The 230,686-nt window shown below is 51.8% G+C and carries 225 protein-coding genes, 5 tRNA genes, 1 other RNA gene, 4 pseudogenes and 1 riboswitch; of the genes and pseudogenes, 128 read left to right on the top strand and 107 right to left on the bottom strand.

All coding sequences use genetic code 11. The annotated features are described in order from the left end of the window. The 4 genes from EX31_RS23515 (at position 1) to pnuC (ending at position 2,361) form a co-directional block, all read left to right on the top strand. Positions 1-76, top strand: a tRNA-Lys gene (locus EX31_RS23515). Positions 77-90: 14 nt separating this feature from the next. Then, positions 91-209, top strand: a non-coding RNA gene (locus tag EX31_RS25655) — RtT sRNA. Between the two features lie 306 nt (positions 210-515). Beyond that, the gene (nadA, locus tag EX31_RS23525; protein WP_037037116.1) at positions 516-1,580 is read left to right on the top strand and encodes a quinolinate synthase NadA; all 1,065 of its coding nucleotides are present in this window, start codon (positions 516-518) and stop codon (positions 1,578-1,580) included. 58 nt (positions 1,581-1,638) lie between these two features. Next, complete coding sequence (gene pnuC / locus EX31_RS23530) at positions 1,639-2,361, top strand: nicotinamide riboside transporter PnuC (protein ID WP_037037501.1); 723 nt, start codon at positions 1,639-1,641, stop codon at positions 2,359-2,361. Between the two features lie 65 nt (positions 2,362-2,426). Here pnuC and zitB read toward each other — a convergent pair whose 3' ends face one another. Then, positions 2,427-3,380, bottom strand: coding sequence for a CDF family zinc transporter ZitB (gene zitB / locus EX31_RS23535; protein WP_037037119.1), 954 nt, complete (start codon positions 3,378-3,380; stop codon positions 2,427-2,429). A 126-nt stretch (positions 3,381-3,506) separates the two neighbouring features. After that, positions 3,507-3,836, bottom strand: coding sequence for a protein YbgS (locus EX31_RS23540; protein ID WP_013576421.1), 330 nt, complete (start codon positions 3,834-3,836; stop codon positions 3,507-3,509). A 203-nt stretch (positions 3,837-4,039) separates the two neighbouring features. On the opposite strand from EX31_RS23540, the gene aroG reads away from it, so the two are divergent. Next, positions 4,040-5,092: a 3-deoxy-7-phosphoheptulonate synthase AroG gene (gene aroG, locus EX31_RS23545; protein WP_013576420.1), complete on the top strand. Its 1,053-nt coding sequence runs from the start codon at positions 4,040-4,042 to the stop codon at positions 5,090-5,092. Positions 5,093-5,158: 66 nt separating this feature from the next. On the opposite strand, the gene EX31_RS23550 is transcribed toward aroG, so the two are convergent. From EX31_RS23550 to EX31_RS23585, 8 genes are all read right to left on the bottom strand, one after another. After that, the gene (locus EX31_RS23550; protein WP_037037121.1) at positions 5,159-5,632 is read right to left on the bottom strand and encodes a GNAT family N-acetyltransferase; all 474 of its coding nucleotides are present in this window, start codon (positions 5,630-5,632) and stop codon (positions 5,159-5,161) included. Between the two features lie 85 nt (positions 5,633-5,717). After that, positions 5,718-6,470, bottom strand: a complete 753-nt coding sequence (gpmA, locus tag EX31_RS23555; protein WP_013576415.1) for a 2,3-diphosphoglycerate-dependent phosphoglycerate mutase — start codon at positions 6,468-6,470, stop codon at positions 5,718-5,720. A 207-nt stretch (positions 6,471-6,677) separates the two neighbouring features. Then, positions 6,678-7,010, bottom strand: a complete 333-nt coding sequence (locus EX31_RS23560) for a PsiF family protein (protein WP_037037122.1) — start codon at positions 7,008-7,010, stop codon at positions 6,678-6,680. A 151-nt stretch (positions 7,011-7,161) separates the two neighbouring features. Further along, complete coding sequence (galM, locus tag EX31_RS23565; protein ID WP_037037123.1) at positions 7,162-8,208, bottom strand: galactose-1-epimerase; 1,047 nt, start codon at positions 8,206-8,208, stop codon at positions 7,162-7,164. Beyond that, positions 8,202-9,350 (bottom strand): galactokinase, encoded by a 1,149-nt coding sequence (gene galK, locus EX31_RS23570; protein ID WP_037037125.1) that lies wholly within the window; start codon positions 9,348-9,350, stop codon positions 8,202-8,204. Before galK ends, galM begins: the two co-directional genes overlap by 7 nt. Beyond that, the gene (gene galT / locus EX31_RS23575) at positions 9,350-10,399 is read right to left on the bottom strand and encodes a galactose-1-phosphate uridylyltransferase (protein WP_013576411.1); all 1,050 of its coding nucleotides are present in this window, start codon (positions 10,397-10,399) and stop codon (positions 9,350-9,352) included. The genes galK and galT overlap by 1 nt, the downstream gene beginning before the upstream one ends. A gap of 19 nt (positions 10,400-10,418) precedes the next feature. Further along, positions 10,419-11,435: a UDP-glucose 4-epimerase GalE gene (galE, locus tag EX31_RS23580; RefSeq protein WP_013576410.1), complete on the bottom strand. Its 1,017-nt coding sequence runs from the start codon at positions 11,433-11,435 to the stop codon at positions 10,419-10,421. Positions 11,436-11,635: 200 nt separating this feature from the next. After that, positions 11,636-12,583, bottom strand: a complete 948-nt coding sequence (locus EX31_RS23585; protein ID WP_037037127.1) for a LysR substrate-binding domain-containing protein — start codon at positions 12,581-12,583, stop codon at positions 11,636-11,638. 138 nt (positions 12,584-12,721) lie between these two features. On the opposite strand from EX31_RS23585, the gene EX31_RS23590 reads away from it, so the two are divergent. Further along, positions 12,722-13,552, top strand: coding sequence for an MFS transporter (locus EX31_RS23590; protein WP_037037129.1), 831 nt, complete (start codon positions 12,722-12,724; stop codon positions 13,550-13,552). On the opposite strand, the gene modF is transcribed toward EX31_RS23590, so the two are convergent. Next, positions 13,506-14,975 (bottom strand): molybdate ABC transporter ATP-binding protein ModF, encoded by a 1,470-nt coding sequence (gene modF / locus EX31_RS23595; RefSeq protein ID WP_037037131.1) that lies wholly within the window; start codon positions 14,973-14,975, stop codon positions 13,506-13,508. The two genes, EX31_RS23590 and modF, sit on opposite strands and share 47 nt — an antisense overlap. A 121-nt stretch (positions 14,976-15,096) precedes the next feature. Further along, on the bottom strand, positions 15,097-15,879 hold the full coding sequence (modE, locus tag EX31_RS23600) for a molybdenum-dependent transcriptional regulator (RefSeq protein ID WP_037037133.1): 783 nt from the start codon (positions 15,877-15,879) through the stop codon (positions 15,097-15,099). A 190-nt stretch (positions 15,880-16,069) separates the two neighbouring features. Here modE and EX31_RS25660 point away from each other — a divergent pair, with 190 nt between their 5' ends. The 4 genes from EX31_RS25660 to modC all read left to right on the top strand — a co-directional run bounded on the left by EX31_RS25660 (position 16,070) and on the right by modC (position 19,120). Further along, the gene (locus EX31_RS25660; RefSeq protein WP_013576405.1) at positions 16,070-16,225 is read left to right on the top strand and encodes an AcrZ family multidrug efflux pump-associated protein; all 156 of its coding nucleotides are present in this window, start codon (positions 16,070-16,072) and stop codon (positions 16,223-16,225) included. Between the two features lie 195 nt (positions 16,226-16,420). Continuing rightward, on the top strand, positions 16,421-17,194 hold the full coding sequence (gene modA, locus EX31_RS23610; protein WP_013576404.1) for a molybdate ABC transporter substrate-binding protein: 774 nt from the start codon (positions 16,421-16,423) through the stop codon (positions 17,192-17,194). A gap of 173 nt (positions 17,195-17,367) precedes the next feature. Beyond that, positions 17,368-18,057 (top strand): molybdate ABC transporter permease subunit, encoded by a 690-nt coding sequence (gene modB / locus EX31_RS23615; RefSeq protein WP_013576403.1) that lies wholly within the window; start codon positions 17,368-17,370, stop codon positions 18,055-18,057. A gap of 1 nt (position 18,058) precedes the next feature. Next, on the top strand, positions 18,059-19,120 hold the full coding sequence (gene modC / locus EX31_RS23620; RefSeq protein WP_015690239.1) for a molybdenum ABC transporter ATP-binding protein ModC: 1,062 nt from the start codon (positions 18,059-18,061) through the stop codon (positions 19,118-19,120). A 12-nt stretch (positions 19,121-19,132) separates the two neighbouring features. Here the strand turns inward: modC and EX31_RS23625 are convergent, their stop codons facing one another. Beyond that, a complete protein-coding gene (locus EX31_RS23625) occupies positions 19,133-19,396 on the bottom strand; it encodes a helix-turn-helix transcriptional regulator (protein ID WP_037037138.1) in 264 nt (87 codons plus the stop codon). Between the two features lie 144 nt (positions 19,397-19,540). Here EX31_RS23625 and EX31_RS23630 point away from each other — a divergent pair, with 144 nt between their 5' ends. Beyond that, positions 19,541-19,810, top strand: coding sequence for a helix-turn-helix domain-containing protein (locus tag EX31_RS23630; RefSeq protein WP_015690238.1), 270 nt, complete (start codon positions 19,541-19,543; stop codon positions 19,808-19,810). A gap of 56 nt (positions 19,811-19,866) precedes the next feature. Here the strand turns inward: EX31_RS23630 and EX31_RS23635 are convergent, their stop codons facing one another. Then, positions 19,867-20,688 (bottom strand): pyridoxal phosphatase, encoded by an 822-nt coding sequence (locus EX31_RS23635; RefSeq protein WP_013576399.1) that lies wholly within the window; start codon positions 20,686-20,688, stop codon positions 19,867-19,869. 170 nt (positions 20,689-20,858) lie between these two features. Between EX31_RS23635 and pgl the strand changes: the two genes are divergently transcribed. The 3 genes and pseudogenes from pgl to EX31_RS26605 all read left to right on the top strand — a co-directional run. After that, positions 20,859-21,857 carry a 6-phosphogluconolactonase gene (gene pgl / locus EX31_RS23640; protein ID WP_013576398.1) on the top strand — a complete coding sequence of 333 codons (999 nt, stop codon included), beginning with the start codon at positions 20,859-20,861 and terminating at the stop codon, positions 21,855-21,857. A gap of 254 nt (positions 21,858-22,111) precedes the next feature. Continuing rightward, positions 22,112-23,494 (top strand): annotated as a pseudogene (locus EX31_RS23645) (methyl-accepting chemotaxis protein); the annotation flags it as partial. A gap of 17 nt (positions 23,495-23,511) precedes the next feature. Then, a pseudogene (locus EX31_RS26605) lies at positions 23,512-23,562 on the top strand (hypothetical protein); the annotation flags it as partial. A 143-nt stretch (positions 23,563-23,705) separates the two neighbouring features. On the opposite strand, the gene EX31_RS23650 reads toward EX31_RS26605, so the two are convergent. The 4 genes from EX31_RS23650 to EX31_RS23665 all read right to left on the bottom strand — a co-directional run bounded on the left by EX31_RS23650 (position 23,706) and on the right by EX31_RS23665 (position 27,403). Further along, positions 23,706-24,986, bottom strand: a complete 1,281-nt coding sequence (locus EX31_RS23650; RefSeq protein WP_013576396.1) for a putative acyl-CoA thioester hydrolase — start codon at positions 24,984-24,986, stop codon at positions 23,706-23,708. Positions 24,987-25,108: 122 nt separating this feature from the next. Further along, the gene (locus EX31_RS23655; RefSeq protein WP_037037143.1) at positions 25,109-25,591 is read right to left on the bottom strand and encodes a kinase inhibitor; all 483 of its coding nucleotides are present in this window, start codon (positions 25,589-25,591) and stop codon (positions 25,109-25,111) included. A 37-nt stretch (positions 25,592-25,628) separates the two neighbouring features. Beyond that, on the bottom strand, positions 25,629-26,324 hold the full coding sequence (locus EX31_RS23660) for a type 1 glutamine amidotransferase domain-containing protein (protein ID WP_013576394.1): 696 nt from the start codon (positions 26,322-26,324) through the stop codon (positions 25,629-25,631). Between the two features lie 41 nt (positions 26,325-26,365). Then, positions 26,366-27,403, bottom strand: coding sequence for an NADP-dependent oxidoreductase (locus EX31_RS23665; protein ID WP_013576393.1), 1,038 nt, complete (start codon positions 27,401-27,403; stop codon positions 26,366-26,368). A 271-nt stretch (positions 27,404-27,674) separates the two neighbouring features. On the opposite strand from EX31_RS23665, the gene aphA reads away from it, so the two are divergent. After that, a complete protein-coding gene (gene aphA / locus EX31_RS23670) occupies positions 27,675-28,388 on the top strand; it encodes an acid phosphatase AphA (protein ID WP_037037145.1) in 714 nt (237 codons plus the stop codon). Positions 28,389-28,548: 160 nt separating this feature from the next. Here the strand turns inward: aphA and EX31_RS23675 are convergent, their stop codons facing one another. Both EX31_RS23675 and EX31_RS23680 read right to left on the bottom strand, forming a co-directional pair. Continuing rightward, the gene (locus EX31_RS23675) at positions 28,549-29,328 is read right to left on the bottom strand and encodes an ABC transporter substrate-binding protein (protein ID WP_037037147.1); all 780 of its coding nucleotides are present in this window, start codon (positions 29,326-29,328) and stop codon (positions 28,549-28,551) included. A gap of 41 nt (positions 29,329-29,369) precedes the next feature. Then, the gene (locus tag EX31_RS23680) at positions 29,370-30,524 is read right to left on the bottom strand and encodes a methionine aminotransferase (RefSeq protein ID WP_037037503.1); all 1,155 of its coding nucleotides are present in this window, start codon (positions 30,522-30,524) and stop codon (positions 29,370-29,372) included. 155 nt (positions 30,525-30,679) lie between these two features. On the opposite strand from EX31_RS23680, the gene EX31_RS23685 reads away from it, so the two are divergent. After that, positions 30,680-31,633, top strand: coding sequence for a LysR substrate-binding domain-containing protein (locus EX31_RS23685; protein WP_015690235.1), 954 nt, complete (start codon positions 30,680-30,682; stop codon positions 31,631-31,633). Here the strand turns inward: EX31_RS23685 and bioA are convergent, their stop codons facing one another. After that, the gene (gene bioA, locus EX31_RS23690; protein ID WP_037037149.1) at positions 31,634-32,911 is read right to left on the bottom strand and encodes an adenosylmethionine--8-amino-7-oxononanoate transaminase; all 1,278 of its coding nucleotides are present in this window, start codon (positions 32,909-32,911) and stop codon (positions 31,634-31,636) included. It abuts the gene before it with no gap. A gap of 128 nt (positions 32,912-33,039) precedes the next feature. Between bioA and bioB the strand changes: the two genes are divergently transcribed. From bioB to bioD, 4 genes are all read left to right on the top strand, one after another. Continuing rightward, positions 33,040-34,077: a biotin synthase BioB gene (gene bioB, locus EX31_RS23695; protein ID WP_037037151.1), complete on the top strand. Its 1,038-nt coding sequence runs from the start codon at positions 33,040-33,042 to the stop codon at positions 34,075-34,077. Between the two features lie 3 nt (positions 34,078-34,080). Next, positions 34,081-35,232, top strand: a complete 1,152-nt coding sequence (gene bioF / locus EX31_RS23700; protein ID WP_037037153.1) for an 8-amino-7-oxononanoate synthase — start codon at positions 34,081-34,083, stop codon at positions 35,230-35,232. Next, the gene (gene bioC, locus EX31_RS23705; protein ID WP_015690232.1) at positions 35,216-36,007 is read left to right on the top strand and encodes a malonyl-ACP O-methyltransferase BioC; all 792 of its coding nucleotides are present in this window, start codon (positions 35,216-35,218) and stop codon (positions 36,005-36,007) included. Before bioF ends, bioC begins: the two co-directional genes overlap by 17 nt. A 147-nt stretch (positions 36,008-36,154) precedes the next feature. Continuing rightward, positions 36,155-36,835, top strand: a complete 681-nt coding sequence (gene bioD / locus EX31_RS23710; protein ID WP_037037156.1) for a dethiobiotin synthase — start codon at positions 36,155-36,157, stop codon at positions 36,833-36,835. A 4-nt stretch (positions 36,836-36,839) separates the two neighbouring features. On the opposite strand, the gene EX31_RS23715 is transcribed toward bioD, so the two are convergent. After that, positions 36,840-37,550, bottom strand: a complete 711-nt coding sequence (locus tag EX31_RS23715) for an ABC transporter ATP-binding protein (RefSeq protein ID WP_013576383.1) — start codon at positions 37,548-37,550, stop codon at positions 36,840-36,842. 1,156 nt (positions 37,551-38,706) lie between these two features. On the opposite strand from EX31_RS23715, the gene uvrB reads away from it, so the two are divergent. The 3 genes and pseudogenes from uvrB to EX31_RS23730 all read left to right on the top strand — a co-directional run bounded on the left by uvrB (position 38,707) and on the right by EX31_RS23730 (position 41,713). Continuing rightward, positions 38,707-40,713 carry an excinuclease ABC subunit UvrB gene (uvrB, locus tag EX31_RS23720; RefSeq protein WP_013576382.1) on the top strand — a complete coding sequence of 669 codons (2,007 nt, stop codon included), beginning with the start codon at positions 38,707-38,709 and terminating at the stop codon, positions 40,711-40,713. Positions 40,714-40,779: 66 nt separating this feature from the next. Further along, entirely contained in the window at positions 40,780-41,148 is a 369-nt protein-coding gene (locus EX31_RS23725) for a VF530 family protein (RefSeq protein ID WP_037037158.1), read from the top strand. Positions 41,149-41,188: 40 nt separating this feature from the next. Then, a pseudogene (locus EX31_RS23730) lies at positions 41,189-41,713 on the top strand (isochorismatase family protein). 64 nt (positions 41,714-41,777) lie between these two features. Here the strand turns inward: EX31_RS23730 and yvcK are convergent. Continuing rightward, positions 41,778-42,686, bottom strand: a complete 909-nt coding sequence (gene yvcK, locus EX31_RS23735) for a gluconeogenesis factor YvcK family protein (RefSeq protein WP_037037160.1) — start codon at positions 42,684-42,686, stop codon at positions 41,778-41,780. Positions 42,687-42,949: 263 nt separating this feature from the next. Continuing rightward, positions 42,950-43,106: riboswitch (molybdenum cofactor riboswitch) on the top strand. Here yvcK and moaA point away from each other — a divergent pair. From moaA to EX31_RS23765, 6 genes are all read left to right on the top strand, one after another. Beyond that, entirely contained in the window at positions 43,096-44,082 is a 987-nt protein-coding gene (gene moaA / locus EX31_RS23740; protein WP_037037506.1) for a GTP 3',8-cyclase MoaA, read from the top strand. It overlaps the preceding riboswitch by 11 nt. A gap of 31 nt (positions 44,083-44,113) precedes the next feature. After that, positions 44,114-44,626 (top strand): molybdenum cofactor biosynthesis protein B, encoded by a 513-nt coding sequence (gene moaB, locus EX31_RS23745; protein WP_013576377.1) that lies wholly within the window; start codon positions 44,114-44,116, stop codon positions 44,624-44,626. A 2-nt stretch (positions 44,627-44,628) separates the two neighbouring features. Then, positions 44,629-45,120, top strand: coding sequence for a cyclic pyranopterin monophosphate synthase MoaC (gene moaC / locus EX31_RS23750; protein WP_013576376.1), 492 nt, complete (start codon positions 44,629-44,631; stop codon positions 45,118-45,120). Then, entirely contained in the window at positions 45,117-45,362 is a 246-nt protein-coding gene (gene moaD / locus EX31_RS23755) for a molybdopterin synthase sulfur carrier subunit (protein WP_013576375.1), read from the top strand. The genes moaC and moaD overlap by 4 nt, the downstream gene beginning before the upstream one ends. A gap of 1 nt (position 45,363) precedes the next feature. Next, positions 45,364-45,816 carry a molybdopterin synthase catalytic subunit MoaE gene (moaE, locus tag EX31_RS23760; RefSeq protein WP_015690227.1) on the top strand — a complete coding sequence of 151 codons (453 nt, stop codon included), beginning with the start codon at positions 45,364-45,366 and terminating at the stop codon, positions 45,814-45,816. 118 nt (positions 45,817-45,934) lie between these two features. Next, the gene (locus EX31_RS23765; protein WP_013576373.1) at positions 45,935-46,645 is read left to right on the top strand and encodes a Bax inhibitor-1/YccA family protein; all 711 of its coding nucleotides are present in this window, start codon (positions 45,935-45,937) and stop codon (positions 46,643-46,645) included. 210 nt (positions 46,646-46,855) lie between these two features. Here EX31_RS23765 and EX31_RS23770 read toward each other — a convergent pair whose 3' ends face one another. Beyond that, complete coding sequence (locus EX31_RS23770; RefSeq protein WP_013576372.1) at positions 46,856-48,058, bottom strand: multidrug efflux MFS transporter; 1,203 nt, start codon at positions 48,056-48,058, stop codon at positions 46,856-46,858. Positions 48,059-48,435: 377 nt separating this feature from the next. Here EX31_RS23770 and rhlE point away from each other — a divergent pair, with 377 nt between their 5' ends. The 3 genes from rhlE to EX31_RS23785 all read left to right on the top strand — a co-directional run bounded on the left by rhlE (position 48,436) and on the right by EX31_RS23785 (position 53,799). Next, the gene (gene rhlE / locus EX31_RS23775; protein WP_013576371.1) at positions 48,436-49,848 is read left to right on the top strand and encodes an ATP-dependent RNA helicase RhlE; all 1,413 of its coding nucleotides are present in this window, start codon (positions 48,436-48,438) and stop codon (positions 49,846-49,848) included. Between the two features lie 364 nt (positions 49,849-50,212). Then, entirely contained in the window at positions 50,213-51,463 is a 1,251-nt protein-coding gene (locus tag EX31_RS25020) for a putative phage abortive infection protein (protein ID WP_051931136.1), read from the top strand. Between the two features lie 14 nt (positions 51,464-51,477). Beyond that, positions 51,478-53,799, top strand: coding sequence for a DUF262 domain-containing protein (locus EX31_RS23785; RefSeq protein ID WP_051931138.1), 2,322 nt, complete (start codon positions 51,478-51,480; stop codon positions 53,797-53,799). A 319-nt stretch (positions 53,800-54,118) separates the two neighbouring features. On the opposite strand, the gene EX31_RS23790 is transcribed toward EX31_RS23785, so the two are convergent. After that, on the bottom strand, positions 54,119-54,772 hold the full coding sequence (locus tag EX31_RS23790) for a helix-turn-helix transcriptional regulator (RefSeq protein ID WP_037037163.1): 654 nt from the start codon (positions 54,770-54,772) through the stop codon (positions 54,119-54,121). A 121-nt stretch (positions 54,773-54,893) separates the two neighbouring features. On the opposite strand from EX31_RS23790, the gene EX31_RS23795 reads away from it, so the two are divergent. The 3 genes from EX31_RS23795 (at position 54,894) to pbpG (ending at position 58,496) form a co-directional block, all read left to right on the top strand. Further along, the gene (locus EX31_RS23795; protein ID WP_015690225.1) at positions 54,894-56,339 is read left to right on the top strand and encodes an MFS transporter; all 1,446 of its coding nucleotides are present in this window, start codon (positions 54,894-54,896) and stop codon (positions 56,337-56,339) included. Between the two features lie 58 nt (positions 56,340-56,397). Continuing rightward, positions 56,398-57,330, top strand: a complete 933-nt coding sequence (gene dusC, locus EX31_RS23800; protein ID WP_013576368.1) for a tRNA dihydrouridine(16) synthase DusC — start codon at positions 56,398-56,400, stop codon at positions 57,328-57,330. A 227-nt stretch (positions 57,331-57,557) separates the two neighbouring features. Further along, positions 57,558-58,496 carry a D-alanyl-D-alanine endopeptidase gene (gene pbpG, locus EX31_RS23805; protein ID WP_037037165.1) on the top strand — a complete coding sequence of 313 codons (939 nt, stop codon included), beginning with the start codon at positions 57,558-57,560 and terminating at the stop codon, positions 58,494-58,496. A 261-nt stretch (positions 58,497-58,757) separates the two neighbouring features. Here the strand turns inward: pbpG and EX31_RS23810 are convergent, their stop codons facing one another. Then, a complete protein-coding gene (locus EX31_RS23810) occupies positions 58,758-59,387 on the bottom strand; it encodes a hypothetical protein (RefSeq protein WP_013576366.1) in 630 nt (209 codons plus the stop codon). 369 nt (positions 59,388-59,756) lie between these two features. Between EX31_RS23810 and EX31_RS23815 the strand changes: the two genes are divergently transcribed. After that, on the top strand, positions 59,757-60,395 hold the full coding sequence (locus EX31_RS23815; RefSeq protein WP_037037167.1) for a hypothetical protein: 639 nt from the start codon (positions 59,757-59,759) through the stop codon (positions 60,393-60,395). 177 nt (positions 60,396-60,572) lie between these two features. Further along, entirely contained in the window at positions 60,573-61,163 is a 591-nt protein-coding gene (locus EX31_RS23820) for a Yip1 family protein (protein ID WP_013576364.1), read from the top strand. Positions 61,164-61,302: 139 nt separating this feature from the next. Here EX31_RS23820 and dld read toward each other — a convergent pair whose 3' ends face one another. Further along, on the bottom strand, positions 61,303-62,994 hold the full coding sequence (gene dld, locus EX31_RS23825; RefSeq protein WP_037037169.1) for a D-lactate dehydrogenase: 1,692 nt from the start codon (positions 62,992-62,994) through the stop codon (positions 61,303-61,305). Positions 62,995-63,200: 206 nt separating this feature from the next. On the opposite strand from dld, the gene phnC reads away from it, so the two are divergent. The 4 genes from phnC (at position 63,201) to phnE (EX31_RS23845) (ending at position 66,985) form a co-directional block, all read left to right on the top strand. Next, positions 63,201-64,037, top strand: a complete 837-nt coding sequence (gene phnC / locus EX31_RS23830; RefSeq protein WP_037037171.1) for a phosphonate ABC transporter ATP-binding protein — start codon at positions 63,201-63,203, stop codon at positions 64,035-64,037. A gap of 68 nt (positions 64,038-64,105) precedes the next feature. Then, positions 64,106-65,038: a phosphonate ABC transporter substrate-binding protein gene (phnD, locus tag EX31_RS23835; RefSeq protein WP_013576361.1), complete on the top strand. Its 933-nt coding sequence runs from the start codon at positions 64,106-64,108 to the stop codon at positions 65,036-65,038. A 160-nt stretch (positions 65,039-65,198) separates the two neighbouring features. Further along, positions 65,199-66,062, top strand: a complete 864-nt coding sequence (gene phnE / locus EX31_RS23840; RefSeq protein WP_013576360.1) for a phosphonate ABC transporter, permease protein PhnE — start codon at positions 65,199-65,201, stop codon at positions 66,060-66,062. Beyond that, positions 66,062-66,985: a phosphonate ABC transporter, permease protein PhnE gene (gene phnE, locus EX31_RS23845; protein WP_013576359.1), complete on the top strand. Its 924-nt coding sequence runs from the start codon at positions 66,062-66,064 to the stop codon at positions 66,983-66,985. The genes phnE (EX31_RS23840) and phnE (EX31_RS23845) overlap by 1 nt, the downstream gene beginning before the upstream one ends. 80 nt (positions 66,986-67,065) lie before the next feature. On the opposite strand, the gene EX31_RS23850 is transcribed toward phnE (EX31_RS23845), so the two are convergent. Then, the gene (locus tag EX31_RS23850; RefSeq protein ID WP_037037173.1) at positions 67,066-68,187 is read right to left on the bottom strand and encodes a ribosomal protein uL16 3-hydroxylase; all 1,122 of its coding nucleotides are present in this window, start codon (positions 68,185-68,187) and stop codon (positions 67,066-67,068) included. Between the two features lie 149 nt (positions 68,188-68,336). Next, positions 68,337-69,716: an NAD-dependent succinate-semialdehyde dehydrogenase gene (locus EX31_RS23855; protein ID WP_013576357.1), complete on the bottom strand. Its 1,380-nt coding sequence runs from the start codon at positions 69,714-69,716 to the stop codon at positions 68,337-68,339. A gap of 335 nt (positions 69,717-70,051) precedes the next feature. Between EX31_RS23855 and EX31_RS23860 the strand changes: the two genes are divergently transcribed. After that, positions 70,052-70,381 (top strand): DHCW motif cupin fold protein, encoded by a 330-nt coding sequence (locus tag EX31_RS23860; protein ID WP_037037514.1) that lies wholly within the window; start codon positions 70,052-70,054, stop codon positions 70,379-70,381. Between the two features lie 58 nt (positions 70,382-70,439). Further along, positions 70,440-71,537: a D-alanine--D-alanine ligase gene (ddlA, locus tag EX31_RS23865; protein ID WP_037037176.1), complete on the top strand. Its 1,098-nt coding sequence runs from the start codon at positions 70,440-70,442 to the stop codon at positions 71,535-71,537. 63 nt (positions 71,538-71,600) lie between these two features. Here the strand turns inward: ddlA and EX31_RS23870 are convergent, their stop codons facing one another. The 5 genes from EX31_RS23870 to EX31_RS23890 form a co-directional block, all read right to left on the bottom strand. Further along, the gene (locus tag EX31_RS23870) at positions 71,601-72,815 is read right to left on the bottom strand and encodes an MFS transporter (RefSeq protein ID WP_037037178.1); all 1,215 of its coding nucleotides are present in this window, start codon (positions 72,813-72,815) and stop codon (positions 71,601-71,603) included. A gap of 246 nt (positions 72,816-73,061) precedes the next feature. After that, complete coding sequence (locus EX31_RS23875) at positions 73,062-73,319, bottom strand: multiple stress resistance protein BhsA (RefSeq protein WP_013576351.1); 258 nt, start codon at positions 73,317-73,319, stop codon at positions 73,062-73,064. Between the two features lie 152 nt (positions 73,320-73,471). Beyond that, a complete protein-coding gene (locus EX31_RS23880) occupies positions 73,472-73,729 on the bottom strand; it encodes a multiple stress resistance protein BhsA (protein ID WP_015698030.1) in 258 nt (85 codons plus the stop codon). 169 nt (positions 73,730-73,898) lie between these two features. Beyond that, positions 73,899-74,156, bottom strand: a complete 258-nt coding sequence (locus EX31_RS23885) for a multiple stress resistance protein BhsA (protein WP_037037181.1) — start codon at positions 74,154-74,156, stop codon at positions 73,899-73,901. A 416-nt stretch (positions 74,157-74,572) separates the two neighbouring features. Continuing rightward, positions 74,573-74,830: a hypothetical protein gene (locus tag EX31_RS23890; RefSeq protein WP_013576348.1), complete on the bottom strand. Its 258-nt coding sequence runs from the start codon at positions 74,828-74,830 to the stop codon at positions 74,573-74,575. 210 nt (positions 74,831-75,040) lie between these two features. Between EX31_RS23890 and EX31_RS23895 the strand changes: the two genes are divergently transcribed. After that, on the top strand, positions 75,041-75,700 hold the full coding sequence (locus tag EX31_RS23895) for a TetR/AcrR family transcriptional regulator (protein WP_013576347.1): 660 nt from the start codon (positions 75,041-75,043) through the stop codon (positions 75,698-75,700). Between the two features lie 17 nt (positions 75,701-75,717). After that, the gene (locus EX31_RS23900; RefSeq protein ID WP_037037184.1) at positions 75,718-76,584 is read left to right on the top strand and encodes an oxygenase MpaB family protein; all 867 of its coding nucleotides are present in this window, start codon (positions 75,718-75,720) and stop codon (positions 76,582-76,584) included. Between the two features lie 3 nt (positions 76,585-76,587). Here EX31_RS23900 and abgT read toward each other — a convergent pair whose 3' ends face one another. The 3 genes from abgT to EX31_RS23915 form a co-directional block, all read right to left on the bottom strand. Continuing rightward, positions 76,588-78,111 (bottom strand): p-aminobenzoyl-glutamate transporter, encoded by a 1,524-nt coding sequence (gene abgT / locus EX31_RS23905; protein ID WP_013576345.1) that lies wholly within the window; start codon positions 78,109-78,111, stop codon positions 76,588-76,590. A gap of 104 nt (positions 78,112-78,215) precedes the next feature. After that, a complete protein-coding gene (locus tag EX31_RS23910; RefSeq protein ID WP_051931140.1) occupies positions 78,216-79,682 on the bottom strand; it encodes a M20 family metallopeptidase in 1,467 nt (488 codons plus the stop codon). After that, positions 79,682-80,998 (bottom strand): M20 family metallo-hydrolase, encoded by a 1,317-nt coding sequence (locus tag EX31_RS23915; protein ID WP_037037187.1) that lies wholly within the window; start codon positions 80,996-80,998, stop codon positions 79,682-79,684. Before EX31_RS23915 ends, EX31_RS23910 begins: the two co-directional genes overlap by 1 nt. Before the next feature lie 201 nt (positions 80,999-81,199). Here EX31_RS23915 and EX31_RS23920 point away from each other — a divergent pair, with 201 nt between their 5' ends. Together EX31_RS23920 and EX31_RS23925 are read left to right on the top strand one after the other, a co-directional pair. Further along, positions 81,200-82,096 (top strand): LysR family transcriptional regulator, encoded by an 897-nt coding sequence (locus tag EX31_RS23920; RefSeq protein WP_013576342.1) that lies wholly within the window; start codon positions 81,200-81,202, stop codon positions 82,094-82,096. 141 nt (positions 82,097-82,237) lie between these two features. Then, positions 82,238-83,344, top strand: a complete 1,107-nt coding sequence (locus tag EX31_RS23925) for a suppressor of fused domain protein (protein ID WP_037037189.1) — start codon at positions 82,238-82,240, stop codon at positions 83,342-83,344. Positions 83,345-83,531: 187 nt separating this feature from the next. On the opposite strand, the gene EX31_RS23930 is transcribed toward EX31_RS23925, so the two are convergent. Continuing rightward, positions 83,532-85,028 carry an MFS transporter gene (locus tag EX31_RS23930; protein ID WP_013576340.1) on the bottom strand — a complete coding sequence of 499 codons (1,497 nt, stop codon included), beginning with the start codon at positions 85,026-85,028 and terminating at the stop codon, positions 83,532-83,534. A 362-nt stretch (positions 85,029-85,390) separates the two neighbouring features. On the opposite strand from EX31_RS23930, the gene EX31_RS23935 reads away from it, so the two are divergent. The 4 genes from EX31_RS23935 to EX31_RS23950 all read left to right on the top strand — a co-directional run bounded on the left by EX31_RS23935 (position 85,391) and on the right by EX31_RS23950 (position 89,256). Then, a complete protein-coding gene (locus tag EX31_RS23935; RefSeq protein WP_037037192.1) occupies positions 85,391-86,329 on the top strand; it encodes a glycine betaine ABC transporter substrate-binding protein OsmF in 939 nt (312 codons plus the stop codon). A gap of 61 nt (positions 86,330-86,390) precedes the next feature. Continuing rightward, complete coding sequence (locus EX31_RS23940; protein ID WP_037037194.1) at positions 86,391-87,560, top strand: ABC transporter permease; 1,170 nt, start codon at positions 86,391-86,393, stop codon at positions 87,558-87,560. Then, the gene (locus EX31_RS23945) at positions 87,557-88,501 is read left to right on the top strand and encodes an ABC transporter ATP-binding protein (RefSeq protein WP_037037196.1); all 945 of its coding nucleotides are present in this window, start codon (positions 87,557-87,559) and stop codon (positions 88,499-88,501) included. Before EX31_RS23940 ends, EX31_RS23945 begins: the two co-directional genes overlap by 4 nt. Then, entirely contained in the window at positions 88,498-89,256 is a 759-nt protein-coding gene (locus EX31_RS23950; RefSeq protein WP_037037199.1) for an ABC transporter permease, read from the top strand. The genes EX31_RS23945 and EX31_RS23950 overlap by 4 nt, the downstream gene beginning before the upstream one ends. Before the next feature lie 63 nt (positions 89,257-89,319). Here the strand turns inward: EX31_RS23950 and EX31_RS26610 are convergent. Next, positions 89,320-89,421, bottom strand: a pseudogene (locus EX31_RS26610) (hypothetical protein); the annotation flags it as partial. A gap of 225 nt (positions 89,422-89,646) precedes the next feature. On the opposite strand from EX31_RS26610, the gene yedA reads away from it, so the two are divergent. Beyond that, on the top strand, positions 89,647-90,564 hold the full coding sequence (gene yedA / locus EX31_RS23955) for a drug/metabolite exporter YedA (RefSeq protein WP_013576334.1): 918 nt from the start codon (positions 89,647-89,649) through the stop codon (positions 90,562-90,564). Positions 90,565-90,606: 42 nt separating this feature from the next. Here yedA and EX31_RS23960 read toward each other — a convergent pair whose 3' ends face one another. Genes EX31_RS23960 through EX31_RS24000 form a run of 9 tightly spaced genes read right to left on the bottom strand, consistent with a single transcriptional unit; the run spans position 90,607 to position 97,517 of the window. Then, complete coding sequence (locus tag EX31_RS23960) at positions 90,607-91,143, bottom strand: DUF3833 domain-containing protein (RefSeq protein ID WP_037037201.1); 537 nt, start codon at positions 91,141-91,143, stop codon at positions 90,607-90,609. 20 nt (positions 91,144-91,163) lie between these two features. Beyond that, the gene (locus EX31_RS23965) at positions 91,164-91,691 is read right to left on the bottom strand and encodes a hypothetical protein (RefSeq protein ID WP_037037204.1); all 528 of its coding nucleotides are present in this window, start codon (positions 91,689-91,691) and stop codon (positions 91,164-91,166) included. Next, on the bottom strand, positions 91,691-92,191 hold the full coding sequence (locus EX31_RS23970; RefSeq protein ID WP_037037208.1) for a DUF2878 domain-containing protein: 501 nt from the start codon (positions 92,189-92,191) through the stop codon (positions 91,691-91,693). Before EX31_RS23970 ends, EX31_RS23965 begins: the two co-directional genes overlap by 1 nt. Next, positions 92,188-93,420, bottom strand: coding sequence for an SAM-dependent methyltransferase (locus EX31_RS23975; protein ID WP_037037211.1), 1,233 nt, complete (start codon positions 93,418-93,420; stop codon positions 92,188-92,190). Before EX31_RS23975 ends, EX31_RS23970 begins: the two co-directional genes overlap by 4 nt. Before the next feature lie 2 nt (positions 93,421-93,422). Next, the gene (locus tag EX31_RS23980) at positions 93,423-94,139 is read right to left on the bottom strand and encodes a DUF1365 domain-containing protein (RefSeq protein ID WP_037037214.1); all 717 of its coding nucleotides are present in this window, start codon (positions 94,137-94,139) and stop codon (positions 93,423-93,425) included. Continuing rightward, entirely contained in the window at positions 94,136-95,494 is a 1,359-nt protein-coding gene (locus tag EX31_RS23985) for an NAD(P)/FAD-dependent oxidoreductase (protein ID WP_037037215.1), read from the bottom strand. Before EX31_RS23985 ends, EX31_RS23980 begins: the two co-directional genes overlap by 4 nt. Position 95,495: 1 nt before the next feature. Next, complete coding sequence (locus EX31_RS23990) at positions 95,496-96,212, bottom strand: SDR family NAD(P)-dependent oxidoreductase (protein ID WP_013576327.1); 717 nt, start codon at positions 96,210-96,212, stop codon at positions 95,496-95,498. Next, entirely contained in the window at positions 96,212-96,667 is a 456-nt protein-coding gene (locus EX31_RS23995) for a nuclear transport factor 2 family protein (RefSeq protein WP_231576108.1), read from the bottom strand. Before EX31_RS23995 ends, EX31_RS23990 begins: the two co-directional genes overlap by 1 nt. Further along, positions 96,657-97,517 carry a MerR family transcriptional regulator gene (locus EX31_RS24000; protein ID WP_037037218.1) on the bottom strand — a complete coding sequence of 287 codons (861 nt, stop codon included), beginning with the start codon at positions 97,515-97,517 and terminating at the stop codon, positions 96,657-96,659. Before EX31_RS24000 ends, EX31_RS23995 begins: the two co-directional genes overlap by 11 nt. A 179-nt stretch (positions 97,518-97,696) precedes the next feature. On the opposite strand from EX31_RS24000, the gene EX31_RS24005 reads away from it, so the two are divergent. Together EX31_RS24005 and EX31_RS24010 are read left to right on the top strand one after the other, a co-directional pair. Next, positions 97,697-98,266, top strand: a complete 570-nt coding sequence (locus tag EX31_RS24005; RefSeq protein ID WP_013576324.1) for a helix-turn-helix domain-containing protein — start codon at positions 97,697-97,699, stop codon at positions 98,264-98,266. Positions 98,267-98,293: 27 nt separating this feature from the next. After that, entirely contained in the window at positions 98,294-98,830 is a 537-nt protein-coding gene (locus EX31_RS24010) for a GNAT family N-acetyltransferase (RefSeq protein WP_015690215.1), read from the top strand. Positions 98,831-99,433: 603 nt separating this feature from the next. Here the strand turns inward: EX31_RS24010 and EX31_RS24015 are convergent. The 16 genes from EX31_RS24015 to rutA form a co-directional block, all read right to left on the bottom strand. Next, positions 99,434-100,429, bottom strand: a complete 996-nt coding sequence (locus EX31_RS24015) for an ABC transporter permease (RefSeq protein ID WP_015690214.1) — start codon at positions 100,427-100,429, stop codon at positions 99,434-99,436. Between the two features lie 11 nt (positions 100,430-100,440). Next, a complete protein-coding gene (locus EX31_RS24020) occupies positions 100,441-101,922 on the bottom strand; it encodes a sugar ABC transporter ATP-binding protein (RefSeq protein ID WP_156106996.1) in 1,482 nt (493 codons plus the stop codon). Between the two features lie 320 nt (positions 101,923-102,242). Next, entirely contained in the window at positions 102,243-103,103 is an 861-nt protein-coding gene (locus EX31_RS24025; RefSeq protein WP_037037221.1) for a VOC family protein, read from the bottom strand. Beyond that, complete coding sequence (locus EX31_RS24030; protein WP_037037223.1) at positions 103,096-104,205, bottom strand: alkylhydroperoxidase domain protein; 1,110 nt, start codon at positions 104,203-104,205, stop codon at positions 103,096-103,098. Before EX31_RS24030 ends, EX31_RS24025 begins: the two co-directional genes overlap by 8 nt. Next, a complete protein-coding gene (locus EX31_RS24035; protein ID WP_037037224.1) occupies positions 104,202-105,263 on the bottom strand; it encodes a putative FMN-dependent luciferase-like monooxygenase in 1,062 nt (353 codons plus the stop codon). The genes EX31_RS24030 and EX31_RS24035 overlap by 4 nt, the downstream gene beginning before the upstream one ends. Before the next feature lie 27 nt (positions 105,264-105,290). Beyond that, entirely contained in the window at positions 105,291-106,910 is a 1,620-nt protein-coding gene (locus EX31_RS24040; RefSeq protein ID WP_037037225.1) for a dipeptide ABC transporter ATP-binding protein, read from the bottom strand. Beyond that, the gene (locus EX31_RS24045) at positions 106,907-107,770 is read right to left on the bottom strand and encodes an ABC transporter permease (RefSeq protein ID WP_037037228.1); all 864 of its coding nucleotides are present in this window, start codon (positions 107,768-107,770) and stop codon (positions 106,907-106,909) included. Before EX31_RS24045 ends, EX31_RS24040 begins: the two co-directional genes overlap by 4 nt. After that, entirely contained in the window at positions 107,767-108,726 is a 960-nt protein-coding gene (locus EX31_RS24050; RefSeq protein ID WP_013576315.1) for an ABC transporter permease, read from the bottom strand. The genes EX31_RS24045 and EX31_RS24050 overlap by 4 nt, the downstream gene beginning before the upstream one ends. A 17-nt stretch (positions 108,727-108,743) precedes the next feature. Then, complete coding sequence (locus EX31_RS24055) at positions 108,744-110,384, bottom strand: TIGR04028 family ABC transporter substrate-binding protein (RefSeq protein ID WP_037037231.1); 1,641 nt, start codon at positions 110,382-110,384, stop codon at positions 108,744-108,746. 254 nt (positions 110,385-110,638) lie between these two features. Beyond that, a complete protein-coding gene (gene rutG, locus EX31_RS24060) occupies positions 110,639-111,988 on the bottom strand; it encodes a pyrimidine utilization transport protein G (RefSeq protein ID WP_037037234.1) in 1,350 nt (449 codons plus the stop codon). Positions 111,989-112,019: 31 nt separating this feature from the next. After that, positions 112,020-112,646, bottom strand: coding sequence for an NADH-dependent FMN reductase RutF (gene rutF / locus EX31_RS24065; RefSeq protein WP_072012302.1), 627 nt, complete (start codon positions 112,644-112,646; stop codon positions 112,020-112,022). A gap of 30 nt (positions 112,647-112,676) precedes the next feature. Further along, positions 112,677-113,267, bottom strand: coding sequence for a malonic semialdehyde reductase (locus EX31_RS24070; protein WP_037037236.1), 591 nt, complete (start codon positions 113,265-113,267; stop codon positions 112,677-112,679). Continuing rightward, entirely contained in the window at positions 113,252-114,091 is an 840-nt protein-coding gene (gene rutD, locus EX31_RS24075) for a pyrimidine utilization protein D (RefSeq protein WP_037037239.1), read from the bottom strand. Before rutD ends, EX31_RS24070 begins: the two co-directional genes overlap by 16 nt. A 42-nt stretch (positions 114,092-114,133) precedes the next feature. Next, the gene (gene rutC / locus EX31_RS24080) at positions 114,134-114,520 is read right to left on the bottom strand and encodes a pyrimidine utilization protein C (RefSeq protein WP_013576309.1); all 387 of its coding nucleotides are present in this window, start codon (positions 114,518-114,520) and stop codon (positions 114,134-114,136) included. Positions 114,521-114,546: 26 nt separating this feature from the next. Continuing rightward, entirely contained in the window at positions 114,547-115,299 is a 753-nt protein-coding gene (gene rutB, locus EX31_RS24085) for a pyrimidine utilization protein B (RefSeq protein ID WP_197060754.1), read from the bottom strand. Then, on the bottom strand, positions 115,296-116,387 hold the full coding sequence (rutA, locus tag EX31_RS24090; RefSeq protein WP_015690205.1) for a pyrimidine utilization protein A: 1,092 nt from the start codon (positions 116,385-116,387) through the stop codon (positions 115,296-115,298). The genes rutB and rutA overlap by 4 nt, the downstream gene beginning before the upstream one ends. 411 nt (positions 116,388-116,798) lie before the next feature. Here rutA and rutR point away from each other — a divergent pair, with 411 nt between their 5' ends. Continuing rightward, on the top strand, positions 116,799-117,488 hold the full coding sequence (gene rutR, locus EX31_RS24095; RefSeq protein WP_013576306.1) for an HTH-type transcriptional regulator RutR: 690 nt from the start codon (positions 116,799-116,801) through the stop codon (positions 117,486-117,488). 9 nt (positions 117,489-117,497) lie between these two features. Then, entirely contained in the window at positions 117,498-118,487 is a 990-nt protein-coding gene (locus EX31_RS24100; RefSeq protein ID WP_037037241.1) for a metal-dependent hydrolase, read from the top strand. A gap of 129 nt (positions 118,488-118,616) precedes the next feature. On the opposite strand, the gene EX31_RS24105 is transcribed toward EX31_RS24100, so the two are convergent. Both EX31_RS24105 and cycA read right to left on the bottom strand, forming a co-directional pair. Beyond that, complete coding sequence (locus EX31_RS24105) at positions 118,617-123,347, bottom strand: glucoamylase family protein (protein ID WP_231576109.1); 4,731 nt, start codon at positions 123,345-123,347, stop codon at positions 118,617-118,619. A 404-nt stretch (positions 123,348-123,751) separates the two neighbouring features. Further along, the gene (gene cycA, locus EX31_RS24110; protein ID WP_015690203.1) at positions 123,752-125,146 is read right to left on the bottom strand and encodes a D-serine/D-alanine/glycine transporter; all 1,395 of its coding nucleotides are present in this window, start codon (positions 125,144-125,146) and stop codon (positions 123,752-123,754) included. Between the two features lie 371 nt (positions 125,147-125,517). Between cycA and EX31_RS24115 the strand changes: the two genes are divergently transcribed. Continuing rightward, positions 125,518-125,593: transfer RNA gene (locus tag EX31_RS24115), tRNA-Lys, on the top strand. Positions 125,594-125,848: 255 nt separating this feature from the next. Here the strand turns inward: EX31_RS24115 and EX31_RS24120 are convergent. Next, positions 125,849-126,097, bottom strand: a complete 249-nt coding sequence (locus tag EX31_RS24120) for a hypothetical protein (RefSeq protein WP_013576302.1) — start codon at positions 126,095-126,097, stop codon at positions 125,849-125,851. A gap of 227 nt (positions 126,098-126,324) precedes the next feature. On the opposite strand from EX31_RS24120, the gene EX31_RS24125 reads away from it, so the two are divergent. Together EX31_RS24125 and leuA are read left to right on the top strand one after the other, a co-directional pair. Beyond that, positions 126,325-126,744, top strand: a complete 420-nt coding sequence (locus tag EX31_RS24125; protein ID WP_037037247.1) for a hypothetical protein — start codon at positions 126,325-126,327, stop codon at positions 126,742-126,744. A gap of 161 nt (positions 126,745-126,905) precedes the next feature. Continuing rightward, positions 126,906-128,576, top strand: coding sequence for a 2-isopropylmalate synthase (gene leuA, locus EX31_RS24130; RefSeq protein WP_037037249.1), 1,671 nt, complete (start codon positions 126,906-126,908; stop codon positions 128,574-128,576). Here the strand turns inward: leuA and EX31_RS24135 are convergent. From EX31_RS24135 to EX31_RS24140, 3 genes are all read right to left on the bottom strand, one after another. Continuing rightward, positions 128,563-129,321 carry an AraC family transcriptional regulator gene (locus EX31_RS24135; RefSeq protein WP_037037252.1) on the bottom strand — a complete coding sequence of 253 codons (759 nt, stop codon included), beginning with the start codon at positions 129,319-129,321 and terminating at the stop codon, positions 128,563-128,565. The genes leuA and EX31_RS24135 overlap by 14 nt on opposite strands. A gap of 3 nt (positions 129,322-129,324) precedes the next feature. Beyond that, entirely contained in the window at positions 129,325-129,498 is a 174-nt protein-coding gene (locus EX31_RS26225) for a hypothetical protein (RefSeq protein ID WP_162906065.1), read from the bottom strand. 109 nt (positions 129,499-129,607) lie between these two features. Continuing rightward, positions 129,608-129,832, bottom strand: coding sequence for a DUF2594 family protein (locus EX31_RS24140; RefSeq protein WP_037037254.1), 225 nt, complete (start codon positions 129,830-129,832; stop codon positions 129,608-129,610). Between the two features lie 739 nt (positions 129,833-130,571). Here EX31_RS24140 and uvrY point away from each other — a divergent pair. The 6 genes from uvrY (at position 130,572) to EX31_RS24170 (ending at position 134,114) form a co-directional block, all read left to right on the top strand. Then, positions 130,572-131,228 (top strand): UvrY/SirA/GacA family response regulator transcription factor, encoded by a 657-nt coding sequence (gene uvrY / locus EX31_RS24145; RefSeq protein WP_013576296.1) that lies wholly within the window; start codon positions 130,572-130,574, stop codon positions 131,226-131,228. After that, on the top strand, positions 131,221-133,056 hold the full coding sequence (uvrC, locus tag EX31_RS24150; RefSeq protein ID WP_072012303.1) for an excinuclease ABC subunit UvrC: 1,836 nt from the start codon (positions 131,221-131,223) through the stop codon (positions 133,054-133,056). The genes uvrY and uvrC overlap by 8 nt, the downstream gene beginning before the upstream one ends. 56 nt (positions 133,057-133,112) lie before the next feature. Further along, on the top strand, positions 133,113-133,661 hold the full coding sequence (gene pgsA / locus EX31_RS24155) for a CDP-diacylglycerol--glycerol-3-phosphate 3-phosphatidyltransferase (protein WP_013576294.1): 549 nt from the start codon (positions 133,113-133,115) through the stop codon (positions 133,659-133,661). 148 nt (positions 133,662-133,809) lie between these two features. Next, positions 133,810-133,885, top strand: a tRNA-Gly gene (locus EX31_RS24160). 58 nt (positions 133,886-133,943) lie between these two features. Further along, positions 133,944-134,017: transfer RNA gene (locus EX31_RS24165), tRNA-Cys, on the top strand. Positions 134,018-134,028: 11 nt separating this feature from the next. Then, a tRNA-Leu gene (locus EX31_RS24170) sits at positions 134,029-134,114 on the top strand. Positions 134,115-134,381: 267 nt separating this feature from the next. On the opposite strand, the gene EX31_RS24175 is transcribed toward EX31_RS24170, so the two are convergent. Further along, positions 134,382-134,648 carry a hypothetical protein gene (locus EX31_RS24175; RefSeq protein ID WP_013576293.1) on the bottom strand — a complete coding sequence of 89 codons (267 nt, stop codon included), beginning with the start codon at positions 134,646-134,648 and terminating at the stop codon, positions 134,382-134,384. A 223-nt stretch (positions 134,649-134,871) separates the two neighbouring features. On the opposite strand from EX31_RS24175, the gene EX31_RS24180 reads away from it, so the two are divergent. Together EX31_RS24180 and deoR are read left to right on the top strand one after the other, a co-directional pair. Continuing rightward, positions 134,872-135,531: a metallophosphoesterase gene (locus EX31_RS24180; RefSeq protein WP_037037257.1), complete on the top strand. Its 660-nt coding sequence runs from the start codon at positions 134,872-134,874 to the stop codon at positions 135,529-135,531. A gap of 84 nt (positions 135,532-135,615) precedes the next feature. Then, on the top strand, positions 135,616-136,380 hold the full coding sequence (gene deoR, locus EX31_RS24185) for a DNA-binding transcriptional repressor DeoR (RefSeq protein ID WP_037037260.1): 765 nt from the start codon (positions 135,616-135,618) through the stop codon (positions 136,378-136,380). 4 nt (positions 136,381-136,384) lie between these two features. On the opposite strand, the gene EX31_RS24190 is transcribed toward deoR, so the two are convergent. After that, positions 136,385-136,861 carry a GyrI-like domain-containing protein gene (locus EX31_RS24190; protein ID WP_037037262.1) on the bottom strand — a complete coding sequence of 159 codons (477 nt, stop codon included), beginning with the start codon at positions 136,859-136,861 and terminating at the stop codon, positions 136,385-136,387. Positions 136,862-137,038: 177 nt separating this feature from the next. Here EX31_RS24190 and EX31_RS24195 point away from each other — a divergent pair, with 177 nt between their 5' ends. The 3 genes from EX31_RS24195 (at position 137,039) to EX31_RS24205 (ending at position 138,260) form a co-directional block, all read left to right on the top strand. Next, entirely contained in the window at positions 137,039-137,548 is a 510-nt protein-coding gene (locus EX31_RS24195; protein WP_013576289.1) for a YlaC family protein, read from the top strand. A gap of 124 nt (positions 137,549-137,672) precedes the next feature. Further along, the gene (locus EX31_RS24200; RefSeq protein ID WP_013576288.1) at positions 137,673-137,948 is read left to right on the top strand and encodes a hypothetical protein; all 276 of its coding nucleotides are present in this window, start codon (positions 137,673-137,675) and stop codon (positions 137,946-137,948) included. 48 nt (positions 137,949-137,996) lie between these two features. Further along, complete coding sequence (locus EX31_RS24205; RefSeq protein ID WP_015690199.1) at positions 137,997-138,260, top strand: hypothetical protein; 264 nt, start codon at positions 137,997-137,999, stop codon at positions 138,258-138,260. 72 nt (positions 138,261-138,332) lie between these two features. On the opposite strand, the gene EX31_RS24210 is transcribed toward EX31_RS24205, so the two are convergent. Continuing rightward, positions 138,333-138,545, bottom strand: coding sequence for a YccJ family protein (locus EX31_RS24210; protein WP_013576286.1), 213 nt, complete (start codon positions 138,543-138,545; stop codon positions 138,333-138,335). A 185-nt stretch (positions 138,546-138,730) separates the two neighbouring features. On the opposite strand from EX31_RS24210, the gene EX31_RS26515 reads away from it, so the two are divergent. The 3 genes from EX31_RS26515 (at position 138,731) to EX31_RS24220 (ending at position 140,140) form a co-directional block, all read left to right on the top strand. Continuing rightward, positions 138,731-138,862: a hypothetical protein gene (locus tag EX31_RS26515; RefSeq protein ID WP_013576285.1), complete on the top strand. Its 132-nt coding sequence runs from the start codon at positions 138,731-138,733 to the stop codon at positions 138,860-138,862. A gap of 251 nt (positions 138,863-139,113) precedes the next feature. After that, a complete protein-coding gene (locus EX31_RS25665) occupies positions 139,114-139,479 on the top strand; it encodes a DUF2502 domain-containing protein (protein WP_072012304.1) in 366 nt (121 codons plus the stop codon). A gap of 400 nt (positions 139,480-139,879) precedes the next feature. Further along, entirely contained in the window at positions 139,880-140,140 is a 261-nt protein-coding gene (locus EX31_RS24220; protein WP_013576283.1) for a hypothetical protein, read from the top strand. Between the two features lie 77 nt (positions 140,141-140,217). On the opposite strand, the gene EX31_RS24225 is transcribed toward EX31_RS24220, so the two are convergent. Further along, positions 140,218-140,664 (bottom strand): universal stress protein, encoded by a 447-nt coding sequence (locus EX31_RS24225; protein ID WP_013576282.1) that lies wholly within the window; start codon positions 140,662-140,664, stop codon positions 140,218-140,220. A gap of 18 nt (positions 140,665-140,682) precedes the next feature. Beyond that, on the bottom strand, positions 140,683-141,477 hold the full coding sequence (locus EX31_RS24230) for an IclR family transcriptional regulator (RefSeq protein WP_037037270.1): 795 nt from the start codon (positions 141,475-141,477) through the stop codon (positions 140,683-140,685). Between the two features lie 248 nt (positions 141,478-141,725). Here EX31_RS24230 and EX31_RS24235 point away from each other — a divergent pair, with 248 nt between their 5' ends. Continuing rightward, complete coding sequence (locus tag EX31_RS24235; RefSeq protein ID WP_037037273.1) at positions 141,726-143,327, top strand: MFS transporter; 1,602 nt, start codon at positions 141,726-141,728, stop codon at positions 143,325-143,327. Between the two features lie 58 nt (positions 143,328-143,385). Next, on the top strand, positions 143,386-144,420 hold the full coding sequence (locus EX31_RS24240; protein WP_037037276.1) for an HlyD family secretion protein: 1,035 nt from the start codon (positions 143,386-143,388) through the stop codon (positions 144,418-144,420). Between the two features lie 83 nt (positions 144,421-144,503). Here EX31_RS24240 and mdoC read toward each other — a convergent pair whose 3' ends face one another. Further along, the gene (gene mdoC, locus EX31_RS24245; RefSeq protein ID WP_013576278.1) at positions 144,504-145,688 is read right to left on the bottom strand and encodes a glucans biosynthesis protein MdoC; all 1,185 of its coding nucleotides are present in this window, start codon (positions 145,686-145,688) and stop codon (positions 144,504-144,506) included. A 332-nt stretch (positions 145,689-146,020) separates the two neighbouring features. Between mdoC and EX31_RS24250 the strand changes: the two genes are divergently transcribed. The 3 genes from EX31_RS24250 (at position 146,021) to EX31_RS24260 (ending at position 150,585) form a co-directional block, all read left to right on the top strand. Then, a complete protein-coding gene (locus tag EX31_RS24250; RefSeq protein ID WP_013576277.1) occupies positions 146,021-147,556 on the top strand; it encodes a glucan biosynthesis protein G in 1,536 nt (511 codons plus the stop codon). After that, a complete protein-coding gene (gene mdoH, locus EX31_RS24255; RefSeq protein ID WP_037037278.1) occupies positions 147,549-150,131 on the top strand; it encodes a glucans biosynthesis glucosyltransferase MdoH in 2,583 nt (860 codons plus the stop codon). The genes EX31_RS24250 and mdoH overlap by 8 nt, the downstream gene beginning before the upstream one ends. A gap of 208 nt (positions 150,132-150,339) precedes the next feature. Beyond that, complete coding sequence (locus EX31_RS24260) at positions 150,340-150,585, top strand: YceK/YidQ family lipoprotein (RefSeq protein WP_037037281.1); 246 nt, start codon at positions 150,340-150,342, stop codon at positions 150,583-150,585. 6 nt (positions 150,586-150,591) lie between these two features. On the opposite strand, the gene EX31_RS24265 is transcribed toward EX31_RS24260, so the two are convergent. Beyond that, positions 150,592-150,999, bottom strand: coding sequence for a MysB family protein (locus EX31_RS24265; RefSeq protein WP_037037284.1), 408 nt, complete (start codon positions 150,997-150,999; stop codon positions 150,592-150,594). Between the two features lie 66 nt (positions 151,000-151,065). Between EX31_RS24265 and EX31_RS24270 the strand changes: the two genes are divergently transcribed. The 5 genes from EX31_RS24270 (at position 151,066) to EX31_RS24290 (ending at position 153,247) form a co-directional block, all read left to right on the top strand. Further along, entirely contained in the window at positions 151,066-151,350 is a 285-nt protein-coding gene (locus EX31_RS24270) for a recombinase family protein (RefSeq protein ID WP_037037286.1), read from the top strand. Between the two features lie 245 nt (positions 151,351-151,595). Then, complete coding sequence (locus tag EX31_RS24275; protein ID WP_037037289.1) at positions 151,596-151,790, top strand: hypothetical protein; 195 nt, start codon at positions 151,596-151,598, stop codon at positions 151,788-151,790. A 171-nt stretch (positions 151,791-151,961) separates the two neighbouring features. Further along, positions 151,962-152,426 (top strand): STM2901 family protein, encoded by a 465-nt coding sequence (locus tag EX31_RS24280; RefSeq protein ID WP_037037292.1) that lies wholly within the window; start codon positions 151,962-151,964, stop codon positions 152,424-152,426. Continuing rightward, on the top strand, positions 152,420-152,746 hold the full coding sequence (locus EX31_RS24285) for a DUF1493 family protein (protein ID WP_037037295.1): 327 nt from the start codon (positions 152,420-152,422) through the stop codon (positions 152,744-152,746). The genes EX31_RS24280 and EX31_RS24285 overlap by 7 nt, the downstream gene beginning before the upstream one ends. Positions 152,747-152,761: 15 nt before the next feature. Next, positions 152,762-153,247 carry an Hcp family type VI secretion system effector gene (locus EX31_RS24290; RefSeq protein ID WP_037037298.1) on the top strand — a complete coding sequence of 162 codons (486 nt, stop codon included), beginning with the start codon at positions 152,762-152,764 and terminating at the stop codon, positions 153,245-153,247. Positions 153,248-153,759: 512 nt separating this feature from the next. Here the strand turns inward: EX31_RS24290 and EX31_RS24295 are convergent. Next, positions 153,760-153,987 (bottom strand): hypothetical protein, encoded by a 228-nt coding sequence (locus tag EX31_RS24295; protein ID WP_037037300.1) that lies wholly within the window; start codon positions 153,985-153,987, stop codon positions 153,760-153,762. A gap of 666 nt (positions 153,988-154,653) precedes the next feature. Between EX31_RS24295 and EX31_RS24300 the strand changes: the two genes are divergently transcribed. From EX31_RS24300 to EX31_RS24310, 3 genes are all read left to right on the top strand, one after another. Continuing rightward, positions 154,654-155,565 carry a DUF2971 domain-containing protein gene (locus EX31_RS24300; RefSeq protein WP_037037301.1) on the top strand — a complete coding sequence of 304 codons (912 nt, stop codon included), beginning with the start codon at positions 154,654-154,656 and terminating at the stop codon, positions 155,563-155,565. Positions 155,566-156,176: 611 nt separating this feature from the next. Then, entirely contained in the window at positions 156,177-156,575 is a 399-nt protein-coding gene (locus EX31_RS24305) for a VOC family protein (protein ID WP_037037304.1), read from the top strand. Positions 156,576-156,705: 130 nt separating this feature from the next. Then, complete coding sequence (locus EX31_RS24310; RefSeq protein WP_013576272.1) at positions 156,706-157,062, top strand: hypothetical protein; 357 nt, start codon at positions 156,706-156,708, stop codon at positions 157,060-157,062. Positions 157,063-157,089: 27 nt separating this feature from the next. Here EX31_RS24310 and mdtG read toward each other — a convergent pair whose 3' ends face one another. From mdtG to EX31_RS24330, 4 genes are all read right to left on the bottom strand, one after another. Continuing rightward, the gene (gene mdtG, locus EX31_RS24315) at positions 157,090-158,328 is read right to left on the bottom strand and encodes a multidrug efflux MFS transporter MdtG (RefSeq protein ID WP_013576271.1); all 1,239 of its coding nucleotides are present in this window, start codon (positions 158,326-158,328) and stop codon (positions 157,090-157,092) included. Between the two features lie 265 nt (positions 158,329-158,593). Next, a complete protein-coding gene (locus EX31_RS24320) occupies positions 158,594-159,028 on the bottom strand; it encodes a DoxX family protein (protein ID WP_013576270.1) in 435 nt (144 codons plus the stop codon). A gap of 211 nt (positions 159,029-159,239) precedes the next feature. Continuing rightward, positions 159,240-160,175: a Kdo(2)-lipid IV(A) acyltransferase gene (locus tag EX31_RS24325; protein WP_013576269.1), complete on the bottom strand. Its 936-nt coding sequence runs from the start codon at positions 160,173-160,175 to the stop codon at positions 159,240-159,242. Between the two features lie 376 nt (positions 160,176-160,551). Continuing rightward, positions 160,552-161,649 (bottom strand): NADH:flavin oxidoreductase/NADH oxidase, encoded by a 1,098-nt coding sequence (locus EX31_RS24330; protein ID WP_013576268.1) that lies wholly within the window; start codon positions 161,647-161,649, stop codon positions 160,552-160,554. Between the two features lie 228 nt (positions 161,650-161,877). Between EX31_RS24330 and EX31_RS24335 the strand changes: the two genes are divergently transcribed. Beyond that, on the top strand, positions 161,878-162,933 hold the full coding sequence (locus tag EX31_RS24335) for an oxygen-dependent tRNA uridine(34) hydroxylase TrhO (RefSeq protein WP_037037307.1): 1,056 nt from the start codon (positions 161,878-161,880) through the stop codon (positions 162,931-162,933). A 67-nt stretch (positions 162,934-163,000) separates the two neighbouring features. Here the strand turns inward: EX31_RS24335 and EX31_RS24340 are convergent, their stop codons facing one another. Together EX31_RS24340 and EX31_RS24345 are read right to left on the bottom strand one after the other, a co-directional pair. Then, positions 163,001-163,576, bottom strand: coding sequence for a YceI family protein (locus EX31_RS24340; RefSeq protein WP_015690191.1), 576 nt, complete (start codon positions 163,574-163,576; stop codon positions 163,001-163,003). 64 nt (positions 163,577-163,640) lie between these two features. Then, positions 163,641-164,186, bottom strand: a complete 546-nt coding sequence (locus EX31_RS24345) for a cytochrome b (protein WP_037037309.1) — start codon at positions 164,184-164,186, stop codon at positions 163,641-163,643. Between the two features lie 555 nt (positions 164,187-164,741). On the opposite strand from EX31_RS24345, the gene EX31_RS24350 reads away from it, so the two are divergent. From EX31_RS24350 to EX31_RS24360, 3 genes are read left to right on the top strand one after another with little or no spacing between them, the layout of a single operon-like run. Beyond that, complete coding sequence (locus tag EX31_RS24350) at positions 164,742-165,884, top strand: efflux RND transporter periplasmic adaptor subunit (protein WP_037037312.1); 1,143 nt, start codon at positions 164,742-164,744, stop codon at positions 165,882-165,884. A 9-nt stretch (positions 165,885-165,893) separates the two neighbouring features. Next, positions 165,894-168,989, top strand: a complete 3,096-nt coding sequence (locus tag EX31_RS24355) for an efflux RND transporter permease subunit (protein ID WP_037037314.1) — start codon at positions 165,894-165,896, stop codon at positions 168,987-168,989. A gap of 29 nt (positions 168,990-169,018) precedes the next feature. Continuing rightward, a complete protein-coding gene (locus tag EX31_RS24360; RefSeq protein ID WP_037037317.1) occupies positions 169,019-170,062 on the top strand; it encodes an AI-2E family transporter in 1,044 nt (347 codons plus the stop codon). Positions 170,063-170,363: 301 nt separating this feature from the next. On the opposite strand, the gene EX31_RS24365 is transcribed toward EX31_RS24360, so the two are convergent. The 5 genes from EX31_RS24365 to pyrC form a co-directional block, all read right to left on the bottom strand. Further along, positions 170,364-171,032, bottom strand: a complete 669-nt coding sequence (locus EX31_RS24365; protein ID WP_037037320.1) for a LuxR C-terminal-related transcriptional regulator — start codon at positions 171,030-171,032, stop codon at positions 170,364-170,366. A gap of 199 nt (positions 171,033-171,231) precedes the next feature. After that, positions 171,232-172,347 (bottom strand): N-methyl-L-tryptophan oxidase, encoded by a 1,116-nt coding sequence (gene solA / locus EX31_RS24370; protein WP_037037322.1) that lies wholly within the window; start codon positions 172,345-172,347, stop codon positions 171,232-171,234. Between the two features lie 144 nt (positions 172,348-172,491). Further along, positions 172,492-172,746, bottom strand: a complete 255-nt coding sequence (bssS, locus tag EX31_RS24375) for a biofilm formation regulator BssS (RefSeq protein WP_013576258.1) — start codon at positions 172,744-172,746, stop codon at positions 172,492-172,494. A gap of 346 nt (positions 172,747-173,092) precedes the next feature. Next, entirely contained in the window at positions 173,093-173,347 is a 255-nt protein-coding gene (gene dinI, locus EX31_RS24380; RefSeq protein WP_013576257.1) for a DNA damage-inducible protein I, read from the bottom strand. A gap of 81 nt (positions 173,348-173,428) precedes the next feature. Further along, positions 173,429-174,478 (bottom strand): dihydroorotase, encoded by a 1,050-nt coding sequence (gene pyrC, locus EX31_RS24385; RefSeq protein WP_037037326.1) that lies wholly within the window; start codon positions 174,476-174,478, stop codon positions 173,429-173,431. 223 nt (positions 174,479-174,701) lie between these two features. On the opposite strand from pyrC, the gene EX31_RS24390 reads away from it, so the two are divergent. After that, positions 174,702-174,989: a putative quinol monooxygenase gene (locus tag EX31_RS24390; protein WP_013576254.1), complete on the top strand. Its 288-nt coding sequence runs from the start codon at positions 174,702-174,704 to the stop codon at positions 174,987-174,989. A 73-nt stretch (positions 174,990-175,062) separates the two neighbouring features. Here the strand turns inward: EX31_RS24390 and rne are convergent, their stop codons facing one another. Then, on the bottom strand, positions 175,063-178,350 hold the full coding sequence (rne, locus tag EX31_RS24395; RefSeq protein ID WP_037037329.1) for a ribonuclease E: 3,288 nt from the start codon (positions 178,348-178,350) through the stop codon (positions 175,063-175,065). A gap of 600 nt (positions 178,351-178,950) precedes the next feature. Between rne and rluC the strand changes: the two genes are divergently transcribed. After that, entirely contained in the window at positions 178,951-179,913 is a 963-nt protein-coding gene (gene rluC / locus EX31_RS24400; RefSeq protein WP_013576252.1) for a 23S rRNA pseudouridine(955/2504/2580) synthase RluC, read from the top strand. A gap of 49 nt (positions 179,914-179,962) precedes the next feature. Here the strand turns inward: rluC and EX31_RS24405 are convergent, their stop codons facing one another. Beyond that, positions 179,963-180,556 carry a Maf family protein gene (locus EX31_RS24405; protein ID WP_013576251.1) on the bottom strand — a complete coding sequence of 198 codons (594 nt, stop codon included), beginning with the start codon at positions 180,554-180,556 and terminating at the stop codon, positions 179,963-179,965. 142 nt (positions 180,557-180,698) lie between these two features. On the opposite strand from EX31_RS24405, the gene yceD reads away from it, so the two are divergent. From yceD to EX31_RS24515, 22 genes are all read left to right on the top strand, one after another. Further along, entirely contained in the window at positions 180,699-181,223 is a 525-nt protein-coding gene (gene yceD / locus EX31_RS24410) for a 23S rRNA accumulation protein YceD (RefSeq protein WP_013576250.1), read from the top strand. Positions 181,224-181,235: 12 nt separating this feature from the next. Beyond that, positions 181,236-181,403 carry a 50S ribosomal protein L32 gene (rpmF, locus tag EX31_RS24415; RefSeq protein ID WP_013576249.1) on the top strand — a complete coding sequence of 56 codons (168 nt, stop codon included), beginning with the start codon at positions 181,236-181,238 and terminating at the stop codon, positions 181,401-181,403. A 48-nt stretch (positions 181,404-181,451) separates the two neighbouring features. Continuing rightward, positions 181,452-182,486 carry a phosphate acyltransferase PlsX gene (gene plsX, locus EX31_RS24420; protein WP_013576248.1) on the top strand — a complete coding sequence of 345 codons (1,035 nt, stop codon included), beginning with the start codon at positions 181,452-181,454 and terminating at the stop codon, positions 182,484-182,486. Between the two features lie 6 nt (positions 182,487-182,492). Then, entirely contained in the window at positions 182,493-183,446 is a 954-nt protein-coding gene (locus EX31_RS24425; RefSeq protein ID WP_013576247.1) for a beta-ketoacyl-ACP synthase III, read from the top strand. Between the two features lie 18 nt (positions 183,447-183,464). Beyond that, entirely contained in the window at positions 183,465-184,394 is a 930-nt protein-coding gene (fabD, locus tag EX31_RS24430) for an ACP S-malonyltransferase (RefSeq protein WP_037037332.1), read from the top strand. Positions 184,395-184,407: 13 nt separating this feature from the next. Beyond that, positions 184,408-185,142 (top strand): 3-oxoacyl-ACP reductase FabG, encoded by a 735-nt coding sequence (fabG, locus tag EX31_RS24435; RefSeq protein ID WP_013576245.1) that lies wholly within the window; start codon positions 184,408-184,410, stop codon positions 185,140-185,142. A gap of 153 nt (positions 185,143-185,295) precedes the next feature. Next, positions 185,296-185,532 (top strand): acyl carrier protein, encoded by a 237-nt coding sequence (gene acpP, locus EX31_RS24440; protein ID WP_015690190.1) that lies wholly within the window; start codon positions 185,296-185,298, stop codon positions 185,530-185,532. Positions 185,533-185,633: 101 nt separating this feature from the next. After that, positions 185,634-186,875, top strand: coding sequence for a beta-ketoacyl-ACP synthase II (gene fabF / locus EX31_RS24445; protein WP_013576244.1), 1,242 nt, complete (start codon positions 185,634-185,636; stop codon positions 186,873-186,875). Positions 186,876-187,101: 226 nt separating this feature from the next. Next, positions 187,102-187,899 carry an aminodeoxychorismate lyase gene (pabC, locus tag EX31_RS24450; RefSeq protein WP_037037336.1) on the top strand — a complete coding sequence of 266 codons (798 nt, stop codon included), beginning with the start codon at positions 187,102-187,104 and terminating at the stop codon, positions 187,897-187,899. 17 nt (positions 187,900-187,916) lie between these two features. Beyond that, the gene (mltG, locus tag EX31_RS24455; RefSeq protein WP_013576242.1) at positions 187,917-188,942 is read left to right on the top strand and encodes an endolytic transglycosylase MltG; all 1,026 of its coding nucleotides are present in this window, start codon (positions 187,917-187,919) and stop codon (positions 188,940-188,942) included. After that, positions 188,932-189,582 (top strand): dTMP kinase, encoded by a 651-nt coding sequence (gene tmk / locus EX31_RS24460; protein WP_037037339.1) that lies wholly within the window; start codon positions 188,932-188,934, stop codon positions 189,580-189,582. Before mltG ends, tmk begins: the two co-directional genes overlap by 11 nt. Then, a complete protein-coding gene (gene holB / locus EX31_RS24465; protein WP_037037341.1) occupies positions 189,579-190,598 on the top strand; it encodes a DNA polymerase III subunit delta' in 1,020 nt (339 codons plus the stop codon). Before tmk ends, holB begins: the two co-directional genes overlap by 4 nt. A gap of 41 nt (positions 190,599-190,639) precedes the next feature. Further along, the gene (locus EX31_RS24470; protein ID WP_037037344.1) at positions 190,640-191,440 is read left to right on the top strand and encodes a metal-dependent hydrolase; all 801 of its coding nucleotides are present in this window, start codon (positions 190,640-190,642) and stop codon (positions 191,438-191,440) included. Positions 191,441-191,772: 332 nt separating this feature from the next. Continuing rightward, positions 191,773-193,206, top strand: coding sequence for a PTS glucose transporter subunit IIBC (ptsG, locus tag EX31_RS24475; RefSeq protein ID WP_013576238.1), 1,434 nt, complete (start codon positions 191,773-191,775; stop codon positions 193,204-193,206). Positions 193,207-193,393: 187 nt separating this feature from the next. Further along, positions 193,394-193,747 carry a purine nucleoside phosphoramidase gene (gene hinT / locus EX31_RS24480; RefSeq protein ID WP_037037346.1) on the top strand — a complete coding sequence of 118 codons (354 nt, stop codon included), beginning with the start codon at positions 193,394-193,396 and terminating at the stop codon, positions 193,745-193,747. A gap of 8 nt (positions 193,748-193,755) precedes the next feature. Further along, the gene (locus EX31_RS24485; RefSeq protein WP_037037348.1) at positions 193,756-194,124 is read left to right on the top strand and encodes a YcfL family putative periplasmic lipoprotein; all 369 of its coding nucleotides are present in this window, start codon (positions 193,756-193,758) and stop codon (positions 194,122-194,124) included. A 21-nt stretch (positions 194,125-194,145) separates the two neighbouring features. Then, positions 194,146-194,748 carry a penicillin-binding protein activator LpoB gene (gene lpoB, locus EX31_RS24490; RefSeq protein WP_037037351.1) on the top strand — a complete coding sequence of 201 codons (603 nt, stop codon included), beginning with the start codon at positions 194,146-194,148 and terminating at the stop codon, positions 194,746-194,748. Then, positions 194,732-195,589, top strand: coding sequence for a phosphotransferase (locus tag EX31_RS24495; RefSeq protein WP_037037354.1), 858 nt, complete (start codon positions 194,732-194,734; stop codon positions 195,587-195,589). Before lpoB ends, EX31_RS24495 begins: the two co-directional genes overlap by 17 nt. A 48-nt stretch (positions 195,590-195,637) precedes the next feature. Further along, on the top strand, positions 195,638-196,666 hold the full coding sequence (nagZ, locus tag EX31_RS24500) for a beta-N-acetylhexosaminidase (RefSeq protein WP_037037356.1): 1,029 nt from the start codon (positions 195,638-195,640) through the stop codon (positions 196,664-196,666). Positions 196,667-196,718: 52 nt separating this feature from the next. Next, positions 196,719-197,261: an alpha/beta hydrolase YcfP gene (gene ycfP, locus EX31_RS24505; RefSeq protein WP_013576231.1), complete on the top strand. Its 543-nt coding sequence runs from the start codon at positions 196,719-196,721 to the stop codon at positions 197,259-197,261. Between the two features lie 322 nt (positions 197,262-197,583). Next, positions 197,584-198,888 carry an NAD(P)/FAD-dependent oxidoreductase gene (locus tag EX31_RS24510; RefSeq protein WP_013576230.1) on the top strand — a complete coding sequence of 435 codons (1,305 nt, stop codon included), beginning with the start codon at positions 197,584-197,586 and terminating at the stop codon, positions 198,886-198,888. 358 nt (positions 198,889-199,246) lie between these two features. After that, on the top strand, positions 199,247-199,783 hold the full coding sequence (locus tag EX31_RS24515) for a glycine zipper 2TM domain-containing protein (RefSeq protein ID WP_013576229.1): 537 nt from the start codon (positions 199,247-199,249) through the stop codon (positions 199,781-199,783). A gap of 73 nt (positions 199,784-199,856) precedes the next feature. Here EX31_RS24515 and mfd read toward each other — a convergent pair whose 3' ends face one another. After that, positions 199,857-203,300 (bottom strand): transcription-repair coupling factor, encoded by a 3,444-nt coding sequence (mfd, locus tag EX31_RS24520; protein ID WP_037037361.1) that lies wholly within the window; start codon positions 203,298-203,300, stop codon positions 199,857-199,859. A 238-nt stretch (positions 203,301-203,538) separates the two neighbouring features. On the opposite strand from mfd, the gene lolC reads away from it, so the two are divergent. From lolC to pepT, 5 genes are all read left to right on the top strand, one after another. Continuing rightward, positions 203,539-204,741 (top strand): lipoprotein-releasing ABC transporter permease subunit LolC, encoded by a 1,203-nt coding sequence (gene lolC / locus EX31_RS24525; protein ID WP_013576227.1) that lies wholly within the window; start codon positions 203,539-203,541, stop codon positions 204,739-204,741. Continuing rightward, positions 204,734-205,438, top strand: coding sequence for a lipoprotein-releasing ABC transporter ATP-binding protein LolD (gene lolD, locus EX31_RS24530; RefSeq protein ID WP_013576226.1), 705 nt, complete (start codon positions 204,734-204,736; stop codon positions 205,436-205,438). Before lolC ends, lolD begins: the two co-directional genes overlap by 8 nt. Continuing rightward, positions 205,438-206,688, top strand: a complete 1,251-nt coding sequence (gene lolE / locus EX31_RS24535; protein ID WP_037037364.1) for a lipoprotein-releasing ABC transporter permease subunit LolE — start codon at positions 205,438-205,440, stop codon at positions 206,686-206,688. Before lolD ends, lolE begins: the two co-directional genes overlap by 1 nt. 50 nt (positions 206,689-206,738) lie before the next feature. Further along, positions 206,739-207,566 (top strand): Sir2 family NAD+-dependent deacetylase, encoded by an 828-nt coding sequence (gene cobB / locus EX31_RS24540; RefSeq protein ID WP_037037366.1) that lies wholly within the window; start codon positions 206,739-206,741, stop codon positions 207,564-207,566. Positions 207,567-207,712: 146 nt separating this feature from the next. Then, entirely contained in the window at positions 207,713-208,948 is a 1,236-nt protein-coding gene (pepT, locus tag EX31_RS24545; RefSeq protein ID WP_037037369.1) for a peptidase T, read from the top strand. A 73-nt stretch (positions 208,949-209,021) separates the two neighbouring features. On the opposite strand, the gene EX31_RS24550 is transcribed toward pepT, so the two are convergent. From EX31_RS24550 to rluE, 8 genes are all read right to left on the bottom strand, one after another. Beyond that, positions 209,022-210,143: a ribosomal protein uL16 3-hydroxylase gene (locus EX31_RS24550; RefSeq protein ID WP_037037371.1), complete on the bottom strand. Its 1,122-nt coding sequence runs from the start codon at positions 210,141-210,143 to the stop codon at positions 209,022-209,024. 160 nt (positions 210,144-210,303) lie between these two features. Then, on the bottom strand, positions 210,304-211,761 hold the full coding sequence (gene phoQ, locus EX31_RS24555) for a two-component system sensor histidine kinase PhoQ (protein WP_013576219.1): 1,458 nt from the start codon (positions 211,759-211,761) through the stop codon (positions 210,304-210,306). A gap of 26 nt (positions 211,762-211,787) precedes the next feature. Beyond that, positions 211,788-212,462 carry a two-component system response regulator PhoP gene (gene phoP / locus EX31_RS24560; protein WP_013576218.1) on the bottom strand — a complete coding sequence of 225 codons (675 nt, stop codon included), beginning with the start codon at positions 212,460-212,462 and terminating at the stop codon, positions 211,788-211,790. Between the two features lie 359 nt (positions 212,463-212,821). Continuing rightward, a complete protein-coding gene (gene purB, locus EX31_RS24565) occupies positions 212,822-214,192 on the bottom strand; it encodes an adenylosuccinate lyase (RefSeq protein ID WP_013576215.1) in 1,371 nt (456 codons plus the stop codon). A 23-nt stretch (positions 214,193-214,215) separates the two neighbouring features. Further along, positions 214,216-214,842: a high frequency lysogenization protein HflD gene (hflD, locus tag EX31_RS24570; RefSeq protein WP_013576214.1), complete on the bottom strand. Its 627-nt coding sequence runs from the start codon at positions 214,840-214,842 to the stop codon at positions 214,216-214,218. Between the two features lie 190 nt (positions 214,843-215,032). After that, entirely contained in the window at positions 215,033-216,142 is a 1,110-nt protein-coding gene (gene mnmA, locus EX31_RS24575; protein ID WP_037037528.1) for a tRNA 2-thiouridine(34) synthase MnmA, read from the bottom strand. Between the two features lie 236 nt (positions 216,143-216,378). After that, a complete protein-coding gene (locus tag EX31_RS24580) occupies positions 216,379-216,825 on the bottom strand; it encodes an NUDIX hydrolase (protein ID WP_037037374.1) in 447 nt (148 codons plus the stop codon). Continuing rightward, positions 216,818-217,444 carry a 23S rRNA pseudouridine(2457) synthase RluE gene (gene rluE / locus EX31_RS24585; RefSeq protein WP_037037377.1) on the bottom strand — a complete coding sequence of 209 codons (627 nt, stop codon included), beginning with the start codon at positions 217,442-217,444 and terminating at the stop codon, positions 216,818-216,820. The genes EX31_RS24580 and rluE overlap by 8 nt, the downstream gene beginning before the upstream one ends. 132 nt (positions 217,445-217,576) lie before the next feature. Between rluE and icd the strand changes: the two genes are divergently transcribed. Then, positions 217,577-218,830, top strand: a complete 1,254-nt coding sequence (gene icd / locus EX31_RS24590; RefSeq protein WP_013576210.1) for an NADP-dependent isocitrate dehydrogenase — start codon at positions 217,577-217,579, stop codon at positions 218,828-218,830. A 340-nt stretch (positions 218,831-219,170) separates the two neighbouring features. Continuing rightward, complete coding sequence (locus EX31_RS24595; RefSeq protein ID WP_037037380.1) at positions 219,171-219,662, top strand: anti-virulence regulator CigR family protein; 492 nt, start codon at positions 219,171-219,173, stop codon at positions 219,660-219,662. Positions 219,663-219,814: 152 nt separating this feature from the next. Here the strand turns inward: EX31_RS24595 and EX31_RS24600 are convergent, their stop codons facing one another. After that, entirely contained in the window at positions 219,815-220,012 is a 198-nt protein-coding gene (locus EX31_RS24600; RefSeq protein ID WP_037037530.1) for a hypothetical protein, read from the bottom strand. 330 nt (positions 220,013-220,342) lie between these two features. Between EX31_RS24600 and EX31_RS24605 the strand changes: the two genes are divergently transcribed. Beyond that, the gene (locus EX31_RS24605; protein WP_013576208.1) at positions 220,343-220,630 is read left to right on the top strand and encodes a hypothetical protein; all 288 of its coding nucleotides are present in this window, start codon (positions 220,343-220,345) and stop codon (positions 220,628-220,630) included. Between the two features lie 68 nt (positions 220,631-220,698). Here EX31_RS24605 and EX31_RS24610 read toward each other — a convergent pair whose 3' ends face one another. The 3 genes from EX31_RS24610 to EX31_RS24620 form a co-directional block, all read right to left on the bottom strand. After that, the gene (locus EX31_RS24610) at positions 220,699-220,914 is read right to left on the bottom strand and encodes a hypothetical protein (protein WP_013576207.1); all 216 of its coding nucleotides are present in this window, start codon (positions 220,912-220,914) and stop codon (positions 220,699-220,701) included. A 141-nt stretch (positions 220,915-221,055) separates the two neighbouring features. Beyond that, positions 221,056-222,696 carry an ABC transporter substrate-binding protein gene (locus EX31_RS24615; protein WP_037037384.1) on the bottom strand — a complete coding sequence of 547 codons (1,641 nt, stop codon included), beginning with the start codon at positions 222,694-222,696 and terminating at the stop codon, positions 221,056-221,058. Positions 222,697-222,823: 127 nt separating this feature from the next. After that, positions 222,824-223,015, bottom strand: coding sequence for a YdfD/YebW family protein (locus tag EX31_RS24620; RefSeq protein ID WP_037037388.1), 192 nt, complete (start codon positions 223,013-223,015; stop codon positions 222,824-222,826). Between the two features lie 201 nt (positions 223,016-223,216). Between EX31_RS24620 and EX31_RS24625 the strand changes: the two genes are divergently transcribed. Further along, the gene (locus EX31_RS24625) at positions 223,217-223,462 is read left to right on the top strand and encodes a DUF2766 family protein (RefSeq protein ID WP_013576204.1); all 246 of its coding nucleotides are present in this window, start codon (positions 223,217-223,219) and stop codon (positions 223,460-223,462) included. Between the two features lie 63 nt (positions 223,463-223,525). Here the strand turns inward: EX31_RS24625 and EX31_RS24630 are convergent, their stop codons facing one another. Beyond that, the gene (locus tag EX31_RS24630) at positions 223,526-223,762 is read right to left on the bottom strand and encodes a YobH family protein (protein ID WP_013576203.1); all 237 of its coding nucleotides are present in this window, start codon (positions 223,760-223,762) and stop codon (positions 223,526-223,528) included. Between the two features lie 183 nt (positions 223,763-223,945). Next, positions 223,946-226,639 (bottom strand): autotransporter outer membrane beta-barrel domain-containing protein, encoded by a 2,694-nt coding sequence (locus EX31_RS24635; protein ID WP_037037392.1) that lies wholly within the window; start codon positions 226,637-226,639, stop codon positions 223,946-223,948. 672 nt (positions 226,640-227,311) lie between these two features. Here EX31_RS24635 and EX31_RS25680 point away from each other — a divergent pair. The 4 genes from EX31_RS25680 (at position 227,312) to EX31_RS24650 (ending at position 228,795) form a co-directional block, all read left to right on the top strand. Continuing rightward, on the top strand, positions 227,312-227,554 hold the full coding sequence (locus EX31_RS25680) for a PhoP/PhoQ regulatory lipoprotein MgrB (protein WP_081481100.1): 243 nt from the start codon (positions 227,312-227,314) through the stop codon (positions 227,552-227,554). A gap of 144 nt (positions 227,555-227,698) precedes the next feature. After that, the gene (locus EX31_RS24640) at positions 227,699-227,971 is read left to right on the top strand and encodes a YebO family protein (RefSeq protein WP_013576201.1); all 273 of its coding nucleotides are present in this window, start codon (positions 227,699-227,701) and stop codon (positions 227,969-227,971) included. A 149-nt stretch (positions 227,972-228,120) separates the two neighbouring features. Next, positions 228,121-228,423, top strand: a complete 303-nt coding sequence (locus EX31_RS24645) for a phage protein NinX family protein (protein WP_013576200.1) — start codon at positions 228,121-228,123, stop codon at positions 228,421-228,423. A gap of 135 nt (positions 228,424-228,558) precedes the next feature. Continuing rightward, a complete protein-coding gene (locus EX31_RS24650; protein WP_013576199.1) occupies positions 228,559-228,795 on the top strand; it encodes a DUF4060 family protein in 237 nt (78 codons plus the stop codon). 60 nt (positions 228,796-228,855) lie between these two features. Here the strand turns inward: EX31_RS24650 and EX31_RS24655 are convergent, their stop codons facing one another. Further along, on the bottom strand, positions 228,856-229,146 hold the full coding sequence (locus tag EX31_RS24655) for a hypothetical protein (protein WP_037037395.1): 291 nt from the start codon (positions 229,144-229,146) through the stop codon (positions 228,856-228,858). A gap of 187 nt (positions 229,147-229,333) precedes the next feature. On the opposite strand from EX31_RS24655, the gene EX31_RS24660 reads away from it, so the two are divergent. Further along, entirely contained in the window at positions 229,334-230,323 is a 990-nt protein-coding gene (locus EX31_RS24660) for an MBL fold metallo-hydrolase (protein WP_013576197.1), read from the top strand. The last annotated feature ends 363 nt before the right edge of the window (positions 230,324-230,686 follow it).

Raw genomic sequence — 230,686 nt, forward strand, 5'->3', positions numbered from 1 at the left:
GGGCCGTTAGCTCAGTTGGTAGAGCAGTTGACTTTTAATCAATTGGTCGCTGGTTCGAATCCAGCACGGCCCACCACTTTCAAAGTGGAAAATGTAGTGAAGCAGTGCAGGATGAGAACCACAAGTTCGAGCCGAGCGAAGCGAGACGACAACGCGCAGCGTTGCCCGCAGGGCGAGGTGAAACCGAGTCAATCCAGCACGGCCCACCACTTTTTTAGTGAAACCATCTAAATTGCAAAATTCAGAGAAAAGCGCCTTTTGGCGCTTTTTTCGCATGTGAGTCCCAAAAGACCTCATTTTTTCTTAAGTCTTCGCTTTTTGTTCCCCCGTTGCGCGTCTTGTTCGAGACTCTTTTAAGTCCAGTAAACATTTTAAGCCCTGCGTCTATTATTTGGACGACTTTACCTGCTTTTTGCGGTATTTTGTTTAGCATACAAAACTAAGGATTCCCGGGTGGGATCTGTTGTGGCTTATGGCTATCCGGGCAAGTTGCCTGACTGAATGAGATAACGAGTATGAGCGAAACATTGGATCTGAATGCGACGGTTTATCCTTTCCCTCCGAAACCCGCCGTGCTGACTGCAGATGAAAAGACCTTCTATAAAGAGAAGATCAGAAAACTGCTGCAGGAACGTGATGCCGTGATGGTGGCGCATTATTACACCGATCCTGAAATTCAGGCGCTCGCTGAAGAAACCGGTGGTATTGTCGCGGATTCTTTAGAGATGGCGCGTTTTGGCAGCCAGCATCCTGCTTCGACCCTGCTTGTCGCGGGTGTGCGCTTCATGGGAGAAACGGCCAAAATCCTCAGCCCGGAAAAAACCGTGCTGATGCCAACCCTCAACGCTGAATGTTCTTTGGATCTGGGTTGCCCGGGGCAGGCTTTCTCAGATTTTTGCGACCAGCACCCCGACCGCACCGTTGTGGTCTACGCTAATACCTCAGCAGCAGTAAAAGCCAGAGCCGACTGGGTCGTGACCTCAAGCATTGCGGTTGAGCTGATTGAACATCTCGATAGTCTGGGTGAAAAAATAATCTGGGCACCTGACCGGCACCTCGGAAATTACGTCCGTAAGCAGACGGGGGCAGACGTCTTGTGCTGGCAGGGCGCCTGTATCGTCCATGACGAGTTTAAAACACAGGCCCTGACCCGAATGAAAGGCTTGTATCCGAACGCCGCTGTTCTGGTGCATCCGGAGTCTCCTCAGGCGATCGTTGATATGGCTGATGCGGTCGGTTCTACCAGTCAGCTTATTCAGGCGGCAAAAACGTTGCCTCAGAAGCAACTGATCGTCGCCACTGACCGCGGCATTTTTTACAAAATGCAGCAGGCGTGCCCGGACAAAGAATTGTTTGAAGCGCCGACGGCGGGTGAGGGCGCAAGTTGCCGTACCTGCGCGCATTGTCCGTGGATGGCGATGAATGGCCTTAAAGCCATTGCTGAAGGTCTGGAACACGGCGGCACGGAACATGCTATCGAGGTTGACGAAGCGCTGCGTGTGAAATCACTGATCCCCCTGAATCGCATGCTGGATTTTGCTGCCCAACTTAGATTACGGACGCAGGCTAAAGCGCTGTAAGCATTTTTTGTGACTGATAATGTCTTGTGACTGACAATAAAAGGAAAAGGATGTGATGATGGATTTTTTCAGTACCAGCAATATTCTGGTTCATATACCGCTTGGAAAGGGCGGATATGACCTGTCGTGGATTGAAGCTGTAGGCACCCTTTTTGGATTGCTCTGCATCTGGTACGCCAGCAAAGAAAAGCTGATCAACTATCCTTTCGGTCTGATCAACGTCACATTGTTTGCGATCATCTTTTTCCAGATCCAGCTTTACGCCAGCCTGCTGCTGCAGATTTTCTTCTTTGCCGCGAATATCTACGGCTGGTATGCCTGGAGTCGTCAGACAGCCGATCAGGAAGCTGAATTGCAGATCCGCTGGTTGCCGCGTGGTAAAGCGCTGATATGGGGCGTAGTGTGCATCGCAGGCATTCTGCTGATGACCTTCAACATTGACCGCGTTTTTGCCACCCTGACGCTAGTGGCGGTGAATCTGATGCAGGCGCTGGGGCTGAATGTGCAGATGCCTGAACTGCAACCTGATGCCTTCCCGTTCTGGGATTCGTCAATGATGGTGTTGTCGATTGTGGCAATGCTGCTGATGACCCGAAAATATGTCGAGAACTGGCTGCTGTGGGTCATCATTGATGTCATCAGCGTCGCGATTTTCGCTTATCAGGGCGTTTATGCGATGGCGCTTGAATACGTGCTGCTGACGCTGATTGCACTGAACGGTTCGTGGCTGTGGATCAAAAGTGCAAAGCAAAACGGTTCTCAGCCTTTGCAACCGGCCTGATTTTGCGACCATAAAAAACGCCTCCATAACGGAGGCGTTTTGCTTTCTCGTTCTGACCTGAGGAATCAGTGGTGATGATGTGCATGGCTATGACCATGATGATCGTGCCCGGCGCTGGTCACCGGAATTTCATTCATCTCACAATCCGGTGCTTCACACTGGCCATATTCCATCTGTATCGTGGCATGGCCGATGCGGCATTTTTCCAGTAAATGGTGCTGAATGCGGTAAAGCAGCGCGTCGTGATCGTGCGGTGGAACAACCTGCACATGCACCGTCATCAGACGCTGTTCACCAATCTGCCAGACGTGAACGTGATGCACGTTGCGCACCTCCGGGATACTCAGCGATAAATCCCGGCGCAGTTTATTGATATCGATCTCTTCCGGTGTGCCTTCCAGCAACTCATGGAAACTCTCCCGCAGCAACCGCCAGGCATTGTTTAACACCAGACAGGAAACCAGCACTGATAAAATCGGGTCCACAGGTGTCCAGCCGGTATACATGATGATCAGCGCCGCAGCGACCGCCCCAATTGACCCCAGCAAATCACCCAGAACATGCAGCGCGGCGGCACGCACATTAATGTTGGCTTTTTCCTGGCCCTGATGCAGCAGCCAGAAGGCCAGAATATTGGCAAACAGGCCAGCGATGGCGATCACCAGCATAGTGGTGCCCATCACCGGCTGCGGATTAAAGAATCGCGCGATGGCTTCCCAGACAATCAGAACGACAATCACCAGCAGCGCAGCGGCATTGACGAAGGCCGCCATGGTCGTCAGGCGCAAATAGCCAAAAGTATGGCGGGTATTCGGCTTACGTTTAGCAAAGCGTACGGCAAGCAATGCGACAAGCAGCGCGGCGGCGTCAGTCAGCATGTGTCCTGCATCGGCCAGAAGCGCCAGAGAGTCGGAGATCAGCCCGCCAATCACTTCGGCCACCATGAAAATCACAGTAACGAGGAAAGCCAGCAACAAACGGCGACTGTTTTTGTCCTGTGGTAACAGGGAAAAAGACATAATTATATTCACAAAAATGATGAACCGAGACAATCACAATAGCGTAATCATAACGTGTTGCAAGAAGGGGAAGTTAAGGAAGAAGGAGGAAACAAAGTTCCTCCTGTGTGAGCAACCGTGACGGGATTAGTTACCGGTTTCTTTCGACGGTGTTGTGCCCGGGGTCTGATTCGGACAACGGCCATCTTTGCACATGGTTTTCTTATGCTGTTTGTCTTTGCTCATGTGATGCGTAGTGGTATCCGTTTTGGTATTCACTTCATTCACAGGTTTACTGGTATTGTTGATCTGATCGTTGCTCACACTTTTTGGCGCAATTTTCTGAATTGAACCCGGCGAGCCGGACTGATTTGCCTGGCCATTGTTATCGCTGGCTGAGGATTCGCCGGCAGCATAAGCAGCGCCGGTGGTCAGCGCCATGGTTGCGGTCAGTAACATGATTGCGAGCTTTTTCATAATGTTCATCTCCATTGTTTCGTTAAAGGTCCATGGTCGTTTTTCATGTGCCTGATAAAAGCCTAGCTAAATAAATTATGTCCTAAATCAAAATGAGACGAATCGTAAGTGTAAAAGCAGGTTTACACTGACATTCAATACGGCTAGATTGAACGCGGTCAGCGTTTCGCTTTGTCTCTTATGAACACCCGAATGGAACAGTTATGAATTATCAAAACGACGATTTACGCATTAAAGAAATCAAAGAACTTTTACCTCCGGTTGCCCTGCTCGAAAAATTTCCCGCCACTGACAAAGCGGCAAAAACAGTTTCTCAGGCTCGCAATGCCATTCATAAGATACTGAAAGGAAACGATGATCGCCTTCTTGTCGTCATCGGGCCGTGCTCCATTAACGATCCGAAAGCCGCGAAAGAATACGCTGCCCGTTTGCTGAAAATGCGTGAAGAGCTGCAAGGTGAGCTGGAAGTGGTGATGCGTGTTTATTTTGAAAAACCGCGCACTACGGTGGGCTGGAAAGGGCTCATTAATGATCCGCACATGAATAACAGCTACCAGATTAACGACGGTTTGCGCATTGCCCGCAAACTGTTACTGGATATTAATGACAGCGGTCTGCCAGCGGCGGGCGAGTTCCTGGACATGATTACGCCACAATATCTGGCGGATTTGATGAGCTGGGGTGCCATCGGCGCACGTACCACGGAATCTCAGGTACACCGTGAGTTGTCCTCCGGCTTATCTTGCCCGGTTGGTTTCAAAAACGGCACCGACGGTACCATTAAAGTGGCGATCGACGCCATCAACGCGGCTGGCGCGCCGCATTGCTTCCTGTCTGTCACCAAATGGGGTCACTCCGCTATCGTGAACACCAGCGGGAATAACGACTGCCATATCATTCTGCGCGGCGGCAAAAAGCCAAACTACAGCGCTCAGGATGTGCAGGAAGTGAAAGAAGGCCTGAAAAAAGGCGGACTGCCAGCCCGTATTATGATCGATTTCAGCCACGCCAACAGCAGTAAGCAATTCAAAAAGCAGATGGAAGTGTGTGAAGACGTTTGTGGTCAGATTGCGGGTGGCGAACAGGCGGTGATGGGCGTGATGGTCGAAAGTCATCTGGTCGAAGGGAATCAGAGCCTCGACAGCGGTGAACCTCTGCTTTATGGTCAGAGTGTGACCGATGCCTGTATCGGCTGGGAAGATACCGAAGTGCTGCTGCGCAGCCTGGCTAACGCTGTCAAAGCGCGCCGTGGTTAATCTCATCTTCTGAGAATACCTTTCTGAGCCCCGTTTTCGCGGGGCTTTTTCTTGCCTGAATATGCCCTACAGTTCGCAGCGCATATCCATACAACGCAAATCAGCATTCGCCATCTCAGAGCGGTAAAGACTCTCTTTTACCAGACTGAAACCGTTCCTCTTATAAAATTCAAAAGCATTCGGTGTGGAAGCCAGCGTAAGTGCTGTGAATCCCCGCGATTTGGCTTCCGCTTTTATGGCAGCAAGAATTTGCGTGGCGAGACCTTTGCCTTCGAATTCCGGCAACGTAAAAATCGCTTCAACACTGCCATTTTTCAGATCGAGAAAACCTGTTGCCGCCGGTGTCTCCAGCCCGTGCACCTGTGCGACAAAAAAAGGATTCTCCGCAATAGCTTTGCGATATCCGGCAGGCATCAGTTCGGGCGTCCACGCCATCACAATCTGCGTATCGTAGATGTTTTTACACCCGTGGCGGATAGCCTGATTCCGTATTTCCCACAGCGTTTCTGCTTCATCGGGTGACGCGAGTCTGACTGGCATCAGTTTCTCCTTAGGTTCAGATACAAAAAAGGCACGCTTGCGCGTGCCTGTTCTAATCGCTCTGCTTAATGCAGAAAACGCAAAATTACTTCGCTTTACCCTGGTTTGCCACGGCCGCTGCTTTCGCTGCGATTTCGTCGGCATTACCCAGATAGTAACGTTTGATTGGTTTGTAGTTTTCGTCAAACTCGTAAACCAGTGGAACACCGGTAGGGATGTTCAGTTCCAGAATTTCTTCTTCGCTCAGGTCGTCGAGATATTTAACCAGTGCGCGCAGGGAATTACCGTGTGCCGCGATGATGACGCGCTCGCCGCTGGCGATGCGTGGTTTGATCACTTCAGTCCAGTAAGGGATGACGCGTTCGATGGTCAGCGCCAGGCTTTCTGTCGTTGGCAGTTCTGCCGCAGTCAGTTTAGCGTAACGTGGGTCGTGGCCAGGGAAACGTTCGTCAGCGCGATCCAGTTCTGGTGGCGTCACAGCAAAACCACGACGCCATTGTTTAACTTGCTCGTCACCGTATTTCTGTGCAGTTTCTGCTTTATCCAGACCCTGCAACGCACCGTAATGACGTTCGTTCAGTTTCCAGGATTTCTCAACTGGCAGCCATGGCTGGTTCAGTTCGTCCAAAACGCTCCACAGTGTGTGGATGGCACGTTTCAGCACAGAGGTGTATGCAAAATCGAATTGGAAGCCTTCGTCTTTCAGCAGCTGACCAGCAGCTTTTGCTTCGGTGCGGCCCTTATCGGACAGTTCAACATCATGCCAACCGGTAAAGCGGTTTTCTTTGTTCCACTCACTCTCACCGTGTCTTACCAGCACCAGCTTGGTTACAGCCATAGCTAAACTCCTCAGTTAACTCAATTTTCAATGATAACAGTTATCATTATAGGGTCTGGGCATCCCACTCAGCAATCTGAAACTTCCTCAGGAAATCTTTGCGGGACGCTGTTTGTATTAAACATAACGAATTTGCTGCGACGATGTAAAACAAAACGCGCAGAAGGTCACCCTGACAGCGCGTTTTGTACAAGCAGGTCAGCGTGATCAGCTGGCTTTTTTCAGGCAGGTACTCATGAAGGATTTACGCGCATCGCCTTTCAGATTTTGCTTCGCGGCATCGGCATTACAGGTTTTCATTTTCATCTGCTGAGGATTCATTTTATCGTCAGTTTTAGCCTCTGCTTTCAGACAATTGCTCATGAATTTTTTACGTTCATCCCCTTTCAGGGACTGCGTAGTGGCCTGCTGATTACAATCGGTCATTTTTTGGCGTTGCTCAGTCTGAGCAGGAGAAGGGACTTTCACCGGGTCCGCCGCCAGAGCGGAACCCGCCGCGCACAGCGTTGCCAGCAGGGATAGCACAACAGGTAAACGCATATCAAAACTCCTTAATAAACGTCCTTTTATGCAGGACACCCTCTGAGTTTAGATGTTTAGCTGAGAAAGTGCGGAAGCAGATGCGCAGTCAGTCACAAATTCGAAGAAGTTTGGGAAAAGGACAGAGCCTGGAAGCCCTGTCCTGAACGAATTACAACGCGAAGAACTGATACGTCGTCGAGGACTTATAAGTCTGACCCGGTTTGACCCAGCAGCTCGGTTGCGGCCAGGTGGCGTGATTCGGGCTGTCCGGCAGAAATTCGCTTTCCAGCGCGACACCGCTGTAACTGGCGTATTCACCGCCGCTGCGGTTCGGTGTTCCGCCCAGGAAATTACCGCTGTAGAGTTGCACGGCGGGCGCAGACGTAAACATTGTCATTTTGACTTTGCCGTCGGCAGACCACAAATGCGCTGCCGGATTGCTGCCGCTGTTGCAGGTGCGGTTGAGCAGATAGGCGTGGTCATAGCCTTTCACGCGTTGCTGGTCGCGGTCGGTGAGGAAATCTTTCGCCAGCGTTTTGGCTGCGTTGAAATTCATGCCGGTGTTTTCAACCGGGGTCGGATCCGCACAAGGAATGCCATCGCTGTCGACCGGCAGGAAACGGTCCGCAAACAGTTGCAGCTTGTGCTGGCGCGCATCGGTGCCTTCGCCGTCGAGATTGAAATAGGCATGATTGGTCAGATTGACCGGGCACAGCTTATCAACCGTCGCTTCGTAACGGATTTCCAGACGGTTATCGTCAGTCAGCTGGTAATACACTTTCGCCGTCATGTTGCCCGGATAACCCTGATCGCCGTCGGCCGAAAATAGCTGGAACGTCAGCTTCTGCGCGGTCTGTTCGAGAATAGTCCAGCGACGCGCATGGAAACCTTCCGGCCCGCCGTGAAGCTGATGCACGCCCTGATTGGCGACCACCAGATGCGGTTTGCCGTCGATATCAAACTGCGAACGGGCGATACGGTTGGCATAACGTCCGACGGTCGCGCCCAAATACGCGCTCTGGTTCATGTATTCCTGCGGCGACTGGCAGCCCAGCAGCAGTTCACGCGTGGAGCCATCTGTCAGCGGCAGGGTAAAGGATAACCAGGTCGCGCCCCAGTCCATGAATGTGGCGGTGGCACCTGCCGCATTCTGTAGCGTAACCTGTTCAAACGGCTGGCCATCGGGCGCCAGTTGCGTGTTTTCAGGTTTTAACATATGCCTGCTCCTTGGGAAGCTGTGCAAACGTAGAAGGTTTCTTTCAGACCGCTGTGCGCGTGATATTGCTGTTCAACGGCATGACGGACTTTCTCCACTATGTCTTCCGGCACCAGCGCCACGATGCAACCGCCAAAGCCGCCGCCGGTCATGCGCACGCCGCCTTTATCGCCAATCACTTCTTTAACGATTTCCACCAGCTTATCGATTTGCGGCACGGTGATTTCAAAATCATCACGCATTGAGGCGTGAGATTCTGCCATCAGTTCGCCCATACGTTTCAGGTCGCCACTGGCCAGCGCGTCAGCTGCTGCCAGCGTACGGTCATTTTCTGTGATGACGTGACGTGCACGGCGGGCAACGACCGGATCCAGCTCATCCTGAATGGAGAAGAACAGGGCAGGGTCAACGTCACGCAGCGCTTTTACGCCAAAGAAGCGTGCCGCCACTTCGCACTGTTCGCGACGGGCATTGTATTCGCTGTCCACCAGACCGCGTTTCACGTTGGAGTTGATAATGACCACCGCGGCGTTTTTCGGCATGGACACTGCACGGGTTTCCAGCGAGCGACAGTCGATCAGCAGTGAATGATTTTCTTTGCCCAGCGCAGAAATAAGCTGATCCATAATGCCGCAGTTACAGCCGACAAACTGGTTCTCCGCTTCCTGACCGTTCAGTGCCAGCGCAACGCCGTCCAGCGGCAGATCGTACAATGATTTCAGCGCCTGACCGACCGCCACTTCCAGCGATGCGGATGAACTCAGGCCTGCACCCTGTGGCACATTGCCGCTGATCACCATGTCCGCGCCGGAGAAATCTTTGTTACGCAGCATCAGATGCTTCACCACGCCACGCACGTAGTTGGCCCACGGGTGCGCATCGCTGTGCAAAATAGGCTCGTCGAGCGAGAAGCTGTCTTCGTCGTTATCGAAATCGGCGGCGATCACGCGGATGGTGCGGTCATTACGCTGTGCACAGGCAATCACTGTTTCATAATCGATGGCGCATGGCAGCACGAAACCGTCGTTGTAATCGGTATGTTCGCCGATCAGATTTACACGGCCCGGTGCTTTGATGGTAATGGTGGCAGGGTAGCCGAATTTATCGGCAAAGATTTCCAGGGTTTTGGTCTTCAGTTTCATTATTTTTCTCCGGCCTCACGATAATGGACATCACTCACCGCCCGCAGACGCTCGGCGGCTTGTTCCGCTGTCAGGTCGCGTTGGGTCTCAGCCAGCATTTCGTAGCCGACCATAAATTTGCGCACCGTGGCTGAACGCAGCAACGGCGGATAGAAATGTGCGTGCAACTGCCAGTGTTCGTTGTCGTCTTCGGTAAATGGCGCGCCATGCCAGCCCATCGAATACGGGAAAGAGCACTGGAACAGGTTGTCATAACGGCTGGTCAGCTTTTTCAGCGCCAGCGCCAGATCACCGCGTTGTGCATCGCTCAGTTCGGTAATGCGTTTGACGTGAACTTTCGGCAACAGCAAGGTTTCGAACGGCCACGCCGCCCAGTAAGGCACCACCGCCAGCCAGTGTTCGGTTTCGACCACCGTACGGCTGCCGTCGGCCAGTTCGCGCTGCACGTAATCCAGCAGCATCGGCGAACCTTGCTGTTCAAGATAGGTGCGTTGCAGGCGATCTTCGCGTTCGGCTTCGTTAGGCAGGAAGCTGTTGGCCCAGATCTGACCGTGCGGATGCGGGTTGGAGCATCCCATCGCCGCGCCTTTGTTCTCGAAAACCTGCACCCATGGATAGGTTTTTGCCAGATCCGCGCTTTGCTCCTGCCAGGTTCTGACGATCTCTGTCAGGGCTTCAACCGACAGTTGTGGCAGCGTTTTGCTGTGATCCGGCGAGAAACAGATCACCCGGCTGGTGCCGCGTGCGCTCTGAACGCGCATCAGTGGATCGTCGCTTTCCGGCGCAAAAGGGGTATCCGGCATCAGCGCGGCATAATCATTGGTAAACACAAACGTGCCGGTGTATTTCGGATTCACATCGCCAGTCACACGGGTGTTGCCCGGACACAGGAAACAGTCCGGGTCATGCGCAGGCAGCGTTTCCTGCGAAACGGCTTCCTGCTGGCCTTGCCACGGACGTTTTGCGCGGTGCGGGCTGACTAACACCCACTGATCGGTCAGCGGGTTGTAGCGGCGATGCGGGTGATCAATCGGGTTAAACGTGGTCATAAACTTTCCTTAGTGCACCTTAGTCCGGGTAGCCTTGCGGGTTTTTCGACTGCCATAGCCAGGTATCGTTGGCCATGTCTTCAAGCGTTCGGGTGACTTTCCAGTTCAGCTCTTTCGCCGCTTTGGTCGGATCCGCCCAGTAAGCCGGTAAGTCGCCCTCACGGCGCGGTGCAAACTTGTAATTCACGGGCTTGCCGCAGGCTTTGCTGAAGGCATTTACCACATCCAGCACGCTGTGGCCGAAGCCCGCGCCCAGGTTATAAATATGTACGCCCGCTTTGTTGTGCAGGGTTTTCATTGCCGCCAGATGGCCGTCGGCAAGATCCACCACATGGATATAATCACGCACGCCGGTGCCGTCCGGGGTCGGATAATCGTTGCCGAAAATCGCCACGGACTCACGACGGCCTACCGCTACCTGCGCGATAAATGGCATCAGGTTATTTGGCACGCCCTGGGGATCTTCACCCATCAGGCCAGACGGATGTGCGCCGACCGGGTTGAAGTAACGCAGCAGCGTAATGCTCCATTCAGGTTCTGCACGCTGCACATCCTGCAGAATTTGCTCGACCATCAGTTTGCTGCGGCCGTACGGGCTGGACGGATTGCCGGTCGGGAAATCTTCAACGTAAGGCGTTTTTGGCTGATCGCCATACACGGTCGCTGAAGAGCTGAAAATCAGGTTTTTAACGCCAGCTTCACGCATGGCTTCAACCAGCACCAGCGTGCCGGTGACGTTGTTGTCATAATAAGCCAGCGGTTTTGCCACCGATTCACCCACGGCTTTCCAGCCAGCGAAATGAATGACGGAATGAACAGGGTGCTCACTGAAAATTTTATCGAGAAGCGCGCGGTCGCGAATATCACCTTCGTAGAACAGCGGCGTTTTGCCGGTCAGGCTGTGGATGCGTTCCAGTACGCTGACTTTGCTGTTATGAAGGTTATCAAGAATGATTGGCGTAAAGCCTGCATCAATCAGTTGCACGCAAGTATGACTACCGATGTAACCGCTACCACCTGTGACTAAGACGTACATAAGAGCTCCCCGATGATTATCTTGATGCAACGATATCACGCTGCAAGGCTGAAAAAGGTGATCCATCCCCAATAAAATGGAATCGCTTACACAAACAGTTTACCACCTTTCAACATGACTCAACAGGTGCTGCGTGCCATGCAGAAAGCCTTCTGCAGCCGGCAGCAATCCAGAAAGGATGGGTTGTGTAATCGCTTACACTAACATTTATGCTTTGTCTGAATCAGTTTTCCGTGCTCATTTTCAGACTCCAGCCGGGGAAATGCCGACATTTTGTCCAGTAACCAGCGGCGGAGCGTCACGATGTCCTCGCGCAGTGCTTTCTCTTTTGCGGTCACCAGATAATAGTTTGCGCCGGGAAGATATTGAGGGAATGGCGTGGTCAGAATGCCTTTTTCAATGAAGTCATGGGCCAGCAAACTGCTGACAATCGCCACGCCCTGACCGGCAATTGCCGCCTGAATGGCATGGGTTTCATCTGTAAAGCGCAGGCCGCTGTCGGTATTTAATTGCGCGGGACCAACGTGTTTTTTCCAGTTTTCCCAGTCGGGAGAAGGATGGGGAATATGACGGTTTTCCACATGAAACAACGTCACCTCTTTCAGATCTTCCATCGTTTTGAGCGCCAGTGCAGGACTGGCAACCAGCACAAAAGTGTCGTGATATAGCAACGTTGAATCGAGGCTTTCATTGGCGGATTCACTGTAACGGATCGCCACATCCACGGTATTACGGGTTAAATCCACCAGTTCGATGCCGGTGTGCAGGCGTAAATCCATTTCGGGCGCTGCGGCTTTTAAGTCCGCCAGCCGTGGCACCAGCCAGTGCGTCAGGAAATTGGACGTGGTGGTCAGTGTCAGTGCCGCAGGCAACCCGGCGTGATGGATTTCTTCGACGGCTGCCTGTAATCCGGCAAATGCCTGCCGGGTGGCGTGGCGCAGAATTTTCCCCGCAGCGGTTAGCCTGACCTCACGGGCGCTGCGCTCAAACACCGCCGTGCCCAGTGCTTCTTCAAGCACACGGATCTGATGGCTGATGGCGGTGGCCGTCACGCCGATATCTTCTGCCGCGCGTTTGAAACTCCTTTGCTGCGCCACGACATCAAACGCTTTGAGCGAACCCAGCGGCGGTAAACGGATCTTCTTCATGATGAGCTATTTTCATCCATTGCTGAAATCTATGACTTTGAGTTAGCTAAAATAGGCGGTGTAAGCTCTTTTATCAACACGATGAAGATGAAACATATTCATCTATTGAGCCGATGAATGTTGATAAAGGAACTTGCTATGAACGCTAAAAAATTACCCATGCCGTTGCTGGCTTCTGCGCTGGGCACGCTGTTTGTGCTGAACCTGACGCTGACACTGCTGAGCGTCGCCTTTTACGGTCTGGACACACCGCTGTCCCACTCGCTGGCGGGGGCTGCCGCACTCTTTTTTGTACTGTTTATCATCAGCGAACGTTATCACCCCGAACCGCTAATGCCACGTCATCTGCGGTCGTCGTTGCTGTTACAGATAAGCCTCTGGACGCGTATTTTCGTCACGGCAGTCACTTATGCCACGTGGTTCATGCTGGCGGTGGCGATGTATCAGCTTTACGGATTGGGTGTACCGGGCATTATTCTCAGCTTCGTTCCCTTATTGCTGATAATGCTGCCGGGCAAAGCGCTCAGCGAAAAGCTCGGGCGGGGAATGACATCTGCCCGCATCTTGCTGTGGGGGTTTATGATTGTGGCGGGCGGACTGGAAGGGATGGCGATGACACCCTCGTTCTGGCCGGTGCTGCTGCCGGGGATGTTACTGACCGGATTCGGGGCGGGTATGGTTCGCCACGCCGCCGCGGCAGAAAGGGATCTGCTCACCGGGGACGAATACCATTATGCAATCCTGCTGGGAGGTTGGGTTCGGGTGAGCAGTACCATAGTGATACTGGCACTGCTCATTCTGCTACTGAGAAATAACCCCGGCCAGCAGGGGATTGAAAACGGATTTTCATTGCTGGCGGCACTGGCGCTGGCTGGTGTCGTGACCGCGCTGATGATTCCCGCAAAGGCGAAGCAAAATAACGTTACAGCGCGTCAATCTGATAACGGTAGATTTCGCCATCAGGAATAAAGCTCAGCCGGTGAGTAATACATTCCGGCGCATCTTCCGCATGATGCGAAACAAACAGCAACTGGGTTTCGCCTTCACCGATCAGAATATCGACAAAACGGCGCACCAGCTGGCGGTTGATCGGATCCAGACCCTGCAAAGGTTCATCCAGAATTAACAGCGCCGGATGCTTGACCAGTGCGCGGGCGATGAGCGCCAGCCGCTGTTGTCCCCAGGATAAACTGTGGAACGGGCTATCACCGGCATCGCCGTCCAGTCCGAGCAGTGTCAGCCATTGCGAGGTGAGCAATCTCTGCCGGTCAGATACCGCCTGATAAATGCCGATCGAATCGAAGAAACCGGAAGTAATGACATTGCGCACGCTGGTGCTGACGCGATAATCCAGATGCAGACTGCTGCTGACGTAGCCGATATGGCGTTTGATGTCCCAGATGGTTTCACCGCTGCCGCGCCGGCGACCGAACAGCGTCAGATCATTGCTGTAGCCCTGTGCGTGATCGCCGGTGATAAGGCTCAGTAAGGTGGATTTCCCGGCACCGTTCTGGCCGGTGATCTGCCAGTGCTGACCGTGATCGACCTGCCAGCTCAGATTGTGCAGGATCGGCTTGTCGTTGTACTGCACCACGCCGTCACGCAGTACGATCAAGGGGCTGTCGGCAGGCGGACTGACGCGGGCTGTCGGATCTTCTGCTTCCGGCACAGCCATGCCGTTCAGGCTTTCGCTGTGTGCCAGTTGAGCGACCAGCGCATCAGCCATCACCTGTTCGCGCGCACCCACCGAGGCCAGCGTGCAGTCAGCCAGCACGCCGACATTTTTCACAAATGCAGGAATGTCGTCAAAGCGGTTAAGCACCAGCACCATCGTCTGACCTTCCCCGGACAAGGTTTCCAGCAACTGTGCCAGTTGTGCCCGGGCGTTGACGTCGAGGCCATCGAACGGCTCATCCAGCACCAGCAAATCGGGTTTTTGCATCAGCACCTGGCACAGCAGAGTCTTGCGCGTTTCGCCGGTGGATAAATATTTGAAGCGGCGGTCGAGCAATTTCTCAATACCAAACTGCGCGGCAAGGGCAGCACAGCGGGCAGGGTCGCGCACTTCATCCTGAATAATTTCAGCGGTGGTGCGGCCGGTATCGTCTTCACCTTCGCTCAGTAAGTCGGTGTTGTTACGCTGCCATTCATCGGCCACCAGCTTCTGCAACTGCTCGAATGAGAGACGCACAATATGCGGAAAATTGTTTTCCCGGGTACCTTTCAGCAGGGTTAAATCGCCTGCCAGCGCTCGTGCCAGTGCGGATTTTCCACTGCCATTTGAGCCGACAAACGCCCAGCTGTCGGCCTGCTGGATATTCAGATCAGAAAGTGTGAGGGTCCGGGTATCACTGAGACGGAAAACGCCTTGCGAGATATGTAACGACGACATCTTAATCTCTCATTTTCAAATGATTATAAAACAAGGGATAAGCGCTGCACCTTCGCAAGTCAATTGACAAATCTGCAAAATGAAAACGCTGATTTTGCAAGATACTGATTAAATACTGCTTTTAGCACAGGGTGGCCAGGATCACTTTGTCGTCATCAAACTGCGCGTAAACGCTCTGACCGTTTTTCAGAGCCAGTTTATCGGCTTCGGCATTCGGTACCGTCGCACACAGAATTTCACTGCTTTGCAGTTTCATCAGCACTTCGCTGCTGTTTTCACCGCGCTGGATGTGGGTGACACTGCTCTGCAAGGCGTTATGCGGATTTTCTGCGGTGAAGCCAAGGGTGATCCAGGGCGCTTTGATCAGCACCAGCACTTCCTTGCCGGGCGTTAACGCCAGACGGTCTGCGCTTTGTTCAGTGATCGCGGCGCGGATTTTTGTTTTGCCGTCAGCCAGCAGGACATCAATATGCTGCTGAACGGTGCTGTTATCGCGTTCAATTACGTTGCCGAAGAACTGGTTGCGCGCGCTGGTTTGCAGGGAGAAACGTGAAATGGCCGCCAGCAAACTGTCGAGAGGGAGCGAATCTTCTTTTAGCACGTCGAAGGCTTTTTGCTGGATTTGCGCCAGTAATTCATAAAGCTGGATCAGGCGCTCGCCGTAAGGTGTCAGCACTGCGCCGCCACCGCCTTTCCCGCCGGTGCTGCGATCGACCAGCGTCTGATCGGCAAGCTGATTCATTTCATTGATGGCATCCCAGGCGCTTTTGTAACTGATGTTCGCGAGCTTAGCCCCCTGACTGATTGAACCGGTGTGGCGCACCTGCCGCAGTAATTCAATACGGCGCGGATCGGCAAACAAACGTTGCTGAAGTTTAAGGGTTAAGAGAATTTCGGCTTGCATCGCAGCTTCCTTGTTAGAATCATGGCTTATTGTCGCCGCTAAACCTGCAGGCAGGCAAGTTGGCTAAATGCTAAAGTAATTACCGTCCCGTGCTGTTATTATCCGCAACAGTTTGATTTTTCGTTTTTTGACTTCATGTACGAAGTCCAACATCGCCTCAGGGCGATTCAGCCAGTTAAGTGAGGCTATCATGTTAGAACTATTAGAAAGTTTGATTTTCGCTGCCATCATGGTGCCGGTCTTCATCGCTGTGATCCTGGGCTTGATCTGGGGGCTGGGCGAAGTATTCAACATCATCTCCCACGTGGGCCACTCTAAAGAATCCCGTGAGAAACCTCATTACTGATTAATGAGACTGTTTGTTTCCGGAACCCGGCCCTTGCGCCGGGTTTTCTTTTTTCCGGGTTTTCTTTTTATAGTTCAGATCAAAAAAACATAGGTTATCTCCCCCTGACTCATAAAAATGAATGACATCGTTTTTCGTCGCGCTATATTAAAGATTACATAGCGAAATATCTCTTCATAAAGGCGAAGGAAAACGATGACATATCAATGGGGTAAAGTATTCACCGCAACCATTCTGGTCGCAGGGCTTGGCGTTCAGGCGCAGGCAGCAGAGAAAATCACGGTGTTTGCCGCTGCATCACTCACCAATGCTTTGCAGGATATCGCCACCCAATACCAGAAAGAAAAAGGCGTGCAGGTGGTCTCATCCTTCGCCTCATCTTCGACACTGGCCCGCCAGATTGAACAGGGCGCGCCGGCAGATTTGTTTATTTCTGCCGATCAGCAATGGATGGATTATGCCATCAGCAAGCAGCAGATGGTCGATAACACCCGTTACACGTTGCTGGGCAACGAACTGGTGCTGATTTCTGCGGCTAACAGCAAAATCAACAAAGTCGACATCTCTGAGAAAACCGAATGGACCAAACTGACGGGCGACAGCCGCCTGGCGGTGGGTGACCCTGATCATGTCCCGGCCGGGATTTATGCCAAAGAAGCGCTGCAAAAACTGGGGGCCTGGACCACGCTGGAACCTAAACTGGCGCGCGCCAGCGACGTCCGTGCGGCCATGGCGCTGGTTGAACGCGAAGAAGCGCCAGTGGGCATAGTTTATGGTTCTGACGCCGTCGCCAGTAAAAAAGTGAAAGTGATCGGTATTTTCCCTGCCTCCAGCCATAAGCCGGTTGAGTATCCGATGGCGATGGTGAAAGGGCACGAAAATGCCACCGTCAGCGGTTTTTATGATTATCTGAAAACCCCGGCAGCGGCTGCAATCTTCAAAAAATACGGTTTCACGCCTCGCGGCTAAGTTCATCGCTGTTGCTGAAAACAGATAAAGCCTGCGCAGCGCAGGCTTTATCTGTCCATCCCGGTTTCTTTCCCCGTGTGTGATTCTCTATACTTTGACGTAAATTAAAGCCTGCGAAATTTTTGCCGATATTTTATCTCTGCGACACATAAATTCAGGATTAAGAAACCGACATGATGTTGAGTGAATATGAGTGGCAGGCGGTACTTCTTAGTCTGAAAGTATCGAGCCTGGCCGTTGTTTGCAGTCTGCCGCTTGGTATTCTGATGGCGTGGGTCCTCGCCCGCGGCCGCTTTCCCGGCAAGTCCCTGCTCGACAGTATTATTCATTTGCCGCTGGTATTACCGCCGGTGGTGATTGGCTATTTGCTGCTGGTGGTAATGGGGCGACGCGGCTTTATCGGCCAGCGTCTGTACGAATGGTTTGGTTTCAGCTTCAGTTTTAGCTGGCATGGTGCAGTGCTGGCCTCGGCGGTGGTGGCATTTCCGCTGATGGTGCGGGCGATACGCCAGTCGCTGGAGGCGGTTGACCCCAAACTTGAACTCGCCGCCCGCACGCTCGGTGCTTCGCCGTGGCGGGTCTTTTTCACCATCACACTGCCGCTTTCCGTGCCAGGCGTCATTGCCGGCGTGGTGCTGGCATTTGCCCGTTCGCTGGGCGAGTTTGGTGCAACGATCACCTTCGTCTCGAATATTCCGGGTGAGACCCGCACCATTCCGCTGGCGATGTATACCCTGATTGAAACGCCGGGCGCGGAAGGCGCTGCCGCACGGCTTTGCGTGCTGGCAATCCTGCTGTCTCTGGCGGCATTGCTGATTTCTGACTGGCTGGCAAAACGCAGCCGTATCCGGCTGGGAGGCTGACATGCTTGAACTCGATTTCAGCCAGACGCTGGGCAGCCTGGAATTACAGGTGTCGCAGACCTTACCGGCGCAGGGGATAACGGCCATTTTTGGTTTGTCAGGCGCGGGAAAAACCTCGCTGATTAATGCGATCGGCGGCCTGACCCAACCTGATAGTGGCCGCATTACCTTGAACGGCCGCATCTTATCGGATAAGCAAAACAACATTTTCCTGCCGCCAGAAAAACGCCGCGTCGGTTATGTTTTTCAGGATGCGCGACTGTTCCCGCATTACCGCGTGAAAGGTAATCTGCAATACGGCATGGCGCCGTCGATGCGCGGACAGTTCGATAACATCGTGCGGTTGCTCGGTATCACCCCCTTGCTGGATCGCTTCCCGCTCACGCTTTCAGGTGGCGAGAAACAGCGGGTGGCAATTGGTCGTGCGCTGCTGACAGCACCGGAAATTTTACTGATGGATGAGCCGCTGGCCGCGCTCGATATCCCGCGTAAACGCGAACTGATGCCTTACCTGGAGCGTCTGGCGCAGGAAGTCAGCATTCCGATTTTGTATGTGACGCACAGCCTCGATGAGATTTTACGTCTGGCGGAAAAAGTGCTGGTGCTCGACGGCGGTAAAGTGCTGGCGATGGGCACGCTGGAAGACGTGTGGGCGAGCAATGTGATGCGGCCGTGGCTGCCGAAAGAAGAGCAAAGCAGCGTGCTGAATGTCAGCGTACTGGAACATCATCCGCGCTATGAAATGACCGCACTGGCGATTGGCGATCAGCGTTTATGGATCAGTAAAGTCGAAGAGGCGCCCGGCACGGCGTTGCGCATTCGCGTGAATTCCACGGACGTTTCGCTGGTGCTGCAACCGACGGCTAACAACAGCAGTATCCGCAATATTCTGCCAGCGAAAGTGCTCGAATGTCTGGATCTGGGGAATCAGGTGGAGGTCAAACTGGCGATGGCCGATCACATCATCTGGGCGCGGATCTCGCCGTGGGCGAGGGACGAACTGATGATCCGCGCAGGCCAGTGGTTGTATGCGCAGATCAAAAGTGTGTCGGTCAGTCGTTAATCGTATTGCGTCTTACTTTTTTGACGGGTTAAAGGCGGCGTAAAGCACCAGAACCTCTTCGGCAAACGCGTCATCAATAATATAGAAATAGCATTCCGGCACGTTAAGCACCCGGGCGAAATGACACATGGTGTCGAAGTTCGGGCTGTACGTGCCGTTTTCATATTGCGACACCCGCGAACGCGCAGTGCTCTCATCTATTCCGGCTAAAACACCCAATTTTTCCTGCGTAAGTCTGGCTTTTGTCCGTGCGGATTTCAGTCGATGTGGGATCATTATCAATAACCATAGAAACTGTATTGACGTTATGTTTAGCATCACTTAACATTATTGTTGTTTAGAGTTACTGGACATTGTTATATGTCAGTGTAATTCACAATTCAGATAGTTGAACAAACAACATAAGGAAGAGGGATAAAAATGGAAAATGACTGGCATCCGGCAGATATCATTGCTGCATTACGTAAGAAAAAATCCTCACTGGCGGCGGTCTCGCGTCAAGCCGGTTTAGGCTCATCCACACTGGCCAATGCGCTGGCGCGTCCGTGGCCGAAAGGGGAACTGATCATTGCTCAGGCTCTGGATATCCATCCGTCGGTGATCTGGCCCAGCCGGTACTTCGACGAAAATCAGCAATTAATTACCCGCGCCGTGCGGCCGGTCAGAAATAAGACGCTGAAAAGCGACTGATTATCCTGCAAAAAAAACACCTTCCTCTGCGAAAGAGGAAGGTGCGTCGTTAAAGGTTAGTTCAGGACTTTATTGCGGATAACCTCAGCAATGCCGGGTGTTTCGTGATCGCCAATCACCAGTGCGGCACGTTCTTTGATAGCATCTGCGGCATTGCCCATCGCCACGCCCAGACCGACATTTTCCAGCATGCTCAGGTCGTTGTAGTTATCACCGAACGCCACCACATCCTGCATGCTCATACCCTGCGATTCGACCCATTCCTGCAAACGGCGACCTTTGCTGTTGCCTCCTTTCGCCACATCTACCTGATCATGCCATGACCATTCGCAGGCCAGACCCAGCTCGTTTTCAACCTGCGAGGCAAACGTATGCAGGGCATCGAGATCCTGATGTGAGGTGGCGAATTTCCAGATCGACTGCGCATCATCAGCGGCTTCGCGAAGACTGTTCACCTGAATAATGTTCGGACGCTGATGCTCCGGCAGGGTTTGTCCCCAGGCAATGGACCGGCTGACGTGGCCGCTCGGTTGCTGATACAGCATGGCGTCATCGACATACAACAGACCGTGGATGCCGTGATATTCCAGCAAGTCGACCACTTTTTTTGCTTTGACCGGATCCAGCGGATCAGAAGTTAAGACCTTACGTGCCTGATAATCATACAAATAGGTGCCGTTGCAGCAGATAGCAGGTGTATCGAGCTGCAATGCCTGATAAAACGGATGGATAGCGACATGATGGCGTCCGGTCACGACAACCACTTTGATTCCCTGTGCACGGGCATCGGCCAGTGCGGCAAGGGATTCTGGAAGGATACGTTTTTGGCGGTCCAGCAGCGTCCCGTCGAGATCGAGGGCAATAATGCGATAAGTCATGAGCAGTCCATCGTAAGTGAGGGGGAATAAGGGGAAATTATCGCCATATTACCTTTTTTAGCCTGCTAATTAAACCGGGTATCCGGCACTAAAGGTGCCGTCGTATCGTGCTAACCTGAGCTACGCTGTAAAAAACATAACGACTCATTCAGTCTTAATAAGGAGATGTGATGAAGCAAGTTGTCTACATTGCCAGCCCTGAGAGCCAGCAAATCCACGCTTTTCGTCTGGCAGACAATGGTGAACTGAGCCTGCTGCAAACGGTGGACGTTCCGGGACAGGTTCAGCCGATGGTGATTCATCCCGATGGTCATCGTCTTTACGTCGGCGTACGTCCTGAGTTCGGCGTGCTGACCTACCGCATCGACCATGAAGGTAAACTGGAAGAAGCCGCGATGGCACCTCTGCCGGGCAGTCCGACGCATCTGGGTATAGACCTTCAGGGGCGTTTTGTGTTCTCCGCGTCCTACAGTTTTAACAATGTCAGCATTCATCCGCTGGATGAAAAAGGCCTCGCGCTGGCCCCGGTGCAGGTGCTGGAAAACATCCAGGCTCCGCACTCAGCCAATATTGACCCGACCAATCAGGTGCTGATGATCCCGGCGCTGAAAGAAGACCGTATCCGCCAGTTTGACTTCAGTGTGAACGGCGAAGCGACGCCGCATAACGCGCCGGAGCTGAAAACCGCAGCGGGTGCGGGCCCGCGTCATATGGCATTCCACCCGAATCATCATTTTGCCTACTGTGTAAATGAGCTGAACAGCAGCGTGGATGTGTACCAGAAAGACGTCACCAGCGGCGAATACCGTCAGGTGCAGACACTGGGGATTATGCCCGCTGATTTCACCGGTACCTGCTGGGCGGCCGATTTGCACATCACGCCGGACGGCAAATTCCTGTATGCCTCAGACCGTACTGCCAGCCTGATTTCTGTGCTGACCGTCTCAGAAGATGGCAGCGTGCTTGAGCTGGCCGGGCATCACGCCACCCAGACACAGCCGCGTGGTTTCAATATTGATCACTCCGGCCAGTATGTGATCACCGCAGGGCAGAAATCGGATGCGATTGAAGTGGCGAAAATTGATCCGCAAAACGGTCAGCTGACGACGTTGAAAACCTACGCAGTGGGTAAAGGCCCGATGTGGGTAAGCATTCTGGAAATTAATTAATCACGGCTGTTTACTGGTTAGTTTACCTAATGATTTATTTTTAACTGATCAATAATACCGCTCTGAAATAATGATCAAGCCCCTGTAATAAGGGGATTTTTTATTTCCTGTGCTATACGTGCTATTGATAAGAAATATTTTAATGTTTCTATAAATGTTGAACATTGCTGGTCGATAACTCTCCCGTTATTCACTCATTCTTCGGTGGCGTTGCCACTTCAGAGTCAGTCCTTTTGGTTATCAGGGAGAAGAAAATGAATGTACTTTCAGGGATCGCTGGCCGGGTTCGCCATGCCACAATTGCCAGCAAGCTCGGTGCAGGATTTGCGCTGGTGTTGCTTCTGGGATCCTTTATCGCTGTGTCCGGTGTCTACCATCTGACCAGCATCAATCAACGCGCTGAAAAAGCGTCCTTGCTTAAGACCGTTAACGATTTGCTGAGCGATGCCAAATTTACCCGGCTTTCATATATGGCCAGCAAAGACCCCAAATTTGTTGAAGAAAACCGCCAGGCGCTGGATAAACTGGAAGCCCGTCAGGCTGATGTTGAGGCGTACTCCTGGGATCCGCAAGACCAGCGTCTGGTGGAAACCATGCCGGAAAATATCCGCCGTTATCGTGAAAGCTGGCAGCACACGCTGAATCCTCCGGCAGGCAGCGATGCGGAAAAAATCACCGCACAATTGGCTGAAGCCGGGCTGGCCCTGACCTCTGCGTCTAACACGTTGCTCGATCATGAGATGAACAATCTGCATAACGAAGTGACGCGCACCATTTCTGAAATGCTGGTGATCATTGTGGCGACCGTGGTTGCCGGTGTGTTGATTTCGTGGCGCATGACCCGTCAGCTGACACTTCCTCTGCGCCGCACGCTGCAAACCGCAGAACGTATCGCTGCCGGTGATCTTTCTACCCATGCCACCAGCCACAGTTTTGACGAAGTGGGGCAACTGAGCCGCGCCATTGAAACCATGAACCAGAACCTGCACGGCATCATCGGTGACATTCGCGAAGGCGTAACGCAGGTGACCCGCGCTTCGGGCGAAATAGCCGCAGGTAATATCGATCTGTCAGCCCGTACCGAAGAGCAGGCGGCAGCGCTGGGGCAAACAGCGGCCAGCATGGAACAACTGACCTCAACGGTGAAACAGAACGCCGACAATGCCGCGCAGGCCAGTCAGCTGGCCTCCGATGCGGCCAATACGGCAGCGCGGGGCGGTAAACTGGTGGCCGATGTCGTGGGCGTGATGAAAGAGATTACTGTCAGTTCGAAGCAGATTTCCGAAATTACCACGGTCATCAACAGCATCGCTTTCCAGACCAATATTCTGGCGCTGAACGCTGCGGTTGAAGCGGCGCGGGCAGGGGAGCAGGGCCGCGGTTTTGCCGTGGTCGCCAGCGAAGTCCGCAGCCTTGCGCAGCGCAGCGGGCAGGCGGCGAAAGAGATTGAAGGGCTGATTGGTAAATCGGTGATTAACGTCAATAACGGCTCTGTGCTGGTTGGCAAAGCGGGTGACACCATGGAAGAAATCGTCGGCTCCGTCCGTCATGTCACGCAAATCATTCATGAGATCGCATCGGCGTCTGACGAGCAAAGTCGCGGCATCAGTCAGATTGCGCAGGCGGTGGCAGAGATGGATACCGTCACCCAGCAAAACTCGGCGCTGGTTCAACAGTCTGCCAGTGCGGCGGCTTCGCTCGATGAGCAGGCGGTGAATCTGGAACGCACGGTGTCGGTATTCCGTCTGGGCAACGAAGCGTTGTAACATTTTCGCAGAACGAAGTCCGCAGAACGAAAAAAAACCGCCGGAGGCAACCCCGGCGGTTTTTTCATGGCATCAGACTGAATTACTTCGCAGGCTGTGTCAGCACGTTGTTGTACTGCCACAGGCGGTTGAAGTTAGTGTCGTTCAGATTGCGCTGTTGTTTCTCATCTTTTGGCACGTTGCCGGCAAATGGCTGGCCGGAGAAGACAGAAGCGCCCCACGGATTCATCTGGTCATAGCTGTTGTCGAAGCTGCTGTCGCGGATTACCAGCTGGCTGCTTGCGCCATCAGCATCCCACGCACGACCCATTTTCGCTTTCGCTGCCTGCTCGAAGCCACGGTCGCCGGTCAGGTTGCTGTCGATCACCAGGAAGCCATACGGCGCAGCTGCTGGCGTGTTTGGCGCAAAGACAGACGCCTGTTTCACGCCACGGCTGCTGACGGTGTGGAATTCAACGTGGTCAAAGACGGCATTCGCCCGGCCAAATACGTAATCCACATCACCCACGATCAGGCTGTTATGCACGTATGCACGGCTGTAACGGCTGTTGTCAGTCTGGTTGTGGATGTTGGCGGTGTTCACCATAAAGGTATTCTGGCGGCCAATCAGGCGCACGTTATCCAGAATCACATTGTCACCGTCGGTACGCAGCGCAACGGCGGAATGATCGCCCCCGTCAACAGTATCGAGCAGGGAATTGCCGATGGTCAGGTTCTGAATCTGCACACCGTTGCTTTGTGACCACACGGTCGCGGTACAGCCGGTGCCGATGGTTTCAGTGGTCAGGGTGGCGCAGTTCTGGAACATATAGAACGCGCGATCGCCCGGCAGGAACTGGCCGTTAGGACTGACGGTTGAACGGTAAGTGGCGGGTGCCGCTGCGGCTTCCAGACCTTGTGCGAGGGTCACATCAGCAGAGCTGTTGCCCGCACCGAATAAGGTGACCGGTGGTGAACCTGCCGGGATGTAAACGGCGCCGTTGTAAGTGCCTGGCAGGATTTTAATGAAGATACGTTCACCGTGGTTACGCACAGCCAGTGCCGCGTTTACCGCCATCTGAACGTTAGAGTATTCTGCGCCGTCGGTGCCTAACTGCGGGCCGACCACGAAATGGGTGTTCACACCGTCAGTGCTGGCCAGTTTAGGGAACCAGCCCTGTTGCTGAACCTGCAAAGAAGGGCCGCCAAAGGCCAGATAATTTTTCGTTGTAAAATTGGCCGCTTCGTCCGCTGATAACACGGGCAGTGACGCGGTGCCCGGAGCAACCTGGCTGGATAAGCCTTGATGGCTGCTGCTGCATGCCGCCAGGATCAGGCTGGCAGACAACATAGCGCACGCGCGCGACAGGGTGGAAATTTTCACTGTGACTGACTCCTTGATGAAGAAGATTGTTCTTTTTTTTCAATGTTGCGGTCATCGCCGCAATAAAAAAACGGTGGCCAGTAAAACTGACCACCTTTTCTGCGTCTTTTATACCACAGGAATCAGCTGTATATCACTGTCAGTGATGCTTTGCCGAGAGTATGGAAATGCACATTGAAGCCGAGATACGCGCCGCTGGCATTCTCATCGACTTCCAGCGTTTCAGTATCGATGGCGTATACGGTGAAATGATAGTGATGGTGTTCGCCCTGCGGAGGGGCTGCGCCGCCATAACCGGCTTTGCCAAAATCGGTGCGGGTCTGCACGGCACCGGCAGGTAAACCGCCTTTGCCGGAGCCCGCGCCTTGGGGCAATTCGGTGACGTCAGCCGGAATATTCGCGACGCCCCAGTGCCACCAGCCGGAGCCGGTCGGGGCATCCGGGTCATAAACGGTTATCACAAAACTTTTGGTGCCCGCGGGGGCACCGGACCAGGCCAGATGCGGCGAAAGGTTGTCGCCGTTGTAGCCCATGCCGTTAAAAACCTGCGTTTCCGGCATTTTGTCGCCATCGCGCAAATCATTACTGGTGAGTGTAAATGCCATAGAACCCTCTTCAGATGATGAAATAGTCACGGGCAGATTACTTGCCGACCTCGCCGCCGCCCAGCATTTTCAGTAATGCCTGCGCGACCGCTCTGGAAGAGGCCGGATTCTGACCGGTGATCAGTTTGCCATCGGTGACGGCATAAGGCCGCCAGTCCGCCGCCTTACTGTAATCGCCGCCATTTTTCTTCAGCTCGTCTTCGACCAAAAAAGGCACGATGTCGGTCAGGCCAACCGCGTCTTCTTCGCTGTTACTAAAGCCGGTTACGCGCTTGTCTTTCACCAGCGGCGTGCCATCTTCCACCAGCACATTGCGCAACACCCCCGGCGCGTGGCAGACCGCAGAAACCGGTTTGCCCGCTGCCCAGAAAGCCTGGATCAGCGCGATGGAATGCGGGTCTTCAGACAGATCCCACAACGGTCCGTGACCACCCGGATAGAAAATGGCATCGAAGTCATCAGCGTTAACATCAGCAAGTTTGTGCGTGTTCGCCAGCACCTTCTGCGCATCTTTATCACTGCGGAAGCGTTCGGTTGTTTCGGTCTGCGCATCCGGCTCATCACTTTTCGGATCGAGTGGTGGCTGTCCGCCTTTCGGCGAGGCCAGCGTCAGCCCGGCGCCTGCATCCAGAAACTCGTAATACGGCGCGGTAAATTCTTCCAGCCAGAAACCGGTTTTCTTACCGGTTTCGCCGAGCTTATCGTGTGATGTCAATACAATCAGTAATTTCATGTTACCTCCTGTGGACGCCGTCAGCTTTAGTTAAGGAGTAATCAGTCCTGACCGACACGAACGACCAGTTTGCCAAAGTTTTTACCCTCAAGCAGGCCAAAGAACGCCTGCGGTGCATTCTCTAATCCTTCCACGATATCTTCGCGGAATTTCACTTTGCCTTGTTCAAACCATTCGCTCATCTGTTTTGCAAACTCCGGATAGCGATGGCCGTAATCATCAAAAATAATAAAGCCCTGCACACGCATGCGTTTCTTCAGAATGGTGCCGGTCAGCAGGGAAAGGCGATCCTGACCCTCTTTCAGACCGGTCGCGTTATATTGGGAAACCAGCCCGCACAGCGGAATACGCGCTTTGGTATTGAGCAGCGGCAATACGGCATCAAACACCGCGCCACCGACGTTTTCAAAATACACATCAATGCCGTCCGGGCAGGCCGCTTTCAGGCGTTTATCCAGATCCGGGGCGCGGTGATCCAGGCATTCATCGAAACCGAAATGTTCAACGGCATAACGGCATTTCTCTTCACCACCGGCAATCCCGATCACGCGACAGCCTTTGATTTTACCAATTTGTCCGACCAGCGAGCCGACCGGCCCGGTCGCTGCAGCGACGACCAGCGTTTCCCCCGGCTTGGGTTCGCCAATATCCAGCAGCCCCATAAAAGCGGTGAAGCCCGGCATGCCTAAAACACCGAGTGCAAGGGAAGGTTGTTTGAGTGCCGCGCCTTCCAGTTTCTTCACGGCTTTGGCGTCGGCCACGGAATAATCCTGCCAGCCGGTGCTGCCGACCACGAAATCACCGGCTTTAAAATCCGGGCTTTTCGATTCCACCACGCGGGAAACCGCACCGCCGGTCATTACTTCACCGATTTGTACCGGCGCAGCGTAAGAAGGCGCATCGCTCATACGTCCGCGCATGTACGGGTCGAGCGAAAGCCACACGGTACGCAGCAATAACTGACCGTCTCTGGCCTGCGGTAACGGCGCTTTTTCCAGACGGAAATTGTCATCGACGGGTTTGCCGTGAGGGCGTGAAGCCAGCACGATGCGGCGGTTTTCAGACTGTAACTGGGGCATAGTCATTCCTTTTCGTTTTCTTATAAGAAAGTTAAAAGCTAACGTAATTGGGAATAAGTATAGGACGCTAAACAGTTTTCGAACCAAGCGCTTTATGCCATGTTTGAATAAAGCCTGCGATTTTTCCCTGAAATGTGACCATCATCTTTTCCTATGACATCTGCCGGAAAATTCCTTTAAATCTGCAGGTTGCACAGGTATGGTCGGTAAGATTTTTGACCCGTTGCTCCACTTTATCTGCAAGATTAATAAGCATAAAAAAGGGATCCTAATGCGTAAAACTCCTCTGGCACTGAGTGCCGTTTTCCTGTTGCTCAGCCTGAATCAGGCTGCTGTCGCTAAGGAAGCTACGTCTGCACCGCTTTATCCGGGTGTGAATGTCGCGCAACTCGCGCAGCAATCGCCGGTTCACTGGGTGTCGGTCGCGCAAATTGAAAACAGCCTGAACGGCCGCCCGCCAATAGCTGTCGGTTTTGATATCGATGACACGGTGTTGTTTTCCTCGCCGGGCTTTTACCGCGGGCAGGTCGAGTTTTCCCCCGGAAAACAGGATTATCTGAAGAACCCGAAATTCTGGGAGAAAATGAACAACGGCTGGGATGATTTCAGCATGCCAAAAGACGTGGCGAAGGCGCTGATTGCCATGCACCTCAAACGCGGCGACAGCATTTACTTCGTGACCGGCCGCAGCGAAACCAAAACTGAGACCGTGACGAAGACGCTGCAGAACGATTTCCAGATCCCGCAGGACAAAGTGAATGCGGTTATTTTCGCCGGTGACAAAGCCGGTCAGAACACAAAAACGCAGTGGCTGAAAGATAAGCAAATTAAAGTGTTTTATGGCGACTCTGACAATGATATCACTGCCGCTCAGGCCGTGAGCGCGAGGGGCATTCGCGTACTGCGCGCCTCTAACTCAAGCTACAAACCATTGCCGCAGGCCGGTGTGTTTGGAGAAGAAGTCATTGTGAATTCTGAGTATTAAGTGGCACCCACCCCTGCGAAGGGGAGGGCTGGGGTGGGGTATTAAAGCAAAATCAATGGATTGAAGTTTTTTTGACGAGGTGTTAGCCCTTAAAAACTCCCTCCCGGCCTCCCCCTTAGCAGAGGGAGGCGCAAAAGTAAAACCTGTCTTCCTGGCGGCTTTACTTCACGCTCACATCAATATCACCAAAGTATTTCTTCGAAAGCTCTTTCACCACGCCATCTTTTTGCACTTTAGCGATCGCTGTATCCAGCTTTTCTTTCAACTGGGTATCGCCTTTACGCAGGCCGAAGGCGATGCCGCTGCCGAGAATTTTGTCATCGCGTACGGCGTCACCGACGAAGCCGTAATCTTTACCGTCCGGACGCGACAGGAAACCGGTCTGACCGGCCGGGGCCAGCACTAATGTGCCGTCGAGACGACCGGATGACAGATCCAGATACACCTGATTCTGATCCTGATAAGAGACGATATCTACGCCTTTCGGTGCCCAGTGTGCCTGCGCATAACTTTCCTGAATCGACCCCTGTAACACGCCGATATGCTTGCCTTTCAGCGACTCCGTGGTCGGCAGCAGGCCGGAATCTTTCTTCGCAATCAGTTTGGTGGGGACGCGGTAAATCACGTTGGTAAAATCAATCGCCTGACGACGTTTATCCGTCACGTTCATCGCCGAGTTAATCGCATCAAATTTACGCGCCTGCAGGGCTGCAATCAGGCCGTCGAAAGAAGTGTCGTACCAGTCGCATTTCACACTGGCGGCGGCGCAGACGGCGTTGCCCAGATCGATATCAAAACCCTGTAATTCACCGGTCGCGCTTTTCGATTCGAACGGTGGATATTGCGCTTCCAGACCAAATTTGAGCGTGGAACCGTCCGCCAGTGCGGAGAAAGACGCGACGGCACAACCTAACAGCAATGCGATTTTCAATTTTTTCATTATTCACAATTCCCCGGCGTTATTGAGATGAATACAAAGGTTCAGACGCGACACAACCGGCGTGCGCCTTCGTACAACGTGTCGTTATCTTTGGCAAAGCTCAGACGGATAAGCCCTGTTGGTTGGTTATTGCTGTAAAAGGCTGACAGCGGAATGGTCGCGATCTGATGATCGCGGATCAGGCTCAGCACAAATTCGTCGTCGGTCAGCGGACTGAAATGACTAAAACGCGCCAGCATAAAGAAACTGCCACGGCTTGGCAGTAATTCAAAGCGGGATTCGCTGAGGGCTTCGGCCAGCAGGTCGCGTTTTTGCTGATAAAAATCGGCCAGTCCCAGATAACTTTGCGGGTCAGCCAGCGCTTCGGCGAATGCGACCTGCATCGGCGTATCGGCAGAGAACACCATAAACTGATGCACTTTGCGGATTTCATCCATCAGTTCTGCCGGTGCCAGGCAATAACCCACACGCCAGCCGGTGACGTGATAGGTTTTGCCGAAAGACGACACAATCACGCTGCGTTCAGCCAGTTGCGGATAGCAGGCCATGCTTTCGTGGCGCTCGCCGTCGAACACCACGTGCTCATACACTTCATCGGACAAAATCACGATGTCGGTGTTTTGGGTCAGCGCGGTCAGTCGTTCGATATCAAATTCAGTGAAAATGGCACCGGTCGGGTTATGCGGGCTGTTGATGATGATCATTCGCGTGCGGCTGTTGATCGAGCTGGCAACCTGATCCCAGTCGATGCTGAAATCATCCAGCGACAGGCCGATAGCTACCGGCTTCGCGCCCTGTAAACGGACGATCGGTGCATAGCTGTCAAATGACGGCTCGAAATAAATGACTTCATCGCCCGGATGTACCAGGGCGCTGATGGCGGAATACAGGCCTTCGCTGGCGCTGGCAATCACCGTCACTTCGCTGTCGGCATCATATTTGCAGCCATAAAGCGCTTCGACTTTGGCGGACAACGCATGGCGTAATGCCGCCACGCCACTCATTGGTGCGTACTGGTTATGCCCCTCGCGCATGGCTTTTGCGACGCTGTCGATTAACGCGGGCTGGCATGAGAAATTCGGTGCCCCCTGTGACAGGTTCAGGGCGTTATGTTCAGCGCTGAGCTGGCCGATAACGGTAAAAATGGTGGTGCCGACGTCAGGTAATTTTGACAGGGGCGACATGGCGCTCTTCATAGCATTTTCCCCAAAAAGCAGGCCGGGTGGCCATGAGAAGGTAAAAACGGGTGTTGAATGATTAAGCAATAGTTCCCCTGTGCCGACAATGGAAAGTTTGTCATACTCGTTATGATCTGAAGTCATGGCTTTATAACGTTTCTGACGAGGTAACTGTGAGTTTTTCTCCTGAACTGCCGTATCTGAATTTACCCTCGCTCAATGTGCTGAAAACCTTTGCCGTGGTTGCGCAAACCTTGAATCTGACACACGCGGCGGCGTTGCTGCACATCACCCAGGGCGCGGTCAGTCGCCAGATCACCGGACTTGAGGCCACGCTGGGTTATCCGTTGTTTTTACGTCAGGCCCGCGGGCTGACGCTGACCCCGCGCGGGGCGCAGTTGTTACCGCCGGTACAACAGGCGCTGGCGCTGATGGGAGAAGCCCTGCAACGCGTGGGTTCGCATCCGGATACCTTACGCATTAAATGCCCGACCTGTTCCATGCGCTGGCTGCTGCCGCGTGTTATCCAGCTACAAAACGACAGGCCGGATATGCAGATTGAGCTGACAGCTTCCATCGCCCACGGCGTGGATTTCAGCAACGAACATTTTGATGCTGCTGTAGTGTTTGGTCGTCCGCCGGAATCACAGCGCCGGGCGCATCATCTGTTTGATGAAGTGCTGACGCCGGTGTGTACGCCGGAGTTTCTGCCGCGTCATAAAGGGAAAACGAAAGTGGCGGATCTGGCCGATAAAACGCTGCTTCACCCGACGCGTGACCGTCGCGACTGGTTGTTGTGGCTGCGGGAGGAGGGCGTACAGGGATTGCCGTCAGCCAAATCACAGCATTTCGATACGCTGGATCTGGCGATCAATTCGGCGTTACAGGGCTACGGTGTGGCGATAGGCGATCTGACATTAATTGAAGATGATTTGCAGGCGGGAAGGGTGATTGCGCCGTTCCCGCTGTGCGTGGCAAGCGGCGCGTCTTATACGTTGCTGTATCCGGAAAACCCGACCCCTGCGCTGAAAGTGGCAATTGATTTTCTTAATGAAGAAGCGCGGCTCAGCCGGGAAAAACTGAGCGCGCTGTTATCCACCTCACACCGGTTAGTCACCACAGGCTAATCAGTAAAGCGCAGCCAGTGCGCTGGCGATTGCGCCGGTCAGTTTGCTCAGTTCTTCAGTTGAAATGATGTACGGCGGCATCAGGTAAATCAGCTTGCCGAACGGGCGGATCCACACGCCCTGACCGACAAAATGCTTCTGCAATTGCGCCATGTCTACCGGCTGGCGCATTTCCACCACACCAATCGCCCCGAGCACCCGCACATCGGCGACCGCCGGATGTGCTGCCAGCGGCTGTAAACCGGCATTCAGCTGTTTCTCAATGCTCAATACCTGCGCCTGCCAGCGGTTTTCCGCAAGTAAATGCAGGCTGGCGCTGGCGACCGCGCAGGCCAGCGGATTGCCCATAAATGTCGGGCCGTGCATGAAACATCCCGCCTCGCCGTCACTGATCACCTGTGCCACATGGCGGGTGGTGAGCGTGGCGGAAAGTGTCATGTAGCCGCCGGTCAGGGCTTTGCCGAGGCAGAGGATATCCGGCGAAATCCCGGCGTGATCACAGGCAAACAGCTTGCCGGTGCGGCCAAATCCGGTGGCAATTTCATCGGCAATCAGCAACACGCCATATTCATCGCATAACTTACGCACGCGTTTAAGATACAGCGGGTGATAAATCCGCATCCCGCCCGCCCCCTGAACGATGGGTTCTACAATGACTGCGGCGATTTTGCGGTGATTTTCGTCCAGCATTTTGGCAAATGGCGCGATATCCGCCTCGTCCCATTCCCCGTCAAAACGGCTCTGCGGCGCATCGGCGAACAGATGCTGCGGCAGATAACCCTGATACAAACTGTGCATCGAGTTTTGCGGGTCACAGACTGACATCGCGCCAAAGGTGTCGCCGTGATAGCCGTTGCGCAGGGTCAGCAACGTCTGGCGTTTTTCACCGCGCGCCTGCCAGTATTGCATCGCCATTTTCAGTGCTACTTCAACGGCCACCGAACCAGAATCCGCCAGAAACACGCATTCCAGCCCGGCGGGGGTCATTTCTACCAGACGGCGGCACAACGCAACCGCCGGCGGATGGGTGATCCCGCCGAACATCACATGGGACATTTTTCCGATTTGTTCGATGGCCGCCTGGTTCAACTGCGGATGGTTGTAACCATGGATTGCCGCCCACCAGGACGACATGCCATCAACCAGTTTGCGGCCATCAGCCAGCTGCAACATCACGCCGGACGCGGATTCCACCGGATAGGCGGGCAGCGGTTTGGTCATAGAGGTATACGGATGCCAGATGTGGCGCTGGTCGAATTCAATATCGGCGGGGGTCATAAACGAATCCTGAGGCGTAAGCTGTAAACTAAAAAATAATTTTAACGTTGACGGTAAACCAAAACAAATTAAAAATGGTTTACGGATTATGAAAAAAATACAACTGAACACTTTTTAAAGGAGTCGCAATGACTGCCCGCACCCACTGGACGCTGGAAAAAACGCAGGCCCTGTTCGATAAGCCATTCCTGGAGCTGATGTTCGAAGCGCAGCAAATTCACCGTCAGCATTTTGACCCGCGACAGGTTCAGGTCAGCACCTTGCTGTCGATCAAAACCGGTGCCTGTCCCGAAGACTGTAAATATTGCCCGCAAAGTTCCCGTTACAAAACCGGGCTGGAATCTGAACGTCTGATGCAAGTCGAGCAGGTGCTCGAATCTGCCCGACAGGCGAAAGCCGCCGGTTCAACCCGTTTCTGTATGGGCGCGGCGTGGAAAAACCCGCACGATCGTGACATGCCGTACCTTGAGCAGATGGTGCAGGGCGTGAAAGAAATGGGCATGGAAACCTGCATGACCCTCGGCACGCTGAACACTACGCAGGCACAGCGTCTGGCGCACGCCGGGCTGGATTTCTACAACCATAACCTTGATACCTCGCCGGAATTTTACGGCAGCATCATAACGACCCGCAGCTATCAGGAACGTCTGGATACGCTGGCGGAAGTGCGCGGTGCGGGCATTAAAGTCTGTTCCGGCGGCATTGTGGGTCTAGGTGAAACCGTCAAAGACCGCGCCGGTTTGCTGATGCAACTGGCGAACCTGCCGGTGCCGCCGGAAAGTGTGCCGATCAACATGCTGGTGAAAGTGAAAGGTACGCCGCTGGCGGATAATGACGATGTGGATCCGTTTGATTTCATCCGCACGATCGCGGTCGCGCGCATCATGATGCCGCAATCTTATGTGCGCCTTTCCGCAGGTCGCGAACAGATGAGTGAGCAGACCCAGGCGATGTGCTTTATGGCCGGTGCCAACTCCATCTTCTACGGCTGCAAACTGCTGACCACGCCAAACCCGGCAGAAGATAAAGACCTGATTCTGTTCGGCAAGCTGGGGCTTAACCCGCAGTCATTTGAAACAGAAATGGGCGATAACCAGCAGCAGGCCGCGCTTGCCGAGCAGCTGGTCCACGCCGATACCGAACAGTTCTACAACGCTGCGGTATAACCGGTGAGCTGGCAAACGCGGATCAACGACGCGGTGGCGGCGCGCAAACAGGCGGCGGCATTTCGTGTACGGCAGCCGAACGAGGGCGGCAGTGCGCGTTTTCTGACGCAGGGCGGGCGGCGTTATCTGAATTTTTCCGGTAACGATTATCTCGGCCTGAGTCAGGACGCTGAGGTGATCGCCGCGTGGCAGCAGGGCGCGGCTAAATACGGTGTCGGCAGCGGCGGTTCAGGACACGTCACCGGTTACAGCGAGGCGCATGCCGCGTTTGAGCAACAACTGGCGCAGTGGCAGGGATATCCGCGGGCTTTGCTGTTTATCTCCGGTTTTGCGGCGAATCAGGCGATTCTCGCGGCGCTGATGCAGGCTGAGGATCGCGTGCTGGCTGACAAACTCAGTCACGCGTCTTTACTGGAAGCCGCAGCCCATGCGCCTTCGCAATTGCGGCGTTTTCACCACAATCAGCCGGATTCCCTTGAGCGCCTGCTGGAGAAACCGGTAGCCGGTGAAACGCTGGTGGTGACCGAAGGTGTATTCAGTATGGACGGTGACGCCGCGCCGCTGGCTGATCTGCATAACTTGTCCAAAGCGCACGGTAGCTGGCTGATGGTTGATGACGCGCACGGTGCGGGCGTTACCGGTGAAGAAGGGCGCGGCAGTTGCTGGCAACAGGGCATCCGGCCGGAACTGCTGGTGGTCACATTCGGAAAAGCTTTCGGTTGCAGCGGCGCGGCGGTGTTGTGTGATGATGCTACCGCCGATTACCTGTTGCAGTTTGCCCGCCATCTGATTTACAGCACGTCGATGCCCGCCGCGCAGGTGTGCGCGTTACAGGCTGCACTGGCACGAGTCCGGCAGGATGACGGTCTGCGTGATAAACTGGCCGCCAATATTGCCCGTTTTCGCGCGGGTGCCGCCGGTTTGCCGTATCCGCTGACCGGTTCACAGACGGCGATCCAGCCGGTGATTGTGGGTGAAAACCAGCCCGCGCTGGATCTGGCATCCACCTTGCGCGATCGCGGATTGTGGGTCAGCGCCATCCGTCCACCGACGGTGCCACCGGGCAGTGCGCGGCTGCGTATTACCCTGACAGCGGCGCATGAGCCGGAAGATATCGATTTTTTGCTGGAGTCCCTTGATGGGTGCAGTCACTGAATTAGTGAACAAACAAGCGGTGGCCGATGCGTTCAGTCGTGCCGCCATCAGTTACGAAAACGCCGCGCAGTTGCAGCGTGATGTGGGTGAGGAATTACTGGCGCTGGCTGCGCCGTATCTGCAAGACGCCGGCAAGATTGTCGTCGATGCGGGCTGTGGCACCGGCCACTTCAGCCGTTACTGGCGTGCGCAGGGTAAAAATGTCATTGCGCTGGATCTCTCTGAGGGCATGTTAAATCGCGCCCGTGAGCTGGATTCTGCTGATGAATACGTGCCGGGCGACATCGAACGTTTGCCGTTTGCCGACAACTCGGTCGACATCTGCTTCAGCAATCTGGCGGTGCAGTGGTGTAACGCACTGCCACGCGCACTGGAAGAAATGCACCGCGTCACCCGCAACGGCGGGCTGGTGCTGTTTTCCACGCTGGCAGAAGGTTCGCTCAATGAGCTGGCCGCAGCATGGATGAAGGTCGATGGCCGACGTCACGTGAATCAGTTCCTGACGCCGGACAAAATCGCCGAAGCCTGCGCGCCGTATCGCCATGATGTGACCTTCAGCGATCATGTTGCTCAATTCCCCGATGTGATGTCGCTGCTGCGCTCGCTGAAAGGCATCGGTGCGACGCACATCAAAAATGGCCGCCTCGGCGGTCTGGGCGGGCGCGAACGCCTGCAATTGCTGGACAAACACTATGCCCGCCGCGACGGCATCCTGCCGCTCAACTACCGGCTGGTCTACGGCATTTTGCAGGTCGAAGAACTGATCCCCCGATAAATAACTCCTCCCCCTGCGAAGGGGGAGGTTGGGAGGGGGTTTTGCAGGCAACTTGAAAGTCAGAGTTGCCATTAATACCCCACCCCAACCCTCCCCTTCGCAGGGGAGGGAGCCAGAACCAACACCAGGCTTTTATTAAAATAAATCATGAAACAAAAATACTTTATTACCGGCACCGACACTGAAGTTGGTAAAACCGTCGCGACCACCGCTTTTTTGCAGGCTGCCGCGCAGGCAGGACACAAAACAGCCGGATACAAACCGGTGGCATCCGGCAGTGAAATGACCGGCGAAGGCCCGCGCAACAGTGATGCGCTGGCGTTACAGGCTTACAGCACCGTCGGGCTGCGTTATGACGAAGTGAACCCCTGCACCTTTATCGAACCGACTTCGCCACATATCGTCAGCGAACTGGAAAAACGGCTGATTGATCCGCGGGTGCTATCAGACGGATTACGTCATCTCGAACCGCTGGCGGACTGGGTGGTGGTGGAAGGCGCAGGCGGCTGGTACACACCGCTGACGGCAGATTATACCTTTGCTGACTGGGTTATCGCCGAGCAGTTGCCGGTAGTGTTAGTGGTAGGCATGCGGCTGGGTTGCATTAACCACGCCGTGCTGACGGCGCAGGCCATCGCACAAAGCGGGTTGCATCTGGCGGGCTGGATAGCTAACGACGTACAGGAAACGGGGAAGCATCATCAGGCATACATGGATACGCTCACGCGTATGCTGCCTGCGCCTTTGCTGGGCGAGATCCCGTACCTGAGTGCCGGAACTGACGTTAATTTGGGACAGTATCTTCATCTTAACCGTCTCACGGCATGAGACGTCAGACGGTCAGATAATTTTTGACTAAGGTATCGTCAAGCTGTGCCAGTGTGCCTTGTGCGATGTTGCGTCCGCCGTCGACCAGGCAGAACCGGTCGGCAACGCTGCGGATGAACGGCAGTTTATGACCGACCAGCAACAATGTCAGGCCGAGATCACGGTTCAGGCGGTGAATGATATTGCCCATGTTTGCCGCCATCGATGCGCTGGTGTGCTCGGTCGGTTCATCCAGAATCAGTAATTCAGGTTCCTGAACCAGCGCACGACTGATTGCCAGTTGCTGCTGCTGGCTTTCATCGAGCTCACCGGCTTTGCGCGCCCCCATCTCCTTTAATGTCGGAAACAGGTCATACACCTCTTCCGGCACGCGACGGGTCTTATTCCGGCTGGCCATCATGGCGATTTGCAGGTTTTCATCGACGCTCATCTGCGAAAAAATCTGCCGTCCCTGTGGCACATAACCGATCCCCATTTGGGCGCGGCTTTCGACCGGCAAATTCAGCAGACTTTGCGGCTCTTCGTCACGCGACTGCCAGGAGATGGCGCCGCTTTTCACCGGAAGATGCCCCATGATGCAGTTCACCAGCGTGGTTTTTCCCACGCCATTTCGCCCGATCAGGCAGGTACATTGACCGCGGTACAGTTCGAGATTGATATCCCACAGAATATGTTTTTGCCCATAATACTGATTAACTGATTTTACACTTAACATCAGACCTCCCTCCCGCACGGAGCCTTCCGCTGAACTTCATTTTGACGGCCACTGTCATATTTCTGACATTTATGTTCCGCTGTTAATGCCCCAACGCAGAATTTAATTCCGTTTGTTGACGGCTAACCTGACAGCATCAATTACAGATAAATCCCCCTTAATCAGTGATAAATGGGGTTAAGGGGCATTTCCTTGCGCTAAAAATGATTTTTCCTGCCTGAAAGCAGGGGAATTCTCATTTTTTATGGCGGGGCGAAAAAAGCAGTTCCGGCTGTCGCAACCTCCACATGCAGAGACGTTGCAACTCTCAGGCCAAGTTTGTAAAAACGGCCAGGGAAAGAGAAGTTACAGGGGTGTTAACAGGCGCGCCGCTGATGATTTCGGATTATTCATTAGCATTTCTGAGGTTTTTGAGATTACCCCATAAGGAGTAGTCCACGGTGACCTGCACTTTGCCAGTGCCGTCTTCACTGTTTTTGGTGCAAACACATGGACAAACGTGAGCAAAAAATTCTGGTGAGATGCACTTTTGGTTTTTGCAAGAAACATCAGCCCAGAAATTTAGGCAAAATAGGCATAAATAAGGAGATAAAAAAGATAAAAAATAACTAAAAAAGACCTTTCAGACCCACGGAAGGCAAAATTCAGTTTTTTACCAACTCCCGCAGCGCGGGGCGTGCTGGGACTTATCCACTATTCCTGTGGATAACCTTGTGCATGAGAGTGAGAAAAGTTGCTACAGACGAGTCAGCATGCGGGTTCCGCTTAGTTTGCCCGTATTCGCAGCTTTTTAATGATACTGTTTTTAATCAACGAGTTAGTTAAAAGCAATACAGCCGTAATTCGTTCGTCATAGTTGTGTCAATCTTCGTCAACCTGTGGTCAGAAAATGGAGGGAATGCGGATTTTAGGAAAAAATGTCATCTGATGGTGAGAATTCTCATTCGTCATATCCTAAAAAAGTGCAGCATCGACAGCACGTTAAAACGCCAACACTTTTTATCGATTGGAAGCTGGTTTTATATACAGTATTATAGCGAAGGTAAAATCAGGGCTGGCAAAAATCGCGAAGTCTTTCATACTATTTTTCCGCAAACTGTTCACCCGTTCAGCGCGCACGGCCCTATGCATTCCCATTTCAGTCAGGTAGCCCGTCATGAGTAAAGAGTTCAAACTGCATTCCGAATTTAAACCGTCAGGTGACCAGCCTGAGGCGATACGCCGTCTGGAAGAAGGGCTGGAGAACGGACTGGCGCACCAGACATTGCTCGGGGTAACCGGTTCAGGAAAAACCTTTACCGTGGCGAATGTGATTGCGGATCTGAACCGTCCGACGATGGTGCTTGCCCCCAACAAAACGCTGGCCGCACAGTTATACGGCGAGATGAAAGAGTTCTTCCCCGAAAACGCCGTCGAATATTTCGTCTCTTACTATGACTATTATCAGCCTGAGGCGTATGTTCCGAGCTCCGATACCTTTATCGAAAAAGACGCCTCGGTGAACGAACACATCGAGCAGATGCGTCTTTCTGCTACCAAAGCGCTGCTCGAACGGCGCGATGTCATTGTGGTGGCCTCTGTTTCTGCGATTTACGGTCTGGGCGACCCGGACTTATACCTGAAAATGATGCTTCACCTGACCAAAGGGATGATTATCGATCAGCGTTCGATCCTGCGTCGTCTGGCGGAACTGCAATATGCACGCAACGATCAGGCTTTCCAGCGCAGTACTTTCCGCGTGCGTGGCGAAGTGATTGATGTGTTCCCGGCGGAATCGGACGATCTGGCGCTGCGCATTGAGTTATTTGATCAGGAAGTTGAACGCCTTTCGCTGTTTGATCCGCTGACAGGCCAGGTGCAGCATGAAGTGCCGCGTTTCACCATCTACCCGAAAACGCACTACGTCACGCCACGCGAACGTATTGTGCAGGCGATGGAAGAAATTAAAGTCGAACTGGCGGATCGCCGCAAAGTGTTGCTGGCCAACAACAAATTGCTGGAAGAACAGCGCATCAGCCAGCGTACGCAGTTTGATCTCGAAATGATGAACGAGCTGGGTTATTGCTCCGGTATCGAAAACTACTCACGTTATCTGTCTGGCCGCGGGCCGGGCGAGCCGCCGCCAACGCTGTTTGATTATTTGCCGGCTGACGGCCTGCTGATTGTCGATGAGTCGCACGTCACCATTCCGCAAATCGGCGGCATGTACAAAGGCGACCGCTCGCGTAAAGAAACGCTGGTGGAATACGGTTTCCGCCTGCCTTCAGCGCTGGATAACCGCCCGATGCGCTTTGAGGAATTCGAAGCCCTGGCGCCGCAAAGTATTTATGTCTCGGCCACGCCGGGCAAATACGAGCTGGAGAAATCCGGTGACGATGTGGTCGATCAGGTCGTGCGTCCGACCGGTTTGCTGGATCCGATCATCGAAGTGCGACCGGTAACCACGCAGGTTGATGACCTGCTGTCTGAAATCCGCAAGCGTGTGGCGATTAACGAGCGTGTGCTGGTCACCACGCTCACCAAGCGTATGGCCGAGGATCTGACTGAGTATCTGGAAGAACACGGCGAGAAGGTGCGTTACCTGCACTCTGATATCGATACCGTCGAGCGCGTCGAGATTATCCGCGATTTGCGTCTGGGGGAATTTGACGTGCTGGTCGGCATCAACTTACTGCGCGAAGGGCTGGACATGCCGGAAGTGTCGCTGGTGGCGATTCTCGATGCGGACAAGGAAGGCTTCCTGCGTTCTGAACGTTCGCTTATCCAGACCATCGGCCGCGCGGCGCGTAACCTCAACGGTAAAGCGATTCTGTACGGTGATAAAATTACCAATTCAATGGCCCGCGCCATTGAAGAAACCGAACGACGTCGCGCCAAACAGGAAGCGTACAACCTCGAAAACGGCATCACGCCAATGGGGCTGAACAAGAAGATCTCCGACATCCTGCAACTCGGTCAGCCGAAAACCAAAAAGAACAAAGACAAACGCGATGCCGAAGCGGCGCAAACCTTCAAATCGCTTACGCCGAAAGCGCTGGAGCAACGCATCAAAGAGCTGGAAAGCAAGATGTATGCGCACGCGCAAAATCTGGAATTCGAAGAGGCGGCCAACACGCGCGACGAGTTGCATGCCCTGCGTGAGCAGTTTATTGCGATTTCGTAACGAGAAGGGTGGTAGACTGCGCGGCTTAAAAATCATGACCCAGACATTTTAACGAAGAGCGAGCCAATGACTGATACACCACAAAACCCTGGCGCAGCGAAAGATCCGCTGCACGGCGTCACGCTGGAAAAACTGCTGACAACGCTGGTGGATAACTTTGGCTGGCCGGCGCTGGCCTCGCAGGTGAATATCAACTGCTTCAAAAGCGACCCGAGTGTGAAATCCAGCCTGAAATTTCTGCGCCGCACGCCGTGGGCGCGTAAGGAAGTGGAAACGCTGTATCTGGATTTCATTGAAGGTCATCTGCGCCCGGATATGACCCGCAGCAAGCGCCGCACACCGCTTTCAGCACAGGCTGCGCAAAAGCCAAAAGTCAGCACCGCCAAACCGGCTGCCGACAGCCCGTGGAATAATCATCCGCTGGTGAAAAAGTAATTTACGCGCATTTCATTCTGTTCATTTGAGGGGAAGGATCGTGTCAGAGCAACATGTTCTTATCGTGGTGGATATGCAAAACGGGGTGTTCGCTTCCCCGCGTTATGACCGCAGCGGACGGGCTGAGCGCATTAATCAGCTGATTGACCGGGCAGGGCGGGTTATTTTCATTCAGCACGCTGAGGGTGACATGACCGAAGGTAGCGAATTCTGGCAGATATTACCGGAATTACATCAGCCGCAAGGCGCGATTTCTGTGACTAAAACCGCCTGTGATTCCTTCTACCGCACTTCACTCGATAACGTTCTGCAGGAACTGAATGCGACCTGTTTTACCCTCTGCGGTTGTGCAACGGATTATTGCGTAGACACGACCATCAAAGTTGCTGCCAGCAAAGGCTATGCCGTGACGGTTGCGTCAGATGCGCACACTACCGGCGATCGCACACACGCGACGGCGTAGCAACTGATCGGGCAGCATAATGAAGTGTGGCGTGAGTTATCTGTGCCGGGAAATCCGGTAACGGTAAAAACCACTGCGGAAATCCTGGCTGACTGGCAGTAAATTCAGTTTTCGGACGCAAAAAAGGCCGCATCGCGCGGCCTTTCTTATACCTGATGTTTATCAATCAGATCATTTTTTGCAGTGCCTCTTCAATCGCCATGCGCAACATGTCGCGGTCATGACGATAGGGCACATCACTGGCTTCGAGCGGGCTTTGAATAATCAGATGTTCAGTGGCGCTTCCGCCGACTTTGACTTTCGGCCCGACAATCGCGGCATCGGCGCGGCGGCCGATGCGTTTCTCGATCATATCCAGTTTGTCATCCAGCGTCAGCGACGCGGCGGCGACACTCAGTTCCTTCCCCAGATTTCCGATATACACGATATGCGCCCGGCTGCGGTGCAGCGCGGTTGTCAGATCATTCATCAGTAACAACGGCATCAGGCTGGTAAAGAAACTCCCCGGCCCGATCAGGATCAGATTTGCCTCAGCAATGGCCTGTAACGCTTCACGGGTGGTGGACACCTGGGGTTCCAGCCGCAGTTCGCGCGGAATTTGTGCCAGTTTATCGACGTTGACTTCGCCGTGGACGTGTTCACCATTGGCATCAATGGCCGCCAGATCGACCGGCTGTTCTGACATCGGGATCAGTTCTGCGTCGACTTTCAGCAGGCTTCGTACCAGATTGATCGCTTCGAGCGGGCGCACGGTGAGATGATCCAGCGCGCGCAGCATCAGATTGCCAAGATTATGGCCATCCAGCTCGCCCTGGCCGCTGAAACGGTATTCGAACATCGCCGACGCCAGACTCGGTTCGGTGATCAGCTGATTCAGGCAATTGCGCATATCGCCCCAGGCAATGCCGCCAACGGAACGGCGGATACGGCCAGTCGAACCGCCGTTATCGGTGGTCGTCACAATGCCGGTCAGGCGCGGACCCAGCAGCGAGAGTGAAGACATCACACGGCCCAGCCCGTGACCTCCGCCTAATGCCACCACCCGGTCGAGGTCAGCTAATGTTCGGTTGCGCATGGTTTTCCTTTCATATAGGGAGCGGCGGGTTTACATCGTTTTCTGCGGCGGATTTTACCTAATTTTGCAACAAGATGTTATCCCTTCACGCCACTCTCAGGACATTAAAAACCGGGCAGTTTCAGCGTTGAAAATGCAGCCTTTTGTCGTAAAAAATCGTTATGTATCAAAATGCATAACGAAAAACCATCTTGGCGTTCAGGACTTTGCGGCGTTAGAATATCCCCCGTTACCCCCGTATTCATTCTCGATCCGCTATGGACGGCATGAATCAACTCCTAGCCCTGGTTCCTAAGTTGCCTTTCTGACGTCGTTCCCACAGAAACAATATGGAGCCCTGGCCGTGACGAAAGTCACCAGGGTGCATGGCAGAAATGCCCGCATCTCCCGTATCTGGAAAGGTGTTAAGGTGCTTCAACTTACTGATGCTTTTGCCCGCAAGTTTTATTACTTGCGGCTGTCGATCACAGATGTGTGCAATTTTCGTTGCACCTATTGTCTGCCGGATGGCTACAAGCCGCACGGACACAGCAATAAAAGCTTTCTCTCGCTCGATGAAATCCGTCGGGTCAGCCGCGCGTTCGCCAGTCTGGGAACGGAAAAAGTGCGCCTGACCGGTGGAGAGCCGTCGCTGCGCCGCGATTTCTGCGAGATCATTGCCGCAGTGCGCGAAAACCCCTCCATCAAAACGCTGGCAGTCACCACCAACGGTTACCGCATGGCACGTGATATTGCGAAATGGCGCGATGCGGGGCTGACCAACATCAACGTCAGCGTTGACAGTCTTGACGCCCGCCAGTTTCACGCCATCACCGGCCAGGATAAATTCCGCGACGTTATGGCGGGTATAGATGCGGCCTTTGACGCCGGTTTCAGCAAGGTGAAAGTCAATACCGTGCTGATGCGCGATGTCAATCACGCCAGCCTGAATACCTTCCTCGACTGGATAAAAACCCGTCCGATCCAGCTGCGTTTCATTGAACTGATGGAAACCGGCGACGGCGGCGACTTGTTCCGCAAACACCACGTGTCCGGCGAAGTGCTGCGCGAGCAACTGGTGCGTCAGGGCTGGCAGTTACAACTTCGCTCACGCAGCGATGGCCCCGCGCAAGTCTTCAGTCATCCGGATTATCTGGGTGAAATCGGTCTGATCATGCCGTACGAAAAAGACTTCTGCGCCAGTTGCAACCGGCTGCGTGTGTCTGCCCTCGGCAATCTGCATTTGTGTCTGTTCGGCGAGCAAGGCATTCCGTTACGGGATTTATTAGCCGACGACATGCAACAGGACGATTTGATGGACCGCATTCAGGGCGGCCTCAGCCGTAAAAAACAAACCCACTTCCTGCATGAAGGCAATACCGGAATTACCCAGAATCTGTCGTTTATCGGCGGTTAAATCCGGTACTGATCGTTTAAGGAGCAAACTGATGAGCAAAGCCAGTAAAGAGTTCTTGCCTTTATCTGTCGCGATCATGACGGTTTCTGACCGCCGAACCGACGCTGAAGACACGTCCGGGCATTACCTGAAAGAAGCGGTGACCGAAGGCGGCCATCATGTCGTCGCGCAGCAAATTGTCAAAGAGAACATTTACAGCATCCGCGCTGTTGTTTCTGCGTGGATTGCGGATGAAAAGATTCAGGCGATTTTGGTCAACGGTGGCACGGGTTTTAACGCGGGCAACAATACGCCGGAAGCGCTGAAGCCTTTGTTTGACCGTGAAATCGAAGGTTTTGGCGAGCTGTTTCGCATGGTGTCGTTTGAAGATATCGGCACCTCGACGATTCAGTCGCGCGCCATCGGCGGCATCGCCAACCAGACGGTGATTTTCGCCATGCCCGGTTCAACCCGCGCCTGCCAGACTGCCTGGGACAACATTATTGAAGCGCAGCTCGATGCCCGTCAGGGACCGTGCAATTTCACTCCACATTTGAAGAAATAAGTATGTCTGAACTGACCCATATTAATGCGTCCGGCGACGCTCACATGGTGGATGTTTCCGGTAAAGCCGAAACGGTCCGCGAGGCCCGCGCCGAAGCTTTTGTTGAAATGGCCGCTGACACGCTGGCGATGATCATCAACGGTAATCACCATAAAGGTGATGTGTTTGCTACGGCGCGTATCGCTGGCATTCAGGCGGCGAAGAAAACCTGGGATCTGATCCCATTGTGTCATCCGCTGCTGCTGACCAAAGTGGAAGTGAATCTGCAAGCACAGCCGGAACATAACCGTGTGCGCATCGAATCCCGCTGCCGTCTGAGCGGTAAAACCGGCGTGGAAATGGAAGCGCTGACGGCGGCTTCTGTGGCGGCACTCACTATCTACGACATGTGCAAAGCCGTGCAGAAAGATATGGTGATTGGCCCGATCCGCCTGCTGGAGAAAAGCGGCGGTAAATCAGGAGATTTTAAGGCGGAAGGTAAGGTGGAAGTATGATCGACATTCTGTTCTTCGCGCAGGTACGCGAACTGACCGGCACCTCCGGTCTGCAACTCCCTGCTGATTTCGCCACGGTGGAGGAGCTGCGCGCTTCGCTCACCGGACGCGGCGACCGCTGGGCACTGGCGCTGGAATCCGGGAAATTACTGGTGGCGGTTAACCAGACGCTGACCACGATGGCGCATCCGCTGCGTGCGGGCGATGAAGTGGCGTTCTTCCCGCCGGTCACCGGGGGCTGAGATGGATCAGACGAAAATTGTTGTTGATGCCGCGCCATTCAGCGTGGGTGATGAGTACAACTGGCTGGCGCAATCGGACGCCGACGGTGCCGTGGTCACCTTTACCGGCAAAGTGCGTAATCATAATCTGGGTAATCATGTCAGCGCCTTAACGCTGGAACATTATCCGGGCATGACCGAAAAAGCGCTGGCTGAGATTGTTGCTGAAGCCCGTACCCGCTGGCCGCTGCAACGTGTGTCTGTTTATCACCGTGTGGGACCGATGTATCCGGGCGATGAAATTGTGTTTGTCGGCGTGACCAGCGCACATCGCGGCATGGCTTTTGAAGCCAATGAATTCATTATGGATCATCTGAAAACCCGCGCGCCGTTCTGGAAGCGTGAAGCCACAGAAGAGGGTGATCGCTGGGTCGATGCCCGCGACAGTGATAAAGAGGCGGCGGCGCGCTGGTAAATAGCGCCTCAACCACACGCAGACCTCCCATGCTTTTCTCTCTATCTGTGATACGCTTTACAAATCGGGAGGCTGTTTTGGCCTCATTTTTCATCCTCCATGCAAAAGGGTAATCATCATGGATCGATATCCACGCAGTAACGGTTCAATTGTTGAACGCGCGAATACCGGCATTCAGGCGTACATGGCGCAAGTGTATGGCTGGATGTTCTGTGGTTTGCTGCTGACCGCATTTGTGGCCTGGTACGCTTCCGGCTCTGAAAAAATCATGAGCTTTGTTTTCTCCAGCCAGATTACTTTCTTCGGCTTGATCATCGCGCAACTGGCGCTGGTGTTCGTGATTTCCGGCATGGTGAATCGCCTGAGCGGCACGGTCGCCACCGGCCTGTTTATGCTGTATTCCGCACTGACCGGTCTGACGCTTTCCAGCATTTTTCTGGTCTACACCGGCGATTCAATCTTCGGAACGTTCATCGTCGCTGCCGGTATGTTCGGCGCAATGAGTGTCTACGGTTACGTGACCAAGCGCGACCTGACCGGGATCGGCAGCATGTTGTTCATGGCGCTGATTGGTCTGGTGCTGGCATCACTGGTGAACATGTGGCTGAAAAGCTCCGGCCTCGCGAACATCATTTCGTACGCCGGTGTGCTGATCTTCGTCGGTCTGACGGCGTATGACACGCAGAAGCTGAAAAATATGGGTGCGCAGTTGTCAGCGGATGACCGCGATAACTTTCGTAAATACTCGATTGTTGGCGCACTGACCTTGTATCTCGATTTCATCAACCTGTTCCTGATGTTGTTGCGGATCTTCGGCAACCGCCGGTAAGGTTTTTTGATTTCAAACGTTTGAGAGGGGCACTGAGAAGTGTCCCTTTTTTTATGCTGACAGGTTAGGTTTATTAGCTCCCTCCCTTGCGAAGGGGAGGGTTGGGGTGGGGTATTAAGATCAAAAAATGAAAGCTGAAGTGTGCAGGGATAATGGTGTCAGCCCTTAAAACCCCCTCCCGGGCTCCCCCTTCGCAGGGGGAGGAGCAAATCAAAACCTGACCCGCCCCGTCGGCACCTGCCGAAAACTCCACCAAACCTGCACCGTATTGAACAGCACCAGTATTGCCGTGACGATAAACACCCAGCGGAAGCCAAGCAGTGCCGAGGCACTTGAGCCAATCAGCGGCCCGACCACATTCCCGAGATACATAAAAGACTGGTTGTAACCGAATATCCGGCCGGTGACCTGATCACTGCTGTATTTCACCAGCAACGCCTGTACCGCAGGCATCAGCGCGCCATCGCCGAAACCGAGCATGAAACGCAGGATCCCGAGCTGGGTCGGCGTATTAATCAGTGCCATCAGGCAAAACAGAATGAAGCAAAAAACCAGCGCGGCAATCAGAATGCGATGCGCGCCAATGCGGTCGCCGAGCTTGCCAAGTTTCGGGGCGGCCATCAGCGCGGAAACGCCCGGTACGGCGGCAATCACGCCACTGATAAAGGCGATATTGCTGGTATCCGATGACAGTTCGCGGATAAATAGCGTCAGGATCGGGCTGATGGAACCGTTGGCGAGCTGAATCATCATGGTGGTGACGAACAGGCTGACAATCAGCCACGGGTAGGGCAGCGTAGTAAATACGGCTTTGCCGCTCAGACGGTTGGCTTTGGTGACCGGCACCACGCGTTCTTTAATCAAAAATAATGTGATCAGAAAGCTGATAAACAGCATGCCGCTGGTGACGAAAAACACCGTGCGCAGGCCGAGATGGTCAGCCATAAAGCCGCCGAGCAGCGGGCCGATAATCACGCCGGATACCTGACCGGTAGACAGCGTGCCGAGCGCCCAGCCACTTTTATCGCGCGGGACCTGCGAGGCGACCAGCGCCATCGCGTTGGGAATATACCCGGACGTCAGGCCCATTAGTGTGCGCAGAATGAAAAGCTGCCAGACGTTGGTGGCGAACCCCTGCAACATCATGACAATCGCCATCCCCAGCGCGGCACGCAGCAACATCAGTTTGCGGCCTTTGCGGTCAGCCAGACTGCCCCACAACGGCGCAACGATGGCGGAAACCAGGAACGTGCCGCTGAATACCAGCCCTGACCACAGGCTCAGGGATTCGTGAGACGTTACGCCAAGTTGTTCGATATAAAGGGGTAAAAAAGGCAGGATCTGACTCATCGCCATGCCGGTAAAAAAACAACCCAGCCAGACGGAGATTAAATTTACTTTCCAGGTTTCCATGTTGCAGCGATGTAGCCTTATGGACAGAGGAGTGAGAGAAAAGAAGCATAGCAATCAAATCTGTGAAGTGGGACGCAAAAAGTGGGAACCCATTCATCAGGTTTATAATTGATTATCCTGTGTCAAAGTTTCGGATTATCGCGGCAGATTATGCGGCCTGAAACTGTTACCAGAGTCTGCGGCTGTAACCATCAGTTACAGGCCAGAAGGAGATAACTTCACGCAGAGCGGCGTTTTGTGCTACTATCGCCCCAACTGGCGCACTGCAGTTTGTGCCGAATCCTCGTGGTAATGCCTCATTTGCCTCGTCTGATCATCCACTCTTGAAACTGCACCGAACCCCGTTCGGGTTAGAGTGGACTGGAGCTTTTCCTTATATGTCATTTGATTCCCTCGGCTTAAGTGCCGAAATTTTGCGTGCTGTTGAAGAACAGGGCTATCGCGAACCTACGCCTATTCAGCGTCAGGCTATTCCTGTCGTGCTGGAAGGGCGTGACCTGATGGCGAGTGCGCAGACCGGTACCGGTAAAACCGCTGGTTTTACCTTGCCGCTGCTCAATATGCTCAGCCATACCAACGCGCAATTCAAAGGACGTCGCCCGGTTCGTGCGCTGATCCTGACCCCAACCCGTGAGCTGGCGGCGCAGATTGGTGAAAACGTACAGGCCTACAGCAAATACCTCACCCTGCGTTCTCTGGTGGTATTTGGTGGTGTGAGCATCAACCCGCAGATGATGAAACTGCGCGGTGGTGTGGATGTGCTGATCGCAACGCCGGGTCGTTTGCTGGATCTGGAACATCAGCGTGCTGTTGATTTATCTCAGGTTGAAATTCTGGTGCTGGATGAAGCCGACCGCATGCTGGACATGGGCTTCATTCACGATATCCGTCGCCTGCTGGCAAAACTGCCTGCCAAGCGTCAGAACCTGCTGTTCTCCGCGACGTTCTCTGATGAGATTAAAGGTCTGGCGAGCAAGTTGCTGACCAACCCGGCCTCTGTCGAAGTCGCGCGTCGTAACACCGCTTCTGCGCAAATTGAACAAAGCGTTCATTTTGTTGATAAGAAACGCAAAAGAGAATTGCTGTCTCAGATGATCGGTGAAGGCGACTGGAAACAGGTGCTGGTGTTCAACCGGACAAAACATGGTGCAAACCATTTAGCCGAACAACTCAATAAAGATGGCATCACGGCTGCTGCTATTCATGGCAACAAAAGTCAGGGCGCACGTACCCGTGCACTGGCTGATTTTAAAGCCGGTTCCGTCCGTGTTCTGGTGGCAACAGACATCGCTGCGCGTGGCCTGGATATCGATATGTTGCCGCACGTGGTCAACTATGAGCTGCCAAACGTACCGGAAGATTACGTTCACCGTATCGGCCGTACCGGTCGTGCGGAAGCCACTGGTGAAGCGATTTCTCTGGTGTGTGTGGACGAACACAAACTGCTGCGTGATATCGAGCGTCTGCTGAAACGTGAAATTCCTCGCATCGCACTGGAAGGTTACGAGCCCGATCCGAGCATCAAAGCTGAGCCGATCATCAATGGTCGTCAGGGCAGCGGCGGTGGTGGTGGTCGTGGCGCGCCACGTCAGGGCCAGCGTCCTGGCGCACCGCGTACGGGTGCTCCACGTTCAGGCGCTCCGCGTCAGGGCGGTAACGGTCAGCGCAGCGGCACGTCTGAAAACCGGGGTTCAGAAAACCGTGGTTCAGCTGAGAACCGTCCGGCACGTTCGCGTCCTGCCCATGCAGGCCAGCGTCGCACCGGCAATGCAGGCAGCGGCAACAAATAAGTTTCCGGATCCCCTGTAATGCAATCAAACCGCCTTCACTGAAGGCGGTTTTTTTTCGCGGGTAATCTAACGAATCACGTACGCACAACGGCGCGCACCCTTTGAAGGAGCGGCATTGTTAGACTGTAGTTTCCCAAAGATATAACCTATCTGCCTCCGACAAATTATTGAGAACAATTTTTCTGTAAGTAAAGCTTCATTCAGAAACAGACTTAATATTTTCTCTAATGCTCAGGTTTTTAGTGGTTTCATTGTAACTAATTGTTTTTAATAGTATTGTTTGTTTTTCTTTTAATTTTTGCTTTTTTTTTTCTAAAATTTTAAACTAATCACAATATCAAACATCATGGATTAGATAAGCAAAATGGGATTTTTCATTTCAGAGCGTTTTTCAAAAATACTTATCTTTCTTGGATCACTTATACTAATCTTCGCTTTAGTTCTATTTTGTTATAAAGCTGTGTTGTTCAATACTAATGTTCCTATAAAAACCGATGTGTTTGGTCAGTTTGGTGATGTAATCGGTGGAGTAGTCGGTTCTTTATGGGCTTTAGCTGGAGTGATTCTATTTTATCTCGGATTGATGGAACAAAGGAAAGATATTAAAACTAACCAGAATGCTCTTGATAAGCAAATTCAGGCGCTGGAGAATCAAAATAAAGAAATCGAATTGCAACGTCAGGAATATGAAATGGCGAGAAATATCTTTGCTGAACAAAGGGATGTTCTAAAAGAACAATCGAAAACCTCAAGAATTCAACAATTCGACTCTACGTTTTATTCTCTACTTGATGTATATATTAAAATAAGAAATGATATATTCTTCTCTGAAGACAAGATTATAGATTTGATAAATACAGAGATGTGTGCGATTGATTATTCCTCACTGCTGGTGAGAGATAAAATTAAAAAGACTAATGAGAAATACCAAGAGGTATATATAAGTAATAAGTCTACAATTTCTCATTATTTAAAAACTATCTACAGATTGTACAAGATAATAGATGAGCAAAGCGAACTTACTGAAAAAAGTAAATACTCATACTCTAAGATAATACGCTCTCAATTCACGGAAAATGAGCTTTATTTGATATATTATAATGCTCATTCTTTATATGGCGTCAATTTCAGACCTCTAATATTAAAGTACAATATACTTAAGCATTTATTTATAATATCTAAGGCTGAAATGAATTGTTTTGTTATTAATGATTCTAAAGTGATAGCTAGAAGAGTCGCGTTTATTAACTGGCTTGATGAATTTTTAATAAAAAGCCAAGCACTAATTAACAACATTGAAGTTGAAGACCCTAATAGTTCCGCGTTGTACACAGATGATAATACGGATATATTAGTCTTGAAAATATCTGTTGATGTCACAAATGATGTGATATTTGATTTTACATTCTTTGATAAACACTACTTAATATTACTTGGGTTGGATAGCAACTTTAAATTATTTGTTGAGCATTATATTTTTGATAGGGTTTTGCTGAATAATTTAGAGTGCACTGATAGTAACGATCAAATTGTGGTCTCTACGAATGGAGACAATAGTTGTATATTTAAATTACAAACTGAAAAAAAATATATTATTAACTATGATAAATACTAATTATAGGAAAAATTATGATTGATAGTGATTTTGAAAGGGTTTTCAAAAATAACATAAAAATTAGTACTCGTTCAATTACAGTCAAAACTTTATTGAGTGAACGTAATTTGAATAGAATAAATTACAAACCTTATTATCAAAGAAATTATGTTTGGGATGTAACTAAAGGGACTTTTTTCATTGAAAGTATTTTGTTGGGAACCGATATCCCACCACTTATATTATTCAAGTCAGGTAAAATGATGGAGGTTATTGATGGTAGGCAAAGATTTGAAACTCTAAAGCGTTTTAAAGAAAATTCCCTGAAGCTTAATGCTAATGGTCTGATGAAATTAAAAGTTCTCAAGGGTAAAACTTTCTTTGATTTACAGCCTAACATTATTGAAACATTATTGGATACAAAAGTTAGACTTTTTGAGTTTGAAGTTATAAATGAACCTAAATTATCTCCTGGTATTGAAGATAAAATTAAAAAAGAAATATTTAGAAGATATAATACCGGTATAACAACATTAAAATCCAATGAATTAGATAATGCAAAGTATGACAAAGATACGCTAACAGATATTATGGAGAGCGACATATCTTCTGATAAAGTGTTTGCGAACAATATCACTAGGTGTTTCTTTAGTAATAAGAAAAATAAAGCCGAAATTGTTTCTAATACTTTGGATTTCTTTAGACGGTATATAATATTATCCAGCTTTCCGATCACCACATATGCAGGTAGTGGTAGTAGAACTGAAATAAGAGAGTTGTTGTATGATTTTATTGTGGATAATGTCGAATCACCAGAAGATTATTATGCTGTTTTCAAAGGTATAATTAATGAAGTGATAAGTCTTCATGTTAGTTTAAGTGAAAATCCTTTGCTTGATAATAAATTAATTTATGAGTGTTTATTATGGGCTTTAACTATTCTTCATAAAGAAGGACACGAGTATGAAATCGACGATGGAATAGTGGGTTCAATATCTGAGCATTATATTAAGAATATAGATAAATATTCACTTTCTGATTCCCATTATTACGGGAATATTCTCGAAAGGTTTAATGATACCGCGAAATTGTTCTATAAAATTTTCAAGGTTGATTTTTCGTTATACATTAAAGACGAGAAATTTAAAGAACAAGTTAAAAAGCTAAAACAAACAGAAGAAGAGGGTTTGCTTAAAATAGAAACTCTTAATAATTTAAGGGTCTTAAAACCAGAACCATCTTCTATCCCTGTTGAAGAGATAATAAATGATCTAAATACAAATAAATACCTCATTAGACCATCGTATCAGCGACAGGAGAAAATAAATACTAGGAAAGCATCTTCAATCATTGAAAGTATTTTGCTGGGTATTTATTTGCCACCGATATTTATCTATAAAAATAAAGATTCCGTAAAAGAAGTTATTGATGGTCAGCAAAGATTGTTGTCCATATTAGGTTTTATGGGGAAAACTTATAAGGACGAAAATGGAATTTCTCAATACTCTAAAAATAATAACTTCTCCTTGAATAACTTGTATATATTAAAAGAATTGAATGGCCGTAAATTTAGCTCGTTACCTGACAGTTACATTGAGAAAATATATGATTTTGATTTGAATATTATCGAGATAGATTCTCTCGTTAATAGTGACTTTGAGCCTATAGATTTATTTATTAGATTGAATAATAAGCCTTATCCTATAAAAGATAACTCTTTTGAAATGTGGAATTCCACAGTAAATAATGGGATTATCGACAAGGTAAAAAATATAACTAACGATAATCTAGATTGGTTTTACCTAAGAGTAACCAATAGCGAAAGAACAAGTGATAGAATGGAAAATGAAGAGATGATAGCAGTGCTGTCATATCTTAACTTTAATGCACGTAATGGTGAAAAAAGTAAAGGTGTCGAGTTCTATCTTAAGCAGGATAGACTCAATATCCGTATTAGCAATAAATCAATAATCACTAATTTACTCCAAAGTCTTGATGAAGATCCTCTTAAGCAAAAAATGTTTTCCGATAGTTTAGATGAAACTAAATTGTTTATTTCTAAGCTTGAAGTAGTTATTGATAAGCCCAAAATAGAATTAGCAGCTGAATTAAATAATTTTTTAAACGTAAAAAATACTACGGGTTTTAAACGTTCATTGCAGGAAATATATCTACTTTGGATGGTATTGAACAGGATTGGATATGATTCAGTAGTGGAAAATCACTGTGAAATAAATAGTGATTTGCTAATCTTACTGAAGAAAATGAAAAACCTAGAGAACTCAATTATCAATGAAGAGTTTCTTACACGGTTTACTGAGAGTATTGATGCTATGGTCGAGAAATATAATCACTAATTAAATTTTCGGTTGAGGGATAGAGTTGACTGTCATTTTTATCCCTCTGGAGTCTTCACTTCTCCTTTAGTGCCTCCTTCTAATTAATGTAAGACCAGATTTATTAGCAGCTAAGATATCTATTCTAGAGTTGTTTTTACACCTAAGCCCTTACGAGTTTTGTGAACATTATAATAGCGTATTAGCTATTTTTATAAGAATTCTCTAGCTTAGAATAATGATAGTTCGCTGGCGTAAACTATTTTTATTTTCTCGGTTGTACATGTATTGTGCCCATTATCACTACTCTCAGAACAACACCTGCGTAAACTAAAACATATCATTGGTATTTTATAACGTACGCACAACGGCGTGCACCCTGCAAAATATGTTCGGTGCGTTCGACACTGGCGTTCAGCACATCGCTGAATACATCGCGTTCCGCACGGCAAAATCCCTGACAGGTGGCTGCGGCAGCGCAAATCGGGCAGTGATTTTCGACAAACAGATAACTGCCATCCTCCTGCATTTTCCAGTCCGCCATATAGCCTTCACGGGTACGGATATCCGTCAGCCTTTGCAATTTGTCTTCCATCGACACCGCCCCGAGCATCGCCTGGCGGTAGTGTTCCTGCGTGATTTTTTCCCGCGAGGTGATGAGCTGATCCAGCGCAGAATCCCCCAGAGAGGTGCGGATCAGTTGCAAAAGTTGTACGGTGAGGTCAGCGTGGGCATCGGGAAATCGCGCATGACCGGCGGCGGTCAGTTGCCAGAACTGCGCCGGACGTCCGACACCCTGTGAGACAGATTTGGCTTCCACCAGTCCTTCCTTCGCCAGCTTCACAAACTGCTGGCGCGCGGCTTCACCTGTGGTACCCAGCAGATGGCCGGCATCGCTGGCCTGAAGTTCCCCGTGGGTTTTCAGCAGCATCAGTAAGCGCTCTGCGACGCTTTGCCGTACGTCATTTTTATTTTCCAGGTCATTGCTTGACATATTGCCTCGACGGGTTCTAGATTACGTAAAAAATATTCCAAGTTATTTCTTGTTTTAATCATATCATAACCACAGCACGCTTCAATGCGTGGACAGTACAAACCAAAGGGATGCAGAGAAAATGTCGGGAAGTCAGAACGGATGGGCGGATTTATTCAGCGCCGAAAACCGCGGCAGTGCCATTACCCTGAGCGCAGGTGTCGCGCTTTATGCGACTAACAGCTACATCGTCATCACGATTTTACCCTCCGTTGTGCAGGATATCGGCGGGCTGGCGTGGTATGCCTGGAACACTACGCTGTATGTTGTGTGTTCCATTCTCGGCTCAGCACTTTCTGCACGATTGATGCGCACCGCCGGGCCGCGTGGCAGCTATCTGATGGCGACCGCTATTTTTATTGCTGGTGCCGCCATTTGTACCGCCGCGCCGAATATGCCGGTGCTGCTGCTCGGACGGGCGCTGCAGGGGTTGGGGGGCGGATTCCTGTTCGCACTCTCCTACGCGATGATCAACCTCCTGTTTAAAGAATCTCTCTGGCCGCGCGCCATGGCGCTGATTTCGGCGATGTGGGGCATTGCGACGCTGGTCGGCCCGGCGGTAGGGGGCATTTTCGCCGAACTGCATGCATGGCGCTGGGCGTTTGGTTTGCTGTTGCCGGTGACGTCGCTGTTCGGGGTGTGGGTCTGGCGGATTTTGCCCAAATCCCGGCACGACCGGCAGCCGGACGAACCGCTGCCTCTGATGCAACTGGCCTTGCTGACCGGCGCAGTGTTAGTGGTATCGGCGGGCAGTCTGTCTTCATCAGGGCTGATTAACTTGCTCGGTTTCGTGGTCGCGGTGGCGATGATTTTAATCTTGCGCCACCGCGAATTTACGGCGGATGTCAGACTGCTGCCGCGCAACGCTTTACGCCGTTCCTCACCGCTCTATGGCCTGTATCTGGTGATGACGTTGCTGATTATCGGCCTCGGTTGCGAACTGTTTGTGCCGTATCTGCTGCAACATTTACACGGTCAGACCCCGCTGGCTGCCGGATACATCACTGCCGCTGCGGCCGCGGGCTGGACATTAAGTGAAGTGGCCAGTTCCGGCTGGACAGGCCGTCGCGCGGATGGCGCGATTATCTGCGGGCCACTGATCCTGGCTGCCGGTTTGCTTTTACTGTTGTTCACCGTGCCGGTCGCTTTCGGTCTGCCGTGGCTGAATATCAGTGGAGTGGTGCTCGGGCTGACGCTGGCCGGTTTTGGGATTGGCCTCGGCTGGCCGCATTTGCTGACCCGCGTTCTGCAACAGGCACCGGAAGAGGATCGCGAAAAAGCCGGTGCGTCGATAACCGTGGTGCAATCTTTTGCGGCGGCGCTTGGCGCGGCGTTAGCCGGAACGGTGGCTAACTTTGCGGGTGTTGATAAGGGGGATAGCGGTGCAGCCAGCGCGGCATTCTGGATGTTCCTGCTGTTTGCGGTGCCTGCGCTTCTGGCGGTGTGGATTGCCTGGCGCTCCGTCAGAGTCCGACGCTTGCAGGGCAGGGCGAAAACCTCATTAAGCGGCGATTTGTCTCAGGGGTAATTGCCCGGCGGCGGGCCTTGCGGTAATCTTGCGCGTCATTTTTAAGGGTTGAACTGCGATGCGCGTATTACTGGCTCCGATGGAAGGTGTGCTTGATCCTCTGGTTCGTGAACTTCTCACAGAAGTAAACGACTACGATTTGTGCATCACCGAGTTTTTGCGCGTGGTGGATCAGCTGCTTCCCGCCAAATCCTTCTATCGCTTGTGTCCTGAATTACATCATGCCAGCCGCACGCCTTCGGGCACGTTAGTGCGCGTTCAGCTACTCGGTCAGTATCCGCAATGGCTGGCCGAAAACGCCGCCCGTGCGGTGGAACTGGGCTCTTACGGTGTCGATCTCAACTGCGGTTGCCCGTCCAAACTGGTTAACGGCAGTGGCGGTGGTGCAACGTTACTCAAAGATCCTGAGCTGATTTATCAGGGCGCCAAAGCCATGCGCGAAGCGGTGCCCGCTCACTTACCGGTGACTGTCAAAGTGCGTCTCGGCTGGGATTCGCTGGAACACAGTTTTGAAATTGCAGATGCCGTGCAGCAGGCGGGTGCAACGGAACTGACGGTGCACGGGCGTACCAAAGAAGACGGCTACAAGCCGGAACGTATTAACTGGGCTGCGATTGGCGAAATCCGTCAACGCCTGAGTATTCCGGTGATCGCCAACGGTGAAATCTGGGATTACGAAAGCGGCCAGGCGTGTCTGCACACCACCGGTTGTGATGCCGTGATGCTCGGGCGCGGTGCGCTGAATATTCCGAATCTCAGCCGTGTGGTGAAGTACAACGAACCGCGTATGCCGTGGCCGGAGGTAATAACGTTGTTGCAGAAATACACCCGTCTGGAAAAGCAGGGCGATACCGGTTTGTATCACGTTGCGCGCATCAAACAGTGGCTGAGTTATTTGCGTAAAGAGTACGAAGAGGCGACAGAGTTATTTACTGAAGTGCGCGTGCTGAAGACGTCGAAGGAAATTGGTTATCTGATCGACAATCAATAATATTCACCTGTGTATTTCGAAGGGACGCTTTCTGAGCGTCCCTTTATTTTTTCAGTGCATTCTTACGCAAGTGTTCACTTACTCGTCGTTCCACGGTCTGTGGGTGGTGGTGACAGACTTTGTGACAAATAGAATTGAAAATTGCGGGTGCTAAGACTTTTCGCCTCACTTATAATTCCGCCCGCTGTTACGACATATCTTAATGACAACTTTCTAAATACAGAGCAATGCATGTGAAAATCCGTCTTTTGGTTCTGAGCTTATTAGCCTTAAATACAGGCATGTTGTCTGCCCCTGCCGCCACCGCTGCAAAGCATGAGCCGGCCGTCGCCCCGATCGTTCAAATTGCTTCCGGCAGTGCCATGGTGGTGGATCTGAAAAGCCATGAAGTGATTTATTCCCGAAATCCGGATGAGGTGAGGCCGATTGCCTCCCTGACCAAACTGATGACCGCGATGGTGACGCTCGATGCGAATCTGCCACTCGACGAAGTGATCAATATCGATATCAGTAATACACCTGAAATGCGTGGCGTGTTCTCCCGCGTGAAACTGAACAGTGAAATTACCCGTCGTCAGATGATCCAACTGGCGCTGATGTCCTCAGAAAACCGGGCTGCGGCCAGTCTCGCGGCACATTATCCGGGCGGTTATTCTGCATTTATCAATGCTATGAATGCGAAGGCGAAATCGCTGGGCATGACCCATACGCATTATGCTGAACCGACCGGTTTGTCGCCACGCAACGTCTCCACCGCCCGTGATTTAACACGGCTGCTGCTGGCTTCACAGCGCTATCCGCTGATCGGCCAGCTAAGTACGACTGCTGAAAAAACGGCTGTCTTCAGCCATCCGGCGTATGCATTGCCGTTCCGTAATACCAACCATCTGATCATGAACCCGTCGTGGAATATCCAGCTGACCAAAACCGGTTACACCGATGAAGCTGGCCATTGCCTGGCGATGCGTACCACCATTAACGGCAAGCCCGTTACGCTGGTCGTGATGGATGCCTTCGGGAAATTTACGGCCTTTGCCGATGCCAACCGCCTGCGCACCTGGATGGAAACCGGCAAAACAGTGCCTGTTCCACAGATTGCCAAAAACTACCGTAAGCAGAAAGAGCAGCAGAAAACGCAGCCTTCCGTCGAAGAGGCGGATGATTGAGCAGATGATTGAAATGAAAAAGTCCGGCCAGATGCCGGACTTTTTGTTTTGCAGGGACAGACAACGTGGTCAGAAAATCAGTTTAAACACCCCTGTCAGGGTCAGTAAGCCGACGATAAAGATGATGGCGATGATCCACAGAATAATTTTCATGTTTTCTCCTTAACATAACCTTCAGTCGTCATCGGCCATCCGGCTAAGCCAATGATATTCCTTATCAGTATAGCTTCTGCCTGCATTTTTGCTGTGTGCTTGCTAATTTCAGGCCAGTGCCGCGCGCAGACCACATTCCGGGCTGGTAAGCGGTTTGCCCATTTGGGTCAGTTGTGCCGCACCGGTCATCGAAGCCTGAGCCAGCACCACGCAGGCCGCGCCTCGCCTGTATTCCACATCAGCCGCCGCTGCGATAGCCTGTAAATATCCGGCCAGATCCCCCTGCTTAAACTTTTCCCATGCGCCCGCCACCAGATGGATTTCAAACTGCGCCTGCGGATGTTTTTCCACCTGCGCGAACAACTGCCGCGTCGGCTCCAGGGTCGTTTCGACCGCACAGAGTGCGACCACACTGCCCGCTGTTTTCATGGCCTGTTCCGCCAGCGTCTGATCGACACGCAACACCGGCACCGCGGCACTTTCGCTGGCAAGCGTCGCGGCAGAACCCAGCGTCGAACAGGTCAGTAAAACGCGATCGGCATTTTCACTCAATGCCAGCAGCACATCCGCCGTTTGCTGACGAATTTCTGCAGTCAGCCCGCCCGCCTTTTCGGCTGCAGCCAGTAAATCGGGCCGCGAAACATGCACAAACTTATGCTGATCCAGCCCAAGTTCGTGAGCTGTATTTTCGAAAACCGCAATATTGCTGTCGGCCGTATGTAAGCAGGTAATGCGCATGTAATTCTCCTGATAAGTGTCTGCCTCTACGTTAATGATTTTTTAACCGTACCGCAGACTTTTTTACCTGTAAAAACTGATGAGTTAATGCGGGCTGGAAAATGCCCGGTTTCCCCGGTGCACGCTATGATTTCCATAACCCGCGGCCGTCCGTAATTCTTTAAGTTTGACCTGTTAACGATCCCCGTAACAGGTTATTTTCATTGATATTTATTCATTAAAGCAATGCAACTCAACCATATATAGATACATAAGCAATCGCGTATTTATCGAGAAGGAAATTGATTTGAGGTGGTTATTTATCCAGTGCAAACTGTGGCCAGATTAAGGATTTCTAAACAGGGAAAGCTCATGTGAGGGACAACAACTATGTTTCAGCTCAGCAGACGGGATCTATCGCCGATCAACAGGATGCTCTATTTTCCAGGCGCGCCTGCCTGGCCGGAAGATTACAAAGGAAAATCGCTCATGGAAAAGCTCATGCAAAACCAGATCAACAATATTGAAAAGCAGGGAATCAAAAATGGTGAGGAAATTGCCGGGCTGAATCTGCGGGTAGGGAAGGTGGAACAGCAGGTCAGTCAGCTAACGGTAGTGATCACGGAGACGAATCTCCGTGTCGGCAAACTGGAGCACCAGATGGTCACGCTCACTGAAGCGGTGACAGATATCGGGGATCGTGTCGGTAAAACCGAACAGAGCATCGCGCGCATCGACGGGCACCTGCTGAGAATTGACGATCATCTGGTGCGGATAGATAAACAGTTTGAACAGGTAGATAAACAGTTTGATCGTGTAGATGAGCGCTTTGACAAAATAGATCAACGATTTGAGAAGATCGACCAGCGCTTTGAAAAAGTAGATGAATGCTTTGTGAAGATTGAAGCTTCACTGAGTGCAATGCAGGCAATGTTTTACGATCTCATGATTAAACAGACCCGATGGATTGTCAGCATGATGCTGGTACTGGTTGGCGTGACGTTTACGGCTGCACGCTATATTCACTAACGGCGATCTGATACGGTTGATCTCCCATTACGCTGAATTGGCCGTATCAGCAAAGCTGGCAAGAGCGACTATAATATAGACAGGTCGCCACCTTCTTTATGCCCTTGTCTGACGGGCAATCCCGAAGGTTTATCACTGCGCGCTGCTGGCGGCTTTCGGCGTACAAGGGGGTGTTTCATGGCTAATCATGTCTGGGGACTGATATCCAATCCGGGTCCCGAATTGCAACAAATCCAGCGTGAGCGGGAAACCGTTTCACATGTGTATTCCCACCATGTTCTTTTAATGGCGCTCATCCCGGTTGTCTGTTCTTTCATCGGAACAACACAACTTGGCTGGAACTTCGGTGATGGCGAGAAGCTGATGGTTTCCATGTTTACCGCGTCTTATATCGCCGTCATTTTCTATGTTCTGATGCTCGCTGCTGTCGCACTGATGGGGCGGATTATCTACGGAATGGCGCGTCGCTATGACAGCCGCCCGACACTCAACAACTGTATCGTCTTTGCCGGCTACGTGGCCACACCCATGTTCCTCAGCGGGGTCGTAGCCCTGTATCCGATGGTCTGGTTATGCCTGTTTGTCGGGCTGATCGGCCTGTGTTACAGCGGATACCTGTTGTATCTCGGCATTCCTAACTTCCTCAATATCGACCGTCGCGAAGGGTTCCTGTTCTCCAGTTCAACACTGGCAATGGGCGTTCTGGTATTAGAGCTGCTTCTGGCTCTGACGGTAATTATGTGGGGTTACGGAACACAGTTATTTTAACTTAATGGCTATCTTACTTGCCATTTTGCCCCCGGGCAGTGCTCGGACTCCTCACGTACTTTATGTACGCTCCGGGTCCTCCGCGCTGTCTGGGAACAAACTGCCTGCGCCGACTACGCCATTCCTCTTTTGAAGGACATTATTCCTGCCAGTTCTTCATCTTACTGGTTTTCCCGATACCCGGATTGAAGGTGTTGGTCGGGTCTGCCTGCCGGTAGAATTCTTTCAAATGTGGTTTTGCCAGATACAAATGGCCGACGTTATGTTCGGCGGGATATTCCGCGCCTTTGGCGTCGAGCAGTTCTAACATCCTGTGTTTCAGCGCCTTGCTGTTTGCGCCTTTTTTGACGATGTAATCCTGATGGAAAACGTGGCACATGAAATGGCCGTAATACAGTTTTGCCACCAGTTGATTGTCGATATCTTCCGGCAATGTCTCGAACCAGTCGCGGTCATTGCGGCGCAGTGCGATATCCAGCGCCAGAATATCTTCCACTTCTTTTTCATGTACCGCGTGATACCGCACGGCGGCACCGGCGGCGGCAAAGCGATGCAGGAAGGCTTTCTTGCCTTCGTCGGCGGAACAGATAAAGAAATCACCCTGACCATCACTAAAGAAACGTGTCAAAAAGGTTCGGGCTTCGTCAATACCGGGGCCGGACATTTTCAGCAGTAAGTGATGTTCAAACCGGTCACGATACTGCTTCATACGCGGTGGCAGATGATTCGGCAGGGCTTTGCTCAGACACTGCATCACGCGGTCGCTGAAATGTTTGGGCAGGAAAGGGACCTTACTGGCGTGTGCATCGAACTTTCCTTTGGCAGTAAACATGTCCGGCATTTTGTCGGTGCCAAGTTTGTCGATCATCAGGAAAGTGTCTTTGCCATAGACTTCGGTGATATCGAAAATATCCCGGTGCATGTATTCCCCTGCCACCGGAAGGTTAGCGAAGTCACGCAGGATCTGGCGGCGTAATTCTGTCAGCACCGCCGTGTCATTGGTGCCGATGTAGAAAACCTGCTGCTGCGTTTCTGCCGGAAACGTATCGAGCCGCACGGCGAAAACCGCCAGCTTGCCCGCACAACCTGAAGCTTCAAATAAACGTCGCTCATCCGCGTTGAAACGCGACGGCGTATCAGCATCCACTTCGCGGACACGTGAGGCATAATCGTGATCCGACGCCAGACGCTGATCATGCTGGATATCGGTTTCCAGATAATCGCCTTTTTCCAGACGAGTCAGGATTTCTTCCGGCGTTTCACCAAGATTAATGCCCAGATGGTTAATCAGCCGCAATTCACCTTGTGCATCGATTTGTGCATAGAGCGCCATTTCAGTATACGCCGGGCCGCGTTTCACCAGCGATCCGCCAGAATTATTACAGATCCCGCCGACCACCGATGCGCCGATGCAGGACGAGCCAATCACTGAATGCGGTTCGCGGTTGTAGGGCTTGAGGATTTTTTCCAGCTTATACAGGGTGCTGCCGGGAAAGCCGATCACCTGATGACCGCCGTCAAGTAACTGGATCGTGTCCAGTTTCAGGGTGCTGAAAATAACAATGTCGCGGTCATAGTCGTCGCCGCTGGGCGTCGAACCTTCGGTCAGCCCGGTATTGGCGGCCTGCATAATGACAATCTTGTCGGCGGCGATGCAGGTTTTGAGCAGTTGCCACTGTTGCAGCAGCGTTTGTGGAAATACTACCGCCAGCGCTTTGCCGCCACCGGAGCGAAACCCTTTGCGGTAGCGTTCGGTGTTGCTGTCGCCGGTTAAAACGTGGCGGCTGCCGGCAATCTCTTTCAGCGTGGCGATGAGTGACTGATTATCCATTTCATCTTCCTTTTTTGATGGGATGCCATCTAATCATAGACTTAAATGATACTTGTTAAGTTAAACGTCATTCGGGATATGGGTTAGGTAATTTCACTTAATCTGTTGCATTTTTGTCATGCGCTGTCCATTAAATCGTCATTGATGTGTCATAAAACTCGCGCTTAATGAACGCCAGATAACCAAAGCAACCGAGAGACAGCATCATGGCGCAAGCTCATCTTAAGCTGGCACAGGCTGAATATCCTCAGACCGGGCCACAGCATCTGAACAAAGTTCTGGACGTCAAAGGCCTGGTGAAATCCTATAAATCGGGTCAGCGTGTCCTGAATGACATCAATTTTGATCTCCACGCCGGTGAGTTCGTGGCGGTAATTGGCCGTTCTGGCGCGGGTAAATCCACCTTGCTGCATGTGCTTAACGGTACGATCCCGCTCACGGATGGCAGCGTAGTATGCCATTACGAAAATGGTGAACAGCAGGAACTGGCCGGGCTTACCGGCAAAGCATTGCGTCGCTGGCGTTCAGGCTGTGGCATGATTTTTCAGGATTTCTGCCTGGTGCCTCGTCTGGATGTCCTGACAAATGTGTTACTGGGGCGTCTCAGCCACACCTCAACGTTCAAATCATTCTTTAACCAGTTCGATGACGAAGACCGCGCCCGCGCCATCTCTTTGCTTGAATGGTTGCACATGCTGCCGCATGCATTGCAGCGTGCCGAAAACCTTTCCGGCGGCCAGATGCAGCGTGTGGCGATTTGTCGCGCGCTGATGCAGAACCCGAAAATTCTGCTGGCCGATGAACCGGTGGCGTCACTGGATCCGAAAAATACCCTGCGCATCATGAATGCGCTGAAAAAAGTCAGCGAAGAGAATATCGCCGTGATGGTCAACCTGCACTCGGTCGAGTTGGTGAAAGATTATTGCACCCGTGTTATCGGCATCGCGAAAGGGCAGATTATTTTCGACGGCCATCCGGACCAGTTAACTGAAGGCATTTTGCACCAGTTATACGGTGAAGAACACGAAGCGATAAACAGTTAAACAATAACGTTATTTATTTTGCAGTGCTTATTTCTACTTTCTCTCAATCTACACAAGGTCATCATTACATGAAGAAGTTATTACGTCTGGCAGTCTTCGTAGCAGGTTCTTTTACTGCAATGCACAGCATGGCAGAAGATGCTCCTAAAGAATTAAACTTAGGTATTCTGGGTGGCCAGAATGCCACCCAGCAAATCGGCGATAATCAGTGTGTAAAAGATTTCTTCGATAAAGAATTAAATGTGGATACCAAACTGCGTAATTCATCCGATTATTCAGGTGTTATTCAGGGGTTATTAGGTAAGAAAGTGGATATGGTATTAAGCATGTCCCCGTCATCTTTTGCTTCGGTTTATATTAATAATCCGAAAGCGGTGGATCTGGTCGGCATTGTCATTGACGATACGGATAAATCCCGGGGTTATCACTCCGTGGTTGTCGTGAAAGCCGACAGCCCGTACCAGAAATTATCTGACCTGAAAGGCAAATCATTCGGTTTCGCTGACCCGGATTCTACTTCGGGTTACCTGATCCCGAACCAGACATTCAAGAAAGAATTTGGCGGCACGACGGATAACAAATACAACAACTTCTTCTCCAGCGTAACCTTCTCCGGCGGCCATGAGCAGGATATTCTTGGCGTGCTGAACGGCCAGTTCGAAGGCGCAGTCACCTGGACTTCAATGATCGGCGACCGCGAAACCGGTTATACCTCCGGTGCATTCAACCGCATGATCCGCATGGACCATCCGGATCTGATGAAGAAAATCCGCATTATCTGGGAATCGCCATTGATTCCTAATGGTCCGATTTTAGTACGCAGCGATTTGCCACCGGCATTTAAAGCTAAGCTGGTGTCTGCCATTAAGAAACTGGATAAAGATGACCACGCTTGTTTCGTAAAAGCAGTGGGCGGCAAACAGCATATCGGCGAAACGTCCCTGGCTGAATATCAGCAGATTATTGATATGAAGCGTGAGCTGACTAAAGGCGGTCGCTAACCCGTAACTCCCTCCCCTGCGAAGGGGAGGGTTGGGGTGGGGTATTAATGGCAACTCAGGAAGCGAAAGCTTTTACCATTATTGTTTTTTTAATACCCCCTCCTGACCTCCCCCTTCGCAGGGGGAGGAATAATGATTATCGCAAATCGGAAATATTATTTTGAACAAAGACTTCAATCGTTATTACCAGCAGATACGCGGTAAACAAAAGCGGGAAGCGCTGATCTGGTCAGGGCTGATGTTGTTGTTATATCTGTGGTCAGGCAATGTTTCCGAACTTAATTTAAAAACGATTATTGTCTCCGCGCCGAGCTTCTTTGATTATATTGGTCAGACGGTGCCGGTATTACACTGGTCATTGTTATTTGCTGACGGTCATACAGAAGGTTCACTGGCGTATTGGGGATATCGTCTCAATATTCAGCTGCCGCTGATTTGGGAAACTATTCAGCTGGCGTTGTCCTCGACGATATTGTCGACGGCGCTGGCAGTCGTGCTGGCTTTTCTCGCCGCCAGCAATACGGATTCGCCTAAATGGGTGAAATTCAGCATCCGTACCTTTGTCGCTTTCCTGCGCACCATGCCGGAACTGGCCTGGGCGGTAATGTGTGTGATGGCGTTTGGCGTCGGTGCCATTCCGGGCTTTATCGCCCTGACGTTACACACAGCCGGCAGTCTGACCAAATTGTTCTACGAATCCATTGAAACCGCATCGGATAAACCGGTGCGCGGACTCAGAGCCTGCGGCGCGGGGCGTTTGCAGCGCATGCGTTTCGCCATGTGGCCGCAGGTGAAACCGATATTCTTATCCTACAGCTTTATGCGCCTCGAAATTAACTTCCGCCAGTCGACTATCCTCGGGCTGGTCGGGGCCGGTGGTATCGGGCAGGAGCTGATGACCTCAATCAAACTGGACCGATATGACCAGGTCAGCATGACCTTACTGCTGATTATTCTGGTGGTGTCGGCGATGGATTTTCTTTCCGGTAAATTGCGCAAACGCGTTGTGGAGGGCACTTTCTGATGTTAACTGATGCGCTCGAACCTCATGTGGTCAGCAGCCTGAAGCAGAAGCACGGGCATCTGTTTGCCGCGCAGCGCCGCTATCTGCGCTACCTCGCGATACTGGCTGTCGTGATTACGCTGTACTACGTCTATTTCTTCAGTTATTTCGGTATTCCATGGAGCGAAGTGGTGCGCGGCACCCGCGAAGTAGGGCGTTATTTCCTGCGGATGTTTGTCTGGCATAACGTTTCCGAATGGCCGTTTATGTATTATTTTTCGCAAATAGCTATCACGCTGGCGATTGTGTTTTCCGGAACCATCACCGCGTCTTTCCTCGCATTGCCACTTTCATTCCTCGCGGCGCGTAATGTGATGTCGACGCCGGTTCTCAGACCCGTTTCCATGGTCATCCGCCGTCTTCTGGATGTTTTACGCGGGCTGGATATGGCGATCTGGGGGCTGATTTTCGTTCGTGCTGTCGGCATGGGGCCGCTGGCCGGTGTGCTGGCGATCGTGATGCAGGATTTGGGCTTACTGGGCAAGCTTTATGCGGAAGGGCATGAAGCGGTAGATCGTTCGCCGAGCCGCGGCCTGCGGGCGCTGGGGGCTTCCCCGCTACAAACGCACCGCTTCGGGATTTTCACTCAATCCTTCCCGACATTCCTTGCGTTGTCGCTGTATCAGATTGAATCCAATACCCGTTCAGCCGCTGTTCTTGGCTTTGTTGGTGCGGGCGGGATCGGTCTGGTGTATGCGGAAAATATGCGTCTGTGGAACTGGGATGTGGTGATGTTTATCACACTGATTTTAGTGGCTATCGTAATGATTATGGACAAGATTTCCGCGATGCTGCGCGCCAAATATATCCTGGGCGAAGAGATTAGTTTATTCGCACCGGAAGAACGGAAAATGAAGCCGCCGGTGGAGCTTTATCGCTCGTAAATGTTAACGGTCGAAACAGAATAAAAGAAGGCGGCATCCGGGATGGATGTCGCCTTTGCTGTTATTGAATCGCCGGGAGTTTACTCGTCGAAATACCAGTAACCCTGATTCACCTGATCCGTTAACAGAGCGACAAATTCAGGATCCTGCAACGCAGCACCCAGCTCTGTTTTACTGATCAGCGTATAGCGGCACAGCGCATCGGCGGCGGCATGTTGCGATGTTTCCAGCGGCTCGCTGTTGACAAAGAAACGTTCGCCGACGTTGAGAACCCGCAGACCGCTCAGGCGCACCAGGCTTTCGCCCTGCATCAGTGCATCGGCAATTTCATGTGATTCGTATGGCGGTTCGGCTGGCGCGATATCCAGTTCATGGCGCGGCGTAGTGGCGAAACGGCCAAACCATTGTTTGAAATCTTCCGGCTGGCTGATCAGCTCAACCATCATCTGGCGCACACGTTCCAGCTCGTAATCTTCTACTTTACCGACGTGGTCGCGCAGCCTGAGATCCGGATCGCTGTAATGGCTGCCGCCCAGATCGTTTTCCAGCGCGTAGTCAGCAAAACTGCTGATGAAATCGCGGCTGTTAGGGCCACGGAAACCGACGGAATAGTTGAGGGCGGTTTCATGGGTAAAGCCGTCGTGCGGGAAGCCCGGCGGAATATACAGAATGTCGCCAGGTTCAAGGTCTTCATCAATGATTGGCGTGAACGGATCCACATGCAGTAACGCCGGGTGCGGACAGAACTGACGCATCGGCAGAGCATCGCCCACGCGCCAGCGGCGGCTGCCCATGCCCTGGATGATAAACACGTCATACTGATCGATGTGCGGGCCGACACCGCCGCCGGGCACGGAATACGAAATCATCAGGTCGTCTAAACGCCAGTCCGGCAATACGCGAAAAGGTTTCACCAGTTCTGCCGCAGGCAAATGCCAGTGGTTTACGGCCTGTGCCAGCAGTGACCAGCCGGTTTCACCCAGTCCGTCGAAATCTTCAAAAGGACCGTTACTTGCCTGCCATTCACCATCTTTATGGCTCACCAGACGGCTGTCCACTTCCGGCTCCATCGCCAGACCGGCTAATTCGTCTGGAGAGATTGGATCAACAAAATTTGAGAACGCTTTTTTGATAACAACAGGTTTTTTTTGCCAGTATTTTTCTAAAAATTCCGGCCAGTCCAGATTGAGTTCATAAGCCATGTGATTTACCCGTGGGAAGACAAACGGGTCTGATTATAGAGAGGCGGTGCTTGAGCGCGCTTTGTCGTGGGTCAAGGCTTGGTAAATGAGGGAGAAAGGAAAAGTGCGGAGAGAGGAAAAAATCCCCCTCCGCAGGGGGAGAAGAAGCATCAGGACTTCGCGGCCAGCACCACCAGTTTCTGGTTCACAAATTCTTTGATACCGAGATCAGAGAGTTCGCGGCCGAAGCCCGAGCGTTTCACACCACCGAAAGGCAGTTCAGCAGCGGTATCCGTCGGTGAATTGACGTATACCATACCGGTTTCAATCTGGCTCGCCAGCTTACGGGCGCGGGTCAGATCGGTGGTAAACAGCGAACCGCCGAGGCCGTAATGTGAGTCGTTGGCAAGTTTCACCAGTTCCTCATCATTTTTCACCACGTACACCTGTGCGACCGGGCCAAAGAACTCTTCGAAATAGGCCGGATTATCGCGGGTAATGTGCGTCAGAATCGTTGGCTCAAAGAAGTTGCCCGGATTGTCTGCCACCTTTTTACCGCCAAAGTGCAGTTTCGCCCCGTGTTTCACGGCATCATCCACTTGTTTGCTCAGCGTTTTCACCGCTTCCGCGGAGGACAACGGTCCCAGTGTGGTGGATTTATCCAGCGGATCGCCGATTTTAAGTGCCTTAAAGTGTTCGGTGAATTTTTTAAGGAATTCATCGGCGACTTTTTCATGAATAATGAAGCGCTTGGCCGCCGTACACACCTGTCCGGCATTGGAGACACGGGCCTGCGCACCGGCTTTGGCGGCTTTATCGATATCCGCATCATCGAGTACGGCAAACACGTCATTCCCGCCGAGTTCCAGCGTCGATTTCTTCAGCTTGGATGCCGCCCGTGAAGCCACGACCGCACCGGCTTTCTCCGAACCTGTCAGCGCGACACCCTGAACGCGGTCATCATCAATGATGGCACTGACCTGATCCTGAGAAATAAACAGGTTGGTATAAGCGCCTTTTGGGGCACCCGCTTCGGTAACCAGTTTCTCAAAGGTTTCCGCACAATGAGGAACGATACTGGCGTGTTTGACGACCACGCTGTTACCTGAGGCAAGATTCGGTGCCAGTACGCGCATTAACTGGTAAAACGGGAAATTCCAGGGCTCGACGGCCATGATCACCCCAATCGGATGATGCTCGACCCAGGCTTCGCCGAGATCGGATTTATACGGCACAGGTTTGAGAAATTCCTCGGCGTTTTCGGCATAGAATTTCGCAATATCCGCGCAAATCTGCACTTCGCCACGGCTCTGGCCGATGAGTTTCCCCATTTCTACACTGACCACTTCCGCCAGTTCATCGACACGGGAAGCCATCAGTTCGGACAATTTATGCAGCACGTTAACGCGTTGCTTAATATCGCCCTGACCCCAGTCAGATTTGTATAAAGCATGGGCGGCAGAGAGCGCCTCTTCAACCTGCTGATCGTTATGTGTTTGATATTCTTTGATGAGCTTATTGTTGAACGGATTTATCGTTTGATATGGCATATGTTGCTCCTTGTTTTGTGGCGTGTCGTCGAAAACAACGGCACGTTGGAATTGAGGTGCGTGCGCCTTTCTGCGTTCTCAACAGAACATTAAGCATAGTCGAAAAAACGTGACCGCTGTCCCACAGACATCTCATGCAACACAACGGTATGGCGTGTGTTGCCCGCATTCTCACCTGGCCCTGCCATACGTGCGCTGCAGCCTGTCTCTAAGAACAATCGGCTTTACGCAACTTTGCGAGCGGCTGTTAATGAATTGTTTTCAGCAAGCGATTGATAAATTTACCGCTCACTTTTATGCTGGCTTTCCTTCCTTTTCCCGACATTGAGAAACTCATGAAGCTTGATGCGATTCCGTTTTGCACGACTGACTGGAGTGATGTCACGCCGACGCAGCATCCGGGTGATAACGGCATGGCGCTGTGGCGTACACAAAAATTTGGCGATATCCGTGTGCGTATCGTTGAATATTCACCTGGCTATGAGGCTGATCACTGGTGCAGTAAAGGCCATGTTTTGTTCTGCCTGGAGGGGGAGCTTCATACGCGTCTTGAGGACGGACGGAATTTCACCTTATCGCCGGGCATGAGTTATCAGGTGGCGGACAATGCTGAAGCACACCGTTCATCCACACCAATTGGCGCGAAACTGTTTGTTGTTGATTAGTCGTGGTTGTTTATAGAAACGTTCGCCGTCCGCTGAGGCTGGCGACAAGGAGCAGCAGGTGAGTAAATTACGGGTTGGTATTATTTTCGGTGGTAAATCGGCAGAGCATGAAGTGTCACTGCAGTCGGCAAAAAACATTGTGGATGCGATTGATAAACAACGCTTTGATGTGACATTGCTTGGCATTGATAAGAAAGGGGAATGGCATATTAATGATGCCAGTAACTACCTGATCAATGCTGAAAATCCGTCGCTGATTGCCCTGAACCGCTCGAATAACCAGGTTGCACTGATCCCCGGTCAGACTGAGAATCAGTTAATTGAGACTCACAGTGCCAGCGCGTTGTCGCAAGTGGATGTGATCTTCCCGATAGTGCACGGAACGCTGGGGGAAGACGGTTCCTTGCAGGGGCTGCTGCGCATGGCAAATATTGCCTTCGTGGGGTCTGGCGTGCTGGGTTCCGCCGTGAGCATGGATAAAGATGTCACCAAGCGTTTGCTGCGCGATGCCGGTCTGGCGGTTGCCCCGTTTGTGTGCCTGACGCGTGCGAACCGTCAGAAAAATACCTTTGCCAGTGTTTCGCAACAACTCGGTCTGCCGCTTTTTATCAAACCGGCGAATCAGGGCTCATCGGTGGGCGTCAGTAAAGTCAGTGATGAGGATGGCTATCAGCGTGCGCTGGATGAAGCCTTCAGCTTCGACCACAAAGTGCTGGTGGAATCGGCCATTAAAGGTCGTGAAATTGAATGCGCTGTGTTGGGTAACGATCACCCGCAGGCCAGTGTGTGTGGCGAAGTGATCCTGCACGACGAGTTTTATTCCTACGATACCAAATACATCAACGAATCCGGTGCTTCCATTGCGGTTCCGGCTGATTTACCCCGTGAGACCCACGACCGTATCCGCGCCATTGCCTTGCAGGCATTTCAGGTGCTGGAATGTCGCGGCATGGCGCGTGTGGACGTTTTCCTGACAGAACAGGGCGATGTCGTCATCAATGAAATCAATACATTGCCGGGCTTCACCAACATCAGTATGTATCCGAAACTCTGGGCAGCCAGCGGGTTAAGTTACAGTGAGCTGATCACCCGCCTGATTGAGCTGGCGCTCGAGCAACATCAGCAGGATAACCAACTGAAGAGTTCTGCCAACTGATTATTCGAATTTTGCATTGAGATGAAAAGGCAGGGAGAAATCCCTGCCTTTGTCGTTTTCTGATTACGCTCTGTAGTGCCAGAGTAAGATAACAACCCCGGTCAGGCTGGCGATTGACACACTATAAAGCGCGCCGGTTGCCCCGATGCTATCAGCCAGTAAACCGGCGGCGCCGGTGGCAAAAGCGCTCACCATAACTTGTCCGCGCCAGGCCAGAGCGCTGGCTGTGGTGACCTGCCTGCCCGCAAAATTTTGCAGCACGCCGAAAGTCCCTAATGTAAACACCACATTCGAGGCCAGATGAGCACCGAAAATCAGCATCAGACTGGCCACCGGCCAGGTGGAGAGGGGAGAAAGCAGAAAATATCCGCCCAGAAACAACATCAGGCATAGCAATAACCGTCCGTTGCTGGCGCTGTAACGGCGGAGTTTGTCGGCATTGAGCAATAACGGCCCGCAAAGTTGTCCCAGGCTACGGGAGAACAACAAAGGGAGCGCCAGACCTGTGGCTTCTTCAGGGCGGATTTGTTGCGCCAGTGCGGGCAATAATGCCATCGCGGGTGAACCGACGGCGGCGAGCGCCGGTAGCAGCAAGACGCTTCGTTTCTGTAGCGGTGAGTAATTTTTCCAGCGCAGTGACGCGGGTACGGCGGAATCAGCGGGCGTTGTGTCGGCGCATCTGGCCTGAAATATTTTCCGGGTGATCAGAAGCAAAATGGCAGATGCGGCAAAACTCAGGGCATCAAGCAGCAGAATGCTGAGTGGCGAAACAACATTGAACAACAAAACCCCTGTGCCGGTGCCGAGCATGACCTGCGCCGCGAAGATCAGCGTTTCCATTGCCGTCGCTGCCGGTAACTCATCAACACTCAGCCCGCGTTTGAATAACAACGTGAGCGCCGGATAACTCATCCCGCTGAGCAACGCCTCGGCAGACTGAACAGCCAGCAACGCGGAAATATTGTGTGACAGCAAGCCGTACAGCGGAAATATCAATGCCACCATGCCGAGAATTTCGGTCAGGATCAAAATCTGCAGCGGCGACATTTTTCTGCACAGGCGTTCGCCCCACAGACTTCCGATAAAGCCGGGCAATGTTGCCAGCATATAAGCGAAAGTCAGCGTAGCAGGGGAGGCGTTCCAGCGCAGCAGTTGACCAAAAACCACCACCTGCGTCAGGCCATTACCCAGAGATGATAAAATAAAGGCAAAGCCCAGCAGCCGCAGCCAGCGATGGCTGCGCAGTGCGCGTATGAGCGCAATTAATAACGAATTCATGAAAGGGATTCTCATCAGAAATAACAGAAACCCCGAATTGCCCGCAGGCAACAGGGAGAAGAAAAACTGTCAGTGATGAGAGTTCGTTACATTGGGAAAGAGGGCCTTAAGGAAATAGAAGAGAAAAATGTAGCACAAGGTCAGGCGGGCAGGGGGCATTCAGAGAAATTTTTCATAAAACACAGACACGAAAAAGGCGGCAAACGCCGCCTCTTCTGCTTACTGCTTTTTACTGCTTACTTCAGCTTATTTATACAGTTCAGCTGTGCCGTACAGATGGTTATCACCTGAAGCACCGATGATACGGTAAGAGCTTGCACCGGCTTCGCTGGCTTTAGCATTCAGTTTGTCCTGCAGGCTGCTCAGGCTGTTACCTGATGTTGCGCTGACCACACCAATTGCCTGCTGACCTGCCGGTGCGGACTGAACTTCAGTCGCTGCCAGAGTCGAGAATGAAGCGGTAGCCAGTGCGATTGCAGCAAGAGTCATTGTTACGTTTTTCATGTTATTTTCCTCATTTCGTTTTTTTTGAGCTTTGCCAGGCGTTGTCATCAACGTTCATTTAATGTGCAAAGCTGTCTTCTGTCCGATACAACATCTAGCTTATTAATCGTTAACTAAATGCTGTTGTACCCTTAAATTGCTTATTCTTGTGCTTATTTATACAGCTCAGCAGTACCGTACAGATGGTTTTCACCTGAAGCACCGATGATACGGTATGAGCTTGCACCCGCTTCGTTGGCTTTTGCATTCAGTTTGTTCTGCAGGCTTGATAAATCGTTGCCTGAAGAAGCACTTACCACACCAATTGCTTGTTGACCTTCTGGTGCAGACTGAACTTCAGTCGCTGCCAGGGTAGAGAATGAGGCGGTAGCAAGCGCAATTGCAGCTAAAGTCATAGTGATATTTTTCATGATGGTCTTCCTTTTTATCTGTTTATCAGCAGGTGATTATTAGGTCCGACTGTTATTTCTTAACAGTTGATAAGTAAATGTTAGACCTGGATCACATTCTGTGCAACTCATTTATTTATTAATCGTTAACTTATTGTGCGGAACAATCTGCTAACGAAATCTTCAGGCCTTATTTATACAGCTCAGCAGTACCGTACAGATGGTTTTCACCAGAAGCACCGATGATGCGGTATGAGCTTGCACCGGCTTCAGTGGCTTTCGCGTTCAGTTTTGACTGCAGTGTGCTCAGGTCACCGTTTGAAGAGGCGCTGACAGTACCGATAGTTTGTTCACCCGCAGGTACAGACTGAACCTCAGTCGCCGCCAGGGCAGAGAAAGAGGCGGTAGCAAGTGTCAGTGCTGCGATTGTCATTGCGATAGTTTTCATGATGTTAATTCCTGTTCGTCAATTTTTTATTCGGGGTGCCTTATTCAGGAACCTCAGTTTCGGGTCAACGTTAGTTATTAGTTAACGTTCGATAAGTAAATGATAGGGAGTGTTGAGAGTTTGTGCAAGATATTTTTTTAATGACCGTTAACTAATCGTGCTGTGATGAATGTCACGCTAAACGCGGTTTTTGTTTTCATTTTGTTAAATGAATGTTTTTAAAATGATTCGCGATAAGAATTGAAAATCCTTTATGCATAATTTTGCTGAATGAATCTTTAATGATCGCTAAGTTAATGGTTGGTTCTGGCCAGCGAGGGTGATAAAACATGGGGCGGCCAGGAAAAAGATAAGGCGACATAAGCCGCCTTATCGTGATTCCTGCCCTGATGATCTGTCGTCAGGCTCCGCGGCCATTAGTAATAAACAGAAGCGGGCTGATGACCAGAGGTTGAAGGCGCAGGTGGCTGAGTGGGAGAAGTAGGAATACGGCCCTGTTCGATTTTTTTGTTCGTACAGGTGGCCGGGTTACAGAAGTTACTGTCACCGGTCACATTGACCATCCGCACTTCCTGACTCTGCAAAGGCATCATGATAACCTGCTGTGCGGCAACATTGGCAACCGGTACAGCGGTTAATGCCAGAACTGCAAGAAGGATTTTAAAGTTACTCATGATGTTACGTCCTGAATGTGTTGTCTGCAAAAGGCTTATAAAAGCGTTTTAGTTGTGCAGCTTTGCGGGTTTGAGTGATTTTCTTATCGCTCGATAATTAAATGATAAACTCCGCTGGACTTGTGCGCAACTATTTTTAATAATGATCGTTAAGTTATTTCTATAACTATTTTAATAACCATAATCACAATGGTGATGGAAGGAGGGTGTATGAGCACTGAACAGACGGCTTTGGTCCGGAAAAGTCGCGGTCGCCCAAAACAGTTCGATCGTGGAACTGCTCTGAGCAAGGCCTTGAATTTATTCTGGCGCCATGGTTACGAGGCCACTTCATTAGCCGATCTGGTCGAAGCAACCGGTGCAAAAGCGCCAACTTTGTATGCCGAATTTGGTAACAAAGAAGGGCTTTTCCGCGCAGCCGTTGAACATTATCTGAAAAACTTTTACGAAAAGAGCTCATGTTTACTGAGCAGAACAGATTTGTCCGTTGAGGATACGGTTGGGCGCTATCTGCGTGCCATCGTTGAGCTGTTTACCGACTGCGACACGCCAAGTGGCTGCTTTATGATCAGCGCATCATCCGGGATGTCTTCATCTTCTGCGGATATTGCCGAAATGCTGCGTGCGCGCCACCTTTCGCAGGAACGCACTCTGTTTGAATATTTCGAGAAGAAAAAACAGAGCGGTGATTTGACTGCGGTAACCGACAGCGCGCTGCTGGCGAAATACCTGGCCTGCACCATTCAGGGCTTCTCCGTACAGGCCCGTGACGGCGCAAGTTCTGATGAACTCAACCGGCTGATTGACGTGGTCATGAATCTGTGGCCGGAGCTGACCAAAGCCACGGTTGTCAGCAAAGCCGCACATTAATCACTGAGTTAAGATAATTGTTAAGAAAGAGAATAGAACGTCAGGTGCTGAGTCTTTCGGGCCTGGCGTTAGGCGGTATAGACTTTGAGAATCCGCCGGGTGACCCGGGACTGTTTGGCCCTGACAGCATCACCTGGCGAATTCACGGAGACTTCTCATCCATGCTTTGTGGCGGCGTCAGTGCCTTATTGCTGCAAATGCTTCATCCGCTGGCGCTTGCCGGTGTCTGGGATCATTCCTCATTTCGTGAAGATATGCTCGGGCGACTTCGTCGCACCAGTCAGTTCATTTCCGGGACGACTTTTGCGCCTGTTAATGACGCCAACGCGTTAATCGAAAAAGTAAAATCCATTCATTTGCGGGTGACCGGTACCGATGCTTACGGCACACCTTATGCGGCCAGCGATCCGGATTTACTGGTCTGGGTGCACGTAGCCGAAGCGTACAGCTTCCTGCAATCGCATCTGCGTTATCGCAATCCTGCGCTCAGCCTGGCCGATCAGAACCTTTATTATCAGGAGTTTTCCCGTGTGGCGAAAAGCCTGGGGGCGGCAAATGTGCCGGAGAGTGTCGATGCGGTAGAAGCTTATTTGCAGGCGATGCGCCCGCAGTTGCGCTGCGATGAACGGACGCTTGAAGTGGTAAGATTATTGCAGAATGCACCCGCGCCGAGCCGTCTGGCCAGGCCGGTGGGCAGCCTGATGATTCAGGCTGGCATTGAATTATTGCCTGAGTGGGCAGCCATGCAACTGGGGATTCCCCTTTCCCCGCCGAAGCGCCGGAGGATTCGTTTCGCCACCCGTTGCATTTCAGGGGTATTGCGCTGGGCGGTGAGAAACGGCTCATGGCACCGGGCCATGCGCCGTATGGGGCGTCTGCACTGACCGTTAAAGATGCGGATAAACGCCCGGACCGATCGGCAGACCCAGCAGATACCAGCCCACCAGCATCAGCAGCCACACCACGAAAAACACAATCGGATACGGCAGCACCAGCGAATAATAGGTGCCGAGTTTCGCCTCTTTGTTGTAGCGTTGCAGGAACCCGAGGAACAGCGGCACAAATGGCGACATCGGCGCGAGCGGGATCACCGAAGAATCCGCGACGCGGAACACGATTTGCGCGAACGCCGGATGGAAACCGAGCAGCATAAACATCGGCACAAATATCGGTGCCAGAATCGACCAGATGGCCGAGCCGCTGGCGATAAACATACACAGCAATGCCGACAGGAAAATCAGGCCGAGAAACGCCGGGATGCCGGTCATGCCTAAGTTTTCCAGCACATCCGTCAGCCCGATCGCCATGAATTTCCCCATATTACTCCAGTTGAAAAACGCCACAAACTGGGAGAGCGGGAACACCATCACAATAAAACCCGCCATGGATTTCATCGGATCCACCAGCAAATCCGGCACGTCACTGGCGCTGCGGATCTGCTTCGTGACCATGCCGTAAGGCACTGAAATCACGAAAAAGAACAAAATAATCAGCGGCACTATGCCCTGAATAAACGGCGAAGGGATGATGCCGCCGGTTTTCGGATTGCGCAGCGGCGCGGCTTCCGGCACCACCAGCAAGGCCACCAGGGCGATAAACACCAGCGCTGCAATGCCGCTCGCCATCAGGCCACGGTTTTGTTCCGGCGTCAGCTTTTTCATCTCTTCGTTACGCTCGCCGTGATACACCGGCAGGCGCGGTTCAACGAATTTATCGGTCAGAATGGCACCCACGATGGTCAGCAAAATCACCGAGGCTGCCATAAAGTACCAGTTGTCGATCACACTGACCTGAACCGCCGGATTAATCGCCTTTGCCGCCTCGGTACTCAGACCGGATAACAACACATCGGTGGTCACAATCAGCAGGTTAGCCGTGAAACCGCAGCCCACACCGGCGATAGCCGCCAGTAAACCAGCCACGGGATGACGTCCGACTGCGAGGAAAATCAGCGCGCCCAGCGGCGGCATCACCACCAGTGCGGCATCCGACGAAATGTGGCTGAAGAAGGCGATAAAAATCACCATATAGCTGGCGTAACGGGCGTTTACTTTGGACGCCATTTTGTACATCAGGCTTTGCAGCAGCCCGACGCGCTCCGCCAGTCCGGCACCAATCACCAGCGCCAGAATCGAACCGAGCGGGGTAAATCCGCTGAAATTTTTAATGACGTTCGGCAAAATCCACTGAATACCTTCCACACTCAGCAGGTTTTTTACATGGATGACCTCACCGTTGGTTGGGTTTACTGCCGTAATATTCAGCCATGAAATCACCGCACTGGCGACCATCAGCACGGCGATCAGGTAAACAAATAACAAAAACGGGTTGGGAATTTTATTCCCCACACGTTCAACCCACTGAAGAAATCCCCCCGGACTCTGGCCGGAATCTTGCGCCTGAATACTCATCTGTTAACCCTCTGTCGTGTTTGTCTTTTTTATATTTATGCCGCTCATCCGTGCCGGAACGGGACGCGAATGAGCGGTTTACATCATTAACTGACACCCGTGATTTATTTCAATGGCGAAGGTTTTACGCCTGCCGGGATCGGGCACTGATACGGGCGTCGTGCACGTTGTGCATCGCGCTCTTTCTGACAGGCCGCCAGTAAATCCGGCCGGGTGAACAGGTCTATCGCGGTCGATGACATGATTTTCGCTGCCAGACACATGCCTTTATGGGCGATGGAGGTCCGCCCCTGCGACACAATCTGCCAGGTATGCAGCGGCGAACCGACGGCAAAACACGGGCTGAAACACTGCGCCGTCGGCACCAGCCAACTGACATCACCGACGTCCGTCGAACCGTAGAGGATATTGCCGTTCGGGGCATACGGAGCAACAGAGTCTGTCAGCGGGGAATGGCGCAGGGTTTCGGCGAATTCCACGCCTTCCGCGCCGCTGGTACGGGAGATATTCAGCAGATTGTTTTCGATATCCTGTTCGCTCAGCGTGGCATGAATCGACGCCGCAAACGCCCGCTCTTCGGCGGTGTAATGCGGAGTGCCGAAAGCCTGCACATACTGATACATGGCGCTTTCCAGTGTGCGGTTGGGCACGTAGTTGGAACAGGCCTTGTCAAAGCGCATCGACATTTTTGTGCCGGTCATCAGCGCCGCACCTTTGGCAATATCCACTACGCGGTCGAAAATCGCCTGCGCCTGATCCATTTGCGGCGCGCGTACCAGATACAGCACTTCGGCGTCTGCCTGCACCACGTTGGGCGAAATCCCGCCCGCGTTGGTGATCGCGTAATGCAGGCGCGCTTCCTGAATGATGTGTTCGCGCAGGAAGTTCGCGCCGGTATTCATCAGCGTCAGGGCATCCAGCGCGCTGCGACCCAGATGTGGCGCGGCGGCGGCGTGTGAGGACACGCCTTTAAAGCTGAACGACGCCTGAATATTGGCCAGCGTCTGGTTGCTGAACATGCCGCTGTAGGTTTCCGGATGCCAGGTCAGCGCGGCATCGACGTCATCGAACAACCCTTCGCGCGCCATAAAGGTTTTGCCGGATCCGCCTTCTTCGCCCGGACAGCCGTAAAAACGCACCGTGCCCTGAATGTTTTCACGTTCCATCCAGGCTTTTACGGCCAGCGCGCCACCGAGTGCCGCCGTGCCGAGCAGGTTATGGCCGCAGCCGTGGCCGTTACCGTTTTCCACCAGTGGCTGCGCTACATCGCAACCGGCTTTCTGGCTTAAACCGGCCAGCGCGTCGAATTCGCCGAGCAGAGCGATCACCGGTTTGCCGCTGCCGAAGCTGGCGATAAATGCCGTTTCCATGCCACCCACGCCGCGCTCAACGGCAAATCCGCTGGCGTCGAGTTTGTCGGCCAGTAATGCAGAAGAGAAGGATTCGACAAAGCGGGTTTCAGGATGATCCCAGATGGCATCGCTGATTTCTGCCAGCGCGGGTTGCTGGTTATCGATGAAATCATTGATGAAATTCACGACGTTCTGTTGATGTTGCACTTGCGACGTCATCAGCGTTCCCCTTTGAATTCAGCGATATTCAGCGCCAGTGCCGCCAGGGTTTTAATGCCCTGAGACATCACTTTTTCATCGAAATCAAACAGTTCATTGTGATGACCCGCGCTCAGATCAGTGCCGAAAATGACATAAGAGGCTTCGCCGCCGCGGGCTTTTACGCGCTCCATCATATAGGTGGCATCTTCCGAACCCGCTGCGCCTTCCTGACGGTCGATAATCTGCTCAAACTCGCCGAGTTTTTCCGCCTGACGGTGGATGTAATTCACCCAGGCGGGCGTCGGCGTGCTGCTTTGCGCCGCGCCCATCAGTTTGATGTCGAATTTCACCTGATGCATTTCGGCTGCGCCGGAAATCACTTTCAGCGCCTGCTGATAAATAAATTCGTTCACCTCATTGGTGGTGCCACGCGTTTCTACTTTCATCGTGGCGCTGGAAGGCACCACATTGCGCCCGGTACCTGCCTGTAAAACGCCGACATTAATGCGTGAATCACCGCCACTATGACGCGGGATCGCATGCAAACCCAGTGTTGCCTGCGCCGCCGCCAGCAGGGCATTGCGGCCATCCTCCGGCTTACCGCCCGCATGTGAGGCCACGCCGGTGAAGTGCACGTCGAGCTTGGTCGTTGCCATAAAAGTATCGTTACCGCAGACGATGTGATTAGCCGGTACGCCGGTGCCGATATGCACGGCGGTGAAATATTGCACGTCGTCCACCACGCCCGCTTCAACCATGGATTTCGCGCCGCGCGTGCCTTCTTCGGCAGGCTGGAAAATCAGCTTGATGGTGCCGCATAGCTGGTCGCGAACCTGCATCAGCACGTCTGCCAGCCCCAGGCCAATGGTGGTGTGACCGTCGTGACCGCAGGCGTGCATCATGCCGTTATTGGCCGAAGCAAACCCGTCGCGGAACGGGCGGTGCTGTTCTTCCTGTACTTCGTTTAAATCCAGCGCGTCCATATCCACCCGAAAACCCATTACCGGGCCGGGACGACCGGTTTCCAGCGTGGCGACAATCCCGGTGAAACCACCGGAGAAATGCGGCATCCAGCGGGCAATCGCGCCTTGTTCCAGTGCGCGCTGCTCCTGTTCGGCCAGCACGGCAGCGGAAGGCAGCCCCATACGCGAATCAGCGTCGATAACTTCTTTGCCGAGTTGCAGTGAATAGCCCAGTTTTTCCAGATGATCGGCCACCAGCGTGGAGGTACGAAATTCCAGCCAGCCGGATTCGGCGTATTTATGCAGATCACGACGTTGCTTTTGCAGGGAAGGGAACAGCTTTTCTACACGTTCAGAAATCTCATTAACCATCACGGACTCTCTTTTTACACAGACATGCAGGCTTTCCGCACAGCGGCAGAAAGGAGGAAATCAAAGCTTCGGGAAGTGCAGACCCGCACGCAGAAAGCGGCGAAAGGTGGCCTGATATGATTTTCAATGTACATAAAGCGTTCAGGGCATATAAGATGCCAAAATCTTCTTAGTGATAATCAGGGGTTATCAAAGAATCTCATGCCATCACAAATAAAAATGCATCAGTTGCGGGCGTTTGTTTCGGTCGCACGTCAGGGCAGTATTCGTGCCGCCAGCCGGATGCAGAATCTTTCACAGCCCGCGCTGACCAAATCAATTAAAGAACTGGAAGAAAATCTGGGGGCGAGGTTATTTGTCCGTCGCCGTCAGGGCGTGACGCTAACTGATTGTGGTGACGCGTTTTTTAAGCGCGCAAGCCTGATTCTGGAAGAGCTGCGGGTGGCGCAGGAAGACATCGCTCAACGCCTCGGCGGGACCAGCGGCAGGGTCAATATCGGCGTCGGGGCCAGCATTGCCCGCACCATCATGCCGGAAGTCATTGACCGTTTTCACCGTGAATTCCCCCATGTGAAGGTGCGGATTGCCGAGGGACAACTGGTATCAATGATCCCGGAGCTGCGTCAGGGCGAGCTGGATTTCACCGTGAATACCTATTATCAGGGACCCTTTGATAACGAACTGTTATATGAAAAGCTTATGGATAAAGAGTATCGCGTGGTGGCAAGGCGTGGTCATCCGATGCAGCATGCCCGTTCGATGCAGGAGCTTTTGCATTGCGACTGGACGATGCCGACGCCACGCGGCAGCTATTACAAACTGCTCAGCGAAGTGTTCAGCGAAATGGATGCCGAGCCGAATATCAGCGTGATTTGCGAAACTTTTATGTCCTGCACCAGCCTGATCGCCAAAACCGATTTTCTCAGCGTGTTGTCCGTCGATGTCATTAACGATCCGGTGATCGGCCAGAGTCTGGTCGCGCTGGATCTTGATCTGCCGCTGCCGAAAGCCACGTTCTATCTCATTCAGCGACGTGATACCACGCTGACGCCGATGGCCGCGCATCTGGCGCAGCTGTTTCGGATGTATTGCCGCTGATGTTGATATTTTGACAAAAAAGCACCTGTTTTAATGATTTATCGGGGATTTTTGGGAATATTGCCCGTTATCGGCCTGGCTTATCCGTTCTACACTGACCATCACAGGGAATAATAAGCTTCCTGATATTGTTGAGGTCATATGCGCCAGTCCGACATTGTTGCTGAAGTCAGTAACGACAAACAAACCCTGACCGCGCTGGTCGAGCAGGATAACCGCGTGGTGTATTTCTATATTTTCGCCCGCGAAGATTTGCGCGACCGCTTTCCGAAAATGCGCGCCTGCTGGGTACGTAATCTGGTACCCGCACCACTGAACGATGACACAGAGGCAATGGAGCAGGGGATTGCCCCGATGCTGGCGGCGCAATACTGCCGCAATCTGGAGGGTGAAGCGCCGCTGGATCCTGCACAAATTCAGATCCTCTGGAATGAAAGCGATGACGGCGCGGCGTTGTGGTATCAGGGATTATTGCTGGCGGTGATCCCCGGCTGGAGTTTGTATATCGACCATTCGGTGTGTTATTCCGCCGGCTGCATTAAACAGAATCCGCTGACCTTCCCGCTGGGTTCTGCCTCGACCAACACGCAATGTGAACTGGCAGAAAAGACCCGCCTGTTCTGGCGTGACTGGCAAAATGAATTCAGCAATCCGTGGCCGAAAATCCAGCGCAAGCTGCTGGAATCCTACGAAGATCGCTTTGGCTCATCACTGAAATATTATCTGATCAATCAGGGCAACTGGCCGCCAATGGCGATTTCCCAGCATGAAGACGAAGAAAACTATTACTTCTTCACGGTCGGCATGAGTATCCGTCCGATGCCGCAAATTGATATTGTTTTCAACGATGAAGCAGAAAAGCATCGTCGCATCGAACTCGCATTTTCGGTCGGCAAAGAATATGTGACGGAAGAAAATGCCGTGCAGATGGCCAGCGCGTTATCCGGTTATGCACAGATTCCCTGGACGACTCTCAGCTGGTTGGGTGAAGGCCACACGCTGATGTCGCCGATGGCACCGCTCGGCTTTGAAGGACACGTGATTTCCTCCGCATTATGCGGTCCGGCAGACAAAATGCGTCTGCCAAAAATTTACGGGGATCCGGTGAATCTGTTTTGGGTCAGTCCGGTGTTTACCAGCGAACTGGAGTTTGCGCAGGCCAGACCGAATGGCGGATTTGAACTGGTCGCCGCGATGATCAAGAACGATATCGGGTATGTGTTTGCGCCGAGAAGTGCGGTGGTCTGATGTCACTCTCTCAGTTTTCTCACAGAGATGAGTAAGAATACCGATCTGCTCCCTCCCCTGCGAAGGGGAGGGTTGGGGTGGGGTATTAAAGAAGAATCAAAGAGTTGAAGAGTGCAGTACCTATTGTGTTGTCTTTAAAACCCCCTCCCAGCCTCCCCCTTCGCAGGGGGAGGAGCAAGGCAAAAACCTAAACCGGTTTAATTTCCTGCTGAAAATCCTCAGCATCCACATCATATCCCGACGGTTCCCAGCGTACCGCTGTCAGTACGATTAAGCCTGCCAGTGGCGCTAAGGCGATCACCCAGAACACGCCGGTGCCGAGTGCGGCGGAAAGCACCGGAAACAGGAACAGTGAAAGGGTGGAGCTGGCGCGCATCAGCGTCTGATTGAAGCCGACACCCATGCCGCGCAGTGATGTCGGGTAGCTCAGTGACGCAAATGTCATGGTGTGCGATCCCGGACCGAAGCCCTGACCGAACAGGAATAACGCCAGCATGGCGATGGAAATTGCGGCTTCGCCACCGTCTGCCGGGCGGCCTACCAGTGCCAGACCGATCATCGCCACCAGCTGGCAGGCGTAACCGGCGTAGGTCATTTTCCATGCACCAAATTTCGACACATACCGTACCGCAATCAGACCACCGACAAAGGCGAAGCACAGGTTCAGGCCGAGCGAGAACAGAATGGTGCTGATCATCGATTGTTGCAGGAAGCTGGATAAAATCACCGGTAACCCGAATGCCACAGCGTTATAGGCAAATGACGAGGCCACCGCCGTCACGGTCGCCAGCACGGTGCGCCGCAGATAAATGCCCTGCAACAGCGTGCCGTAGTTACGCCATGCGGCTTTGCGCACTTTCACCTGCGGTGTTTTGTCCGCATCTTCAGCCACTACCGCATTGATGTTGTAAGACTTTCTCAGGATCGCCGCAGCACTTTGCAGGTCGCCCTGATTGGCCGCCCAGACCGGCGATTCATTCATATAACGGTGACGGATAGCGATAATCAGAATCGCAGGCACTGCGCCGAAGCCGAGGATCAGACGCCACAACCAGTCGGTGTGCGTGGCAGGCAGTACTGCGTAAAGCAGCAGCACCAGCAGATACGAGACGCTGATCGCCGCGTACCACGTCGGGCACCACATTGCCACGCGCGAGGCTTTATTGCCGCGCCCCTGAAGTTTTGAGAACTCCGCAAGAAATGCCATCGCCACCGGTAAATCGATGCCGACGCCTAATCCCATCACGAAGCGCGACCCGCCGAGCACCCATTCGTTGGGTGCAAAGGCGCAGGCCAGCGCGGCAATCACGAAGAAGAACATATCAGCCATAAAGACGCGGTAACGGCCGATTTTGTCGGTCAGATAGCCGCCGAACAATGCGCCGACAATCGCTCCGAAAGTGATCGCCGAGGCCACAAAGCCCGCGCCGGAAGGCGTCAGCCCAAACTGGCGGGTGATGTCTTTCATTCCGAAAGCCAGCGCACCGAGGTCATAAGCGTCGAGGAAAACGCCGCCGAGTGCGATAGCAATCACGATGCGTGCGTCGCTGATTTTCGCTGCGCCGCGGTTCACTAACTGAGTAATATCGGCAGCGGAACGAATCACCACCGGCTGGTCAGACGCAGAATCTGCGCTGTAATCCCCTGAAGAGGCGGTCTGAGAGGCCGCAATTGAATCAGACATTGTTGTGTTTACGCTTTTTGACAAAAAAACCAGCATAGAGGCGAGGTGATGCCGGTCACAAGTCCTGATTAGACGTTGCGTGAAAACAAATGGCTATAAGTTAAAACAAAGTGATCTAAAAGGCAGCGGTGAACATCTTCTTCGGGAGAAACAGCCTGTCTTGTCTCAGTGATTTAGCGGATAAGCTTCGAACATTTATGCATTTTACTCCGCTTCCGCCGCCTGCTTTTATGGCTCACTCTCCGTTTCCCTGCGCGAAATTGGACTATTCTTGTTAGCAGCTTGTTTATTCAGATGAAAGCCGAAAGACAGAGCAGTCGCCGGGCGACAAAAACCAACATAACCCGATAAGAGGATAGAACATGACTGTAACAACTGGGCGAGTACGGGGATTTTCAGTGGCAGCACTGGCGCTGGCTTCCGTGGTAAGTTTCAGCGCACAGGCCGCTGATGATGCCGTGCGTGTCGGCTCAAAAATTGATACCGAAGGGTCGCTGCTCGGTAACATTATTATTCAGGTGCTGGAAGCCAACGGTATTCACACTACCAATAAATTGCAGCTGGGAACGACGAAAGTGGTGCGTGGCGCAATCACCGCCGGTGAAATCGATATCTATCCGGAATACACCGGCAACGGCGCGTTCTTCTTCTCCGACGATAAAGACCCGGCGTGGAAAAATGCGCAGGCCGGTTTCGATAAAGTCAAAAAGCTGGATTACGACCAGAACAAAGTTGTCTGGCTGGATCCGTCTCCGGCCAATAACACCTGGACTATCGCGGTACGTCAGGACGTCGCGAGTGCGCACAACCTGAAATCGCTGGGTGATTTGGGCAAATACATCAGCAGCGGCGGCGATTTCAAACTGGCGGCGTCAGCCGAGTTTATCGAGCGTCCGGATGCCTTACCGGCGTTTGAGAATGCCTATGGCTTCAAGCTTAATCAGGCGCAACTGTTGTCTCTGGCGGGCGGTGATACGGCGGTGACTATCAAAGCGGCCGCTGAGCAGACTTCCGGCGTCAATGCGGCAATGGCTTACGGCACTGACGGCCCGGTAGCGGCGCTCGGCCTGCAAACGCTGGAAGATCCGAAAGGCGTACAGCCGATTTACGCGCCTGCGCCTGTCATCCGCGAGGCCGCACTGAAAGCGCATCCGAACATTCCTGAATTGCTCAAACCGGTGTTTGCTTCGCTCGATACCAAAACGCTGCAGGGGCTGAACGCGAAAATCGCGGTTGATGGTCAGGATGCGAAGAAGGTGGCGGCGAAGTACTTGCAGGAAAAAGGTTTCGTTAAAAAATAACCGGGCAGTGACCGCCCTGAGCACGATCTTCGGATCGTGCTCTCTGATATCAGGTAATGTTTTGACTTATCACTCACCCGTTAAAAACCGCGTCCTGCTGACGCTGGTTTTGCTGCTGTTGCTGGCCGGTTTCGGGCTGGCTTTTGTCAGCCATGCGCCCAACCGGCTGGTATCCGGTAAAGGCATTTCACTGGCGAGCCTGCTGCATGGCTATTCTGCGTTACTCCTGTTGCCTGCCGTTTTGCTGCTGGCCTGCGCCTTTCTGACCCTTTATGGCCGCCATCATTTGCTGGTGATGCTGCTGGCGGAAATCCTGCTGGCCGTGCTGGTCTGGCTGGCCGGTCACAGCGCGGTGCAACTTGCGGGGGGCGATGAAGACAGTATCGCGCGCACCTCACTCGGCGGGGGTTTCTGGGCAGGTGCGGCGCTTTGTCTGCTGATCGCCTCCGACGCCATTTCCCGTTTTACCCGTAATCACAGCCTGCGTATTTTGCTCAACGTGCAGATGATCGTGCCGGTGGTTTTGCTGCTGGCGTACGGTCAGCTTGCTGAACTTTCGCTGCTCAAGGAATACGACAACCGTTCCGACGTGTTCAACGATGCGCTGTGGCAGCATCTTGGCATTTTGTTTGGCACGCTGGTGCCTGCGGTGCTGATCGGTCTGCCGGTCGGGTTGCTGTGTCACCGTAAACCCCGCTGGCGCGGGCCGGTGTTGTCGGTGCTGAATATTATTCAGACCGTGCCGTCGATTGCGTTGTTTGGCCTGCTGCTCGCACCGCTGGCGGGGCTGGCAAAAGCGCTGCCGTGGCTGGCTGAACACGGCATCAGTGGCATCGGGCTGGCACCGGCGATTATCGCGCTGGTGCTGTATTCGCTGTTGCCGCTGGTGCGCGGGGTGATTGCCGGGCTGGAGTCGGTGCCGGAATCGGTGATCGAATCTGCCCGCGGCATGGGCATGAACCGTGCGCAGGTGTTTTTCCGCGTGCAGATGCCGATTGCCTTGCCGGTTATCCTGACAGGCGTGCGCATTGTAGCGGTGCAAACGGTCGGTATGGCGATGGTTGCGGCGCTGATTGGCGCGGGCGGACTGGGCGCCATCATGTTCCAGGGTCTGCTCAGCAGTGCGCTGGATCTGGTCTTGCTTGGGGTGATCCCGGCGGTGCTGATGGCCGTTGTTGTCGACAGCGTCTTTAAATTTGCAGTCTCAATTCTGGAAACCACACGCAGATGATTCATTTCAAGCAGGTTAGCAAACACTTTGCCGGAAAAGCGGTCGTGCGCGATCTCACGCTGGAAATGGCCAAAGGCGAATTCACGGTGCTGATCGGCACCTCTGGTTCAGGGAAATCCACCACGCTCAAAATGATCAACCGGCTGGTGGAGCACGATCGCGGGGAGATTTTATTTGCCGGTGAACCCATAGAAAAATTCCGTGCGCAGGATCTGCGCCGCCGGATGGGTTATGCGATCCAGTCCATTGGCCTGTTCCCACACTGGACGGTGGAGGAGAATATCGCCACCGTGCCGCAATTACTGAAATGGCCGAAGGCGAAAATCCGTGACCGCGTGACTGAACTGCTCGAACTCCTCAATCTCGATCCGAAACAGTTCCGTCATCGTTATCCGCATCAGCTTTCCGGCGGACAACAGCAGCGCGTCGGTGTGGCACGGGCGCTGGCTTCTGACCCGGAAGTATTGCTGATGGATGAACCTTTCGGCGCGCTCGATCCGGTGACCCGCGCGACGTTACAGGAAGAAGTGGCGCGCATCCATAAAATCACTCACCGCACCATTGTACTGGTGACGCATGACATCGACGAAGCGCTGGCGCTGGCCGACCGCATCGTACTGCTCAATGACGGACAAGTGGTGCAGCAGGGGACGCCGCTGGAATTGCTGACCCGACCGGCGACGCCGTTTGTGCGTGATTTCTTCGGTGGCAGCGAGATAGGGATCCGCTTGTTGTCGCTGCGCGACGTGGGTTCGCTGATGCGGCGCGGCGAGCCGTATTCCGGCAACCAGTTACCGCTGACCGATACCATGAGCCTCAGTCAGGCGCTGTCAAAATTTGTCGCGCAGCAGGCTCAGCAGTTACCGGTGGTGGATGAACAAGGGCAACCGCTCGGCGTGCTGCATTTTGCGGATCTGACCGCACCGGAGGGCAGCGCATGAAACGGGTATTTGCAGATCCTCTGATTTGGTTATTCGCTTTATTGCTGGCGCTGATTTTCGGTATGACCTCGCTCGGCGGGCTGTTCCACTGGATGTTCCCTGAACTCAGCAGGCCGGTGTATCAGCAGGAAAGCTTTGCCGCGCTGGTGGAAGCCCATCTGTTGCTGGTCGGCATTTCCAGCCTGATTGCGGTGATTATCGGCGTAGCGGCGGGGGTGGGCGTAACACGTCCGGCGGGCAAAGAATTCCGTTCACTGGTGGAAACGCTGGTGGCGATGGGGCAGACGTTTCCGCCGGTTGCGGTACTGGCAGTCGCGGTGCCGGTGATGGGATTCAGTGAAAAACCGGCGATTATTGCGCTGGTGCTTTACGGGTTGCTGCCGATCCTGCAGGGGACGATTGCCGGGATTGAATCGGTACCGGCGTCGGCGCGGGAGATTGCGCAGGGCGTGGGGATGAGCCGCTGGCAGATGCTGCGGAAAGTGGAAATTCCGCTGGCCGCGCCGGTGATTATTTCCGGCATCCGCACGTCAGTGATTATCAATATCGGGACGGCGGCGATTGCCTCGTCGGTCGGCACGTTAAGCCTCGGCTCGCCGATTATTATCGGCCTGAGCGGTTTTAATACCGCCTATGTATTGCAGGGTGCGGTAATTGTCGCGTTGCTGGCGATTTGCGTAGATATGCTGTTTGAACGCTGGAGCCACGGGTTACAACGCTGGCAGCAGCGGTCAGTGGACGAATCAGTTCGTTGACGCAGACGGCGGCGCAGGCACCACGGAAGGGGCGTCGTTATCGCTGACCGGTTTCGCGTCGTCCTGAATCACCACCGCATAACCGGCAACCATCACGCCACCAATTGCGCCAATCGCCATCAGACCAAACAGCGCGATAAATAATTTTTTGCCTAGCGAATTCATGTGCAGTACCTCAGGATTTTGAACGGCGAATTATAAATCGTTTCCTCACCCCTGCAACAGACTATTCATGCTGTGATTACTTTTAACGGTGATGTCAGCGCATTTTTTGTCATATACAGAAACTTTTTAGCAACATTTTGAGGCGATCGCACGGATTCCCTTGCCGGAAATCAGGGCAATAGCGTTAACTGTTTGCCTTCATTATCACGCTAATAAGTTATTCCTATGACTGGTTCCGCCACCCGTTCCCTGCTGCCATTAATTGCTGCACTGTTTGCGCTGTATTTTATCTGGGGTTCGACCTATTTCGTGATCCGCGTGGGCGTGGAAAGCTGGCCGCCGCTGATGATGGCCGGGCTGCGTTTCTTCGTCGCCGGATGTATTTTGTTCACGTTTTTATTGCTGCGCGGGCATAAAGTCCCGACGTTGAAGCAGTGGATGGCCGCCGGTGCCGTAGGTATTTTGCTGCTCTCTGTCGGTAACGGGCTGGTGACGGTGGCGGAACATATGCAGGTGCCGTCGGGCATTGCCGCCGTAATGGTCGCCACCGTGCCGCTGTTTACCCTGTGTTTCAGCCGCCTGTGGGGAATGCCCAACAGTCGCCTGGAATGGACCGGTGTCGCCATCGGCCTGTTCGGGATTGTTCTGCTTAATACTGGCAGTAATCTGGAAGGGAACCCGTGGGGCGCGGCGCTGATCCTGCTCGCCTCACTAAGCTGGGCATTCGGTTCGGTGTGGAGTTCTCGCTTGCCGCTGCCAACAGGCCTGATGGCGGGTGCGGCGGAAATGATTATCGCCGGTGTGGTGTTGCTGGTGGCAAGTCGTGTCACCGGGGAACACATGACCGCGACGCCTTCGCTGAGCGGCTTTCTGGCGCTCGGTTATCTGGTGGTATTTGGCTCGATGATTGCCATCAGCGCCTATATGTTTCTGCTGAAAACTGTGCGTCCCGCCGTGGCCACCAGTTATGCCTATGTGAACCCGATTGTGGCGGTGTTGCTCGGCATCGGCTTCGCCGGTGAATCCTTGTCTCCGGTCGAATGGGTAGCGTTGGGCGTGATCCTCTGCGCGGTGCTGCTGGTGACGCTGGGGAAATTGGTGTTCGGGCGTAAGAAGACGGTGATTAAAGAAGTGAAAGTTTAAAATCCCTCCCCTTCGCAGGGGAGGGATCAGACCGGGTTAAGCCTATTTTTTCTCAAAGAAAATCGTCACCCGCGCCACTTCCACGCCGAATTTTTTCAGCGCGGTGACGTTAAACAGGTGCTGTTCGTCCTGCTGATAAATCCAGTCATCGAACGTCAGCCGGTAGGTGCTGCCGCCTGATTTTACGTCCATCACGTATTTCCAGTTAAAGGCATTGCCTGCGGATTGCCCGGTGGCGGTGCCGATAATGTCGCCCGCCGTGCCGGTATAGCTGCCGTCCGCCAGTTTGCGGATCCGCCAGACGCGGGTCTGTTTCTCACCGTCGTCATACACAAAGTCTTCATGCAACGTCAGCGTATCGCCCGCCACGTCACCGCGGATTTTCACGGTGAAGCGCCGGGTCTGTTTGTTGCTGTAATCCTGCACCATGCCGTAGGCCACGCTGTCACCGGCAAACCAGGTGAAAATATCCAGCTTCGGTTGCGCTTGTGCGTAATCCTGAATATTGGCTTTACAGCCGGTGAGTAACAGCATTCCGCCGACGATCAGCGTGACAAAAATCTTGCGCAGAACAGTCATAAAACCTCCATAAGATGCCATTAATCTGACGCGGATGCGCCGGTCAGCTTGCTGCGTAAATCAGGATATTGCGTGGCGGGCGAGAGCCAGATCGCCAGAAAGGCATCGCGGAATGCCGGGCTGAAAGGCTGACCGACCGGTGTGCTCAGCACGCTGTTTGCGGGCTGGCTGTAAAACTGGCCGCCATTTTCAGTGGCGACAAACATGATTTCGCTGCCGTTGCTGACATCCGGCCAGGTGTTTTGTACCGCCTCCAGCCAGCCATTTTTCTGTGCCTGTGCCAGTAATCCCAGTGCCTGCCATTGCTCTTCTGTCGCTTTGGTCAGCTCCTGATGATCAATGCTGCGCAGATACTCAATCTTCAGCGCCTGCGGCCATTTTCCGGCCTGATACTTACCGTCGGGCGTCAGCAGTTGCGAATGATAAACCTCAAAAGGCCCCCAGCTCAGCGTGGCACGCCCGACCTGTTGCCATTGGTTCCACGGCGTGGCGGCAAAGGCAGAAAAAGAAATCATCAGCGAAAGTACGGCCAGAAATGCGCGCATCATCAGGTTTTCCGCTCTGTGTCATGGCTGAGCAGCACCGGCAGGCTGATCAGCGGTAAGAATATCGCCCAGCCCGCCGCCAGCAGAAGCCAGACATAAACCGGTGCGGCGAGAAGTTGCATGGCACCGAGCTGCATGCCGAGGTAATAGGCCAGCGGGCCGCTGACCGCGCCGACGGGCATCAGCCAGTACCATGTCAGCCGTAAATAGCCGAGTAACCACAGCCACCAGGCGCTGAAGCCCAGCCATAACGCCATCATCCACGGCGGTACGGCGGAAGAATCGCTAAATTCAAACAGACCCAAAATGCACCACAGCGAGTCCATCATGATGCCCAGCGTACAGGCAGTGGCGACCCACAACCGGCGTTTTGATGGTGTAAACGCCAGCATCAGAAAACTGCTCAAAAGCAGGAAGAGGATAAACCGTCCGCGCCCCCAGACGGCCAGCGTCCACCAGGCATCAAAACCCAGTGTCAGCAGCCAGAAGCGCAAGGCTTTCATCCGCGTCGCTCGGCGACCAACTGCACGGTGCTGATGGTGCGTGCACGAAAACCTGCCTCGCAGTAGCACAGATAAAACAGCCACAGACGGCGGAAATATTCGTCCTGCACGCCGTCAGTCTGTGCATTCCAGTAGCGCTGTACCCGCTCGCGCCATTCATGAAGGGTGCGGGCGTAATCGGAACCGATATCGAACAGGTCACGCACCACCAGACTGGTGCAACGGGTCATGGTGTCATTCATGGCGGTAATTGAGGGCAGAAAACCGCCGGGAAAAACGTAGCACTGAATAAAATCGACGTTACGGCTGTAGGCGGCATAACGCTGGTCGGCGATGGTGATTGCCTGAATTGCCATACGCCCGTGCGGTTTGAGCAGCGCATTGCAGCGTTTGAAAAAGGTGGAGAGATAGCGTTTGCCGACTGCTTCGATCATCTCTATCGACACCAGTTTGTCGAACTGCCCCTGCAGCGAACGATAGTCTTCGAACAGCACCGTCACGCGGTCACTGAGCCCGGCTTTTTCAATCCGCTCACAGGCAAAGCGATATTGCTCGCGGGAAATGGTGGTGGTGGTGACCTGACAGCCGTATTCGCGCGCGGCAAATTCGGCCATCGCGCCCCAGCCGGTGCCGATTTCCAGCAGATGATCGCCCGCTTTTAATTGCAGCTGTTCACACAGGCGGCGCATTTTGGCTTCCTGCGCCTGTTCCAGCGTCATCTGCGGCTCCTGATACCAGGCGGAGGAATACAGCATCTTCTCATCCAGAAAACCCTGATAAAAATCGTTGCCCAGATCGTAGTGCGCCGAGATATTTTTACGCGCCTGCGACGGACTGTTGCGGCGGAAAAAATGAATGACTTTTTTGGCCGGTGTGCTGAGCCAGCTGAGGCGTGCCTCGATTTTATCGACCAGCTTCAGGTTCTCGGCCAGCAGTTGCAGCACGACGGTCAGATTAGGCGTGGTCCAGTCGCCATCAATAAAACTCTCACCCGCTGCGACGCTGCCGCCCAGTAAGACACGCCGGTAAGCGCGCTGATGCAGAATGTCAATTTCACCCTGCAAGATGGCCGCCGGATCGCCAAAAAATATCGCCTGCTCACCGGGTTCACGCAGTGTCAGGCCCGCGCCTTTGAGCTGCTTCAGGACGCTAAGGATGAGCGCGCGCGCCGCTTTGCTGCGCCTGTTATTCGTCCCTTCACGGGCGAGTTGCATTTCAGGTTGGCTCATGGTCAGTCCTTATCAACGGGAGGATGAGAATAAATGGGTGCCCGTTTCAGCCACAGTTTCAGTGCCTGCCAGTAGATAGTCAGTGCGGTTTTAGCGGTCATGACAGGCAGCCGCCACAATTGCTGACGCAACGCCGCGCGGGTCAGCGGACGGGCTGTCAGTGAAAGGGCGGCATCGAATTCCCGTTCTTTACGGTGATTTTCGATAGTGATGTGTAACTGCTTTCCAGGGGGTGTCAGCCGCCAGTGATAGACCATGTCCATCGGATTAAAGGGCGACACATGAAAGGCTTTCGGCACCGGTTGTGAACCGTCAGGCAAAACGGCGTAGGTGTGACGTTCGTTCCAGGGGGTATTGCGCACCTCGGCCAGCATCCAGCGCAAAACATCATGCTGATCATAAAGATAGTAAAAATTCACCGGATTGAAATAACAGCCGAAATAACACAACTGACATAACAACATCACCCGCCCGTCCGGGCGTTCGCCGGTCAGCGCTTCAATTCTCGCCTGCGCTTTGGTTTTGATATCACCGCCGCCGAGATAATCTTTGCGGCGAAAACTGGCGGCGGAAAACCGGTCGAGCTGGATACCTTGTGCAGGTAACTGGTCCAGTTCATCAAGGTCAATCAGCGGCATGAAAATATCGTAGTCGAATCGGTGTTCAACCGGCGTAAACCGCCGATGGCGCACCGTGCCGACATACAACTGGCTGTTCATGACGCCTCCCGTTTTTCCTGCTCATTCTGTTGCTGCGCACTGAAAAGTTGCAGATTGAGTTGTTCCACCACGTCACGCGCACTGTTGACACCGTCTTCGTGAAAGCCGTTGTACCAGTACGCACCGCAGAACCAGGTGCGGTTGTGGCCGTTGATCCGGTGGCGTTCCTGCTGTGCGTGGCGGCTGGCCAGATTGAGAACCGGGTGCATATACGTGGTGCGGAACAGGACTTTGTTTTCATCAATCGGCGTCAGCGGATTGAGTGACACGCAAAATGTCTGCGGCGTATTCAGCCCCTGCAAAATATTCATGTTATAGGTCACGCTGGCGCGGCGGCGGTGCGAAGGATTGCTGTCGCGTATATCCGCGTGGTCCGCCAGATTCAGCGCATTCGGCAACTGATAATTCCAGCTCGCCCAGGCGCGTTTTTCGCGAGGCAGCAGGTGGGTATCGGTATGCAAAATGACGTCGTTGCTCTGATAAGGCAGGGCAGTGAGAATGCTGTGCTCATCAGCAGTGGCGTTGTCGCCCAGAATGGTCAGCGCCTGATCGGAATGGCAGGCGAAAATAATCTGATCAAAATGCGCTTCGCCATGCGGGGAATGCAGCGTTACACCGCAGGGTGTGCGGACGACTTTACTCACCGGTGCGCTGGTCAGCAGCCTGACGCTGACCGGCAGTTTTTCCTGCATCCGGCGGATATATTCCCGTGAACCGCCGGGGACCACCATCCATTGCGGGCGGTTGCTGACGTCCAGCAATCCGTGATTATCGAAAAAGCGCAGGAACATCGACAGGGGGAAATTCGCCATATCGCTCAGCGAAGAAGACCAGATGGCCGCCCCCATCGGCAGCACATAATGCAGGGCGAAAAACGGGGTGAAACCGTTTTGATCGAGCAAGTCAGCCAGCGTATCTTCGTCATTGTGCGGATTCAGCAGGCGTGCCTTGCACAGTTTGTTAAACCGCAGGATCTCGAGAATAAAGCGCCAGAATTGCGGTTTGAGCAGGTTGCGGCGCTGGGCAAACAGGCTGTTCAGCGAGTGGCCGTTGTATTCGAGTTTATTAACCGGATTGCGTACGGAAAAACTCATTTCCGTCGGCTGTCCTTCAATGCCCAGTTCTTTGAGCAGGGCAATAAAATGCGGGTATGTCCGGGAGTTATAGACAATAAAACCGGTATCGATGGCGTATTCTTTTCCGTCGGAAATCACATCCTGCGTGGCAGTATGTCCGCCTAAGGTTTCAGACGCTTCAAAGACGGTAATCTCACAGCCGGGCTGACTTTTTGCCAGCAGCCAGGCACAGCTCAGCCCTGAAATTCCGCTGCCTACAATCGCCACTTTTGTTGTCATTTTATTTCACCATTTTCCGGCATAACCATTGTTGCAAACTGACGGGCAGCAAGGAGAGCACCTTGAGTAAACGGGCAAAAAGCGGAGGGAAGGCGATTTCACTCGCACCGCGCGCCAGTTTTTTACGGATGTGCTTCGACGCCTGGGCGACGCTCACCATCATCGGCATCGGGAAGTCATTGCGCGATGTCAGTGGTGTTTCGACAAAACCCGGCTGAATCAGCGAAATGTGAATCTGACGTTTCGCCAGATCAACCGCCAGAGAGCGGGCAAAAAAGGCCAGCGCGGCTTTGGATGCCCCATAGGCTTCACTGCGTGAAAACGGCAGCAGCCAGGCGACGGAACCCACCAGCGCTATCCGGCTGCCGGGCGCTAAGCCGGGGAGCAGGGCGTCGAGGCAATTGACCGGGCCGGAAAAATTGGTGTTCATCACCCGCATGACTTTTTCGGCATCGACGACGCCGTTGTCGAGATATTCGCAGGTGCCCGCGCAAAGAATCACTAAATCGGCCTGCCTGCCCTGCAATGCTTCACGGGTAGCCTGTAAATCGGTGATATCAAAACACAGCGGGATTATCAGCGGGCTGGTTGCGGCGACGGCCGTCAGCTTTGCGCCATCTCGCCCGCAGGCAATGACCTCCCAGCCTCCGCTGGCATAATCCAGTGCCAGTTGTTTGCCAATGCCAGAACTGGCACCGGTAATCAGTACGCGCCCCATTATTTCAACCTGCCTTTGACGGCGCGCACGACACCGCCGAGCACCGGAATGTGCTCGTACAACATGGCACCGAGATCGTAATAATCGCGCTGATAGATAATAAGGTTTTCATTCAGGCGCAGATGGCTTGTGCCATCAAGAAACATTGCCTGCCCTTTTTTCAACGCGGGGTGTGAGAATTCCATCCGCCAGAACAGCGACACTTCATCACCCTGAATAAGTGGAGGCTGGATCTCAAAGCGGCAGTAATTCGTTTTCTCAAGCAGCTGCGCAAAATAGTGTTCCAGCGCATCCACGCCGTCGTAATGTGAAACCGGATCGATAAACACCACATTCGGATGATAAATAAGGGAAAGCTGCGGCAGGCGGCTGATATCAAGGTGACGGTAAAATTCGCACAGCCGTGCCAGAACATCGGCCGGGGTTGCGTGTTCAGAAGCATGTTTAAGCATCATTTTTTCCCTCCCGGCGAACAGGCTCAATACGAAGACTGGCGCGATGATCATCGTCATCGGGGGAGGCGCTGAACTCATCTTCCTTAGCGTCTGTTTCTTCTGCGCCGAGCAGGATAGCTGAGCTGCCCAGCAGGATGATCGACAAACCCTGCTCCATCCAGTTCTGCAGCCGCTGGCGCTGAACCTGCGTCAGCTTGCCTTCGGACCACAACAGAATTTGCGAGCCGCTCAGGTTTTCCAGATACGGCTCGCTGAGAGGAACTGGCAATATTTCGACCTGCAAACCTTCTTCGCACCGCACAATGGCCTCAAGCCACAACTCGGTGCTGTCTGTATTCCCCCAGCCGATCAGCGTGGCAGCCGGTCCGGGACGTTTACGGGCGGCGTTCATGCACATCACCGCGTGTTCAATGATCAGACCGTCAAGCTGGCTGCGCAGCATCAGCAGCCGTGAATCGCCGGAACTCAGGCGCTCACGCAGGGGGCGAAGCACGTTATTCACAAATGTTACCGCCGGATATTCACGACCGAACTCCAGCATCAACTGACGAACTTTTTGCGGGCGGCCATCCTGTAAGGCGGTCAGCAGCTGATGTTCTGACTGCGACCAGCCACCGGGTAGCACGTCCACTTTACCTTCCAGCAAAGATTTCACCTGACCAACCGGAATACCGCGATTGATCCAGCCCAGAATGGTGCGGATGGTGTCGAGATCATCATCATTAAACAGACGATGGCCACCCTCTGTGCGCTGTGGCTTCAGCAGGCCATAACGCCGCTGCCAGGCACGCAGCGTGACCGGGTTGATACCACAAATTCGGGCGACTTCACCGATGCTGTACAGAGACATATTTCCATCCAAATATTCATACCACTTATAAGCTAACTCTAGCGCCACATCGTAAAGTTGTACAACTTTATTATTTTTGTACAACTTGGAAAATCCTTTTGGTTACACTTTTTTAACTTGCGACATTCTCATATAAGAGATATTTTCCCTGTATTGAGATTTTACGGCAGGGTAAGAAAATGGGAGAAGGGCAGGACAATCACGATCTCCGTCTGGCGGAACGGCTGGCAGAATTACGCGTCAGCCAGGGCTGGTCACTTGAACAACTGGCGCAGATGACCGGCATCAGCCGCGCGACACTTTCACGCGTGGAGCGGGCAGAGACCAGCCCGACGGCCTCGTTGCTGGGCAAACTGAGTGCAGCTTACGGGCTGACCACTTCCCGTTTGCTGATGGCGCTGGAAGATAACCCTCCGGAGCTTATCCGCGCATCGCAACAACCGGTGTGGCATGACCGGGAAACCGGCTTCGAGCGTCGTTCCGTTTCCGCACCGGCACCGGGTTTTCGTGCTGAGTTGATTTCAGGTGTGCTGAAAGCTGGCGCCAGCATTACTTACGACGCACCGCCGGTAGAGGGACTCGAACAGCATATCTGGATGCTTGAAGGCGTACTGGAATTTGTGCTCGATGGCCGCAGCTACCGGCTGGAACCGGGCGACTGCCTGCGTTTTCATCTTCACGGCAGGACTTCTTTCTACGTACCCGGCCCGGCAGATGCCCGCTACGCCATCGTCATTTCACGTCCTTAAATGTCTGACTGAGTAAGGTTTAACATGATGCAAAACAGCAATGAAGTGGTGATCAGTGAAGTGCAGGGCGGCGTATTGTCGCAAATCGATCTGGATGCGCTGGCCGAAACCCTGATGCAGTCCGTGGCGTTGGGTGCCAGCATCGGTTTTATTTTGCCTTTCGGTTTTGTGCAGGCGCAGGCGTTCTGGCAAAAGCTATTACCGGCTTTTGAGCGTGGCGAAAAACGCCTGCTGGTGGCGCGCATGGCAGGAAAAATCGTCGGCACGGTGCAACTGGTGGTCGATCAGCCCGCCAACGGCGCGCACCGCGGTGACGTGGTTAAACTGATGGTTCACCCCGATGGCCGCCGCAAGGGTATCGCGCGTAAACTGATGACGGCGGTTGAAGCGCTGGCACGGGAAGAGGGTAAAAGCTTGCTGGTGCTGGATACCGTCACCGGCAGTCCGGCACAGACATTGTATGAAAATCAGGGTTTCACCCTGAGCGGGACGATTCCGCATTATGCGATGTCGACGGGGGGAATGCTGGAGTCGACGAGTGTGATGTATAAGGTGCTGGTGTGATCTGATTTTGACCGAATCAGGGGCGGTTTTAACTTCAACTTCAAATTCAAATTCAAGGTCGTGGGCGTCGGCCCACACCGACTTGGGGGACGGCTTATCGCCGCCGCCCCCCAAGACCCCCCGGGCTCTTTCACTGCGCGCTCCGCTCGCTGACTATGTTTCATCAGCCGCAGTGATAGCCGCAAAATCCCGCCGCTGCGCGGTTCCCTCCCATCGGGTTACAACCCGCGCAAAAACATGCGCGGTTTTCCACCTCTCGTCCGGCGGTATTTTGGAACCGGCCTCAGGCTCTTAATTCACAACCTGACTGATGTTGAAATCTAAAAACTCCTGCCTTTGAGTTTAAGATCTTGCGGGCGATTCAGAAATCTTGCTGAACGGAGCGGCCTGGAGACCCGAGGCTCCAGGACCGAGAGAAGGGACCGCGCAGCGGCAAGATTTCCAGCCGGTCGCTGTGGTTGCTGAAACATAGTCAGCGAGCGAAGCGCGCAGTTAAAAAAACGCAGGATTCCAAAGGGTTTCGTTTAAAACCCTTTGGGCCAGTGTGGGCGGCGAGCCCACGGTGTTGACCTTAAAGAGGCCGAAATATAGCAGCGGCCTCCGCTATCTCTTCTGGATATATGTCAGCGCTAACGCCACCGCCAGCACTAACCCTTTGATGATATCCATCGCATAATACGGCACCGACAACATCACCAGGCCGTTCGACAGCACGCCTAAAATCACCGCGCCAAGCAGTGTGCCGAGCGCATTAGGCTTACCGGAACCTGCCAGCGAGAAACCGATATAAGCGGCGGCAACGGCGTCCATCAGATAGCCGCCACCGGCATTCACCTGCGAAGAACCGATGCGTGACGCCAGCAAAATCCCGCCTGCACCGGCCAGAACAGATGACATCACATAAGCAATCACGCGGTAGCGCGCGGTACGGATCCCCGCCAGACGTGCGGCCAGCGGATTTCCGCCGATGGCGTACATGCGGCGGCCATGCTTGGTCAGCGACATAAACAGTTGCACCGCAATGGTCACGACGGCCATCACGATCACAATCACCGGCACCTGACCGAGCAGGCTGAACACCGCGGGTACCGTGCCTTCGGCCATGTCGCCGCTCGGCAATAACATGTTTTCAGTGATGGAACCGCCGTAGCTGTAAGTCATCGCTGCGCCCTGAATCACAAACAGACTGGCGAGCGTTGCCAGCATGTCAGGAATTTTCAGGATGACGATCAGAAAGGCGTTGAACAGGCCGACCAGCGTACACAACGCCAGCGTGATAAGTATCGCTTCGGTCGTGCCGAAACCGTGCCAGACGAACATCGAAATCACCAGCGCATTGGCAAGCGATGCCGTGGAGCCGACCGATAAATCGAAGCCGCCGACCGCCAGGGAAATCGACACGCCGATGGCAATCACCGTCACGATGGCAATCGAACGCAAGATATTGATGATGTTCGACGGTTCGAGGAAGTTATCTGACGCCAGCCCAAAAGCGGCGATCAGCAACACCACGGTCAGCAACATGCCCCATTTATATAAAAATTCGAACAGCTGATGACGCCACGGCTGGCGGGCATCGGGCACGTTTTCTTTACTCACCACGGCTTTGTTCACGCGGGTATTCCTCCGGTTGAATAGACTAATAAGGTTTCTTCGTCGACGTCTGCGGCGTTCAGTTCGGCGACGATACGGCCGTCCCATAACACCAGAATGCGGTCGCATAAACCGACCAGTTCGGCGAACTCACCGGAAGCATAAATAATGCCTTTTCCCTGTTGCGCCAGGCCGTCGATCAGCCTGAACACGTCCGTTTTGGCCTTGATGTCCACGCCTTTGGTCGGTTCGTCGAAGATCAACACCTGACTCTCACTGCGCAGCCATTTCCCGATGGCGACCTTTTGCTGGTTGCCGCCGGAAAGCCGGGCCAGCTTCTGCATCGGCCCGGAAGCGCGAATGCCTAAGCGGCTGATAATGTCTTTTGCCCATGACAGCGACTGGCGCGTTTTGAAAATACTCCAGCGCGAAAAGGTGTCATCAGCGGTCACACTCAGGTTCATCGGGATATTTTCGTCAATGAAAATCCCTTCCTTGCGCCGTTCTTCCGGTACTAATGCCAGCCCCTGTTCGACAGAAAGGTGCGGCTCCTTCGGCTTCCACGGTTTGCCATTCAGCTCACCGCTTTCTACCTGACTCGGCGTTGCACCAAACAACGCTTTGCACAGTTCCGTTTTTCCGGCTCCCGCCAGCCCGGCGATGCCAAGAATTTCGCCACGATGCAGACGTAGCGAGATATCCCGCAGTTTGTCTTTGTCATGCATCCCGTGAATGCTTAGCAGAGTTTCACCGCTGTGCGGCGGGCGGCGCGGTGGATAAATATCGTCGAGCTGATGGCCGATCATTTTCTCGATGATGTGTTCATTGCTCAGACCGTCCATGCTGTCATCGCTGACCAGACGCCCGTCACGCAGCACCGTCATACGGTCGCAGATATCGCGCAGTTCATGAATGCGGTGCGAGATAAATACGATCGCCATTCCTGCGGCTTTCAGCTTGCGTACCAGCGCGAACAGGCGCGCACTTTCTGCCTGATCCAGCGGGGCGGTCGGTTCATCAAGGATCAGAAAACGGCATTTATGCGATAACGCCCGCGCCAGCAAAATCAGTTGTTTCTCGGCCAGCGTGCAGCTTTCGATCCGCGCCCGCAGGCTGATGTTCAGGCCGAGCTGCTCAGTCAGCAGTTGCGCCTGGCGATAAAGCTGCGGCCAGTTATGCAGATGGCCCGGTTCGGAAAGGCGGTCGAGCATGATGTTTTCCGCAACGTTCAGCGTCGGCACCAGCGCGACGTCCACTTCCTGCTGCACCAGATGAATACCGTGCTCGCGGGCATGATGCGGCAGGCGGATATTTACCGCTTCGCCGTCGATAGTGATCTGCCCGGTGTAATGGTCATGCGTGCCGGAAAGCACCGCCATCAGCGTCGATTTCCCTGCGCCGTTTGCGCCGACTAATGCATGGACGGATCCGCCTTCCAGCGTGAAATCCACCTGGCGCAGGGCAGGAAAACCGGCAAATGAAATCGAGATATTACGCATCTCAAGGAGGGAGGAAGTCACTGGGCGTTGGGCCTTATTAAATAGACGGTTGGGGATTTAGACGTTTAGCCGTCTAAGACTCGCAGTAGCAGAGTTTTAACATATCAGGGAATTTAAGCAACAAAATAAAAGTGATAACTAAGAGCGAAAAGATCTAAAGTCTTCAGCGGAAACTCGATCGACTCCCTCCCCTGCGAAGGGGAGGGTTGGGGTGGGGTATTAAAGACAAATCAGCGGGTTAAGTTACCGGACAGGCATTTGCGTTAATACTTAAAACCCCCTCCCGGCCTCCCCCTTCGCAGGGGGAGGAGAAAAGCAGATCATTCCTCGCTGAATCCAAGCGCCACCCCAAGCCCGTCCGCTGCCCGGACAGACACACGGTTAACGTCATCCCTGAAAGGTATTTCCCCCACCAGCAAACTATTCCGTACTGCCTCCAGCGACCGCGTGGCGAATTCCAGTCCGACCATGCGGGCGCTGCCGTTCTCGCCTTCCGGCACAATGCCGAATTCAGCGGTGGCTTGCTCCGGTGTGATAAACCGGACGGTGGCGCGGCCTGCGCGCAGCACGACTTCCTGCGGTTTGAACTCCAGCGCACTGACACCAAACAACTCGCCGTATACCTGCGCGGCTTCCTGCGGATTTGCCGCAGAAATCACGAAACCGGTGATATCGGCAACACCGTTCGGGTGGTGTTGCCATTCGTTGCGCCACACCAGTTCCGGCGTCAGATGATGACAAAAGAAACTGCGGCCATTCGGTACGCGGCTGGCGGCCAGCGGTACGGTGCGGAATCGCGCATTCGGTGAAGTGCCGTCGTTGAGCCCGACGGGGCGGAAGAACTCCGCCGGTGCGGAACCGGCAATATCTTGCTGTTGCAGATGTTCGTATACCGCCGATGAATTCTGCGTTTTCCACACCAGACCGGTCAGGCCGAGCGGCGCCTGCCACAGGTCTTTGCGGGTGTGAGCGTTGCCCGGCTCATAGCCGAGCAGTTCCAGATAGTTTTCGCCGAAAATCGCCAGATGATTACTGGATCCCAGCGAATGATGCCCGCGCGGCGTGAGATGAAACCCCAGACGGCGGAACTGCTGCCCGGCCTGATCCAGTTGTTCGGCGACGTTGATCACCACGTGATCAAGCTGCGGGCGAAGGGGCTGCGGATGTTGTGCTTCAGTCATTAAACGGTTCTCCCAGCGTTAACATCAGACGGTTGGCCCAGGCGAAGAACGCCGCAGACTGCGCCAGATCGACAATCTCCAGCTCACTTAAACCCTGCTCGCGCAGCGCCGCAATGTGCTGCCCGGTGGCGACCGGGGGGGTAGCGGAAAGCGCGGCGGCGAAATCAATTTCGGCTTGCCAGCGCGGGGATTGCTCTTTGCTGAGAATGCCGCCCGGCGGGGTGTCGATCAGGCGCTGGACATCTTCCGTCTGTTTGGAAAGCTGGCTGGCTTTGCGTGAATGCACCGAGGCGCAGTAAATACAGCCGTTAATTTTGCTGGCAACCGTCGCCGCCAGTTCGCGCTCTTTGCGCGGCAGCCCGCCGGAGGTGTAGAAAATCCCTTTGTCGGTCAGCGTGCGCTGTTCGAGTACCGGTAAATTGCGGCCTAACAGGCGGAAATAGTCAGAATCGGTATGGCCGAATTTCGCCAGTATCGCCTGCTGGGCTTCATCAAATTCTTCCAGTTTTTTCGCCGGGATCCACGGCTCCCAGCCCAGTTCTTCCTGGGTAAAGGCCTGTGGTGCATCGCGGCCGCTGTGCGTGTTCGGTTCGGTGCGCCAGAACGCGGCACCGACCGGCTTATTGCTGCCGTTCTCCACCGGCTTGCCACCGATCAGACGGTAGCTGCGCAGCACGCGGCTCTGGAAACTGACGAAGGCGATCAGTTGCGACAGCGTGACAATGGCATCCACCGACCAGCCGGCTTTTTTCAGTGCCTGCAAATGCGCCGGAGTCGCGCTGGCGGGTTTGAAGCTCAGACGTTCACCGTGGGTCAGTGCCGCGTCGAGGCGCGCGCTTTCGTCGATATCCGGCAAATCCTGCAAACGCTCTGAATAGTGGTTAGTCAGTTGCGAATCGCCGTGCCAGCGCGCGACGTTTTGCGCCAGCCGCAGGCGCTCAGCCAGTGAGAAATCCACGCCATCCTGTTCGGTAAACAGCGCGTCATAGCTGCCCTGTGCGTGACGGGTGGCGGCGTCGCGGGTATCGCGAGCCTGTTTCAATGCGGAATCCGGGGCAATATCGGCCAGTTTTTCCAGCAGGTCGGTCGAATAGGTAGTCATAGGGCTTCCCTTGAGAATGAGGAATCGGCAGAAGAGGTGGAAACACTGCGTTGCGGCGTGCGGCGAACCCAGCCGAGCGCGGGCGCAACGTGACGGGCAATCAGTTCGATGGAGCGTAAAATATACGGATGCGGCGGATCGATGGAATGCACCTGAAACGCCAGATCGGTGACGCGGGCCAGCGCGGTATCGGCCTGCAACGTTGCGGTCACCTGCGCTGGCGTGCCGAGATGCACGTCGAAGGCGCGGATGTAATCATCCAGCGTGTCGCCTTGCACCGTCTGTCCGCTGGCACGGTGATTTTCGGCCTGACGGCGTAAGCCTTTTTGCGCCAGCTCACGCGCTTCATCGCCATTTTCGGTGACGAATGCGGTACGCGAACCCATGATACGCGGCGCTACGCCTTCCGGCAGTGCATCCAGATAGGCATCAATGATCGGGTTTTGCAGCTCATCGAGACGCAAATCCGGCGCGTCCGCCGGACGTGGCTGGGTGCGCGAGAGCATCAGTCCGTCGCCGGATTTACCGGCACGTGCGCCGCCGTCCACCGAGAAAGTCGCCTGCCAGACGCGGTTCGCCAGTTGCGGCGCCGCCGGATATAAGCGGTTATCGGTGCCCGCCAGCGGTTCGCCACGCCAGGCGGTGAGCAGGGTTTGCAGATTGTTGCCAAATGCCGTACCGCGATCCTGACTTTCCAGCCCGAAGGGCGGGAAGGATGACGGCGTACCGCCCGAGCCTAAACCAACCTCAAGCCGTCCGCCGGAGAGTAAATCCAGCACGGCGGTGTCTTCGGCAACGCGCAATGCGTTCTCCATCGGCAGGGTGATTACGCCGGTGCCGAGACGGATAAAGCGGGTATGCGCCGCGACCTGCGCAAGAAAAACCAGTGGCGCAGGCAGGCCGCCCTCGGCTTCATGAAAATGGTGCTGCGCGACCCACGCGGAATCAAAACCTAACTGTTCGGCATGAATGATTTGCTCGGTCGCCAGCCGGTAACGTTCCTGCGCACTGGTGTTGTCCAGCAGGCGGGTGAAAAATCCAAGACGTTTACTGCTCATAATGTCCCTCTTGTTTCATGGTCTGGTTTATGCGGCGCGGTGGCGACCGGGAATAGCATCGATAAGCTGGCGGGTGTAATCGCTGGACGGCAGGGCGAAAACGTCTTCCACATTGCCGGAATCCACCTGCTGCCCGCGGTTTAACACCGAGACGCTGTGTGAGATTTGCCGGACGGTGGCCAGATCGTGCGAGATAAACAAATAGGTCAGGCCGAGTGAGTCCTGTAACTGCTGAAGTAACGTCAGGATTTGCGCCTGCACGGTGACGTCGAGCGCCGACGTGGCTTCATCCAGGATCAGCACTTTCGGCTCTAAAATCAGTGCGCGCGCAATCGCCACACGCTGGCGCTGACCGCCGGACAGTTCGCGAGGTTTACGGCTGAGTAATTCTTCCGGCAGCGCCACGCGGCGGGCGATATCCAGCACCCGTTCACGGCGCACGGCAGCCGGGATTTTTTCGAAATTCAGCAGCGGTTCTTCGATCACGCGAAACAGCGTTTGCGACGGATCCAGCGAGGCGAACGGGTTCTGATATACCAGCTGGATTTTCTTGCGCAACTGCCGCAAGGCTTCACCTTTTAGCCGTGTGATATCTTCACCGTCGATCAGTACGTGTCCGCTGTCCGGTTTCTGAAAACCGAGCAGAATGCGCGCCAGCGTGGTTTTGCCGGAGCCGGATTCGCCGACCAGCGAATGGGTGGTGCCGCGCGGAATGCTGAATGACACGTGATCCACCGCGCGGAACGCCGCCTGATGTTTGCCACCCAGCGTGAAATCATGGGTGATGTTTTCGACCACCAGCACCGGATCTTCCGCTGCGCGAAGTTGTGCACGGTGACGGCCGGAAAGGGCCGGGGCATCGGCGAAAAGCTGGCGGGTGTAATCACTTTTCGGTGCATCCAGCACCTCGCGTGTGATGCCCTGTTCCTGCACTTTGCCGTGACGGAACACCAGCAACCGGTCGGCGCGTTCGGCAGCAATCGCCAGGTCATGCGTCACCAGCAACACGGCGGTGCCGGATTCGCGGCGCAGTTCGTCGATCAGATCCAGAATGCGTTTTTGCACCGTGACGTCCAGCGCGCTGGTCGGCTCATCGGCGATGATCAGCGCCGGTTGCAGCGCAATGGCAATGGCGATTAAAACGCGCTGTTTCATGCCGCCGGAAAGCTCGTGCGGATACTGTTTCGCCCGCTGTTCCGGGTGCGAAAGACCGACGCGTGACAGCAGTTCCACCACGCGGGCGTCGCGCTGTACACGCGGCAGGCGCTGATGGATATCAAGAATTTCCGCCACCTGCGAACCGATGGTTTTCACCGGATCCAGCGAACTGGTCGGATCCTGCGGAATGAGGCTGATGCGCGCACCGCGCAGGGCATCAAGACGGCGCTGCGACCACTGGCTGATGTCGGTGCCGTTCAGGCGGATTTCGCCCTGTTCGATATGGCCGTTCTCTGCCAGCAGACCAATGATCGCCTGCGCGGTGGTGGTTTTCCCTGAGCCGGATTCGCCGACCAGCGCCAGCACCTCCCCGGCGTTAATGGAAAACGATACGTTATGCACCACCGGTTTGCCGTCGTAGCCAATCGACACGTTTTCCAGTTCGAGAACCGGCGGAGCGTCATGCGTAAAAGTGGCCTGTGCGTTCATCGCGTTCTCCTGCGTAATGACTGGCTGATGCGGTTGGCGGAAAGCACCACTAAAACCACCACCACGCCGGGGAAGGTGGTCAGCCACCAGGCGGTGGAAATGTAGTTACGGCCTTCGGCAATCAGTAATCCCCATTCCGGCGTCGGCGGCGGTGTGCCGTAACCGAGAAAACTCAGGGTGGAAATCGCCAGAATGGCACTGCCGAACTGCAGTGCAGAAAAGGCAATCACCGAGGTCAGCGAGTTGGGCAAAATGTGTCGCCACAAAATGGAGAAAAAGGAACCGCCGCTGCCATACGCCGCTTCGACGTAATCGCTGTGACGTACCAGCACCACTTCAGCACGTGCCAGTCTGGCGAAGTTGGCAACCGACGTCACACCGACGGCAATCGCCGCATGAACCGTGCCGAAGCCGAGCAGAATAATCACGCTCAGTGACAACAGCAGGCCGGGAATTGACAGCAATACGTCATTGATGCGCATGACAATGGCGTCCACCAGACCGCCGCTGGCACCCGCCGCCAGCCCTAACGCGGTGCCGAACACCAGCCCGAGCGCCACCGCAACCAGTGCGCCGGAAAGGGAATGCGATGCGCCATACACAATGCGCGCGTACACATCGCGGCCGAGCTGATCCGTGCCCAGCCAGTGTCCGGCCTGCGGCGCCAGACGCTGCGCCCCGGCAATCCCTTCGGTACCGCTGTAATCCGTAAATAAGCCGGGGGCAATCGCCCACAAAATGACGGTCGCCATCACCAGCCAGGCGAGAATTAACCCCGGCTGCAGGCGGGCGGGTTTCCAGCGGCGGCGCTGTGTCACCGGCAACGAGAGAATACTTTTGCCAAGCGGTAAACTGCTCATGCGGTGGCTCCTCCTGAATGTTTAGAGGCAGAGGTTTTAAGGCGCGGGTCGAGCAGCGGATACAGCAAATCGACCAGTAAATTGATGCCAACAAAGGCGGCGGCGGAAATCACCACAATCGCCTGCAACACGGCGACATCCTGATTATTCACTGCCTGCTGGGTCAGTTGCCCGAGGCCGTTAAGACCGAAGACGGTTTCGGTGATCAGCGCTCCGGCAATCAGTTCGCCAAACAGCAAACCGGCAATGGTCAGCGCCGGAAGCAGGGCGTTGCGCGCCACATGACGCCACAACACGCCGCTGCGGCTGGCACCTTTGGCGCGGGCGACGGCGACAAACGGCTGGGTTTGCACCTGATCAATACTGCGGATGAGGATCTGCGCCAGCGGCGCGGAAATCGGTACCGCCAGGGTGATAACCGGCAGAATCAGCCCGACCCATTCACCCGGATTAATCACCGGGATCCAGCGCAGATGGAACGAGAAAAACTGAATCAGCGCGATGCCCAGCCAGAAGGTCGGGATGGAAATAAACAGCGACGGCACCGCCTGCAAAGCATTTTTCAGCCAGCCGAAATGCAGCAGGCTGGAGAGAAATGCCAGCGCAAAAGCCACCACGGCGGCCAGAGCAAAACCCATCAGTGCCAGACGCAGTGTCGGCGGAAAGTTACTGCTGAGTAATTCGGTGACCGGTACGCCAGCCTGAATCGAGTAACCCAGATCCCCGCGCAGAAAATTGCCCAGCGTATGCAGATATTGTTGCCAGACCGGCACATCCGCGCCGTAAGCGGCACGCATATCGGCGATTTGTGCCGGGCTTAATCCCATGTCCGGGTTCTGGAATTTAATCAGAATCGCGTCACCGGGCAGCACCTGCAACAGGATGAAGGAGACGGTAAACGCCGCCCACAACACCAGCAAAGCCTGCCCGAATCGACCGCTCACGTATCGGCTCATGATTTACTCCCCGTCAGTTAATGCTTTTCCAGCCAGGCGCCGTAGAAGCTCGGACGCCCGACCGCTTCAAAGCTTACGCCTTTGAAATACGGCGCACCGGCAAACACCTGCGGCTCTTCGAAAATCGGAATGACATACGCCTGATCGAGCAGGTAGTTCTGCACGTCGCCGGTCAGTTCAAGCCGTTTTTTCGGATCGACTTCGGCAGAAATCGCGGTCAGCAGATCGTTAAGTTTGTCGTCGCGGAAGCTTTTCACTTTGCTGCTCAGGCCGCCTTTTTGCAGCAGCGCATCGCGGTTGGTCGGGTAGAAGGAGCTTTTGATGACGTCCGGATCGGCGCGTCCGACTTCCACCACGTTAGCCGGGGTTTTCTCCGGATCGAGGTTATCCGCTACGCGGCTGCCCGCGTCGCCTGCCAGAATATTCAGCTTCGCGCCGACCTGGCTCCATTGCTGGGACACCAGCTGCAACACCTCTTTGTTCTGCGGCTGTGGCAGCGATTCATAAATAGTCAGTGACAGCGTTTTGCCTTCTTTCTGGCGGATGCCGTCCGGGCCTGGTTTCCAGCCCGCCTCATCGAGCAGCTTTTTGGACAGCGTCGGGTCGTAGGTCAGTTTGTGGCTCAGATCGACATAACCGGCTGCGGTTTTGGCAATCACCGAAGTGGCCTGCGGATAGTTTGGTGAGAACAGTGTATCGACCACCTGTTTGCTGTTGGTGGCGTGCAGCAGCGCCTGACGCACTTTCAGATCCGACACCAGCGCGTTGTCCGGACGGAACGAAATGCTGTCGTTAACGCCTTTGGTCGGCGCGGCATAAAGCGGGAAGTTCTGGTCTTTGGCCTGTTTCTCGTCATACGCCTGAACCTGACGGATGAAATCAGCCTGACCCGCCAGCAGTGCGCCGATACGCACGCTGTCTTCACCGGTCACGATCACTTTGATGCCGTCGAGGTTAGCGCGACCCTGCTGTTTAAGGTTTTTCGGCCCCCAGTTGTAATCCTTGCGGGCAGCCAGATCGACTTCACGCCCCAGCGTTTCTTTGCTGACCACAAACGGGCCGGAACCGATGATGTGCGTGGCGTCGCCCAGCGCATCAAAATTACGATCCAGCGTGCTCAGCGACACCAGACCGGAGCCAATAGTTGCCGTGCCCTGCAGGAATCCCGGCGAGGATTTTTTGAAATAGAACTTCACGGTCAGCGGATCAACCACTTCGCTGTGATCGTAATTGTTGATGACTTCGGAGACCGGCAGGTGATGCTCTTTGTTGCCCAGACCGTAAGTATCAAAGTTTTTGGCGACCGCGTTGGCATCGAGCGGCGTGCCGTCGGAGAAGGTCACGCCCGGACGCAGTTTAAAGGTGTATTCGGTTTTATCTGCGTTGAATGACCAGGATTCAGCAATCCAGGGTTCAATCTCCAGCGTCTTCGGATTCTGATAAGTCAGTTTGTCGGTGATCTGATTGAGTATGCCGCCGTTCGGGTAGAAGCCACCTGCGGGCGGATACAGGTTGGTGTGCGCCTGCTGTTCAAGATAAATCAGCGTGCCGCCCTGAACCGGTGTGCCGTCGGCGGCGATGGCAGAAAACGTGCTGGTGAGAAGTGCCCCTAAAGCCAGTGCGCGGGTCACCGCGTTAATCCGGCGAATGTTCTTCATCGTTAAACCCTTTTTCTTATTGGTCATGGTGACAGGTGATGACTTTGGCGTGCTTAGAACCAAAGTGCTGAACCCATAACAAACCAATTTAAGAGGGAGGTGAACGAAGGAATTTTGCAATCGTTAGCTGGAAACGGCATTAGGGAGAATGTGCGGGAGGCAGAAAGAAAAAAACCAGCGGCTAATCCGGACGGGTGGACCGGCTAACCGCTGGCGATCATCAAAAATGATGAGCTAAGGAGAAACTGAGGTCGTCAGTGATCTTTTAATGCAGCTTCTGTGCCAGCTTTTATTTCAGGCTGAATTTTTGCCTGTTTGCTGCGACTCAGGAAGGCATTGAGTAAAATGGCACCAAACGTGGCTGTGCCGATGCCGCCCATGCTGAAGCCGCCCAGGCTCAGGGTAAAGTTGCCTGCGCCCAGTACCAGCGTGACCGCCACCATGATCAAATTTCCGTTAAGTCCCAGATCCACCTGGTTTTGTACCCAGATGCGGGCACCTGCCACAGCGATCAGTCCGAACACCACAATCGATGCGCCGCCGAGTACCGGCCCCGGAATGGTGTGGATCAGTGCACCAAACTTGGGCGAGAAGCCCAACACAATGGCAACAATCGCCGCAGCAACAAAAATCAGCGTGGAGTAAATCTTGGTGACCGCCATCACGCCGATGTTTTCGGCATAAGTCGTGACACCGGTGCCGCCCGCCGAGGCAGAAAGTAAGGTTGCCAGACCGTCACCGACAAACGCACGGCCCATGTACGGGTCGAGATTTTTGCCGGTCATACCGGCCACGGCTTTAATGTGGCCCAGGTTTTCCGCCACCAGAATCACCGCCACTGGCGCAATCATCAGCATGGCGTGAGAACTGAACACCGGCGTGGTGATGGCCGGGATGCCAAACCACGGCGCCTGTGCCACAGCGCTGAAATCTACCGGTGTGCCCAGCCCGAGGCCGTTGGTAATGACCATGTAAATCAGGTACGCCGCCACCAGACCGAGCAACAATAACAGGCGCTGCACCAGGCCGCGGGTGAACACCGCCACCGAGCCGATACACAGCACGGTCATTACCGCCATCCAGCTGTCAAATGAAGAGGCCGACACGCTGTTAATGGCAATCGGCGCGAGGTTCAGACCAATTGCCATCACCACCGCACCCGTAACGACCGGCGGCATCAGACGTTCAATCCAGCGCGTACCGGCTGCCATCACCACAAAACCGATCAGCGTATAAATCACGCCGCAGGCAATAATGCCCCCCAGCGCCACGCCGATATTCGGGTTCGCGCCGTGGCCGCTGTAGCCGGTCACGGCGATCACCAGCCCGACAAACGCGGCGCTGGAACCGAGATAACTGGGTACGCGTCCGCCGACCACCAGGAAGAACAGCAGGGTGCCGATGCCCGACATCAAAATCGCCATGTTGGCATCAAAACCCATCAGCAATGGCATTAACACGGTGGCACCAAACATCGCCACCGTATGTTGCAGCCCCATGATTACTGTCGATCCGAACGGCAGCCGTTCATCCGGTGCGATCACCGCGCCATCCAGATTGCCTTCTCTTTTACGCCATTGTGGAAACCAGGAGGTATTTGCCATGCACGACCCTTACTAAGTTGAGAGGATTGAGTTAACAGGCTATCTGACGCATTAGCGGATGATAGCGCCGGTCGAAATACACCAGTCCGTGGCTGTCGTCGTTGCGTCGTAACGCAACGGCTTCACAAAACAAAATGTCGTGGGTGCCGACGCTGGTGATTTGCGTGACTTTGCAGTCAAACGACACCAGCGCGTCGGTGAGGATCGGCGAGCCGGTGGCGAGGCGTTCCCACTCAGCGGCTTCAAAACGTTGCTCCGTCGGCGTTTTTCCACCGAATAAATTGGACAGTGACTCATGGCAATCAGCCAGCGTGTTAACGCACAGCACCTGATTCTCTTTGAAGACCGGATACACCGACGCCGAGCGGTTCAGGCAGACCAGCAATGTCGGCGGCGAATCGGTGACGCTGCATACGGCGGAGGCAGTGAAACCTGCCCGCCCGCCGGGGCCGTCGGTGGTGATGATGTTGACGGCTGAGCCGAGGCGCGCCATTGCATCGCGATACTCTTGTTTTTCAACGGCGGCTTGTTTCTCAACGGCGGCTTGTTTCTCAACGGCGGCTTGTTTCTCAACGGCAGCGTGTTTTTCAACGGCAGCGTGTTTCTCAACGACTGGCATATCGGGAACAGGCAGTGTGGCGTTCAGGGTTGATGGCATGGTCGTGTCCTCAAATTTTTTCATTGATGCTTACAGCACACGGCAGGCGCGGTCGAAATCAAGGCGCGGTGCACGCGGATACACTTTGCTGTGATCGCCGTAGCCGATGTTGATCAGGAAATTAGATTTCCAGCCTTCCTGCGCCAGAAATGTTTCGTCGACTCTGGCGTTGTCAAAACCGGACATCGGCCCGGTATCCAGCCCGAGGGAGCGGCAGGCCATGATCAGGTACGCGGCCTGCAAGCTGCTGTTGCGAAATACCGTGTCATGCGCCAGTTGCGGGCTGGAGGTGAACCACGAACGGGCATCGCCGGAGGGATACAGTTCCGGCAGCAGTTCGTAAAATTCCGGATCCCAGGCAATGATCGCCGTCACCGGCGCAGTCATGGTTTTTTTCAGATTGCCGCCCGAAAGCGCCGGAGCCAGTTTTTCTTTCGCCTCAGGACTCTGAATAAACACGATGCGCAGCGGGCTGCAGTTGGCCGAGGTCGGCCCCATGCGTGCCAGTTGGTAAATCGTTTTCAGTTGTTCGCCGGTGACCGGTTTATCCAGCCAGCCGTTGTGCGTGCGGGCTTCGGTGAATAAGGTTGCCAGCGCGCTGGCGGTTAATGCTTCGGCCATGATGTCTCCGTGGGCAGGTGACCGGACGGCGTAGCGGACGCTTGCGATGAGTGCCGCAGCAGCCAGTCCAGTAAAATCGGGTTAAAGGTTTCCGGGTCGGTCACGCTCATGGCGTGGCCGCCGTACAGCATTTGCGTGTGTTCGCCGTTAGGCAGACGGGAAGCGAGATCGACCGAACGCGACCACGGCACCAGCAAATCGTCTTTACAACTGAAAGCCAGCGTCGGGGTGATCACTTGTCCAAGCGACGCCGTCAGGTCTGAATTCATCAGCGCCTGCAAACGGTGCAGCAGGTTTTCCATCCCCTGAAAATGCGCCACCTGATGCTGGCGCTCTTCCTGCAATAACGCGTCATGTTCAGAAAGCCAGTCACCCGGATACAGAAACAGCGGCTGCGCCTGCACGTAGGCATCGACCCCGCTGTTGAGCAGTAAATTCTGCCGCACTTCAAAGCAGCGCCGCGTCTGGCTGTCGAGCTTTGTCCAGCCGTTAATCACCACCAGACTTTGCAACAGCGCCGGATAACGCAGGGCAAGATGCAGGCCGATAATGCCGCCGAGCGCGTGACCGACCAGATGACAGCGGCTGATTTCCAGCTCATTGAGCATACCCGCCAGTTCATCGGCCATGTCTTCCATCCGGTAACCGGCGGGCACCGTGCCCTGACTGACGCCGGTACCGTGCTGGTCATAGACCACCACGCGGAAATGCTCCGCGAGCATGGCCAGTTGCGGCTGCCAGAAACCACCGGAACCGCCGAGGCCGGAGGAAAGCACGACGGTTTCTGCATCAGCATTTTTCTCACCCAGTACCTTGTAATACATGCTGTTACCTCAGGGAGTTCAGGACAGGTTCCATCGCACGGATTATTTGCCGATATGGGCAATCGAGGCGATTTCAATCAGCGCATCCGGTTTCACCAGCCCGCACTGAATGCAGAACCGTGCCGGTTTTTCGCCCGGGAAGTATTCGGCGTAAACCTGATTTACCGCACCGTAGTTCGCCCAGTCGGTGATGAAAATTGAATTCATGGTGACGTCATCCATTGTGCCGCCCGCGGTTTCGATCACCTTTTTGATGATCTCCAGTACGTGGCGGGTTTGCGCCGCGGCATCGCCGACATGCACGACATTGTTGTCTTTATCAAACGGCAACGTGCCGGAAACATACACCACGCCATCGGCGAGGGTGCCCGGAACAAAAGGTGCCAGCGGAACGCCGCTGCCAGCCGGAATAATGGCGCTTTTAGGCATGGTTAATTGTCCTTTTCAGAAAGCGGTCAGGCCTCGTTTTGTTCAGTTTTGTAACCCACGGCGTCGCAGAAATTACGTACGCTGGAGACCCAGCCAAAGAAGGTTTCAATGTTATAAATCGCCGCTTTTTGTGCGAATTCCGGCCCGGCCTGATGGGTGGCGTCTTCCAGTACCACACCGAAATATTCGAGGAAGAAACCATCACGCAGCGTAGATTCCACGCAGACGTTAGTGGCGATACCGGTGAACACCAGATGGTGAATACCGTAGCTGCGCAGCAGGCTGTCGAGCTGAGTATTGAAGAAGCCGCTGTAGCGTGGTTTGGGCAGGACAATGTCGCCCGGCTGCGGCTGCAGTTCATCCACCAGGTCATAATCCCAGTCACCTTTCGCCAGCAGTTTGCCCATCAGTTCCGGGCGTTTACGCATGGTTTTCAGCGCATTGGATTTATGAAAGTTAGGCGAACCGGCACCGCCAGCTTCGACGTACTGATTGTCCCAGCCGTTCTGGAAGAAAATCACTTTGATCCCGGCGGCGCGGGCAGCGGCAATCGCCACTTTGATATTGGCAATCACTGGCGCGGTGGCGGAGACATCAAACCCCGCCAGATCCAGATAACCGCCCTGTGAGGCGTAGGCGTTTTGCATATCCACCACAATCAGCGCCGTTTGCTGCGGCGTAAAGGCAATGGCTTCAGGACGTGCTGTGAGGATCGTTTCCTCGCCGGTGTTGTGGGGCTCGCGGCGGACCACAGTTTGATTCTCAACAACGTTCATCATGCGACCTCTTTCTGCTCAGTGCCGATGTGCTGGCGGGTTTTCATGAGTGGCTGGATATAACGGCCAAAGTTTTCGATGCCTTCGACAAAATCGTCAAAGGTCAGCAGTACGCCGCCTGCGCCGGGCACGGTGTCGATTTCGTCAAGCATTCTGGCAACGCTGGCGTAAGAACCGACCAGTGTGCCCATATTGATATTGACCGCCGAAGTCGGGTCAGCCATCTGGCGGACGTTGGTATCAGCGCCGGATTTGGTGTCTTTGCTGCTCTGATCGGTGAGCCACGCGAGCGCCTCGGCGTCAGCACCGGATTTATACAAATCCCATTTGGCGCGGGCAGCGGCGTCGGTTTCGTCGGCAATGACCATAAACAGGACATAAGAGGAGACGTCGCGCCCTTCGGCTTCGGCCGCCGTTTTCATGCGTGCGGCGGTCGGTGCAAAGGCGGTCGGTGTGTTAACGCCTTTGCCGAAGCAGAAGTTGAAATCGGCATGTTTGGCGGAGAACGCCATACCCGCATCACTTTGTCCGGCGCAGATCACTTTCATTTCGCTCTGCGGGCGCGGACTGACGCGGCAGTCGTCCATTTTGAAGAATTCGCCGTCGAGTGTGCAGTGACCGGTGCCCCACAGGTCGCGCAGCACGCTGACGTATTCGGTCAGGTAATCATAGCGGCGGCTGAAATAGTCATCGCCCGGCCACATGCCCATTTGCTCGTATTCCGGTTTCTGCCAGCCGGTGACGACGTTCACGCCGAAACGTCCGTTGGAAATGGAATCAATGGTGGCGGCCATGCGCGCCACAATCGCCGGAGGCATCACCAGCGTGGCGGCGGTGGCATAAAGCTGGATGCGGGAGGTCACGGCAGCCAGACCGGCCATCAGCGTGAACGACTCCATATTGTGTTCCCAGAATTCGGTTTTGCCACCGAAGCCGCGCAGTTTGATCATCGACAGCGCGAAATCAAAATGATAATGCTCCGCTTTCTGCACGATGGTTTTGTTCAGTTCGAAGGTCGGTTTGTACTGCGGCGCAGTTTCTGAAATTAACCAGCCGTTGTTGCCGATAGGAATGAATACACCGATTTTCATAGCTCACCTCGGTTGAAAATAAAAATTACCAAAACAAGGGCTTGCGAAAATCTCTGCGCGGCTTGAGTGCGTCCTGCGGGTTCCGAATTGCACCGTGCTGAAATCTCCTGACGGGAAAGCTATTGCAAACGTGATGCCACTTTTAGAATGCGCAGTGTTATCAATGAGTTAAAAATGTGTTTCGTTTTCAGGTGGAGCAAATGGTCTGTTTCAGACCATTTGGTCAAAAATAACTGCACATCTATCAGGCAGGATTGAACAAAAATGGTGCAAATTTGTTAAACGGATAACTCTTTGTGGTTAATGTTTATTGTCTTTGGTGTTACTTTCATCATCGACAGGCTTAGCGATAGTCGCTTGTACCTCCATTTGTTATGATTTCCGTCTTGCTGTTTGTCTCAGGGAGACATTGTGAAGCCATTGGTTGAACCTCCGTTGCCTCACGCCGGAGAGAAAAAATCCCGCCAGACGGCGGCGAAAGCGCCGACGCGACGCTCGCGGGCCGTCGCCGCCAAACGCAGCAATATCATGGCGGCGGCGCTGGAGTTCTTTTCGTTGTACGGCATGCATGGCACCAGTCTGGATCAGGTTGCCGAGCGCGCCGACGTGTCCAAAACCAATCTGCTGTATTACTTCCCGTCGAAAGAAGATTTGTATATCGCGGTGCTCAAAGGGTTGCTGGATATCTGGCTGGCGCCGCTGAAAGCGTTGCAGTCGGATCAACATCCGCTGGAAGCTATCCGGGAATATATCCGCCTGAAGCTGTGCGTTTCGCGCGATCACCCGCAGGCATCAAAGCTGTTTTGTCTGGAGATGGTGCAGGGCGCGCCGCTGCTGAAACAGGAACTGGGCGGTAGCCTGAAAACGCTGGTGGAAGATAAATCGGATGTGATACGCGGCTGGATTAAAGCAGAACTGATCGCACCTGTTGACCCGATGCAACTGATATTTATGCTGTGGGCGACCACGCAGCATTACGCCGATTTCGGCGTGCAGGTCGAAGCCATCACCGGCAAAACGCTCAGTGATCCTGAGTTCTTTGAACAAACGGTGAGTAACGTGCAGCGCATTATTACCGAAGGCATTCAGCTTCGGGTCTGAGAGGGCAGAATGGATTCGGTTTCACAATTAGTTCTTGGCGCTGCGGTCGGCATTGCGGTGATGGGCAAACGGGTGCCGGTGTGGAAATCTGCACTGGCTGGCGCGGTATGCGGAACCTTGCCCGATCTGGATGTGTTTTACGATCACGGTGACGCCATCAGCAATATGACCCTGCATCGCACCGAAAGCCATGCGCTGTTTTATCTGACGCTGGTTTCGCCGCTGCTGGCCTGGCTGATGGCAAAATTGCTCAGCGGCGGGCAGCATTTCAAACGCTGGTGGGGCGCGGTCTGGCTGGCACTGATCACTCATCCGTTGCTGGATCTGATGACGGTGTACGGCACGCAGCTTGGATTGCCATTCACAAACTATCCGTTTGCGGTCGGCAGCATTTTCATCGTCGATCCGCTTTATACCTTACCGCTGATCATCGGCGTCGGGCTGGCGCTGTACCGCGAGCAACAGCGTGGGATCATGTGGAATAACGTGTTGCTGGGCGTGAGTTGTTTATATCTGGCCTGTACCGCCTTCGAGCAACATCAGGTGACGCGGCATGTGGGCGAGGAATTACAACGCCAGAACATCGAAAGCACGCAGATTCTGGTCACGCCGACCCCGCTCAATTCGCTGGTATGGCGTGTGGTGGTGATGAGTAAAGACAGTTACGGCGAAGGGTTTACCTCGCTGCTGCATCCGGATTCGCCGATCCGTTTCCGCTTCTATCCGCGCGGTGAAGCGTTGTATGAAGCACACAAAGATAATGCCTTTCTGGCGCGTGTCGCCTGGTTCAGCCACGGCTTTTTCAGCGTAAAAGAGCAGGGCGGCCATATTCTGGTCAGCGATTTACGTATGGGGCAGGAACCGGATTACACCTTTGTGTTCGATCTCGGCGAGATGAAAGCCGGTGCACCACCAGAACTGCCGGTGAAAGTGGCATCCGCCAGACCGTCGGCGGTGAAAATGTGGGATCAGTTCAGACAGGCGCTGGAAGTGGAGTAATCTGCAATAAAGCAAAAGGAGCCATTTGGCTCCCCGACTGAGGTGTTAGCATCAAAGTGTTGTCATAACGGTGGGAAGTGTTTGCCTGCATTGACTCTCGCAGACAAACACCGGAGATCCGACCGTTAATTAACTCTCACGTGGTGGAATGTCATCATCGACAAAACCGATAAGAGTTAATGCCTGCTGAATTTCAGGGCAGGTCATAAAATAGCGCCATAACAATCCACTACGATGGTTTTCAATCATGCCAATGATTGGCCCCTGGTCGATGGCCAGATATCCATCGGAATACCAGTTTTTGGAAAGATTAACACCATCAATAAACCCGCATTTCTCTGTCCACAGCGCATTGCCCAGGTCGTCATAAAAATGGCGCAGCGCTGCCATCGACGCTTCAGGTAAATAAGGTAAGTCACATAGTGCAGCGGTAAGGGTAATCGTGCCGTCATCAGACGTTGGATCATGACTTGCATAACCTGCAGGCCCGTAACCCGATGTCAGTCCCCAGTAATTTTCTGCATAGCCGTTAAATCCGCCAGGATTATCGATACTGTAAGCCTGCTGGATCTGGCTTTGCGCTTCACCCTGCTGGAAATAATTCACGTTATTGGCACTGTCCCGCAGGTTACGCGGATCAAAACCGAGGAACGAGTAATGCATAAAGAACATCGGGCCGCCCATCGTCGGGCCGATCGGCAACGTGATGTCGTAATAGACTTTGTTTTTGTTGTTATAACTTCCCTGTGACCAGCCACTTTTCCAGAGTGCCGGGTCGATGGCATGCGTCGGAGAAGCGATAGCCAAAAGATAGGTTATCATCGCCTCATTCCAGCCGGTGATTTTCATCCCCATGGTGAACTGCAAATCTTTATCGATATGCCAGTACAGGCTGTTGCTGTTATTGGTGAAGTAGTTCCAGTCAATGTCATGCCAGAGGGCGTTGATTTTGTCCGTCAGCGCAGTGTCGTTAAAATACTGACGCGCTGTTAACAAGCCCTGCATCATATACGACGTTTCCACCAGATCGGCACCGTTATCATCGGAACCAAACGGAATGGTCGCGCCCGTACTGCCGTTAATCCAGTGCGGCCAGGCCCCTTTGTAGCGCGTGGTTGGTCCGCCAAGGAAATCGACCATTTTGTTAATGCGGTCGTACCCATCCTCACGACTGACGAAACCGCGCTCAATCGCCACTAAAATCCCCATGATGCCAAAGCCGCTCCCCCCAATAGCAATGGGTTCATCAGGCCCGGCATCGCTGTTGCGATATAACCGCTCAAAAGCCAGACCGCTGGTCGGGTGTGCGTAGTCCCAGAAATAGCGCAGCGTGGTTTGCTGTACTTTATCAAGCAACTGCTCGTCATCGAGGGACGGATAAACTGCCGCATTGACGGCCGCAAGCTGTTGAGAAACAATCGGGTCCAGTTCTCCGAAACGGTTGATGCGAATATCCATACAGGCCACGCCATCACGGGCAGCTACGTCTTTCACCCATTGGGCGAGCGCGTCGGTGTCGTAATGTTTACCGGTATCGCTTGAACCCATCGCGCCCCAGCCCGCATTCACCGCCTGGTTACCGAGTGCTATCCAGCGGAACCACTGATGATAGCCGTCGTTGCTGTCCCAGCGTGTGTCCGGCAGGTCAGTCATCACATAGTTGCCTTCGGCATTTTTCGAGCCGTAGGATTCACCCGCTGAGTAATCTGTGTAAGTCAGGGTATGAACACCAATCCCGGTGACAATTCGGTCCGGATTCCCCGCCCGCGAGCCGTCCACCACATCGTTAATGTTGTAAGGCTGGTTCATGTCGGTGTAGTTATTCCACATGCCATCGAACCACCAGCCTGCTAACAAATCACCGTAGCGTTCACCAAACTCTCTTACCACCGCGTAATTCATGCGCGTGGTTTCTGACGTGATAACGTTGTCAAACGGGGAGCATTCGTACAGATGCGGGACCAGCATGTCACCCCAGCGATCCGGCGAGTGCTGATTCGCGTCATCATCGTAATAGACCAGGCTGGCTTTAGCTGGCGCGTAACCCATCATGTACAACATCAGTTTGATATCGTATTTCGCCAGTTCCTGAGCCATTTCCAGCGGCAAATCACGGATGGCGCTGCGCACGCCAGGCTCAATATCCAGAATGGCGTCATGAGTTTTATTCGGGCCAAGGTTATATCCGGCATGTTGATCCATCGTCAGCAGAACAAATCCTGCCCCCGTTTCGCTGACGGCTTTGGCATAAGCCTGCACGTCAAAAGTACTGAGGAAATCGTCCCAGCTTTCGCCCGGCTGCCATTTCTCATCTTGCGGAATATCCGATGAGAGATTGAGATAGTTAGGCAGGAAATGGTGCGATACGCCGTAGTGCGCATTGCGGAACCAGTCGGTTCGCGGGTTGCCACTTCGCGCAACGACAGGCCCGACAATCACAGATTGTGACTCACCAAAGCACAGGCGTTCATTGCGCGGTGTAACCGTGACACGAATGTATTTCCCGTTGTGCTCAGGCAACAGCATCATTGTGCGGGTATGCAACCCGTTGATGGTACTGAATGGGCCAGTCGTACTGCTCGCCACTTCCCACAGGTATTCACTGCCATTTTCTGCAAAACCGCCGGGGTCAGTAAAAAGATAATCCGGGCGTAGAATTTCGCGCGTCAGTAACGAACCGTTTAATACCAGTGACGAGAGGGAAGGCGCGGCTATCGTGGTCGGTTCCAGCGAGAAATCCGCATCGACAGGCAACTCCCGATAACGCACGGTGAAGATGATATTTTGTTCAACCGCCGCAAGTTCGAGTGGCGTGAAAGAGAGTGTTGCCGTATTGCTTGCCGCATCCCACACAAAACCAGTTATTGGCAAACCCACGCGCATTTCACTGTTCACTTTGAGGTGTGTCCGGAAATCACTCAGCACAGGCTCGACAGATTGCGGGTGAACAAACGCAGCTTTCAGCGTGCCGTTGCTCGCCTGAAGGTTGAAGTTCGTGTCGGCCAGTTGACGATAATGCCCGCTCAACGTTTGCGGGCTTATCTGTGAATCAAAGAATTTAACTTCATCAATGATACCGTCGAAAGCATCCGTCACCGCGCCGTTGGTATCCAGCCGTCCGCCCACTTTCACCGAAGTGGTGACATTTGTTTGCACCACGTTACTGCCGCCTGTCATCGCTATATTGCCGTTAACCGCCAGGGCATATTCATCACCCTGGCGCAAAATGGCGACGTGGGTCCAGGCATTCAGCGGAATAAAAGACTTGGTTTTTAAAGTAAACGAGGTGCTGTTGGTATCATTCGACATCGTGCAAACCAGCTGATTGTCCTGGGTGTAAAGCTGCCAGCGCTGGTTGTTGTTATTACGCGTGTCCTGGCTGACGATCATGCTCATCGCCGTCGACCGCGGATAAATCCAGGCTTCCACGGTAAAGGCGGAATATTGCAAACAATCCAGCACGCCTAAATCAATATAACCCGGCTGCCCGCTGGCAAAATCGATACCATTGTTGAGCTTTGCCGTCACCAGCGAGGGGGCTTGTCCCTGGCTTATTGCACTACGTTGGTTATTAATGGTCTCTAAGAAAGCCCCGTCAGTTTCATCATCAAAGGTGTAGTAATACTTCATGCCCTGGTTGTAAGTAAACGTGGCCTGAATATCGGCAAAATCTTTCGTCAGGATCTCATTTTTAAGCCCGTGGAAAGTCAGGGTATAGGGAATTCCAGTTTGTAAGTCAGGCACATTAAGTGTCAGTGTGGTTTTTAAATCATTCAGCGCGACACTTTGAATAACGCCACCATTATCCAGCACAGAGTTAGTGAGAGTTAACGCACTCGTTGAATCCAGAGCCTGGTTAAACGTCACCAGAATATTGTTATTACTGTCGGTAGTGGTTTCAACGATTTCAAGATCACCGGCATTGTAGACTTTTAATGCATCCAGATGTGCATAAGACCCCGAACGTTTAATTCCCTGAATCGTGTGTGAACCAAACGGTAAATCCACCTTTTGATACAGAATATGGCTGTCCAGATGGGTGGAAGACCAGGTGCTTATTCTGCCCTGAGACACACCATCAATATAAATTTCAACATCACCCTGATCGCTACTGCTTTCGGCAATATAAGAAATACCGGTACCAATAAAGTTTAGTGTAAAGGTCGCAGAGTTATTACTCTGGGTATACGAGGTGGTGTGATAAAAGATACTTTGTGTACGGTTCGTGCTGTGCGTCCACTTACCGGCATATACAATGTCGGCGACCGGGTCGTCATAAACCTGTTCCGCAGGAAGTGCAGTGTAGTTTAGCGTAAAGGTCTGGTTTTGAACGGTAGTGGTCAGAATCTGGTTGCTGATTTGGCTCAACGTAAGTGTGTAATCCGTTTGCGTGGTCAGCCCGGTAATGGTGAGATCAGCAGTTTTTCGGTCATTGCTTAAAGTGACGGAGACAACGCTTGCTCCGTTGTTCAACTGATAATTTCCCGGTTCAGTTCCGCTTTGGCTATCCAGCGATTGATTGAACTGAAGTCGTGCTGTCCCTTCACTGCCTGCGCCCAAAAATTGCTCTACTTCAGCGGTAAGCGGGGCATCGTTATACACTTTAAGCTGATCAAGCAGCATCCAGGATCCGTTTTTTTTCACCCCTTTAAAAGTATGTTCTCCGGGCGATATGTCGGTAATATAATAAATAAGATCGCTGTACTGGCGCGTTGAAGTTTTGGTTGTTGCCGTACCGTGTAACACGCCATCAAGATAAAAATCTATTTCGCCCTGATCGGTATTTCCTTCGCTGTAATACCCAATGCCGGAACCGGTAAATGTGTATTCAAAATACTTACCGTTATCATACAGCGCCATACTTGCACCATCATCGCTGTATGCTCGTCCGGTATATCGGGTCCAGTTTCCGGTATAAATAATAGAGGGGTCATTATCCTGAATGATAATTTCTGGTTGTACATCTTGCTTTGCAGAACACATAATATAGACCTCACGCTAATCGACATTAAATTCAATTTAATGCTAACTAAGGTATGAGGCGGGCGTGTATCATAAATAATCACGCAGAGAAAATTATATTTTTTAGTGAATGTTTATGATTTAAATATTTAAATGAAAGTACCGCCAAGGATTTGCAGCGCATTTATAATAAAAAAGAGATTAATAATTAATGAGAGAGAATTACTGAGGAGGATTTTTATGCTCCTCAGTAATTCAAGACACTGTGATTACCAAATACCTTTGGCAGTATATTCGTGCAATCAGGACTGGCGTCTGCGCAACCCGTAGCCAATCGCCAGAATCACAAACCACAGCGGCGTGACGAGTAACGCCTGACGGGTATCATCCTGCAAGGTCAGCAGTACCAGAACAAAAGCAAAGAATGCCATACAGACCCAGCACATCAGTTTGCCGAGCGGCATTTTGTAGATTGAAGCTTCGTGCAGTTGCGGACGTTGACGGCGGTAGACCAGATAAGAGCAGAGGATGATGGTCCAGACGAACATAAACAGAATCGCCGAAACGGTCGTGACCAGCGTGAAGACCGTCACCACATTCGGGATCAGGTAAATCAGCACCACACCGCCGAGCAGGCAGATGCAGGAAAATGTCAGGCCGTTCGACGGTACAGCGCGGGAAGAGAGCTTGCCGAACGCTTTCGGCGCATTGCCTTCCTGTGCCAGACCGAACAACATGCGACTGGTGGAGAATACGCCACTGTTGGCGGAAGAGGCCGCCGAAGTCAGCACCACAAAGTTGATAATGCTCGCCGCAGCCGGAAGACCGGCAAGTACGAACAGTTCAACGAACGGGCTTTTATCCGCCACCACATGGCTCCAGGGTGTCACTGACATAATCATGATCAGTGAGAATACATAGAACATGATGATGCGCAGCGGAATGGCGTTGATGGCGCGCGGCAGGGATTTCTGCGGATCTTTAGTTTCAGCGGCGGTGGTGCCCACCAGTTCGATACCGACAAACGCGAACACCGCTATCTGGAAACCGGCAAAGAAACCGCTCACGCCTTTCGGGAAGAACCCGCCGTCATTCCACAGATTGCTGAAGGACGCGACAGTGCCGGTGGGGGTCTGGAAGTGGGTCAGCACCATCACCAGCCCGGCGATAATCAGCCCGACGATGGCGACGATTTTGATCATCGCGAACCAGAATTCCATCTCACCGAACATTTTCACAGTGGCGAGATTGAGGCTCAGCAGCACCAGCACGCAGAGCAGGGATGCGACCCATTGCGAGAGCCCGGGGAACCAGAACTGCGCGTAAGCGGTGATGGCGACGACGTCGGCGATGCCGGTGACCACCCAGCAGAACCAGTAGGTCCAGCCGGTGAAATACCCGGCCCACGGGCCCAGCAGGTCGGCGGCAAAGTCACTAAAAGATTTGTATTCGAGGTTGGACAGTAACAGTTCGCCCATCGCGCGCATGACGAAAAACAGCATAAAGCCGATGATCATGTAGACGAAGATGATGGATGGACCGGCGAGGCTGATGGTTTTGCCTGAGCCCATAAACAGGCCGGTACCGATCGCGCCGCCAATGGCAATGAGCTGGATATGACGATTGGAGAGATTTCGCCGCAAACCTTCAGCGTTCTCTTCCCCAGGCTGGACGAGGATTTTTGACTCTTCTTGCATGTTGTATTGATTCCTGTTTTTTGCTTTTTGCGTATGAACTCCGCCATATCGCATTCATTTACGTCAATTTTTTGAGCTCTGAGTGGCCCTTTGGTCACCACGACCGGAACGACAGCGTGCGTGAACGTTGTAATAGTAATGTTAAGTGCGCATTTATTATAACTGGCATGAAAAATGCCAACGGAAAAAATGTATCGTAATTTTTACATCGCGGATAACTGAGTGTTAATTAATCAAGTCTCTTCAGAGACGGTGGGAATAATAGCGTTTTTAAGAGTGATGAGCTTCACAAATATTAATGAAAATAACGGCAAAAAAGTGGGGGTAAGCGTTTGACATCACCCTTGCAGAGGAGAATAATCCGTCCCGTTGGGTCGTTAGCTCAGTCGGTAGAGCAGTTGACTCTTAATCAATTGGTCGGCGGTTCGAACCCGCCACGACCCACCAACAAATGATTAATCAATGCATTAAGCTCCTTCTGCTGTTATTTCCCTTCTTCTTTAATCCGTCAGTTCCTCTGTTTTATGCACTGCTAATAAAGTCATCGGCTGTCGGGAAATAAACCTCAACGGTTTGTCGTTTATTTACGCAATCTGGCAGGAATATTTTTATGGCATATAAAGATGAGCGGAAGGAAGAAATACAGGGAATAGCTGTCAGGCCCCGGTTTGAGGCCAAAACAGTGTTAAGTGCAGGAATGCATCAATACATAATGGTGGTATTGGGTGCATTGCCATTTTTGAGTTGTTTTTGTACACGCATGCACAGGCTGAAGATCAGCAGATGAACGTGCGTGATAAATGTGCTTTCTTCGGTGAACCGGTCACTGCGCAAGACGACCGTCTCCGAACGATTCTGTTTGGCAACCAGTAACTCAATCCCTTTGTCGCGGAATTCGTCTTCGTAGGCTTTAACGATCCCTGCGGGGGCGATTAATGTGTAGCTGTACATAGTGATTCCTGAAACTGAGTTGAACGACTGATCGGATAAATCCTAACAAGAATATCAAATACCAGTGGAGGACTATTAGCAATTCGGGTGATGTTTTTTTGTACTAACGTCACAGATTTAGATGACTTTTTTACGCTTGCGGACACTCCGTACCCGCTCCCACCGGTTTTTTGTTGCCCGCCGCGCGCACACTGCTATCATTCGTGCATAAACTCAGGGAGATAACGATGAAAAAAACACTGGTGGCCTTGGCTGCTTTATTTTTAGCCGGGTGTGCGGCCAATCCTTATGAACCGACGCTGCAGGTCAAGTCATCTTTCGCTAACGCCAGCCCGGCAGCGCCGGCAGGGCAGACCCACATCCGTTTACACCGTTTAGATCAGTGGTCAGTCGTGCCGTTTGAGAAAACCTGTCCGCTGATAGTGTTTTTAGACGGACAAACCGTGGCTTCCCTGCATTTTAATCAGTACGTGGATTTGAATGTGCCGAACGGGATGCGCACTATTGATGTTCGCATTGCCTGCGCGCTGACCAAGACATCAGGTTCGATTACCGTTGATGCGAATGGTAAAAGTATCAGTCTGGAAACGGATCGCAGCTTCTTCGGAACCTACAATATCCGGCCGGAAGGCAGCGGCAATAAATAACAAAATGAATAAACCCGCAGAATGCGGGTTTTTTTATGATCATTTTCTTTTTGTCCGTTTTGCGAGGGTGACTGTCAGTTAGTCAGGCGCAGGAAGTTATCGTTTGCGTACTATGGATTTAACGGAACATAACCGCTGCCCAATGATAAAAGGAGAATCGTATGTTAAACGACCCGTCGCAAAAATATCGCCCCTTCCCGCAGGTGAATTTACCCGATCGCCAGTGGCCAGGAAATGTGCTCTGTAAAGCGCCGCAATGGTGTTCAAGTGATTTGCGTGACGGCAATCAGGCGCTTGCAGAACCCATGGATAATGCCCGTAAGCGTCAGTTTTTTGATTTGCTGGTGAAGTGTGGTTTTAAGCAGATTGAGGTGGCGTTTCCCTCGGCTTCACAAACCGATTTTGATTTTGTCCGCAGCCTGATTGAAGAGAGGCTCATCCCGGATGATGTGGTGATTCAGGTGCTGACGCCTTCGCGGCCGGATCTGATTGCCCGCACCTTTGAGGCACTCAAAGATGTGCCGCGTGCCATTGTGCATTTATATAACGCCACTGCGCCTGTGTTCCGTGAAGTGGTATTTAATCAGGATCAGGCCGCAACGCGCGAGCTGGCGGTTCGCGGCGCTCAGCAAATTCGTCAGTTGTGCGAACAATATTCGCAGACTGAATGGACGTTTGAGTATTCACCGGAAACCTTCTGCTTCACCGAACTGGAGTTTGCGCTGGAAGTGTGTGAAGCCGTGGCGGATGTCTGGAAACCGGGCAATGAAAGGCCGATGATCATTAATTTACCGGCAACAGTAGAAGTCAGCACACCGAATGTTTATGCCGATCAGATTGAATGGTTCTGCCGTCATTTCAGCCACCGTGAACAGGTTTCCATCAGTGTGCATCCGCACAATGACCGCGGAACCGGTGTGGCCTGTGCTGAGCTGGCGATGCTGGCCGGTGCCGACCGTGTGGAAGGATGTCTTTTTGGTAACGGTGAACGCACCGGCAACGTGGATATTGTGACGCTGGCGCTGAACCTTTACACGCAGGGCATCTCGCCGCAGCTGGATTTCAGCAATTTGCAGACGATTGTCGAGGCGGTGGAGGAATGTAACCAGTTACCGGTGCATCCGCGCCATCCGTATGCCGGTGAACTGGTGTTTACGGCATTTTCGGGCTCGCATCAGGACGCCATCAAAAAAGGGTTTGCTGCACAGAAAGCATCAGAGAGCACGGTCTGGCGCGTGCCGTATCTGCCGTTAGATCCTGCGGATGTCGGTTGCAGTTATGAAGCGGTGATCCGCGTGAACAGCCAGTCCGGGAAAAGCGGGGCGGCCTGGTTGCTGGAACAGAATCACGGGCTGAAATTGCCGCGCGGTTTGCAAATTGATTTCAGTAAAGCGGTGCAGCGTGAAACCGATACGCATGGCAAGGAAATGAGTACCAGCGATATCTGGCGACTGTTCCGGCAGCGTTACGGGTTAACCGATCTGCCCGTGGTGAAATTGCTCAGTTATGACATCCGCAGCGATGAGCAAAACGTCTGTCATTTCAGCGCGCGGATCCGCTATCGTAATGAAGAACAACATATTACGGGTAGCGGTAACGGTTTGCTGTCCGGTGCAGCGGATGCTTTGCGTCGCAGTTACGATGTGCTCCTGGAAATCGGCGATTATCATGAACATACGCTGGGACATCAGAGCCACAGTCGCGCGGTGGCGTATCTGAGCTGTCGGGGGAGGTTGGGCGAAACGTGTTATGGCGTGGGGATTGACAGCGATGTGTCCAGTGCTTCATTGCAGGCACTGTTCAATGCGGCCAGCGCCATTATGACTGATTAAAATATTCGCTGGGTGAGACGCCAAGCGACCGGCGAAACATCGCACTGAAGGCACTCGGGCTGTCGTAGCCGAGTGCCAGCGACACATCAATAACTGAAACGCCAACGGCAAGCTGGTTCAGTGCTTCGAGCAATTTTGCCTGGCGAATCCAGTCACTGAAACGTAATCCCGTTTCACGCTGGAAACGGCGTGAGAGCGTTCGGCTGCTGATATTCAGACGTTGCGCGACATCTTCCAGTTCCCACGTTGAACAAAGATCTGCACGAATTTGCTGGCAAAGCCCGCTCAGCTCCGGCTCGTTGGGTTCCGGCAGATAAAGAGGCAGTGTCGGCAACAGACGCAGTTCATCAAGCAATAATTCCATGATGCGTTCATCGCGCCCGCCGGGCAGATAATCGGCCGGAATAGTCAGCGAGGCCAAAATCAGTTCACGCAGCAGCGGAGAAATCTGCACTACCTGACATTGCGCAGGTAAGTCAGCACGGGCGAGGGGATCGACAAACAGCGTGCGGGCCTTTACACCGCCGATAAAACGCAGACTGTGTTCAACCTCTGCAGGCAGCCAGACCCCGCGCCCGGGCGGCACCATCCAGGTGCCGAGCGACGTATGCACTTCTACAATACCGGATAGCGTATGAATCAGTTGTGAGCAGTTGTGACTGTGGGCTGGCTCGCTGTCACCATGTTGATAATCAATAGCCAGAGGCGCAAGCACCTGATGCGGGGCAAGGAAGTTGTGATGCATTGATCAATGATTTTTCTGTTTTTTGGCGTCTTCTACGGCTTGTTTGGCTTCTTCTGCCGCTTTTTCAATTTCTTCTTCCGTCAGTTGTTCAGAAACTTCAAACAGTTCTCCCAGCCCGTCACTGACATGGACTTCGTCGGCTTTGCTTTTGTTTTCTTTATTCTTTTCGTCGCTCATGCTTATGTCCTCATTGAATGAATGCAGGGCATGATTATAGCAGACATTGCGGGGAATAACCGGGCGGAGAGAGGCAGAGCCTGTCAGGATGACAGACTCTGAAATAGCATTACTGACGGTAAGCAAACTTGATTTGCTGCAGGGAATTTTTGAACACGGCAGCCTGCTGTTCATCTTCCATCTGCGCGACAAAACGCTCCATGTTCAGCATCACTTTACCTGCATCAGCCTGGCCAATCGCTTTGAGGATCAGGGTCAGGGTGGCTTTCAGGCAGGCAACTTCTGTTGCCAGTGTTTCAACGTTTGCTTCAGTCGTAAAATCGCAATTACTCATTATTTGTATCCCCTCAGGCAAGCTGTCAGGCAGCGCACCGAATTCTGAACAGGTGAAAAGTGGCCGCATTTTAGCATAGTTGGCACGTTTTAGGGCAGGGCCAGAATGGCCGCTTAAAACGGGAGGTTAAGCGTCTGCATATAGTGTTTCCGGACAATGAGTAAAGAATACTAAACATAATGGGGGATTGAGAATTTTTCATCTTTATGTGCAGACTTATTCATATAAGCCATCATCAATTCGTGCGATCGCAAATAATAATTGGATATATCATAGATATATGAAGTGACAGTGCTGACGCTTAAATAGCCAGCATGGCGTAAAGAGAGTTTCAGATATGAGTAAGGGCCTGGAGTTATTTACTTACCGCTTAAAAGAAACCGCAGATTTTTCTGCTTGATCTTTGATTAGACACGTATTTTTAATAATTTATTAATACAGTTGGTGGTACTTCTCATTTACATTCAGCAAAGTAGTTTTTTGCAGACATTCCTTGGTCAGGAACGTCTGATAGAGTAAAATACTCGGGCTATAATAAATAACTGTGTCTTTCTGCTTTAAAAATACTACCGATGAGCGGTAGTGGGGCGAGTTAGTTGATATTGGCCTCTTATTTGCCACCTTCTCTTCATTTATAAGCTGTCTGAGAGCAAATTTTTAATGTTCGATACGTAGGTTTACGTAAGACAAGCGTGAAGTCCCTGACGGTGTGTTGCCCTTATTTTTTGGAGAATTCTCTTTGATAAGCGTTCTTCTTGTTGATGACCACGAACTGGTGCGCGCAGGGATCCGACGCATTCTTGAAGATATCAAAGGCATCAAAGTTGTTGGTGAGGCGCAATGCGGTGAAGATGCCGTCAAATGGTGTCGGACCAATGACGTTGATATTGTCCTGATGGATATGAACATGCCAGGTATTGGCGGGCTTGAAGCGACCAAGAAAATTGTCCGCTTTTCGCCAGATATCAAGATCATCATGTTAACGATCTATACTGAAAACCCGCTACCGGCCAAAGTGATGCAGGCGGGGGCTTCCGGTTACCTGAGCAAAGGCGCAGCTCCACAGGAAGTGGTCAATGCTATCCGTCTGGTTGATTCGGGTCAGCGTTATATTGCCTCCGACATTGCTCAGCAAATGGCACTGAGCCAGATTGAACCGCAATCTGAAACGCCTTTTGATTCCTTATCCGAGCGTGAACTACAGATCATGCTGATGATCACTAAGGGACAAAAGGTCAATGAAATTTCTGAACAGCTGAACTTGAGCCCGAAGACAGTTAACAGTTATCGTTATCGGATGTTTAGTAAATTAAATATCAGCGGTGATGTTGAGTTAACACATCTGGCAATCCGGCACGGTTTGTTCAATACGGAGACTTTATCCGGCAGTGAGTGATGAGCGTTTCGACCCAAAAGCCTTTTTGAAAACGGTCACCAGCCAGCCTGGCGTCTACAGAATGTATGACGCCAGCGGCACCGTAATCTACGTAGGTAAAGCCAAAGACCTCAAAAAACGTCTTTCGAGTTATTTTCGCGTCCAGGTTTCCAGCCGCAAAACCGAAACGCTGGTCAAAAACATCGCGCAAATCGATGTGACGGTGACCCACACGGAAACCGAAGCGCTGCTCCTCGAACATAATTACATCAAACTTTATCAGCCGCGTTATAACGTATTGTTACGCGATGATAAGTCGTATCCGCAGATCTTCCTCAGCGCGGATAATCATCCAAGACTTTCAGTTCACCGCGGTGCTAAGCACGCCAAAGGCGAGTATTTCGGGCCTTTTCCTAATTCCTATGCCGTGCGCGAAACACTGGCGCTGCTGCAAAAACTTTTCCCGATCCGCCAGTGTGAAAACAGCGTATACAGCAACCGTTCGCGCCCTTGTCTGCAATATCAGATTGGTCGCTGTCTGGGGCCGTGTGTCAAAGGGCTGGTGAGTGAGGAAGATTATAAAGATCAGGTGGAATACGTTCGCCTTTTCCTGTCCGGTAAAGACCAGCAGGTTGTCACACAGCTCGTAAACCGCATGGAAGAAGCCAGTAAAGCGCTGCGCTTCGAAGATGCCGGGCGGATAAGAGATCAAATTCAGGCTGTACGCCGCGTGACAGAGCGTCAGTTCGTGTCGGGTAACAGCGAAGATCTGGATGTGATCGGCGTGGGCTTCGAGTCAGGTATGGCATGTCTGCACGTTCTGTTTATCCGTCAGGGCAAAGTGCTGGGCAGCCGCAGTTATTTCCCGAAAGTACCAGGCGGCACCGATCTGGGCGAAGTGGTGCAGACCTTCGTTGGACAATTCTATTTGCAGGGCAGTCAGCAACGGACACTGCCCGGCGAAATTCTGCTGGATTTCAGTCTGGCGGAAAAAGATCTGCTGGCCGATTCGCTCAGCGAACTGGCCGGGCGCAAAGTGCAAATCCAGAGTAAGCCGCGGGGCGACCGTGCCCGTTATCTGAAACTGGCGCGCACCAATGCCTCTGCTGCACTGACGACCAAACTGGCGCAGCAGTCGACAATCCATCAGCGGCTGTCTGAACTGGCAAAAACACTGAATCTTGCGGAAATTAACCGTATGGAATGCTTCGACATCAGCCATACTATGGGCGAGCAGACAGTCGCTTCCTGCGTGGTTTTTGACGGCAATGGCCCGGTGCGTTCTGAATACCGACGCTACAACATTACCGGCATTACGCCCGGCGATGATTACGCGGCGATGGCGCAGGTATTGCAGCGTCGCTATGGTAAGACGCTCGATGACAATAAAATTCCTGACGTTATCTTTATTGATGGCGGCAAAGGGCAACTCGGCATGGCGCTGGATGTGTTTCATTCGCTGAATGTGGAGTGGGACAAATCCAAACCTTTACTGATTGGTATCGCGAAAGGTGCGGATCGTAAGGCCGGGCTCGAAACGCTGTTCTTTGTGCCGGAAGGTGAAGGGATTGCGTTACCCGCTGATTCGCCAGCGTTGCATGTCATCCAGCATATTCGTGATGACTCGCATAACCATGCGATTACCGGCCACCGGCAGAGACGTGCGAAAGTCCGTACGACCAGTGCGCTGGAAGAAATTGAAGGCGTCGGGCCGAAGCGGCGTCAGGTTTTACTGAAATACATGGGAGGCATTCAGCCATTACTGAATGCCAGCGTAGAGGAAATTGCACAGGTACCGGGTATTTCTATCGCATTGGCAGAAAAGATTCATAATGCGTTGAAACACTAAAGGCAATGTAGCAACATACTCATAATATCCACACCGGACAAACAGTTACCTTCGCTATGCAATTTAATATACCTACGTGCCTCACCCTGTTCCGCGTTGTACTGATACCGTTCTTCGTGCTGGCCTTTTATCTGCCTTATCCATGGGCATCAATGGTCTGTGCGTTGATTTTCGTTTTTGCTGCCGTGACCGACTGGTTTGATGGCTATCTGGCACGCCGCTGGAAGCAAACGACGCGTTTCGGTGCATTCCTTGATCCGGTAGCCGATAAAGTGATGGTGGCGATCGCGCTGGTGCTGGTGGCTGAATATTTTCACTCCTGGTGGATTACGTTACCGGCCGCGACCATGATTGCCCGCGAAATCATTATTTCCGCGCTACGTGAGTGGATGGCTGAGATTGGAAAACGCAGCAGTGTGGCGGTTTCATGGATCGGGAAAGTGAAAACCACGGCGCAGATGCTGTCGCTGGTCGCGCTGTTGTGGCGTCCTGATGCTATTGTGGTCTGGGTTGGCGTGGTTGCACTTTATATTGCTGCAGTGCTGACTTTCTGGTCAATGTTCCAATATCTCAACGCTGCACGCCATGATTTGCTGGAACCCTGATCAAACTGCCGTAAAAAACGTCAAACGAACGCATGAAGCAGATAATTTTATTGACTCAATCCGTCAGGTCAGTAGAATGCAACGCATCGGAAGGCAGCCAGTCTTGTGCCGGAAGATTAGTTAAAAAAATCAGTACGTTCTGATTAAAGCGGGAATAGCTCAGTTGGTAGAGCACGACCTTGCCAAGGTCGGGGTCGCGAGTTCGAGTCTCGTTTCCCGCTCCAAATTTTCTTAAACTGGTTCGTGAATTGGTTTAAGTGTAAGACAAGTAGTAAGATTTAAGGCGCGTTAACAAAGCGGTTATGTAGCGGATTGCAAATCCGCCTAGTCCGGTTCGACTCCGGAACGCGCCTCCAATTTTCCCGGAGCCCGGGTGGTGGAATCGGTAGACACAAGGGATTTAAAATCCCTCGGCTTATGGCTGTACGAGTTCAAGTCTCGTCCCGGGTACCATGGGAAAATTAGCTGAATAATCAAAAGCAATAAAGTAGTAATGTCGTTATAGCCACCTTCGGGTGGTTTTTTTATGCCTGAAATTCGCGTAATCCAGATGCAATAAAAAAGGCCACCTGCAACAGGGGCCTTAAGTGTTTCTTCAATAACATCCTTCGCGCACGCAACCTCAGCCAGAATGAGGTGCTCTGAACACAATGTCGGTTGTTGAGTAAAAGGGATGAAGAAAATCAGGAATTAAAACAGCCCCGAGGGGCGTTTTTAGGGTCAGAATTCACCCGATGAATCAGTGTTGCTCAATGCCCTGATTGATAGCGGCAAATGGTAGTTAGGCTGGCTGGTGAAAAACGCCTGCAGGGCAACGCGTTTCTTCCTGTCGATTGAAATCTCTTCCATGGTTTTGCGGAAGATACTGTAGCGGCCACACGAAGTGCAGGTCACAGTAACAATTTTCGCCGACATATTAACCGACGTCTTATTCCTGCTTTGACATAACGGACACTCGTCTTGAGCGCTTAAAACTGTGGAACTCATAAAACCTCCGGTTTTACTTAGAGCGGGCAGTAGTCTAGCACAAAAAGGCGTCAGTTACTTAACGATAATTTAATTATCAGTGGATTTCAGCGTCAACTCAGTGTAGAGAGCGCATAAGCCGCTGATGAGAGAGTAAAGTCTTCTCCCGATTTTCTCCGCTTTCCTCATTATCATCTTGCATTACACTTAAGGTATTCATCCTGATTATGGATTTTTGCGAAGTATGACTCCTGCTCTGTACCAGCGTATTGATTGTTCAATATACAGACACATTTATATTGTTGGCGATTTGCATGGTTGCCTGAGTTTACTTAGGGAAAAGCTGGCGAAAGTGTCTTTCGATCCCCACCGCGATCTGCTGTTATCTGTGGGGGATCTTGCCGATCGCGGGCCTGACAGTGTCGGTTGTTTGCAACTGCTCAATGAATCCTGGTTTGCTTGTGTTCGCGGAAATCACGAGCAGATGGCGATTGATGCCATGAACGAAGAGAATATCCCGCGCTGGTTACGTAATGGCGGCGACTGGTTTTATGCTCTTGAACATGACAAACAAGAAGAGGCGAAAGCGCTGATTTTACAGGCTGACACGCTGCCACATATTCTCGAACTGACGAACCGTGAGGGCAGGCGCATCGTAGTGGCCCATGCTGATTACCTTTCCAATGAATATGTGTTCGATAAGCGAATGGATGGTGATGAGGTTATCTGGGATCGTGATCGTGTGAATTCTGCGCTGGCGGGTCGCTTTCAACCGATAGCTGGCGCTGATGAATTTTATTTCGGTCACACGCCGGTTGAACATGCAATGCAGTTTGCCAATCAGTTTTATATTGATACGGGCGCTGTATTTGGCGGTTATCTGACGCTTATTCAGCTGCAGTAATGTCAGGCGTTACCGGGGTTTGCGGTGACTGACGGGCAACGGTATAGTGAGCGGCTGCGAACCGGGAAGGCACGGGATAACATCATGGAAAATAAGCGTGAAGACAGGATTCAGCGTCTGTTGCTGGCATTAAAAAAGACCGACAAAATTCACCTTAAAGAAGCGTCTTTACTGCTCAATGTTTCGGAAATGACTGTCCGCCGTGATCTCAGCGCAGCACCCGCACCGGTAATTTTACTCGGCGGTTATATTGTGATTGATCCGAAGAATAATCCGGCGACGCACTACTTTATCAGTGAACAGAAAACCCGCCATGTTGCGGAGAAACAACGTCTCGCTGCCCGCGCAGCCAGTCTTATTCAGGATAACGATACGGTATTTTTTGACTGTGGCACGACAATGCCTTATGTAATTGAAAGCATTGCCGATAACCGGGTATTTACGGCCATTTGTTATTCGCTCAATACGTTTCTGGCGCTGCAGGAAAAACCTCAATGTGAAGTCATCTTGTGCGGCGGTGCGTTTAAATCCAGTAACAGTATTTTTACGCCTATCGGGCGCAGCAGTGAACTCGACTTTATCCGCCCGGCGAAAGCCTTTATTTCCGCTGCGGGCGTCAGTATTGAACACGGTGTGACCTGCTTTAATTTTGATGAATTACTGATGAAACATCAGGCCATAGAACGCTCAGCGCAGAGCATTCTCGTCGCTGACAGCAGCAAATTTGATCAGGTCAGGCCCGCAGCCATCGCGCCGCTTGCGCGTTTTAATGTGGTGGTCAGCGACGCTGAACCACCACAGGCTTATGTCGATTTCTGCGAGCTCTCCGACATTCCGTTGCTGGTTTAACACTTCAGCGGATTGCCGGGATTTTTTCGACCGACTGATAAAAAACCACTTCCCAGATGCCATTTTTGGAGCCGTCGCTGAGATAGTGCTCAAAGCACGCTTTTCCGTCCGGGCGATAGCTCGTACTGGCCAGCAGCTGGCTGTAGAAGTCCCGCCAGGCCTTTTCAAAATTGCCGTCTGTGATCGTGGTGTGATACGCCGCATACGTGCCTCCCGGCAGCGTTTGCAACGCCAGTCCTTCTGCATCATCGAGAATAAAATTATCGGCTACACACACCGACGGATCAGCACGCAAAGCTTCTGCCGGTGTGGTGTCAGGATTATCATGAAACCACGTCAGCCATTCGTTTTGCGGCTGATGATGCCGTGCAGCCCATTTCATCAGTTGCTGAAAACCACTGTGGATTGACTCCTGATAGGGGCCAACCACCCGGTAGCTCACCAGCTTTTTGGCCGGTCTCTCTACAATTAATAATGCCACGATGATCTCCTTTTATCTGACATGCATTGAACGGGTTCCATGTTGAGTAAGGTGCAAATGCCAAACTATAACAGTTTACCCATTAACGCCGGTGAACTGCTCTACGCGCTATAACAGTTGTCGTGATAAAATTATGTAATCAGATTGCATTATAGTCGTGACGCAATGAGGTATGAGATGGACGTAATCAAAAACGTATTAAACAGTGAAATTGATCGCATCAATCGTCAGGAAGGGCGCGATGGTAAAGCGCGGATCAATGCTGAGTTCTTTATAAACCATCCCTGGTTATGTCTGGCTATGCTGGTCGGGTATATCGCCGTGGGCATCGTCATGTACGTTTCACCTTATATGGGACTCGGCTGGTTTATCGGATTTACGGCTTTCCTGATCTTTATGTCCGCGATGCTGCTGCTGGAAATTAAGCCAGTTTATCGCTACGAAGATATCGGGGTGCTTGATTTACGCGTTTGTTATAACGGCGAATGGTATTTCAGCCGCGAGCTTTCTGCTGATGCCGTGAAGCAAATACTCAGCGCCCCTGATGTCAGCGAGCACATCAAAAACCGCATTGAATCCATTGTCCGACACAAAGGTTTTGTGGATTTCTATGATGTTTACGATCTGGCCCGGCTGGAACGCCATTTGCCAGATAGCACCGGAACAGCACAGTTAGCTCACTCTTAACCCCTCTAAACATGGCATCAGGCCATGACGTTACCCTGCATGCTCTGATAAAATAGCGGCTGGGCATCATTTTCGTGAATGTGTTTAAACGAGAAAATGATGTTGAGCCGTGACAGGAGCTATAGTGGAACGAATCAAACTTACCATTCACCATCTGCACAAAATCATTTCGGGTGAAAAACAGGACACGCAAGCTACTGCACGTATTTATGCGGGCGATGAACTGTTAGTCACCGAAACGATGACCGGGCAGGCTGCACATTTTGATCGTTTCATCAAAGTCGTACACGATAACGGCAAACCGTTGAGAGTAGAATGGGACTGCGACGGCAGTGCGCAAATGTCCGTAACGCGCGCCGAAGTGTGCCCTTGCTGTGGCGGCGACGCCTTACACCATTGATTTAACCCGGCAATGACCGCAAGCAGAGTAAAAGCCAGGCAGAGGTAAATGATGAAATTTATCAGCAACGAATTTGAATACCGTCAGTGGATAATGGATGAAATATTCCAGGCGAGTGCGGTAGGCGAAACCTCTGAGTTTGCCGATCAGGAAGTGGATGACTTTATCTTTGACGCCCGTCCGGTGGCTTATCCGTGCGTCGCTGTGATGATCCAGACACCAGGCGAACCGGGGGTGTGTGAGCCGCGTTTTTTCTACAAAGAGCAAATCTTTGAGTGGGCGCATAAAATGGGATTTGGCTTCGACAGCTAACTGCCAGGCCGGTTTAATGCAGATTCAGCCCTAAGTCTGACTCAGGGCTGTCAGCCGTTCACGCTGTGGCTATCAGACATTTTGCCGATCAATTTTCTCTTCGCCCCAGAACAAATGGTCTTCTTTGGTCTTGGCGAACGCGATAGGCAATACTTCGTCGTTACCTTCTTCCCAGATTTTCTGTGCCAGCGTCTCGTCGTTATTCGCCAGTTCGAAAATGGCCTCGGCGATTTCGTGAGAGGTTTCACGGGTATTTGCCCACGCTTTGATGTTTGACGTCGTCATCCGGTTCTCCTCATGTTGATTTCATATTCATAAAGGTGTCTCTGTTACACCGTTGCATTCACTATAACTATGGTTTCCCGATGCACTTTATGCAAATGCGGCAGCAGCAGGGCACAAAAAAACCGGCGCCTGGCAGGGTCTGTCGTTTATACTGAACGCGATTTTGAACATTTAAGGTGATGAGAATGAGCGACGATATTTTTGATTTTGACATTGATGCTGCACTGGAAACTGCCGAAGTGAAAGCAGCTGAAAAAGCAGCAGAAGTGCCTGAAGCCGTTCAGGACGAAAGTGACTGCGAAGGCTGCAAAATCTGATTTTGCACAACAAAGCAGCAAAAAGAAAACCGCTTCGGCGGTTTTTTTGTATCTGTCATTTATAACGGCTTTGCAATGTTGAACTGAATTTCCTTTGCAGCCATAGCGTTGCGCCTGGTTGGACGAGGTGGTGGATTGACGCAAATGTAAGGGTTACGTTAAGGGCTTTTTTTTGGGATAAATTCCTATAGAACAGGAAGATAGCTGGGGGTACTTTGTCACCACCTGATAAGCAGGTCGTGAGGTTCACAATGAAAAAACTAATTTTAGTTCTCGCCGTTTTGCTAACTTTGCCAGCTGTCGCACAGGCGAACGTCGAGCTTGGCGTTAATATGCCAGGGTTGTCACTGCATATCGGAGACCGTGACGACCGCGGATACTATTGGGATGGTGGTGACTGGCGTCCACCGGGTTGGTGGGACCAGCATTATCGTGATGAAGGCCGCGGGCACTGGGTTTATTACGAACCGGCCCCGCCGCCGCCACGCTACTGGCATCATGAGCACTGGCATGAAGGTCCGCCACCCGGCTACTGGCGCGATGGCCCTCCTGGGCACTGGCGTGATGGCCCTCCGGGACACTGGCGCGAAGGTCCACCTCCTCCGGGCCGCTGGTAACGAAAGTTTGATGAGTTGAATGGCAGACGTTAAAAAGATTTTGGGAACAGGGTTGGCAGTGGCGATGCAAAAGCATCCCCAATGTCAGTTCTGTTCCTTCCACATTCTCTCCCCCGCTATTAATAATTCTCTCCTAATTAATTACTTTATGAATGCAAATAATGTGATTCATTTACTTGAATTATATAAAGATGTTTTTTCATTCTATTGAGCGCAGGTGAGTTTGGAAAAAAATTTTTTAAGAGTAATTGCAGCTTGCTAACGGTCATTAATATGTTAATTTCTTGTTATGAAATCGGCAATGGATGGCTCGAATACGACACATATCTGATGAAACAGGCCGTCATACAGGGGAAAGCCCTGTCAGATATGTAACATGTCATTTAGCGAGATTATCCCTATGCAATTGATTAAAAATGATTTTGAATACCGCGCCTGGATGCTGGATGCCTATTTCTATCAGGATAAAATAGAAGGCGATAAGTTGATGACTGATGAGGAAATGGATGATTTCCTTTTTGAATATCGTCCGCTGGAATATCCGTGTTTAGGCAGTGTGACGCCATCAAAGGAATGTTCACTGGAACTGGACATCACTTTCTTTTATCGGGATCACATCTCAGATTGGGCAAAATCCATGGGACTGATAAACATTAAATAATCCGCTTCGTTATTGCTGTTCTTTATCCGTCTGAAAAAGCGCCTGAGGGCGCTTTTTGTCGTCTGGCATCAGAAATATTAATTACCGCGAACTTCAACCATAACCGGGCAAGGGGCGGCCGCGATCACTTCCGCACTGACCGAGCCTTTCATCATCCGTCCAAACGCTGAAAGCTGACGGTGGCCGATGACAATCACCGAGGCATTGATTCTTTCAGCTTCAGCCACCAGCGCTTCTCCGGCCGGACCGACGATCAGATTGCCTTTCGCATTGATCCCTGCTTGCGACAAAATTTCCAGCGCATGCCCGACCACGGCGCGTGCGGTGTTTTGCTCTTCTTCTGCCGGCGGGTAGCTGACAATTTCACCGGGAACATCGCCGTTATTTTCCAGTGCGTAAGACTCGTCAATGCAGCAGGTGACGAAAACCGTTGAAGCTCGTCCCTTTGCCAGCTGGCGGGCGAGATCAATCACGAGAAGGGATTGCTTTGAGCCGTCTACGGCTAACAAAATGACATCAAACATGGCAATTCCTTTCTTTCTTTATTTTCCACCGGATACCTGGGTTTCATCCAATTTACCAATTTCGCCAATCAGGGCATGTTTGCATTCCAGCAACGCTTCACGGATTTGCGACTCTTTGGCTGCCTGCCGGGCGGTAGGGAAAAGTACCGATACCGAGTAACGGCCTAAAATTGTATCTATTGCGATAGCCAGCGTGGTAACGCCGTTTACCGTTTCTCCCTCTTCCATCGCAATTCCGCTTTCCCGCACACTGGCGATTTTTTCCAGCAGTGAGTCAAGGGTACGCACGGTATTTTCCGTGGCGGGCTCCAGCACATCCCCGACAATAATGCGGATCTCTTCATCGGTTTTTAGCGACAGCAGGGCACGGCCGCTCGATGTGCTGTAAATGGGCAGATTCAGGCCGACGCGCGGCACCACGCGCAGTTCCCGCTCGGCCACAATGCTGTGAATGTTGGCGATCTGCCGACCACTTGCCCGCCCGAGCGACACCGTTTCCTGTGTGTTGTCGCAAAGCTGACGCAGAAATGGGGAGGCGATGGCGATGACATCGGTATGGACCGTTGAAACGAGTTTCAGAAGCGTCGGGCCAAGCCGTACACCGCCGCTACCTTCTGAGCGAACCAGCCCTTCTTCGGCCAGTGCGGCGACGATGCGCTGTACAGTCGAACGTGGTAAATCCACTTCATTGGCAATGGCACCGAGACTCATTCCCTGCGGATGTTTTCCCAGCGAATTGAGTATGGTGGCCGCCCGCGAGATCACCTGAATCCCACCGCTGCGTTCTTCGTCTGCCGGATTGTCCTGAGCCATGATTTCTCCTTTATCTCCGTGCGTGATCCTGTCCATAAACCTGAGTGGTCAATGTAATGGCTCAACGGGTGAAAAACAATTTTTAATCACATTGCAATACAGTGCATCGTATTATAGTATTTCCGTGTGTATCACAATGTGGTGCAATGCATCGAAATATTTGTGATGCAGGTCGCTTATTTTGCACTTCTGCGACACAAAACCTGCCTTCTTCCTATCGCCGCCATGATAAAGCGGTGGAGTTAACGATGAATCAGACAATCGCAATGGCGCCTGTTGCTGCACTGCCCGTGCCGCCCCCTTTTACGTTAAGGCTGGTTATCGGGTTACTGGGAGTTTTAATCGCCTCATTGTGTTCTGGCCTTAACGACCGTGTTACTGACATTGCGCTTGCCGATGTTCGTGGCGCACTCAGCATCAGCACAGATGAGGGCTCATGGCTGATTGGTGCCTATCAGGCGGCGGAAGTCTCCGCAATGATGCTGGCACCGTGGTTTGCCATGACCTTTTCACTGCGTCGTTTCACCGTGTTCGTCACGCTGGGTTTTGTTCTTATCGCCGCTATTTTGCCGTACACCCCGAATCTGCCGGTATTCATTGCACTGCGCGCAGTTCAGGGCGTGTTCGGTGGTGCTTTGCCGCCGTTACTGATGACGTCCGCCCTGCGTTTTATGCCGCCGCAATACAAGTTATACGGTCTGAGTGCTTATGCGCTGACGGCGACTTTCGGGCCCAATATGGCGACTTCACTGGCGGCCATCTGGACCGATTATGTCGGCTGGGAGTGGGTGTTCTGGCAGGTGATCCCACCGTGTCTGCTGGCGGTAGTGATGATTGGCTACGGATTACCGCAGGATCCGCCGCGTTTTGAGCGTTTCCGGCAAATGGATGTCGTCGGTATGCTGACTGGCACGGGCGGGGTAACGCTGCTGGTGCTGGCCTTGCAGCAGGGAGAACGCCTCGACTGGTTCAGCTCGCCGCTGATTACGCTGATGTTTTTCACGGCGCTTGGCTTGCTGACGGTTTTCCTGGTCAACGAATGGTATCACCCGTTGCCATTGTTCAAATTACAAATGCTGAGAAGACATAATCTGACGCACGGCTTAATCACGCTGTTCGCTCTGATGTTTCTCTTCTTATCGGGCTCCGCGTTACCCGCCAGTTATATGGAGCAGGTTGGCGGATTTCGTGCCATACAGGTCGGACCGCTGGCGCTGACTATCGGTTTACCGCAGCTATTACTCGCCCCGTTGATCGCTTTTGTGCTGACCATGCGCTGGATAGACAGCCGCTGGGTGCTTGTCTGCGGATTAGGGTTGGTGGGCTTTTCCTGTTACTGGGGAACACAGCTTACCGGTGCCTGGGCGCGCGATAATTTCTATCTGATCCAGGTTATGCAGGCTTTCGGACAACCGATGGCGGTCCTGCCGATCCTGATGAGTGCAACCAGTGTTGTACAGCCACCGGAAGGGCCTTTTGCCTCCGCGATGTTTAACACCACCCGCGGTTTGGGCAGCGTGATGGGCGGTTCTTTGCTGGCTGTTTTTGTCAGCCACCGCGAGCAATTCCATTCCAATGTTTTGCTCAATCACGCCGGTAGCGTGAGCTATCTGCTCTCCCAGCCTTATGGTGGCGACAGCAGCTTTCTGGCCCCGCTGAACAGCGGTGGCGCAGCGATTTCGACAGAAGTCCTCACCCGGTTTTCTCAAGGGGTGAGACAGCAGGCGCTGGTGCTGGGAATATCGGACGCCTACATGGTGATCATCGGGCTGGCACTCTCCCTGATATTGCTGGTCGCCATTTTGCCTAAACGCACATATCCGCCTCAGTCTCTGGTTAAACGCCCCTGAGTATCACATCACTATTAACCGTAGTATTCCACTCCGAAAAGTACGAGAGAACAACATCATGATAAAAACCTCACCTGTCCGCCTGAGCTGGCTGTGTGCCGCTGTGGTAGTGATATTTCTGGTTGTCATCGCCTTGTGGATACTCGGCAAGAGCACTCTACCCGTTACCGACGATGCCTTTGTTTCTGCAGATTCCACGCTGGTCGCGCCGCGGATTTCCGGCACGATTGCGGATGTTTACGTGCAGGATAACCAGATGGTGAAAGCCGGTGATGTACTTGCCCGAATCGACGATCGTGATTACCGCAATGCGGTACTGACGGCAGAAGCAAATCTGGAAACCGCTAATGCGCAGATGCTCAGCCTGACCGCGCAACTGGCGAAACAACAACAGACTATCTTGCAGGCCCGGGCACTGGTTAATGCTGATGCGGCCAGTATTGCTTATGCGCGCCAGAGTGCTGACCGTTATAAACGCCTGCTGCAAAATGGCTCCGGCACGGCCGATGCACGTGATGAGTCTGATGCCAATTTACGTTCAAAACTGGCTGCGCAGCAGAGTGATATGGCCGCAGCTCTGGGCGCTGAAAAGCAGGTTGATGTACTGAAAGCGGAACAGGCAGAAGCGAAAGCTGCAATCGATTCAGCCGCAACGGCGCTGGCACAGGCGAAGCTGAATCTTTCTTATACCGAAATTACGGCGCCGGTGGATGGCGTGGTCGGGCAGCGCTCGTTGCGTATCGGCGGATATGTGGCTGCAGGAGCACGCGTTCTGGCCGTGGTGCCGCTGAAAAACGCTTACATTGTGGCGAACTACCTTGAGACACAACTGGGTGATGTGCAGCCGCATCAGCCGGTTGAGATTAAGGTGGATGCGTTGCCGGGTGTGACCCTGAAAGGGAAGGTGGACAGCATTTCGCCTGCCACCGGCGTGACGTTTTCGCCTATTTCGCCGGACAATGCGACCGGCAATTACACTAAAGTTGTACAGCGTCTGGCGGTTAAAATTGTGCTCGACAGTAATCAGCCCGATGCGAAGCGTCTGAAAGTCGGGATGTCTGTGATCCCGACAATTGATATCACATCGCGCTGAATAACAAATTTTGAAACAAAAAGGCGACTCCGGAGATCGCCTTTTTCATGTCGCTGACTTTGTATGGGGTCAATGTTCGCGTATCAGGAAGCCTGATTTTGCGGCGGATTCGCGTCGGTTGAATTCTTTTTAGCCGGATGCTGTGGTTTGCCAGAGAACAGGAACCGCAGGATCGGGATGCGCTTATGCACTTCATACAGCAAAAAGGCGATACCGAATACAAACACCAGCCCCAGCCAGAATCCCAGCCAGTCGCTGTGAATTTTCGGTGTAATGAACGCACCGTAAATCAGCGTTAAAGGATGGTGGATCAGATAGATAAACAAGGACGAGTTCACCAGATAGGTGATCCATGGCGCCTGGAAATTCAGTAAATAATGGCTGAATGAAAACACCACATTGACCATCAGGAACCCGAGCAGGGTAGTGATGATGGCATCGATTTCCATTGAGTACAGCTGTGGCGTATTGACATGTTGATTGAACATGTAAGCGGCGAACAGGAAAATGCTGACTACCCCGGCGGTCGCGGAGGGTTTCAGAAACAGTTCTTTCAGCCAGGAGAATTTATAAGCAAGTGCACCCAGGATGAAAAATGGCAGATAAAACAACGTTTGCATGACGATGAAATTAAACGCGCCGTTGGAAAGTAAATTTGGTGCAAAAAGATACAGGCTTCTGTTAAATGCCGCGTAAATTAAACCGATAAAAAGAAATATAATTGAGATTTTTCCTAAGCTATTTGTACGGCTTTTTATTATTTGAATACGACTATTCTTAATTTCTTTAATAAATTTGAAGAGGTAAAAGCAAATGCTGGTGAGAATAACCAGGGTTAACAGGAACCATAAATGCGAGACCAGTTCCCATACGGTCACATTAATTCTCTGATAAAAATCCATATTATTCCAGTCAGAAAACTTACTGGTGAATTTCATCAGGAAATAGAGCTGCGGAATCGTGATCAGCGGGAAGGCCGCCGCCAGCGGGATGGCAACCCGCTCCAGACGCACCTTCAGCCACTGCTGCGGGTCATAGCGCTCATACAGCATATAAGAAAAATAGCCCGAGATAACAAAGAACACCTGCATACGGAAGGCGTGAATAACATCATTAAATATTGTCAGGCCGTCAGAGGGTATTGCACTGTTTACCGCCCAGATATGACTGGAGTAAATCAATGATATATGGAAAGGAATACCCAGCAGCATCAAATATGCGCGGATGGAGTCTAAGAAAAACTCACGTTGTGGTTTTGGCTGTGTCATTACGTATCCGTTGTAAGTAGCTCATCCTAATTTTAGAGCGTAATTTGTCTTTAAGGCTAATTTTGCACGTAAGCAAAAATGACCATCGTTGACATTAGTTTAGTTTCTAACCTTAAAACATGCTTTGTTATAGGACAAGTTTCCATAGCCGGAGTTTCATCGAATTGATATCCTTGTACCCTGTTGCGCTTAAACGGTTCATCAATGGATGAACCATCGACTGCTCAAGTTGTCGGAAACCTGACACTTCCCTTAAAATAGTTACAGTAAATGAATGAAGCGCGCGTAAAGGAGACAAGGTGTCGGATAAAAATTTTTCCATAGGGTCACGTATGATCAAAGTCCGTTTGCTAAGTGCCGCAGTGTTGATGACCATGTTCACCTCATCTGCCTGGGCTTTTTCTATAGATGATGTTGCCAAACAAGCGAAGGCGTTAGCCGATAAAGGTTACGAAGCGCCGAAAAGCAATCTTCCGTCTCAGTTCCGCGATCTCAAATTCGCAGACTACCAACAAATTCAATTCAATCATGACAAAGCGTACTGGAAAAACCTGAATACGCCTTTCAAGCTTGAGTTTTACCATCAGGGTATGTACTTCGACACTCCGGTGAAAATCAACGAAGTAACGGCTGATTCAGTCAAAGAAATTAAATACAGCCCGGACTACTTCAACTTTGGCAACGTCAAGCATGACGCTGACTCAGTGAAAAACCTCGGTTTTGCCGGCTTCAAAGTGCTTTATCCCATCAATAAAGCCGACAAAGATGATGAGATTATGAGTGTGCTGGGTGCCAGCTACTTCCGTGTCATCGGTAAAGGCCAGGTTTATGGCTTGTCTGCCCGTGGTCTGGCGATCGACACCGCGCTGGCTTCCGGCGAAGAGTTCCCACGTTTTCGTGAGTTCTGGATCGAACGTCCTAATCCGGATGAAAAGCATTTAGTCATTTACGCCTTGCTGGATTCTCCGCGTGCGACCGGTGCTTATCGTCTGGACGTTTATCCGGGTAAAGAAGCCACTGTCGATGTGCAGTCTCAGGTTTATCTGCGCGATAAAGTCGGCAAACTGGGTGTGGCTCCGTTAACCAGCATGTTCCTGTTTGGCGCAAACCAGCCTTCGCCGGTGCTGAACTACCGTCCGGCGCTGCATGATTCCAACGGCCTGTCTATTCACGCCGGTAACGGTGAATGGATCTGGCGTCCGCTGAACAATCCGAAACACCTTGCCGTCAGCCAGTTCTCGATGGAGAACCCGAAAGGCTTCGGGCTGCTGCAACGTGGCCGCAGTTTCTCTAACTTCGAAGACCTGGACGACCGTTATGACCTGCGTCCAAGCGGTTGGGTTGAGACCAAAGGTGACTGGGGTAAAGGGAAAGTTGAACTGGTGGAAATCCCGACGGCGGATGAAACCAACGATAATATCGTCGCCTTCTGGACCCCTGATCAGTTACCCGATGCAGGCAAACCGCTCAGCCTGAACTATCGTTTACATTTCACCCGTGAAGAAGAGAAATTGCATTCTCCTGATCTGGCGTGGGTTGAACGCACCATGCGCTCTACCGGGGATGTGAAACAGTCGAATCTGATCCGTGAGCCAGATGGCAGCGTTGCTTTCCTCGTCGACTTCGTCGGTCCAAACCTGAAAGCGCTGAAGAGCGACACGCCAGTCGTGTCTCAGGTCAGCGTGGGCGACAACGGTGATCTGGTTGAAAACTCCGTACGCTATAATCCTGTAACGAAGGGCTGGCGTCTGACGCTGCGCCTGAAAGTGAAGGATCCTAAGAAGGCGATCGAAATGCGCGCTTCTCTGGCCAATGGCGACAAAACTCTGAGTGAAACCTGGAGCTATCAGCTGCCTGCAAATGAATAAGTCAATGCACTCTACTCAAGATTATGTAGAAGCTTTGCCGCTTACTGATGAACAGAAAGCGGCGCTCTCTCAGCAGCTTCCCGCTGAGCCGGGGCAGGCTTTTGCTACCGTACATCACCGTTTAGGCGGTGATGCCTCGACCACAACTGATGCGGCCGATCCTGATGCGCCATTGGTGTCAGTGAAAGCCCGCGTCGGCGCAAGCTGGCCTGATGCCCTTGAAAAGGGCTCGTTAGACGAAGTCGATAACGAAGGGCGTACGATTGCCAGCGCCATGCCACCGGTTAAACGTTCCAGCATGTTCCCTGATGTCTGGCGCACCAACCCGGTCGGGCGTTTCTGGGACAATATGATGGGGCGCAGCGCGGTTTCGCGTCACTCTACATCAGATATGCCCGAGTCAGAAAAGCGCTGGCGTCACGCCGGTTCCGTGCGTCGCTATATCCTGCTGGTTCTGATGCTGGTGCAGACGGCGATCGCGACCTGGTACATGAAAACCATTCTGCCGTATCAGGGCTGGGCGCTCATCGATCCAAGCGATATGCTCAATCAGGACTGGCAACAGTCGGTTCTGCAATTGCTGCCTTACGTTTTACAGACCGGGATCCTGGTGCTGTTCGCCATTCTGTTCTGTTGGGTGTCGGCCGGTTTCTGGACGGCATTGATGGGCTTTTTACAATTGCTCATCGGTCGGGACAAATACAGCATTACCGCCTCGACGAAAGGTAATGAGCCGCTGAATCCGAACAACCGTACCGCGTTGATCATGCCGATTTGTAACGAAGACGTGGAGCGCGTTTTCGCGGGTCTGCGTGCAACGTATGAATCGGTTAAAGCGACAGGTGATTTGGATCAGTTTGATATCTACGTGCTGAGCGACAGTTACGATCCGGATATCTGCGTAGCGGAACAAAAAGCCTGGATGGAAGTGTGCCGCGACGTTGAAGGTCACGGACGTATTTTCTATCGCCGTCGTCGTCGTCGTGTGAAACGTAAAAGCGGTAACATTGATGACTGGTGCCGTCGCTGGGGCGGGGAATATGCCTATATGGTTATTCTCGATGCTGACAGCGTCATGAGTGGCGAATGTCTGACCGGCCTGGCCCGTCTGATGGATGCCAACCCGAACGCCGGTATTATCCAGTCTGCGCCAAAAGCGTCAGGCATGGATACGCTGTATGCACGTTGCCAGCAGTTTGCGACCCGTGTTTACGGTCCGTTGTTTACCGCCGGTCTGCATTTCTGGCAGTTGGGCGAATCCCACTACTGGGGCCATAACGCCATTATCCGCGTGAAACCGTTCATTGAGCATTGTGCGCTTGCGCCATTGCCCGGTGAAGGTTCCTTCGCCGGTTCCATCATGTCTCATGACTTTGTGGAAGCGGCATTGATGCGTCGTGCGGGCTGGGGCGTGTGGATTGCTTATGATCTGCCGGGCAGTTATGAAGAGTTGCCACCGAACCTGCTCGACGAGCTGAAACGCGACCGTCGCTGGTGCCACGGTAACCTGATGAACTTCCGCCTGTTCCTGGTGAAAGGGATGCATCCGGTTCACCGTGCGGTGTTCCTGACCGGCGTGATGTCTTATCTGTCCGCGCCGTTATGGTTTACGTTCCTGGCTTTATCTACAGCATTACAGGTCGTGCACACGCTGATGGAACCGCAGTATTTCCTGCAACCCCGTCAGCTGTTCCCTGTGTGGCCGCAGTGGCGTCCTGAACTGGCGATAGCCTTGTTCTCGACCACCATGGTGTTGCTGTTCCTGCCAAAACTGCTGAGTATCGTGCTGATTTGGGCGAAGGGGGCGAAACAGTTTGGTGGTGCATTCCGTCTGCTGATTTCCATGTTCCTCGAAATGCTGTTCTCAGTATTACTGGCGCCGGTACGTATGTTGTTCCACACCGTCTTCGTGGTCAGCGCGTTCCTGGGTTGGGAAGTGGTCTGGAACTCACCGCAGCGTGATGACGACGATACTCCGTGGGGCGAAGCCTTTAAACGCCATGGTTCTCAGTTGTTGCTGGGTGCGGTCTGGGCTGCCGGTATGGCGTGGCTGGACTTGCGTTTCCTGTGGTGGCTTGCGCCAATCGTATTCTCCCTGATCCTGTCGCCAATCGTCTCTGTGCTGTCGAGCCGTGCAACGCTGGGGATTAAGAGTAAGAAGGCCAAGCTGTTCCTGATCCCGGAAGAATACGATCCTCCGCGTGAACTGGTGGCTACCGAGGAATACCTGGCGCTGAACCGTTCGCGTAAGCTGCAAAATGGCTTTATGCATGCGGTCTTCGATCCGGGCTTCAACGCACTGGCAACGGCGATGGCAACATCCCGTCACCTGTTGCGTGAAACGGTAGAAAACGGCCGTCGTGCCCATCTGGAGCATGCGCTGAAAACCGGTCCTAAGGATCTGGGCAAGGCGGATCGTCTGATTCTGCTGAGCGATCCGGTGCTGATGGCGCGTTTACACTCTGCGGTGTGGACGCAACCTGATCAGCAGACATGGAGTGCTTACTACCAGCAATTACCTCGCAATGCGCAGGCATTCCCTGTCACTCAGACGCTGGAAGTTAAACCCGCCTGAAAATGACATGGAGTGAATAAAAAAACGGGCAGTATGTGAAAACATACTGCCCGTTTTCTTTGTGATGAAAGACGGGTTACTCTTTAGCAGGTCATGCAGGAATTTTACCTCGCCTTAACATAAGGCAGGCGCTGTGCATGATAAGCTGACAGCGCTGTTCAGCGCTTCTGAATGTGCCTCTTTTGAATTGAATCGACAGGTTGGGTGAGTGATTAATCGGGTTATTTTTCGCGGATGCGTGCTGGCGTTACTGGCGACGGTACTGACCGGATGCGGCAGTATTATCAGCCGGACTGTGCCGGGACAGGGGCATGGCAACCAGTATTATCCCGGTGTGCAGTGGGATTTGCGGGACAGTCCGTGGCGTTATGTCACCGTCATCGATGTTCCGCTGTCGATGATTGTCGACACTTTCATGCTGCCGGTTGACGCCCGCCACGGGCCTTACGAATAAAATAACTTAATCAATATCACGACCCGGATACTCGTCTTCATCGTCCCATTCTTCAGCTGCCGCTTTACCTTCTTCAGTATCCAGCGGCGGTTCATGCTGGTATTCACCTTCATCCCATTCATACAACGTGGCTTCTTCCTGCCATTCTTCTTCGAGTTCTATCTGATCATAGTCCTCATCAAAGATAGCCTGCGCCGCCGCACCGCTGCGGAACGTCAGCGCTTCGATGGAATCCCCTTCACCGCTGAGGAATTCCGCCTGCCACATCACATCGCCATCCTGCATGATGTATTTCTGCAGATTAAACTGGTCCGGAACTGGCTCTTCGTCGTCATGGATCCTATCCTGCGCGGCTTCAAGGAACTCTTCGCGGGCGGCATCAATAGCTTCTTCAAGCGTTGCGTATAATGACATACTTTCTCCTGTGATCATTTTGTATGATTAGTGAAGGATAGACCAAGTTTGTCGAGGGTAAAAAAAATGGCGATAAAAAAAATTAAGTCTTATTTATACACTCGTATCAGTAGCTTGCAGCAGCAAGCGGGTTATGGGATTGAGCGTCAGATTAACACTGTAATGGATTTTCTTTCTGAGGCATCCCTAACTGCTGGCTTGGGTTATGAGCTTGACCCAAATGATTACGAATTGCTGGAAAGTGATTTAGGGAAGTCAGCCTATGAGGGACACAACTTCACTAAGGGGGAACTCGGACGTTTCAAAGAAGAAGAAAAGAAAACCGAATTGGAAGAAAGAAAGAAGGAATGAAGTCAAACGGACTTTATAACACTATCAAAAAATCCGCACTAAGTGATAGTCCACCAATAGGTAATGAACTCAGGGAAGTAATCAGGGACCCTATGACTAAATATAAAGAACAGAAGTGAAGCACGGCAAGTTACACATATTTGAATAAAAAGGATGGACTACGTGCTACCTCAGAATTTTACAAAAACTTATAAAGAAATAAAATGTAAGAAGAAACTTAAGCAGAACCACGTACTGATTATCTAATGGCTAATACAAGCTACGTAGACAACTTTACAGACGATTTATTAGTAACAGATCTCGTAGCACTACAGACAGATTTAAACAGCCTCACGGAATTTATAGATGCATATGGAAGCAATGATAAATCTGATGCTCAACTAAAAGAACTACAAGATAGTATTGATAACATCAAATCACTAATGAATGCAGAAGGGTGACAATATTGGTCATCATAACAAAATAATAGAAATTTTATGATTAGAGAAAGACTTTATTGAATGTTCTAAATCACGAAGGAACGTAAATTCAGATATTTCGTATGCTCTTTTTAATGTTTAATAATTCTAATCAGTTGTATACTCTTTAGACGTCACGTATAAGGGGAAGGTATGGATACGGTTGAAGAATTAAATGGAACTTACTTTTATGCGGGTAAGTCAAATTTAACTGCTGGTCAGATGCTTTTTATGATCTTCTGCGAACATACAGTAGATCAATTTGGATTAGGTATCGTAGATTTCGGAGCTATAGTTGCAATACTTTCTGGCAGAAATGATCAATCAACCAGAGCGAAACCAATGGGGACAACTAAAGGTACTTCATACGCATCTAAAGCAGCACGTACTGTCTTTAAGAAGTCGAAATTTCCTTTTGGAATCTCGCTACCAACTTGGTTAGGGGGATATACACCTTGGACAACAAGACGAGTCATGGTACGTAATATAGCCCCATTTGTAGGCCGGAGTATTCCCTTACTAGGTATTATTGTACTTGCTGCTGATGTTTCTGAAATCACTTACAAGTCAATTCGTGATTACAACATGATAGCAAGGGAACATGATAAATTATGGTAGACAACGTTGAACAACAAATCTATGACTTCATCCGACCTTATGCCGGTACATATCTGTTCAATATTAAAAAAGTAGAACTAACACCTGATACAGATCTCGATACTGACCTAAGCATTGATGAGTATGAAATTGATGATTTAATGAATGAGTACTTTGCAAAGTTCAATGTTGAAAAAGGTAATTATAGTACTGAAACCTATTACCCAGATGTACGTGTTTCTTGGAATCCATTCAAAAAAGTAATTCCAGTTCAAGTACCAGATTTTACTATTGGTATGTTGATAGAGTCGGCAAAAGCCGGTAAATGGTTGTACGATTAGCAAGGAGCTAAATCAATGGCTGTACCAGTTCACTTATGGCTTAAAGACGATGGCGGTGCAAATATCCGTGGTTCATCTGATGTAAAGGATCGTGAAGGAAGCATAGAACTAAGGTCGATTCACCATAACCTGAGTATCCCCACTGATAGCAACACAGGGAAGCTAACAGGCACTCGACAACATGCCCCTTTCCAGTTTGATAAGGAAATCGACTCATCAAGTCCTTACTTATACAAGGCAGTGGGTACTGGCCAAACCTTACACTCTGCCGAAATCAAATGGTATTGCATCAACGATGCAGGGCGGGAAGTCGAGTACTTCAACATTTTGCTTGAAACTGTAAAAGTCATTTCGGTAACTCCAATGATGCACGATACCCGTGGCTGTCCGGGCACAGGCCATATGGAAAACGTTGCACTTCGTTATGAAAAAATCACTTGGAAGTATGTTGATGGCAACATTCAATATACCGACGCTTGGAACGAAAGAAGTACGGCATAAGAAGCAGGGTGAAACAACTCTATAAAGAGACTTAGTAAAGTAATTAAAAATTAGATTTTCTTGTGATAATCTACATCACCGGTTAATAGTACTTGCTCACGAATACGGAGCGTTGCAGTTTGCAAGTACTATTAATCATATCGGTAATATTTGGTATCAACTTTTTTGACTAAAAGAACGAACTTGGATTGAAGTCGAAAATTTCTATAATATTTTTTTCATCATTTCTTCAATATTATTGGTTTGTTTATGAATGATTTCAAGTTGAGCAAAGAGTTTATATTGTGTGTTGAATTGAATATAAAAATAAGACATTTCAGGAGATGTATTTTTAAGTGAAAAAACTTCTTCAATCAAATTGATATATGAAGAAAACGATTCCCCAATATTTTCTTTTATCGCACTTTTTATCTTGAATCCTAATCGCTCAGTACTATTAAGTGATCTAATAAAAGCTACTATTGAAAGCTGTAATATATCTATTTCATCCTTACAGGATTCGTGTATTTTCTTTAGTTTAATGTTTTTTTCTCTCTGATAGTTAACTTATTATGAAATCTATCAAGTTGAATTTTTAATTTATCAAATTCAGTTAAAGTTGATATGGCTTGGTCAAATGCAAGGCCTGATTTTTTACTATTGAACCAATCCATAGCTTTAAATGCAGCATAAACCGCAGCACCAGTCATAACTATATTGCAAAATGCACTAACAATATCAGATGTACTACCTAATTCCATAACATGATCCTTGTTGGATATAGGTGAGATAAATGCTACGAATATGCAAACTATCACTATTAGGAAATATTCTGCCTTACGCATAATGCCCTGCGAATTGAAATAATTTGGGTCATAATACTTTAAACCTGAAGGTTTTGGTACTTACACACGTTACGTGGCGTTGAACTGTGTGAGTACCAGCGTTTTTAAAATGGTAAATCCCACTGTTCTACACAGCTATCTTCTTATTTTATTTACAATAAACGCTTCTCCCTTGAAACAAACGATGTTCCAGTAAGTACACTATCAATAGGTTCATTGAAGATTAGCACATATATATTGTGAAACGTCCGACCAAACCAAAATAGTCCATCTTCACGCTGAAAGAATACAATTTCATTGTTAACAATGTGATCCATTCCAGAGTCGTAGTATACAACTCAAATTCTTTCCCTATCATGAACAGAATGAAATCACGCTTGAAGAAACACGTAAAACACGTAATGGGTTTACATGGCGTCAGGGGCTTGGTTGGGTACTAACGTTCATTGTTTTCTACAACTATGTAGCGATACCGCTGTTAGCACTATGTGGTGTGTTACTACCAGCGATACCGCTTGATGAAGTTTGGAAAGTACTTATAATTCTGATTGGTGGTAGTTAACATAAAATCTGGGGGTGAGAATGAGAGTTAATGGGAATAGTGTTTTTCACTATACTAGTTCATTAGGTTTATTGGGGTTTTTATCTGAACAGGTAATGAGATGCACAAATGTTTTGTTTTTAAATGATAGGAAAGAATATATTGATGGTTTGAATTTTTTTGAACAAAAGATAAAAAAAGATTCAATGGAGTTTTCTAAGGATGACGACAGTTACGAAGATTTAATTGCCTTAAGTGATCAGATCATTGGTGCATTGCATTTCTTCAAAAAATCATTTTATGTTTCATGTTTCACCGAAAACTACGACAATATTATAAATTGGATGGCATATGGTAGAGGGACTATAAATTATTGCATAGAATTCGATAAGAATGAGTTATCTAAAGCTTTAGAGGATTTTGACACCCCTCTACTGAATGAAGAGTTTGACAGTAAATCTGATGATTTGCGGCAACATTATTCTGGTAAGTTTTCTGAGGTTGAGTATTTAGATCTCAATAAGGAAAATAGATTCGTTACACCTTATGAATTCATCGAAAATTTAAGATCAAAAAAAAATGAAAACCCCGAGGCTCATATTGATTTAGACAAGGAATTTGATATTTATATGTCTAACTTATTTTTTCACATCGCTTCTGTCAAGAGTAAAGATTGGGAGCATGAAAACGAGCATAGAATTGTTATCGCTCTTAGAAATAAATATGTTAATGAAAAGTATGTTCAAGATGAAACTAAGAATGTTAAGTGGAGAGATGCAAATGGAATTATAGTTCCATATGTTGAAATACCGATTTGCAGTAAGTTAATAAAAAGCGTTACTTATCTTGCCCAACACAACTCTGAACGAGTTAAAAACTCTTTAGAAATTCTGAAGGAATTTTACTCATGTGATTTTGATATTAGAGAATCAAATACCAGTTTGGTGATTTAGGGTTTCAGTGAAAAATCTTATAGAACTTCAGGCATTTTGAAGTGCTTTATTGAGCCCTAAACAAGGCTCTTTTATACCACCATTTTTTTCGCCAAAAAGTAAATTATTGCAACTTTTTTTATTACTAAAATAGCATATGTTATAGATTCATAGGGTTTTAAAGAACCATCAGATGCCCTAGTACTACGACAGATGGAAATCAGGGAAGTACAAGAAGTTCACAGAACAGACTGGATGGACGTTTGAAGCAGGTTGTGGGATTGACACGAGTATCTACAAGGATGAATGGAATGGTGCGAAGGTGATATGTGAGGTAGTGACGGTTGAGTACTAACTATCTGTTTTAATGGTGTGTAAAAAATTGTTGTGCTTCTTCCAGCGTTGCATACATGCTCATTGTTGTCTCCTGAGTTGAAACTGTTAATGGTTGTGCAGCAAATAGCGTTATTAATGAACAAGTAACGGCCATCTGACAGGGAAAAACCTGATTAAATGATTGTTGTCTATAACTGACAGGATGCAAGTTTTCAGACTAAATCGGTCGGATTTATTTCTGCTATTCTCAATTTCTCGCTGGCGACTTTGCGGCGGTTTAAAAAACGGGAGTGCACATGGTTTTACGACAATCAGTATTACGGGTGGCGCGCCCGACGGACAATCTTGAGCAGGTAGCCCGCATGTATTCGCAGGGGCTGGGTTTCGACATCATCGGCAGTTTTAGTGACCACCAGGGGTTTGATGGCGTGCTGGTCGGGCATCCGCATCATCATTATCATCTCGAGTTTACCCATCATCACGGTTCCTCCGTGGGGCGAGCGCCCACCGAAGATAATCTCCTGGTGTTCTATATTCCTGATAATCAGCAGTGGCTGACGCAGTGCGAACGGATGCTGCAGGCCGGTTTTATCGTCGTGCCTTCGTTTAATCCCTACTGGGATGAATGCGGTAAAACCTTCGAGGATATTGACGGTTATAGGGTGGTGCTGGCTTTGCGGGACTGGACGGCATAGGCACGAATGTCAGCGGAATTTCAGCTTTGCAAAGGCTGTGAGGGGAGAGGGTAAAAGTTTAGCAAACCGGCTACACGGGCAGCGTTTGAGGCATAAAGTGATTCAGACTTCTCAAGATAAGGTGAATGTTATGAAGACTCTTTCCCGCGTTTTGCTCATGCCGCTGTGTGGCCTTGGCGTATTATTCAGCGTGGCCAGTACCGCGGCTGAAAATACACATCCCCAATCACCGATAGAACAGCCGCACGGGTTGCCACCCTTCCACGGTGAGGGCATGCTGCCACCGCCGCCAATGATGGTCGGCTTTTGCCATCCGGGGCAACTGTTCTGCGCCAGCGTAGCCAGTGATAACCCGACTGAAACTATTCAGAAACTGACGTCGGTACTTCCGGCTACAACGGCAGGCAAGCATTACGAAGTGCGTCTGGCCGTCGTCGAGGTGCCGGATTACATGCCAGTGCCGCCGCTGGCAGAAAAATCTCAATAAGCCTGTTGCTGCTTCGTCGGCTGGAATTTAGTCAATCATGGCCTGATGAGGCCGGCGTTGCAGACACCAGTACGAATATCCCGCGTTGAATAAAACCACCATCGCCGTAACAAAAAATACCGTCCGGAAGCCGTAACTGGCTGAGACCGCCGCACCCAGTAACGGACCGGTGACATTGCCCACATCACGGAACGACTGGTTGTAGCTGAATACCCGTCCTGCTACCTGATTAGTGCAGTTATAGATGAGCAGGGTCTGAACGGCCGGCAGCAATGCGCCATCGCAGGCACCCAGCAGAAAACGCAAAATACCCAGTTGCAGGGGAGTTTGTACCAGGGCCATCGGGATCAGCAATAACACAGATAACGCCATCATCGCCACCAGGATCCGCTCGGGGCCAATCCGGTCGCCGAGTTTGCCTAAACGCGGTGCACTCATCAGCGCGGCCACGCCAGGTACCGAAGCAATCATGCCGCTGATAAACGCCAGGTTTTGTGTATTACCGGCCAGCTCCCGTACGTAAAGCGTCAGGATCGGCGCAATCGAACCCGTCGCCACCTGAATAATCATGGTGGTGACAAACAAACACAGCACCAGTTTAGGATTTTTCAGCGAGGCAAAGACCTGCTTACGGTTCAGCATGTCTTTTTTGCTCACCGGGACAAACTGCTCACGGATAAAATAAAGCGTCATGATGAAACACAAAAACAGCACCGACGCGGTGATAAAGAACACCGGACGCAAACCATAGCTGTCCGCCAGCAACCCTCCGACCAGTGGCCCGAGCAGCGCACCGCTGACACCGCCAGTTGATAACGTACCCAGCGCCCAGCCGCTTTTATTGCGTGGGATTTGTGTGGCGATCAGCGCGTTAGCATTGGGAACAAATCCGCCCAGCAAGCCAAGTAACGCGCGAAGAATCAGGAACTGCCAGATATTCTGCGCGAAGCCCATTAATACCATGACGATGGACATGCCGAGTGCGGATCGCAGCAGCATGATTTTGCGGCCTTTACGGTCCGCGAGTCCGCCCCAGAAGGGGGAGGCGATGGCGGAAAACAAGAAGGTGATACTGAAAACCAGCCCCGACCACATATTCAGGGATTCATGACCGGTTACGCCGAGGGTTTCCACGTAAAGGGGCAGGAAGGGCATGATCAGACTGAATGCGGCACCGGTCAGGAAGCAACCGATCCACGCGACAAACAGATTACGTTTCCAGTTAATGGGATCTGGGGCGATTTCAGGTTCAGAGGCCGAAGTCATAAAATACCGAAGAAAGAGGTCAGATTCGCTCTGGAATGACAAAAAGAAACAAGGCAGAGCATAAGTAACAATCAATTGGCTTAATAATTATGCGCCTAATTATCATTCACTTCAATGATGTTAACGAACTGTAACAAGCGAAGTGAAATACAGGTTCAAAAAGTCTGGAGGAGTGAAGGAGAGCAGATGAAAGCCAAAAAAACGGTCAGCAAGGAGGCTGACCGCGACAGACAAAGAATTAAAAACGTAATACTAAAACCGGATCTTAGCGCAGGGCTTCGTTCTTCATGACAGAGTAACGGCCGCTGCCCAGGAACATGATGACCAGACCACCAAAGAAGTACAGAGCTTCACCTTCCAGCCCCCATGCACCGACTTCAGTAACGGTGAAAAATTTGCCACCCACGACCAGGAAAACTGCCACTAAAATGTTGAATGCCAGCACCAGAGCGGCAGGGCGGGTCAAGATGCCCAGAATAATCAGAACCGGCGCAATCACTTCACCGATGTACGCACCGTAAGCAATAAAGCCCGGCAGGCCATCAGCCTGTAACATCTGTGCAATCCAGCCCACGCCATTTTCCATTTTTGCCACACCGTGGAATAAAACTAAAATACCAAAAGTCAGACGCAACAAAAGCTTACCAAAGTTCTGATGATCAACAGCACGGGTAAAAGCGGAGTTCAGTTTTGCCAACATAATGTGTTCCTTGCAAAGGTAACATGCCTTTAAGAGGCGGGAGGCACGCGGCTCCAAAATCAGCGGAGTAATCACATGCAGAAATTATGGAGAGAGTATTGGCCTAAAACGGGTAGGATCAAATCTGATAAGTTTGAAGAAGTCTGTGAAAAAAACTGATGAAGCAAATCAAAAAAACCGGACCTGCGGCTGCCGGACCGGTTCCGGGTGATTAATCGCTAAGGGCTTTATAGAGCGAAGGCTCACCTTGCGGGCGTGTTTTAAAACGACGGTGCAGCCACATATATTGCTCCGGCGCCTGACAGATCTCGTTTTCCACCACTTTATTCATGTACGTGGCGGCAACCACTTCATCATCCAGCGGGAAGTCAGCGACCTGAGGGTGAATAATCATCTCATAACCTTCCCCTTTCGGCAGACGGCGCGGAGTGAAGGGAATAATTGCCGGTTTGCCCATGCGTGCCAGCAGATATGTCCCGGTGGTGGTGGCGGCTTTATCGACCGCGAAGAACGGTACAAATACGCTGGCGCGCGGGCCGTAGTCATGATCAGGCGCGTACCAGATGATGTCGCCTTGCTTGAGGCTGCGGATCATCCCTTTGAGATCTTTGCGATCCAGCATCCCTTTATTCGAGCGCATACGGCCTTTGGTCTGGATCCAATCCATCAGCTTGTTATCGTGAGGACGGTAAACCCCCACGCCAGGATTATGGATACCAAAGATACGTGCACCCAGTTCCAGCGTCAGGAAATGTACACCGATCAGCAGAACGCCTTGTTTGTTATCACGCGCATGCTGGATATGTTCAAGACCGCTGACTTTGAACCAGCGCTCGATGCGCCAGTCTGGCCAGAACCACGCCATGCCGGTTTCAAACAACCCCATGCCGACGGATTCGAAATTTTTCACAATCATATCTTCGCGCTGTTCCGGGCGCATATCCGGGAAACACAATTCGATATTGCGTCGGGCGATTTTATAGCGACGTTTCAGGAAGCGCATTGAGAAGCGACCTAGCCCGGTACCGATGCGATAAATAACCGGATAAGGCAGTAACACCAGTGCATAAAGCAGTCCCAGACCCATCCAGGTGATCCAGTAACGAGGGTGCAGTAACGAACGATTAAAGGTTGGTACCTGAGTCATAGAATCTCTGCGTCAGTGAGTCGAAGTAGAAAGTTTATAAGCTCTGTCTAATGCAGCAGCCTGCCACAGAAACACGCACACATATTCATCCGGAATATGTGTTGTCCGTTATCTTCTGCAGCAAAGTGACATATTGTGGCATTTTTTTGATGTGAGGTGAAAATTCACGGCACTAATACCTCATTTATTTATAGGTTGAGTGAATGAAAAACAAAACGAATTCTCATTAATGTCCCGGCATATTCATTCACCATCAATTCAAATATCAATAGAGAATGTCTTTTTGTCAATGAAACGGGCGGCTGTCGGGCCGCCCGTGATCACGTTTGCAAAATCCCCTTTCTGGCGACTTTCGCGTTAATCTTAAATCTGGTTATTATTCCGGCAGGAAAAGGCCTTTGACGCTATGCGGTTCGCTGCGCCAGTACTGTTTCGGCGCGGCCACTTTTTCCCCCAGTTTTGCCGCTGCATGCCAGGGCCAGCGCGGGTTATACAAAATACCGCGTGCCAGAGCAATCATGTCTGCCTGTCCGGTGCCGATAATGGCTTCCGCCTGTTCCGGTTCAGTGATCAGACCCACAGCGATCACCGGCATTTTCACATAACGCTTAATGCCATCAGCAAATGGCACCTGATAGTTCGGGCCGACGGTGATTTTCTGATGCGGACTCAGGCCGCCGCTGGAGACGTGAATGTAGCTGCAACCCAGTTCATCAAGCGCTTTGGCGAGTTCAATGGATTGCTCCAGATCCCAGCCCCCCTCCACCCAGTCGGTGGCGGAAATACGCACACCAATCGGTTTTTCTGCCGGGAATGCCGCACGGATTTCCCCGAAGATCTCCAGCAGCAGGCGCATACGGTTTTCCAGTGAGCCGCCGTACTGGTCGGTGCGCTGGTTTGAAAGTGGCGACAGGAACTGGTGCAGCAGATAACCGTGAGCGCCGTGCAGTTCCAGCAGATCAAAGCCCAGACGGTCGGCGCGACGAACTGTATCGACATAGGCTTTTTTCAGCTCAGCGATTCGCTCCAGCGACATTGCCTGCGGGGCCTCAGTGCCTTCGGTGAAGGCGACGGCGGAAGGCGCAATCGTCTGCCAGCCACCCGCTGACTGGGCGATTTGTGCTCCGCCTTGCCACGGCGCAGCACACGACGCTTTACGTCCCGCATGTCCGAGTTGCAGGCCAAGTGGCATATCGCTGTTTTCACGTAAGCCGGTCACTAAATCCTTCATGGCCGCTTCGGTTGCATCGTCCCACAAGCCCAGATCCTGAGCCGAGATACGCCCCACGGCCTCGACAGCGGTCGCTTCCAGGATCAGCAAACCCGCACCTGAAAAGGATAACTGCCCGAGATGCGCGTGATGCCAGGACGTGGCTTTCCCTTCGTCGGATGAATACTGGCACATTGGCGCGATCACGATGCGGTTAGCGAGTGTCAGCTTCCCTAAGGAAATCGGTTCAAAAAGCTTACTCATGTTTCATGCCCCTTAAAATTCAGCGTGGTGATGGACTACAAGAATAGATAACAACTAAGAATAGGTTATCGCATTTCAAAAATGGGCAATGTACAGCAGGTGTTTTTCTCCTGACGAATTTGCAACGGGAGATGTCCTCATTGTTGCTTTAATGTATAATCTTGCCGCTTCAAAAGTAGCTATTCGGTATCAATAGTTAAATTCACCTGAAAGACAGGAACGTACACCATGCCAGTGTTACATAACCGTATTTCTAATGAGGAACTGCGTGCGCGCATGTTGGCTGAAACTGAGCCCCGCACTACGGTTTCTTTTTATAAGTATTTCCAGCTCGAAGATCCAAAAGCCTTTCGTGACTCCCTGTACGTCAGCCTGACACGCCTTAACGTATTTGGCCGTATTTACGTGGCAAAAGAAGGGATTAACGCACAAATCAGCGTGCCGCAAAGCCAGTTTGAAGCGTTCAAAACCGTGCTGTTTTCCAGCCATCCGGCGCTGGATCAGATCCGCCTGAATGTCGCGCTGGAAGATGATGGTAAATCCTTCTGGGTGTTGCGTCTCAAAGTGCGTGACCGCATTGTCGCGGACGGGATTGATGATGATTCTTTCGACCCGTCAAATGTGGGTGAGTACCTGAAAGCCGAACAGGTCAACGCCATAATTGACGATCCGGACACATTGTTTGTCGATATGCGCAACCACTACGAATACGAAGTGGGGCATTTTGATAATGCGATTGAAGTCCCGTCTGACACTTTCCGCGATCAGCTGCCTATGGCCGTTGATATGCTTAAAGAAGATAAAGACAAGAAAATCGTGATGTATTGCACTGGCGGTATTCGCTGTGAGAAAGCCAGCGCATACATGTTGCATAACGGTTTTAAAAACGTCTATCACGTGGAAGGCGGTATTATCGAATATGCACGCCGTGCCAAAGAGCAGGGGTTACCGGTAAAATTTAAAGGCAAAAACTTTGTCTTTGATGAGCGTATGGGCGAGCGTATTTCCGATGACGTGATTGCACACTGTCACCAGTGCGGTGTGGCCTGCGATAACCATACCAACTGCAAAAACGACGGCTGCCATCTGCTGTTTATTCAGTGCCCGACGTGTGCAGCGAAATTTGACGGCTGTTGCAGCGAAATCTGTATGACAGAGCTGAAGCTGCCAGTAGAAGAACAACGTGCATTGCGCGCGGGTCGTGAGAATGGCATAAAAATATTCAATAAGTCCAAAGGCTTATTGCAAACCACCATGCATATTCCGGCACCTGAAAACGACTGACCGGCGTGTATAAAAAAGCCCTGAATGGCGGCAGCGATTCAGGGCTTTATACGTTGAGGGAAGGGGATTACTTCTCTTGTACACCCTCGACCGAAATAATCAGCTCGACATTCTGCGATGCCGGACCGAGATCGGTAGTAATTCCATAATCCTTCAGCGCGATGGACCCTGCCGCTTCAAAACCTGCACGATAACCGCCCCATGGATCCTTGCCCTGACCGAGCAACTTAGCCTGTAACGTTAAAGGTTTGGTGACGCCGTTCAGCGTGAAATCGCCAGTCACTGCCAGATTTTCACCTTCTTTCTTCACTGATGTTGATTTGAATGTGGCCTGCGGATGTTTGCCAACATTCAGGAATTCAGCGCTGCGCAAATGTTTGTCACGTTCGGCGTGATTGGTGAATACGCTGGTGGTGTTAATCGTGACATTCACTTTATCCGCAGCGGGATCTTTCTCATCAAAGGTGAATCCGCCATCGAAATCATTAAAGCTGCCGTACAGCCAGCTGTACCCTAAATGCTTGATACGGAATTCAATAAAAGCGTGCTGACCTTCTTTGTCGATCTTGTAGCTGGCTGCCGTTGCCGAACCCGCCGCCAGTAACAGCGACGCCAGGGTTAAACCCAGAGTGGTCTTTTTCAACATGGTTATTCTCCGTTTATCCATAATATGAACAACATAAGTAAAGAGCTGACCGTGAGCCGGATCAGCGCCCCAGCATGCGGGTCAGGGTGCTGTCACGATCGATGAAATGATGTTTAAGCGCGGCAAGGGCGTGAAAACCTGAGATGATCACAATGCCCCACGCCATCCACAGATGCAGCGTGCCCGCGATATCGGCCTGTTGTTCCAGTCCAGACAGTGTGGCAGGGATCTCAAACCAGCCGAAGACACTGACAGGCTGACCTTCAGCCGTCGAAATCAGATAACCGCTGATCAGAATGCCGAACAGGCCGATGAACAGCAGAACATGAGCCAGCCAGGCGCCAATACGCGTTTTCACGCTGTAGCTTGCCAGCGGCTTAGGTGGCGGAGAAATAAACCGCCAGGCAAGACGGAATACCATCGCAGCAAAAATCAGGATGCCGATACTTTTATGTATTTCCGGTGCACGGTGATACCAGGTGTCGTAATAGCCCAATCCGACCATCCATAATCCCAGTGCAAATAAACCATAAACGGCCAAAGCGATGAGCCAGTGAATTAACACTGAAATATGGCCAAAGCGTGCAGGTGTATTTTTCCACAGCATAAGATGATGTTCTCAGTGAAGAGGGTGTTTGTGGAAAATAAACATTTGGAAACATATTGGCAAACTATTATTTTCAAATTAACCGATTAATTTAACTTGTTCATTATTTTTGATGGTATCAGGAAGGTTTCCTTCAGTGCTTTTGCTTTTTTTATCTTACGGCGGTTTTGATTATATCGATTTCAGTGATGACAGGGGTCTGTAAGGTTTTGTCATCGAAGGTAAAGTTAATCATGATACTAAAAATTTGAGTAAAAATAATGATTTCAGGAGTGATTAATCCTTGTTGATGCTTTTCATTAGCCGGTCATTTTGATGTGAACATGAAGTTTTGTTATTCAGGCTATCAATCTAAATGTTTCTTAAATAAAACGTAAATATGTTAAAGGTTGATTCTCGAGGTGATCGAGATCAGTTTGTGATATCAGACAATATTTATAATTCTCAATAATCCTGATTAGGAATTTTTTTATAGATTAATATTTGATGTTTGCCGGTGTGGGCGCTTTAGCTGAATTAAAAGAGCACCATCCGACATCACATGGAGAGTGACATATGTTTCCTGCAATGAGCCGTTTTATGGCAGTGCCAGTGCTGCTGACAACATTATTATTCCCCCTGACCCGTGTGGCGGCACAGCCTTTGCCGACGGTGACCACTGCGACCATCGCCACTCAACCTGATGGCGTCAGCCGGACCTATCTCGGGCGTCTTGAAGCTGTTCAGGCCGTCAATGTGACCAGCCGGACTGAAGGATTTATCGCCCGCCGGGCCTTTGAGGAGGGGCAGTTTGTGAATGCCGGCGACGTCTTGTATGAAATCGATCCCGCCTTGCATCAGGCGGCTGTCGCTCAGGCCAAAGCCCAGCTCGACAGCGCCAATGCTACCGCACGCCATGCACAAACCCATCTGAACCGCATACAGCGTCTCGGTGATGCGCGTACCGTCAGCCAGTCTGATGTCGATACCGCGCTGGCTGCCCGTGATACCGCCCGTGCGGCTGTCGCGCAGGCGCAGGCGGCGTTAAAAACGCAGGAACTGCAACTAAGCTATACCCGCATTACGGCGCCCATTGCAGGGCGCATCGGCGTGAGCCATTTTCATACCGGCAGTCTGGTGAATCCGGCCAGCGGTGCACTCACGGAAATCGTGCAACTCGATCCGGTACGTGTGGTGATTTCAGTGAATGAACGTGATGTTCTCAGTGCCAGCCACAGCAGTGGCACGCTGGAAGACGCTTTCTCTGCCGATAACATGACGCTTTCTCTGCGCTTATCGGACGGTTCACCTTATATGAAAGCGCCCGTGCTGGAATCCCTCGGCAATCGTATTGATGCGCAAACAGGGACCTTGCCGGTCAGGCTGACCGTGGCAAATCCAGACCATCGTTTGCTGCCGGGGGGCACCGTGAATGTGGCCGCAGAGCCGCGTTCCGGACATTCTCTGCCGGTACTGCCTGCGCAGGCTTTGCAGCAAAATGCGGCAGGGCACTTTGTCTTGCTGGTGAATGACGGACAGCGCGTGGAAGCACGCCCGGTGCGTCTTGGTGCACAAACGGGACACGGCTATTTCGTCATTGAGGGTTTGCAGGGCGGAGAAAAAGTTGTGACAGAAGGCCTGCAATGGATCCGGCCAGGTATGGAAGTGAATGCACGGGCTGCTACGGATGCCCCGGATATGGCCGCGAAGAAACGTTAAGGAATAACGATGCTCCAGCAATTTATTAAAAGACCCCGCTTTGCGGTTGTCATCGCGCTGGTGACGGCGCTGATCGGTGCCGTCGCCCTGAAGGTCATTCCGGTTGAGCAATATCCGGATATCACGCCACCCGTGGTGTCAGTCAGTGCTATTTATCCCGGTGCGAGTGCACGGGACGTAGCGGAATCCGTTGCCGCGCCGATTGAGGCGCAGGTTAACGGTGTCAGTAACATGCTGTATATGTCGTCGAACAGCGGCAATAACGGCAGCTACACGCTGACTATTACGTTCGCCAGCGGTACGGATCCGGATACGGCGGCTGTTGAAGTACAAAACCGTATTTCACAGGTCAGCTCACGTCTTCCACCGGAAGTGCTGAACACGGGCGTGTCGGTGCGCAAACAGGCTTCTAATATTCTGATGGGCATCAGCCTCCTTTCACCGGAAAATACCCATGACATGCTGTTTATCAGCAACTTTGCCAGCATTCAGTTGCGTGATGCGCTGGCGCGTGTGGATGGTGTGGGTGATGTCCGGGTTTTCGGTTCCCGTGACTACAGCATGCGTATCTGGCTGGACCCGCGCAAAATGGAAGCGCTGGATGTCAGCAGTATGGAAATCAGTGCCGCTATTCAGAATCAGAATGTGCAGGCGGCGGCCGGGCAGATTGGCGCGTCACCGAGTCCGTCAATGCAGCAGCAAACCCTGACCATCAGCGGCGCGGGGCGTCTGAGTTCGCCGGAAGAGTTCGGCAATATTATTGTGCGTAAAAATGCTCATGGCGGTACGGTGCGTTTGCGCGATGTCGCGCGTATTGAACTGGGTGCGCAGGATTATCAGGTGAATGCGACACTGAATCAGACGCCGTCTGCCTTCCTGTCAGTCTATCCCGCACCGGGGGCAAATGCGCTGAATGTGGCGAATGCTGTGCGGGAGGAAATGTCGCGTCAGGCACGCAATTTCCCGGATGATCTTACCTATGAAATCAAATTCGACTCGACTCGTTTTGTCAGTGCTACGCTTGATGAGATTGCCGTTTCACTGGTACTGACCTTCGTCGTCGTCCTGTCGATTGTTTATCTGTTCCTGCAAAGTGTGCGGGCGACATTCATCGTCGCACTGACCATTCCGGTGTCTTTACTGGGGACGTTTGCCGTGCTTTATGCCTTTGGCTATTCCGCCAACACCCTCAGTTTGTTTGCCATTATTTTGGCGCTGACGGTAGTGGTCGATGACGCCATCGTGGTGGTGGAAAACGTTGAGCGCCTGATGATGGAGGATCCGTCGCTCGGGCGTGTGGCCGCAACCCGCAAGGCTCTGAAGCAAATTGCCGGGCCGGTCATCGCCACTACTGTGGTTCTGCTGGCGGTATTTGTGCCCATTGCGGTTCTGCCGGGTATTACCGGTGCGCTGTATCGTCAGTTTGCTGTCACTCTGTCGGCGGCCGTTGTTCTTTCAAGTATCAACGCGCTGACCCTGACCCCTGCGCTGTGCGCAACCCTTCTCAAGCCGCGACCTGCGAAGCCGGCCCGTGTTTTCCACTGGTTTAATCAAGGGCTGGACGCTGTTCGCGATGTCTATGTGAAAGCCGCACGGGGCATCAGTAAAAGTGCGTTCACCAGCGTTGTAACGGTTCTGGTGATCGGCGGAGCCTGTGTATGGGGCTACAGCAGTTTGCCAAAATCCTTCCTGCCGGATGAAGATCAGGGCTACTTCTTCGTGAATGTGCAGTTACCTGACGGGGCGTCATTAAACCGCACCGATGCCGTGCTCGGCCAGATGCAGCAGATTATGCAAAAAGACCCGGCGGTCGAGGATGTGATCGCCATCAGTGGCTTCAGCCTGCTGAGTGGCGGGAGTTCGCCAAACACCGCCTTTGGTATCGTGTTGCTCAAGCCGTGGGGCGATCGCGACAGTGTGGATCAGGTGATTGGTCGCCTGCAACCGGCGATGGCGGGCATTCCCTCTGCAATGATTATGGCAATAAATCCGCCCGCGATTTCCGGATTAGGTACGGCCTCAGGGCTGGATTTACGTTTGCAGGCGTTACAGGGGCAATCGCCACAGGAACTGGCTGTCACCGGACAGGCGCTGATCCAGGCCGCTAACCAGGATCCTAATCTGAGCCGTGTGTTTACTACCTTCAGTGCCTCCGTGCCGGAAATCGCCCTGAGTGTGGATCGTGACCGTGCGGCGCTGTTACAGGTACCGGTCAGCCGTATTTTCGGTACGTTGCAGACATCACTTGGTGGCGTGAACGTCAGCGATTTCATCATCAATAACCGCCTGTTTAATGTGCAGATGCAAAACGAAATGGAAGATCGCCAGCGCGCAGACCAGATATCCACACTCACGGTACGCAGCGACAACGGCTCACTGGTCAGTCTTGCGAAGATGGTTGAAATGACACCGTCGCTGGGTGCACCGTTTATCACGCAATATAATCAGTTCCCTTCACTGGCTATCAGCGGCTCGGCGGCACCCGGCATCAGTTCCGGTGAGGCGATGGCGCAGATGGAACATATCCTGAGCGAGAAGCTGCCTGCGGGTTACGGCTATGAATGGACCGGCATGTCATTGCAGGAAATTCAGGCTGGTGGCCAGGCCATCCTTATCTATGCCGCGGCACTGCTGTTTGCGTATCTGTTTCTGGTGGCGCAATACGAAAGCTGGAGCATTCCTCTTGTTGTGATGATTTCTGTGATTTTCGCGGTGTTTGGTGCAATCGGCGGCCTGCACATGGCGGGGCTGAGCAACGACGTATATGCTCAGATTGGTATGGTCTTATTAATCGGCCTCGCGGCGAAAAATGCCATTCTGATTGTTGAATTCTCAAAAGCCAGAAGAGAAGAGGGGGCATCTGTCAGCGAAGCGGCACAGGACGGCGCGAAACAGCGTTTCCGTGCGGTAATGATGACGGCAATCTCGTTCATTCTCGGGGTGTTACCGCTGGTCATGGCATCCGGTGCAGGTGCCATGAGTCGGCATATCATCGGCGTTACGGTGTTCAGTGGTATGTTGCTATCCACGACGGTGGGGATCCTGTTTATTCCGGCGCTGTATCTGCATATCCAGCGTCTGCGTGAGTGGGTGAAATCTCGCTAAGGATCCGGCCAGCTTCAGGAGAGAAAGGCTTGCGTAAAACGATCGTGACAACTCAGGGTCTGAAAATTGTTGTAATGATGGCGATGCTGGTAGTGATCTTCGCGGGGATTAAATCTGCTGCAGATATCATCGTGCCCTTTATTCTGGCGCTGTTTCTGGCTTTCGTATTGAATCCGCTGATTGTCTTACTGGAAAAATGGCGGGTGCCCCGGGCACTCGCTGTTTTGCTGGTGGCAACGCTGGTGATTTGCATGATGGTTTTTCTGACCACCAAACTGCTGGTGACGCTCAATGAATTTGCCCGCACATTGCCACAATATCGCGGACTTATTGTCGACAAACTCAGTGATATTGAGGCCTGGTTTCCGCAAAGCGAACTGACGTTATCTCCCGAGCAACTGGCCAGTTACATCGATCCGGCGGCGACGCTGAATATGGTCAGTAAGTTAATCAGCTATTTGTCCAACGCCATGGCCGGTCTGTTCTTACTGCTGATGACCGTGGCATTCATGCTGCTTGAAGTCCCGCAACTGCCCTACAAAGTGGAGCAGATGTCAGAGGACCCGGGCAAAGGAATGGCTAATATTCAGCGTGCCCTGGACAGCGTGACACGCTATCTGGTGATCAAAACGCTGATAAGTGTGGTGACGGGGCTGGCAGTTTGGGCCTTGCTGGCAGTTACCGGCATCCGTTTTGCGTTCCTGTGGGGGATGCTGGCTTTCGCCCTGAATTACATTCCCAATATTGGTTCTTTTATCGCGGCTATTCCGCCGATCATTCAGGCATTTTTGTTTAACGGTTTCAGCGAAGGGTTGATCCTGGCAGGGGGCTATATCCTCATCAATCTGATTTTCGGCAGCATTATTGATCCGAAAATTCTGGGGCGCGGATTGGGGTTATCGACGCTTGTGGTCTTTATGTCGCTGATATTCTGGGGATGGCTGATGGGGCCGGTCGGCATGTTGCTTTCGGTGCCGCTGACGATTGTGCTCAAAATAGCCCTTGAACCTACGGCGGCAGGCCACAAAATTGCCGTGCTTCTGGGCGATGGTCCGCCAGAACATAAAAGTTAGCTTTTCTCTTCAAAATGATGAGCAAACATTTCAATTTTTTTATGCATTAAGCGAATCACTGAAAGCAGGATGTTTGTGATTTTTGTGGGAGTCGCATGACGAGAAATTATGCTTGTCATTGGTGAGGCTGCTCAAGATGAGTCTGCTAACATTAAGGTTAAGGCCATCGTCGGCTTCTGTCGTCATAGTGCAACCTGGCGAGAGAGAGAAGGGATACAAACAAGATATTTAAAAAGATGGGTGAAGAATATCACGATATAAAATGCCCTGAATTATCAGAGCATTTAGGATTTTTGCAGGTTTAGCTATAAGTTTTGTAAATCATCTGCAAGTCGTCTTTAATTTGTCGGCTGATTGGCGTCGCAGAAATATCATCAATGGGCCAGAATAAATACTTAATCAGGTTGTAAATGAAACAAAACTCCAGCCGGTTACGGACTTTGATTTTCTGCGCCAGATGTCGTTTATGGACATATACCGTACGGCTGCTGATGTTTAATTTTCTGGCAATGCGGTAGTTCGGCATCTCAGACATCCAGTAGCTCATTACCAGAATTTCCTGATCGCTAAGTAACATTTTTGGCAAACCGAAGTTATTTATCGGCATAAATGCTTCGGGATCTGCTGCAATCTGCTGCAAGAGGGAGGTGAGTGCCTGCTTGTTGAGAATAGAGACTTCGCGGGTAACGGCAATCGGTGTTTCGAAATCCGGGTAACTGGCGTCAACGTAGCAGTATATTCGGGCGCTTTGACGAAATTCAAAAAACGCTTTTAATTCCTCAGATACTTCTGCGTTATGGCAATGGTTTGTCATATTCACAAGAATAATATCAGGTTGAAATTCAGGAATTAGATTGAGGGAGTGAGAAATATTCACAGTGTCGATAATATCGAGGCTGTTATTTTCAATAAGATAAGAAAAAATTCCTAAACGCGTAAAACCACAGGGTTCAATTATACAAATTTTCATACCACGTCCTTGTCATGCGTAACATTACGCGCCGAAACCACTCCTGTGATTTCTGTATCCAGCATAGATTCTTTTCTATAATGCTGTCAATTCGTAAATTCCAGTCTATTGATCTTGTTCAAACTGGAATTGAAAAATCGTATCGTTAATAAAATGATAACCCTCGATAAATATTCACGAGGGTTGAAATTATTTTACGTTAATTGAACCGCATAAGAGAAAAGGGGGTGAGATCAAAAGGAATAGGATGATTGTTACCGAAGTGAGTAACTATTTCCCCTAATACGCTGGCGAATTTAAAACCGTGACCACTTAATCCCGAAATCACTAAGGTATTTTCTCTGCCCGGCAGGGTATCAATAATGAAATCTTCATCAGTCGTCATGTCATAAGTGCATGACGCACCACGCAAACTGACACCTACACCCGGCAGGAAATGGCGGAAGAAATTGAAGGACTCTGTGCCATCCTGACTGACGCTGCCGTAAGGTTTACGCTGCTCGGGTTCCGTTATCCATTGACCACCGTTATGCTTACCTAACTTAAGTTCATCCTTCACTGAGGGGAATCCGTAGTACTGATCGCCTTGCAGAGTTTCGAGCGTAAAGGCTGGAAAATGGTTTTCTTCACTGTAGCGGCCATCTGCATGGAACCAGGCAAACACCTTACGCAGAGGTTTCACGGGTAATTCCGGGAGGATTTTCGTGACCCAGGTTCCCGCCGTTACTACCAGTTTTGCCCCGCGGTAGACTCCGTCAATCGTTGATACTTCAATGCCATCATCCAGCCAGTTAATACTTTCAACGGGACAGTTGAATAATTGCGCACAACCCGCTTCCCGTGCGAGACGAATGTATGCTGCAACCGCCATTTCACTTTGCAGAAAACCCGAGTTGGGTTCGTATACACCGCAATAGCCGTCCTGCAGCGTGAACAGAGGCCACTTTTCACGAATTTCAGCCGCACTGAGGGATTGTATGACGAGATTGTAGGTTTCTGCGCTGTTCTTAACGTTACCGATAAATTCAGAGTTTTCAGGACCAATATTCAGGACGCCGCTACGATGGAAAATCTTATCGCTGCTCAGTTCTGCCAGCTCATCCCAAAGCGTTTGAGCTCTCAGCAGCATTGGCACATAACGGGAACCTTCGCCGTAAGCGTGGCGGATAAGGCGTGTTTCGCCATGGTGACTGCCCGCCTGATGGGGTGGCATTGCGCTATCTATCATCAGCACTTTCAAGCCGGAACGGGTGGCGTAGTAGCCTGCGGCTGAACCGACCGAACCGCTGCCTACGATAATGAGATCGTAATCCATAATTCAAACGTTCCTGTGGTGAGAATTTTTAACAAACTGGCTACTGGCATGATAGAGAGTTTAAGGCGAAGAAGGCAAGCAGCGCGGAGGCAAAGAAAAAGGCACCAGGATAAATCGCTGGTGCCTCAGACTGGCAGGTAAAGATTAGTGTTTTCGGTGATCACTGTATTCGTACTCGTTAGATTCTATCTTTTCGATGCCGGCTTCAAGAATGTTAATGAGTTGCCGTGCAACGTCGGTAGTTAACCACAAGGTTCTGTCTACCTGAGCATCCTCGGGTGTCTGGTCTTTTGAAGACAGGTAATGAAGGCGTATCATCATGGCATCATAAGAGTCGACGGTACTGATATCCCAACCAACAAGCGGGTGTGTCTGAATAACTTCATCATTTCTGTCCATATAGACCCCTTATATTGTAGTGACTGACGTGAGTGACTATCTGAGGATCAAGGCGGCTCATTATCATGTGAGCAATTTCAGTATAAACAGATAAACCGATTTATGGAGTGATTTAAGCGTATTAAATTGTAAATAATTTGTGTTGATTATTTATTCAGCGGAATAATCTGAGATTAACTTAAATTTTATTTTTCAGAAGAGTCTGTTTTATGCAGTAAAAAAGAATAAAAAACCGGACTGCGACGCCCGGTGAAATACACCAATAGCCTTGCGGCGTGGTTTTAATAAACCTGATTATTATAGATAGGGAGTAAAAAGTGAATGGCTTTTCAGGGATTTCATCGGGTTACTCATCGTTCTGATTTGAGAACCAGTCATCAGCGCTTTCCCAGGTTTCCTGAAGAATTTCCTCGATAAGGTCACGGTCAGTTTTTGCGCCACCCAAAACGGACAGGCTATTTGCCCCCGCATAGCGGACCTGAATTTTATTTTCGCGGTCAGAAAACTGTTTGTTAATTCTTTTACTCAATTCACCTGATAACGCGTCCAGCGCGCCAGCAGGCAGAGGCTTGGTTTTATCGATTGTGACTTCAACACGCATAGGACCTCCCGAATAGATTTGACTGTATATTTATACAGTCAAATCATGATCAGTGCAATACACGCTTGTGAGAATTTGTATTTAGTTCGACGTCACTTTCCAGTTCAGTGTCTGACCTGCGAGGAATGGCACAACAGATTCATTGCCCAACGCAATTTCTTCCGGCTGCGTCACCGGTATACGAGACATTTCGATGAAGTCTTCATTGAGCGGCAGGCCATAGAAACGCGGGCCGTTAAGGGAGCAAAACGCCTCAAAGTGTTGCAGTGCATTCATTTCTTCAAAGACGGTCGCATAAGCCGATAACGCCAGTGGGGCATTGAAGCAACCTGCACATCCGCAGCTCGATTCTTTACGGTCTTTGGTGTGCGGCGCAGAGTCGGTACCGAGGAAGAAGCGATCCGCGCCGCTGGCGATGACCTCACGCAATGCTTCCTGATGAACGTTGCGTTTGAGAATGGGGAGACAGAACAGGTGAGGGCGCACGCCGCCAACCAGCATGTGATTGCGGTTGAACATCAGATGCTGCGGCGTAATGGTTGCACCCAGATACTGATTGCCGGAAAGAACATACTGCGCGGCTTCTTTGGTGGTGATGTGCTCGAAGACAATTTTCAATTCAGGGAACTGACGACGCACCGGATCCATCACTTCATCAATGAAACGGGCTTCACGATCAAAAATATCGACATGGTTGTGAGTGACTTCACCGTGGATCAGCAAAGGCATACCGATTTTCTGCATACGTTCCAAAACAGGGTAAATCATTTTGGTATCAGAAACGCCATGCTGGGAATTTGTTGTCGCGTTGGCCGGATACAGTTTTGCTGCTGTGAACACGCCTTGCTCGAAACCGCGGGCAATTTCTTCCGGATCCAGAGAATCGGTCAGATAGCAGGTCATCAGAGGGGTAAAATTATGTCCGACAGGCAACGCGGCCATAATCCGTTCACGATATGCTATCGCAGCCGCCACGGTGGTTACGGGAGGACTCAGGTTTGGCATGACAATCGCACGACCAAATACTTCACTGGTGAAAGGTAACACCGTGCTGAGCATTTGGTCGTCACGAAGGTGAATATGCCAGTCATCTGGACGGCGGATTTTCAAAACTTGCGGTGTTGCGGTCATCAGGCAAAACTCCAGCATTGAGAGACAAGATATTGGGATCAGGTGCGGTAATGGGAGCATTAACGGCGGGGAACAAGAATAAGCGTAAAAGCGATGTGTTGCATCTGTTAAATAAAGTTCGTATTGAAATCAATGTGTCGAAAGGTTCATAGTGGGGACAGATTTTAGTCAGAGTGCTTACCGGTTCGCCGCTAAGCATGACCAAAAAAACAGGAGAACCATTATGGAAATCAGAGTTGTTGCCACTATTGTCGCTAAAAAAGAGTTTACGGCAAAAGTGACAGAAGCGTTGCTTGACGTAATTGAACCAAGCCGACAGGAAGTAGGGTGCCTGCAATATGAGTTGCATCAGGATCTCGATACAGAAGGGACTTTTGTTTTCTACGAGCGATGGGCCTCTGAAGAAGCGCTGAATCAGCACAACAAAACTGAACATTTCCAGCACTTTGCAAAAAGCCTGGAAGGCAAACTGGAGGAACTCACGATTCGCCGGTTGAAAAGTCTGGCCTGATGAGATTGAATCTTCAACAGTTTCTATAAAAAAACCCGCCGAGGCGGGTTTTTTTAGACTGAGTGGTCAGCGATTACTCGGCTGGCATCTCAGGTTTGGTGGCCGGGGCTGTTGCAGTGGTGGCTGCCGCATGGCCGCCTGCAGAGCCTTTACCCTCAAAGTTGAACTCAGGACGAACCCAGTCACTGTGACGAGGTGGCTCTGGCACATAGGCAGGTGCTGGCGCCTTCGTCATTGGCGCGGTTGCGAGGTGCTTGAAGCGAGGTGCAACAACCGCAGTTTCAGTACTTGCCGGAGCGGCTGCGACTGGCGCAGTTTCCACAGCAGGTTTAACTTCAGCAACAACAGGTTCAGCTTTCACTTCGGGTTCGGCGACTGGCGCAGGTGCCTGAACTTCAGATGCAGCGAGAACATCTGTGGGTTCAACGATCGCAGGCTCGAGCGCTTCTGGCGCAACATCAATCACAGCTGTTTCTGCAACAGGTTCAGCTGTTGCCGGTTCAACCAGCACTGGCTCGTTGGCTACAGGCTGTGCAACGTCTGCTGCTGCGGTTTCGGCTGGCACCTCTTGTGGTGCAGCGTCAACAACATCATTGACAGGCTCTGCGACTGGCTGTTGCGTAACTTCAGTGATGTCAGATATGACCGGCGTATTCGCCTGTGCAATCTCGACCTGCTCAGTCAGCACTTCAGGAGTTTCTGTTTCAGTAACCTGTTGTTCAGAGGACTGAGCAACCGGATAAGTGACCCAGACTTTACCCGAAGCCATTTCCGGAGAAACGAACGCACCTGCAAGTGGCATTGGTGACTGGGTCGGATAACGCTCATCACGATAACGACGACGACGTTGGCCGCTTACACGCAGGTGGCGTGGAGAACGACGTGAACGACGTGGCATGCCATTTTCACGGGCGTTGTCATTCTGATTATCTTCGTTATCAGCAACGTTTGCGGTTTCAGCATCAGAAGGTTCCTGCTCTGTAATCGCTGGCGCCGCAGGGCGGGTGCCGGTGATCAATAATTGAGCTGCAGCTTCTTCTTCATGATCAACTTCTGCTTCAGATTCGAAACGGATTTTATGCGATAACTGACGACGCTGACGGCGCTGAGTTGGCTGACGATCTTCCTGCTCAGTTTCATCGGTAACCACCGGAGCAGCAACTTGTTCGACAACTGCGACATCCTGAACTTTCTCTTCAGTTTGTGGTTTACGCTTGTCTTCAGAACGGCGACGCGAACGTTCACGGCGAGGCTGTTGCTGCTGTTCTTCACGAGCAACAGTTTCAACTTCTTCGCTACGGGTTTCGGTAACAACCTGTTCCTGATTACGGCGGCCACGGCGCTGCTGATCATCACGCTGTTCGCGATTATTTTCGCGGGTATCACGGCTTTCACCACGATTATCACGATTGTTGTCACGACCTTCGCCACGTTCACCACGATTACCGCGGTCATTGCGCTCACCGCGTTCTCCGTTGCGATCACGACGTCCGCCCTGGCGGCGTTGATTACGGCGTTCGTTGTTACGACGGTTTTCCGTTTCAGTAGCTTCCGGCGTCTCTTGCGGTGCTTCAACAGGTTTAACTTCCTGCTGTGGCTCCGGTGCGAACAAGCTTTTCAACCCACTCAGAAGGCGGCTGACAAACCCTGATTTCTCAGCAACAGGTGTCGCAGGCGCATTAACTGTTGCCGTTCGGGTTTTAACCGGTTCTTCGGTCACTGTTGCCTGCTCAAAGCTGGATGGAGGCGCTTCGCTTTGCAGCGCAAACGCAGCCAGAGCCGGTTGCTCAGGACGACGACGTTCAGTCGGCAACTCTTCTGAAGGTTGCAGCATTTCCGCTTCATGAATCTGTGGCAGCAAATAGCTCAGTGCAGAAATTTCTTCGCCTTTACGAACGCGAAGAACATGGTAGTGCGGAGTTTGCATCTGATCGTTAGGCACGATCACTGCACGCACACCACCCTGACGTTTCTCGATGGCATTCACCGATTCACGTTTTTCGTTCAGCAAGTAAGAAGCGATTGGCACCGGAACGATGGCATGCACTTCTTTAGTATTTTCTTTCAGTGCTTCTTCTTCGATCAAGCGCAGAATCGACAGTGACAGAGATTCGTTGTCACGGACGGTACCAGTACCTGCACAACGCGGGCAGATATGGTGCGTTGATTCACCCAATGACGGGCTGAGGCGCTGACGGGACATTTCCAGCAAACCGAAACGGGAAATGCGGCCGATTTGAATACGGGCGCGGTCCTGACGAACGGCATCACGCAGACGATTTTCTACTTCGCGCTGGTGGCGAACAGGTGTCATGTCGATGAAGTCGATAACAATCAGACCACCGAGGTCACGCAGGCGTAACTGACGGGCAATTTCATCTGCAGCTTCAAGGTTGGTGTTGAATGCGGTTTCTTCGATATCGCCGCCGCGGGTTGCACGCGCGGAGTTGATGTCGATAGCGGTCAGCGCTTCGGTGCTGTCGATAACAATAGAGCCACCGGAAGGCAGACGGACTTCGCGCTGGAAAGCGGATTCAATCTGCGATTCGATTTGGTAATGACTGAACAGCGGAATTTCGCCAACATACGGCTTAATTTTGCTGCTGAAATCAGGACGACCCAGAGCAGCAATATGTTCTTTTGCCAGCTCGAGGACTTTCGGGTTATCGATGAGGATCTCACCGATGTCCGGGCGCAGGTAATCACGAAACGCACGAACGATAACGTTGCTTTCCTGATGGATCAGGAATGGCGCAGGGCGGCCTTCAGCGGCTTTCTTGATCGCATCCCAATGCTTAAGACGGAAAGTCAGGTCCCACTGCAGAGCTTCTGCGGATTTACCGACACCGGCAGTACGCACAATCAGGCCCATGCCATCAGGCAGTTGCAGGGAAGACAAGGCTTCTTTCAGTTCAGTACGGTCATCGCCTTCAATACGGCGGGAAATACCCCCTGCGCGTGGATTGTTTGGCATCAGAACCAGATAACTACCGGCCAGACTGATAAACGTCGTCAGTGCTGCGCCTTTATTTCCACGCTCTTCTTTATCTACCTGAACAATGACTTCCTGGCCTTCGCGCAACACATCTTTGATGTTCGGGCGGCCATGGGAAGAATAATTGCTTGGGAAATATTCGCGGGAAATTTCTTTCAGAGGGAGGAAACCATGTCGTTCCGCGCCGTAATCTACGAATGCTGCTTCCAGACTTGGCTCAATGCGGGTGATTTTACCTTTGTAAATATTCGCTTTTTTCTGCTCATGGCCCGGACTTTCAATATCCAAATCATACAGCCGCTGTCCATCTACGAGGGCAACGCGCAACTCTTCTTGCTGAGTTGCGTTAATCAACATTCTTTTCATCTTAACTTACTCATTATTATTCCATTATTGACAGAGCTGCGGGCAAAATGACCTCATGACCGGATAAACCGTTGGCCCCGAGTCTTCTCGCAAATCGTCAACCTCACGGCTGTCGCTTGCATAGGGGCGCATTATTTCGGTAAGTCTGCTTTTGCTGTATTAAAGACACCAGCGTTGTGAAAGCAGCACTTTTATTAGGGGAATAGCTTCTGAATTTACGTTAACAGATCTCATTCCATTCGCCGGCCAAGCTGCAACCCGCAGCCCGCTAATTGCTTGATTTCACATTACGTCTTACGCCATTGCTGCGTTTTTGTGCGATCAGGCAAATCTATAATTCCTGCGTTTTCCCTAACTTAAGAGAAACAACGCCGAAAGTGACTTCATTATTCCATTGCAGGCACTGTGATAGCAAGGTGACTTTTCCCAAGCAGGTAAGATATTTACCTCAATGAGAGATGCGCCGCATTGTCAGAACCTGAGCTTTCTTAAAAAACAGGGGGAGTGAGAAGGTTTTCCTATGCTGTTACTGGTAAAGTAAAAGTTAAGCACATAAAAATCAGTGGCGCGAACCGTGCCGGATATTTAGAATCGCGAGCCATGAAAACTGAGAATCCAACTGTACAATTAATCCCCATTTCTGACGACGAAGCCGGTCAGCGTATCGACAACTTCTTACTTAAAATCCTTAAGGGCGTGCCGAAGAGCATGATCTATCGCATCGTGCGTAAGGGTGAAGTGCGGGTAAATAAGAAAAGAATTAAGCCGGAATATAAATTAATTGCCGGTGATGAAGTGCGTGTCCCGCCCGTTCGTGTTGCTGAACGTGATGAAGCGCCAGTTTCTGCAAAGCTGGATAAAGTCGCCGCGCTGGCGGATTGCATCTTATATGAAGACGATCATTTGCTGATCCTTAATAAACCTTCCGGCACTGCCGTACACGGCGGCAGTGGTTTAAGTTTCGGCGTGATTGAAGGCCTGCGCGCGCTGCGTCCGGATGCTCGTTTTCTGGAACTGGTTCACCGTCTGGACCGTGATACTTCCGGTGTTTTGCTGGTCGCCAAGAAACGCTCTGCACTGCGTTCCTTACATGAGCAACTGCGTGTGAAAAGCATGCAAAAGGATTATCTGGCGCTGGTCCGGGGTGAATGGCCGTCACACTGCAAAGTCGTGCAGGCGCCTTTACTGAAAAATATTCTGCAAAGCGGCGAGCGTATTGTCAGGGTTAATGCCGAAGGCAAACCTTCAGAAACGCGCTTCAAAATTGAAGAACGTTATGAGTTTGCAACTCTGGTGAAAGCCAGCCCGGTGACCGGCAGAACCCACCAGATCCGCGTACACGCATTGCATGCCGGACATCCGATTGCATTTGATGACCGTTATGGTGAGCGAGATTTCGATGCAAAACTGTCCGGAACTGGCCTCAATCGTTTATTCCTGCATGCGGCGGCGTTGCGTTTTGAGCATCCGAACACGGGGGAGACGATGCGTATTGAAGCACCGATGGATGCTAAACTGCGTAACTGTCTGAAAGTTTTACGGGGTAAAACGACAGCACGTTAAAGCACGAATAGTAAACAGAGGCGCACAGAGTGCGCCTTTTTTTTTCCTTTTATAGCAACGGATTGATGCCTTCCTGACGCAACAAGGCGAGCAGGGCAATAAGAGGCAACCCGATCAGCGTGTTCGGGTCGCGTCCTGCCAGACTGTCGAAAAGTGTGATCCCCAGTCCTTCGCATTTAAAGCTCCCGGCACAGTCATAAGGTTGTTCGCGATGCAAATAACCGGTAATTTCTTCATCAGTTAATGACCGGAAGGTCACGTCAAATGTTTCACATAAAGTCTGCGCCGTTTGTGTTTCGCCGTTATACAGGCTCAGACCGGTGTAAAACGTCACTGTCTTGCCACTGGCAGCACGCAACTGGTGGAATGCGTTATCAAACGTGTGCGGCTTGCCGGTTATTTTTCTGTCAATCACGCAGACCTGATCAGAACCGATTATCAGGTGTTCAGGATACAAAGCTGCAAGCACGCTGGCTTTGCTGTAAGCCAGACGCTGCACCAGTTCGGCGGGTTTTTCGTCCCGACCCGGCGTCTCATCAATGGCGGGTGAGGCGCAGGAAAATACCAGGCCGGCTTTATCGAGAAGGGCCTTGCGGTAAACCGATGTTGAAGCCAGAAGTAATTTTTTTTGATGTGCTGACATAATTTTTTTTCACAAAGCGTAGCGTTATTGAATCGCACATTTTAAACTGTCGGCCGCTGCGGAAGCGAATATTGGTGAAAGGTGCGGTTTTAAGGCCTTTTTCTTTGACTCTCTGTCGTTACAAAGTTAATATGCGCGCCCTATGCAAAAAGTAAAATTACCCCTGACCCTTGATGCGGTTCGCACTGCCCAGAAGCGTTTAGACTATACAGGTGTCTATACTGCTGATCAGGTTACGCGTGTTGCCCAATCAGTGGTCAGTGTGGATTCTGATATACAAACCTCTTTGTCGTTTAATATCGACAACCAGCGTCTGGCTGTGATTACCGGCCACTCCGATGTTGCTGTCACTCTGGAATGCCAGAGATGCGGTAAGACGTTTGAACATCAGGTTCACACAACATATTGTTTTAGTCCTGTCCAGAATGATGAACAGGCTGAGGCATTACCGGAAGCGTACGAGCCGATCGAAGTCGATGATTTTGGCGAAGTTGATTTGCTGGCAATGATTGAAGACGAAATTATTCTTTCACTGCCTGTCGTGCCGGTACATGAATCTGAACACTGTGAAGTGTCCGAAGCGGACATGGTATTCGGTAAACTGCCTGAAGAGGCGGAGAAACCAAATCCATTTGCCGTATTAGCGAGTTTAAAGAAAAGTACTTAAGGAGTAAGGTCCATGGCCGTACAACAGAATAAACCAACCCGTTCTAAACGTGGCATGCGTCGTTCACATGATGCTCTGACCACTTCCACTCTGTCTGTGGACAAGACTTCTGGTGAAACTCACCTGCGTCACCACATCACTGCCGACGGTTTCTACCGCGGTCGCAAGGTAATCGGCTGATATTTGTCTGCAACTTATTCACGTGATAAGTGCTGGCAAGGCGATACCTTGACTCGTCTAACCATCGCGTTAGATGTAATGGGCGGAGATTTCGGTCCTTCCGTCACAGTGCCTGCTTCATTGCAGGCACTGATCTCTAATTCTGAATTAGACCTCCTTCTGGTCGGCGATCCCGACGCAATCACACCTTTCTTAGCCAAAGCCGATCCTTCTTTAACAGAACGAATTCGGATAATTCCTGCTGAATCAGTTATAGCCAGCGATTTACGTGCGTCGCAAGCTATACGGGCCAGTAAAGGAAGCTCGATGCGTGTGGCGTTGGAACTGATCAAGAGTGGTGATGCACTGGCGTGTGTCAGTGCCGGGAATACCGGCGCACTGATGGGATTAGCCAAGCTGGTTGTCAAGCCGCTGGATGGCATTGAGCGCCCGGCGTTGATGAGCGTGCTACCTAACCAGCAACGTAGTAAAACTGTGGTGCTGGATCTGGGCGCCAACGTTGAATGCGACAGCACGATGTTGGTCCAGTTTGCCGTGATGGGGGCTGTGATGGCCGAACAGGTGGTGGGGATCACGAATCCCCGCGTTGCCTTGCTCAATATCGGCGAAGAGGAAAGCAAAGGGCTGGATAATATCCGTGAAGCCGCCGCGATTTTAAAAAATACCGCACTAATCAACTATATCGGTTATCTTGAAGGTAACGACCTTCTGACCGGTAAAACAGATGTGATGGTGTGTGACGGCTTTGTGGGTAACGTTACGCTCAAGACCATGGAAGGTGTAATAAGGATGTTTTTGTCACTGTTAAAATCCTCGGGAGAGGGTGGCAAGAAGGCCTGGTGGTTGAAATGGTTAGGTCGGATTCTGCAGAAAAAATTGCTAAAGCGTTTTAGCCATCTCAATCCCGACCAGTATAATGGCGCATGTTTGTTAGGATTACGGGGCATCGTTATTAAAAGCCACGGCGGAGCAAACCAGCGTGCGTTTGCTGTTGCTATCGAACAGGCTGTGCAGGCGGTGCAGCGGCAAGTCCCTCAGCGGATTGCCGCGCGCCTTGAAGCTGTATTACCCAAGAGTGACTGATCGTACATGTATACAAAGATTCTCGGTACGGGGAGCTATTTGCCCGTGCAAGTTCGGACTAATGCCGACTTAGAAAAAATGGTGGATACCTCCGACGAGTGGATCGTCACACGTACGGGTATTCGTGAACGTCGTATCGCTGCACCGGATGAGACTGTGGCCACAATGGGCCTGCACGCTGCTGAAAAAGCACTTGAAATGGCCAGCGTCAGCGCAAGCGACGTAGGTTTGATCATTGTTGCAACAACCTCATCTTCACATGCATTCCCGAGTTCAGCCTGCCAGGTGCAGAATATGCTCGGCATCAGGGATTGCGCAGCGTTCGATCTGGCGGCGGCATGTGCAGGTTTCACCTATGCGCTGAGCGTTGCCGATCAATACATTAAAAACGGTGCTGTAAAATACGCGCTGGTGATCGGATCTGATGTGCTATCCCGTAAACTCGATCCTGAAGATCGTGGCACGGTGATCCTCTTTGGAGATGGCGCTGGCGCAGTATTGCTGGGAGCTTCCGAAGAGCAAGGCATCATCTCCACTCACATGCATGCCGATGGTCATTACGGTAATCTGTTGACGTTGGCGTACCCTAGCCAGTCAGAACCAGAAAAACCTGCTTATGTCACTATGGCAGGTAATGAAGTCTTCAAAGTCGCGGTGACTGAGTTGGCGCACATTGTTGATGAAACCCTGACGGCAAATAATCTCGACCGCTCCGCTCTTGACTGGCTGGTGCCACATCAGGCGAACCTGCGCATCATCAGCGCAACAGCGAAAAAGCTGGGTATGGGCATGGATAAAGTCGTTGTTACGCTCGATCGTCATGGCAATACGTCGGCGGCTTCTGTGCCTGCAGCACTTGACGAAGCGGTCCGTGACGGCAGAATTCAGCGCGGGCAATTAGTGTTGCTCGAAGCATTTGGCGGTGGCTTTACCTGGGGCTCGGCGCTGGTACGTTTTTGATTTAACAGGATGATAAAAATGACAAAAATAGCGGTGGTTTTCCCTGGTCAGGGTTCTCAGACACTCGGTATGCTGGCTGATTTAGCCGCTGCGCATCCGGTGGTTGAAGAAACATTTGCCGAGGCTTCTTCGGCACTGGGGTACGATTTATGGCAGTTGGTGCAGCAGGGGCCTGCTGAAGAACTGAATAAAACCTGGCAGACGCAACCGGCATTGCTGGCCGCTTCTGTCGCCATCTGGCGCGTATGGCAGCAACAGAATGGCACTCAGCCTGTTCTGATGGCTGGCCACAGTCTGGGTGAGTATTCCGCTTTGGTTTGTGCTGGTGTACTGGATTTTAAACAGGCGATTTCTCTGGTTGAACTGCGCGGTAAGCTGATGCAGGAAGCCGTTCCGGCCGGAACTGGCGCGATGTATGCGATCATTGGTCTGGATAATGATGCCATTGCCAAAGCTTGCGAAGAATCTGCACAGGGTCAGGTTGTTTCTCCGGTGAACTTTAACTCGCCTGGTCAGGTTGTGATCGCGGGTAACAAAGAAGCCGTAGAACGCGCTGGTGCAGCATGTAAAGAAGCCGGTGCAAAACGTGCTCTGCCTCTGCCTGTCAGCGTACCTTCACATTGTGCACTGATGAAGCCAGCCGCTGAAAAGATGGCGATTGCGCTCGAAAATGTCACTTTCAGTGCGCCACAGTACTCTGTCGTGAATAACGTTGACGTGAAAGTCGAAACGTCTCCTGAAGCGATCCGCAGTGCGCTGGTACGTCAGTTGTACAGCCCGGTTCGCTGGACTGAGTCTGTCGAATACATCGCTGCACAAGGCGTAGAACAGTTATTAGAAGTGGGACCAGGTAAAGTGCTGACCGGTCTGACCAAACGTATTGTTGACACCCTGACGGCTGCCGCTGTGAATGACACGGCAAGTCTGGCAGCGGCGCTTGAACAGTAATAAGAGGATGAGTATGAGCTTCGAAGGCAAAATTGCACTGGTTACCGGTGCCAGCCGTGGTATTGGCCGCGCAATCGCAGAAAAACTGGTTGCTGGTGGCGCAAAAGTGATCGGCACTGCGACCAGCGAGAAAGGCGCAGAAGCGATCGGCGAATATTTAGGCGAAAATGGCAAAGGTATCATGCTCAATGTGGTTGATTCTGCATCTATTGAGCAAGTATTGGCGACGATTCGAGCTGAATTTGGCGAAATTGATATTTTAGTTAATAATGCCGGCATTACCCGTGATAACCTTCTCATGCGTATGAAGGATGATGAGTGGCAGGATATCCTGGATACGAACCTGACTTCAGTGTTTCGGCTGTCAAAAGCTGTCATGCGGGCTATGATGAAGAAACGGTGTGGACGGATTATTACAATTGGTTCCGTTGTTGGCACCATGGGTAACGCAGGGCAGGCGAATTACGCGGCGGCTAAAGCTGGCTTGATTGGTTTTAGTAAGTCTTTGGCACGTGAGGTCGCTTCACGTGGCATTACTGTCAACGTCGTCGCTCCTGGCTTTATTGAGACGGATATGACAAGGGCGTTGACAGATGATCAACGCGCAGGCATTTTGTCATCAGTTCCAGCCAACCGGTTGGGCGATGCCAAAGAAATTGCCAGCGCCGTTGCTTTTTTAGCCTCTGACGAGGCCAGCTACATCACGGGTGAAACATTACATGTCAATGGCGGCATGTACATGATTTAAAAATTACGAAATTATTTGCGTTTTTTGCGGTAAAAACCGCAAAATAGAGCAAATTCGTGGTTTGAACAGCCTGGATTTAGTTGCATCTTTTTCAACATTTTATACACTACGAAAACCATCGCGAAAGCGAGTTTTGATAGGAAATTTAAGAGTATGAGCACTATCGAAGAACGCGTTAAGAAAATCATCGTTGAACAGCTGGGTGTTAAACAGGAAGAAGTAGTGAATGCTGCATCTTTCGTAGACGACCTTGGCGCTGATTCTCTCGACACCGTTGAGCTGGTTATGGCTCTGGAAGAAGAGTTTGATACCGAGATCCCTGACGAAGAAGCTGAAAAAATCACTACTGTTCAGGCAGCAATTGATTTTATCAACGCTAGCCAACAGTAAGCGTACATGCTTTAAGTTTAGATAGTTAGGCGGTCATTTGACCGCCTAAGTTTTTTTTATCCCACGGTATTACTACTTTTTTCCCTCCCTGGAGGACATACGTGTCTAAGCGTCGAGTTGTAGTGACTGGACTGGGCATGCTGTCTCCTGTCGGCAATACTGTAGAGTCCACTTGGAACGCTCTCCTTGCCGGTCAGAGTGGCATCAGCCTGATCGACCATTTTGATACTAGTGCCTACGCAACGCGTTTTGCTGGCTTAGTAAAAGATTTTAACTGTGAAGACTTCATCCCGCGCAAAGATGCCCGCAAGATGGATGCCTTTATTCAGTATGGTATTACTGCCGGTATTCAGGCGATGCAAGACTCCGGGCTTGAGGTAACTGCTGAGAACGCGCCACGCATTGGTGCGGCGATCGGTTCCGGTATCGGTGGGCTTGGTCTGATCGAAGAAAACCATTCCTCATTGGTTAACGGCGGACCCCGCAAAATTAGTCCTTTCTTCGTTCCATCCACTATCGTCAACATGATTGCAGGTCATTTGAGTATCATGTTCGGGTTGCGTGGGCCGAGTATTTCTATTGCAACAGCCTGTACTTCTGGGGTGCATAATATTGGTCATGCAGCACGTATCATCGCTTATAACGATGCCGACGTGATGCTGGCAGGCGGCGCGGAAAAAGCCAGTACCCCGTTGGGCGTCGGTGGATTCGGTGCAGCACGCGCGCTTTCGACGCGCAATGACAATCCTCAGGCGGCGAGTCGTCCGTGGGATAAAGATCGTGATGGTTTCGTACTGGGTGACGGCGCAGGTATTATGGTGCTGGAAGAGTACGAACATGCCCGTAAACGCGGTGCAAAAATTTATGCTGAAATTGTCGGTTTTGGCATGAGCAGCGATGCTTACCATATGACATCACCGCCGGAAGATGGTGCGGGTGCGGCATTGGCGATGGAGAACGCGCTGCGTGACGCGGGGGTTTCTGCGGCTCAGATTGGCTACATCAACGCACACGGCACCTCGACTGCGGCGGGTGATAAAGCCGAAGCTCAGGCGGTTAAATCCGTCTTTGGTGCCGATGCGCATAAAGTTATGGTCAGCTCGACCAAGTCGATGACCGGCCATCTCTTAGGCGCAGCGGGTGCGGTGGAGTCCATTTTCACCTTGCTGGCATTACGCGACCAGGCGGTTCCGCCGACCATCAATCTGGATAATCCGGATGAAGGTTGTGATCTGGATTTCGTCCCTCACGAAGCGCGCCAGGTTAAAGATATGCAGTATTCCTTGTGCAACTCGTTCGGTTTCGGCGGTACCAATGGTTCGCTGGTATTCCGTAAGATCTGATCCCGCACAAGCTGTGTTTGTGAAGGCCCGTTAATCGGGCCTTTTTGTTGTCTGAATTAAAGTGAAGACTGAATACAACAATGCGTAAACGGGATGCGTGTTCCTGCTGGCAGCGCGTGTCAATACGATAAAGTAAGAATGCTCTCCTTGATGCGACAGACCGGCTCACGCAGGCTCTACTGTCAGAGAATCGTGACCATAAGCTCCAGAACCGGAGGAAGTAACCATGTGGATTAATGGTGTGGCGGCCGCGATGTTGTCGGCAAGTGACCGTTCAGTGCAGTTTGGCGACGGTTGCTTTACCACAGCCAGAGTGTCAGACGGCGTGATTGTGTTCCTGGCCGGGCATATTCAGCGTCTGCAACGTGCTGCGTCGGTACTGCGGATTGAAGGTGTGGACTGGATGGCTCTGGAACAGGAAATGGTTCTGGCTGCCGGACAGCAGAAAGAGGCAGTGGTTAAAGCCGTCGTGACGCGCGGGCAGGGCGGCCGAGGTTACAGCGCCGCAGGTTGCTCTGCGCCGACGCGTATTGTTTCTGCGTCTGATTATCCGGTGCATTATCACGCGTGGCGGCAACAGGGCGTGAAACTCGCGCTGAGCCCGGTAACACTGAGTAAGAACCCGTTGCTGGCAGGAATAAAACATCTTAACCGGCTGGAACAGGTAATGATCCGCATGCATCTTGACCAGACAGATGCCAATGAAGCGCTGGTGGTTGACACCTCGGGCTGCCTGGTGGAATGCTGTGCGGCAAATTTATTCTGGCGTAAGGGAAATCAGGTGTTTACTCCGGATTTATCGCAGTCCGGCGTTGATGGCCTTATGCGTCAGCACATCATCCGCGTACTTGAAGCGACATCCCCCTGGGTTGTGAACATCGTCAGTGAATCTGCGGAAACATTATCAGATGCTGACGAAATCCTGATTTGTAACGCCCTGATGCCCGTTCTGCCGGTGAATCAGGTCGATGACAAATATTACATTTCACGGCGTTTGTGCGATTTCCTGCTCCAGAGCTGTTAAGAAAAAGTGATTAAACAATGACAAACAAAAAGACCAAAATCTTCGCCCTCATTGCCCTGATTCTGTTAGGGCTGGCGACGTTTGCCTATCAAAAAGTAAAACAGTTTGCGGATCGCCCGATTAATGTCAGCAGCGAAACGATCTTTACCCTGCCCGCAGGCACGGGACGCGTGGTACTGGAAACACTGCTAATTGATAAAAAACTGATGAAGCCCAATCCCTGGTTTCCGTGGTTATTACGTTTAGAACCTGAACTGAGCGAGTTTAAAGCTGGTACTTACCGTTTTGAAAAAGGCATGACAGTACGTCAGATGCTTGAGCTGCTGAAAAGCGGTAAAGAGGCGCAATTCAGCGTTCGTTTTGTAGAGGGCTTTAAGCTCAGCGACTGGATGAAAGTTCTGGATAAATCAGAGTATCTGAAGCATGAACTCAGTGGTAAAAGTGGCGAAGACATTGCCGCCGCGCTGGGCGCAACGGACACCAAAAATCTCGAAGGCTGGCTGTATCCGGATACTTACCATTACACTGCGGGCATGACCGATTTATCTCTGCTCAAACGTGCTCACGTAAGGATGGAAAAAACGGTGGCGGATATCTGGAAAGGCCGCATGGATTCTCTGCCGTATAAAACACCTGCTGATATGGTCACCATGGCGTCGATCATTGAAAAAGAAACTGCAGTTAAAGATGAGCGCCCTGAAGTCGCTTCAGTATTTATCAACCGCCTGCGTATTGGTATGCGATTGCAAACCGATCCGACGGTGATTTACGGGATGGGTGATAAATACACTGGCAACATCACCAAGAAAGATCTGGAAACGCCGACTCCGTACAATACCTACGTGATCACCGGCCTGCCGCCGTCGCCAATTGCGATGCCGAGCGAAGCCTCACTGCAGGCCGCCGCGCATCCGGCGAAAACCCCGTATCTATACTTTGTCGCAGACGGCAAAGGCGGGCATACTTTCAGCACCAACCTTGAGAACCATAACAAGGCGGTTCGTGTGTACATAGAGGCGCTTAAGAATAAGAATGAAAAGTAACTTCATTGTGATTGAAGGCCTTGAAGGGGCAGGGAAAACTACTGCTCATGACGTGGTCGTCAATGCTCTGCGTCAGCACGGCGTGGGCGAAATCGTCTTCACCCGTGAACCGGGTGGAACGCCGCTTGCTGAGAAATTACGCGATTTATTCAAACGCGGCGTCGATGGCGAAAAACCTACCGTGAAAGCAGAAGTACTGATGCTTTATGCCGCCCGTGTTCAACTGGTCGAAACGGTAATTTTGCCTGCACTGGCGCGTGGCGCGTGGGTTGTCGGGGACCGGCATGATCTTTCTTCACAGGCCTACCAGGGCGGTGGTCGCGGGATTGATGCCAAACTGATGACCTCCTTGCGTGATACCGTCCTGGGTGATTTCCGTCCTGATTTGACGCTGTATCTTGATCTGCCTCCGGCTATCGGATTGCAACGTGCCCGTGCCCGTGGGGAACTGGATCGTATTGAGCAGGAAGCGTTGCCTTTCTTTGAGCGTACGCGTGCGCGTTATCTCGAACTTGCTGCCGGAGACAGCCGCATCAAAACCATCGATGCCTCCCAATCCATTGAGCAGGTCACCGCTTCCATTGAGCTGACGTTGAAAAACTGGTTCGATGAGCAGGTTTTACAAGGCAACGCATCATGAACTGGTATCCGTGGCTCAGTGGCCCGTACAGACAACTGGTCGGGCAATATCTGACGGGGCGTGGCCACCACGCTTTGCTGATGCATGCGGCTGCGGGGATGGGTGATGAAGCGCTGGTGTATGGTCTGAGTCGATGGTTGCTGTGCCGGCATAAGGACGGGGAAAAAAGCTGCGGAACCTGCCACAGCTGCCAGCTGATGATTGCCGGAAACCATCCTGACTGGCATATTCTCCAGCCTGAAAAGGGCAAAAACTCTCTGGGCATCGACCCGGTGCGTCAGCTTATTGAAACGCTGTACAACTATTCGCAACAGGGCGGCGCAAAAGTTGTATGGATCCCTCAGACGGAAATGCTGACCGAAGCGGCGGCCAATGCCTTGCTGAAAACGCTGGAAGAGCCGCCTGCTGGCACTTATTTCCTGCTCGGTTGCCGGGAGCCTTCAGCTTTACTGGCGACGATCCGCAGTCGCTGCTTCTACTGGCATCTGCCGGTGCCTGAAGAAACGCTGGCGGTGCACTGGATTAACCGCCAGCTCAGCGCGGATCCGGTCGCGATTAAAACCGCCCTGCGTTTGGCCAACGGCGGGCCATTATCGGCTATTGAACTGTTGCAGCCGGAGCGCTGGAAACAACGCGTGGTACTTTGCCAGCAGCTTTACGTTCAGTGCCAGCAGCAGGATATGCTTTCTCTGTTGCCTCAGCTTAATCATGAGGATGCCGCTGAACGCCTGTACTGGCTGGCGACGTTACTGCTGGATGCTGTCAAATGGCAGCAACATGCCGGGCAGTTCATCATTAATCACGATCAGCAACCGCTGATTGCTTTGCTGGCAGGTGCGCAGTCTAACGCATCTCTGCAACAGTCGGTTACGGCGTGGATGCACTGCCGTCAGCAATTGATTTCCATCGTGGGGGTAAACCGCGAACTGCTGCTGACAGAACAGCTGCTGGAATGGGAACAAATGCTTCAGGGGGCGGTTTCCTCGTCAGTTTTCAGTTCCGCGCTATCGCGCTGATATACTCTTTATCTTCAACATACCGCAACGAGTTAATTATTATGTTTTTAGTCGATTCCCACTGCCACCTCGACAGCCTGGATTACAACGCGCTGCATTCAGGCGTGGACAGTGTGCTGGAAAAAGCCCGCGAACGTGATGTGAAATTTATGCTGGCCGTCGCAACAACCCTGCCGGGCTATCGGGCAATGACGCAGCTGATTGGTGATCGCCCGGACGTGGCATTTTCCTGCGGTGTTCATCCGCTGAATATCGACGATGGTTACGATTTCAACGAGCTGCGTCAGCTTGCCGCCAGCCCGAAAGTGGTGGCGATGGGGGAAACCGGTCTGGATTATTTTTATCAGAAAGAAGCGCATCAGCTGAAACTGCAGCAGGACTCTTTCCGCGAGCACATCCGTATTGGCCGCGAGCTGAACAAACCGGTGATCGTCCATACCCGTGATGCCCGCCAGGATACGCTGGATATTCTCAAAGAAGAGAAAGCAGGGGAGTGCGGTGGTGTACTCCATTGCTTCACCGAGGATTTGCCGACCGCAAAATTCCTGCTCGATTTGGGTTTTTATATCTCTTTCTCCGGAATTGTGACTTTCCGTAATGCCGATACGCTGCGTGAAGTGGCACGTTACGTCCCGCTGGATCGTCTGCTGGTAGAAACTGATTCGCCATACCTGGCACCGGTTCCGCATCGCGGAAAGGAAAACCAGCCTGCTTATGTGCGTGACGTTGCCGACTACATGGCAGTGCTCAAAGGCGTGAGCGTGGAACAACTTGCCGAAGCCACGACAGCCAACTTTTCACGATTATTTCACATCGATTCTTCTTCCCTGATGTCACTTTAGGCCAGGTCATATTCTCTGTATTTATTTTTCACCTCGTAATTAATCCTCTGAATGAGGTATTTTGGCACCGTTTTAGGCGGTGTCAGGGGGCTTTTATTCGGATTTTATGTTGATAAATGGTGGCTTTTAAGACGCTCTTACTGCATTTTTCAGAAAAACGTGACTGCCATCAAACATTAACAAAGGGAATTATTTTACCCTGCGTAAAAATTAAAAGGGGTGCTCAGACACCCGACAGCAAAAGGTTCGCAACACTTTTGCAAAGCGGTTAGTTATCAGGCTAAACCGCAATAAGTATCAAAAAGAATCATTACTCAGGAGCACAATCAATTATGTTTAAGAACGCGTTTGCAAACCTTCAAAAGGTCGGTAAATCGCTAATGCTGCCAGTATCCGTACTGCCAATCGCAGGTATCCTGCTTGGCGTCGGTTCTGCAAACTTTAGCTGGCTGCCACTGATCGTTTCTCATGTTATGGCTGAAGCCGGTGGTTCAGTCTTCGCTAATATGCCTTTGATCTTTGCTATTGGTGTTGCCTTAGGCTTCACTAACAACGACGGTGTTTCTGCACTGGCGTCCGTTGTGGCATATGGCATCATGGTGAAAACCATGGCGGTTGTGGCTCCACTGGTTCTGCATTTGCCCGCTGAAGAAATTGCAGCCAAGCATCTGGCCGATACCGGCGTACTGGGTGGTATCATCTCCGGTGCGATTGCGGCTTACATGTTCAACCGTTTCTATCGTATCAAGTTGCCAGAATATCTGGGCTTCTTCGCCGGTAAACGTTTTGTTCCGATCATCTCTGGTCTGGCTGCGATTATCCTGGGTGTGGTTCTGTCCTTCATCTGGCCGCCAATCGGTACAGGTATCCAGACCTTCTCACAATGGGCGGCTTACCAGAACCCGGTCGTGGCATTCGGTATCTACGGTGTGGTAGAACGTGCACTTGTTCCGTTTGGTCTGCACCATATCTGGAACGTTCCATTCCAGATGCAAATCGGTGAGTACGTGAACTCTGCAGGTCAGGTGTTCCACGGCGATATCCCACGTTATATGGCCGGTGACCCAACTGCAGGTAAACTGTCAGGTGGCTTCCTGTTCAAAATGTACGGTCTGCCAGCCGCTGCGGTTGCTATCTGGCATTCAGCGAAACCTGAAAATCGTGCAAAAGTCGGCGGCATCATGATTTCCGCTGCCCTGACTGCGTTCCTGACCGGTATCACTGAGCCAATCGAATTCTCCTTCATGTTCGTTGCGCCGATCCTGTACGTGATCCACGCGATTCTGGCCGGTCTGGCATTCCCAATCTGTATCCTGTTGGGTATGCGTGACGGCACCAGCTTCTCGCACGGCCTGATTGACTTCATCGTTCTGAGTGGTAACAGCAGCAAAATCTGGCTGTTCCCAATCGTAGGTGCGGTGTATGCGGTTGTTTACTACAGCATCTTCCGTTTCCTGATTGCGAAGCTGGATCTGAAAACACCTGGTCGTGAAGACTCTACCAGCGAAACCACCGCGCAGGGCGGTTCTGAAATGTCCGCCTCTCTGGTTCAGGCTTTCGGCGGCAAAGACAACATCACTAACCTTGATGCCTGTATTACCCGTCTGCGCGTCAGCGTAGCGGACGTCTCCAAAGTCGATCAGGCTGGCCTGAAAAAACTGGGTGCGGCAGGTGTTGTGGTTGCAGGTTCTGGTGTTCAGGCGATTTTCGGTACCAAGTCTGACAACCTGAAAACCGATATGGACGAGTACATGCGTAGCCATTAATGGTGAGCAATGTCTGGTTCTGAGAAAGGAGGCTTCGGCCTCCTTTTTTTATGTCTGCGATTCAGCGGAGCACTGGCTGACGCTTTCTGCGTCAATTAAGCATCAAAAAGCGTAATCAGGTTGAAAGGAATGGAAATTCTAACCCATACTGCGTACAACGCTTTTTACTTTGTTAAGGACAGTTAAGATGGCCGAAGAGACAATTTTCAGCAAAATCATTCGTCGTGAAATCCCTGCCGACGTGGTTTATCAGGACGAACTTGTCACTGCGTTTCGCGACATTTCTCCTCAGGCACCCAGCCATATTTTGATTATCCCGAATGTTCTGATCCCGACAATGAATGACGTCGATGCGACGCATGAAGCAGCGCTGGGCAGAATGATGACGGTGGCCGCGAAAATTGCCGAACAGGAAGGCATCGCCGAAAGCGGTTACCGCCTGATCGTCAACTGCAACCGTGATGCTGGTCAGGAGGTTTATCACATCCATATGCATCTGGTCGGTGGCCGTGCACTGGGTCCATTGCTGTCACATCAGTAAGGGTAAACATGCGTTTTTTGATGGCGTTATTGCCAGTGATTTTGTTGATAGGTTGTAGCAGCAAGCCCACTATTGCGCTGAATAATCAACAAAGAGTGGTAATGGAATCCCCCGTTCTGACGGCGGGCATAATCCCAGGTTCGCCATCCGTATCTGATTCCGGCGGGCAGAAAAAAGCCACAACCACGTTGGATAACAACCAGCCACACTCTGTCACCCTGCATTATCGTTACTATTGGTATGATAAACAGGGGCTGGATTTATTCCCGGTCGCCGAGGCCAGGACCATTACTGTTCCGGCGAACAGCAGCGTGGACGTCAGTTCCCTGAACGGCAATCTTGATGCGTACAGTGTGCGTATTTACCTTTATCTCTAATTTTTTGCACGGAGAAGGTTGATGAAAAAGTATTTCCTCATTGTGGCAATGGCCGCATTGATCCTTGGCGGTTGTACGTTGCCAAACCAGCAGCAAAACCAGCCACAGCAGCCTGAGCAACCGCAGCAGCCACAGCAACCGTTGCCACAGGTTAACCCGCCGGTTCCGGAGCAACCGCAGGTCCAGCCAGTTCCACAGCCGCCTAAATTTGCCAATATTGACTGGACCGCAACCGTTGAGCCAATGCTTGCGAAAATGCTGAAATCCGGTGGTGTGCAGCCGGGCAGCGTTCTGCTGGTGGATGGAGTGAAAAACAGCACCAACGGTTCCCTGCAAATGGCAAAAGCCACCGATGCGTTGCGCAATGCACTGGCCAACAACACGACCTTCCAGGTGGTACCTGCCGAGCAACTGGCTTCGGCCAAACAGTCTCTGGGATTATCGCCGGATGACAGTCTGGCTTCGGTCAGTAAGGCCATCGGCCTGGCAAACATCGTAAAAGCGCAGTACGTGCTTTACAGTACCGTGAGTGGTGATGTGAAAGCGCCGACCATGTCGATGCGTCTGATTACCGCACCGAGTGGTGAAATCATCTGGTCAGGCCGCGGTGCAGTTCAGAATTAACGCTGAGCTTCTGCAGCACGAACTCCGGCAACTGATTGAACAACATTATCCGGCGGTGAAAACCGCCGGTTTTCGTTTATTACCGGTTGCCGGGCTGACCGGCGAAAGCTGGAAAATCAGCTCGTCTGCCGGCGAGTTTCTGGCACGACATCAGTCTGTACAGCGGCAAGCTTTGGGCGCTGACCGGCAACGTGAATCTGTGATTTTGCGGCATATCGCGCGGCACAAATTAGGCCCTTGTGTCAGACTTTATTCGCCGCCGTGGCTGATAGTCGACTGGATAGACGGAACCCCGTTGCAAGATCAGGTACTCGCCGCCGTTTCAGGCCAGAAAGCCTTGTGCCAGCGTCTGGTGCAGTTACACCGGTTGCCACTATCAGGCTACCGGCTGGATTTACAGCAGCAATTTGCCCGCTACTGGCAACATATTGACCGGCGCAGGCTGACGCCGCACTGGCTGCGTTTGCACCGCAAAATGTTGTCGCAGGATCCGCCGTCACCGCTGAAACTGGCGCTGGTACATATGGATATTCACGCCGGTAATGTGCTTAGTACGCCAGACGGGCTGCGACTGATTGACTGGGAATATGCGGCGAATGCGGACATTGCGCTGGAGCTGGCGGCGATTATTCGCGGCAACGACTGGAACGCGCAGCAGCAAAATGCGTTCATCGGCGAATACGTTGATGCTGGCGGCTATCAGGAAATATCTCTTTTGCAGCAGCGGGTTAACCGCTGGATCCCCTGGGTCGATTACCTGATGCTGATGTGGTTCGAAGTGCGCTGGCAGCAGACCGGCGAGAGTAAATATCTTGAATGGGTGCGCCCGTTGCACCCGTGATAATCGTCTGAAAAATGAAAAGGAGCGTCCATTTTGTTGGGACCTGTAATGCTGGATGTCGCTGGCTACGCGCTGGATGCCGAAGAACGTGAAATTTTGCAGCACCCGCTGGTGGGCGGGCTGATTTTATTCACCCGAAATTATCATGATGTCGATCAGTTGCATGAACTGATCCGCCAGATCCGCGCCGCGTCGCACGACAGGCTGGTGCTGGCTGTAGATCAGGAAGGCGGGCGCGTACAGCGCTTCCGCGAAAGTTTTACCCGTCTGCCTGCCGCGCAATCTTTTGCGGCGCTCAATGAACCGCACGAAGCGGGGCGTCTGGCGCAGGAAAGCGGCTGGCTGATGGCGTCGGAAATGATTGTGATGGATATCGACATCAGCTTCGCGCCAGTGCTGGATATCGGACATATCAGCGCAGCTATCGGCGAACGTTCGTTCCATGCAGAACCCCGGAAAGCGCTTGAAATGGCTGAGCAGTATATTCTCGGTATGCATTCCGCTGGCATGAAAACCACCGGTAAGCATTTTCCGGGGCACGGTGCCGTCAGCGCGGATTCCCATAAAGAAACGCCACACGACGATCGCCCGCTGGAAGTTATCCGCCAGCACGACATGGCTATCTTCCGTCAGCTCAACGAACGTAAATTACTGGATGCCGTGATGCCGGCGCACGTGATTTATACTCAGGCCGATCCACGTCCGGCCAGCGGTTCGCCATACTGGTTGCAGGAAATTTTGCGCAAAGAGCTGAATTTCAACGGCGTGATCTTCTCCGATGATATCTCAATGGAAGGTGCGGCAATCATGGGGTCTTATCCCGAACGCGCGCAGGCCTCTCTGGATGCGGGTTGCGACATGATCCTAGCCTGTAACAACCGGCAGGGCGCTGTCAGCGTGCTGGATAACCTGTCTCCGGTCAACGCTGAGCGCGTTGCACAGTTGTATCATCGCGGACTGTATAGTGGAAAACAGGCCCGTCAGGACCTGCAAAATTCGAGATGCTGGAAAGAGGCAAACCGTGATCTGACCACACTCGACGCCCGCTGGCAGGAACATAAACAGGCTGCCCTGTAACGTTTTTCCGACCACGTGAAGGGTTCAACGCACATTCAGGATGAGGTAAACGATGATTATCTATTTGCATGGCTTCGATTCAACCAGTCCCGGTAATCACGAGAAAGTGTTGCAGTTACAGTTCATTGATCCGGACGTGCGCTTCATCAGTTACAGCACGCTGCACCCGCGTCATGACATGCAACATCTGCTAAAAGAAGTGGATAAAGTGCTGCAGGAAACGACGGACAAGAATGCGCTGATTTGCGGCGTCGGACTTGGCGGATTCTGGGCTGAACGCATCGGTTTCCTGTGCGGGATCCGCCAGGTGATGTTCAATCCGAATTTGTCACCGCAGGATAATATGACCGGGAAAATCGACCGCCCGGAAGAGTATGAAGATATCGCCACCAAGTGCATCAGCGATTTCCGCGAGAAAAACCGCGACCGCTGTCTGGTGATTTTATCCCGTGAAGATGGCGTGCTCGACAGCAGCAAAACGGCTGAGAAATTGCATCACTATTATCCGGTTGAATGGGACGAGCATCAGAGCCATAAATTCAAAGATATCTCGACGCATCTGCAACGCATTAAAGCGTTCAAAAATATCGTCTGATTTAACATTTCGTTTCTGAAATCGCTAAAACCACTGCCTTTGCGCAGTGGTTTTTTATTTGTGACATTCCCGCTTCAGAATTCGTTTTCATGGCAGATCCGCGTCTAACTTGCTGATTTAAAGATGTCAAAATGCGTGCCATTTTCCTAAGTCAAATTAGCCAAATGAATTTAAATTGACCTATATCAATTTTGGTATGACCAAATCACCACGCGTGATATCCTCCGTCTCAGATACCGATTTAACTTAAGCAACCCTATGTTATATAAGGATTATATTTTTACTCTTATATAACAATTGGTTCACATTTGAGGGGGTCATTTTGACATCACCAATGAAGAAAATTGTGATTATCGGCGGTGGCGCCGGCGGTCTGGAACTGGCGACCAGCCTGGGCCATAAACTTGGCCGCAACAAAAAAGCGGAGATCATTCTGGTCGACCGTAACCACAGCCATTTATGGAAACCCCTGTTGCACGAAGTGGCGACCGGCAGTCTGGATGACGGCGTGGATGCGCTGAGCTATCTGGCTCATGCCCGCAACCACGGTTTCACCTTCCAGATTGGCTCACTGACCGATATCGACCGTGAAAATCAGACCATCAAACTGGCTGAAATCTGTGACGAGAACGGCGAAATGCTGGTGCCGGTACGGGATATTGCGTACGACACCCTGGTGATGGCGCTGGGCAGCACGTCTAACGATTTCGGTACACCGGGCGTCAAAGACCACTGCATCTTCCTGGATAACCCGCATCAGGCGCACCGTTTCCATAACGAAATGCTGAACCTGTTCCTCAAATTCTCTGCCAGTGCAGACAAGCAGAAGAAAGTGAACATTGCGATTGTTGGCGGCGGGGCGACGGGTGTCGAGCTGTCTGCCGAGCTGCATAATGCGGTAAAACAACTGCACAGCTACGGTTTCGAAGGGCTGGACAGTGAAGCGCTGAACGTCACGCTGGTGGAAGCCGGTGAACGTATTCTGCCTGCGCTGCCACCGCGTATTTCTGCTGCGGCGCATAACGAGCTGACTAAACTGGGCGTACGCGTTCTGACGCAAACCATGGTGACCAGCGCGGATAAGAACGGTCTGAACACCAAGTCCGGCGAATTCATTGACGCCGATCTGATGGTCTGGGCGGCGGGGATTAAAGCCCCTGATTTCATGAAAGACATCGCGGGTCTGGAAACCAACCGTATCAATCAGCTTGTGGTGGAACCGACGCTGCAGACCACGCGTGACCCGAACATCTATGCGATTGGCGACTGCGCTTCCTGTCCGCAGCCATCCGGCGGTTTCGTGCCACCGCGTGCGCAGTCAGCGCATCAGATGGCCTCCCGTTGTTTTGCCAACATCATGGCGCAGCGTAAGGGGCAAAGCCTGAAACCTTACGTCTATAAAGACCACGGTTCACTGGTTTCCCTTTCACGCTTCAGTACTGTCGGCAGCCTGATGGGTAACCTGATGCGCGGTTCTATGATGGTCGAAGGCCGTCTGGCGAGACTGGTTTATATCTCGCTGTACCGTATGCACCAGATTGCATTGCACGGTTACATCAAAACCGGTCTGATGATGCTGGTCGGCGGCATTAACCGGGTGATCCGCCCGCGTCTTAAACTACACTGATACCTGTTCGCTGATATTTTTTTCAACGTCAGCTGAATCGTTTCATAGCCTAAAGCCTGTTTCTGACAGGCTTTTTCTTATCTGCATGAATACCCCTGTGAACAGCATAAGATCCCGCCACGATGAGGTTGTCTGCTAAGAATTCTCCGAAACAGGGGGATGCACCGGTGGTTTATCTCACTTACAGATTTCGTCTTATTGTTTGCTTACGTTTAGGTGTGCAGACTTAACAATAAGTTTACAAGAACAGATGGTCACAGACGGCGATTCACGCACGCCGAACCTCAGATGTGAAGCTGTCCGCTGAGGGACCCCGGTAACGGAGTCATTGCGTGGTAACATTTGCGGAGGAAGTCCTGTGAACAAGTCAATGTTAGCTGGGGTCGGTATTGGTGTGGCTGCGGCGTTGGGCATTGCTGGCGTTGCAAGCATGAATGTTTTTTCATCTGGCCCGGAGTACGCGCAGGTTGTCAGCGCGACGCCAATCAAAGAAACCACGAAAATCCCGCGTCAGGAATGTCGGAATGTGACGGTCACTCACCGGCGTCCTGTACAGGATGAACATCAGATTGCTGGCTCCGTGCTCGGTGCAGTCGCCGGTGGCGTACTGGGGCACCAGTTTGGTGGCGGCCGCGGACGTGATGTTGCGACGGTAGCGGGTGCATTGGGCGGTGGCTATGCGGGTAACCGCGTGCAGAGCAGCATGCAGGAAAACGACACCTACACCACGCAACAGCAGCGCTGTAAAACCGTGTATGACAAAGAAGATAAAACGCTCGGTTATGATGTGACCTATAAAATAGGCGATCAGCAAGGGAAAGTTCGTATGGACCACGATCCGGGCACACAAATTCCGCTGGATAAAAGCGGTCAGTTGCAACTTACCCGTTCATAATCAAGCGGGAAGTGTGGAAAATAAAAAGCCTGAGGTGAAAACCTCAGGCTTTTTTAACGCATGAAGATCAGATTCAGATCAGATGCTCAGTAAACTCACTCAGCATGTCGCCGACAAACTTCAGGCGTTTCGGGCGATCTGTCAGGTCTAACACAAACTTCAGTTTTGTCGGGCCGTCGAGACGGTAAACCTGTGGCTGTTTCTGTAACAGACCAATCAGGAAGCCCGGATCCACACGGTTCTTATCGCCAAACTCAATGAATCCGCCGCGCTCATTGCCTTCAATACGCCGGATACCGAGTTCTTTGGCTTTCAGGCGCAGCACGGCAATCAGCAACAGATTGCGCGCACCGTCCGGCAGTGTGCCAAAACGGTCGATCAGCTCAACGCGGAGTTCATCCAGTTCGCCTTCGGTTTTCGCACTGGCGATACGTTTATACAATGACAGGCGCGTATTCACATCAGGAATGAAATCCTCCGGCAGCAGCGCAGGCATGCGCATTTCAACTTCGGTCTGGCTGGTGGTTAAATCCTCCAGCGATGGCTCGCGGCCTTCTTTCAACGCTTCGACGGCGTTTTCCAGCAACTCCATATACAGCGAGAAACCGATACTGGTCATCTGGCCGCTCTGGCCTTCGCCGAGCAGTTCGCCAGCACCGCGGATTTCAAGGTCGTGCGTCGCCAGCGCAAAACCGGCACCCAGGTCTTCCAGCGAGGCAATGGCCTCCAGACGTTTATGTGCATCGGCCGACATGGCTTTCGGTGGTGGCGTCAGCAGATACGCATAGGCCTGATGGTGTGACCGCCCTACGCGGCCACGCAACTGATGCAACTGCGCCAGACCAAAGTGGTCGGCGCGCTCAATAATGATTGTGTTCGCCGTCGGGATATCGATACCGGTTTCGATAATGGTGGTACACACCAGCACGTTGAAACGCTGGTGATGGAAATCATTCATCACACGCTCGAGGTCGCGTTCACGCATCTGACCGTGGCCGATGGCAATGCGCGCTTCCGGCACGAGTTCGGCCAGCCGCTGCGAGGCTTTCTCGATATTCTCGACATCGTTGTAGAGATAATAAACCTGCCCGCCGCGCAGAATTTCACGCAGGATTGCCTCACGCACGACCAGACTGTCGTACTCGCGCACAAAGGTTTTCACCGCCATACGACGTGCAGGCGGTGTGGCAATAATCGACAGGTCGCGCATGCCGCTCATGGCCATGTTCAGCGTCCGCGGGATAGGCGTTGCGGTCAGGGTAAGAATATCTACGTCTGCACGCATCGCTTTGATGCGCTCTTTATGACGTACACCGAAACGGTGCTCTTCATCGACAATCAGCAGTCCCAGATCTTTCCAGCGCAGGTCGGTTTGCAGCAGTTTGTGTGTGCCGATAATAATATCGACTTTGCCTTCAACCGCATCTTCCAGCACGACGTTTTGTTCTTTGGCGCTGCGGAAACGCGACATCATTTCGATGCGCACTGGCCAGCTGGCGAAGCGGTCGCGGAAGTTATCGAAGTGCTGTTGTGCCAGCAGGGTGGTCGGTACCAGAACGGCCACCTGCTTATTGTTGGAAACGGCGAGGAAGGCTGCGCGCATCGCCACTTCGGTTTTACCGAAACCGACGTCGCCGCATACCAGCCGGTCCATCGCCAGCGGTTGGGTCATGTCAGTCAGTACGGCGTTAATGGCCTGTGCCTGATCCGGCGTGGTTTCAAACGGGAAAGCCTGACAGAACAGCTGATACTGTGCTTTGTCGTGCTTAAACGCGAAACCACTTTTGGCTTCGCGCTGGGCGTAGATATCCAGCAGTTCCGCAGCGACATCGCGCACTTTCTCGGCCGCTTTCTGCCGCGCTTTTGACCAGGCTTCACCACCGAGTTTATGCAGCGGCGCGCTCTCATCCGCGCCACCGGCATAGCGGCTGATGAGATGCAGCGATGATACCGGCACATACAGTTTGTCTTCACCGGCGTAGGTCAGTATCAGGTATTCGGCAGTGATGCCGCCGGTTTCAAGCGTTGTCAGCCCGAGATAACGGCCCACGCCGTGTTCGACATGCACTACCGGCTGGCCGGGACGCAGTTCGGCGAGATTACGGATCAGTGTATCGGTGTTGATCGACCGGCGGCTGTCCTGACGGCGACGCGCCACGCGTTCACCAAGCAGATCGCTTTCACAGATCAGCGCCAGCTGTTTATCCGCATCCAGAAAACCACGTTCGCACGCGCCGATCATGATGTAACGACCGGCGATATCAGCTTCTTCAATCCGGGTGATAAGCGTCGGCATCAGCTTGATGCGTGCCAGCAAATCCTGAAGCGTTTCGCGGCGGCCTTCACTTTCTACGGAGAATACCAGGCTGCCGGCAAAGGATTCATTAAAGCGACGCAGGTTATCCATCGGCGCTTTGTTCTGCGGCTGAACGGATAAATCTGGCAGCTTTTCGTAACTCAGATTGGTATTGGCGGCTTTCTTCGGCAGCGAATCAGTACGCAGCTGAACACGTGGCCAGGCTTTCAGCTCGGTAAACAGCGACTCCACACGCAGCCAGAGATTTTCCGGCTCGAGCAGCGGACGCATCGGATCGACACGGCGGCTTTCGTAACGCTGGCAGGCGTCCTGCCAGAAGCGCTCAGCGGCGGCTTCGAGATCGCCGGTATTCAATACCAGCGTGTTTTCCGGCAGATAGCTGAACAGCGTGGTCAGCGGCTGACTGAAAAACAACGGCTGCCAGTATTCGATACCGGCGGGGAAGGTCCCTTTACTGACCTGCTGATAAACGTGTTCGGCATCGCGACGTACTTCGAACTTCTCGCGCCATTGGCTGCGGAACAGTTCAATGGCATTTTTATCGGTTGGAAATTCGTGCGCGGGTAGCAGATTGATATGTTCCACTTCACTCAGCGTGCGCTGGGTATCCACATCGAAAATGCGCAGGCTGTCGATTTCATCATCAAAGAAATCAATGCGATAAGGTTCTTCGCTGCCCATCGGATACAAATCAAGCAGAGCGCCACGGGTGGCAAACTCGCCGTGCTCCATCACCTGATCTACGCTGCGATAACCGGCCTGTTCCAGCTGTGCACGCAATTTATCGCGCGAAAGCTGCTGACCTTTCTTCATCACCAGCGCGTGACCGTGCAGGAATTCGTGCGGGCAGACGCGTTGCATCAGTGTATTCACCGGCAGAATAATGATGCCGCGTTCCATAGTAGGAAGCTGATACAAACTGGAAAGGCGTGAAGAAATAATTTCCTGATGTGGAGAAAAACTGTCGTAAGGTAGCGTTTCCCAGTCCGCAATACTCAGGACTTTGTTGTCAGTAAACTGTTGAATTTCATCGCGCAGGCGCAGGGCATTTTGCATATCAGGCGCAATCAGCAGGATCGGGCCTGTATGGCGTTCACTGATTTGGGCGCATTCCAGCGCGCAGGCGGAGCCTGTAAGCTGGCCTAACAGGCGGTTGTCGCCCGGGCGTTCAGGCAACGAATAACGATAATCTTGAGACATAGGCTGTGTTGAGTTCTCGTTTTGGCGGCTGTCGGAGGCCAATTAGCAGACCGTATCTTGCTTTGCAGGGGTAATCGGGGTCAACCCGTTGTCTGTATAAAAGGGTCAACGGCGTCACAAAGTTAAACCGATTACTTTGGGTTAATGGTTCCATAAAGCGGTGCTAGCCTTTATTATCCTTGATCACTTTAGTCTGCGCCACGCACTTATTTGCGGCCAAGCACTTAAAACGGATGTTATGTATCAACCTGTCGCGTTATTTATAGGTCTGCGCTACATGCGCGGGCGTGCTTCGGACCGCTTCGGGCGGTTTGTCTCCTGGTTATCCACCATTGGTATCACTCTCGGCGTGATGGCGCTGGTGACCGTGCTGTCAGTGATGAACGGTTTTGAGAAAGATCTGGAAGGTAACATCCTGGGTCTGATGCCTCAGGCGTTAATCACCACGCCGGGCGGATCCCTCGACCCTCAGAAAATCACCCATCAACAGGTGTCGGCGCTGAAAAGTGTTAACCGCGCTGTACCGCTGACCACCGGCGATGTCGTGCTGCAAAGCCCAGGCAGCGTCGCGGTGGGCGTGATGCTTGGTGTCGATCCTGACCAGAAAGACCCGCTGGCGAAATACTTAATTGGGGTTGCCCAGCAGGAACTTCAACCCGGTAAATACAACGTTATTCTTGGCGATCAGCTGGCGCAGCAGTTAAAAGTGCGCCGTGGCGATCAACTGCGTCTGATGGTCACCAGTGTCAGCCAGTTCACGCCAGTCGGCCGCGTCCCGAGCCAGCGTTTGTTCAACGTTATCGGCACTTTCTCCGCCAACAGCGAAGTGGATGGTTACCAGATGCTGGTGAACATTCAGGACGCCTCACGCCTGATGCTGTATCCGAAAGGCAATGTCACCGGCTGGCGTTTGTTCCTCGACAAACCGCTGGACGTCGACAGTCTGAGTACGCAAAAACTGCCTGACGGTGCCAGCTGGAAAGACTGGCGTGAACGCCGCGGCGAATTGTTCCAGGCGGTGCGCATGGAGAAAAATATGATGGGGCTGTTGCTGAGCCTGATCGTCGCCGTCGCCGCGTTTAACATTATTACGTCACTGGGTTTACTGGTGATGGAGAAGCAAGCCGAAGTGGCCATTTTGCAAACACAGGGCTTAAGCCGTCGCCAGATTATGGCGCTGTTTATGGTGCAGGGCGCCAGTGCCGGTGTGATCGGCGCGTTGCTCGGTGCCGTGCTCGGCGTGGTGCTGGCCACCCAACTGAATACAATTATGCCAGCTATCGGGCTGATGCTCGACGGCGCGTCGCTGCCGGTCGATATTGAACCGGTTCAGGTCGTGGTCATTGCGCTGGTCGCCATGGCAATCGCCTTATTATCTACGCTTTATCCTTCCTGGCGCGCTGCTGCCACCCATCCCGCAGAGGCTTTACGTTATGAGTAATTCTTTATTATTGCAGTGTGAAAACCTCTGTAAGACTTATCAGGAAGGTAAAATGCACACCGACGTGCTGCGTGACGTGAGCTTCGCCATGCAGCCGGGTGAGATGATGGCGATTGTCGGCACCTCCGGTTCCGGCAAAAGTACTTTACTGCATTTGCTGGGCGGACTCGATTCCCCGACGTCCGGCGAAGTGATTTTCAAAGGCCAGTCTCTGAATGCGATGTCTTCATCGGCGAAATCTGAATTGCGTAACCGCGAGCTGGGCTTCATCTATCAGTTCCACCATTTGCTGCCGGATTTCACCGCGCTGGAAAACGTCGCGATGCCGCTGCTGATTGGCAAAAAGAAATCTGCCGAAGTGCAGGAACGCGCGCTGGCGATGCTCGAAGCGGTGGGACTGCAACATCGCAGCAATCACCGTCCTTCCGAGCTTTCCGGTGGTGAACGTCAGCGAGTGGCAATTGCCCGTGCGCTGGTGAATAATCCTTCGCTGGTGCTGGCCGATGAACCGACCGGTAATCTCGATCAGCGCAATGCCGACAGCATTTTCGAATTGCTCGGCGAACTGAATGTGCGTCAGGGCACGGCGTTTCTGGTGGTGACGCATGATCTGCAACTGGCGAACCGTCTGACGCGTCAGCTGGAAATGCGTGACGGCAAGTTGCAGCAGGAATCGATGTTGCTGGGAGCGAAGTAATGTCTGGCATTCCTTTTTCATTATTGATTGGCCTGCGGTTCAGCCGTGGACGCCGTCGCAGCGGCATGGTGTCGCTGATTTCGGTGATTTCAACGTTAGGCATTGCACTGGGTGTGGCGGTGCTGATCGTTGGCCTCAGCGCCATGAATGGTTTTGAACGTGAGCTGAAAGAACGCGTACTGGCGGTCGTACCGCACGGCGAAATCCGCCCGGTCAATCAGCCGTTCAACAACTGGCAGGGCGTGCTGGATCGGGTGGAAAAAGTGCCGGGTATTGTGGCGGCTGCACCCTATATCCAGTTCAACGGCCTGATTGAGCACGGCGCCAAACTGCGCGCCATCCAGCTGAAAGGTGTTGATCCACAGAGTGAACCGCGAGTCAGTGCCGCGCCGAAATTCGTGCAGAATAATGCCTGGCAGAATTTTAAAGCCGGTCAGCAACAGCTGATCCTCGGCAAAGGTGTCGCGGATGCGGTGGGCGTGAAGCAGGGCGACTGGGTGACCGTGATGATCCCGAACAGCGACCCGGAAATGAAGCTGTTGCAGCCAAAACGTATTCGCCTGCAGGTTGCCGGTATTTTGCAGCTCAGCGGACAACTTGATCACAGCCTTGGCATGGTGCCTCTGGCCGATGCCCAGCAATATCAGGATATGGGCAGCAGCGTGACCGGTATTGATATCAAAGTGAACGATGTCTTTGCCGCACAGAAACTGGTGCACGACGCTGGTGAAGTGACTCAGGCTTACGTTTATATCAGCAGCTGGATCGGAACTTATGGCTATATGTACCGCGATATCCAGATGGTGCGCGCTATCATGTATATGGCGATGGTGCTGGTGATTGGTGTGGCCTGCTTCAATATCGTTTCAACGCTGGTGATGGCGGTGAAAGATAAAAGCAGCGATATTGCGATTTTGCGCACACTGGGTGCGAAAGACGGACTTATCCGCGCAGTCTTCATCTGGTACGGTTTACTGGCGGGGCTGGTCGGTAGCGTTGCAGGTGTAGTGATCGGCGTGATTGCGGCCTTCCAGCTGACTAACATCGTCAATGCATTGCAAAAACTGACCGGTCACCAGTTCCTGTCGGGCGATATTTATTTCATCGACTTCCTGCCTTCTGAAGTTCACTGGCTGGATGTCGCAGGGGTGCTGGTAACCGCCCTGGTGCTGAGTTTGCTGGCAAGCTGGTATCCGGCGCGGCGTGCGAGCCGTATCGATCCTGCCCGCGTACTCAGTGGCGGTCAGTAATCCATTTTTAAATGAAGTCTTAATCAGACACAGAGAGTAAGGAGCACTTCATGCGCACACGTCATCGTCTGTGTCGGTTTCGCAAAAATAAGCGCATTCGCCATCAGCGGTTCCGGTCGAATATTTTCCACCGTGACTCGATGGCGGCTGCGTCGTTGAAGAAGCCGTTTGTCGTGGTGCTGACCGGCGCAGGGATTTCCGCCGAGTCTGGCATTCGTACTTTCCGCGCCGCTGACGGTTTGTGGGAAGAACATCATGTTGAGGATGTGGCGACGCCCGAAGGCTATCGCCGTGATCCTGAACTGGTACAGCGTTTTTATAATGAGCGCCGCCGTCAGTTGCAGGCAGAAGATCTCAAACCGAATGCTGCACATTACGCGCTGGCCACGCTGGAAGAGGCGCTCGGTGAGAACTTCCTGCTGGTTACGCAAAATATCGATAACCTGCACGAGCGCGCGGGCAGCTTACGCGTCATTCATATGCACGGCGAATTGCTAAAAGTGCGCTGTACACAATCGGGTCAGGTGCTGGACTGGCCGGGCGACCTGAGTGTGGATGACCGCTGTCACTGCTGCCAGTTCCCGGCAGCGCTGCGTCCGCACATTGTCTGGTTCGGTGAAATGCCGTTTGGCATGGATGAGATTTACGATGCGCTGGCAAAAGCCGATTTCTTTGTCGCTATCGGTACGTCTGGCCACGTTTATCCGGCCGCGGGATTTGTCCATGAAGCGCGCATCGGAGGCGCCTGTGCTGTTGAACTGAATCTTGAACCGAGTCAGGTTGAAAGCGAATTCGATATGAAGCACTACGGGCTGGCGAGCCAGGTCGTACCGGAATTTGTCCATAAGTTCCTGACCAAGAAAGACCAGGCCTGGTGATCACCAGGCTTTTTTTTATTGTTCTCGCCAAAAATTGCGCCTGCCCCATAGACATATCTCGTTAAACTTGGTGAAAAATGACCTGACGCAATATTCAGGGTTTTCATGCTGCGCATAATAAAACCCAGCCGCCAGAGGATACCCAAATGAATAAGTTGCTTGATCGTTTTCTTCATTATGTTTCTTTCGATACTCAATCTAAGCCCAATGTTAAACACACGCCCAGCACCGACGGACAACTCAGGCTGGCGCAGGCCCTGCGTAATGAACTGACCGAGCTAGGTTTTTCTCAGGTTACGCTCAGTGATAAAGGCTGCGTGATGGCCACCTTGCCAGGCAATGTGGCCTGGAAAGTGCCGGTGATTGGCTTTATTTCCCATCTGGATACCGCGCCTGATTTCACGGCTAAACACGTTAATCCACAAATTGTGGAAAATTACCGCGGCGGCGATATCGCACTGGGAAATGGCGACGAGATTTTATCGCCTGTGATGTTCCCGGTATTACATCAGCTTCTCGGGCACACGATTATCACCACCGACGGCAAAACCTTGCTCGGGTCTGATGATAAATCTGGTATCGCAGAAATTATTACCGCGATGGTGCGACTGAAAAACAGCAATATTCCGCACGGACCGGTGCGTATCGCCTTCACGCCAGACGAGGAAATCGGCAAAGGCGCGCAGAGTTTTGATATTCCTGCATTCGGCGCGCAGTGGGCCTACACCGTCGACGGTGGCGGAGTGGGGGAGCTGGAGTTTGAGAACTTCAACGCTGCGTCGGCCACGATTAAAATTGTCGGTAATAATGTGCATCCGGGCAGTGCCAAAGGGGTGATGGTGAATGCGCTGTCACTGGCGACGCGTTTTCACAACGAGCTGCCTGCAGATGAAACGCCCGAGCATACAGAAGGTTACGAAGGTTTCTACCATCTGACGACCATCAAGGGCAACGTTGAGCGTGCGGAAATGCATTACATCATCCGTGATTTCGACAAAACGCAGTTCGAAGCCCGTAAGCAAAAAATTATTGATGTCGCACACGTGGTCGGCAAAGGCCTGCACCGTGATTGTTATATCGAAGTGACGCTCGACGATCACTATTACAACATGCGCGACAAAGTGGCTCAGCATCCGCACATTATTGCGCTGGCGCAGCAGGCGATGAAAGATTGCGATATCGAGCCAATCATGAAGCCCATTCGTGGCGGCACTGATGGCGCGCAGCTTTCGTTTCGCGGTTTGCCATGCCCGAATATCTTCACCGGCGGTTATAACTTCCATGGAAAACACGAATTCGTGACGCTCGAAGGAATGGAAAAAGCGGTTGCAGTGATTATGCGTATTGCTGAGCTGACAGCAAAAGAAGCCGTGAAGCACTGACGGTGCGGGTGGCGACAAAAAAGGGGCGATGTCTGAAAACATCGTCCCTTTTATTTTATTAGCGCAACACCGGTCAGTCGTTAAAGTACCAGTAACCACTGTTAACCAGCGAAGACAGCAGTGCAAGGAATGAAGGATCGTCCAGCGCATCGCCAAGCATGTCTTTGGTTACGGTTTTATGGCGGGCAATCGCATCCACCGCGGCGATATGTTCCGTGGTCATGGCTTCGCCGTTGACGTAACAGGTATCACCCACGCGCAGTACGCGAAGACCGCCCAGACGTTCCAGCGTTTCACCCGATTCCAGCAGTTCATAAATTTCACCCGGCTGATAAGGCGGTTCCGGCGGTGCCAGATCCAGCTCATGACGCGACTGGGAAATAAACTCGCCAAACCAGCTGTTGAAATGCGCCGGATTACCAATCAGATCCAGCATCATGCCGCGCAGTTTATCCAGCTCAGCCGGTTGCACTTCGGCCGGATGTTCACGTTCCACCAGTTCCGGATCGCTGTAACGGTGGCTGCCCAGCTCGCGGGAAAGCACGAAATCTGCAAAACCACTGACCATCTCACGGGCGTTTGGCGCACGGAAACCGACGGAATAGTTGAGGGAGTTTTCCAGCGAATAGCCATCATGTGGGAAGCCCGGCGGAATGTAGACGATATCGCCCGGCTCCAGTTCTTCATCAATAATCGCCTCGAACGGCTCGACCTGCAGCAAATCAGGATGCGGGCAATGTTGTTTCATGGCGACTTTCTCGCCCACACGCCAGCGGCGGCGGCCAGTGCCCTGAATAATAAATACGTCGTACTGATCCAGATGCGGGCCAACACCACCGCCGGGCACCGAGAAGGAAATCATCAAATCGTCCATGCGCCAGTCAGGAATGTGGCGGAATGGCGTCATCAGATGGGAAGAGGGTTCATGCCAGTGATCGACTGCCTGCACCAGAACCGACCAGCCCGTTTCACCCAGATGATCGTAACTTTCAAACGGCCCGTGGCTGACATTCCACTTGCCGTCCTGATTGCTCACCAGACGGCTGTCCACCTCATTTTCCATCGCCAGACCAGCCAGTTCGTCCGGAGAAATCGGGTCGACGAAATTTTTAAAGCCGCGTTTTAACACCACAGGACGCTTTTGCCAGTAACGCTGCAGGAAATCATTCCAGTCTAGGTCGAGTTGGTAATCCATAGTATTTCCCTTGCATTAAATGGAGGGTGATAAGGAAGAGAAGAGTCTGTAAATGATTATAACGGAAGGTGTTGCGGCTGAGTTGGGCAATTGCCAGCAAATTTCGCACTATGCTTAAGATTGCGCCGAAATTTGCTGGCAAAATAATCGGGGGAGAACGTTATTCCAGTTCAATGCCTTGTTGCAGGCCAAAACAGACGCGCATGCTGGCGCCGCCAAGCGGGCTGTCACCAATGATAATTTTGCCGTCGTACTGTTCAATGATGTCGTTGGCGAGCGATAACCCCAGCCCTTGTCCCGGACGCAAAGTATCTGCCCGCTGCCCGCGCTGGAAAATCACCTCGCGCTTACTTACCGGAATACCCGGGCCATCGTCTTCAATCAGGATCACCAACTGATTCTCGGTATGGACGGCACTGATTTCGACAAACTCCAGACAGTATTTGCAGGCGTTGTCTATCACGTTACCCATCACTTCCATGAAGTCATTTTTTTCGCCCACAAAGGTGATTTCCGGTGAAATATCCACCGTGATCACCACGCCTTTACGCTGATAAACCTTATTCAGCGCCGAACATAATCCGTCGAGGATCGCCGGGACGGAGTGAACTTCACGGATCAGCAGGTTTTGTTCGGAGCGCAATGTCGCGCGATGCAGGTAATAGCCAATCTGCTGTGAGATGCGGCTGATTTGCTCAAGCATCACCGGCTCGGCATCTTCAATGGTCATCTGTTTACCATTGCGCAGTGCACGCAGGGTGGACTGCAAGACAGCCAGCGGCGTTTTCAGGCTGTGCGTCAGGTCAGCCAGCGTGGTGCGGTAACGATCATAACGGCCACGCTCCCCGTGCAGCAAAATATTCAGGTTACGCACCAGACCGCGCAGTTCACGTGGCGGGTTTTCATCCAGTGATTCCCGCTCGTGGGTTTCCAGTTCGGCGACCTGATGGATCAGTTCTTTGATTGGCCTCAGGCTCCAGTAAGCTGCCAGCCATAACAAAGGCACCACCAGCAGCAGGTTCGCCAGTAAGACATAGCTGAACCATTCCCAGACAAGATCAGATCGCTGTAATTCCTGCGGAATGGTATCGACCACCACAATGTTCAGCGCCGGCAGGCGCGAGGTTGCATTATAGGTATTGACCGCAATGGAGTGGGTCATCGCGTTGGCGTCGGTATCGTCGTAATCCTTCAACTTATCCTGCGCTTGCGGGTTGTTGCCCAGGACTTCGCTGCTGATTTGCGTGTCGGTATCCAGCTCATAGAAGCCGGGTTTATTCATCCACGCTTTATCGATATGCGCTTCGAGCTCAGGGATGCGGCGCTCGGCCCATAACAGTTTTCCGTCTGCGTCGTAAATGAACACCAGCGTCGGCGTGTTGAGGTCGAGATCAGGCGGAACGTTGATAGTCAGTTTGCCGTCGCGCCATTGTGCAAGGCTGAAGAAGAGGTTACTTTCGCCGCGCAGGAGCCGGTAGGCGGTTTTGTCGAAACTCACCATGTAACCCACCACGGCCACCAGCCCGTAGGCGAGCGACAGGGTAAGTACCACCGCAGCGGTCGCCATCATAAAGCGGACGCGAAGGGAGAAGGGGTTCCGGGTACGACGTCCTTTCATGAAGCGTCCTTTGAACATGACGATGATTATGGCCTGATGTCGAAACGGTAACCCTGACCACGTACGGTCGTTATCACATCAACCGGGTGTTCTGCCTGCAATTTTTTGCGCAGACGGCCCATCAGAACATCGACGGTGTGACTTTCACGCAGCTCGGCATCCGGATAGAGCTGAAGCATCAGAGAGTCCTTGCTGACCACCTTTCCCGCATTGCGGATCAGTGTCTCTATAATCGTGTATTCGAAAGCGGTCAGTTTAATCGGCTGCTCATTGACGGTCAGTTCACGACGTGACAGATCAATCTGGAAAGGTTGCAGCGTGATCACCTGTGAAGCGAGACCGCTGTTACGGCGCATCAGCGCCTGCATGCGCGCCAGCACTTCTTCCAGATGGAATGGCTTAGTGACGTAATCATCCGCACCGGCTTCCAGCACTGCGACTTTATCCTGCCAGCTTTCGCGGGCGGTCAGCACCAGAATCGGCAGATTGTTCTGATGGCTTCGCCAGCGGCGGATCAGGCTCAGGCCATCTTCGCCAGGCAAGCCGAGGTCAACAATGGCGATATCAGGCGCATGCTCATGCAGAAAATAGTCTGCTTCTTTGGCGTCTTCTGCCGCATCGACCTGATGGCCCATTTCCCGCAGCTGTACTGAGAGGTGATGACGTAACAGTGCGTTATCTTCAATGACTAAAATTCGCATGGTGATTCCTTATCCTGACAGCGCGAAAAATGGATCAAACATTCTGAGTGCGATTGTAAATGATTCAGAAACATTTTAATCAACCTCAGGTCAACGCAGGTGTGCCGAACATCAACAGAACCTAAACGAATTATAAGCGGCTTCCGCCAGGCGCGGCATAAAAAAGGCGACCCGAAGGTTAATGCCGGTCACTTAAGGAAATGAGGCCCGTGAATTTGGGCCTTCGATGAAGAAAAATAGCGCTATAAGCCTGATTCCTTCATTATCCTTTGAAGCACAAAAATGAATTTGTATTCATAAAAATGCTTAAGTGACCGGCATTAACCCGAAGGTCGCCTTTTGACGTGCAGAGCAAAAACTTACTTCAGTTCGTCAACCATGGTGGTGGCGCGGCCGATGTAGTTGCCCGGTGTCATGGCTTTCAGACGCACTTTCTCGTCTTCGGGTAATTCAAGCGAATCGATAAATGCCTGCATGCCGGCGGCATCAACACGCTTGCCGCGTGTCAGCTCTTTCAGCTTCTCGTAAGGCTTTTCAATGCCGTAACGACGCATCACGGTCTGGATAGGTTCAGCCAGTACTTCCCAGTTGTGATCCAGTTCGTTCGCCAGATTCGCTTCGTTCACTTCCAGCTTGCTGACGCCTTTCATGGTTGCCTGATACGCGATCAGCGCATAGCCCAGACCCACGCCGAGGTTGCGCAGTACAGTAGAATCCGTCAGGTCGCGCTGCCAGCGGGAAACCGGCAATTTGCTGGCCAGATGCTGCAATACCGCATTTGACAGACCGAGGTTGCCTTCGGAGTTTTCGAAGTCGATCGGGTTCACTTTGTGCGGCATGGTAGAAGAACCGATTTCGCCTGCAATAGTGCGCTGCTTGAAGTGGTTCAGGGCAATGTAACCCCAGATGTCGCGGTCGAAGTCGATCAGGATAGTATTGAAACGCGCCACGCAGTCAAACAGTTCGGCGATGTAGTCGTGTGGCTCGATCTGGGTAGTGTACGGATTCCAGGTAATGCCCAGAGAGGTAACGAACTCTTCACTGAACTGGTGCCAGTTCACTTCCGGATACGCCACGATGTGAGCATTGTAGTTGCCGACAGCACCGTTGATTTTGCCGAGGATTTCGACGTTTTGCAGTTGCTTAAACTGACGATCCATACGGTAAGCGACGTTAGCCAGTTCTTTACCGATGGTGGATGGCGTAGCAGGCTGGCCGTGGGTACGGGACAGCAGCGGAATGTCGCGGTATTTGTGTGCCAGGTCTTTCACGGCATCAATAATCTGTTTCCAGTACGGCAGCACCACATCCTGACGTGCAGTTTGCAGCATCAGTGCGTGAGACAGGTTATTGATGTCTTCAGAAGTACAGGCGAAGTGAATGAATTCAGACACCGCATGCAGGGCAGGGAGCGTAGCCACTTTTTCTTTCAGGAAATACTCAACGGCTTTGACATCATGATTGGTGGTTTTTTCGATATCTTTAATGCGCTGTGCGTCATTAACATCAAAATTTGCCACAATCTGGTCGAGGAAAGCGTTTGCGTCGGCATCAAAAGCAGGAACTTCCTTGATTTCTGCACAGGCTGCCAGTTTTTGCAGCCAACGTACTTCAACCTGCACACGGAATTTCAGCAGGCCAAATTCGCTGAAAATAGTACGCAGCGCGCTGACTTTATCACCGTAGCGTCCATCAACGGGGGAAACGGCGGTCAGTGAGGATAATTCCATCGGTAGCAACTCCTGGGATCTTATTAACAATGAGCGAGAATATTCTTCGCCTGTTCAAACAAGCGATTACGGGAAAACATCAGTTGCAGGCGGCCACCGCCGACCTGGTGCCACAGCACCGCGGAGCGGATCCCGGCCAGTAAAATGGCGCGGACCTTTGCCTGCACTTGCGAATTTTGCAAAATTGCCGGTGAACCGGTCACCTGAATACGCGGACCGGCCGGGCTGACTACGTCGACATAAATCGAGGCCAGAGAGCTGATCATCGTTTCAGATTCCAGTTCGAAATGCGCGAGTTGACGGTCGAGCTGGTCGATACGTTCACCGAGCTGATTCATGGCGGCTTTGTTGGCGTACAGCTTGCGCTCCAGCACCATCAGGCTTAACGCATAACGCGTTAACTCAGCGCCCGGCCCCTGGCGGTTCGCGTTCAGCACGCCCAGCAGCGTCTCAAGCCCCATCTTCAAATTGGCTTCATTATTACCGTAAACTGCCAGCGTCGAGGCCGGATTCATCTCCAGCAGGCTGCGCAGTGACACTGACATTTCTTGCTGTGAGCATTGGCCTTCATGTGCCAGTTGCTGAACCAGGCGTGCTGCCTGACAGATCCCCGCCAAAGCCAGCGTAATGTCGTAATAATTTTTAGCCACGTTTACTCCTGTAAGCGTTTTGAAACGATGAGACGCAGTGACAATGAAATAGCCCAAATTCATGGCGACAGATCATGCCATAAAACTGCCCCTAAACACAGTTCGGAATCAGTGCAGGGCGTCACAGTCGGGCAGAAATAAAGCGGGACGCCCGAAAGCGTCCCTTATTCAATCACATATTGACTCGATATCAGGCCTGAAGCGGCAGACGCTGTTCAATTACGCCCCCGCCGAGGCACACTTCCCCGAGATAAAACACCGCTGACTGACCCGGCGTGACGGCGGCAACGGGTGCATCGAAACGCACCTCGATGCGGTCGTCACCGAGCGGTGTCACTACGCACGGAATATCTTCCTGGCGGTAACGGGTTTTCACGGTGCAGGTGAGCGGGCCGGTCAGCGTTTTGCGATCCACCCAGTGCAACTGTTGGGCAATCAGACCGACATTCATCAGGCGCGGATGCTCGTGGCCCTGTGCGACGTAAAGAATGTTGTTTTCCACATCCTTCTCGACGGTGTACCACGGTTCTTCGCTGCCGTCTTTCTGCCCGCCGATGCCCAGACCTTTACGCTGACCGAGTGTGTGATACATCAGACCCTGATGTTGTCCCATCACCTGACCGTCAACGCTTTTGATCACGCCCGGTTGCGCCGGTAAATAGCGGCCCAGGAAATCACGGAATTTGCGTTCACCGATGAAGCAGATGCCGGTAGAGTCTTTTTTCTTCGCGGTGATCAAATCCAGTTCTTCGGCGATGCGGCGAACTTCCGGTTTTTCCAGCTCACCGACCGGGAACAGGCTTTGTGCGACCTGTTCGTGACCGAGCGTGTAGAGGAAATAGCTCTGGTCTTTATTGCCATCAACGCCCCGCAGCAAATGGCTGACGCCGTCGATATCCTGGCGGCGCACGTAGTGGCCGGTCGCGATATAATCCGCGCCCAGGTCTTCAGCCGCAAATTCCAGGAAGGCTTTGAATTTGATCTCTTTGTTGCACAGGATATCCGGGTTTGGCGTGCGTCCGGCTTTGTATTCCTCAAGGAATAATTCGAACACGTTGTCCCAATATTCCGCAGCGAAATTCACGGTGTGCAGTTCGATACCCAGCTTGTCACACACGGCTTGCGCATCCGCAAGGTCGGTGGCTGCTGTGCAATATTCTTCGTCATCATCCTCTTCCCAATTTTTCATGAAGAGGCCCTCGACCTGGTAACCCTGCTGTTGCAAAAGGTACGCAGAGACAGAGGAATCGACACCGCCGGACATCCCGACGATCACTTTTTTCTGGCTGTTGTCAGACATAATAGTCCCGAAACGCATGAATTAATTGCCCGGTACTGACGGTGTTTTTCTAAAGCTTGTCCCACGAGGATGAAGGCCGCGCGCAACTCATAGTTCACAGAAAACCCGAACACCACAGAAACCCGAACAGAGAGGTACTGCTTTACACGAGGTAAATCGTGAAGCGCAAAATTTTATCACGTCGGGCCGGTTGCTGCATCGCTGATTCACCGCGTGACAACAACCGGGGAGGGGGGTTATTCCGGCAGGTTGAAATTATGCAGGATTTCCAGAGGATAGCGCGGCGATTGCTGATAACAGCGAATGCTTTCGGCCACCAGCGGCGAGCGCAATTGCGCAGAGCCGATAATTTCTTCGGCGCTGACCCAACGACACTGATCGATATCATCGTCCTGCGGCGCAGTTTCCAGCATTTCAGGCAAATCAATCACGAAAGCGAAACGCAGGAACGGCGTATCGTCCGGCGCCCGCCACTGATGTAAACCCAGGAAAAACTGCGGCTCGGCGTGGATGCCGGTTTCCTCATACAGCTCGCGTTTTGCGGCGCTGACTAAGGTCTCATTGGCTTCAAGATGTCCGGCAGGTTGATTCCAGGTGACTTTGCCGTGAATGGTTTCTTCGACAACCAGAAACTTTCCCTGTGCCTGAACGATGCAGGCGACAGTAACGTGCGGTTTAAACATGTGGAATTTCCTTCCATTGGCCGGGTTGTAAATCGCCGAGAGTAAACTCGCCCATGCTGTAACGGATCAGACGCAATGTCGGGAAACCGACATGAGCCGTCATGCGGCGCACCTGACGGTTTCTTCCCTCGTATAACGTGATTTTTAACCACGCTGTCGGGATAGATTTTCGTTCGCGGATCGGCGGATTGCGCGCCCACAGCCATTCCGGCTCTGGCACAATCTCTGCACCTGCGGGCAGCGTCGGGCCGTCTTTCAACGTGATGCCTTCACGCAATGATTTCACTGCGGCGTCATCCGGTTCGCCCTCGACCTGGACATAGTAAATCTTACCGGTGCGCTTGCCGGGTTGGGTCAGCGCAGCCTGCAGTTTGCCATCGTTGGTCAACACCAGTAAACCTTCGCTGTCCCGATCCAGACGGCCTGCGGCATAAATATCTGTTAATGGAATGTAATCTTTAAGTGTCGCACGACCCGCCTCATCAGTGAATTGTGGCAGCACATCAAACGGTTTATTGAAAAGAATCACCTTTACTGGCCCTTTTGGGGCAGATTGTGCTTTAGACGGCCTTTTGCTGAAACGTTTAACGTTGTGATTTTTAAAAGATAGCGGGTTCATAGGCATTGAAGTTAGAGAGAATTAGCGCATTATACTTGAAAAATGTTTCGGATTGGCTAGCGAGAAATATTCGAGTAATATCGACCGGCATCTTACAAATTTTTAACAAAAATGCGCTCGAAGGAGAGGTTAATGGAAAGCAAAGTAGTTGTTCCGGCTGAAGGTAAAAAGATTACAGTAGACGCTCAGGGTAAACTGGTCATTCCTAATAATCCTGTTATCCCATTTATCGAAGGTGATGGCATCGGTGTTGATGTGACGCCTGCCATGATCAAAGTCGTTGATGCGGCTGTTCAGAAAGCCTACAAAGGTGAGCGTAAAATCTCCTGGATGGAAATCTACACCGGCGAAAAATCCGTAGAACTGTACGGCAAAGATGTCTGGTTGCCAGAAGAAACCCTCGATCTGATCCGTGATTACCGTGTTGCTATCAAAGGCCCACTGACAACTCCAGTTGGCGGCGGCATTCGCTCCCTGAACGTGGCACTTCGCCAGCAACTCGACCTGTACATCTGTCTGCGTCCGGTACGTTATTACACCGGCACACCAAGCCCGGTGAAACGTCCTGAAGATACCGACATGGTGATCTTCCGCGAGAACTCTGAAGATATCTACGCAGGTATCGAGTGGAAAGCCGGTTCTGCTGAAGCTGATAAAGTGATCAAGTTCCTGCAAGAAGAAATGGGCGTGAAGAAAATTCGTTTCCCACAAGAATGCGGTATTGGTATCAAACCTTGCTCCGAAGAAGGCACCAAACGTCTGGTTCGTGCGGCGATTGAATACACCATCACCAATGACCGTGATTCACTGACGCTGGTTCATAAAGGCAACATCATGAAGTTCACCGAAGGTGCCTTCAAGGATTGGGGCTACCAGCTGGCGCGCGAAGAGTTCGGCGGTGAGCTGATCGACGGCGGCCCGTGGGTGAAAATCAAGAACCCGAACAACGGCAAAGACATCATTATTAAAGACGTGATTGCGGATGCATTCCTGCAACAAATCCTGCTGCGTCCTGCTGAATATGACGTTATCGCCTGTATGAACCTCAACGGTGACTACATTTCTGACGCTCTGGCGGCGCAGGTTGGCGGCATTGGTATCGCACCGGGCGCAAACATCGGTTCTGATTGTGCACTGTTCGAAGCCACTCACGGTACTGCACCGAAATATGCCGGTCAGGACAAAGTGAACCCGGGTTCAATCATTCTGTCCGCAGAAATGATGCTGCGTCATATGGAATGGTTCGAAGCCGCAGACCTGATCGTCAAAGGCATGGAAGGCGCAATCGCTGCCAAAACTGTGACTTACGATTTCGAACGTCTGATGGAAGGCGCTAAGCTGCGCAAATGTAGCGAGTTTGCCGACGACATGATCGCAAATATGTAATTGCGAAATTGTTGAAGTCGACATCGGGGGCATCGCGCCCCCTTTGTTTTTCATCCCTCCAAAAATTCTTCTGCAAACCCCTGTAAAATCTTCTGCAAACCCAGACTGAAAACACCTGATTTAAATAATCAGAACCACAAACCTTTCCTGCAGTCTTTGTCCGTGAAAACATGAGAGCTATTTGATTAATAATTTGGGCGATGATCCTGATAAATAATGAGAACAGCGTTATTAAGCTTTACATCGTCTTAAAAATATAAAATAGGAATGCATGATATTGTGAAAGGGAGTTTTCTCACATAGATTTAAAAAGTGTAATTTACCTCAAGGAACAACCATCATGTTTAAGCGTCGCACACTCCAGATTGCTCTGGCGGCGGTTATTTCTCTGACAGTGCTGTCAGCTCCCGTTTTTGCTAATCCCGGGAATGGTAATAGTAATGGTAACGGCAATAGCAACGGTAATAGCAATGGCAACGGCCACGCCAATAAAGGTCAGGGAAATGGTAAATCATCTGAGCACTCCGGGAATCGCAAAAATTATGGTAAGCCAGACCATGTCTCGTCAGATATAAGCTTCTCACGTGCCCGTTCACTCGCAGTTAACTATGGATTAACCGGATATCAGGCTCTACCACCAGGAATCGCAAAAAATTTAATGCGTGGCAAACCATTGCCTCCGGGCATTGCCAGGAAAGCGGTTCCGGCCTCAATGCTGAACGAGTTGCCGTATTATCCTGGTTATGAATGGCGAGCTGTGGGGGATGATTTAGTTCTCATTGCCCTGAGTACTGCAATTGTCACTACGATTATCAATGGCGTATTTGATTAAAAATGACATAGCATTCTTTTAAGCCTCGCATTAGCGAGGCTTTTTATTTGAACTAATATGAAGATGACGATTAATGGTATCCCGAAAAAGGTCGTTGCTCAGGAATAACCAGAAACTTATTTCATCAGGGGATTCTGCGGCCCTGATGCTGTTTATTTAGCGGCCGCGACCTGCTGTTTTTTAGCTTGTGCTGCGAGATGATGCCCAATAGCGCATCCTGCCACCGCGCCGAGAACAGCGTGATGTTTCAGATGACCGACTACACCCCCCGCCACTGCCCCTTTGAGACATCCTTCTGCCTGAGCAAATGAACTCACTAACATCATGCTGAAAATGGCTGCACCCAACATCGTTTTTTTCAACTGAATTCTCCCAAATGAACACATAGTGCTGTGGCAGAAAATGTCATAACAGCCCCGGTTTGTCATTTTGCTATCTGTAAGCAGGTACTGCTGCTGTTACTTCTCAGATAAGAGAATCTGCTTGCCGACGGCCATGAGTGGCTTATCCCGGTTACATCTGCCTAGGCAGTTAACGGCTCATTGAACAAAGGTTTACTTTATATATAGAAGGCGAGGGACTTCACTTTTTTTAAGTCTGCTAAACTTATATTCAGTAACCGGCGGAGGTCTGCTTTCTCCGCTGTCTCCGGTTATTTTCCACCCGTGAAGAAGGACGCTATGACGCATCAAGAGCAATTGCAGGCCCTGATGGTTCGCATTGACGCGCTGGAACAACGTGAAAGACAACTGACTTATGCTTCAAATGCTTATCAGGCGATTTTAACAACATTACTGGGAATACTGGATAAACCAACCCGTGACCGGGTGATCAGCATGGTCGATCAGGCTCATGATGTGGCATATGCCAGAGCTAATCTGGAGCAGAAAGGGAATATTCTGGGCGCTGATGATATCACCCAGCGCATTTTCTTATTTGCGCAGGGACGTGCGGCACAATCTAAGTAGCGTCTGACGGATCATTGATAAGTAACTCGTTGCCTGAAAAGGCTGCGAGGTTTTGCTGTGTCGCACAATCAGCAACGCCGGTCGGCTTTAAGCATATTAATTGCTGCACCCAGCATAATACGGCGCTGGACCCCCGTAGCGCAGGCCAGTTGCTCGTCGAGATAATTAATCAGCGCATCGGCACTCAGAGGTTCTCCTCTGTGGCGCATCTTAATGACACCATCACCGATAATACGCGCGACTTCATCCCAGAGCGGTTGGATCTCACTTTCCGAGAATTTCATAACGGCTCCCGTTTGTGTGATTTACGTACAATCTATCATCTGGGCGGCGCGTGGCAAGTGGGTTAGAGGAAGAAGGGCGGTGCGTAGCATTTGAAAAGCCTCTCCTCAGGCAGTCAATCGCCGCAAGGAGAGGAAGACAGCTTAATGCTTAATTACATACAAGTCTTTGGTATAAATGTAATTGAGCAGGCTGTCGTTGAAACCACCCACATAGGGTTTGACCAGACGGGCGCTGACGTAGTGATACAAAGGAATGACCGGCGACTGCTCGGTTAACACCTGTTCCGCCTGCTGATAGGCTTTGCCCACATCCGCTTTGTCCGTGGCTTTTAACGCATCATCCAGTGCCTTATCGTAGGCGGCATTGCTGAATTTTGGCGTGTTCTCGCTGTTACCCGTGCGCAGGGTATTCAGAAAAGTGGACGGCTCGTTATAGTCTGCAATCCACGCATAACGCACCACTTCATATGTGCCCTGATGCATGGTGTCCAGCATGGTTTTCCATTCCTGATTCTGTAAAACAGCATCGACGCCCAGATTCTTTTTCCACATTGATGCGGCGGCAATCGCAATGCGCTGATGCGCTTCAGAAGTGTTATACAGCAGGTTGAATTTCAGCGGATGGTTCGGACCGAAACCTGCTTCTGTCAGCAACTTTTTAGCTTCTTCGTTACGCTGTTCCTGTGTCAGGCTGGCCTCTTTAGGTTTGGCGAAAGTAAAACCGCCGGTGTTATCAGGAGAAAGATGCCAGGCTGGCGTTTGTCCCTGACCCATGACTTTATCGGCAATGATTGACTTATCAATCGCCAGATTCAGCGCTTTACGCACGCGAACATCGTTAAACGGCGGCTTCTGCGTGTTCATTGCATAGTAATAAACGGCCAGATAAGGGCTGACATGAACTTGCGAACCCAGCTCTTTTTTCAGCGATGCAAACAGCGGGGAAGGGACGGTATAAGTAATGTCGATTTCACCGGCTTTATAGCGGTTAACGTCCGCAGTCCCCGAAGCGATCGGTAAATAAGTGACTTTGTTGATGACAGTATGTGCGTTATCCCAGTAGTTCGGGTTGCGGACAGCCGTGATGCGTTCGTTAACCGTCCATGTATCAAGCTTAAACGGACCGCTGCTGATCAGATTGCCTGGCTGAGTCCACTTATCGCCGTATTTCTCCACATCTGCCTGACTGATCGGGGAGAGAGAAGGGTGTGCCAGCATACCAAGGAAATAGGAAAGCGGTTGATCCAGGGTAATTTCCAGCGTCTGCTTATCCAGCGCTTTGATACCCAGTTGGTCAGCAGGCTTCTTGCCGTTGATGATGTCGCCGGCGTTCAGTACATGCATACTGCTAAGATAGGTTTCATAAGGTGAAGCCGTTTTCGGGTCTATAAGGCGTTGCCAGCTGAAAACGACATCCTGCGCGGTGATGGGCGAACCATCAGACCAGACGATTCCAGGGCGCAGATGGAAAACCCAGGTTTTGTTATCTTTAGTTTCCCAGTTCTCCGCCAGAGAAGGTTGCGCATTGCCTTTGTTATCTATAGTAACCAGTCCGGCAAAAAGATCGCTGAGGATATTGAATTCAACGTCGCTCTCCACTTTGTGCGGATCAAGTGACGCGGGTTCGCTACCGTTGTTGCGGACAATTTCCTGTTTGGCTGCCAGTTCAACACCTGCGGGAACGGTCGCAGCGTAGGTAGCAAAAGAAGCCATGAAAGAGCCGGAGAAAAGGAGTGCGAGAGGAATTTTTTTGAAGCACCCATAAGTTTTACGTATCGTCATTGCCATTTCCTGCCCTGTTAATATGGTTAAATATCAATGAGTAACAGGGTATTCATACCGTTCTTCGAACACTTTAGCAATCGTTATGGCATTTTTTGTCGCGCTGTGTGAATGCTGACACAAATGTTCAGTAGTCAACGTTCTCATGTGCAGGGATCCAGTAGCCGTCGATAAAATCTTCGATTGGGTAACAGCCAGCCTGGCGTAAACCTTGCTGATGCATCGCGACCATGCATTGTTTCTGAGTATTAAAGGCATCAACGACTAAGTCTTCACATCCTCCGCCCAGATAACAAATAGTCAAAACAAGTGCGAACATAGCGCATCTCCATTTTTGTCATCCTGTTAAGCATAGAACTATTATGCCCCTGGCAACATCCGACGCGGTGCGTTTGCTGCTTATTTGTCCGTCTTTATCGGACGAAAAAATGTGAAGTGGCAGAAAAGAGAATTTCAGGAAAGGGCGTGATATCCTCGCGGCCATAATTTTTATGAATGACCATTATGGAAGGAGCAGCTCATGTCTGAGTCTTTGAACAGAGAACAGGAAATCGAATCCGATCTGGTTGCATGCCAGCTGGTAATTAAACAAATTCTGGATGTGATTGAAATTATTGCGCCAGCAGAAGTGCGCGAGAAGATGTCTCATCAGTTGAAAAGCATTGATTTCAGCAAGCATCCTGCCGGTGCAGATCCTGTGACGAAGCGCGCTATCGAGAAAGCAATCTCACTGATCGAGCTGAAATTTACCAGGCACGACAGCTGATAAATAATTGTCATGCCTGCATCCGCGGGCATGACAATAATGTAGTGCGGTAAAATATTTGTTTTATTTATTGTCGACCACTTCATCCACCCGCTTGAAAATCGGGCAGTTTGCAACACCGATGACGCCACTGTCAGAGTGAATATATTGCGAACTTACAATTCCTCTGGCGGTTAAGTACTGGCATTTCAGTCCCAGTCCTGCGGCATTCTCACTGCTGCCTACCGTCACGCCATAACCCGAAAAAAGAAAAATCGCGTAAATGACGGCCAGCAGGATAACGGTTTTAATGATTCCCATTCTGTAACTCCCTAAACATCTCGTCCTGAACGATTCAGGATATTGATAAGTATAGTAGAAGTTATTTTTCAGAAAATGTCACTGCAGCAGAATCCTAATCAGCAAAGTCGTGAAGATGCCAAAAAAATTGGCCCCTGAAAAGGGGCCAAAAAATTACTGAAGAGTGTTATTCAGACCGGCAAGTTACCAGCGGTATTTCATACCCAGGTTTGCTGCCCAAGGCTGGTCAACATCGCTGCCGCCAAGGTAGTTAGCCCCTGCGTAAACGGTGAAGTTTTTGCTCATGTCGAACTGACCGCCTAAACCAACGCGGACAGCAGAACCATCAACGCCGTTGTCGATACGGTCGCCATTGATGTTTGCATCGTTGTTAGCATCTTCATACACATACGCCAGTGTGCCGTACGGGCTAATTGCCTGATCTGCACCCAGGTCGAAGGTATAACCCAGATTACCACCCAGCTCATAACGCATGCTGTCATAAGCCTGATCGCTGACATGCATGTTGTTGTTCATGCTGTAATCGTCATCGCCGATAAACACGCCAGTAATGCTTGCGTATGGTGTCAAATAAGCCTGAGGAGCGAATTTCCAGTCATAACCCAGTTTCAGACCAAAGCCCCATGCATCAGTCGAGTTATCACCTGATACTTGCTGACCGTTGCTCATGGTGCTTTCTGTTGAGTTGCTGAAGTGGCTGTAGCTCAGAGAAGTATCGAAGAATGCGCCATTATTGAAGTCCAGGCTTGAGTAAACGCGTGCTGACTGGCTGTCAGTATCCGCATCGGCATCATCCATAGACAGGCTGGATTTTGCGAAACTTGCCGCCATACCGACCAGCCACTGGCGTTCACCGCCACCTTCGGTCACTTTATCCAAACCCACCATGATGCCATTAACGTCCTGATCGTAATCAATCACGCCGTTGTCACCGTTTTGCTGACCGCCGAAGTAGTTAACCCACACACCACCTTTATCATTGCCCTGGGTGTGACGCGAACTGTTCATGCGGTTTTCTAAGGTGTCTTGTTCCATATGCCATGTTGCCGCATTGGAAGAAGGCAGGCTCAGGGCCGCATTTGCAGTAGAGGTAATGCCTTGTTTTGCCAGCACCACAGTATCGCCGTACTGCTCAGCCTGATATTTATAAGCACCCAGATCAGCGGTGTTAGCATGGTTAAAGGTCGCATTGCCGCCGTAGATGCGGATCAGCTCTTTATTTTGATAATCAGCAACCTGGCCTTCACCTGTCGCGTTATCGATGCGTACCTGATAATTACCGTTGGTCACGCCATTAACGGCCAGATGACCGTCGGAGTTAATGCCGATAGTGCCCTGATCATAAACATAGTCAGCGGCAGTTTTGTCGCGTGCGTTGTTCAAATCAGAGTTGAGAACATATTCACGGCTACCGATATCGAAAGTACCGTTATCGGTCAGAACCATGTTATGTGTATCAACCTGACCTAAACCTAAGTTCAGCTCAGAACCGCTGCCCACAATGATGGTGTTGGCGTAGAGAGACGCAGTTTCTTCGGTCAATGATGCCTGGCTGCCTGAGTTCAGGTTCAACACATCGGTTTTAACGCCGCCGTGCGCGGCAATTTTCAGGGTTGATGCATTGGTGAGGGAGATGTGATCTGCCAGCAGGGCAGATTCAACAACATTCACCTGAGACCGGTTGTTAACAGTCAGATCGTCAATGTTGGATGATTTGGTGGTGTCCCACTCGGAACCGTTGTTTAGCGCGACATTAAACAATCCGCTTTGATAAACGTCATCGCCAACCAGATAGCCATTGGTACTGCTGAAGACAGAGTAAGGCCAGATGCTGTTGGTGCTGCGGTTATAGAGGGCTGAATCCATCTGAACATTTGAGATAGCTGCGCCAACCCATTTGCTGCCATTATCCAGCGCCAGATTCAGTTCGTCTGTATCATCCCAGCCATTGGTATCCAGCACGCCATCCGCATTGCTGTCATGACCACCGACGTAATAGTTCTCGTCGAAGGTGCTGACAAAAGCGACGTCACCGGTAATGGTTGAATTATTGAATACGGCATGGGTTTTCATTGCGTTATCTGCGGTGGCACTGGCAACAACAGATAAGGCGATATCGTCAGCCTGAGTACCGGCAGCACTGATATTACCGTAATCGCTTGGCTTATCAGACTGGCCGTAGAAACCGCTGGTCTGCAATTCTGTATAAGAACCTGAAGTCAGCACGGAATCATTAACTGTCAGGGTATTATCAAAAGTATTGCCATTATTTACGTCAGTATCAACCCATTCGTAGCCTTGCGTCAGCGCAATGCCAGCGACGTGAGAGTTATTTTTAATAACGATGTCACTTTCCTGATCCAATGTCACCGCAACGCCCATGTCAAAGGTGTTCAGGGTTTCATGATCCCGAACGTTGTTAGCATCAGTAACGTCGTAATCGAAGTGTTCGTAAGTATCGTTAATGGTGGAGTTATCAATAGTCAGCTGCAAAGGTGACTGATCATATTCATTACGGGTTGTACCGCAATCGCTCGTCATGCACTCAGAAGTGATCATGCCGTTGACAGTAGTATTGGTGATATTCAGCGTGTTGCTGTTATTGCTATCAAAACCGAGATAATGAGTGGAAATAACGCCGTTAACCACAGCGTTATTGATTGAAGAGTAGATGTCTCCGCCAACGTAACCGTTATCTGCGCCGTCGTTATCCACATATCCACGATAGCCGATATGACCCGCCAGAGTGGAGTCATGATAGAACGTATCGTATACGGTGCCAGAAATATCAGCTGATATTGCGGCAGGTGCTGTTACTGCAACAGCGCAGGCCAGCGCTATTTTAGAAACGAAGAACTTTTTATTCCATGCATGCATTTATTAATCCCTCAACAAAAAAATAGTCAGCATGAATCAGCTGAAATTAATTCAGCCACTATGCTTTCATTTATATAACCGAAGAGACAGAAGAACTGTTCGACGGCGGGATGATATTTTAATGAGTGGTATAATTCAACAAAGAAGTTCCTGAGAATACTCACTAAAATTAAATTATTTTAACGGCGGGAGTAATATTATTGGATTTATTTGGCAACCATAATGAAAATAATTTCTTTAACGGTTTCTGAATAATGCTTATAAAGTCATTATATAAGTTTACTGCTATTAGGCTTGCGTTCCTCCGGTCTTGTGGATATGACGCAAGGCGTAATCCCGCTTATCTTGTCAGCACCCGAAACAGGAGTCAGATTTCTGTCATGAGCCTTGCGGGAATTAATGCGTTATTTCACGTTCTGTTCCTTTCTTAATAAACAGGGTTATGGTTTTTATTAAAATGTCTATTTTATAGAAATTATTGTATGAGAGTTATCAGAAATGCAGCGGAGTAAACATTACTTTGCTTGACCAGGATCAAACAAGCATTACCTGCTATTTATAGATAAAGTTTATACATTTTATTGTTTGATTTACGTAGGTGATTATTACACGTTGTATCACGTGTAAAAGCCGTACTTTCGTTATATCGTTGTTTAGGATATTCGTCGTACTATGTCCTTCTGTTCAGTCAAATGCCGGACGTCGCCTTTGAGCCCTGATAGACGCTTTTTAAACCAAAAGAGACCTGCCATTAAATTGAAAAAGCCTGTTTTCAATGTCCGAAGGATCATTACGTTCGTTCTTTTTCTGCTCATCTGCATCGGCCTGTATCTGCTGGCGTTAAACAGTTACTGTGATCAGGGGGGCAACTTTGATCTGGGCGTATGTGCCATCACCTCATTCATTCCTTTTTAGCGGATGCCTGCCTGAATGTCTTTTTGCTCAATGCTTGCGCTGATTGCGGGGGAGTAAGAAAACCCTGTTTTTTTGCGAATAGCTTCCCTGGCCTGTCGGGGATGGTAAGATGAACGCTCTGAACATTCAGTGGTAGGGTAGTCAATGTTTGATTTCGCAATGGGCCAAAACAGCCTGGCCTCATTGGTGCTGTGTGCACTTTCAGCACTGTTATTTCTGTTGGTATGGTTTTTCGTTAGCCGTGCCAGTGTCAGGGCAAATGAACAGATTGCTCTGTTACAGGAGATCGCTGAGCAGCAACGCCAGCAGACCGAATTACTTAAAATTCTGGCTGCACAGGCAAAGGGCAATGTGTCTTCTGTTGAGGCAGACGATGACTCTGCGCTCAGCCTGCGTGGTTTTATTCCTGAAAGATAATGTTGTTTTGTTAACCCGCCTTCTGGCGGGTTTTTCGTTGATACGCGGCCTGCATATTTTTCCTTCTCTTCCTCTCTGATCTTCCTTCATAAAACTGTCTTATTCCTCCGGTAGTCTCCACGCATGTGCCCTGCAGGATGGAATAACTGATGATCAAATGGTCTGAAGAAAACGACAGTGAAGTGAACCACAACATAGCCTTACTGACCGGAGAGGAACCTGAGAAGTGGTATCCCTATGGCGGAATGAAAGGCAAAGATTATTGCAACAACCCCTCCGATGCGTGGCCGATCATTTGCGCCAACAAAATCAGCATTAATTTTAAAGAGTTGCAAAGCAATCCTCTCTGGCTTGCTGAAATCAGCAGTCCTCAAGGCCAATGGCAGGCGCAAAGCAAACGTCCCCTTCGTGCCGCTATGGTATGTTTCCTGCTTAGTAAGACTTGCGTATAAACAAAAGCGCAGAGATACTCAGATAGTGACAAAGTTTTGCAAAGAAGTGATTCGAATAAGCGTCGCATAAAGCGATGCGTATCAAGTGATTAATGTTTCCTCATTTTGACAGTTGTGTCTAAGGCGGAGTCCATTATGAAGCGCATCATTAAAGGTGATAAAACTCTCTCCCATCTGGTGGTTGCTCATGCAGCTATCGACAGTCATGAAAAAGCCTACGGCAAACGCCGGCAGGGCTGGCCTTCCACCTATCTCATCAAATATAAAGATGCGCGTGTTGCGGTCGAAGTTGTGACCCGCAGACAATCCTATGTTGCCACCCTCATGATCGGTGCCAGAAATCTCACCAAACTTTGTGGTATGCCTGCCTGATAATCGGAAAGCATTTCTGTAACTTCAAACCGTGCCGGAGATATCCGCCACGGTTTTTCGTTATACAGGCTTTCTCATCAGATAACGCTGCGGGAGGTTACCCCGCTGAAAAGGCCGTTTCATAACAGATAACATCAGTGCGATGACATCGAGGATCAACAGCAATGTTCCGGTGATGGCTAACGCCGTCAGCCCCAGCAGGGCGAGAAGGAAAATCTTTACTGAGGTCGGAACGGTCATCCGGCGAAAGCGGGAACGCAGCCATAAACGTCCATATTGTGCCTGGATCTGCATAATATGGGTCAGCCTTGACGCAAAGGTTTTGTGGTCTTTTGTTGTGTTCCTGATCATAAATAATCTCCTTTTTGAACATCATCAGTTAAACATGAAGTTATTAAGATTTTCTTAACCTCACGTAGTGGCTGAACTGCCACATAATTTTTCACTTTCGATCTGTAGTGCGCTCAATAAGTATGCTAATTAATCTGCATCATGGCTTTACGCTGCCGCCGATAAAATAGTGATCTCATGGAGCCTTATGTCAGGTAAAAATCCCTTTTACGACCCGTCAAAAACACATCACACACCGGATGGTTTTACCAATGCCGAACCCCATGACCGGCAGGAGGGTGATCTCAAACGCTGGAGGAAAGAGCGCAAGGAACTTCGCCTGCCTGCGCCTCCGGCGAAAGGTTACGAACATTTTGTCAGCCAGTGGTGGCAGGCTGCCGACTTCAGCGGGTCTGATGATCGTTTATGGTTTTTAGGACATGCCTGTTTATTGCTGCGTGTTGCCGGGCGCTATATCCTGATGGATCCTGCATTGTCTCATCGTGCTTCGCCATTCAGTTTCTACGGGCCTGAGCGAAAAACGCCGGTTGCTGTGACGGTAGAAGAACTTCCACCGATTGATGTTGTTCTGTTATCCCACAATCATTATGACCATCTCGACAGCGCGACGGTCCGCAAGCTATTGCGACGTTTCCCGGAAGTGCAATTTATGGTGCCTTTGGGCATAAAGCGTTGGCTGGAGCGGCGCGGGGCACGATACATCGAGGAACTCGACTGGTGGGATGAGCAGCAGTTTGGTGAGCTGAAGTTTTCAGCTGTGCCGGCGCGCCACTGGAGTATGCGGACATTATGGGATCGAAACCGGTCTCTCTGGTGTGGGTGGGTGGTCAGCCATCCCGGTTTGCGGTTCTTTTTCTCCGGCGACAGCGGGTACAGCAATCAGTTTGAAATAATTGGACAACGTCTGGGACCTTTCGATTTAGCCGCAATTCCTGTCGGCGCCTATGCACCAAGATGGTTCATGCGTGCGCAACATATGGACCCGCAACAGGCAGTGGCTGTGTTTACTGAGCTGTGTTGTAAAAAGGCGGTTCCCATTCATTGGGGGGTTTTTGAATTAGCCGATGAATCACTGGATCAGCCACTGATTGAATTAGCGGAAGCCATAAGTCAAAGTGAATCGCCTGAAATGGAATTTAAACCATTAAAAATTGGCGCAAGCATTTCTAAAGATTGAATATCATTTCCACCGGTATTGGGAATATATAAGTAGCCACTTCACCTATGAAATGAGAAGTATTATCAGTTGGGTGACATTTTTTATAACACTTACACTTCGTGGGTGTTATGTGAATGTTAATTATTAGGTTCAGATAGATTAATTACCTGCTCAATTCATCTTTATCAAAACGGAATGTTTTTTGTAAGCGCGGAGAGACTTCTTTTTGTCAGAAAAAATGGATTTTTTTGTTGCTAAACAGGGCATTGAACTGCGCTTCGCCTGCCTGCAACGCAGGCGTGTTGTCTGTCAGACTATCGTGGTTGGCTTCTGGCTGGTAATGAGACGATTTTAGCGTGATCTGAGTATGAATAGAAAGCT

The sequence above is a fragment of the Rahnella sp. WP5 genome (assembly GCF_000745615.1).
Taxonomy (GTDB): domain Bacteria; phylum Pseudomonadota; class Gammaproteobacteria; order Enterobacterales; family Enterobacteriaceae; genus Rahnella; species Rahnella aceris.

Bases quoted from the DNA above. Each gene is read 5' to 3' on its own strand.
- rutF (WP_072012302.1), bottom strand. From the start codon at position 112,646: ATGCCATCAACCCTGAACGCCACACTGCCTGTTCCCGATATGCCAGTC.
- EX31_RS24610 (WP_013576207.1), bottom strand. From the start codon at position 220,914: ATGAAATTCTCGGAAAGTGAGATCCAACCGCTCTGGGATGAAGTCGCG.
- nagZ (WP_037037356.1), top strand. From the start codon at position 195,638: ATGCTGGATGTCGCTGGCTACGCGCTGGATGCCGAAGAACGTGAAATT.
- EX31_RS23980 (WP_037037214.1), bottom strand. From the start codon at position 94,139: ATGAACAGCCAGTTGTATGTCGGCACGGTGCGCCATCGGCGGTTTACG.
- hinT (WP_037037346.1), top strand. From the start codon at position 193,394: ATGGCCGAAGAGACAATTTTCAGCAAAATCATTCGTCGTGAAATCCCT.
- EX31_RS23550 (WP_037037121.1), bottom strand. From the start codon at position 5,632: ATGCCAGTCAGACTCGCGTCACCCGATGAAGCAGAAACGCTGTGGGAA.
- EX31_RS24040 (WP_037037225.1), bottom strand. From the start codon at position 106,910: ATGAACGCACAGGCCACTTTTACGCATGACGCTCCGCCGGTTCTCGAA.
- EX31_RS24240 (WP_037037276.1), top strand. From the start codon at position 143,386: ATGATAAAAACCTCACCTGTCCGCCTGAGCTGGCTGTGTGCCGCTGTG.
- EX31_RS24345 (WP_037037309.1), bottom strand. From the start codon at position 164,186: ATGCTGTGGAAAAATACACCTGCACGCTTTGGCCATATTTCAGTGTTA.
- EX31_RS24550 (WP_037037371.1), bottom strand. From the start codon at position 210,143: ATGGATTACCAACTCGACCTAGACTGGAATGATTTCCTGCAGCGTTAC.
- leuA (WP_037037249.1), top strand. From the start codon at position 126,906: ATGTTAAACGACCCGTCGCAAAAATATCGCCCCTTCCCGCAGGTGAAT.
- EX31_RS25020 (WP_051931136.1), top strand. From the start codon at position 50,213: ATGGGATTTTTCATTTCAGAGCGTTTTTCAAAAATACTTATCTTTCTT.
- pabC (WP_037037336.1), top strand. From the start codon at position 187,102: ATGTGGATTAATGGTGTGGCGGCCGCGATGTTGTCGGCAAGTGACCGT.
- mltG (WP_013576242.1), top strand. From the start codon at position 187,917: ATGACAAACAAAAAGACCAAAATCTTCGCCCTCATTGCCCTGATTCTG.
- EX31_RS23810 (WP_013576366.1), bottom strand. From the start codon at position 59,387: ATGCGCATTACCTGCTTACATACGGCCGACAGCAATATTGCGGTTTTC.
- EX31_RS23925 (WP_037037189.1), top strand. From the start codon at position 82,238: ATGCGCCAGTCCGACATTGTTGCTGAAGTCAGTAACGACAAACAAACC.
- bioA (WP_037037149.1), bottom strand. From the start codon at position 32,911: ATGACCCCCGCCGATATTGAATTCGACCAGCGCCACATCTGGCATCCG.
- modC (WP_015690239.1), top strand. From the start codon at position 18,059: ATGCTTGAACTCGATTTCAGCCAGACGCTGGGCAGCCTGGAATTACAG.
- EX31_RS23910 (WP_051931140.1), bottom strand. From the start codon at position 79,682: ATGACGTCGCAAGTGCAACATCAACAGAACGTCGTGAATTTCATCAAT.
- EX31_RS23890 (WP_013576348.1), bottom strand. From the start codon at position 74,830: ATGAGTAACTTTAAAATCCTTCTTGCAGTTCTGGCATTAACCGCTGTA.
- solA (WP_037037322.1), bottom strand. From the start codon at position 172,347: ATGGATTACGATCTCATTATCGTAGGCAGCGGTTCGGTCGGTTCAGCC.
- EX31_RS24600 (WP_037037530.1), bottom strand. From the start codon at position 220,012: ATGTTGGGTGCAGCCATTTTCAGCATGATGTTAGTGAGTTCATTTGCT.
- moaB (WP_013576377.1), top strand. From the start codon at position 44,114: ATGAGCAAAGCCAGTAAAGAGTTCTTGCCTTTATCTGTCGCGATCATG.
- zitB (WP_037037119.1), bottom strand. From the start codon at position 3,380: ATGTCTTTTTCCCTGTTACCACAGGACAAAAACAGTCGCCGTTTGTTG.
- EX31_RS24335 (WP_037037307.1), top strand. From the start codon at position 161,878: ATGCCAGTGTTACATAACCGTATTTCTAATGAGGAACTGCGTGCGCGC.
- nadA (WP_037037116.1), top strand. From the start codon at position 516: ATGAGCGAAACATTGGATCTGAATGCGACGGTTTATCCTTTCCCTCCG.
- EX31_RS24300 (WP_037037301.1), top strand. From the start codon at position 154,654: ATGAGAGTTAATGGGAATAGTGTTTTTCACTATACTAGTTCATTAGGT.
- mdtG (WP_013576271.1), bottom strand. From the start codon at position 158,328: ATGACTTCGGCCTCTGAACCTGAAATCGCCCCAGATCCCATTAACTGG.
- EX31_RS24650 (WP_013576199.1), top strand. From the start codon at position 228,559: ATGAAGCGCATCATTAAAGGTGATAAAACTCTCTCCCATCTGGTGGTT.
- EX31_RS24660 (WP_013576197.1), top strand. From the start codon at position 229,334: ATGTCAGGTAAAAATCCCTTTTACGACCCGTCAAAAACACATCACACA.
- fabG (WP_013576245.1), top strand. From the start codon at position 184,408: ATGAGCTTCGAAGGCAAAATTGCACTGGTTACCGGTGCCAGCCGTGGT.
- mnmA (WP_037037528.1), bottom strand. From the start codon at position 216,142: ATGTCTGACAACAGCCAGAAAAAAGTGATCGTCGGGATGTCCGGCGGT.
- EX31_RS24605 (WP_013576208.1), top strand. From the start codon at position 220,343: ATGACGCATCAAGAGCAATTGCAGGCCCTGATGGTTCGCATTGACGCG.
- EX31_RS24220 (WP_013576283.1), top strand. From the start codon at position 139,880: ATGCAATTGATTAAAAATGATTTTGAATACCGCGCCTGGATGCTGGAT.
- mdoC (WP_013576278.1), bottom strand. From the start codon at position 145,688: ATGACACAGCCAAAACCACAACGTGAGTTTTTCTTAGACTCCATCCGC.
- EX31_RS23540 (WP_013576421.1), bottom strand. From the start codon at position 3,836: ATGAAAAAGCTCGCAATCATGTTACTGACCGCAACCATGGCGCTGACC.
- EX31_RS23920 (WP_013576342.1), top strand. From the start codon at position 81,200: ATGCCATCACAAATAAAAATGCATCAGTTGCGGGCGTTTGTTTCGGTC.
- EX31_RS23880 (WP_015698030.1), bottom strand. From the start codon at position 73,729: ATGAAAAATATCACTATGACTTTAGCTGCAATTGCGCTTGCTACCGCC.
- EX31_RS23675 (WP_037037147.1), bottom strand. From the start codon at position 29,328: ATGAAAAAATTGAAAATCGCATTGCTGTTAGGTTGTGCCGTCGCGTCT.
- EX31_RS24205 (WP_015690199.1), top strand. From the start codon at position 137,997: ATGATGAAATTTATCAGCAACGAATTTGAATACCGTCAGTGGATAATG.
- EX31_RS25680 (WP_081481100.1), top strand. From the start codon at position 227,312: ATGTCCTTCTGTTCAGTCAAATGCCGGACGTCGCCTTTGAGCCCTGAT.
- galT (WP_013576411.1), bottom strand. From the start codon at position 10,399: ATGACCACGTTTAACCCGATTGATCACCCGCATCGCCGCTACAACCCG.
- EX31_RS24485 (WP_037037348.1), top strand. From the start codon at position 193,756: ATGCGTTTTTTGATGGCGTTATTGCCAGTGATTTTGTTGATAGGTTGT.
- EX31_RS23770 (WP_013576372.1), bottom strand. From the start codon at position 48,058: ATGGAAACCTGGAAAGTAAATTTAATCTCCGTCTGGCTGGGTTGTTTT.
- EX31_RS23990 (WP_013576327.1), bottom strand. From the start codon at position 96,212: ATGGGGCGCGTACTGATTACCGGTGCCAGTTCTGGCATTGGCAAACAA.
- modE (WP_037037133.1), bottom strand. From the start codon at position 15,879: ATGCAAGCCGAAATTCTCTTAACCCTTAAACTTCAGCAACGTTTGTTT.
- lolD (WP_013576226.1), top strand. From the start codon at position 204,734: ATGAGTAATTCTTTATTATTGCAGTGTGAAAACCTCTGTAAGACTTAT.
- purB (WP_013576215.1), bottom strand. From the start codon at position 214,192: ATGGAATTATCCTCACTGACCGCCGTTTCCCCCGTTGATGGACGCTAC.
- rutA (WP_015690205.1), bottom strand. From the start codon at position 116,387: ATGAAAATCGGTGTATTCATTCCTATCGGCAACAACGGCTGGTTAATT.
- EX31_RS23725 (WP_037037158.1), top strand. From the start codon at position 40,780: ATGACTGATACACCACAAAACCCTGGCGCAGCGAAAGATCCGCTGCAC.
- rutC (WP_013576309.1), bottom strand. From the start codon at position 114,520: ATGCCTAAAAGCGCCATTATTCCGGCTGGCAGCGGCGTTCCGCTGGCA.
- EX31_RS24010 (WP_015690215.1), top strand. From the start codon at position 98,294: ATGCAAAACAGCAATGAAGTGGTGATCAGTGAAGTGCAGGGCGGCGTA.
- bioD (WP_037037156.1), top strand. From the start codon at position 36,155: ATGAAACAAAAATACTTTATTACCGGCACCGACACTGAAGTTGGTAAA.
- EX31_RS24120 (WP_013576302.1), bottom strand. From the start codon at position 126,097: ATGTACAGCTACACATTAATCGCCCCCGCAGGGATCGTTAAAGCCTAC.
- EX31_RS24425 (WP_013576247.1), top strand. From the start codon at position 182,493: ATGTATACAAAGATTCTCGGTACGGGGAGCTATTTGCCCGTGCAAGTT.
- phoP (WP_013576218.1), bottom strand. From the start codon at position 212,462: ATGCGAATTTTAGTCATTGAAGATAACGCACTGTTACGTCATCACCTC.
- pbpG (WP_037037165.1), top strand. From the start codon at position 57,558: ATGCATGTGAAAATCCGTCTTTTGGTTCTGAGCTTATTAGCCTTAAAT.
- EX31_RS24210 (WP_013576286.1), bottom strand. From the start codon at position 138,545: ATGACGACGTCAAACATCAAAGCGTGGGCAAATACCCGTGAAACCTCT.
- pnuC (WP_037037501.1), top strand. From the start codon at position 1,639: ATGGATTTTTTCAGTACCAGCAATATTCTGGTTCATATACCGCTTGGA.
- EX31_RS24305 (WP_037037304.1), top strand. From the start codon at position 156,177: ATGGTTTTACGACAATCAGTATTACGGGTGGCGCGCCCGACGGACAAT.
- EX31_RS24235 (WP_037037273.1), top strand. From the start codon at position 141,726: ATGAATCAGACAATCGCAATGGCGCCTGTTGCTGCACTGCCCGTGCCG.
- EX31_RS24355 (WP_037037314.1), top strand. From the start codon at position 165,894: ATGCTCCAGCAATTTATTAAAAGACCCCGCTTTGCGGTTGTCATCGCG.
- EX31_RS23660 (WP_013576394.1), bottom strand. From the start codon at position 26,324: ATGAAATTACTGATTGTATTGACATCACACGATAAGCTCGGCGAAACC.
- EX31_RS23855 (WP_013576357.1), bottom strand. From the start codon at position 69,716: ATGCCATATCAAACGATAAATCCGTTCAACAATAAGCTCATCAAAGAA.
- EX31_RS23945 (WP_037037196.1), top strand. From the start codon at position 87,557: ATGATTCATTTCAAGCAGGTTAGCAAACACTTTGCCGGAAAAGCGGTC.
- EX31_RS24225 (WP_013576282.1), bottom strand. From the start codon at position 140,664: ATGTTTGATGTCATTTTGTTAGCCGTAGACGGCTCAAAGCAATCCCTT.
- EX31_RS24005 (WP_013576324.1), top strand. From the start codon at position 97,697: ATGGGAGAAGGGCAGGACAATCACGATCTCCGTCTGGCGGAACGGCTG.
- EX31_RS24620 (WP_037037388.1), bottom strand. From the start codon at position 223,015: ATGTTCGCACTTGTTTTGACTATTTGTTATCTGGGCGGAGGATGTGAA.
- EX31_RS24405 (WP_013576251.1), bottom strand. From the start codon at position 180,556: ATGTCAGCACATCAAAAAAAATTACTTCTGGCTTCAACATCGGTTTAC.
- EX31_RS24325 (WP_013576269.1), bottom strand. From the start codon at position 160,175: ATGACTCAGGTACCAACCTTTAATCGTTCGTTACTGCACCCTCGTTAC.
- EX31_RS24310 (WP_013576272.1), top strand. From the start codon at position 156,706: ATGAAGACTCTTTCCCGCGTTTTGCTCATGCCGCTGTGTGGCCTTGGC.
- yceD (WP_013576250.1), top strand. From the start codon at position 180,699: ATGCAAAAAGTAAAATTACCCCTGACCCTTGATGCGGTTCGCACTGCC.
- EX31_RS23815 (WP_037037167.1), top strand. From the start codon at position 59,757: ATGTTTCAGCTCAGCAGACGGGATCTATCGCCGATCAACAGGATGCTC.
- EX31_RS24180 (WP_037037257.1), top strand. From the start codon at position 134,872: ATGACTCCTGCTCTGTACCAGCGTATTGATTGTTCAATATACAGACAC.
- EX31_RS24280 (WP_037037292.1), top strand. From the start codon at position 151,962: ATGGATACGGTTGAAGAATTAAATGGAACTTACTTTTATGCGGGTAAG.
- modA (WP_013576404.1), top strand. From the start codon at position 16,421: ATGACATATCAATGGGGTAAAGTATTCACCGCAACCATTCTGGTCGCA.
- EX31_RS23665 (WP_013576393.1), bottom strand. From the start codon at position 27,403: ATGCCCCAGTTACAGTCTGAAAACCGCCGCATCGTGCTGGCTTCACGC.
- EX31_RS24330 (WP_013576268.1), bottom strand. From the start codon at position 161,649: ATGAGTAAGCTTTTTGAACCGATTTCCTTAGGGAAGCTGACACTCGCT.
- EX31_RS23970 (WP_037037208.1), bottom strand. From the start codon at position 92,191: ATGAAAGCCTTGCGCTTCTGGCTGCTGACACTGGGTTTTGATGCCTGG.
- EX31_RS24070 (WP_037037236.1), bottom strand. From the start codon at position 113,267: ATGGCCGAAGCATTAACCGCCAGCGCGCTGGCAACCTTATTCACCGAA.
- mfd (WP_037037361.1), bottom strand. From the start codon at position 203,300: ATGTCTCAAGATTATCGTTATTCGTTGCCTGAACGCCCGGGCGACAAC.
- EX31_RS24050 (WP_013576315.1), bottom strand. From the start codon at position 108,726: ATGAGCCGATACGTGAGCGGTCGATTCGGGCAGGCTTTGCTGGTGTTG.
- cycA (WP_015690203.1), bottom strand. From the start codon at position 125,146: ATGCAAGAAGAGTCAAAAATCCTCGTCCAGCCTGGGGAAGAGAACGCT.
- EX31_RS24265 (WP_037037284.1), bottom strand. From the start codon at position 150,999: ATGTCATTATACGCAACGCTTGAAGAAGCTATTGATGCCGCCCGCGAA.
- EX31_RS24135 (WP_037037252.1), bottom strand. From the start codon at position 129,321: ATGCATCACAACTTCCTTGCCCCGCATCAGGTGCTTGCGCCTCTGGCT.
- EX31_RS24175 (WP_013576293.1), bottom strand. From the start codon at position 134,648: ATGAGTTCCACAGTTTTAAGCGCTCAAGACGAGTGTCCGTTATGTCAA.
- pgsA (WP_013576294.1), top strand. From the start codon at position 133,113: ATGCAATTTAATATACCTACGTGCCTCACCCTGTTCCGCGTTGTACTG.
- EX31_RS23850 (WP_037037173.1), bottom strand. From the start codon at position 68,187: ATGGCTTATGAACTCAATCTGGACTGGCCGGAATTTTTAGAAAAATAC.
- EX31_RS24020 (WP_156106996.1), bottom strand. From the start codon at position 101,922: ATGCGTAATATCTCGATTTCATTTGCCGGTTTTCCTGCCCTGCGCCAG.
- EX31_RS24055 (WP_037037231.1), bottom strand. From the start codon at position 110,384: ATGAAGAACATTCGCCGGATTAACGCGGTGACCCGCGCACTGGCTTTA.
- moaD (WP_013576375.1), top strand. From the start codon at position 45,117: ATGATCGACATTCTGTTCTTCGCGCAGGTACGCGAACTGACCGGCACC.
- EX31_RS23960 (WP_037037201.1), bottom strand. From the start codon at position 91,143: ATGACTGTTCTGCGCAAGATTTTTGTCACGCTGATCGTCGGCGGAATG.
- EX31_RS24295 (WP_037037300.1), bottom strand. From the start codon at position 153,987: ATGGAATTAGGTAGTACATCTGATATTGTTAGTGCATTTTGCAATATA.
- galK (WP_037037125.1), bottom strand. From the start codon at position 9,350: ATGAAACTGAAGACCAAAACCCTGGAAATCTTTGCCGATAAATTCGGC.
- EX31_RS23965 (WP_037037204.1), bottom strand. From the start codon at position 91,691: ATGATGCGCGCATTTCTGGCCGTACTTTCGCTGATGATTTCTTTTTCT.
- EX31_RS24615 (WP_037037384.1), bottom strand. From the start codon at position 222,696: ATGACGATACGTAAAACTTATGGGTGCTTCAAAAAAATTCCTCTCGCA.
- phnD (WP_013576361.1), top strand. From the start codon at position 64,106: ATGAAGAAGTTATTACGTCTGGCAGTCTTCGTAGCAGGTTCTTTTACT.
- EX31_RS23785 (WP_051931138.1), top strand. From the start codon at position 51,478: ATGATTGATAGTGATTTTGAAAGGGTTTTCAAAAATAACATAAAAATT.
- dld (WP_037037169.1), bottom strand. From the start codon at position 62,994: ATGGATAATCAGTCACTCATCGCCACGCTGAAAGAGATTGCCGGCAGC.
- lpoB (WP_037037351.1), top strand. From the start codon at position 194,146: ATGAAAAAGTATTTCCTCATTGTGGCAATGGCCGCATTGATCCTTGGC.
- cobB (WP_037037366.1), top strand. From the start codon at position 206,739: ATGCGCACACGTCATCGTCTGTGTCGGTTTCGCAAAAATAAGCGCATT.
- deoR (WP_037037260.1), top strand. From the start codon at position 135,616: ATGGAAAATAAGCGTGAAGACAGGATTCAGCGTCTGTTGCTGGCATTA.
- lolC (WP_013576227.1), top strand. From the start codon at position 203,539: ATGTATCAACCTGTCGCGTTATTTATAGGTCTGCGCTACATGCGCGGG.
- EX31_RS24640 (WP_013576201.1), top strand. From the start codon at position 227,699: ATGTTTGATTTCGCAATGGGCCAAAACAGCCTGGCCTCATTGGTGCTG.
- moaE (WP_015690227.1), top strand. From the start codon at position 45,364: ATGGATCAGACGAAAATTGTTGTTGATGCCGCGCCATTCAGCGTGGGT.
- EX31_RS23985 (WP_037037215.1), bottom strand. From the start codon at position 95,494: ATGACAACAAAAGTGGCGATTGTAGGCAGCGGAATTTCAGGGCTGAGC.
- EX31_RS24230 (WP_037037270.1), bottom strand. From the start codon at position 141,477: ATGGCTCAGGACAATCCGGCAGACGAAGAACGCAGCGGTGGGATTCAG.
- rutB (WP_197060754.1), bottom strand. From the start codon at position 115,299: ATGATGAACGTTGTTGAGAATCAAACTGTGGTCCGCCGCGAGCCCCAC.
- pepT (WP_037037369.1), top strand. From the start codon at position 207,713: ATGAATAAGTTGCTTGATCGTTTTCTTCATTATGTTTCTTTCGATACT.
- ycfP (WP_013576231.1), top strand. From the start codon at position 196,719: ATGATTATCTATTTGCATGGCTTCGATTCAACCAGTCCCGGTAATCAC.
- EX31_RS23930 (WP_013576340.1), bottom strand. From the start codon at position 85,028: ATGTCTGATTCAATTGCGGCCTCTCAGACCGCCTCTTCAGGGGATTAC.
- EX31_RS24100 (WP_037037241.1), top strand. From the start codon at position 117,498: ATGGATTCGGTTTCACAATTAGTTCTTGGCGCTGCGGTCGGCATTGCG.
- EX31_RS23820 (WP_013576364.1), top strand. From the start codon at position 60,573: ATGGCTAATCATGTCTGGGGACTGATATCCAATCCGGGTCCCGAATTG.
- EX31_RS23870 (WP_037037178.1), bottom strand. From the start codon at position 72,815: ATGAATTCGTTATTAATTGCGCTCATACGCGCACTGCGCAGCCATCGC.
- EX31_RS23765 (WP_013576373.1), top strand. From the start codon at position 45,935: ATGGATCGATATCCACGCAGTAACGGTTCAATTGTTGAACGCGCGAAT.
- yedA (WP_013576334.1), top strand. From the start codon at position 89,647: ATGACTGGTTCCGCCACCCGTTCCCTGCTGCCATTAATTGCTGCACTG.
- dusC (WP_013576368.1), top strand. From the start codon at position 56,398: ATGCGCGTATTACTGGCTCCGATGGAAGGTGTGCTTGATCCTCTGGTT.
- galM (WP_037037123.1), bottom strand. From the start codon at position 8,208: ATGTTAAAACCTGAAAACACGCAACTGGCGCCCGATGGCCAGCCGTTT.
- EX31_RS24655 (WP_037037395.1), bottom strand. From the start codon at position 229,146: ATGATCAGGAACACAACAAAAGACCACAAAACCTTTGCGTCAAGGCTG.
- EX31_RS23635 (WP_013576399.1), bottom strand. From the start codon at position 20,688: ATGACTTATCGCATTATTGCCCTCGATCTCGACGGGACGCTGCTGGAC.
- rluC (WP_013576252.1), top strand. From the start codon at position 178,951: ATGAAAACTGAGAATCCAACTGTACAATTAATCCCCATTTCTGACGAC.
- gpmA (WP_013576415.1), bottom strand. From the start codon at position 6,470: ATGGCTGTAACCAAGCTGGTGCTGGTAAGACACGGTGAGAGTGAGTGG.
- EX31_RS24105 (WP_231576109.1), bottom strand. From the start codon at position 123,347: ATGGCGCTGTATGATAACGGTAAGTATTTTGAATACACATTTACCGGT.
- EX31_RS24470 (WP_037037344.1), top strand. From the start codon at position 190,640: ATGTTTTTAGTCGATTCCCACTGCCACCTCGACAGCCTGGATTACAAC.
- rne (WP_037037329.1), bottom strand. From the start codon at position 178,350: ATGAAAAGAATGTTGATTAACGCAACTCAGCAAGAAGAGTTGCGCGTT.
- lolE (WP_037037364.1), top strand. From the start codon at position 205,438: ATGTCTGGCATTCCTTTTTCATTATTGATTGGCCTGCGGTTCAGCCGT.
- EX31_RS24275 (WP_037037289.1), top strand. From the start codon at position 151,596: ATGGCTAATACAAGCTACGTAGACAACTTTACAGACGATTTATTAGTA.
- galE (WP_013576410.1), bottom strand. From the start codon at position 11,435: ATGTACGTCTTAGTCACAGGTGGTAGCGGTTACATCGGTAGTCATACT.
- EX31_RS24645 (WP_013576200.1), top strand. From the start codon at position 228,121: ATGATCAAATGGTCTGAAGAAAACGACAGTGAAGTGAACCACAACATA.
- bssS (WP_013576258.1), bottom strand. From the start codon at position 172,746: ATGGACAGAAATGATGAAGTTATTCAGACACACCCGCTTGTTGGTTGG.
- EX31_RS24635 (WP_037037392.1), bottom strand. From the start codon at position 226,639: ATGCATGCATGGAATAAAAAGTTCTTCGTTTCTAAAATAGCGCTGGCC.
- phoQ (WP_013576219.1), bottom strand. From the start codon at position 211,761: ATGAAAGGACGTCGTACCCGGAACCCCTTCTCCCTTCGCGTCCGCTTT.
- EX31_RS24025 (WP_037037221.1), bottom strand. From the start codon at position 103,103: ATGACTGAAGCACAACATCCGCAGCCCCTTCGCCCGCAGCTTGATCAC.
- EX31_RS23655 (WP_037037143.1), bottom strand. From the start codon at position 25,591: ATGGCATTTACACTCACCAGTAATGATTTGCGCGATGGCGACAAAATG.
- dinI (WP_013576257.1), bottom strand. From the start codon at position 173,347: ATGCGTGTTGAAGTCACAATCGATAAAACCAAGCCTCTGCCTGCTGGC.
- EX31_RS23585 (WP_037037127.1), bottom strand. From the start codon at position 12,583: ATGAAGAAGATCCGTTTACCGCCGCTGGGTTCGCTCAAAGCGTTTGAT.
- EX31_RS24630 (WP_013576203.1), bottom strand. From the start codon at position 223,762: ATGGGAATCATTAAAACCGTTATCCTGCTGGCCGTCATTTACGCGATT.
- fabD (WP_037037332.1), top strand. From the start codon at position 183,465: ATGACAAAAATAGCGGTGGTTTTCCCTGGTCAGGGTTCTCAGACACTC.
- EX31_RS24250 (WP_013576277.1), top strand. From the start codon at position 146,021: ATGATCAAAGTCCGTTTGCTAAGTGCCGCAGTGTTGATGACCATGTTC.
- mdoH (WP_037037278.1), top strand. From the start codon at position 147,549: ATGAATAAGTCAATGCACTCTACTCAAGATTATGTAGAAGCTTTGCCG.
- EX31_RS24030 (WP_037037223.1), bottom strand. From the start codon at position 104,205: ATGACTACCTATTCGACCGACCTGCTGGAAAAACTGGCCGATATTGCC.
- EX31_RS23560 (WP_037037122.1), bottom strand. From the start codon at position 7,010: ATGCGTTTACCTGTTGTGCTATCCCTGCTGGCAACGCTGTGCGCGGCG.
- bioC (WP_015690232.1), top strand. From the start codon at position 35,216: ATGGGTGCAGTCACTGAATTAGTGAACAAACAAGCGGTGGCCGATGCG.
- EX31_RS23715 (WP_013576383.1), bottom strand. From the start codon at position 37,550: ATGTTAAGTGTAAAATCAGTTAATCAGTATTATGGGCAAAAACATATT.
- EX31_RS26515 (WP_013576285.1), top strand. From the start codon at position 138,731: ATGAGCGACGATATTTTTGATTTTGACATTGATGCTGCACTGGAAACT.
- EX31_RS24035 (WP_037037224.1), bottom strand. From the start codon at position 105,263: ATGAGCAGTAAACGTCTTGGATTTTTCACCCGCCTGCTGGACAACACC.
- yvcK (WP_037037160.1), bottom strand. From the start codon at position 42,686: ATGCGCAACCGAACATTAGCTGACCTCGACCGGGTGGTGGCATTAGGC.
- EX31_RS24390 (WP_013576254.1), top strand. From the start codon at position 174,702: ATGGAAATCAGAGTTGTTGCCACTATTGTCGCTAAAAAAGAGTTTACG.
- icd (WP_013576210.1), top strand. From the start codon at position 217,577: ATGGAAAGCAAAGTAGTTGTTCCGGCTGAAGGTAAAAAGATTACAGTA.
- EX31_RS23590 (WP_037037129.1), top strand. From the start codon at position 12,722: ATGAACGCTAAAAAATTACCCATGCCGTTGCTGGCTTCTGCGCTGGGC.
- EX31_RS24140 (WP_037037254.1), bottom strand. From the start codon at position 129,832: ATGAGTAATTGCGATTTTACGACTGAAGCAAACGTTGAAACACTGGCA.
- pgl (WP_013576398.1), top strand. From the start codon at position 20,859: ATGAAGCAAGTTGTCTACATTGCCAGCCCTGAGAGCCAGCAAATCCAC.
- rhlE (WP_013576371.1), top strand. From the start codon at position 48,436: ATGTCATTTGATTCCCTCGGCTTAAGTGCCGAAATTTTGCGTGCTGTT.
- EX31_RS23680 (WP_037037503.1), bottom strand. From the start codon at position 30,524: ATGAAGAGCGCCATGTCGCCCCTGTCAAAATTACCTGACGTCGGCACC.
- EX31_RS24625 (WP_013576204.1), top strand. From the start codon at position 223,217: ATGTCTGAGTCTTTGAACAGAGAACAGGAAATCGAATCCGATCTGGTT.
- EX31_RS25665 (WP_072012304.1), top strand. From the start codon at position 139,114: ATGAAAAAACTAATTTTAGTTCTCGCCGTTTTGCTAACTTTGCCAGCT.
- EX31_RS24285 (WP_037037295.1), top strand. From the start codon at position 152,420: ATGGTAGACAACGTTGAACAACAAATCTATGACTTCATCCGACCTTAT.
- EX31_RS23860 (WP_037037514.1), top strand. From the start codon at position 70,052: ATGAAGCTTGATGCGATTCCGTTTTGCACGACTGACTGGAGTGATGTC.
- EX31_RS23975 (WP_037037211.1), bottom strand. From the start codon at position 93,420: ATGAGCCAACCTGAAATGCAACTCGCCCGTGAAGGGACGAATAACAGG.
- rpmF (WP_013576249.1), top strand. From the start codon at position 181,236: ATGGCCGTACAACAGAATAAACCAACCCGTTCTAAACGTGGCATGCGT.
- EX31_RS23885 (WP_037037181.1), bottom strand. From the start codon at position 74,156: ATGAAAACTATCGCAATGACAATCGCAGCACTGACACTTGCTACCGCC.
- EX31_RS24350 (WP_037037312.1), top strand. From the start codon at position 164,742: ATGTTTCCTGCAATGAGCCGTTTTATGGCAGTGCCAGTGCTGCTGACA.
- bioB (WP_037037151.1), top strand. From the start codon at position 33,040: ATGACTGCCCGCACCCACTGGACGCTGGAAAAAACGCAGGCCCTGTTC.
- EX31_RS23790 (WP_037037163.1), bottom strand. From the start codon at position 54,772: ATGTCAAGCAATGACCTGGAAAATAAAAATGACGTACGGCAAAGCGTC.
- EX31_RS24320 (WP_013576270.1), bottom strand. From the start codon at position 159,028: ATGTTGGCAAAACTGAACTCCGCTTTTACCCGTGCTGTTGATCATCAG.
- acpP (WP_015690190.1), top strand. From the start codon at position 185,296: ATGAGCACTATCGAAGAACGCGTTAAGAAAATCATCGTTGAACAGCTG.
- EX31_RS24045 (WP_037037228.1), bottom strand. From the start codon at position 107,770: ATGAGCAGTTTACCGCTTGGCAAAAGTATTCTCTCGTTGCCGGTGACA.
- EX31_RS24195 (WP_013576289.1), top strand. From the start codon at position 137,039: ATGGACGTAATCAAAAACGTATTAAACAGTGAAATTGATCGCATCAAT.
- tmk (WP_037037339.1), top strand. From the start codon at position 188,932: ATGAAAAGTAACTTCATTGTGATTGAAGGCCTTGAAGGGGCAGGGAAA.
- EX31_RS24595 (WP_037037380.1), top strand. From the start codon at position 219,171: ATGTTTAAGCGTCGCACACTCCAGATTGCTCTGGCGGCGGTTATTTCT.
- EX31_RS23625 (WP_037037138.1), bottom strand. From the start codon at position 19,396: ATGATCCCACATCGACTGAAATCCGCACGGACAAAAGCCAGACTTACG.
- phnE (WP_013576359.1), top strand. From the start codon at position 66,062: ATGTTAACTGATGCGCTCGAACCTCATGTGGTCAGCAGCCTGAAGCAG.
- EX31_RS23630 (WP_015690238.1), top strand. From the start codon at position 19,541: ATGGAAAATGACTGGCATCCGGCAGATATCATTGCTGCATTACGTAAG.
- rutG (WP_037037234.1), bottom strand. From the start codon at position 111,988: ATGGCAAATACCTCCTGGTTTCCACAATGGCGTAAAAGAGAAGGCAAT.
- moaC (WP_013576376.1), top strand. From the start codon at position 44,629: ATGTCTGAACTGACCCATATTAATGCGTCCGGCGACGCTCACATGGTG.
- EX31_RS24000 (WP_037037218.1), bottom strand. From the start codon at position 97,517: ATGTCTCTGTACAGCATCGGTGAAGTCGCCCGAATTTGTGGTATCAAC.
- rluE (WP_037037377.1), bottom strand. From the start codon at position 217,444: ATGAACCCGCTATCTTTTAAAAATCACAACGTTAAACGTTTCAGCAAA.
- EX31_RS24125 (WP_037037247.1), top strand. From the start codon at position 126,325: ATGAAAAAAACACTGGTGGCCTTGGCTGCTTTATTTTTAGCCGGGTGT.
- EX31_RS23915 (WP_037037187.1), bottom strand. From the start codon at position 80,998: ATGGTTAATGAGATTTCTGAACGTGTAGAAAAGCTGTTCCCTTCCCTG.
- modF (WP_037037131.1), bottom strand. From the start codon at position 14,975: ATGTCGTCGTTACATATCTCGCAAGGCGTTTTCCGTCTCAGTGATACC.
- ptsG (WP_013576238.1), top strand. From the start codon at position 191,773: ATGTTTAAGAACGCGTTTGCAAACCTTCAAAAGGTCGGTAAATCGCTA.
- modB (WP_013576403.1), top strand. From the start codon at position 17,368: ATGATGTTGAGTGAATATGAGTGGCAGGCGGTACTTCTTAGTCTGAAA.
- EX31_RS23935 (WP_037037192.1), top strand. From the start codon at position 85,391: ATGACTGTAACAACTGGGCGAGTACGGGGATTTTCAGTGGCAGCACTG.
- holB (WP_037037341.1), top strand. From the start codon at position 189,579: ATGAACTGGTATCCGTGGCTCAGTGGCCCGTACAGACAACTGGTCGGG.
- aroG (WP_013576420.1), top strand. From the start codon at position 4,040: ATGAATTATCAAAACGACGATTTACGCATTAAAGAAATCAAAGAACTT.
- EX31_RS23895 (WP_013576347.1), top strand. From the start codon at position 75,041: ATGAGCACTGAACAGACGGCTTTGGTCCGGAAAAGTCGCGGTCGCCCA.
- EX31_RS24290 (WP_037037298.1), top strand. From the start codon at position 152,762: ATGGCTGTACCAGTTCACTTATGGCTTAAAGACGATGGCGGTGCAAAT.
- abgT (WP_013576345.1), bottom strand. From the start codon at position 78,111: ATGAGTATTCAGGCGCAAGATTCCGGCCAGAGTCCGGGGGGATTTCTT.
- EX31_RS24365 (WP_037037320.1), bottom strand. From the start codon at position 171,032: ATGAAAATTTGTATAATTGAACCCTGTGGTTTTACGCGTTTAGGAATT.
- rutD (WP_037037239.1), bottom strand. From the start codon at position 114,091: ATGTATTACAAGGTACTGGGTGAGAAAAATGCTGATGCAGAAACCGTC.
- pyrC (WP_037037326.1), bottom strand. From the start codon at position 174,478: ATGACCGCAACACCGCAAGTTTTGAAAATCCGCCGTCCAGATGACTGG.
- aphA (WP_037037145.1), top strand. From the start codon at position 27,675: ATGCGTAAAACTCCTCTGGCACTGAGTGCCGTTTTCCTGTTGCTCAGC.
- EX31_RS23795 (WP_015690225.1), top strand. From the start codon at position 54,894: ATGTCGGGAAGTCAGAACGGATGGGCGGATTTATTCAGCGCCGAAAAC.
- EX31_RS25660 (WP_013576405.1), top strand. From the start codon at position 16,070: ATGTTAGAACTATTAGAAAGTTTGATTTTCGCTGCCATCATGGTGCCG.
- uvrB (WP_013576382.1), top strand. From the start codon at position 38,707: ATGAGTAAAGAGTTCAAACTGCATTCCGAATTTAAACCGTCAGGTGAC.
- EX31_RS23995 (WP_231576108.1), bottom strand. From the start codon at position 96,667: ATGATGCTTAAACATGCTTCTGAACACGCAACCCCGGCCGATGTTCTG.
- EX31_RS23875 (WP_013576351.1), bottom strand. From the start codon at position 73,319: ATGAAAAACGTAACAATGACTCTTGCTGCAATCGCACTGGCTACCGCT.
- phnC (WP_037037171.1), top strand. From the start codon at position 63,201: ATGGCGCAAGCTCATCTTAAGCTGGCACAGGCTGAATATCCTCAGACC.
- EX31_RS24270 (WP_037037286.1), top strand. From the start codon at position 151,066: ATGGCGATAAAAAAAATTAAGTCTTATTTATACACTCGTATCAGTAGC.
- EX31_RS24580 (WP_037037374.1), bottom strand. From the start codon at position 216,825: ATGTTTAAACCGCACGTTACTGTCGCCTGCATCGTTCAGGCACAGGGA.
- EX31_RS23950 (WP_037037199.1), top strand. From the start codon at position 88,498: ATGAAACGGGTATTTGCAGATCCTCTGATTTGGTTATTCGCTTTATTG.
- EX31_RS26225 (WP_162906065.1), bottom strand. From the start codon at position 129,498: ATGAGCGACGAAAAGAATAAAGAAAACAAAAGCAAAGCCGACGAAGTC.